The organism is Acinetobacter sp. 102 (assembly GCF_037028485.1).
GTDB classification, from domain to species: Bacteria; Pseudomonadota; Gammaproteobacteria; order Pseudomonadales; family Moraxellaceae; genus Acinetobacter; species Acinetobacter higginsii.
Genome location: NZ_JAZEZK010000001.1, coordinates 57,672 through 288,357, shown reverse-complemented (window position 1 = coordinate 288,357; position 230,686 = coordinate 57,672). Strand labels below are relative to the sequence as shown.

The 230,686-nt window shown below is 41.5% G+C and carries 213 protein-coding genes, 8 tRNA genes and 3 pseudogenes (2 of these 224 only partly in view); 150 read left to right on the top strand and 74 right to left on the bottom strand.

Features of this window, described 5'->3' with window-relative positions; translation table 11 throughout:
* Window positions 1-1,048, bottom strand: the 5' portion of a protein-coding gene (locus WA352_RS01380; protein WP_005317596.1) for a CitMHS family transporter. Its footprint begins 260 nt before the window's first position; only the first 1,048 of its 1,308 coding nucleotides appear in the window; its start codon is at window positions 1,046-1,048; its stop codon lies beyond the left edge, outside the window.
* A 384-nt stretch (window positions 1,049-1,432) separates the two neighbouring features.
* Here WA352_RS01380 and WA352_RS01375 point away from each other — a divergent pair, with 384 nt between their 5' ends.
* Entirely contained in the window at window positions 1,433-2,197 is a 765-nt protein-coding gene (locus WA352_RS01375; protein WP_005317597.1) for an HD domain-containing protein, read from the top strand.
* A 64-nt stretch (window positions 2,198-2,261) separates the two neighbouring features.
* On the opposite strand, the gene WA352_RS01370 is transcribed toward WA352_RS01375, so the two are convergent.
* Window positions 2,262-3,554, bottom strand: a complete 1,293-nt coding sequence (locus WA352_RS01370) for an MFS transporter (protein WP_004803848.1) — start codon at window positions 3,552-3,554, stop codon at window positions 2,262-2,264.
* Window positions 3,555-4,047: 493 nt separating this feature from the next.
* Window positions 4,048-4,434 (bottom strand): MerR family DNA-binding protein, encoded by a 387-nt coding sequence (locus tag WA352_RS01365; protein WP_004803851.1) that lies wholly within the window; start codon window positions 4,432-4,434, stop codon window positions 4,048-4,050.
* A gap of 105 nt (window positions 4,435-4,539) precedes the next feature.
* Here WA352_RS01365 and WA352_RS01360 point away from each other — a divergent pair, with 105 nt between their 5' ends.
* The gene (locus WA352_RS01360) at window positions 4,540-5,637 is read left to right on the top strand and encodes an SDR family NAD(P)-dependent oxidoreductase (RefSeq protein WP_005317600.1); all 1,098 of its coding nucleotides are present in this window, start codon (window positions 4,540-4,542) and stop codon (window positions 5,635-5,637) included.
* A gap of 66 nt (window positions 5,638-5,703) precedes the next feature.
* Here WA352_RS01360 and WA352_RS01355 read toward each other — a convergent pair whose 3' ends face one another.
* Together WA352_RS01355 and WA352_RS01350 are read right to left on the bottom strand one after the other, a co-directional pair.
* Window positions 5,704-6,591: an SDR family NAD(P)-dependent oxidoreductase gene (locus WA352_RS01355; protein WP_336141017.1), complete on the bottom strand. Its 888-nt coding sequence runs from the start codon at window positions 6,589-6,591 to the stop codon at window positions 5,704-5,706.
* Between the two features lie 249 nt (window positions 6,592-6,840).
* Window positions 6,841-8,118, bottom strand: a complete 1,278-nt coding sequence (locus WA352_RS01350) for an O-acetylhomoserine aminocarboxypropyltransferase/cysteine synthase family protein (RefSeq protein WP_005185598.1) — start codon at window positions 8,116-8,118, stop codon at window positions 6,841-6,843.
* A 298-nt stretch (window positions 8,119-8,416) separates the two neighbouring features.
* Between WA352_RS01350 and ettA the strand changes: the two genes are divergently transcribed.
* Window positions 8,417-10,078: an energy-dependent translational throttle protein EttA gene (gene ettA, locus WA352_RS01345; protein ID WP_005317605.1), complete on the top strand. Its 1,662-nt coding sequence runs from the start codon at window positions 8,417-8,419 to the stop codon at window positions 10,076-10,078.
* A 45-nt stretch (window positions 10,079-10,123) separates the two neighbouring features.
* Here the strand turns inward: ettA and WA352_RS01340 are convergent, their stop codons facing one another.
* Complete coding sequence (locus WA352_RS01340) at window positions 10,124-10,501, bottom strand: tetratricopeptide repeat protein (RefSeq protein WP_005317608.1); 378 nt, start codon at window positions 10,499-10,501, stop codon at window positions 10,124-10,126.
* A 172-nt stretch (window positions 10,502-10,673) separates the two neighbouring features.
* Window positions 10,674-11,360, bottom strand: a complete 687-nt coding sequence (locus tag WA352_RS01335) for a hypothetical protein (RefSeq protein ID WP_032859453.1) — start codon at window positions 11,358-11,360, stop codon at window positions 10,674-10,676.
* Between the two features lie 153 nt (window positions 11,361-11,513).
* Here WA352_RS01335 and WA352_RS01330 point away from each other — a divergent pair, with 153 nt between their 5' ends.
* The 5 genes from WA352_RS01330 (at window position 11,514) to WA352_RS01310 (ending at window position 18,836) form a co-directional block, all read left to right on the top strand.
* On the top strand, window positions 11,514-11,909 hold the full coding sequence (locus tag WA352_RS01330; protein ID WP_212749837.1) for a cation efflux protein, CzcI-like: 396 nt from the start codon (window positions 11,514-11,516) through the stop codon (window positions 11,907-11,909).
* Between the two features lie 54 nt (window positions 11,910-11,963).
* Window positions 11,964-13,382 carry a TolC family protein gene (locus WA352_RS01325; protein ID WP_005317618.1) on the top strand — a complete coding sequence of 473 codons (1,419 nt, stop codon included), beginning with the start codon at window positions 11,964-11,966 and terminating at the stop codon, window positions 13,380-13,382.
* A complete protein-coding gene (locus WA352_RS01320; RefSeq protein ID WP_004803870.1) occupies window positions 13,382-14,608 on the top strand; it encodes an efflux RND transporter periplasmic adaptor subunit in 1,227 nt (408 codons plus the stop codon). The genes WA352_RS01325 and WA352_RS01320 overlap by 1 nt, the downstream gene beginning before the upstream one ends.
* Window positions 14,598-17,765 carry an efflux RND transporter permease subunit gene (locus WA352_RS01315; protein ID WP_005317620.1) on the top strand — a complete coding sequence of 1,056 codons (3,168 nt, stop codon included), beginning with the start codon at window positions 14,598-14,600 and terminating at the stop codon, window positions 17,763-17,765. The genes WA352_RS01320 and WA352_RS01315 overlap by 11 nt, the downstream gene beginning before the upstream one ends.
* Before the next feature lie 126 nt (window positions 17,766-17,891).
* Window positions 17,892-18,836: a cation diffusion facilitator family transporter gene (locus WA352_RS01310; protein ID WP_005317621.1), complete on the top strand. Its 945-nt coding sequence runs from the start codon at window positions 17,892-17,894 to the stop codon at window positions 18,834-18,836.
* Between the two features lie 31 nt (window positions 18,837-18,867).
* Here WA352_RS01310 and WA352_RS01305 read toward each other — a convergent pair whose 3' ends face one another.
* Window positions 18,868-19,206, bottom strand: coding sequence for a hypothetical protein (locus WA352_RS01305; RefSeq protein ID WP_005317624.1), 339 nt, complete (start codon window positions 19,204-19,206; stop codon window positions 18,868-18,870).
* 228 nt (window positions 19,207-19,434) lie between these two features.
* Here WA352_RS01305 and WA352_RS01300 point away from each other — a divergent pair, with 228 nt between their 5' ends.
* Complete coding sequence (locus tag WA352_RS01300) at window positions 19,435-21,045, top strand: hypothetical protein (RefSeq protein ID WP_005317627.1); 1,611 nt, start codon at window positions 19,435-19,437, stop codon at window positions 21,043-21,045.
* Between the two features lie 179 nt (window positions 21,046-21,224).
* The gene (locus WA352_RS01295; protein WP_005317630.1) at window positions 21,225-22,160 is read left to right on the top strand and encodes a hypothetical protein; all 936 of its coding nucleotides are present in this window, start codon (window positions 21,225-21,227) and stop codon (window positions 22,158-22,160) included.
* Between the two features lie 43 nt (window positions 22,161-22,203).
* On the opposite strand, the gene WA352_RS01290 is transcribed toward WA352_RS01295, so the two are convergent.
* The 7 genes from WA352_RS01290 to WA352_RS01260 all read right to left on the bottom strand — a co-directional run bounded on the left by WA352_RS01290 (window position 22,204) and on the right by WA352_RS01260 (window position 26,321).
* Window positions 22,204-22,279: transfer RNA gene (locus WA352_RS01290), tRNA-Glu, on the bottom strand.
* 100 nt (window positions 22,280-22,379) lie between these two features.
* Window positions 22,380-22,455, bottom strand: a tRNA-Glu gene (locus WA352_RS01285).
* A gap of 213 nt (window positions 22,456-22,668) precedes the next feature.
* Entirely contained in the window at window positions 22,669-24,075 is a 1,407-nt protein-coding gene (locus tag WA352_RS01280) for an amino acid permease (protein ID WP_004803879.1), read from the bottom strand.
* Between the two features lie 110 nt (window positions 24,076-24,185).
* Window positions 24,186-24,261, bottom strand: a tRNA-Glu gene (locus tag WA352_RS01275).
* Window positions 24,262-24,330: 69 nt separating this feature from the next.
* Window positions 24,331-24,406, bottom strand: a tRNA-Ala gene (locus WA352_RS01270).
* 58 nt (window positions 24,407-24,464) lie between these two features.
* On the bottom strand, window positions 24,465-25,973 hold the full coding sequence (gltX, locus tag WA352_RS01265) for a glutamate--tRNA ligase (RefSeq protein WP_005317633.1): 1,509 nt from the start codon (window positions 25,971-25,973) through the stop codon (window positions 24,465-24,467).
* A gap of 105 nt (window positions 25,974-26,078) precedes the next feature.
* Window positions 26,079-26,321, bottom strand: coding sequence for a DUF4179 domain-containing protein (locus WA352_RS01260; RefSeq protein WP_374755504.1), 243 nt, complete (start codon window positions 26,319-26,321; stop codon window positions 26,079-26,081).
* Window positions 26,322-26,792: 471 nt separating this feature from the next.
* Between WA352_RS01260 and WA352_RS01255 the strand changes: the two genes are divergently transcribed.
* The 8 genes and pseudogenes from WA352_RS01255 (at window position 26,793) to WA352_RS01220 (ending at window position 36,011) form a co-directional block, all read left to right on the top strand.
* Window positions 26,793-27,788: a sulfate ABC transporter substrate-binding protein gene (locus WA352_RS01255; RefSeq protein ID WP_004803885.1), complete on the top strand. Its 996-nt coding sequence runs from the start codon at window positions 26,793-26,795 to the stop codon at window positions 27,786-27,788.
* 197 nt (window positions 27,789-27,985) lie between these two features.
* On the top strand, window positions 27,986-28,906 hold the full coding sequence (gene rsmH, locus WA352_RS01250; protein ID WP_004803887.1) for a 16S rRNA (cytosine(1402)-N(4))-methyltransferase RsmH: 921 nt from the start codon (window positions 27,986-27,988) through the stop codon (window positions 28,904-28,906).
* 2 nt (window positions 28,907-28,908) lie between these two features.
* Window positions 28,909-29,247 (top strand): cell division protein FtsL, encoded by a 339-nt coding sequence (gene ftsL, locus WA352_RS01245; protein ID WP_004803889.1) that lies wholly within the window; start codon window positions 28,909-28,911, stop codon window positions 29,245-29,247.
* A gap of 10 nt (window positions 29,248-29,257) precedes the next feature.
* A pseudogene (gene ftsI, locus WA352_RS01240) lies at window positions 29,258-31,091 on the top strand (penicillin-binding protein PBP3).
* A gap of 3 nt (window positions 31,092-31,094) precedes the next feature.
* Window positions 31,095-32,594, top strand: coding sequence for a UDP-N-acetylmuramoyl-L-alanyl-D-glutamate--2,6-diaminopimelate ligase (locus tag WA352_RS01235; protein WP_005317638.1), 1,500 nt, complete (start codon window positions 31,095-31,097; stop codon window positions 32,592-32,594).
* Between the two features lie 22 nt (window positions 32,595-32,616).
* Window positions 32,617-34,014, top strand: coding sequence for a UDP-N-acetylmuramoyl-tripeptide--D-alanyl-D-alanine ligase (locus tag WA352_RS01230; RefSeq protein ID WP_005317641.1), 1,398 nt, complete (start codon window positions 32,617-32,619; stop codon window positions 34,012-34,014).
* Complete coding sequence (gene mraY / locus WA352_RS01225; protein ID WP_004803897.1) at window positions 34,015-35,133, top strand: phospho-N-acetylmuramoyl-pentapeptide-transferase; 1,119 nt, start codon at window positions 34,015-34,017, stop codon at window positions 35,131-35,133. It begins immediately after the preceding gene.
* A gap of 59 nt (window positions 35,134-35,192) precedes the next feature.
* Window positions 35,193-36,011 carry a putative RNA methyltransferase gene (locus WA352_RS01220; protein ID WP_005317643.1) on the top strand — a complete coding sequence of 273 codons (819 nt, stop codon included), beginning with the start codon at window positions 35,193-35,195 and terminating at the stop codon, window positions 36,009-36,011.
* Between the two features lie 15 nt (window positions 36,012-36,026).
* On the opposite strand, the gene ponA is transcribed toward WA352_RS01220, so the two are convergent.
* The gene (gene ponA, locus WA352_RS01215; RefSeq protein ID WP_005317646.1) at window positions 36,027-38,621 is read right to left on the bottom strand and encodes a penicillin-binding protein PBP1a; all 2,595 of its coding nucleotides are present in this window, start codon (window positions 38,619-38,621) and stop codon (window positions 36,027-36,029) included.
* A 162-nt stretch (window positions 38,622-38,783) separates the two neighbouring features.
* On the opposite strand from ponA, the gene WA352_RS01210 reads away from it, so the two are divergent.
* The 26 genes from WA352_RS01210 (at window position 38,784) to WA352_RS01085 (ending at window position 68,907) form a co-directional block, all read left to right on the top strand.
* Window positions 38,784-39,842: a pilus assembly protein PilM gene (locus tag WA352_RS01210; protein ID WP_004803903.1), complete on the top strand. Its 1,059-nt coding sequence runs from the start codon at window positions 38,784-38,786 to the stop codon at window positions 39,840-39,842.
* Window positions 39,842-40,492 (top strand): PilN domain-containing protein, encoded by a 651-nt coding sequence (locus WA352_RS01205; protein ID WP_005317648.1) that lies wholly within the window; start codon window positions 39,842-39,844, stop codon window positions 40,490-40,492. The genes WA352_RS01210 and WA352_RS01205 overlap by 1 nt, the downstream gene beginning before the upstream one ends.
* Entirely contained in the window at window positions 40,489-41,226 is a 738-nt protein-coding gene (locus WA352_RS01200) for a type 4a pilus biogenesis protein PilO (protein WP_005317651.1), read from the top strand. The genes WA352_RS01205 and WA352_RS01200 overlap by 4 nt, the downstream gene beginning before the upstream one ends.
* A 2-nt stretch (window positions 41,227-41,228) precedes the next feature.
* A complete protein-coding gene (locus WA352_RS01195) occupies window positions 41,229-41,756 on the top strand; it encodes a pilus assembly protein PilP (RefSeq protein ID WP_005317654.1) in 528 nt (175 codons plus the stop codon).
* 16 nt (window positions 41,757-41,772) lie between these two features.
* Window positions 41,773-43,956, top strand: coding sequence for a type IV pilus secretin PilQ family protein (gene pilQ / locus WA352_RS01190; RefSeq protein ID WP_005317656.1), 2,184 nt, complete (start codon window positions 41,773-41,775; stop codon window positions 43,954-43,956).
* Between the two features lie 19 nt (window positions 43,957-43,975).
* Window positions 43,976-44,536, top strand: a complete 561-nt coding sequence (aroK, locus tag WA352_RS01185) for a shikimate kinase AroK (protein WP_005201348.1) — start codon at window positions 43,976-43,978, stop codon at window positions 44,534-44,536.
* A 20-nt stretch (window positions 44,537-44,556) separates the two neighbouring features.
* Window positions 44,557-45,639 (top strand): 3-dehydroquinate synthase, encoded by a 1,083-nt coding sequence (aroB, locus tag WA352_RS01180; RefSeq protein WP_005317661.1) that lies wholly within the window; start codon window positions 44,557-44,559, stop codon window positions 45,637-45,639.
* Window positions 45,640-45,658: 19 nt separating this feature from the next.
* Entirely contained in the window at window positions 45,659-46,522 is an 864-nt protein-coding gene (locus WA352_RS01175; RefSeq protein ID WP_005317664.1) for a hypothetical protein, read from the top strand.
* Window positions 46,523-46,975: 453 nt separating this feature from the next.
* Window positions 46,976-51,454 carry a glutamate synthase large subunit gene (gene gltB, locus WA352_RS01170; RefSeq protein ID WP_171068213.1) on the top strand — a complete coding sequence of 1,493 codons (4,479 nt, stop codon included), beginning with the start codon at window positions 46,976-46,978 and terminating at the stop codon, window positions 51,452-51,454.
* A 71-nt stretch (window positions 51,455-51,525) separates the two neighbouring features.
* The gene (locus WA352_RS01165) at window positions 51,526-52,947 is read left to right on the top strand and encodes an FAD-dependent oxidoreductase (protein WP_336141003.1); all 1,422 of its coding nucleotides are present in this window, start codon (window positions 51,526-51,528) and stop codon (window positions 52,945-52,947) included.
* Between the two features lie 181 nt (window positions 52,948-53,128).
* Complete coding sequence (locus WA352_RS01160; protein ID WP_336141000.1) at window positions 53,129-54,538, top strand: MFS transporter; 1,410 nt, start codon at window positions 53,129-53,131, stop codon at window positions 54,536-54,538.
* Window positions 54,539-54,652: 114 nt separating this feature from the next.
* Window positions 54,653-55,543: a metal-dependent hydrolase gene (locus tag WA352_RS01155; RefSeq protein ID WP_032865077.1), complete on the top strand. Its 891-nt coding sequence runs from the start codon at window positions 54,653-54,655 to the stop codon at window positions 55,541-55,543.
* Window positions 55,544-55,720: 177 nt separating this feature from the next.
* Window positions 55,721-56,311, top strand: coding sequence for a LemA family protein (locus WA352_RS01150; RefSeq protein WP_033132630.1), 591 nt, complete (start codon window positions 55,721-55,723; stop codon window positions 56,309-56,311).
* Between the two features lie 36 nt (window positions 56,312-56,347).
* The gene (locus WA352_RS01145) at window positions 56,348-57,418 is read left to right on the top strand and encodes a TPM domain-containing protein (protein WP_241345201.1); all 1,071 of its coding nucleotides are present in this window, start codon (window positions 56,348-56,350) and stop codon (window positions 57,416-57,418) included.
* Window positions 57,412-57,972: a TPM domain-containing protein gene (locus WA352_RS01140; RefSeq protein ID WP_033134511.1), complete on the top strand. Its 561-nt coding sequence runs from the start codon at window positions 57,412-57,414 to the stop codon at window positions 57,970-57,972. The genes WA352_RS01145 and WA352_RS01140 overlap by 7 nt, the downstream gene beginning before the upstream one ends.
* A gap of 415 nt (window positions 57,973-58,387) precedes the next feature.
* Window positions 58,388-58,810: a pilin gene (locus WA352_RS01135; RefSeq protein ID WP_336140998.1), complete on the top strand. Its 423-nt coding sequence runs from the start codon at window positions 58,388-58,390 to the stop codon at window positions 58,808-58,810.
* A 72-nt stretch (window positions 58,811-58,882) separates the two neighbouring features.
* Entirely contained in the window at window positions 58,883-60,796 is a 1,914-nt protein-coding gene (locus WA352_RS01130; protein WP_033134513.1) for a tetratricopeptide repeat protein, read from the top strand.
* A gap of 11 nt (window positions 60,797-60,807) precedes the next feature.
* Entirely contained in the window at window positions 60,808-61,659 is an 852-nt protein-coding gene (locus WA352_RS01125; protein ID WP_241345200.1) for a glycosyltransferase family 2 protein, read from the top strand.
* A gap of 8 nt (window positions 61,660-61,667) precedes the next feature.
* Window positions 61,668-63,374, top strand: coding sequence for an ABC transporter ATP-binding protein (locus tag WA352_RS01120; RefSeq protein WP_033134515.1), 1,707 nt, complete (start codon window positions 61,668-61,670; stop codon window positions 63,372-63,374).
* 13 nt (window positions 63,375-63,387) lie between these two features.
* Window positions 63,388-64,146 carry a glycosyltransferase family 2 protein gene (locus tag WA352_RS01115; RefSeq protein ID WP_033134516.1) on the top strand — a complete coding sequence of 253 codons (759 nt, stop codon included), beginning with the start codon at window positions 63,388-63,390 and terminating at the stop codon, window positions 64,144-64,146.
* Window positions 64,143-64,769 carry a phosphodiesterase gene (locus WA352_RS01110; protein WP_033134517.1) on the top strand — a complete coding sequence of 209 codons (627 nt, stop codon included), beginning with the start codon at window positions 64,143-64,145 and terminating at the stop codon, window positions 64,767-64,769. Before WA352_RS01115 ends, WA352_RS01110 begins: the two co-directional genes overlap by 4 nt.
* Window positions 64,766-65,395, top strand: a complete 630-nt coding sequence (locus tag WA352_RS01105) for an HAD family hydrolase (protein ID WP_081406968.1) — start codon at window positions 64,766-64,768, stop codon at window positions 65,393-65,395. The genes WA352_RS01110 and WA352_RS01105 overlap by 4 nt, the downstream gene beginning before the upstream one ends.
* Window positions 65,392-66,120 carry a glycosyltransferase family 2 protein gene (locus tag WA352_RS01100; protein ID WP_033134518.1) on the top strand — a complete coding sequence of 243 codons (729 nt, stop codon included), beginning with the start codon at window positions 65,392-65,394 and terminating at the stop codon, window positions 66,118-66,120. The genes WA352_RS01105 and WA352_RS01100 overlap by 4 nt, the downstream gene beginning before the upstream one ends.
* A gap of 97 nt (window positions 66,121-66,217) precedes the next feature.
* The gene (locus tag WA352_RS01095) at window positions 66,218-66,547 is read left to right on the top strand and encodes a hypothetical protein (protein WP_096089489.1); all 330 of its coding nucleotides are present in this window, start codon (window positions 66,218-66,220) and stop codon (window positions 66,545-66,547) included.
* A gap of 1 nt (window position 66,548) precedes the next feature.
* The gene (locus WA352_RS01090) at window positions 66,549-67,616 is read left to right on the top strand and encodes a WavE lipopolysaccharide synthesis family protein (RefSeq protein ID WP_033134519.1); all 1,068 of its coding nucleotides are present in this window, start codon (window positions 66,549-66,551) and stop codon (window positions 67,614-67,616) included.
* Complete coding sequence (locus WA352_RS01085; RefSeq protein WP_033134520.1) at window positions 67,606-68,907, top strand: glycosyltransferase family 4 protein; 1,302 nt, start codon at window positions 67,606-67,608, stop codon at window positions 68,905-68,907. The genes WA352_RS01090 and WA352_RS01085 overlap by 11 nt, the downstream gene beginning before the upstream one ends.
* On the opposite strand, the gene WA352_RS01080 is transcribed toward WA352_RS01085, so the two are convergent.
* Window positions 68,904-69,914, bottom strand: a complete 1,011-nt coding sequence (locus WA352_RS01080) for a glycosyltransferase family 4 protein (RefSeq protein ID WP_336140990.1) — start codon at window positions 69,912-69,914, stop codon at window positions 68,904-68,906. The two genes, WA352_RS01085 and WA352_RS01080, sit on opposite strands and share 4 nt — an antisense overlap.
* Window positions 69,915-70,013: 99 nt before the next feature.
* Here WA352_RS01080 and WA352_RS01075 point away from each other — a divergent pair, with 99 nt between their 5' ends.
* Window positions 70,014-71,438, top strand: coding sequence for a mannose-1-phosphate guanylyltransferase/mannose-6-phosphate isomerase (locus WA352_RS01075; protein WP_033134522.1), 1,425 nt, complete (start codon window positions 70,014-70,016; stop codon window positions 71,436-71,438).
* Here WA352_RS01075 and WA352_RS01070 read toward each other — a convergent pair.
* On the bottom strand, window positions 71,435-72,571 hold the full coding sequence (locus tag WA352_RS01070; protein WP_033134523.1) for a glycosyltransferase family 4 protein: 1,137 nt from the start codon (window positions 72,569-72,571) through the stop codon (window positions 71,435-71,437). The genes WA352_RS01075 and WA352_RS01070 overlap by 4 nt on opposite strands.
* A gap of 220 nt (window positions 72,572-72,791) precedes the next feature.
* Between WA352_RS01070 and WA352_RS01065 the strand changes: the two genes are divergently transcribed.
* Entirely contained in the window at window positions 72,792-73,247 is a 456-nt protein-coding gene (locus tag WA352_RS01065; protein ID WP_033134524.1) for a pilin, read from the top strand.
* A 1-nt stretch (window position 73,248) separates the two neighbouring features.
* Here WA352_RS01065 and tviB read toward each other — a convergent pair whose 3' ends face one another.
* Window positions 73,249-74,556 carry a Vi polysaccharide biosynthesis UDP-N-acetylglucosamine C-6 dehydrogenase TviB gene (gene tviB, locus WA352_RS01060; RefSeq protein WP_050511495.1) on the bottom strand — a complete coding sequence of 436 codons (1,308 nt, stop codon included), beginning with the start codon at window positions 74,554-74,556 and terminating at the stop codon, window positions 73,249-73,251.
* Window positions 74,557-74,784: 228 nt separating this feature from the next.
* Between tviB and WA352_RS01055 the strand changes: the two genes are divergently transcribed.
* On the top strand, window positions 74,785-76,425 hold the full coding sequence (locus WA352_RS01055; protein WP_033134525.1) for a PglL family O-oligosaccharyltransferase: 1,641 nt from the start codon (window positions 74,785-74,787) through the stop codon (window positions 76,423-76,425).
* A gap of 69 nt (window positions 76,426-76,494) precedes the next feature.
* Here the strand turns inward: WA352_RS01055 and bfr are convergent, their stop codons facing one another.
* The 6 genes from bfr to gmk form a co-directional block, all read right to left on the bottom strand.
* On the bottom strand, window positions 76,495-76,959 hold the full coding sequence (bfr, locus tag WA352_RS01050; protein WP_004803950.1) for a heteropolymeric bacterioferritin subunit Bfr: 465 nt from the start codon (window positions 76,957-76,959) through the stop codon (window positions 76,495-76,497).
* 245 nt (window positions 76,960-77,204) lie between these two features.
* A complete protein-coding gene (locus tag WA352_RS01045) occupies window positions 77,205-77,399 on the bottom strand; it encodes a bacterioferritin-associated ferredoxin (protein ID WP_004776027.1) in 195 nt (64 codons plus the stop codon).
* Between the two features lie 183 nt (window positions 77,400-77,582).
* Window positions 77,583-77,963: a RidA family protein gene (locus WA352_RS01040; RefSeq protein WP_004657462.1), complete on the bottom strand. Its 381-nt coding sequence runs from the start codon at window positions 77,961-77,963 to the stop codon at window positions 77,583-77,585.
* A gap of 166 nt (window positions 77,964-78,129) precedes the next feature.
* The gene (locus WA352_RS01035; protein WP_004803952.1) at window positions 78,130-80,247 is read right to left on the bottom strand and encodes a RelA/SpoT family protein; all 2,118 of its coding nucleotides are present in this window, start codon (window positions 80,245-80,247) and stop codon (window positions 78,130-78,132) included.
* Window positions 80,248-80,584: 337 nt separating this feature from the next.
* The gene (gene rpoZ, locus WA352_RS01030; protein ID WP_004803954.1) at window positions 80,585-80,863 is read right to left on the bottom strand and encodes a DNA-directed RNA polymerase subunit omega; all 279 of its coding nucleotides are present in this window, start codon (window positions 80,861-80,863) and stop codon (window positions 80,585-80,587) included.
* Between the two features lie 70 nt (window positions 80,864-80,933).
* Entirely contained in the window at window positions 80,934-81,557 is a 624-nt protein-coding gene (gene gmk / locus WA352_RS01025; RefSeq protein ID WP_033134526.1) for a guanylate kinase, read from the bottom strand.
* Between the two features lie 103 nt (window positions 81,558-81,660).
* Between gmk and ispH the strand changes: the two genes are divergently transcribed.
* From ispH to WA352_RS00925, 20 genes are all read left to right on the top strand, one after another.
* Complete coding sequence (ispH, locus tag WA352_RS01020) at window positions 81,661-82,611, top strand: 4-hydroxy-3-methylbut-2-enyl diphosphate reductase (RefSeq protein WP_005317749.1); 951 nt, start codon at window positions 81,661-81,663, stop codon at window positions 82,609-82,611.
* 140 nt (window positions 82,612-82,751) lie between these two features.
* Window positions 82,752-83,255 (top strand): GspH/FimT family pseudopilin, encoded by a 504-nt coding sequence (locus tag WA352_RS01015; RefSeq protein ID WP_033134527.1) that lies wholly within the window; start codon window positions 82,752-82,754, stop codon window positions 83,253-83,255.
* On the top strand, window positions 83,255-83,815 hold the full coding sequence (gene pilV, locus WA352_RS01010; RefSeq protein ID WP_033134528.1) for a type IV pilus modification protein PilV: 561 nt from the start codon (window positions 83,255-83,257) through the stop codon (window positions 83,813-83,815). Before WA352_RS01015 ends, pilV (WA352_RS01010) begins: the two co-directional genes overlap by 1 nt.
* Window positions 83,815-84,984, top strand: a complete 1,170-nt coding sequence (locus tag WA352_RS01005; protein ID WP_033134529.1) for a PilW family protein — start codon at window positions 83,815-83,817, stop codon at window positions 84,982-84,984. The genes pilV (WA352_RS01010) and WA352_RS01005 overlap by 1 nt, the downstream gene beginning before the upstream one ends.
* Window positions 84,981-85,793, top strand: coding sequence for a PilX N-terminal domain-containing pilus assembly protein (locus tag WA352_RS01000; protein ID WP_033134530.1), 813 nt, complete (start codon window positions 84,981-84,983; stop codon window positions 85,791-85,793). Before WA352_RS01005 ends, WA352_RS01000 begins: the two co-directional genes overlap by 4 nt.
* Before the next feature lie 10 nt (window positions 85,794-85,803).
* Complete coding sequence (locus WA352_RS00995) at window positions 85,804-90,021, top strand: PilC/PilY family type IV pilus protein (RefSeq protein ID WP_033134531.1); 4,218 nt, start codon at window positions 85,804-85,806, stop codon at window positions 90,019-90,021.
* 10 nt (window positions 90,022-90,031) lie between these two features.
* Window positions 90,032-90,556 carry a type IV pilin protein gene (locus WA352_RS00990; RefSeq protein WP_033134532.1) on the top strand — a complete coding sequence of 175 codons (525 nt, stop codon included), beginning with the start codon at window positions 90,032-90,034 and terminating at the stop codon, window positions 90,554-90,556.
* Window positions 90,557-90,564: 8 nt separating this feature from the next.
* Complete coding sequence (locus WA352_RS00985) at window positions 90,565-91,020, top strand: type IV pilin protein (RefSeq protein WP_033134540.1); 456 nt, start codon at window positions 90,565-90,567, stop codon at window positions 91,018-91,020.
* Window positions 91,021-91,386: 366 nt separating this feature from the next.
* Window positions 91,387-91,956, top strand: a complete 570-nt coding sequence (locus tag WA352_RS00980; RefSeq protein WP_241345199.1) for a GspH/FimT family pseudopilin — start codon at window positions 91,387-91,389, stop codon at window positions 91,954-91,956.
* Window positions 91,953-92,441, top strand: coding sequence for a type IV pilus modification protein PilV (pilV, locus tag WA352_RS00975; protein WP_033134533.1), 489 nt, complete (start codon window positions 91,953-91,955; stop codon window positions 92,439-92,441). Before WA352_RS00980 ends, pilV (WA352_RS00975) begins: the two co-directional genes overlap by 4 nt.
* A 1-nt stretch (window position 92,442) precedes the next feature.
* Window positions 92,443-93,468 (top strand): PilW family protein, encoded by a 1,026-nt coding sequence (locus WA352_RS00970; protein ID WP_033134534.1) that lies wholly within the window; start codon window positions 92,443-92,445, stop codon window positions 93,466-93,468.
* Window positions 93,465-94,181 carry a pilus assembly PilX family protein gene (locus tag WA352_RS00965; protein ID WP_033134535.1) on the top strand — a complete coding sequence of 239 codons (717 nt, stop codon included), beginning with the start codon at window positions 93,465-93,467 and terminating at the stop codon, window positions 94,179-94,181. The genes WA352_RS00970 and WA352_RS00965 overlap by 4 nt, the downstream gene beginning before the upstream one ends.
* Window positions 94,182-94,203: 22 nt before the next feature.
* Entirely contained in the window at window positions 94,204-98,418 is a 4,215-nt protein-coding gene (locus WA352_RS00960) for a PilC/PilY family type IV pilus protein (RefSeq protein WP_241345198.1), read from the top strand.
* Window positions 98,419-98,545: 127 nt separating this feature from the next.
* Complete coding sequence (locus tag WA352_RS00955) at window positions 98,546-98,980, top strand: type IV pilin protein (protein ID WP_096089488.1); 435 nt, start codon at window positions 98,546-98,548, stop codon at window positions 98,978-98,980.
* A 163-nt stretch (window positions 98,981-99,143) separates the two neighbouring features.
* Window positions 99,144-99,401: a 30S ribosomal protein S16 gene (gene rpsP, locus WA352_RS00950; protein WP_004660208.1), complete on the top strand. Its 258-nt coding sequence runs from the start codon at window positions 99,144-99,146 to the stop codon at window positions 99,399-99,401.
* A 16-nt stretch (window positions 99,402-99,417) separates the two neighbouring features.
* Window positions 99,418-99,966: a ribosome maturation factor RimM gene (gene rimM / locus WA352_RS00945; protein ID WP_004803983.1), complete on the top strand. Its 549-nt coding sequence runs from the start codon at window positions 99,418-99,420 to the stop codon at window positions 99,964-99,966.
* A gap of 45 nt (window positions 99,967-100,011) precedes the next feature.
* Entirely contained in the window at window positions 100,012-100,752 is a 741-nt protein-coding gene (trmD, locus tag WA352_RS00940; protein WP_033134359.1) for a tRNA (guanosine(37)-N1)-methyltransferase TrmD, read from the top strand.
* A 194-nt stretch (window positions 100,753-100,946) separates the two neighbouring features.
* Entirely contained in the window at window positions 100,947-101,318 is a 372-nt protein-coding gene (gene rplS, locus WA352_RS00935; RefSeq protein WP_004657502.1) for a 50S ribosomal protein L19, read from the top strand.
* Window positions 101,319-101,455: 137 nt separating this feature from the next.
* Complete coding sequence (truB, locus tag WA352_RS00930; protein ID WP_033134360.1) at window positions 101,456-102,349, top strand: tRNA pseudouridine(55) synthase TruB; 894 nt, start codon at window positions 101,456-101,458, stop codon at window positions 102,347-102,349.
* An 11-nt stretch (window positions 102,350-102,360) separates the two neighbouring features.
* Window positions 102,361-103,128 (top strand): sulfite exporter TauE/SafE family protein, encoded by a 768-nt coding sequence (locus WA352_RS00925; RefSeq protein WP_033134361.1) that lies wholly within the window; start codon window positions 102,361-102,363, stop codon window positions 103,126-103,128.
* Between the two features lie 14 nt (window positions 103,129-103,142).
* Here the strand turns inward: WA352_RS00925 and WA352_RS00920 are convergent, their stop codons facing one another.
* The 3 genes from WA352_RS00920 to serA all read right to left on the bottom strand — a co-directional run bounded on the left by WA352_RS00920 (window position 103,143) and on the right by serA (window position 106,270).
* Window positions 103,143-104,000 (bottom strand): EamA family transporter, encoded by an 858-nt coding sequence (locus WA352_RS00920; RefSeq protein WP_033134362.1) that lies wholly within the window; start codon window positions 103,998-104,000, stop codon window positions 103,143-103,145.
* 53 nt (window positions 104,001-104,053) lie between these two features.
* Window positions 104,054-104,935, bottom strand: coding sequence for an EamA family transporter (locus tag WA352_RS00915; RefSeq protein WP_033134363.1), 882 nt, complete (start codon window positions 104,933-104,935; stop codon window positions 104,054-104,056).
* Window positions 104,936-105,037: 102 nt separating this feature from the next.
* Complete coding sequence (serA, locus tag WA352_RS00910; protein ID WP_004657532.1) at window positions 105,038-106,270, bottom strand: phosphoglycerate dehydrogenase; 1,233 nt, start codon at window positions 106,268-106,270, stop codon at window positions 105,038-105,040.
* A gap of 347 nt (window positions 106,271-106,617) precedes the next feature.
* On the opposite strand from serA, the gene WA352_RS00905 reads away from it, so the two are divergent.
* Together WA352_RS00905 and WA352_RS00900 are read left to right on the top strand one after the other, a co-directional pair.
* Window positions 106,618-108,027: an FAD-binding oxidoreductase gene (locus WA352_RS00905; RefSeq protein WP_336140974.1), complete on the top strand. Its 1,410-nt coding sequence runs from the start codon at window positions 106,618-106,620 to the stop codon at window positions 108,025-108,027.
* 74 nt (window positions 108,028-108,101) lie between these two features.
* Window positions 108,102-108,419: a hypothetical protein gene (locus WA352_RS00900; RefSeq protein ID WP_033134365.1), complete on the top strand. Its 318-nt coding sequence runs from the start codon at window positions 108,102-108,104 to the stop codon at window positions 108,417-108,419.
* A 14-nt stretch (window positions 108,420-108,433) separates the two neighbouring features.
* Here the strand turns inward: WA352_RS00900 and WA352_RS00895 are convergent, their stop codons facing one another.
* Complete coding sequence (locus tag WA352_RS00895; RefSeq protein ID WP_033134366.1) at window positions 108,434-109,222, bottom strand: hypothetical protein; 789 nt, start codon at window positions 109,220-109,222, stop codon at window positions 108,434-108,436.
* Window positions 109,223-109,358: 136 nt separating this feature from the next.
* Between WA352_RS00895 and WA352_RS00890 the strand changes: the two genes are divergently transcribed.
* Window positions 109,359-110,123 carry a nucleotidyltransferase domain-containing protein gene (locus WA352_RS00890; RefSeq protein ID WP_033134390.1) on the top strand — a complete coding sequence of 255 codons (765 nt, stop codon included), beginning with the start codon at window positions 109,359-109,361 and terminating at the stop codon, window positions 110,121-110,123.
* Window positions 110,124-110,209: 86 nt separating this feature from the next.
* Here the strand turns inward: WA352_RS00890 and WA352_RS00885 are convergent, their stop codons facing one another.
* From WA352_RS00885 to WA352_RS00875, 3 genes are all read right to left on the bottom strand, one after another.
* A complete protein-coding gene (locus tag WA352_RS00885) occupies window positions 110,210-110,524 on the bottom strand; it encodes a putative quinol monooxygenase (protein WP_033134367.1) in 315 nt (104 codons plus the stop codon).
* 13 nt (window positions 110,525-110,537) lie between these two features.
* Window positions 110,538-111,128 (bottom strand): NAD(P)H-dependent oxidoreductase, encoded by a 591-nt coding sequence (locus WA352_RS00880; protein WP_033134368.1) that lies wholly within the window; start codon window positions 111,126-111,128, stop codon window positions 110,538-110,540.
* A 112-nt stretch (window positions 111,129-111,240) separates the two neighbouring features.
* Window positions 111,241-112,116 (bottom strand): DUF4349 domain-containing protein, encoded by an 876-nt coding sequence (locus WA352_RS00875; RefSeq protein WP_033134391.1) that lies wholly within the window; start codon window positions 112,114-112,116, stop codon window positions 111,241-111,243.
* Window positions 112,117-112,296: 180 nt separating this feature from the next.
* On the opposite strand from WA352_RS00875, the gene WA352_RS00870 reads away from it, so the two are divergent.
* Together WA352_RS00870 and craA are read left to right on the top strand one after the other, a co-directional pair.
* The gene (locus WA352_RS00870) at window positions 112,297-112,668 is read left to right on the top strand and encodes a hypothetical protein (protein ID WP_033134369.1); all 372 of its coding nucleotides are present in this window, start codon (window positions 112,297-112,299) and stop codon (window positions 112,666-112,668) included.
* Between the two features lie 361 nt (window positions 112,669-113,029).
* Window positions 113,030-114,265: a chloramphenicol efflux MFS transporter CraA gene (craA, locus tag WA352_RS00865; RefSeq protein ID WP_374755513.1), complete on the top strand. Its 1,236-nt coding sequence runs from the start codon at window positions 113,030-113,032 to the stop codon at window positions 114,263-114,265.
* Between the two features lie 17 nt (window positions 114,266-114,282).
* Here craA and yccS read toward each other — a convergent pair whose 3' ends face one another.
* The 4 genes from yccS to WA352_RS00845 form a co-directional block, all read right to left on the bottom strand.
* Window positions 114,283-116,433: a YccS family putative transporter gene (gene yccS / locus WA352_RS00860; protein ID WP_033134370.1), complete on the bottom strand. Its 2,151-nt coding sequence runs from the start codon at window positions 116,431-116,433 to the stop codon at window positions 114,283-114,285.
* A gap of 245 nt (window positions 116,434-116,678) precedes the next feature.
* On the bottom strand, window positions 116,679-117,260 hold the full coding sequence (sodC, locus tag WA352_RS00855) for a superoxide dismutase family protein (protein ID WP_033134371.1): 582 nt from the start codon (window positions 117,258-117,260) through the stop codon (window positions 116,679-116,681).
* 108 nt (window positions 117,261-117,368) lie between these two features.
* Entirely contained in the window at window positions 117,369-118,463 is a 1,095-nt protein-coding gene (locus tag WA352_RS00850) for an AI-2E family transporter (RefSeq protein ID WP_005201278.1), read from the bottom strand.
* Between the two features lie 123 nt (window positions 118,464-118,586).
* Window positions 118,587-119,231: a ParA family protein gene (locus WA352_RS00845; protein WP_004657565.1), complete on the bottom strand. Its 645-nt coding sequence runs from the start codon at window positions 119,229-119,231 to the stop codon at window positions 118,587-118,589.
* A gap of 130 nt (window positions 119,232-119,361) precedes the next feature.
* Between WA352_RS00845 and WA352_RS00840 the strand changes: the two genes are divergently transcribed.
* A complete protein-coding gene (locus tag WA352_RS00840; protein ID WP_005201277.1) occupies window positions 119,362-119,832 on the top strand; it encodes a Holliday junction resolvase-like protein in 471 nt (156 codons plus the stop codon).
* On the opposite strand, the gene WA352_RS00835 is transcribed toward WA352_RS00840, so the two are convergent.
* Window positions 119,826-120,461 carry a class I SAM-dependent methyltransferase gene (locus WA352_RS00835; protein WP_005201271.1) on the bottom strand — a complete coding sequence of 212 codons (636 nt, stop codon included), beginning with the start codon at window positions 120,459-120,461 and terminating at the stop codon, window positions 119,826-119,828. The two genes, WA352_RS00840 and WA352_RS00835, sit on opposite strands and share 7 nt — an antisense overlap.
* Before the next feature lie 161 nt (window positions 120,462-120,622).
* Here WA352_RS00835 and WA352_RS00830 point away from each other — a divergent pair, with 161 nt between their 5' ends.
* Window positions 120,623-121,186 (top strand): hypothetical protein, encoded by a 564-nt coding sequence (locus WA352_RS00830; RefSeq protein ID WP_004657571.1) that lies wholly within the window; start codon window positions 120,623-120,625, stop codon window positions 121,184-121,186.
* A gap of 51 nt (window positions 121,187-121,237) precedes the next feature.
* Here WA352_RS00830 and WA352_RS00825 read toward each other — a convergent pair whose 3' ends face one another.
* Window positions 121,238-121,801, bottom strand: a complete 564-nt coding sequence (locus WA352_RS00825; protein ID WP_005201269.1) for a hypothetical protein — start codon at window positions 121,799-121,801, stop codon at window positions 121,238-121,240.
* A 19-nt stretch (window positions 121,802-121,820) separates the two neighbouring features.
* Window positions 121,821-122,600, bottom strand: a complete 780-nt coding sequence (locus WA352_RS00820) for a class I SAM-dependent methyltransferase (protein WP_005201267.1) — start codon at window positions 122,598-122,600, stop codon at window positions 121,821-121,823.
* A 121-nt stretch (window positions 122,601-122,721) separates the two neighbouring features.
* On the opposite strand from WA352_RS00820, the gene WA352_RS00815 reads away from it, so the two are divergent.
* Complete coding sequence (locus WA352_RS00815; RefSeq protein ID WP_033134372.1) at window positions 122,722-123,993, top strand: hypothetical protein; 1,272 nt, start codon at window positions 122,722-122,724, stop codon at window positions 123,991-123,993.
* Between the two features lie 67 nt (window positions 123,994-124,060).
* Here the strand turns inward: WA352_RS00815 and WA352_RS00810 are convergent, their stop codons facing one another.
* Window positions 124,061-124,675 (bottom strand): hypothetical protein, encoded by a 615-nt coding sequence (locus tag WA352_RS00810; RefSeq protein WP_004804029.1) that lies wholly within the window; start codon window positions 124,673-124,675, stop codon window positions 124,061-124,063.
* 618 nt (window positions 124,676-125,293) lie between these two features.
* On the opposite strand from WA352_RS00810, the gene WA352_RS00805 reads away from it, so the two are divergent.
* Both WA352_RS00805 and WA352_RS00800 read left to right on the top strand, forming a co-directional pair.
* Window positions 125,294-125,605, top strand: coding sequence for a hypothetical protein (locus tag WA352_RS00805; RefSeq protein ID WP_005201261.1), 312 nt, complete (start codon window positions 125,294-125,296; stop codon window positions 125,603-125,605).
* 76 nt (window positions 125,606-125,681) lie between these two features.
* A complete protein-coding gene (locus tag WA352_RS00800; protein WP_005201260.1) occupies window positions 125,682-127,037 on the top strand; it encodes a S8 family serine peptidase in 1,356 nt (451 codons plus the stop codon).
* Window positions 127,038-127,130: 93 nt separating this feature from the next.
* On the opposite strand, the gene WA352_RS00795 is transcribed toward WA352_RS00800, so the two are convergent.
* Both WA352_RS00795 and WA352_RS00790 read right to left on the bottom strand, forming a co-directional pair.
* Window positions 127,131-127,541, bottom strand: a complete 411-nt coding sequence (locus WA352_RS00795) for a hypothetical protein (RefSeq protein ID WP_033134373.1) — start codon at window positions 127,539-127,541, stop codon at window positions 127,131-127,133.
* A 210-nt stretch (window positions 127,542-127,751) separates the two neighbouring features.
* Entirely contained in the window at window positions 127,752-128,174 is a 423-nt protein-coding gene (locus WA352_RS00790; protein WP_033134374.1) for a hypothetical protein, read from the bottom strand.
* A gap of 173 nt (window positions 128,175-128,347) precedes the next feature.
* Between WA352_RS00790 and WA352_RS00785 the strand changes: the two genes are divergently transcribed.
* On the top strand, window positions 128,348-128,632 hold the full coding sequence (locus tag WA352_RS00785) for a YciI family protein (protein ID WP_005185387.1): 285 nt from the start codon (window positions 128,348-128,350) through the stop codon (window positions 128,630-128,632).
* Between the two features lie 63 nt (window positions 128,633-128,695).
* Here the strand turns inward: WA352_RS00785 and glyS are convergent, their stop codons facing one another.
* The gene (gene glyS / locus WA352_RS00780; RefSeq protein ID WP_033134375.1) at window positions 128,696-130,765 is read right to left on the bottom strand and encodes a glycine--tRNA ligase subunit beta; all 2,070 of its coding nucleotides are present in this window, start codon (window positions 130,763-130,765) and stop codon (window positions 128,696-128,698) included.
* On the bottom strand, window positions 130,765-131,754 hold the full coding sequence (glyQ, locus tag WA352_RS00775) for a glycine--tRNA ligase subunit alpha (protein WP_033134376.1): 990 nt from the start codon (window positions 131,752-131,754) through the stop codon (window positions 130,765-130,767). Before glyQ ends, glyS begins: the two co-directional genes overlap by 1 nt.
* Before the next feature lie 294 nt (window positions 131,755-132,048).
* Here glyQ and WA352_RS00770 point away from each other — a divergent pair.
* The 4 genes and pseudogenes from WA352_RS00770 to WA352_RS00755 all read left to right on the top strand — a co-directional run bounded on the left by WA352_RS00770 (window position 132,049) and on the right by WA352_RS00755 (window position 135,866).
* Window positions 132,049-133,311: pseudogene (locus tag WA352_RS00770) on the top strand (putative DNA modification/repair radical SAM protein).
* A gap of 2 nt (window positions 133,312-133,313) precedes the next feature.
* Window positions 133,314-134,105 (top strand): TIGR03915 family putative DNA repair protein, encoded by a 792-nt coding sequence (locus WA352_RS00765; RefSeq protein WP_033134378.1) that lies wholly within the window; start codon window positions 133,314-133,316, stop codon window positions 134,103-134,105.
* Window positions 134,106-134,237: 132 nt separating this feature from the next.
* Window positions 134,238-134,654, top strand: a complete 417-nt coding sequence (locus WA352_RS00760; protein WP_004804050.1) for a lysozyme inhibitor LprI family protein — start codon at window positions 134,238-134,240, stop codon at window positions 134,652-134,654.
* A 111-nt stretch (window positions 134,655-134,765) separates the two neighbouring features.
* Window positions 134,766-135,866, top strand: coding sequence for an HPP family protein (locus WA352_RS00755; RefSeq protein ID WP_033134379.1), 1,101 nt, complete (start codon window positions 134,766-134,768; stop codon window positions 135,864-135,866).
* Between the two features lie 72 nt (window positions 135,867-135,938).
* On the opposite strand, the gene WA352_RS00750 is transcribed toward WA352_RS00755, so the two are convergent.
* The gene (locus WA352_RS00750; RefSeq protein ID WP_004804053.1) at window positions 135,939-136,208 is read right to left on the bottom strand and encodes a PspC domain-containing protein; all 270 of its coding nucleotides are present in this window, start codon (window positions 136,206-136,208) and stop codon (window positions 135,939-135,941) included.
* 345 nt (window positions 136,209-136,553) lie between these two features.
* Between WA352_RS00750 and WA352_RS00745 the strand changes: the two genes are divergently transcribed.
* A complete protein-coding gene (locus WA352_RS00745; protein ID WP_004804055.1) occupies window positions 136,554-137,228 on the top strand; it encodes a hypothetical protein in 675 nt (224 codons plus the stop codon).
* Between the two features lie 60 nt (window positions 137,229-137,288).
* Here WA352_RS00745 and WA352_RS00740 read toward each other — a convergent pair whose 3' ends face one another.
* Window positions 137,289-139,112, bottom strand: a complete 1,824-nt coding sequence (locus WA352_RS00740) for an acyl-CoA dehydrogenase C-terminal domain-containing protein (protein ID WP_033134380.1) — start codon at window positions 139,110-139,112, stop codon at window positions 137,289-137,291.
* Window positions 139,113-139,351: 239 nt separating this feature from the next.
* On the opposite strand from WA352_RS00740, the gene WA352_RS00735 reads away from it, so the two are divergent.
* Window positions 139,352-141,676 (top strand): hypothetical protein, encoded by a 2,325-nt coding sequence (locus WA352_RS00735; RefSeq protein ID WP_033134393.1) that lies wholly within the window; start codon window positions 139,352-139,354, stop codon window positions 141,674-141,676.
* A 59-nt stretch (window positions 141,677-141,735) separates the two neighbouring features.
* Here WA352_RS00735 and aroE read toward each other — a convergent pair whose 3' ends face one another.
* Together aroE and pdxR are read right to left on the bottom strand one after the other, a co-directional pair.
* Complete coding sequence (aroE, locus tag WA352_RS00730) at window positions 141,736-142,524, bottom strand: shikimate dehydrogenase (protein WP_033134381.1); 789 nt, start codon at window positions 142,522-142,524, stop codon at window positions 141,736-141,738.
* Between the two features lie 60 nt (window positions 142,525-142,584).
* Window positions 142,585-144,066, bottom strand: a complete 1,482-nt coding sequence (gene pdxR / locus WA352_RS00725; protein ID WP_033134382.1) for a MocR-like pyridoxine biosynthesis transcription factor PdxR — start codon at window positions 144,064-144,066, stop codon at window positions 142,585-142,587.
* A gap of 114 nt (window positions 144,067-144,180) precedes the next feature.
* On the opposite strand from pdxR, the gene WA352_RS00720 reads away from it, so the two are divergent.
* Entirely contained in the window at window positions 144,181-144,636 is a 456-nt protein-coding gene (locus WA352_RS00720) for a GNAT family N-acetyltransferase (protein WP_033134383.1), read from the top strand.
* A gap of 41 nt (window positions 144,637-144,677) precedes the next feature.
* On the opposite strand, the gene hemF is transcribed toward WA352_RS00720, so the two are convergent.
* On the bottom strand, window positions 144,678-145,619 hold the full coding sequence (gene hemF, locus WA352_RS00715) for an oxygen-dependent coproporphyrinogen oxidase (RefSeq protein WP_033134384.1): 942 nt from the start codon (window positions 145,617-145,619) through the stop codon (window positions 144,678-144,680).
* A 132-nt stretch (window positions 145,620-145,751) separates the two neighbouring features.
* Window positions 145,752-146,354, bottom strand: coding sequence for a GTP cyclohydrolase II (ribA, locus tag WA352_RS00710; protein ID WP_004804065.1), 603 nt, complete (start codon window positions 146,352-146,354; stop codon window positions 145,752-145,754).
* A 306-nt stretch (window positions 146,355-146,660) separates the two neighbouring features.
* On the opposite strand from ribA, the gene dxs reads away from it, so the two are divergent.
* From dxs to WA352_RS00665, 9 genes are all read left to right on the top strand, one after another.
* The gene (gene dxs / locus WA352_RS00705) at window positions 146,661-148,556 is read left to right on the top strand and encodes a 1-deoxy-D-xylulose-5-phosphate synthase (protein ID WP_033134385.1); all 1,896 of its coding nucleotides are present in this window, start codon (window positions 146,661-146,663) and stop codon (window positions 148,554-148,556) included.
* Window positions 148,557-148,689: 133 nt separating this feature from the next.
* Window positions 148,690-149,520, top strand: a complete 831-nt coding sequence (locus WA352_RS00700) for an inositol monophosphatase family protein (protein ID WP_033134386.1) — start codon at window positions 148,690-148,692, stop codon at window positions 149,518-149,520.
* Between the two features lie 73 nt (window positions 149,521-149,593).
* Window positions 149,594-150,178: a shikimate kinase gene (locus tag WA352_RS00695; RefSeq protein WP_033134387.1), complete on the top strand. Its 585-nt coding sequence runs from the start codon at window positions 149,594-149,596 to the stop codon at window positions 150,176-150,178.
* A 465-nt stretch (window positions 150,179-150,643) separates the two neighbouring features.
* Window positions 150,644-152,602, top strand: coding sequence for a DEAD/DEAH box helicase (locus WA352_RS00690; protein ID WP_005201239.1), 1,959 nt, complete (start codon window positions 150,644-150,646; stop codon window positions 152,600-152,602).
* A gap of 419 nt (window positions 152,603-153,021) precedes the next feature.
* Window positions 153,022-153,840, top strand: a complete 819-nt coding sequence (locus tag WA352_RS00685; protein ID WP_004804074.1) for an ABC transporter ATP-binding protein — start codon at window positions 153,022-153,024, stop codon at window positions 153,838-153,840.
* Window positions 153,837-154,616, top strand: coding sequence for a lipid asymmetry maintenance ABC transporter permease subunit MlaE (mlaE, locus tag WA352_RS00680; protein ID WP_005201238.1), 780 nt, complete (start codon window positions 153,837-153,839; stop codon window positions 154,614-154,616). Before WA352_RS00685 ends, mlaE begins: the two co-directional genes overlap by 4 nt.
* Window positions 154,616-155,293 (top strand): outer membrane lipid asymmetry maintenance protein MlaD, encoded by a 678-nt coding sequence (gene mlaD, locus WA352_RS00675; protein ID WP_016162220.1) that lies wholly within the window; start codon window positions 154,616-154,618, stop codon window positions 155,291-155,293. The genes mlaE and mlaD overlap by 1 nt, the downstream gene beginning before the upstream one ends.
* 19 nt (window positions 155,294-155,312) lie before the next feature.
* Window positions 155,313-155,945, top strand: a complete 633-nt coding sequence (locus WA352_RS00670; protein ID WP_004804079.1) for an MlaC/ttg2D family ABC transporter substrate-binding protein — start codon at window positions 155,313-155,315, stop codon at window positions 155,943-155,945.
* Between the two features lie 11 nt (window positions 155,946-155,956).
* A complete protein-coding gene (locus WA352_RS00665) occupies window positions 155,957-156,244 on the top strand; it encodes an STAS domain-containing protein (protein ID WP_004657643.1) in 288 nt (95 codons plus the stop codon).
* Between the two features lie 48 nt (window positions 156,245-156,292).
* Here the strand turns inward: WA352_RS00665 and WA352_RS00660 are convergent, their stop codons facing one another.
* Window positions 156,293-157,306 carry a magnesium and cobalt transport protein CorA gene (locus tag WA352_RS00660; RefSeq protein ID WP_004657647.1) on the bottom strand — a complete coding sequence of 338 codons (1,014 nt, stop codon included), beginning with the start codon at window positions 157,304-157,306 and terminating at the stop codon, window positions 156,293-156,295.
* 171 nt (window positions 157,307-157,477) lie between these two features.
* Between WA352_RS00660 and WA352_RS00655 the strand changes: the two genes are divergently transcribed.
* A complete protein-coding gene (locus WA352_RS00655; RefSeq protein ID WP_033134227.1) occupies window positions 157,478-158,062 on the top strand; it encodes a TIGR00730 family Rossman fold protein in 585 nt (194 codons plus the stop codon).
* A gap of 10 nt (window positions 158,063-158,072) precedes the next feature.
* Window positions 158,073-158,468, top strand: coding sequence for an NUDIX hydrolase (locus WA352_RS00650; protein ID WP_033134228.1), 396 nt, complete (start codon window positions 158,073-158,075; stop codon window positions 158,466-158,468).
* Here the strand turns inward: WA352_RS00650 and WA352_RS00645 are convergent.
* The gene (locus tag WA352_RS00645) at window positions 158,401-159,105 is read right to left on the bottom strand and encodes a ComF family protein (protein WP_033134229.1); all 705 of its coding nucleotides are present in this window, start codon (window positions 159,103-159,105) and stop codon (window positions 158,401-158,403) included. The two genes, WA352_RS00650 and WA352_RS00645, sit on opposite strands and share 68 nt — an antisense overlap.
* Window positions 159,098-161,143, bottom strand: coding sequence for an ATP-dependent DNA helicase RecG (recG, locus tag WA352_RS00640; RefSeq protein ID WP_033134230.1), 2,046 nt, complete (start codon window positions 161,141-161,143; stop codon window positions 159,098-159,100). The genes WA352_RS00645 and recG overlap by 8 nt, the downstream gene beginning before the upstream one ends.
* 18 nt (window positions 161,144-161,161) lie before the next feature.
* Here recG and WA352_RS00635 point away from each other — a divergent pair, with 18 nt between their 5' ends.
* Window positions 161,162-161,980, top strand: a complete 819-nt coding sequence (locus WA352_RS00635) for an NAD-dependent epimerase/dehydratase family protein (protein WP_033134231.1) — start codon at window positions 161,162-161,164, stop codon at window positions 161,978-161,980.
* Window positions 161,981-162,105: 125 nt separating this feature from the next.
* The gene (locus WA352_RS00630; protein ID WP_033134232.1) at window positions 162,106-163,086 is read left to right on the top strand and encodes a putative solute-binding protein; all 981 of its coding nucleotides are present in this window, start codon (window positions 162,106-162,108) and stop codon (window positions 163,084-163,086) included.
* A 79-nt stretch (window positions 163,087-163,165) separates the two neighbouring features.
* Here the strand turns inward: WA352_RS00630 and WA352_RS00625 are convergent, their stop codons facing one another.
* Window positions 163,166-163,861, bottom strand: a complete 696-nt coding sequence (locus WA352_RS00625; RefSeq protein WP_033134233.1) for a response regulator transcription factor — start codon at window positions 163,859-163,861, stop codon at window positions 163,166-163,168.
* Between the two features lie 110 nt (window positions 163,862-163,971).
* On the opposite strand from WA352_RS00625, the gene WA352_RS00620 reads away from it, so the two are divergent.
* From WA352_RS00620 to WA352_RS00610, 3 genes are read left to right on the top strand one after another with little or no spacing between them, the layout of a single operon-like run.
* Window positions 163,972-165,624, top strand: a complete 1,653-nt coding sequence (locus WA352_RS00620; RefSeq protein ID WP_033134234.1) for a flavin-containing monooxygenase — start codon at window positions 163,972-163,974, stop codon at window positions 165,622-165,624.
* A 2-nt stretch (window positions 165,625-165,626) separates the two neighbouring features.
* The gene (locus WA352_RS00615) at window positions 165,627-166,364 is read left to right on the top strand and encodes an SDR family NAD(P)-dependent oxidoreductase (RefSeq protein WP_033134235.1); all 738 of its coding nucleotides are present in this window, start codon (window positions 165,627-165,629) and stop codon (window positions 166,362-166,364) included.
* A gap of 27 nt (window positions 166,365-166,391) precedes the next feature.
* On the top strand, window positions 166,392-167,330 hold the full coding sequence (locus tag WA352_RS00610; protein ID WP_336140951.1) for an alpha/beta hydrolase: 939 nt from the start codon (window positions 166,392-166,394) through the stop codon (window positions 167,328-167,330).
* Between the two features lie 100 nt (window positions 167,331-167,430).
* Here the strand turns inward: WA352_RS00610 and plsB are convergent, their stop codons facing one another.
* Window positions 167,431-169,977, bottom strand: coding sequence for a glycerol-3-phosphate 1-O-acyltransferase PlsB (gene plsB / locus WA352_RS00605; protein ID WP_033134237.1), 2,547 nt, complete (start codon window positions 169,975-169,977; stop codon window positions 167,431-167,433).
* Window positions 169,978-170,275: 298 nt separating this feature from the next.
* Between plsB and WA352_RS00600 the strand changes: the two genes are divergently transcribed.
* Together WA352_RS00600 and WA352_RS00595 are read left to right on the top strand one after the other, a co-directional pair.
* Complete coding sequence (locus WA352_RS00600; protein ID WP_033134238.1) at window positions 170,276-171,148, top strand: acyl-CoA thioesterase; 873 nt, start codon at window positions 170,276-170,278, stop codon at window positions 171,146-171,148.
* A gap of 129 nt (window positions 171,149-171,277) precedes the next feature.
* Entirely contained in the window at window positions 171,278-172,519 is a 1,242-nt protein-coding gene (locus tag WA352_RS00595; protein ID WP_033134239.1) for a dicarboxylate/amino acid:cation symporter, read from the top strand.
* A gap of 60 nt (window positions 172,520-172,579) precedes the next feature.
* Here WA352_RS00595 and WA352_RS00590 read toward each other — a convergent pair whose 3' ends face one another.
* The 6 genes from WA352_RS00590 to WA352_RS00565 all read right to left on the bottom strand — a co-directional run bounded on the left by WA352_RS00590 (window position 172,580) and on the right by WA352_RS00565 (window position 179,163).
* Entirely contained in the window at window positions 172,580-173,524 is a 945-nt protein-coding gene (locus WA352_RS00590; protein ID WP_016162204.1) for a metal-dependent hydrolase, read from the bottom strand.
* A gap of 129 nt (window positions 173,525-173,653) precedes the next feature.
* The gene (yihA, locus tag WA352_RS00585; RefSeq protein WP_005201214.1) at window positions 173,654-174,430 is read right to left on the bottom strand and encodes a ribosome biogenesis GTP-binding protein YihA/YsxC; all 777 of its coding nucleotides are present in this window, start codon (window positions 174,428-174,430) and stop codon (window positions 173,654-173,656) included.
* 84 nt (window positions 174,431-174,514) lie between these two features.
* Window positions 174,515-174,967: an RrF2 family transcriptional regulator gene (locus WA352_RS00580; protein WP_005147145.1), complete on the bottom strand. Its 453-nt coding sequence runs from the start codon at window positions 174,965-174,967 to the stop codon at window positions 174,515-174,517.
* A 79-nt stretch (window positions 174,968-175,046) separates the two neighbouring features.
* On the bottom strand, window positions 175,047-176,258 hold the full coding sequence (gene hmpA, locus WA352_RS00575) for an NO-inducible flavohemoprotein (RefSeq protein ID WP_033134240.1): 1,212 nt from the start codon (window positions 176,256-176,258) through the stop codon (window positions 175,047-175,049).
* A 144-nt stretch (window positions 176,259-176,402) separates the two neighbouring features.
* Window positions 176,403-177,950: a helicase HerA-like domain-containing protein gene (locus WA352_RS00570; protein WP_033134241.1), complete on the bottom strand. Its 1,548-nt coding sequence runs from the start codon at window positions 177,948-177,950 to the stop codon at window positions 176,403-176,405.
* 19 nt (window positions 177,951-177,969) lie between these two features.
* Entirely contained in the window at window positions 177,970-179,163 is a 1,194-nt protein-coding gene (locus tag WA352_RS00565) for a PLP-dependent transferase (RefSeq protein ID WP_033134242.1), read from the bottom strand.
* A 169-nt stretch (window positions 179,164-179,332) separates the two neighbouring features.
* Between WA352_RS00565 and WA352_RS00560 the strand changes: the two genes are divergently transcribed.
* The 32 genes and pseudogenes from WA352_RS00560 to WA352_RS00405 all read left to right on the top strand — a co-directional run bounded on the left by WA352_RS00560 (window position 179,333) and on the right by WA352_RS00405 (window position 196,958).
* Entirely contained in the window at window positions 179,333-180,061 is a 729-nt protein-coding gene (locus WA352_RS00560) for a type 1 glutamine amidotransferase (protein WP_004804112.1), read from the top strand.
* Window positions 180,062-180,288: 227 nt separating this feature from the next.
* Complete coding sequence (gene rpsJ, locus WA352_RS00555) at window positions 180,289-180,600, top strand: 30S ribosomal protein S10 (protein ID WP_000070912.1); 312 nt, start codon at window positions 180,289-180,291, stop codon at window positions 180,598-180,600.
* Between the two features lie 59 nt (window positions 180,601-180,659).
* On the top strand, window positions 180,660-181,298 hold the full coding sequence (gene rplC / locus WA352_RS00550) for a 50S ribosomal protein L3 (protein WP_004775888.1): 639 nt from the start codon (window positions 180,660-180,662) through the stop codon (window positions 181,296-181,298).
* Between the two features lie 11 nt (window positions 181,299-181,309).
* Complete coding sequence (gene rplD, locus WA352_RS00545; protein ID WP_004804113.1) at window positions 181,310-181,912, top strand: 50S ribosomal protein L4; 603 nt, start codon at window positions 181,310-181,312, stop codon at window positions 181,910-181,912.
* Window positions 181,909-182,229, top strand: a complete 321-nt coding sequence (rplW, locus tag WA352_RS00540) for a 50S ribosomal protein L23 (protein ID WP_004641070.1) — start codon at window positions 181,909-181,911, stop codon at window positions 182,227-182,229. The genes rplD and rplW overlap by 4 nt, the downstream gene beginning before the upstream one ends.
* 11 nt (window positions 182,230-182,240) lie before the next feature.
* Window positions 182,241-183,065, top strand: coding sequence for a 50S ribosomal protein L2 (gene rplB / locus WA352_RS00535; RefSeq protein WP_004804114.1), 825 nt, complete (start codon window positions 182,241-182,243; stop codon window positions 183,063-183,065).
* A 13-nt stretch (window positions 183,066-183,078) separates the two neighbouring features.
* Window positions 183,079-183,354 carry a 30S ribosomal protein S19 gene (gene rpsS / locus WA352_RS00530; RefSeq protein ID WP_004641066.1) on the top strand — a complete coding sequence of 92 codons (276 nt, stop codon included), beginning with the start codon at window positions 183,079-183,081 and terminating at the stop codon, window positions 183,352-183,354.
* An 11-nt stretch (window positions 183,355-183,365) separates the two neighbouring features.
* A complete protein-coding gene (gene rplV, locus WA352_RS00525; RefSeq protein ID WP_004657676.1) occupies window positions 183,366-183,695 on the top strand; it encodes a 50S ribosomal protein L22 in 330 nt (109 codons plus the stop codon).
* 1 nt (window position 183,696) lies between these two features.
* Window positions 183,697-184,513: pseudogene (gene rpsC, locus WA352_RS00520) on the top strand (30S ribosomal protein S3).
* Complete coding sequence (gene rplP, locus WA352_RS00515) at window positions 184,453-184,866, top strand: 50S ribosomal protein L16 (RefSeq protein WP_004657678.1); 414 nt, start codon at window positions 184,453-184,455, stop codon at window positions 184,864-184,866. Before rpsC ends, rplP begins: the two are co-directional and overlap by 61 nt.
* Window positions 184,866-185,063 carry a 50S ribosomal protein L29 gene (gene rpmC, locus WA352_RS00510; protein ID WP_000849927.1) on the top strand — a complete coding sequence of 66 codons (198 nt, stop codon included), beginning with the start codon at window positions 184,866-184,868 and terminating at the stop codon, window positions 185,061-185,063. The genes rplP and rpmC overlap by 1 nt, the downstream gene beginning before the upstream one ends.
* The gene (gene rpsQ / locus WA352_RS00505) at window positions 185,060-185,317 is read left to right on the top strand and encodes a 30S ribosomal protein S17 (protein ID WP_004657679.1); all 258 of its coding nucleotides are present in this window, start codon (window positions 185,060-185,062) and stop codon (window positions 185,315-185,317) included. Before rpmC ends, rpsQ begins: the two co-directional genes overlap by 4 nt.
* A gap of 92 nt (window positions 185,318-185,409) precedes the next feature.
* The gene (gene rplN / locus WA352_RS00500; protein WP_004657680.1) at window positions 185,410-185,778 is read left to right on the top strand and encodes a 50S ribosomal protein L14; all 369 of its coding nucleotides are present in this window, start codon (window positions 185,410-185,412) and stop codon (window positions 185,776-185,778) included.
* 9 nt (window positions 185,779-185,787) lie between these two features.
* A complete protein-coding gene (rplX, locus tag WA352_RS00495) occupies window positions 185,788-186,105 on the top strand; it encodes a 50S ribosomal protein L24 (RefSeq protein WP_004804115.1) in 318 nt (105 codons plus the stop codon).
* Between the two features lie 15 nt (window positions 186,106-186,120).
* A complete protein-coding gene (gene rplE / locus WA352_RS00490; protein WP_004804116.1) occupies window positions 186,121-186,657 on the top strand; it encodes a 50S ribosomal protein L5 in 537 nt (178 codons plus the stop codon).
* Between the two features lie 9 nt (window positions 186,658-186,666).
* The gene (gene rpsN / locus WA352_RS00485) at window positions 186,667-186,972 is read left to right on the top strand and encodes a 30S ribosomal protein S14 (RefSeq protein ID WP_004641050.1); all 306 of its coding nucleotides are present in this window, start codon (window positions 186,667-186,669) and stop codon (window positions 186,970-186,972) included.
* 11 nt (window positions 186,973-186,983) lie between these two features.
* Window positions 186,984-187,379, top strand: a complete 396-nt coding sequence (gene rpsH, locus WA352_RS00480; protein WP_004804117.1) for a 30S ribosomal protein S8 — start codon at window positions 186,984-186,986, stop codon at window positions 187,377-187,379.
* A gap of 13 nt (window positions 187,380-187,392) precedes the next feature.
* Complete coding sequence (gene rplF / locus WA352_RS00475) at window positions 187,393-187,926, top strand: 50S ribosomal protein L6 (RefSeq protein ID WP_004804118.1); 534 nt, start codon at window positions 187,393-187,395, stop codon at window positions 187,924-187,926.
* A 14-nt stretch (window positions 187,927-187,940) separates the two neighbouring features.
* Window positions 187,941-188,291, top strand: coding sequence for a 50S ribosomal protein L18 (rplR, locus tag WA352_RS00470; protein WP_004775881.1), 351 nt, complete (start codon window positions 187,941-187,943; stop codon window positions 188,289-188,291).
* A 2-nt stretch (window positions 188,292-188,293) separates the two neighbouring features.
* Window positions 188,294-188,791, top strand: a complete 498-nt coding sequence (gene rpsE, locus WA352_RS00465) for a 30S ribosomal protein S5 (protein ID WP_004657688.1) — start codon at window positions 188,294-188,296, stop codon at window positions 188,789-188,791.
* A gap of 6 nt (window positions 188,792-188,797) precedes the next feature.
* Window positions 188,798-188,974, top strand: a complete 177-nt coding sequence (gene rpmD, locus WA352_RS00460) for a 50S ribosomal protein L30 (protein ID WP_004804119.1) — start codon at window positions 188,798-188,800, stop codon at window positions 188,972-188,974.
* A gap of 3 nt (window positions 188,975-188,977) precedes the next feature.
* Window positions 188,978-189,418, top strand: coding sequence for a 50S ribosomal protein L15 (rplO, locus tag WA352_RS00455; protein WP_004804120.1), 441 nt, complete (start codon window positions 188,978-188,980; stop codon window positions 189,416-189,418).
* A 45-nt stretch (window positions 189,419-189,463) separates the two neighbouring features.
* Window positions 189,464-190,783: a preprotein translocase subunit SecY gene (gene secY / locus WA352_RS00450; protein ID WP_171248672.1), complete on the top strand. Its 1,320-nt coding sequence runs from the start codon at window positions 189,464-189,466 to the stop codon at window positions 190,781-190,783.
* A 21-nt stretch (window positions 190,784-190,804) separates the two neighbouring features.
* On the top strand, window positions 190,805-190,921 hold the full coding sequence (gene rpmJ / locus WA352_RS00445) for a 50S ribosomal protein L36 (protein WP_000867907.1): 117 nt from the start codon (window positions 190,805-190,807) through the stop codon (window positions 190,919-190,921).
* A gap of 107 nt (window positions 190,922-191,028) precedes the next feature.
* Window positions 191,029-191,385 carry a 30S ribosomal protein S13 gene (gene rpsM / locus WA352_RS00440; protein WP_005201198.1) on the top strand — a complete coding sequence of 119 codons (357 nt, stop codon included), beginning with the start codon at window positions 191,029-191,031 and terminating at the stop codon, window positions 191,383-191,385.
* 19 nt (window positions 191,386-191,404) lie between these two features.
* Window positions 191,405-191,791 carry a 30S ribosomal protein S11 gene (gene rpsK / locus WA352_RS00435; protein WP_004281491.1) on the top strand — a complete coding sequence of 129 codons (387 nt, stop codon included), beginning with the start codon at window positions 191,405-191,407 and terminating at the stop codon, window positions 191,789-191,791.
* Window positions 191,792-191,803: 12 nt separating this feature from the next.
* Window positions 191,804-192,430, top strand: a complete 627-nt coding sequence (rpsD, locus tag WA352_RS00430; protein ID WP_004657698.1) for a 30S ribosomal protein S4 — start codon at window positions 191,804-191,806, stop codon at window positions 192,428-192,430.
* Window positions 192,431-192,448: 18 nt separating this feature from the next.
* On the top strand, window positions 192,449-193,456 hold the full coding sequence (locus WA352_RS00425) for a DNA-directed RNA polymerase subunit alpha (protein WP_004804125.1): 1,008 nt from the start codon (window positions 192,449-192,451) through the stop codon (window positions 193,454-193,456).
* A gap of 18 nt (window positions 193,457-193,474) precedes the next feature.
* The gene (gene rplQ / locus WA352_RS00420; protein ID WP_004641032.1) at window positions 193,475-193,840 is read left to right on the top strand and encodes a 50S ribosomal protein L17; all 366 of its coding nucleotides are present in this window, start codon (window positions 193,475-193,477) and stop codon (window positions 193,838-193,840) included.
* Between the two features lie 150 nt (window positions 193,841-193,990).
* Window positions 193,991-194,488 carry a GNAT family N-acetyltransferase gene (locus tag WA352_RS00415; protein WP_033134244.1) on the top strand — a complete coding sequence of 166 codons (498 nt, stop codon included), beginning with the start codon at window positions 193,991-193,993 and terminating at the stop codon, window positions 194,486-194,488.
* Between the two features lie 351 nt (window positions 194,489-194,839).
* The gene (locus WA352_RS00410; protein WP_004804131.1) at window positions 194,840-196,330 is read left to right on the top strand and encodes a flavin-containing monooxygenase; all 1,491 of its coding nucleotides are present in this window, start codon (window positions 194,840-194,842) and stop codon (window positions 196,328-196,330) included.
* Window positions 196,331-196,457: 127 nt separating this feature from the next.
* Window positions 196,458-196,958 (top strand): DUF2059 domain-containing protein, encoded by a 501-nt coding sequence (locus WA352_RS00405; RefSeq protein ID WP_005201193.1) that lies wholly within the window; start codon window positions 196,458-196,460, stop codon window positions 196,956-196,958.
* Between the two features lie 49 nt (window positions 196,959-197,007).
* Here the strand turns inward: WA352_RS00405 and WA352_RS00400 are convergent, their stop codons facing one another.
* Window positions 197,008-198,180, bottom strand: coding sequence for an acyl-CoA dehydrogenase family protein (locus tag WA352_RS00400; RefSeq protein ID WP_033134245.1), 1,173 nt, complete (start codon window positions 198,178-198,180; stop codon window positions 197,008-197,010).
* Window positions 198,181-198,367: 187 nt separating this feature from the next.
* On the opposite strand from WA352_RS00400, the gene WA352_RS00395 reads away from it, so the two are divergent.
* The 8 genes from WA352_RS00395 (at window position 198,368) to WA352_RS00360 (ending at window position 206,982) form a co-directional block, all read left to right on the top strand.
* Window positions 198,368-198,625: an FAD assembly factor SdhE gene (locus WA352_RS00395; protein ID WP_004804137.1), complete on the top strand. Its 258-nt coding sequence runs from the start codon at window positions 198,368-198,370 to the stop codon at window positions 198,623-198,625.
* Entirely contained in the window at window positions 198,618-199,007 is a 390-nt protein-coding gene (locus tag WA352_RS00390; RefSeq protein ID WP_033134246.1) for a hypothetical protein, read from the top strand. Before WA352_RS00395 ends, WA352_RS00390 begins: the two co-directional genes overlap by 8 nt.
* A gap of 207 nt (window positions 199,008-199,214) precedes the next feature.
* Entirely contained in the window at window positions 199,215-199,415 is a 201-nt protein-coding gene (locus tag WA352_RS00385) for a hypothetical protein (protein WP_004804140.1), read from the top strand.
* A 359-nt stretch (window positions 199,416-199,774) separates the two neighbouring features.
* The gene (locus tag WA352_RS00380) at window positions 199,775-200,890 is read left to right on the top strand and encodes a hypothetical protein (protein WP_004804142.1); all 1,116 of its coding nucleotides are present in this window, start codon (window positions 199,775-199,777) and stop codon (window positions 200,888-200,890) included.
* A gap of 76 nt (window positions 200,891-200,966) precedes the next feature.
* Window positions 200,967-201,545, top strand: coding sequence for a rhombosortase (rrtA, locus tag WA352_RS00375; RefSeq protein ID WP_033134247.1), 579 nt, complete (start codon window positions 200,967-200,969; stop codon window positions 201,543-201,545).
* A 145-nt stretch (window positions 201,546-201,690) separates the two neighbouring features.
* The gene (locus WA352_RS00370; RefSeq protein ID WP_033134248.1) at window positions 201,691-203,901 is read left to right on the top strand and encodes a TRAP transporter large permease subunit; all 2,211 of its coding nucleotides are present in this window, start codon (window positions 201,691-201,693) and stop codon (window positions 203,899-203,901) included.
* A 501-nt stretch (window positions 203,902-204,402) separates the two neighbouring features.
* Window positions 204,403-206,607: a TRAP transporter large permease subunit gene (locus WA352_RS00365; RefSeq protein ID WP_005201184.1), complete on the top strand. Its 2,205-nt coding sequence runs from the start codon at window positions 204,403-204,405 to the stop codon at window positions 206,605-206,607.
* 66 nt (window positions 206,608-206,673) lie between these two features.
* Entirely contained in the window at window positions 206,674-206,982 is a 309-nt protein-coding gene (locus tag WA352_RS00360) for a hypothetical protein (protein WP_033134249.1), read from the top strand.
* Window positions 206,983-206,984: 2 nt separating this feature from the next.
* Here WA352_RS00360 and WA352_RS00355 read toward each other — a convergent pair whose 3' ends face one another.
* Together WA352_RS00355 and WA352_RS00350 are read right to left on the bottom strand one after the other, a co-directional pair.
* Complete coding sequence (locus WA352_RS00355; protein ID WP_005201177.1) at window positions 206,985-207,872, bottom strand: DMT family transporter; 888 nt, start codon at window positions 207,870-207,872, stop codon at window positions 206,985-206,987.
* Between the two features lie 91 nt (window positions 207,873-207,963).
* Window positions 207,964-208,743, bottom strand: a complete 780-nt coding sequence (locus WA352_RS00350) for an AraC family transcriptional regulator (protein ID WP_033134250.1) — start codon at window positions 208,741-208,743, stop codon at window positions 207,964-207,966.
* Between the two features lie 117 nt (window positions 208,744-208,860).
* Here WA352_RS00350 and WA352_RS00345 point away from each other — a divergent pair, with 117 nt between their 5' ends.
* Window positions 208,861-209,775, top strand: coding sequence for a DMT family transporter (locus WA352_RS00345; RefSeq protein ID WP_033134251.1), 915 nt, complete (start codon window positions 208,861-208,863; stop codon window positions 209,773-209,775).
* Window positions 209,776-209,824: 49 nt separating this feature from the next.
* On the opposite strand, the gene WA352_RS00340 is transcribed toward WA352_RS00345, so the two are convergent.
* From WA352_RS00340 to rnr, 5 genes are all read right to left on the bottom strand, one after another.
* The gene (locus tag WA352_RS00340; protein ID WP_081400777.1) at window positions 209,825-210,280 is read right to left on the bottom strand and encodes a hypothetical protein; all 456 of its coding nucleotides are present in this window, start codon (window positions 210,278-210,280) and stop codon (window positions 209,825-209,827) included.
* Between the two features lie 10 nt (window positions 210,281-210,290).
* On the bottom strand, window positions 210,291-210,497 hold the full coding sequence (locus WA352_RS00335) for a YheV family putative metal-binding protein (protein ID WP_004657752.1): 207 nt from the start codon (window positions 210,495-210,497) through the stop codon (window positions 210,291-210,293).
* Between the two features lie 38 nt (window positions 210,498-210,535).
* Window positions 210,536-212,575, bottom strand: coding sequence for a M3 family metallopeptidase (locus WA352_RS00330; RefSeq protein ID WP_336140935.1), 2,040 nt, complete (start codon window positions 212,573-212,575; stop codon window positions 210,536-210,538).
* Window positions 212,576-212,644: 69 nt separating this feature from the next.
* Complete coding sequence (locus WA352_RS00325) at window positions 212,645-213,214, bottom strand: hypothetical protein (RefSeq protein ID WP_033134252.1); 570 nt, start codon at window positions 213,212-213,214, stop codon at window positions 212,645-212,647.
* Window positions 213,215-213,280: 66 nt separating this feature from the next.
* Window positions 213,281-215,716, bottom strand: coding sequence for a ribonuclease R (gene rnr / locus WA352_RS00320; protein ID WP_033134253.1), 2,436 nt, complete (start codon window positions 215,714-215,716; stop codon window positions 213,281-213,283).
* Between the two features lie 260 nt (window positions 215,717-215,976).
* Here rnr and WA352_RS00315 point away from each other — a divergent pair.
* The 3 genes from WA352_RS00315 (at window position 215,977) to WA352_RS00305 (ending at window position 216,277) form a co-directional block, all read left to right on the top strand.
* Window positions 215,977-216,066 (top strand) — tRNA-Ser (locus WA352_RS00315).
* Window positions 216,067-216,077: 11 nt separating this feature from the next.
* Window positions 216,078-216,154: transfer RNA gene (locus WA352_RS00310), tRNA-Arg, on the top strand.
* Between the two features lie 46 nt (window positions 216,155-216,200).
* Window positions 216,201-216,277, top strand: a tRNA-Arg gene (locus WA352_RS00305).
* Between the two features lie 121 nt (window positions 216,278-216,398).
* Here WA352_RS00305 and WA352_RS00300 read toward each other — a convergent pair.
* Together WA352_RS00300 and WA352_RS00295 are read right to left on the bottom strand one after the other, a co-directional pair.
* A complete protein-coding gene (locus tag WA352_RS00300; protein WP_336140932.1) occupies window positions 216,399-220,619 on the bottom strand; it encodes a beta strand repeat-containing protein in 4,221 nt (1,406 codons plus the stop codon).
* A 616-nt stretch (window positions 220,620-221,235) separates the two neighbouring features.
* On the bottom strand, window positions 221,236-226,008 hold the full coding sequence (locus WA352_RS00295; protein ID WP_336140930.1) for a beta strand repeat-containing protein: 4,773 nt from the start codon (window positions 226,006-226,008) through the stop codon (window positions 221,236-221,238).
* A 505-nt stretch (window positions 226,009-226,513) separates the two neighbouring features.
* Between WA352_RS00295 and WA352_RS00290 the strand changes: the two genes are divergently transcribed.
* Window positions 226,514-226,590, top strand: a tRNA-Arg gene (locus WA352_RS00290).
* A 41-nt stretch (window positions 226,591-226,631) separates the two neighbouring features.
* On the opposite strand, the gene WA352_RS00285 is transcribed toward WA352_RS00290, so the two are convergent.
* Window positions 226,632-227,930: an SRPBCC family protein gene (locus tag WA352_RS00285; protein WP_033134144.1), complete on the bottom strand. Its 1,299-nt coding sequence runs from the start codon at window positions 227,928-227,930 to the stop codon at window positions 226,632-226,634.
* Window positions 227,931-228,088: 158 nt separating this feature from the next.
* Entirely contained in the window at window positions 228,089-228,877 is a 789-nt protein-coding gene (locus tag WA352_RS00280; protein WP_227505295.1) for a hypothetical protein, read from the bottom strand.
* Between the two features lie 163 nt (window positions 228,878-229,040).
* Here WA352_RS00280 and WA352_RS00275 point away from each other — a divergent pair, with 163 nt between their 5' ends.
* On the top strand, window positions 229,041-229,538 hold the full coding sequence (locus WA352_RS00275; protein WP_033134143.1) for a YcxB family protein: 498 nt from the start codon (window positions 229,041-229,043) through the stop codon (window positions 229,536-229,538).
* A gap of 33 nt (window positions 229,539-229,571) precedes the next feature.
* Window positions 229,572-230,213, top strand: coding sequence for a fumarylacetoacetate hydrolase family protein (locus WA352_RS00270; protein ID WP_033134142.1), 642 nt, complete (start codon window positions 229,572-229,574; stop codon window positions 230,211-230,213).
* Window positions 230,214-230,323: 110 nt separating this feature from the next.
* Here WA352_RS00270 and WA352_RS00265 read toward each other — a convergent pair whose 3' ends face one another.
* Window positions 230,324-230,686 carry the final stretch of an AraC family transcriptional regulator gene (locus WA352_RS00265; protein ID WP_033134141.1) on the bottom strand. It continues 438 nt past the right edge of the window, so only the last 363 of its 801 coding nucleotides appear in the window; its start codon lies off the right edge, out of view — the gene reads right to left on this strand; the stop codon is at window positions 230,324-230,326.

Here is a 230,686-nt window from a genome sequence, read left to right as displayed (position 1 = left end):
TACTGGTAAAGATGTCCATTGGTACACCCAAAATTCCCACCAGAATATGCAAACTCCCGATCCATGTACTTGGTAGGATTTTAATGAGATCTAGGGCAATCGATTGCAACATACCTGACTCAGACAAGATTCCGAGGAAGGCACCTGCCGCAAAAATAATGGCAACCATGCTTAGAGCTTGTGGTGCATGACGGCCAATGACTTCAATTTGTGTTTTCGGCTGCGGGAAGTTGACGATCAAGACCAAGGCAAGGGCAATCATAAACACATAAGGTGCAGAGAACAGACCAAAAGCTAAACAAATAATGGCAGCAACGATCAGACCGAGGTTAAACCATAGATTCTTTGGTTTGGCATCTTCCTGAACATCTTCGGCCAGGTCTTTGGCCATGCAGTCTTGTTCAAAAGGCGTGGTACCGAGAGCTTGTGCTGCGAGAATACGTTTTTTCTCACGTAAACCCATAAATACGGCAAACACCATCATCCCTGCAACACCCACCACTTGAACGGGAATCAGACTATGCCAGAGTGTGGCAGCATCTAAACCTGTCGCAGCTGAAGCACGTCCCAAAGGTCCGCCCCATGGCACCATATTCATTACGCCCATACTGCCTGCCATGAGTAATAGCATCAGATAGGGACTCATGCCCAATTTACGGTAAAGTGGTAATAAGGCTGGAATAATAATTAAAAAAGTGGCAGCGCCTGAACCATCTAAATGCACAATCGCAGCAATCAGGGTGGTCATCACAGCAACGATCACGACATTGCCACGGGTCATTTGCACCATGCGTTTAATCATGGGGTCAAAGACATGTAATTCTTTTAAAATGCTAAAAAACAAAATGGCGAATAAAAACATGGTCGCCACTTTGGTCACTTTGGCTAGACCGGCTTCAAAGAAACCAGAAATCTCGCTAATCGAAAAACCAGCAATGAGCGCGCCAATAAGAGGAACAATCGACATCGCAACAATTGGACTGGTTTTACCAGACATCAGTAGCGCAACAATTGTCACAATAATTAGAATACCTATCAGCGTCAGCATTATTTACTCCCTAAAGTTGTAACCTCTTGACATAAAAAAGTGTTAAAAATACACCAAAAATAAAAATTAAAGCGCCGACCATTATGCATAAAAACTTAATTGGTTCTTAAGATTAAGGATAAAAACTAAACAAACAGGCCGAGAAACGAGCATTTTGTTTAATTTTTCTGGAAAATTTGTCATAGAAAAATGATGGTTTTAATGAAAAGTAGCCAAATTTAGAGCGATAACAGAAGATGGCAGCGGTAGATTTAATCACCAACGTTCTAAAAAATACTGTGCTGAGAACAATCAAAATGAAATGACTTGATTTTGACTTCGGTCGTTTTTTGCAGTACAACATAAATTAGAGCAATTACTCTAATTTTTAAAAAAGAGGTGAAAATGCAAATTGGTCGACACGCTTGGATGGCGCAGACTTCAGGGGATTTATCCTTAAAAGATCGTATGCTGCTGTTGCACCATAGCCTTTTTCCTGTGTTAAAACAGAGTATAAAAATGTACAGTTTGGCGAATCACAACAGACCGACTGTTCAACATGAATTGTGTCTGGATGATCTTATCTTGCCTGATAGCGTAGATGTGCAACGGGCTTTAGAGGAGATGCAGTCCTGTAGCTCAACGTCTCTGCAAAATCATTGTCTTCGTACATGGTGTTATGCCATTGCTTTTGCCAAGATGCAAAACATGCAACGTGATGATGAATTATTAGCAGTTGCCTGCTTATTGCATGATTTAGGGATGACTGAACAACATTATCAGCATCATCAACATTGTCGTTGTTTTGCAGGACAGGGCGCTTATGCTGCAAGAGATTGGTCGCTCGAACAAGGTTGGCTAGTCCCTCGTGCAGATCAACTGTTTGATGTGATCAGTATGCATATGAATCCTTATGTTGGACGCGATGAGGGGATAGAAGCGCATTTGCTGCAGCAAGCGGCCAGTTGTGACGTCATCGGCAGCCGTGGTTTTGAGTTTTCAGAACAGTTTAGACAGCAATTACAGCAAAGATACCCTCGTCTTGATTTTAATCAGATCATGATTAAATTTACCCAACAGGAAGCACAGCAACGTCCTCGATCTCGTACTGCCATGCTAGTGCAGAGTGGCTTTAAGCAGCTTGTGAATTTCAATCCTTATGTGCAATAACGCTCAAAATAAAAAAACCACCTTTGCTTTTACAAAAGTGGTTTAGATTTCGGGCACAATTTATTTAGTGATCATGTTCCAGATATTCAGGCTTTTTCGGTAAGGCCCAACTACACATGAAACAGATTAATAGCATGATAATGACATAGACAAAGAAGGTATTTTCAATGCCTGCATCTTTAAATAATAACGCCACTGAAGGTGCAGAACCCCCAAATAAGGCATTACCCACTGCATAAGAGAAACCTACACCTAATGCACGGACATGCGGCGGGAACATTTCAGCTTTGACCAAACCACTGATCGAGGTATAGAAACTCAGCAACATCATCAAGAAAATCAGTAACAGGGTGATGATGACAGGGGAGTCAGCAAAGCTGCGCATACCGGTGACCATGACCGGATAAATAAAGATGGCGCTGAGTAAACTGAATGCCAACATGGAAGCACGACGGCCAATGCGATCTGACAACATACCAAATAAAGGTTGCGCCAACATAAAGACAAATAGCGCCGTGGTCATGATAAAGCCAACGGTTTTGCCATCCATACCAATATTGGTGAGGTAGGTTTTTGAATAAACCGTCACTACATAAAAGGTCAGTGAACCCGCAGAGGTATAGCCGACAACCAGTAAGAACGTTTTCCAATGCTGTTTAAGCAAGGCGATTAAGCTACCCGATTCTTCACGTTCAGCATCTTCATGTGACAAGGTTTCTTCTAAACGACTACGGGCGAACAAAGATAATAATGCAGCAATACCGCCGATGACGAAAGGAATACGCCAGCCACCATCATTCAATTGCTGTTCAGTCATAAACCCGAGCAAGATCACCCCGAGTAAACTGGCAAGTAACTGACCACCTGAAAGCGTGACGTACTGGAATGATGCAAAGAAGCCTCGTTGCCCTTTTAAGCCGAGTTCACTCATATAGGTTGCAACAGCACCATACTCGCCACCGACGGAGAGGCCTTGCAGTAAACGTACCATGAGCAGTAAAAAGGGTGCCCACATCCCGACTTGATCATAAGTCGGTAAGGCTGCGAACAGGAATGAACTGAGTGCCATTAAGCAAATTGAAATGACCATTGATTGTTTGCGGCCTTGGCGGTCAGCAATACGTCCGAATAGCCAACTGCCGATTGGGCGCATGAAAAAGCTGGCGCCAAACACCCCCCAAACATAAATGGCTTTGGTGGTTGGATCCATATCTGGAGCGGTCAATGCATGGGTAAAATAGGCAGCAAAAACGGCATAAATATAGAAATCGAACCACTCAACTAAATTCCCTGATGCCGCACCGACGATACCTTTGATACGACTTCTTTTTTCTTCCTTGCTATATGTCTGACTCATATATGTTCCTTTTCAACCAAGCAAGATTCTGTAACTGAATCTTTACAGAATGTTATATACCGCTAAAGAAGCATGAAAATGACACTATTTTGTATGCTTTTTATGAATGTATTTTTAGATAGGGAGAATAAGGCTGGTTTTTTAGCTAAATCATTGACAGATAAAGAATGTCAGAATGGTCAATATTGAAAATTTAATGTTTTTAAAAGCAATTAATTGAGCTGTATCAGGAGACAATCTAGGAACAAGAACAGGCTAATTTTATGTAAATGGATTGTAATGAAGGCATTTTAGGATTTTCATCTTTTTATTTTCAATTCAAGACATGGAGTGCTTGTCTTAAAAGGTGAGCGTGGCAATCGCATTGGAAATAAGTGATTCAGAAAATATGCTAGAAACAAAATTAATAGACGTTACTGATGATTAATGCAGCAAGGCTGTGGATAAGTTTTAGTTTATACACATGGGCGGTTGCGGTCATTCTAGAAAGTTTTTAAAGCAATTGGTTGAGGTCTGGAATCGGACAATCTTTTCTCAATGGACACGCTTCACCTTGAGTAAATCGACTTAACATCGTTCTGATTTGATGAAGCTGTGCAATCTTCTCATCTATCAAATCTAACTTGTCTTGGAAAATGCTTTGTACTTGTGGGGCAGGGATTTCATCTTGGGCTGTCATCGCTAAAATCTGCTTAATTTCATTGAGTGAGAATCCAAGATTTTTTGCGGTACGAATCAGTTGTAACTGTTGTAGGGTTTGTTCTGAATAATCTTTATAGCCATTATTACAGGTGATGGACTGGATCAACTGCATTTTTTCATAAAAGCGAATGGTATCCCGACTTAAATCCGTCTGTTTTGCCAATTGTCCAATTAACATGGCGATCATCCTTATTATTCTTGAAGATGTCTAAAAAATGACTTGACCATTGAGTGTACTCCATCCTTTAGCTTATGCCTACATTCAATCAAAAGAGCATATGAGATGGCGCATAACAACTTAAAAACTCAGCAAGATCAACAAGTCGCATTGGTCGCAGGTGCGACAGGATTTATTGGCCGTTATTTAATTTTAGAATTATTAAAACAAGGACATAGGGTTTTTGCCATAGTCCGGAATCAAGCTAAACAACAACCCGTACTCACAAATTGGCTCAGTCAAAAAGGTGTGTCCTTGAATCAATTGAGCTTTATTCAAGGTGATGTGACACAGGCTAAGCTTGCCATCAGCGAGCAAGATTGGAAAAAACTAAGCGCAGTGGATACTTTATATAATAGTAGTGCGTTGTTTGCGTGGAACCTGAGTATGCAACAAGCGCGGGCCGTAAATGTTGAGGGTGCATTGAATTTATTGACTTGTGTTCAGCAACATTGTGCTTTGAAGCGCGCAGTACATGTTTCGGGTTATATGTTGACGATCACGAGTCATTTAGAGCAGGCTGGGATTTGTCTTGAACAACCTGAGCGTACCCAATGGCAATCTGTGTATCAGCATCTGGGGGCTTATGAAGCATCGAAGATAGAAGCGCATTTTGCATGGATACGACGTGCACAGCAGCTATCCGTAGATTGGATCATCATTCATCCTGCAACAGTTGTTGGCGATGATGTATCTGGTGAAATTCCCACGAATCAGCCAATCGCACAAATGATTGATTTGCTCAAACGGAGAAAAATGAGTGCCATCCCTGCAACAGCTCAGCATTATCTACCTTTAATCCGTGTCGATGACCTATGTCGGATAATGGTCAGTGCTTCTGTGGATATGGCTTTGTCGAATCAAGTGATGTTGGCTGTGAGTGAAAACAATCTGGCTTTGCATCAACTCACTCAAATGATTGCAGATCAACTACAGGTAAGTGCACCAACTAGACATGTACCAGTTGGACTGCTAAGGCTTATTTTAAAGTGGCAATGGTTGGCAAATAAATTAGAGATGTCTACGGAAATGCTGAGTTTTCTAAGAACAGAACAGCTGGATCGAGAACGATTGACGCAGTTTCAACAGCGTTGGCAGATTTCGACGGGAAATTTAGAAGCAGCGATCCGTAAAACTACCGACTGGATCAATCAAGCTAGTTAGAGCTTCCTTCAAATAAAAAACAGCCAATCAAAAGATTGGCTGTTTTTCTGAATTTAGCTAAAAAGATTACCAGTGTTCGCCTGGGAACAAGCGCGCATAAGCACGTTGAATCAGATTTAACTTCTCTTGCTCACCGACAGACGCGGTAGAGCTTGGGAACAAGTTGAAACCAATCGACATTAAAATGTTGTTAATGTCTGGTGCAATGGCATAAGTAATCGAAGCAAGGCGACCTAAATTGGTCGCGATCTTTTTTGGACGCTTCACGATTGCATAAGCAATTAAATCAGCTGCTTCTTCAGGTGAAAGTGTTGGTACATATTTATAGATCTTGGTCGGTGCGATCATTGGTGTACGCACCAAAGGCATATAGATAGAGGTAATCGCAATCTTGTGTGAATGCACTTCGGCAGACAAACAACGGCTAAATGCACCCAACGCAGCTTTAGATGCCACATAAGCTGAGAAGCGTGTTGCATTGGCAAGTACACCAATCGAGCTGATGTTGATGATCTGGCCATCTTTACGTTGCATCATGTGCGGTAAAATATTCAGGACTAAACGTACTGCACCGAAGTAATTTAACTGCATGGTACGTTCAAAGTCATGAAAACGATCCACGGATTCATGTACTGCACGACGGATTGAACGTCCTGCGTTATTCACAAGAATATCAATGTGATCCACTGCTGCTAAGATTTCTTTTGAAACTGCATCAATAGATTCCATATCATTGAGATCACATGGAAATACGGTCGCTTTTCCACCTTCAGCCTCGATCTCAGCTTTGACCTCATCTAACTTCTCTTTGGTACGAGCGAGCAATAAGACATGGGCACCTGCTTGAGCAAGGTATTTTGAAACCGTTAAACCAATACCACTTGATGCTCCAGTGACAATGATTGTTTTACCGTCGACTTTTTGCTGAAAAAGTTTTTTGAGTTTTGCATTCATGTAAGTTACCTACATTAATCACGCTGTTGTTTGCAATGCCTTCTTATTACGATTAAACACTGCACTTTATTTTGGTGTAATATTAACCGATATTTTTTGTTTGTCTAGTGTAAATATTTGAAAAATAATGTCTTTTTTAGAGTAAAAGCTCTAAAACAAGGTCTTGTAATAGTTGAAAAAGCAATAAAAATTTTGTGATTTCGCACAAAAAATAAGCCCCTATTCAGGGGCTTATTGATTTCATTCAAATTAAACTTGTGCAAGGGCCTGTTCGAGGTCGGCAATCAGGTCATCGACATGCTCAATCCCTATAGATAAACGCACTAAGTCTTCACTGACGCCTGCTGATTTGAGCTCTTCTGCATTGAGTTGGCGGTGGGTTGTCGTCGCTGGATGGCAAGCTAGACTTTTGGCATCTCCGATATTTACCAGACGGGTAAACAGCTGTAATGCATCAATAAAGCGGGTGCCGCCTGCCAGACCATCCTGAACACCGAAAGAAAGGATTGCGGAAGGTTTACCTTTCACATACTTTTGTGCCAAATGGTGCTGTGGATGGTCTTTTAGACCAGCATAATTTACCCACTTCACTTTTGCATGTTGTTTTAAATATTCGGCAATTTTGATGGCATTTTCGGTATGACGTTCCATCCGCAGATTTAAGGTTTCCAGACCTTGTAGGATTAAGAATACGCTTAATGGACTAATTGCCGCACCGGTATTACGTAATGGCACCACGCGCGCACGCGCAATAAAAGCGGCTTCACCCAATACTTCGACATAATTCACGCCATGATAGCTTGGGTCAGGTGTATTTAAAGCTTTAAAGCGTTCAGGATATTTGCCCCAAGGAAACTTGCCGCTATCGACAATCACGCCACCAATACTGTTACCGTGTCCGCCGATATATTTGGTCAGAGAATGCACAACAATATCCGCACCAAATTCAAATGGCTTTAATAAGGCAGGTGTCGCTACGGTATTATCAACAATAACAGGCACGCCATACTCATGGGCAATCTTGGCAATCGCTTCAAGGTCGATAATATTGCCAAGGGGATTACCAATCGATTCAACAAAGACCAGTTTAGTCTTTTCATCAATAATCTGACGCAATGCTTCAGGATTTTGATAATCGAAGAAGCGGACTTCAATGCCTTGCTTTGGCAGTGTGTGAGCAAATAAATTATAAGTCCCACCATATAAGGTAGACACTGACGCGATATTGTCACCTGCTTCGGCAATGGTTTGAATCGCGTAAGTGATTGCAGCCATACCAGAAGCTAAAGCCAATGCCCCAATACCACCTTCGAGAGCAGCTATACGCTGTTCAAGTACGGCCGTGGTTGGATTCATAATACGGGTATAGATATTTCCTTGAACTTTAAGATCAAATAAATCTGCCCCATGTTGCGTATTATCAAAGGCATATGAGGTGGTTTGATAAATCGGCACCGCCACTGCTTTGGTGGTTGCTTCTGGTGAATACCCCGCATGAATGGCTAAAGTTTCATCTTTATAAGTCATAATTACATCATCTACGTGTGTTAAATATTGATCGAGTCTAGCGTATATTTTATCCAAAATGGTGCATAATTTTTGCGCTTGATAGTGATTTTAATGATATAGCGAGTCTTTATCGGTCGTAATTGTTTTTGAAAATGACGAAATAATTCAAACCTGTAATGTCTTGCAAAAGAAAATTCTTTGATCCAGACAAACAAATGTCATCTTAACTTCAAGTCAATTGGATTTTCAGCGTATAATACGCCGATTATTTTATTCGCTATTTTGCGATGTATTCGTTTTTCTTGAGGAGTCCTGCGTGGCCCAATATATTTATACGATGAATCGAGTGTCGAAAATGGTTCCGCCGAAGCGCGAAATCTTAAAAGACATCTCTTTATCATTTTTCCCAGGCGCAAAAATTGGTGTGCTTGGTTTGAACGGTGCTGGTAAGTCAACCTTACTCCGTATTATGGCTGGCGTAGATAAAGATTTCTCAGGTGAAGCTCGTGCACAACCAGGAATCAAGATCGGCTACTTAGAACAAGAACCGCCACTCGATCCAACCAAAGACGTTCGTGGTAACGTTGAAGATGGCGTACGTGAAGCACTTGATGCTTTAGCTCGTCTTGATCAAGTTTTCGCTGAATATGCTGAGCCTGATGCAGATTTTGATGCGCTTGCAAAAGAGCAGGAAAAATTAGAATCAATCATCCATGCTTGGGATGCGCATAACCTGAATAACCAGCTTGAAATTGCTGCTGATGCATTGAATCTTCCAGCTTGGGATGCAGATGTATCATTGCTTTCAGGTGGTGAGCGCCGTCGTGTTGCATTATGTCGTTTATTGCTTTCTAAGCCAGATATGTTGCTTCTTGACGAACCGACGAACCATTTAGATGCTGAATCAGTATCTTGGTTAGAGCGTTTCTTGAAAGACTTCCCAGGCACAATCGTTGCGATTACGCATGACCGTTATTTCTTAGATAACGTCGCTGAGTGGATTCTTGAACTTGACCGTGGCATGGGTATTCCTTATCAAGGTAACTATTCTTCTTGGTTAGAACAAAAGAATGCGCGTTTAGAGCAAGAAAACAAGCAAGAAGAATCTTTTGCCAAGGCATTGAAAAAAGAACTGGAATGGGTTCGTTCAAATGCCAAAGGTCAGCAAAAGAAAAACAAAGCGCGTATGGAGCGTTTTGAAGAACTTAACTCACGTGAGTTCCAACAACGTAACGAAACTTCTGAAATTTATATTCCACCTGGTCCGCGCCTAGGAAATAAAGTTGTAGAAGTTGAAGGGATCAGCAAATCATTTGATGGTCGTCTGCTTTATAAAGACTTAACCTTTACAATACCACCAACTGCGATTGTTGGTATTGTCGGTCCGAACGGTGCGGGTAAAACCACGCTATTCCGTATGATGACTGGCGAACAGCAACCAGATACGGGTACTGTGACTTTAGGTGAGTCAGTTAAAGTGGCTTACGTGGGTCAGATCCGTGATACTTTGGATAATAATAAAACCGTTTGGGAAGAAGTTTCTGGCGGTTTGGATATCCTGAGAATCGGCGAATACGAAATTGCATCGCGTGCTTATATTGGTCGCTTTAACTTTAAAGGCCAAGATCAGCAAAAACGTGTAGGCGAATTATCAGGTGGTGAGCGTAACCGTTTACAACTTGCGAAAATCTTACAGTTGGGTGCAAACGTTATCTTACTGGATGAGCCATCAAACGACTTGGATATCGAAACTTTACGTGCACTTGAGGATGCAATTCTTGTATTCCCAGGTACAGTTATGGTGGTATCGCATGACCGTTGGTTCCTTGACCGTATTGCAACGCATATCTTGTCATTTGAAAATGAACAGCCTGAGTTCTACGAAGGTAACTATGCTGAATATGAAGCATACCGTCAGTCACGTTTAGGTGATGCGGCAGCAACAAAACGTTCTAAATATAAAAAGATTACAGGTTAATTCCTGTAAATCAAAAAACCAGCTTTCGAGCTGGTTTTTTTATGCTTAAGAAAAAGCCAATTCGCTGAATGCTGTATATAAATAGGCTTTCGCTTCAGGATGTCCTAAGTTGGCCGCACGTTCTAGCCAATATTGTGCTTTGCTGTAATTTTTATCTAAACCGAGTTCTCCATGCAAATAGCTTTCACCTAGTTTAAAAGCCGCATCTGCATTACCACGCAGGGCCGCACGCAGGAAATACCAAACCGCATTACGGTCATTGGCTGAAATAAAGAGGTGGCTATCTTGTTCGTGTTCAAGGTGTGCCAATGTTTGAAAAAACTCGGCTTTATGAATTTCTCGTTCAGACTCAGAGATGATGTTCTGTTGAACCAAACCAGAACAATAGGAATGCAACCGCTGTTTGATACTTGCAATATTCATCATGCAACTCCTTGAGCTAAGTTTTTCATTATTATGTTTTTAATATATGTTTTTTCTTTGCAGCTATTGTTCTATTTGTGTATTCCATAGCAGGGAGAAATGCTATAAAAAATAAGCCAATACCTGATTGTTTAGGTCATTGGCTTATTGAGGTGTACCCATTTATTTGTGTCTATTTATTAAAATCACCTCGTAGATCAGACCACATCAGCAGTGGTGTAACAGTGATCACATCGAAGACCATTGCCAAAGGATAGAGCACCATACGGGTTGCGCGTTTGACTGGATGTTTGGTGGTGATGGTGGTCTCTTGTTGTAAGGTAATTGGATAGGGCTGTGCCAATTTTTGTTGGATTTTTTGCTGATCGAGTGCTTGATACAGCTGCCCTTTAAAAAACACATTGATATAAGGATAAGGCGCAGTTTCTTGATTTTGAATCAAGTCAAAATTTTGCCTAAAACCCAAGGATTTCAATAATTCTTTTTGCTTTGGATTGAGATCCACCATACGGGTGTGATAGCGAATTTGTAATACGCCACGAAAATGATTCGGGTCATCCATGGTCAGTACCAGTGGGCTAGAATGACTAAAGCTGCGTTGCTCGGCTGGAATGGCATGCAAAAGCTTTAGGAGTTCAGTACTACCATCGGTCATTAAGTAATTGAAATCTTTTCCAATAAAGATCAGGCCTTGGCTTTTTTCATTTTGAATGGCTTGTCCAAGCGCCAGAATCTGATCGGTTTTCAGTGTGGTGGTTTGAACCTGTGAGCTTTCATTGGGTAAGGCTGTGGAAAGTAGGCTGGTTGCGCATCCGCTTAATGCCATGGCTAAGATCCAAAGAGAGAAGATTTTATACATAAAATACCCGTAACAGAGAACATTATTATCATGAATGAGAATCAAAAAACGTTTTAAATCAGTGAGAAATTGACTGAAAATTGTTTTGTAATTTTATTACATTGGCATAGCCTGCTATAGTGCCTTTATGCAATTTACTGTAAGGGTGTGCTGTTGCAACGCTCAACTGTTTTCGTGACCGTCTTGCTGAGTTTGTTCATGTTCCAAAGTTTCTGGAATGTGGCGGCAGCATTTTGCGCGCATGAGAGGGTCAGTGAATACAGTACATTGAATCATTTTGGGCATCATGTTGCTGAAAAGACACACAGTTCTGAACAAGGTGCTGTCTTTGATAAAGTCGCAGCAGATTTACCGATGCCTTTAAGCTTGCAAGATCATCATGACCATCTGCCATCTTGTTTTCATGTGGTGGTGGCTGAAGTTCAGCAACGTGTAAATGAACCGATGTTGCACAGTCAGGACGTAGAACAAAAATATTACTGGTCCAACTTCTATCAGTCTCCACATCTTTCAGGGCTAAATCCGCCGCCTTTATCAACCCCGCTATAGGTGGGGTAGCCGAAAAATAGCCCACCGCATTCTTATTACTTTGCGGGGCTTTATATGTCTTCTAGTTTAAATCAGCGTATTCATGCAGTTGAGCAGCATACGCGAAAAAATCGTACTCAATTGTCATTGAAGTGGTCAGTGTTGGCACTAGCCTTAAGCACTGCTATTTTGAGTCCATCCATTGCCGCAGAATCTTTACTTGATGCAAATCAGCCTGCAACCAAGGCTGCACAACGTAATCTGAATTTTGAGCAAATCTTGCAGGATGTGAAACAATATCAGGCAGGCACAGGGGTGTGGCAAACGCAGCAAGGAATCGCTGAGGCCAATGTGAAACAAGCGGGGTTATGGTCGAATCCAAGTATTTCTATTCAGCAAACCGACTTTAGGTCAGGCAAAGACAAAGAGTTGGAATTTGGTGTTTCACAAAAATTAGACATTTTTGGTCAACGTCGTGCTGCGGTTAAGCTTGCCGATGTACAAGCATCTCAAGTGGGCCTTAATCAGGAACTCTACAATGCGCAACTTGAGTTAGCAGTTAAATATCTGTGGTCGCAAGTCGTGGTGCTAGAGCTGGAACATGATGTGGTTCAGGCACAGTTAAAAACCAGTCAGGACACTTTGGATGCAACGCGCTTAAGACTCAAAGCGGGCAGCATTGCGCAGGTCGATTTAGATCGTACATTGATGGCGCATATTGAAAATCAACGGTTGTTTCAACAAACCGAGCTCTCTTTAGCCACTGCAAAGCGTCAATTGGCAAATCTGTGGGGCAGTACCGATAACCGCTTCTCTACTCAGGCAAGCAATGTCTGGCCACAACAAAATGATTTGCAAGATTATTTGCAGAACAATTTATTTGAGCGTGCTATTCAACTCGATATCGTGCGTCAAAAAGCCAATATCGATTATTTAAAAGTATCCAACCGACCAAATCCAACCGTCAATTTAGGCATGGTGCAAAGTAAAAGCGCAGAAACCAATTCGACCGATAACAAGTTCCGAGTGGGCATCGATATCCCGTTGAATATTTTCAATCGTCAACAGTATTCATTGCGAATTGCCAATGCCAAACAAGATTTACTGGTCAAACAGCAACAGTTTTACAAACAGCAAAACTTGAATGCGATTCAGACCTTAACAGCAGAGTTGGCGGGATTGAAACAACAGTTCGATCTCGTCAATCAACGACAAATTCCATTGTCTGAAACGGTACAAGAGAAAATGTTGCTCGGTTTCAAAGTCGGTAAATATGCCATTACCGATGTGCAGCAAGCCACCATGCAATTGCAGGATCAACGTTTAAATAAAGTGCAGTTACTTAAGAGTGCATGGCAAAAGCAAATTGATGCAGAAAGTTTAGCACTGGGAATTGAGCCGAGTATGGTGAGTTCAAGTGATGCCTTAAATCAGATTAATCAAACCCTCTGGAAAGATACCAATAACCTTCCCGCTGTAGTAGGAGCAGAATAATGTCGACAAATAAATCTAAAAAGCAGTGGTTTTGGGTCATTCTGGTTATCGCCGTTGGCTTAGTCCTGAGCGCGTTATTATTTTTCACTGGCAAGAACAAAGCCAGCGGTGATGCAGCAGCTGATAGTCATGGCGAAGGTGAGGAAGGACATACAGAAGGTGAGGCTGGGCAGGCTGAAAGTGAGGAAGGTAGCTTAAATCTCAGCCCAAAACAGATGACTGAATATGGGGTTAAGCTGGCTCAGGTTGGTGTGGGTGAAGTCGGACAGCAATTTGCTTACCCAGCAAAACTGGTGACCAATACCGATCAGCAAGCGCATGTTTCAGCAACCTTTGCCGGACGTGTGGAAAGTGTTAATGCGGTACTTGGCCAACAAGTCAAGAAAGGGCAAGTTTTAGCCACTCTATTTATCCCTGATCTGGTAGATCAGCAGGCTAATTTAAGTATTGCACAAGAAGCTTTAACGCTTGCACAGCAAGATTATCAACGTGAAAAACAACTTTGGGAACAAGGGGTTTCTGCACGTCAGGATTATCAACGTGCCTACAATGCCTATCGTCAGGCACAGATTCAGGTACAAGCTGCACGTAGCCGGTTATCTGCCTTGGGTGCATCTAGTGGTAGTCAGGGTCGCTATGTCTTGACTGCACCTTTAAGCGGTGTGGTGAGTCTGAAAGATATTGTGGTGGGAGAGCAAATTACCGCAGATAAGCAGTTATTTGTGATTGATCAGCTGGATCAACTCTGGATTGAGTTTATTTTACCAAGCGTCAATAACATCAATGTCCAACCGGATCAGCAGATTGAGTTTAAGTCGCTGCAAACCAATAATAGCTTTAAAGCACAAATCCAGACTTTGACCACAGCAGCAGATACGCAGACAGGTCGTTTGCAGGTGCGTGCTAAAGTGTTAACTCCAGCCAAAGAACTTCGACCTAATTTGATGGTAAACGTGTTATTAGATGGCACGGACAAGAAGCCTGTGCTTCGTGTTGCCAAAGGGGCGATTCAGCAGATCGAGGGTAAAGCCACGGTTTTTGTCGCTAAGCAAGAGAAAGACCAAATGCATTTCACTCCAACACCTGTACAACTAGGTAATTACTCAAGTGATGGGCAGTGGGTGGAAATCCAATCGGGTCTGACTGAAAAGCAACAATATGTCAGTCAAGGCAGTTTCCTTTTGAAATCTGAGATCGAGAAGGGAGAGGCTGAGCATGGACACTAAAGATAAGTTGCAGCTTCCTCCCGCGGAAGGCCTGTTTGATCGGATTATTCAGTTTTCAATCCGCAATGCGATTTGGGTCATGCTGTTTGTGGTGGCATGGATCGGGGTCGGTATTTATAGCTACCAAAAACTGTCGATTGATGCCGTACCTGACATTACCAACGTGCAGGTGCAGATTAACAGTCAGGCGGGAGGATTCACTGCCCCTGAGGTTGAACAACGGATTACTTATCCGATTGAAAATGCCATGTCGGGTATTCCGAACTTGGAACAAACCCGTTCCATCTCCCGTTACGGCTTGTCCCAAGTCACGGTGATCTTTAAAGATGGTACCGATATCTATTGGGCGCGTCAGCTGATTAACCAGCGCTTACAGGAAGCCAAGAGTGCTTTGCCTGATGATATTGATCCACAAATGTCACCGATTTCAACTGGTCTAGGCGAGATCTATCAATGGGTGATCAAAGCTGAACCGAATGCCAAAAAGGCCGATGGTACGCCTTATCAGGCCATGGACCTGCGTGAAATTCAGGACTGGATTGTTCGTCCTCAATTACAACGTGTGCCGGGTGTTGCTGAAATCAATACCATTGGGGGATATAACAAGACCTATGTGGTTTCTCCAGACCTGAAACGTTTGCAACAACTGCAAATTCCCTTAACCGATTTGCAAACTGTACTCACTGAAAATAATGAAAACCGCGGTGCGGGTTTTATTGAAGAAAATGGACAACAGCTGACGGTACGTATTCCGGGGATGTTGAAAACCGTACAAGACATTGAGAATGTCACGGTCAGCACCAAGAATGGTTTGCCGATCCGTGTTGCCGATGTTGCAACAGTTTCGATTGGACATGATCTGAGAACAGGGGGTGCCACCTATAACGGTGAAGAAACCGTACTGGGTATCGCGATGATGATGATGGGTGAGAACAGTAAATCCATCGCTCAAGCACTCGACAGCAAAATGCAGGAAATCAAACGTTCATTACCTGAAGGGGTGGTGGTCGAAACGGTATATAACCGCAGTAACTTGGTTGATAAAGCCATTAAGACGGTGGCGAAAAACCTGATCGAAGGTGCAATCTTGGTGATTGTGATCCTGTTTGTGTTCTTAGGTAACTTCCGTGCGGCATTGATTACTGCCTGTATTATTCCCTTATCCATGCTGTTTACCCTGACAGGGATGGCGGAGCAAAAAATCAGTGCCAACCTGATGAGTTTAGGCGCATTGGACTTCGGGATTATCGTCGATGGTGCGGTGGTGATTGTCGAAAACTGTATCCGACGGCTGGCAGAGGCTCAACACCATAAAGGTCGACTCCTGACCCGTTCTGAACGTTTTACCGAAGTCTTCTTGGCGGCAAAACAGGCAAGACGTCCGCTGATTTTTGGACAAATCATCATTATGGTGGTGTATTTGCCAATCTTTGCACTGGCAGGTGTAGAAGCGAAAATGTTCCATCCAATGGCAATGACCGTGGTCTTGGCATTGATCGGCGCCATTATTTTATCAGTGACTTTTGTTCCTGCTGCGGTGGCTTTATTTGTCACGGGTGAGGTAAAAGAAAAAGAAAGCCGTTGGATGGCGGCATTAAAAAGCGGTTATAAATCCTTGCTGGATAAAGCCTATGCTTTCCGCTATGTGGTGGTGGCGGGTGCAGTGACTATTTTGATACTCACAGCTGCGATTGGTTCGCGTGTCGGTAGTGAGTTTGCGCCACAACTGAGTGAAGGTGACTTTGCGTTACAGTTGATGCGTGCACCAAGTACCGGAATTGAAGAGTCACTGAAGATTCAGGAAAGTGTTGAGAAGCAATTACTCGCAGAGTTTCCTGAGATCAAAGCAATCTTTGCACGTACGGGTACAGCCGAAGTGGCAACGGATGTGATGCCGCCTAATATTTCTGATGCAATCGTTTTGTTAAAGCCGCGTGATCAATGGCCCGATAAATCGGAAACCATCGACGAGCTTCGGACCAAAATGTTGGCCTATGTGGAGAAAATTCCAGGTAACAACAGTGAGTTTTCTCAGCCAATTGAATTACGTTTCAACGAACTGATTTCAGGTGTACGTAGTGATATTGGGGTGAAAATTTTTGGTGATGATATGCAGGTATTGAACCAAGAAGCAGAAAAAGTTGCTCAAACCTTGAGAACCATCACAGGTTCGAGTGAAGTGAAGGTTGAGCAAACTGATGGTTTACCTTTACTTAATGTTGATATCGACCATGCATTGGCTGCGCAATACGGTTTATCAGTGAAATCCATTCAGGATTTGGTTGCTGCAAGTATTGGTGGGCAAAGTGTTGGGCAGATATTACAGGGTGACCGTCGTTTTGATTTCGTGGTGCGTTTGGATGATGGGATGCGTACGCCGCAGCAATTGGCGATGTTACCGATTCAACTGCCGAATGGTGGTTTGATCAAACTGCAAGACGTGGCAAAAGTGGAGAACATTTTAGGCTTGGCACAAGTCAGCCGTGAAAATGGCAAGCGCCGTGTTGTGGTCACCACCAACGTACGCGATCGTGATTTGGGTTCATTTGTGGGTGAGATGCAGCAAAAATTATCTCAGCAAAAATTACCAAGCGGTTATTGGCTTGGTTATGGCGGTCAGTTTGAAAATCTGGCCTCGGCAAAAGCCAGAATGCAGATTGTGGTGCCATTGGCGTTGCTGATGATCTTTGTTCTGTTGATGGCGGTGTTTAATAACTTTAAAGAAAGCTTGCTGGTGTTTAGTGGCGTACCATTTGCCCTATCGGGCGGTTTGGTGGCGCTGTGGCTACGCGATATTCCCTTGTCGATGTCGGCAGGTGTCGGTTTTATTGCGCTCTCTGGTGTCGCCGTGCTGAATGGTCTGGTGATGCTGAGCTTTATTAAAGAGTTACGAGAGCAATATGATGTTCATTACGCTACTTGGCATGGTGCGGTATTACGCTTACGCCCTGTCTTGATGACTGCTTTTGTCGCATCGCTTGGCTTTATCCCGATGGCAATTGCCACAGGTACGGGTGCAGAAGTTCAGCGCCCACTGGCAACCGTGGTGATTGGCGGGATTATTTCATCCACCTTGCTGACCCTGCTGATTTTGCCCGTGGTGTATCGTTGGATGAATGAAGCCAAACAGAGCAAACGTCAGGAAAGTGCAATTTAATCTGTTTATGCTATCTTCTTAATGAAGCACTTTATTAAGAAGAATCTGAACCAGCCAAAGCGATTTTCGCCTTGGCTGACTTTAAGACTGCAACAGGTCTTATTCAATTATGATAAGGAGTCCAACATGGGTGGACATCAAGGGCATGACCATAGTCATGCAGCGGTCACTGAAGGTAATATCAAAAAACTCACCATTGCGTTGATACTGACTTCAACTTTCTTAGTGGTTGAAGTGGTTGCGGGTTTAATCACCCAGAGTTTGGCGTTACTGTCCGATGCAGCACATATGTTTACCGATGCCGCTGCATTAGCGATTGCTTTAGTGGCAATTAAAATTGCCAAACGTCCAGCAGATAACAAACGTACTTTTGGTTATCAGCGTTTTGAGATTTTGGCAGCCTTATTTAATGCCTCGATGCTGTTTTTTGTGGCAATGTACATTCTGTACGAAGCTTACCAGCGCTTTACGCAACCGCCTGAAATTCAAAGTGTCGGTATGTTGATTGTGGCGAGTTTGGGCCTGATTATTAATTTAATTTCCATGAAATTGTTAATGTCTAGTGCGGCTGAAAGCCTGAATATGAAAGGTGCATATTTAGAAGTGCTGAGTGATGCATTAGGTTCAGTGGCTGTCATTGTGGGTGCTGTGGTGATCTATTTCACCAATTGGTACTGGGTCGATACCATTCTTGCAGTTGCGATTGGTTTTTGGGTATTGCCGAGAACATGGATTCTGCTCAAGCAGAGTATCAATATCTTGTTGGAAGGTGTGCCAGAAGAGGTCGATATTGAAAAGCTGCGCAATGATCTACTGGGATTGGATGGGGTTGAGAGTATCCATCAGTTAAAGGTCTGGGCGATTACCTCGAAGAATATTCATTTGATTGTGCATCTGTTTGCACCGAGAGCTGATCGTAATCAATTGCACCGTGCTGCGATTGAGATGTTATCGCATGAGCATGGCATTGCTGAAGTGACCTTGCAAATTGAAGATGATGAAGAAATGAATTGTCAGCATACCCATCAACACGATGAGAAAGCTGAACATGATCCTTCACATCAGCATTAAGCTGATGTGAAGATTTGTTTTGGAATAATGATTAATTCTGCCATTCGTTGTTGCAGTCACGGCATTTCCAATGTTTTTGTGCCTGCATAAACGCTTGCATTGAAATTTTAAAATCAGGTAGATCACGCCAGAATAAAACCCCTGCAATCACACAGATCGCAAACACCACGACGGTCGCAATTTGCAGACCTTGGCCTGCACCATTGCCAAAAATCCACATCGCAACGCTAATCAAGACCAAAATTAATAAAATAAAAATGGCAGGAACCAGAAGCACCAAACTTTTGGGTACGTTAGGGCGAGGGCTGTTGGCACCCTGACTGGCAGGCATAATTTTCACGCTTTGACATTTAGGGCAACGGTATTGCATAGAGGATTCCTATTCTGTTTTGTCCATTTTAGCGAAAATTATGCAAAAGCAAAAATCTTGAGCCTTTCAAATACATAAATTTACTTATTTTGTTGTTTGTGATGCCACAAAGTCGATTTTTACATTTGCTTGAAAAGCTTGCTACAGCTCGTCTAAAGCCATTCGCAAAAGTCAGGGCAGTCTGCTAAGTTGCAAGATGAGTGGGTTGAATAATGCGAAAGGAAACGCATGTTAAGCACCAAGATTCTAAAGTTGCGTTTATCTCGCATTCAGAAGGGCAAAGAACATTTATCCAGCCAAGATAAGTTGATGTTGGTGACGATGCAAAGCCCTGATCTCAGTGCGCACTTCCTACTACGTTTATTTAAGGTGACTTTACCCAAGCAATGGAAATTCAGGCATGAGGATGATGAAGACATTCTCTATGCCAGCCAATTGATTCAGTTGATTGAAGATGAGCTGCTGAGTGCTTATGAGTCGCATGCGCGTAAGTATGCATGGTATGAGCAATGTTTGGTCTATCGTCTGAATTTCATTGAGACTCAGCCGAATCAGCAACATATCAATGGCTATCTACGTCAGTTGGATCGCTGTCTGGATCAACAACCGAAAATTGATCTTTTGCATTACTTTCAACAGCATTATCCAAGTGCGCAACATGCGATTGCGCTAGCCAAAGCCTACGCAGGGGCAGCACAATACAGTCAAGCAATTGAATACTATGAATGGGCGGCACAACAATCGCAACAGCGTAATGAAACTGCCTTTTATGCTTATATTGATTGTCTGTTGAGTCGTAATCAGCCTGAATATCAGCCACAGTTGAGTGATGTTGAATATGCGCTGCATTTGTTACTCCATCATCTGAAACCGATTGACCAGAACAACCAGACTCAACGATTACAGCGTGCGGTCAGTTTGTTATTACCTGAGTCGATACTGCGGACACGAGCTTCAAATAGCAATCTATTGGCAGATATGGGACGTGGCCTAAATTCACTAGGGAAATCCTTAAATAGCATTTTTGGGGCTAAGCCATCGCATATTCCTTTTAGTCAGGAGGTGATTGCAACCGCACCGCAGCTTTTAACAGTACAGTGTGTGCTCTCAAGCTTAGTTCAGCAAAACACGATGCAAGTCGCCTGGCAGCATCTTCTGGAGCAAGGTACGGCCAATACAGGGCTAGCTGATCTACCGCTGACTTATTTATGGCAAGCCATGCAGCAGAATGCAGAGATTTTGTGTCTATTACAGCAACCTGTTCACCATGAGGAATTGCTTGCTCAATTGACTCCAATTGAATCGAAGCCAAAGCCTGCTTTTGATCTGGGGCATATTCAGATGATTCTGGAACAAGGGCTGATGGCGTATTTAGGAGACATCCGTTTGAATAAACAACATCCTGAGCGCAATGCACTCTATGCGCAACGTGATGTGGTTGTTCAGGAGATGATTACTTTTGCCGTCTGGTTCAATCAGGAGGTTTTAGCTCCATATCTGCAACAACAAAGCCAGCAGTTTGAGCAAGTACGAAACGGATTGAGATTATTGGATGGATCGGCTTTAAGTAGTGGATTATTTGCCTTGCAGTTTGAAATACAAAAACGTGTGCAGGATCTCGCTGATTGGATGACGCTAAAACTGGTAAAAGGGAATGAATTTGATCAAATGCAAGCGGCTTGGGTGGCGTTACGTGAATGCTCGAATTTTGGTGGTGGGCAGGAGAAAGTGCAGCGACTTGAGTCCACATTAGAGCAGTATAAAACGTTGCGTTCGAGTCAGATTCTCGTTACAGCAATTGAGAATGAACAACAACTGAAGCAAGTTGATGAGTGGTAGCGTTTTCTGAAAAAGATGAAATGAATTGGAAGAATAAATAATTTGAAGCTGTGCAACAAAAATAAGCAAATTGCTGTGCAGAGCATGCTAATCTACAGAAAAACGTCTAATAAGTTCAGAAAGCAGATCGACGCTCATAAGAAAAATGAGCCAGTAGCAAAGGGAAGAGGGAGAGCATCTTGAATCGACAAGATGATAAAAAGGCGATGTTCGATATTATGCCAGCAGATGTATCTTCATCTGATGATAAACCATCATTATCACGTCGACTAATTAATAAAACATTGCAACATGCACAAGATGCGGTGGAATTTGCCAGCGATACTTCTCGTAACATTGCAGGTGTGGCAGATGCTGCACTAGATGCCTTAGATCATGTCACACACCAGACCAAGCGCGGTGTTGAAGGAGTGCGTAATACGGTACGCGATATGGTGTCAGAAACGAGCGAGGTCGCACGTCAGGTTGCTTTGGCGATGGCAAGAACATCATTGGGGAAAAGCAGTCTCACCTTATATTTACCAGAAATGCTGTTGAATAATCAAATTCGTAAAAGAATGGATCGCAGCGAAATTGATGATATTAAAATTGAATGTGGTAATGATCGGTTCCATATTGAACTCGATGGACACTATCATCGTTTTCTGTATCGACTTTCGCTCGAATTTAATGTCTTAGAGTGTCGTATTGGGCAGGAAAAGTATTTGCGTCTGCGTCAAGTCGATGAGCATCTTGATCTACAAATTCGCCATGGCGGCACCTTAACCAATTGGGCTGCACGTCGAGTGGGCAATGTCAGTTTTGAATTAATTAATTCTTTGCCGATTCCATTCTTGATCAATCATCTGATTCGTGATGTCCCAGGGATTCAAAAAGAAGGGCATCGCTTGTGGTATATCGATCTGGAAGAAGCGGGTTTTATTGATTTCATTAATAACCGTTCGTGGATGGTGGATAAGTTATTGAACCTGACCGATTTTAGTATTTTACCAGGTTTAAATATCTTGCAGGAAAGTCGTGAGTTGGTACAACAACTGGTTGATCAATTCGAGATCCGTGGCCTACGTGTGCAGTCTGGACGTCTAGAAGTTCAGGTCGGTATTGGCAGTGAATAGGCAATAAAAAAGCCACTGTCAATGCAGTGGCTTTTTCAGAATTTGGCGTCCCTACGGGGATTCGAACCCCGGTTACCGCCGTGAAAGGGCGATGTCCTAGGCCTCTAGACGATAGGGACATATCTGAGGAAATTTACCTGAGCGTCGTATGTAAAACATATTGATCGCTAGGCCTAAATTCTCGGCAAAGATTTTATCTTTGCTTTTCCTCGAATTTAGTGGCGTCCCTACGGGGATTCGAACCCCGGTTACCGCCGTGAAAGGGCGATGTCCTAGGCCTCTAGACGATAGGGACGTTTCAGAGGTGGGCGTATATTAGGGTGAATTAGATAGGGTGTCAAACACTTTTCTGAATAAAATTTAAAAAAAGTGAATAAGTGTCTAAAAATAAAACATATTGCAGAATAAATAATCAAAAATAAGCAGTTAAGCGAAAAAATCATCAAACAAATGGTTTATTGGTAGATATAAAAAATGCAGCTTAAGCTGCATTTTTTCTGAGATCTGATTATTTACGGTTTCGATAGAAAACATAATGACTTAGATAACATGCAGCAATAAACAGTAAACAACCGATAAAGCCTGCTTGCATCTCAGGATCTGCCGCCATACTTAAGCCAGTAATAAAGCAGAAGATAAAACCTAAGATGGGTACGATAGGATAAAGCGGTGCAGCAAATTTTAAGTCTTTTGCGGTATGGCCCGCTTTGTACCATTGGCGTCTAAAGTTAAATTGACTCCAGCAAATACTCATCCAGACAATGACCATGGTGAATGCTGCAACACCTAATAAATTCTTAAAAATCGTTTCAGGGGCAAAGTGCTCTGATAACAGACCAGGAATCGCACCAAACATGGTCACGACCAATGCAATAATCGGGGTGCCACTTTTTGATAAGCGCGAGAATACACTTGGTAACTGACGCTGATCTGATAAAGACCACATCATACGTGATGCAGCATAAAGACCTGAGTTTGCAGCAGAAAGGAGTGCGGTAATAATCACGAAACGGATAATGTCGTCGGCATAAGGAATACCAATATAGTTAAATACCGTTACGAAAGGACTGCTACTCACCCCTTCACCACCTAGGCCGGCGACTTGGAATGGAAGTAAAGCACTGATCACCACGATTGTGCCGACAAAGAAAATCAATAAACGCCAGATCGCGGCATTGATTGCCTTTGGAACATTCTCAGCAGGGTCTTTGGTTTCACCTGCAGCAACACCAATCAATTCTGTGCCAGAAAAGGCAAAATTCACAATCAACATGGTGGTAAAGATTGGAATAAGCCCTTGCGGGAACCAACCGTGTGCGGTCAAATTGTGAAATAGTGGTGCTGATTCATAGCCTTGGAATGGAATGAAACCAAAAATAGCCATCAAGCCTAGAATGATAAAGGCAATGACGGTGACTACTTTAACTAAGGCTAACCAGAATTCGGATTCGGCGAACATTCGGGTTGAGGTGAGATTTAATCCCAAAATGGTGACTGCAAAGATAATGGTCCAGATCCACATGGAAATGTGTGGAAACCATTCCTGCATCAGCAAGGCCGCAGCGGTAAATTCTGTACCTAAAGTTGCGGTCCATGTGAGCCAGTAGACCCAAGAAATCATATAACCTGTGCCTGGACCAATATATTTTTGAGCGTATGCACCAAAAGATCCAGCAACAGGCATGTGTACTGCAAGCTCACCTAAGCAGAGCATGACCATATAAGCAATTAAGCCACCTAAAACATAGGCAATAATTGCACCCACAGGGCCGGTTTGAGCGATAACTTCGCCAGAACCTAAAAACAGACCTGTACCAATCGCGCCACCTAAAGAAAGCATGACTAAATGGCGAGTGCTCATGGCACGCTTTAGCGTTGTTGGTTCTGAATTCGCATTTGAGTTGGAAGATTGCATACGACAATTTGTCCAAGCATAGAGAAGCGGCTATTTTATGGAAAATTCGAAAATGTGCAATCTGCTTGAGAAAGATTATTAGAAAAATATAATTATTATATTCGAGAATATGGCGTCCCTACGGGGATTCGAACCCCGGTTACCGCCGTGAAAGGGCGATGTCCTAGGCCTCTAGACGATAGGGACAGATGAGGCAACACATACATGACTGAAAGCCTAACTTCATCTCGGAAAAGCATTGCGATTTCGAGAATCTGGTGGAGCCAAGCAGGATCGAACTGCTGACCTCTACAATGCCATTGTAGCGCTCTACCAACTGAGCTATGACCCCAGAATGTGTGAGCGCAATATTAGGGGGAATGCGCTCACACGTCAATCATTAAACTGAATTAAGTCTCACTATTTGCATCATTTTTCGGCAATTTTAGTGATTCATTTAGCTTTTCCCAAACTTTTAGCTCTTTCTTGCTTGGTCCACCGACAAGTTCTAGGGCGTGACGTAAACGTGCAAAAGTCAAATCAGGGCCGAGAGTAACCATCGCTTGCATGACAGGTGTTGAACTGGTCGAACCTGCAATCGCAATAAAGAAGGCTGGCATGAAATCACGTAATTTGATTTCCATCTGATTCGCCAAGTCCATCAAGGTTTGGCTGACAGTGTCGTTATTCCAAGTAAACTGACTTTCTAAACGCCAAATTGCAAATTGTAGGCTCTGACGAACTTGTTCTTCGGTCAATTTTTTGCTTTCAAACTGCTCTTTGCTGATTTGTGGCATATGGTTGAAGTAAAAACCAGCCCAATTCACGGCTTCAGAGAGCAAGTTGATACGCGGTTGAATCGCAGCAGCGATATCTTCAAGGGTTTGACGATCACTTTTCCATGCCAATAAACGATCTAAAAGCTGTCCTGGCGTCAATCCTTTGATCCACTGACCATTGAGCCAGTTGAGTTTTTCAACATCAAAGATTGGTCCACCCAGCGAAACACGCTGTACATCAAAGTTTTGAATCATGTCTTCTAGGGTGAATACTTCACGTTCATCAGGCATTGACCAGCCCATACGACCTAAATAATTTAATAATGCCTCTGGTAAAACACCGATATCACGATAGTAGTTGATTGAGGTTGGGTTTTTACGTTTAGACAGTTTTGATTTGTCTGGGTTACGCAATAATGGCATGTGACACAATGTTGGCATGTCCCAACCGAAATATTGATACAGCAATTGATGCTTGGGTGCAGATGGTAACCACTCCTCACCACGTAACACGTGAGTGATTTCCATTAAGTGGTCATCCACAACATTGGCAAGGTGGTAGGTTGGTAAACCATCCGTTTTGAGCAGCACCTGCATGTCAACTTGTGCCCATGGAATCTCAACTTCACCACGGAGTAAGTCATTAATTTTACAAATGCCTTCCTCTGGTACTTTCATACGGATGACATGTGGCTCACCAGCAGCAAGACGACGTTGTACTTCTTCTTGTGATAATTTTAAGCCGCGGCCATCATATTTAGGTGTTTCGCCACGCGCTTGTTGTTCTGCACGCATTTGATCAAGTTCTTCTGCGGTTGCAAAACAATAGAAAGCGTGACCTTTTTCAACCAAATCAAGCGCGTATTGCTTATAAATACCCATACGCTCTGATTGGCGATAAGGGGCATGTGGGCCACCCACATCTGGACCTTCTGACCAGTTCAGACCTAACCAACGCAAAGAATCTAAAATCATCTTTTCAGATTCAGGCGTTGAGCGAAGTTGATCCGTATCTTCAATACGTAAAATAAACTCACCGCCATGCTGTTTGGCAAAACATAGATTAAATAACGCAATATAAGCTGTGCCTACATGTGGAAAACCTGTAGGAGACGGCGCAATACGGGTACGAACTTTCATAAATGATCGGAGCTTAAATTTAAATTGAAACTATTATAACGAAAAAGCCTAGTCACAGCATGACTAGGCTTGATTTAAACATGTGAAGGGGCACATATTTAAAATTTAAGAAGTATGTGGCTGGAATATGGTTTGAACGAAACGTGAAAAACGTTCATGTTGACTGGCAAAGAACGTTTGCGTTGGTGTGGTACGAATCGTATTCAACATTTTTAACTCATCGTCTGACGATGGTAATAAACCGGTATTACGTTTTTGCTGGTCAAGCGCTTTAACAATTAAGCTTGAAGATGATTTATCAATTGTTTTTATGTTATTGCTTTCTTTAATTGCTGCCGCATGCCCCATTTGAACAGAAGCTGCTAAAAATAAGCTTAAGCATAGTGCTTTTTTCAATTTTAATGCTCGCATTGCTCACATCCCCTTCATGATTCTGAGTCTACAAGACTAACCAAACAACTATAGTATTGCTTTAATAATACGATTTAAACATAAATCTTAATAAAAAAGTATAACTACGTCACACTTTTTACAAAAATCTTAAAATTTGACACATCTTGACATGTATTTATAGCAAAATGGCTACTTTGTGTGCAAGTTGAATTTAGCAAGCAAATGTGTAGAAAAAGTGGAGAATGATAATTTTTCTCATTTTGCCATAAAATAAAAGGCTGAGTATTGTTTTAATACAAAAAATACGCGCTAGTACTATATCTTAAAAATAGAATAGTAATAAATTTATTGATATAACTATATGATTGTAAATTATTTTTAAAGAAATATAGTGGTGACAAACGGGGCGAAATGAGTAAACAATAAATGAAAACTGTCATCGCAGCAGCATTGTTGGCGTTGGGCTTAAATGGTGTAGCACAAGCGGCAACTACTTTTTTAAACGTGTCATATGATCCAACACGTGAGTTTTATCAAGAATACAATCAAGCATTTGGTCAGTACTGGAAAAAGAGAACAGGGCAAGATGTTGACTTCAAGCAGTCGCATGGTGGCTCGGGTAAACAGGCGCGCTCAGTCATCGATGGTTTACAGGCAGACGTCGTAACGCTCGCATTGGCCAATGATATTGATGAAATTGCCAATGCCGGTTTAATTCGTAAAGACTGGCAAAAACAATTTAAAGACAATTCGGCACCCTACACTTCAACGGTGGTGTTCTTGGTGCGTAAAGGCAACCCAAAGAATATTCGTGACTGGAATGATTTGACCAAGTCAGGTGTGGAAATTATCACTCCAAATCCAAAAACCGGTGGTGCACCACGTTGGATTTATTTATCGGCTTGGGGTTATGCATTGAAACAGCCGGGTGGTAATGATGCCAAGGCGCGTGAATTGGTGAAAAAGCTTTATCAAAATGTCAAAGTCTTGGATTCAGGTGCACGTGGTTCACTCACCACTTTTGCTGAACGCGGCATTGGTGATGTGTTGTTGTCTTGGGAAAATGAAGCATTATTGGCAACTCAAGGCTTAGGGAAAGATAAATTTGAAATTGTGTATCCTTCAATTTCGATTTTGGCTGAACCTTCTGTGGCAATCGTTGATAAAACCGTAGATAAAAATGGCAACCGTCAATTGGCGCGTGGTTACTTAAATTTCCTTTATTCGCCTTTAGGGCAAGAGCTGGCTGCGAAATATTATTTCCGTCCACGTAATCCACAGGTTGCTGCTAAATATGCGCAACAATTTCCAAAGATTAAACTATTCAAGATTGATGATGTGTTTGGTGGTTGGGCAAAAGCACAAAAAACACATTTTGTGAATGGTGCGATTTTTGACCAGATTTATGCGGAAAAACCATAAATCTAGTTGTTACTGAGATTAAAGAGAACGATCGAAAAGCAAATACCGAAGGTGTTTGCTTTTTTATTGAGTGAAAAATGATAAGAAAACGGTTTTATCTATGAAAAGTTAAGAATTCTCTACAAAAAGTCGTTTGGTGCTGGCATAAAACAAGGTGATAATGTGCAGTTACATTTTCAGCTGTTGATTCATTTCTTATGTCGCATATTTCTGTCTTACTTCATGAAACCGTTGATGGCGTATTGGCAGGTCGCGATACTGGTATTTTTGTCGACGCGACCTTTGGTCGTGGTGGGCATACCAAGTTGTTACTTTCAAAATTAGACCAAAATGCACGTGTTTACGCCTTCGATAAAGACCCGCAAGCCCTTGAAGTTGCAGCACAATTAGAACAAGAAGATTCACGTTTTAAAATTATTCATGCCAGTTTTGCAGATATTCAATCCGAGTTAGCTCAAATTGGTCTGACTGAAGTTGATGGCATTATGGCTGACTTAGGGGTTTCATCACCACAACTGGACCAAGCTGAACGTGGTTTTAGCTTCATGCAAAATGGGCCGCTGGATATGCGAATGGATAATTCGCAAGGTCTAACAGCAGCTGAGTGGTTGCTTGAAATTGAAGAAGAAAAACTCGCAAATATTATTTACCAATACGGTGAAGAACGTTATAGCCGTCGGATTGCCAAAGCCATTAAACTGGCAGGTGAAATGACAACGACTGCCCAACTGGCAGAAGTGGTTAAAACCGCACATCCAAAATGGGAAAAGCATAAGCATCCTGCAACGCGTACTTTTCAGGCGATTCGTATTGCTATTAACAAAGAACTCGATGATATCGAGACATTTTTACCGCAAGCTGTCACATTATTAAAACCAACTGCACAGCTGGCAGTGATTAGCTTTCATTCTTTGGAAGATCGTTTAATCAAGCAGTTTATTCAAAAAGAATCGAGTTTGGCTGAAGACACTGGCTGGGGGATGCCTCAAGCACAGGTCGATACTCGACGTTTAAAGAAAGTTTCTCGTATTCGTGCGAGTGAAGCAGAAGTAAAAGCAAATCCTCGTTCGCGTAGTGCATGGCTGCGTGTGGCTGAGCGTTTAGAGCAAAAAGGCTGAGAATGAACAACAAGAATGATGACGACGTTAAACCAAGCAGCAGAAAAGGACTGAAAAAGGTCGTTGTGTATGCTGTACTCGTTGCATTGGTGTTTACAAGTGCGATGATGGTGGTGTTCCAAGTATTTGAATACCGTCATGATTATCGCGACTTGAGTGCATATATGCGTGAAAGAGATGATTTAAACGCTGAATGGGGGCGTTTATTGATTGAACAGCAAACCTTTGGTGCAACCGCACAGATTGGTTCTCGCGCAGTCACACAACTACGTATGTTCTCACCTCCAGCCACGCAGACGGTTGTGATTTCTTTACCTATGACTTCAAAGCAAGATAAATAAGGCATGCTGTATGGCAGATAAGCGAAGTAAACCAATACGAAAAAAACAGCAGTCTATTTCTGAAAGACCGACCCTTGCTTTGGATATGTGGCGATTTTATCTGCTTTGGGGAACGGTACTCCTTTGTTTTGTTGTGTTGATTGCGCGTGCGTTCTATGTGCAAGTGGTCAATAAAGACTTTTTGCAAAATAAGGCCAATGCCAATATTTTAAGGACTGAGCGTTTAGAGGCGATGCGTGGTGTGATTAGTGATCGCCATGGCGTACCTTTGGCGATTAGTACCCCGATCATGAAAATTGTGATGGACCCAAGGGATTATTGGGAAACCAAACAGCAATTTGATGACATCACGGCAGAACTCAAAAAAGACCCGAATAATCGTAAATTAAAACGTCAATTGCCTGATAAAAACTTGAACCTAGATGAATTGGCAGATGCAGTGGGTGTAGATCGTGCAGATTTAAAGAAACAAATGCAGGCACGTCCACGTTCACGTTATTTAGTTTTGCAAAAAGAAATTCCACCACAACAAGCTGACTTGATTACCAAGCGTAATTTCCAAGGCGTTTATGCAGAGAAAAGTTATAAACGCTACTACCCACAACCGCAGCCGAATGCACAGATTATTGGTTTGACCAATAGTGAAGGGGTGGGGATTGAAGGTTTGGAAATGCAACTGAATAAACAGTTGTCAGGCATGGATGGCGAGCAGAAAATTATCCGCGATAAAAAGGGTAATCGTCTGAAAGTTTCTGAAGTCATTAAAGAAGTTGAATCAGGTGAAAATGTCACCCTGAGTATCGACTCACGTTTGCAATATATTATGTATCGTGAACTGACTGCTGCGGGTGTGGCCAATAACGCTCGCTCTGCAACAGCAATTGCGGTTGATGTCAAAACGGGTGAAATTTTGGCGATGACCAGTTGGCCGTCATATAACCCGAACGATAAGAATGGTCTCAGCAATAAAGATGCGATGCGTAACCGTGGCGCGATTGATATGTTTGAACCAGGTTCAACCATGAAGCCATTTACAGTGGCTGCTGCCTTGGAAAGCGGTAAATACACGCCAAATACGATTGTTAATACTTCACCGGGATCGATGCGCCTAGGTTGGCATACCATTCGTGATACACATAACTATGGTGCTTTAACCGTTTCAGGCGTCATTATTAAATCTTCGAACGTCGGTTCGGCAAAAATTGCCCTGTCTTTACCAAAAGATACCGTTCCATCTTTCTTTAGACGTGCAGGTTTCGGCCATCGTTCAGCGGTGAAATTTCCAGGTGAAAGTTCTGGTTTGCTTTATTCTGGCGATAAACTCAATCCATCGCAGTTGGGAACGATGGCATATGGTTATGGTCTAAACGCAACAATTTTGCAGGTGGCACAAGGCTATGCCATGTTGGCAAATCATGGCGTACAAATGCCATTGAGTTTGCGGAAATTGGATAAGGCCCCAGAAGGCACACAGGTATTGAGTCCTAAAATTGCCGATCAAGTACTGACCATGCTTGAACAAGTGACCATGCCTGGTGGTACAGCGAAACAAGCGGTAATTCCTGGCTATCGCGTTGGGGGTAAGACAGGAACAGCCCATAAATTACGTGCAGACCGTAAAGGTTACTCAAACAGTGAGTATCGTGCTTTATTTGCAGGGGTTGCGCCAATCAGTGATCCGCGTTTAGCCATGATTGTCGTGGTTGAAAACCCACAAGGTCGTTATTACGGCGGCTTGGTAGCGGCACCTGTATTTGCGCGTATCATGCAAGAGTCTTTACGCCTTTTGAATGTGCCTTTAGATAAACCACTTGATACTTCTATAAAATCCAATCCGTAGGTAAATTATGTCGATTCGTTTTCAACAGATACACCCGATCAGCATAGATGCGGCTTGGTATACCCAACCTTTTCAGGGTTTTTCTTTGGATAGCCGCAAGGTTGAGAAAGGGCAAATTTTTATTGCTTTAAATAGCTATAGCCAACCTGAAAAAACACGCCAGTTTGCACAAAATGCTTTGGATGCAGGTGCATTGGCCGTAATCAGTGAGGCACCATTGGGTCTCGCAAACGAATGGGTTTGTGCTGATGTCCGTTATCAAATGGGCGAATGGCAGAAGCAGTATTTACAAGCGACTGATCCTGTTCAGCCTTTACGTGGTATTGCGGTGACAGGAACCAATGGCAAAACCACGATTTCACGCCTCATTGCGGAGCTGATTAGTTCACAAGGTAAAGGCTGTGCAGTAATGGGGACGACAGGTAACGGTATTCTGCCAAATTTAACCCCATCCACACATACCACTTTGGATGCACTGCAACTACAGCATGCGTTACATGACTATGCCAAACAAGGCGCGAGCTTTGTCGCACTGGAAGCCAGTTCACATGGTTTGGAGCAAGGGCGTCTTAATGGTTGTGAGCTTGAAATTGCGGTGTACAGTAATTTAAGTCGTGACCATCTGGATTATCACGGTACTTTGGAAGCTTATGCTGAAGCCAAAGCTTTATTATTTAAATTCAAGACATTAAAAGCTGTAGTGATCAACTTGGATGATGCACATGCACATCTCATGTTGAATGCTGCAAAGGCGAATCCGGCACAACCTAAAATTCTGACGTATTCTTTGACTCAGACGACAGCAGATTATCATATTGTGGATTTGCAATATCGCTTGAGTGGAGCAAGTTTTACATTAATCGCTCCTACGGGTCACTATGTGGTTCAAAGTCCATTACTCGGACAGTTCAATGTTGAGAACTTATTGGCCAGCCTGATTGCTGCTGAATATGCAGGTTTTACGCTTGCTGACTTAGTCCAGTTTGTACCGCAGCTCCAAGGTGCACCAGGTCGTATGCAAGTCATTCAAGATGCTGAGCGTCTATTTGTGGTTGATTATGCGCATACACCTGATGCTTTGATCCAAGTACTGACGACCTTAAAACGTCATGTGACTGGACAATTATGGGCGGTATTTGGTTGCGGTGGCGATCGTGATCGTGGCAAACGTCCACTCATGACGCAAGCTGCACTTGATCATGCCAATCCCGTTGTGCTTACTTCGGATAATCCGCGCACTGAAAATCCTGAACAGATTTTTGCGGATATGAAGCAAAGCATCAATTTCGCAGAACATGAGATGCATGAAATTCATGATCGTCGTGAAGCGATTAAATTTGTGGTGGCGCAAGCCCAAGCAGGTGATATTGTGGTGATCGCGGGCAAAGGACATGAAAACTATCAGGAAATTGATGGGGTTCGCCATTGGTTTGATGATGTGGTTGAAGTGCAGTCTGCGATTGATGCACAGCCACATCCTGTCGATTCAGCCTATCCTGCGCAATAAGGTTAAAAGGTAAATAAAGCGTATGCATACTTCAACGACCAGTACTGTTCCATTACAACCTTGGACCGCAGAACAATTACAGCAAGCGACCCAAGGCGAGTGGTTTCAACAGAATATTCCACAAGGTGAAATTAAACGTATTTTAACGGACTCGCGTCATGCAGAAGCTGGCGATGCTTTCCTTGCATTAAAGGGTGAACGTTTTGATGCGCATAATTTTGTCGCACAAGTCGCTGAACAAGGGTGCCAAATTGTGATTGTTGATCATCCTGTCGATGCGGATATTGCACAGTTGATCGTAAAAGATACGCGTTTGGCTTTGGGGCAGTTGGGTGCTTATCGTCGCCAACATAATCCTCAATTGAAAGTGATTGCGTTAACAGGCAGTAGTGGCAAAACTACCACCAAAGAAATGTTGGGTAGTATTTTATCTCGCTTGGCGCCGACCTTAATTACCCGTGGCAACCTGAATAATGATCTCGGTGTCCCGATGATGTTACTTGAGCTGCGTCCTGAACATCAGTATGCCGTAATGGAACTGGGTGCTAGCCATCAAGGTGAAATTGATTACACCTCCAATCTGGTTCAGCCACATGTGGCAGGGATTTTAAATATTGGTACAGCGCACTTGGGTGAGTTTGGCGGACGTGAAGGTATTTGCCGCGCTAAATCAGAAATCTATGCGCATATTTTGCCTCAAGGCACTGCGATCGTGCCTGCACAAGATGATTTTGCAGCCACTATTCGTGCAAATGCACAGGCACACTCGATTCTGAGCTTTGGTGAAGGTGGTGATGTCTTTGCGACCGATATTCAGCTTCATCCTCAATCGGCACAATTTCATTTGCATACTCCACAAGGCAAACGTTCGGTAAATTTACCATTCGCGGGTGCGCATAATGTACAGAATGCAGCAGCAGCGACCGCATTTGCTTTAGCGATTGGTATTGCATTGGATGATATTGTGCAAGGCTTAGAGCAGGCACAAGGTGCCAAAGGTCGTTTGAACTTTATTCAGCAGCAGAATCACCTGTTTATTGATGATACCTATAATGCCAACCCAACCTCCATGCGTGCAGCAGCACAGGTGCTCTTGCAGCAGCAAGGCTTAAAAGTCATGGTGATGGGAGATATTGGTGAGCTAGGTGACAGTAGCTGGCAAGAGCATCATGATCTCGGCCGAGACTTGGCATCGTTACCGTTAGAGCATCTGGTTGTCGTCGGTGAATTCGCTGAAGCAGCGCAACAAGGTTCATCTCATTCAGAAAAGTTACATGCCTTTGCAACACAGGCAGAAGCATTACCGTTTTTAATTAATTTAGTCCAAACACATCAACCCCAGTCAATGAGTTTCCTATTCAAAGGGTCTCGTTATACCCATATGGAAACGTTGATGGCTGACTTGATGGAGAAAATTTAAATGTTGTTATGGTTATTTGAGCAATTGGCGGACTATAACAGTTCGTTTCAGGTTGTTCGTTATTTAACATTGCGCTCTTTGTTGAGCTTACTGACGGCCTTGACGATCGGACTGGTTTTAGGACCAGTGATGATTCGTAAATTACAAGCATTAAAATATGGTCAGGCTGTGAGTTCTTTTGCGCCTGAAAACCATGCCAAAAAAATGGGAACCCCAACCATGGGCGGGATTCTTATTTTACTCTCCATTGGGATTAGTACCTTGCTGTGGGCTGACTTATCTAACCCATATGTTTGGATTGTACTGGGTGTCATGGTGGTGTTTGGTGCTGTTGGTTGGGCGGATGACTGGATTAAAGTTCGTTATAAGGACAATGCGGGTTTACCTGCACGCAAAAAATTCTTCTGGACCTCAGTTGCCTCTTTGGGAGCTGGTATTGCACTATATGTGATTGCAAAACAACAGGACAGCATCGAGCATACAGCCAATATGTTGGATTTGTTGATTCCATTCTTTAAGAATCTTTCTATCCCGCTTTCAGCTGTGCCGTTAGGTTTAGCCTTTATTGCATTTACTTATCTGGTGATCAATGGCGCATCCAATGCGGTGAATCTTACCGATGGCTTAGACGGTTTGGCGATTATGCCAATTGTCATGGTCGCAGCGGGTTTAGGCGTATTTGCTTACTTATCTGGTGATATTCGTTTTGCCAATTATTTGCATATTCCTTATGTAAAATATACCTCTGAACTGGTGGTGATCTGTTCTGCCATGGTTGGTGCTGGTTTGGCCTTCCTTTGGTACAATGCACATCCGGCTCAAGTCTTTATGGGCGATGTCGGTGCTTTGGCACTTGGTGCGATGCTTGGTACCATTGCGGTGATGGTTCGTCAGGAAATCGTATTTGCCATTATGGGTGGTGTGTTTGTGATGGAGGCGATTTCTGTATTCTTGCAAATCGGCTCATTACGGATGCGGAATAAGCGTGTGTTCTTGATGGCGCCTTTGCATCATCATTATGAAAAGCAAGGCTGGAAAGAGACTCAGGTTGTGATTCGTTTCTGGATTATCACGATTTTCCTCGTCGTGTTAGGCTTAATGACCTTAAAATTACGTTAAACCAAGATTCAAGAAAGAAGCTGGTATTGACCAGCTTTTTTTATGTTTGGAGAAAATAGATGAGTTTGTTGATGTGTCCTGTTTGTCGCCAATCCTTGAATTTGGTTGAGAATTCTTGGCGTTGCGAAAAAGGACATCACTATGATGTAGCCAAACAAGGCTATGTCAATTTACATGTGGTGCAGCATAAACACAGTAAAAGCCCAGGGGATACCCCTGAGTCAGTGCTGGCACGCCGTGAATTTTTGCAAGCAGGTTTTTATCAGCCCTTGCAGCAAGCTGTAGTTGAAATTCTACAGCAACTTAAACCTCAAGCCATTTTAGATATTGGTTGTGGTGAGGGGTATTACACCAGTGCTATGCAAGCACATACCCAACAGTGTATCGGTGTGGATATTGCCAAAACAGCTGTCCAGCGCGCAGCAAAGTTAAATGCAGAGGTTATATGGGTGGTGGGAACAGGTGCAACCTTACCCGTGCAAGATCATTCCATTGACATTTGTACCAGTCTATTTAGTCCGATTCCACAAGATGAAATCGTCAGAGTCTTGCGTGATGATGGTTATTTAATTGTGGCAACACCTGCACCTAAACATCTTTATGATTTACGTGAGGCATTGTTTGAGCAAGTGAATTTGCATGAACCACAAAAATTTGTAGAACAGCTAGATGCTCAGTTTGAGTTAAAGCAGGCACAGGTTGTTGAAGCACTGCTACAGTTGGATCAACAAGCATTAAAGAATTTAATTGCGATGACGCCTTATGCTTATAAAGCAAACCCTGAACGACGCAAAGTACTTGAGCAAGTGCAGCAATTTGCAGTGACTGCCGCCTTTCAGATTTATCTATTCCAAAAAAGAAAGAAGCCATCAATGTGATGGCTTCTTTCTTTTTTACTGGATTTGATTGATCAAATGCTCAATCCCATCCTTTTCTTTTGGTGGTGGATTCTGTGAATTTGAACCCATTGCAGGCGGTTGTTTTTTCGCTGGGACAATAGGCTGCTCATCAGTCACTGGCGTTGTTCCAGGGAGGTCTGAGAAATCATTTTGTGTTGAGCGAACTGGTGCAGGTGGTGCAGGGCGATAAAGTGGGCGTGCCAATGGTGGAGAGGCACGATACTCTTTTTTATCTTCGCTTTGCTGGATTTGTAACTTATCACGAGAGATTGGATCTTTCGCTTCTTTATCCAAACGCACCCAAGCTGATGGGGTGTCTTTTAAAGATTTACCCATAAAGTTGGTCCAGATTGGAAGTGCAGCAACACCCCCATATTCACGACGACCCAGTGTGCGCGGTTGGTCAAAACCGACCCAAGCAATTGCAACTAAGTTCCCATTAAAACCTGCGAACCAGGCATCTTTAGCATCATTGGTTGTTCCTGTTTTACCACCGAGATCATCACGACCAATTTTAAGTGCAGCTCGACCAGTACCATGTTGGATTACATCCCGTAAGATGTTGGCCATATCGTAAGCAGAGCTTGATTTTAAAATACGTTGTGCTTGACGATAATCACTATTGGCTTTTGCTGTTTGTGCCGCATCAGCAGGCATTATTTGTGCTTCAGAAGCAGCAGAGACTTCATCTAAAGTTTGGTTGCTAACTTCTGTCACCTTGTCTTTAGATTCATCAGCTTTCACTGTTTGCTGTTCGGTATTCGTATTTGGATTGCTGATACATGGAATACACGCATACTCAGGCTTTGCTTCATAAATCACTTTACCCGCCGCATCTTCGATACGTGTAATAAAGTGCGGTTGAATACGATAACCACCATTGGCAAAAGTTGCATAACCTGTTGCCATTTGAATTGGCAGTACCTGCGGTGTACCTAACGCAATGGTATAGTTACGTGGAATCTGATCTTCTTGTAAACCAAAATCCATAAATAGTTGACGGGTACGTTCAATCCCAACGTTTTGTAATAAACGCACTGAAACGGTATTACGGGATAAATAAAGCGCACGACGTAAAGGGATCATACCCAAATAGCGACCATCAGAGTTTCTTGGAGACCACTTACCAATGGTAATTGGGCTGTCATTGACCATGCTGTATGGGGTCATGCCGCGTTCCAAAGCCAATGCGTAGACAAAAGGCTTAATGGTAGAACCAGGTTGTCTCCAACCTTGTATTGCGCGGTTGAATTTAGATTGATAGAAGTTATATCCACCCACAACGGCTTCAATTGCACCATCATTGGGATTAATTGCAATAAGCTGTCCTTGGACTTTTGGAACTTGAACCAAAGACCAAACCGTTTTGCCTTCATTTGGACGTAGACGGATAATATCTTTGACTTTGACAATTTGTGAGGCATTGGATGGTGCACCACCGACACTATTGGCATTGCGGTATGGGCGAACCCATGACATCCCAGACCAGTTGACCGTTACTGTTGAGCCATCTTGCATCAAGGCATCAAAAGAATTGTTATTGACCTTGATTACTTGGGCAGGATAAGTGTTTGCATAAGCAATAAATTGTTTGAGTGGTTTGTCATGTGCTTCGGGACCACGCCAGCCATGACGACGATCATAAGCCTCTAAGCCATCTTGAATGGATTGCTCTGCATAACGTTGACGGTTGCTGTCAACAGTCGTGTATACCTTATAACCTGAGTCAACTGCTTGTTCACCAAAATGTTCGACCAGTTCTGAACGAACCATTTCACCGACATAGGGGAATACATTGCTGACCGAGCGATCAATCATATTTAAGTTGATGGGTTCTGCAACAGCTTGTTGGTATTGATTTTGGTTGATATAGCCCAGTTGTAGCATACGTCCTAAAATCCAGTTGCGACGTTCAAGTGCACGTTCAGGATTAACCACTGGATTGTATTTTGAAGGTGCCTTCGGTAGACCTGCAATCATTGCCATTTGTGCTGTGGTCAGCTCGCCAATATTTTTGTTGTAATAGACACGTGCTGCAGCAGCAATACCATAGGCATTTTTACCTAAGAAAATTTTATTCACATAAGCAGCTAGAATTTCTTGTTTTGTTAAGTTTTGCTCGATTTTTCGTGCCAAAAATACTTCAGTTAGTTTGCGTCGAAGTGTTCGATCTGGGCTTAAATAATAGTTCTTTGCCACCTGCATGGTAATGGTTGAGCCCCCAGTTTGGACATCAGACCCTGTAACAGATTCAGTAAGTGCTCGCCCAAGCCCTTTAAAACTAATACCATTATGTTCAAAAAAGGATGAGTCTTCCGCTGCTAAAAAAGCATGAATAAAGGTTGGAGGAATCTGCTCATACTTAACTGGAATGGATAATTTTCCGCCATATTCTGCAATTAACTGATTATCTGCCGTGTAAACTTGCAATGGTTTTAGTAAAGGCGCTTTTTTAAGTGAACTCATATCTGGCAATGAAGGTGCGAGATAGAGATACATGCCATAAAATCCCATTGGAAGTGAGACTAAGATAATAATAATGATCAAAAAAAATGGGCGAACAATACCAGAACTGGATAGCTTTTTCATAATAAGTAAGTTTTAATAAGAGCGAATGGCAAACTAATTGTGGTCAGTATATCCTTTAGACATGCGGATTGTTAGATGAGTTATTGTATCCGTAGCAATTAAAGACCAAAACAAATTAGTGTGTTGTATTTTTGGGGATAAAAAAATAAATAGGAAAGTACTGTGCTCAGGTTATATCGTAAACCAAATAAGGGGTTAACGGGTGTCGATATTAGTTCGACAACTGTTAAATTATTGGAGCTCTCTGTAAAGAACGGTAGATATTGGGTTGAAAGTTATGCAGTGATGCCATTGCCTGAAAGCAGCGTGGTTGAAAAAAGCATACTGAATCCAGAGGCGGTAGGGGATGCGCTTGAGAGAGTGGTAAACCTTGCAAATCCTCACACCATGAATGTTGCGATTGCAGTACCAACATCGATGGTCATTAATAAGATCATCGAGATGGATGCTGACATGACGGATGAAGAACGAGAAGTTCAAATTCGTATGGATGCTGAGCAATACATTCCGTTCCCATTAGATGAAGTGAGCCTAGATTTTGAAGTTTTACCTGATCGTTTGGCCAATCCAAACCGGGTAAATGTGCTCTTGGTTGCAACGCGCACCGAGAATGTAGACACGCGTGTAGAAGTGCTTGAACTGGCGGGTTTAACTGCAAAAATTGCAGAAGTTGAAAGCTATGCTATGGAACGTGCGTTCAGTGTGTTTGCAGATACATTACCAATGGGCGCAAATACGGTGGGCATTTTGGATATTGGTCATACTATGACGACCTTATCTGTCATGCAAAAAGGCAAGATCATCTATACACGTGAGCAAGTGTTTGGTGGCCGCCAATTGACCCAAGATGTACAAAGTCGCTATGGCCTTTCTTTTGAAGAAGCTGGTCGTGCTAAAAAAGAAAGAACCTTGCCCGATGACTATGACACAGAAGTCCTAGAACCTTTCTTGGACGCCGTCGTACAACAAGCCGCACGTTCACTCCAATTCTTCTTTTCATCTTCTCAATTCAATGAAATTGATCATATTTTACTGGCTGGTGGGAATGCCAATATTCCAGGCCTAGCTAAGCTATTACAACAAAAACTCGGTTATCGTGTCACCATTGCCAATCCATTCCTACAAATGGGTTTTTCTCCCCAAATTGATATTAAAAAAATTGAAAACGATGCTTCCTCTTTGATGGTTGCATGTGGTTTGGCATTGAGGAGTTTTGATTAATGGCAAAGATTAACTTACTCCCTTGGCGTGATGAGCTAAGAGAACAAAGAAAGAAACAGTTTGTCGCATTTTGTGTTGGGGTTGCTGCATTAGGGGTTGCATCAGTTTTTTCGGGATGGATATATTTTGATCATAAATTGAATGATCAGGAACAAGCCAATCAACTGATTGTGAGTACCAATCAGAATTTAGATACTCAATTAAAAGCATTGGATGGCCTACAAGAACGACGTAATGCGATTATTGAACGCATGAAACTGATTCAAGGTTTACAAGGACAACGTCCTGTTACGGTACGTTTGGTTGATGAGTTGGTACGGGTCACTCCTCCAACCATGTACTTAACCAAGTTTAGTCGTATAGGGGATAAATTCACGATTGAAGGAAAAGCTGAAAGCCCAAATACGGTGGCTGAACTTCTACGTAATCTAGAAGCTTCTCCTTGGTATCGCAATGCCTTTATGAATTCCTTCCTTGCCGTGGATGAAAACAAAAATAAAGACAAAACAGCAAGTTCTTTGGTGCCTCGGGTTGAGGAAAATTATGGAAGCTTTGTTGTCACTGTAGATTTAGGTGAAATCGGGACAACTGCTGAGGCTGAACCAACGTCAGACGTTGCAGCATCAGGGGCAGTAGGGGTGACAAAATGAAGTTAGATAAATCGGATGATTTAAATCAAGACACCGTTGCTGTGAAGAAAAAGAAAATGACGGTAGACCAATTCTTCCAGCAATTTAATACGCTGGATATGAATAACTATGGCAGTTGGCCATTATCGGTCAAAATTACCTGCTGGATTTTTGTTTTCTTGGCGGTTGCAGCATTGGGTTATTTTGTGGTGATTAAGTCACAACTTGAATCGATTACCAATGAACAGGCTAAAGAACAGAGCTTGTTGAATGAGTTTAAAGAAAAAGATTCAAAGTTACGTAATTTGCAACAATATCAAGCCCAATTGCAAGAAATGGAAGCCAACTTTAATCAACAGTTAGAGCAATTACCGAAAGAAACTGAAATTCCGAGTTTGGTTGAGGATATCAACTTAACCGGTGTGAATTCAGGACTGAAATTTAAAAATATTCGTTTAGAAAATGAAATCAAACAAGAGTTTTTTATTGAGCAGCCAATCAGTATTGATGCCACAGGTGATTATCATGCTTTTGGTGCCTTTGTGACGGGTATTGCAGCATTGCCACGAATTGTAACTTTGCATGATTTTACGGTTGTTGCGACAGCCGATACCCAAAAGAAATCTGATATCCCTGTGGTGAACTATAGCGTTAAAGCAAAAACATATCGTTATGTTGGGGCGGATGAGCAAACAAAGAATACTGTTGGTACAGCTAAAGCAGCAACTACTCCACCTGCACAAGGAGGGAAATAGTAGTGAAAAATTATAAATTATTACTGGGTTTATTCATTGGAGCGAGTTTGGTTGGGTGTGATTCACGTATTGATGCAGTGAATCAAAAGATGGCAGACATTCGTAATCAGCCGCCTTTGCCGATTGAGCCCGCACCTGTTTTTACCCCTGTGCCTCTGTTTAACTACTCAGCCCATCAGCTTAAAAGTCCATTTATGCCAAGCTCATTGGCTGCTGAATTGAAGATTATGGCGGGGAAACGGGTTTATCCGAATTTTAATCGCCAGCCACAGCCTTTAGAAAGTTATGCGCTGGAATCGTTGAATATGAAGGGTAGTCTGCGTGGTAAAACCAGCAATACCATTGCCCTGATTCAGACACCAGACGGTCAAATTGAACGTGTGCAGGTCGGAAGTTATTTGGGGATGAATCAAGGGCGTATTATTAAAATTAGCCCAACCCAAATCGATTTGGTGGAGATTGTACCTGATGGTCGAGAAGGCTATGTCGAGAGACCTCGTACACTCGTTTTAATTGGACCAGCGCCGTAAGATTAAGGGAATAAAAATGAAAAAACAGTTTAAAGATTCTTTATTTGGGGAAGCGAAGACCATGAATCATGCATTCCGTCAATTTTCTATGGGTGCGATTGCGATTGCGGTGATGCAAGTGGCATCAGCGCAAGTGAGTATGACCAATATCGTACCAATGAGTTTGGGTGATCAAGGCACGGAAATTCGTGTGATGTTTAATGGCCTTCCACCACAACCGCAAGCTTATCAACTTGAACAACCTGCTCGTTTGATTCTGGACTTTGATAAGTCACAACAGGGTCTAAAGCAAAACTCGATTCCAGTATCAACCGCTGAAGCGAGTTCGATTGAGGTTGCATCGGATGATCAGCGTTCACGTGTGATTGTGAATTTAAAAGATGCGGGTGCATTTACTACACGTGTTGAAGGCAATACCTTTGTTCTTAAAATTAACTCAGCCAAACCTGCTGCTATAAATACACCTGCTGCCGCTGCGCGCCAGGTACAGCAAGGTGTGTCAAATATTGGTTTCCAAAGAGGCAACCAAGGTGAAGGCTTGGTTGTGATTGATTTGCTGGGGAATAATACTCCTGTGGATGTGCAACAACAAGGCAGTAAAATTGTCGTGCGTACAGCAGGGAATAAAATTCCGACACATTTAGCCCGTCGTTTAAATACCAATGATTTTGCAACACCTGTGGCCAGTATTGATGCTTATAATGATAAAGGCAATGGCGTCATTACCATTCAATCTGCGGGTAGCTATGAGTATATGGCTTATCAGGCAGAGAATAAGCTCACTATTAGTCTGAAACGGCCTATAGATAATTCTCCAGCCAAAGCCAAGACACAAACGTATACTGGGAATAAAATCTCTTTAGATTTTCAAGATATTGAAGTACGTCGAGTGTTACAACTATTGGCTGATTTTACCAGTATTAATATGGTGGCAGCAGATACGGTACAAGGCAATATCACACTGCGTCTTAAGGATGTGCCATGGGATCAGGCCCTCGATATTGTGCTCAAAACTAAAAATCTGGATAAACGCCGTAATGGTAATGTAATCTGGATTGCACCAGTATCTGAACTGATTAAGGCGGAAGAAGAAGAAGCTAAAGCGATTGCGCAAAGCGTGAAACTAGCACCGATTCAGACTGAGTACATTAAACTAAGTTATTCTAAAGCTGCTGATATATTGAAATTAATAGAGGATGCCCGTGATGGTAAGGGTGCATCAGGGAGTAGAGCGGCAAATGCAAATACAGATGCTTTAGCTTTGGAAAGTTTATTGAGTTCACGAGGCAGTGCAGTTGCTGATACACGAACCAATACCCTGATTATTAATGATACTGCCCAGAATATTGATAAAATCCGTAGAATGGTGGATTTACTTGATGTCTCGGTTAAGCAAGTGATGATTGAAGCACGGATTGTCAGCGCTAGTACCGATTTTACCCGAGAAATGGGGGTGAAGTGGGGGATTTTATCGCAAGGAATTACAAATAATAATGATCTTTTGGTTGGTGGTAGTGATCAGACATTATGGGATTTGAGAAAACCGACTAAGGACAGTAATACGGGGGGGTGGAAATATGAAATTGAGCGTCCTGATAACCTCAATGTGGATTTAGGTGCGGTGACACCTGGTGCAAGTCGTATTGCTTTTGGTTTGATTAGTTTATCTGATTTTATGTTGGATCTGGAGTTATCAGCTGTTCAAGCGGATGGTTATGGTGAGGTGATTTCAACACCTAAAGTCATGACTGCAGATAAGCAGCCTGCAAAAATCGAATCAGGTAAGAAAATTCCTTATACCTCTTCTACGGGTGGTGGCGCCAATGCAGTGCCGAAAACCGAGTTTATTGATGCAACCTTAAGTCTAGATGTTACCCCAAGTATTACGCCTGAGGGTAAAGTCATGATGAAGTTGAACATTACCAAAGACTCGCAAAGTACACCAACACCGACTGGGCAACTTACCATCAATAAAAATCAAATTGATACCAATGTATTGGTCGATAATGGTGAAACGGTGGTTCTCGGCGGTATTTTTGAACAGGAAAATATCACTTCTCAAGTGAAAGTGCCTTTCTTGGGTGATTTACCATATATCGGGCGATTATTCCGTAGAGATATGAAAACGGATAATAAACGTGAACTGCTTATTTTTGTGACGCCGAGAATTGTTAATGACACTTTGACTAGAAATCATTAATATATTTTCAATAATTGCAATGAATATAGGTGGCGCGTTGCCAAGCAAAGCGTTTGAAACCCTACCAAATGTTTATTTGGTAGGGCCGATGGGGGCAGGGAAAACAACAGTTGGCCGACATTTAGCAGAATTGTTAGGCCGAGATTTTATTGATAGCGATCATGAGATCGAACGCAAAACAGGCGCGACCATTCCATGGATTTTTGAAAAAGAAGGGGAAGCTGGATTTCGTTTGCGTGAAACCAATGTTTTAAATGATCTCACTTCCCGTCCATTATTAGTGTTGGCGACCGGTGGTGGAGTTGTTACTCAAGCGAAGAATCGTGAATTTTTAAAACAACGTGGTATCGTTGTTTATCTTTATACGCCTGTAGAGCTACAGCTACAGCGAACCTATCGCGATAAAAATCGCCCATTATTACAAGTCGAAAATCCAGAGCAAAAATTACGTGATCTACTGACGATCCGCGATCCTTTATATCGCGAGGTTGCACATTATATAATTGAAACAAATCAAGGTGCAGCACGGGATTTAGCGCAACGTATTTTACACGTCATTTTATCTAAACAAGTTAAGTAGTCTCTGGTTGGTTTAAGTTTATGCAAACGTTACATGTTGAGTTAGGTGATCGCCGTTATCCAATCTTTATTGGTAGTCATTTAGACCCTAAAAGCTTACTTGAGCCATATCTACATGGCCGACAAGTCATGTTAGTGTCCAATACCACTGTTGCACCGTTATATCTCGAACATTATGTGAATGCATTAACCCAGTTGGATAAACAAGTGGCGCAATGCATTTTGCCTGATGGTGAAAAATATAAAGATATCCAGCACTTGAATTTAATTTTCGATGCTCTGCTCGAAGCGGGGTTTAACCGTGATTGTACGGTATTGGCTTTAGGTGGTGGCGTGATTGGTGATATGGCGGGTTTTGCCTCGGCTTGCTTCCAACGCGGTGTGAATTTTGTTCAGGTGCCCACCACGTTATTATCACAAGTGGATTCTAGTGTCGGTGGTAAGACGGGAATTAATCACCCTTTAGGTAAAAATATGTTGGGTGCTTTCCAGCAACCACAAGTGGTACTAGCAGATATGGCGCAACTGGATACCTTGCCTGATCGTGAACTGTCTGCGGGTTTGGCTGAAGTGATTAAATATGCTTTATTGGGCGATACTGATTTTCTTGTTTGGTTAGAGCAAAACATGGATGCTTTGGTTGCTCGTGATGCAAATCTATTGGCTGAAGCAGTTTTTCGTTCATGTGCGCATAAAGCACGTATCGTAGCCAATGATGAAAAAGAACAGGGTGAGCGTGCGCTGCTCAATCTTGGGCATACTTTCGGCCATGCAATTGAATCCTATCTAGGTTATGGTACCTGGTTACATGGTGAGGCGGTAGCAACAGGGATGGTGATGGCTGCAGATTTGTCGCAGCGTTTAGGTTGGATCTCTGTGGAGGATGTGCAACGTACAAAAAATATCATTCAACGTGCTCATTTACCGATATCATGTCCGAAAATTCCATTAGATGAATTCTTGGCTTATATGTCGCACGATAAAAAAGTCTTAAATGGTCAATTGCGCTTGGTTTTATTGAAGAAATTAGGGCAAGCAGTGATTACCAAAGATTTTGATGTTGAGCTGATGAAACAATCTATTCTTGCAAATCAATCTGCATAATTAATCATTTGGGAAAAGCATGGCTGTATCACGATCAATTTGGCAAAATATTCAACAATATAGCTGGCTGGTTTTTGCCGTCGCTTGTTTAATAGCTGCATTGATATTTTGGGGTATTACCGATAGTCAGGTGTTGGTCAAAGAAGAGCAGCCATCCCAAACCGAAACCCAAGTCCAAATTCAGCCAGAAAAGGTTGCTGCGACAGCTCATTTAGGCGCTCTTTCGGACGAAGTTAAGCCCTTGGATTTAACCACGCGTGTCGTTGTTTCCAATGATCATGCACCTGAATTTCGCGGCACTAAATTTATTAAAGAAAATCAGCAGCGATGGACCATGGAAATTTTCCGTAGTTCAGACGAAGCGATTGTTAAAAATTTTCTATTGAACCGTGAAGATCGCAGAAAGTTCGTGTATTTTCGTTTGAGTGGTGAAGATCAGGTTGAGCAATATGTGCTTGCGTATGGTGTGTTTGGTAGTGCTGAAGATGCAAGCCGCCAATTTGCACAATTAAATCTAGCCCTACCAGAATCTGTTCAGCCAACGGCTCATCAATTCTCAAGTTATACGGCCTTAGTGAACGATCTAGGTGCTGACGAAATGAAGTCAGCAACCAATCAACTTTATGCAGTTCAGTTAAGACCAGCGGCATTGCCTAGGGTAGATGAGAGTTTACTGATGGGAAGCAGCGCGTCTCAGAGTACAACTGCTGTACGTAGCACGGAACCATCGGCGGTGAAGACCACAGTTACACAGCGTGATGCGCAGGGTAATGTAGTCAATGTAAAACAGACTCAATCGGCACCAAAACCACCTGCAACTGCTGAAAAAATAAAAGAAAATTCAGATGCTTCAAAGCGTGAAGTGAGTGATCCTTTTAATTAGTACCGCACCATAATTGTGCGTTTGTGGTTCTTTTTATAGCATCGTGGAAGTTTTTGGTGCATTTTTGTGCGCAAAAATGAGTGCATTCTTCTGCGTATCTTGATGTTATTTTAACTTTTTTAATGATTTAGTAAAAACATGCATATATGGCATGTTTTTTGCTTTTTCGTGGTGCTAATTTGTCTGCTCATTGCCCTGTTTTGTGCTAAACAGTTCATTAATTGGGTGAAATGGAAAGTTTTTGTGCTTTACAAACCTAGGTGAAGGTGTAATAACTGAAAACACTTTATAGGGTGCAATCTTGTAAAGGAAAGACGTATATTGCAAATTCGCCATGAAAAATGTTTTCGCGAAGCATTGAACTTTGTATGAGTTAATCGGCAATATCGCAGAAAATGAATTGATTGTTTGTTGCTCGAAAGAGCCATGTTGAAAGAAGGGTACGCTATGCACATGCCATCGCCTAATACTGTAGCTCCCGCTCAAGGTTTATATCAGCCTGATGAGTTTAAGGATAACTGTGGTTTTGGTCTGATTGCCCATATGAAGGGTGACTCAAGCCATCATCTGGTCGAAACTGCGATTCACAGTTTAAGTTGCATGACGCACCGTGGTGGTATTGCCGCGGATGGTAAGACAGGAGATGGTTGCGGATTGTTATTGGCGATGCCAAAACAATTTTTCCGTGAAGAAGCACAGAAATTAGGCAGTAACCTGACTGAGATTTTTGCTGCTGGTACGGTATTCCTAAATATTGATCCTGCTTTAGCACAAAATGCCAAAAATATTTTGAATAAAGAAATTGCTGCTGAAGGTTTAACTGTTGCAGCATGGCGTGTTGTACCTACCAATAATGATGCTTTGGGTGAGATTGCACTACAATCCTTACCTGCATTTGAACAAATCCTCGTGAACTGCCCGATGGGTTTAACTGAAGTTGAGTTTAATCGTAAGCTCTTCTTGGCTCGTCGTCGTGCAGAACAACAATTACAAAATGATCCACTTTTCTATGTAACGACTTTAGCAACGACTGTTATCACCTATAAAGGGCTGATGATGCCAGCGGCCATTGCTGACTTCTATACTGACTTGGCGGATGAGCGATTAAAATCACATATTGTGGTATTCCACCAACGTTTCTCGACCAATACCTTACCACGTTGGCCATTGGCACAGCCTTTCCGTTATTTGGCGCACAATGGTGAAATCAACACCATTACTGCAAACCGTAACTGGGCATTGGCACGTACACCAAAATTTGAAAACCCATTACTACCAGGTTTAACTGAGTTAAATCCAATTGTGAACCGTACTGGTTCGGATTCATCAAGCTTGGATAACATGCTTGAGATCTTGGTTGGTGGTGGTATGGACCTGTTCCGTGCACTACGTATGTTGGTTCCACCAGCATGGCAAAACGTTGAGACTTTAGATGCTGACTTACGTGCTTTCTATGAGTTTAACTCTAAGCATATGGAAGCGTGGGATGGTCCAGCAGGACTTGTGATTCAAGATGGTCGTCATGCGATCTGTATGCTTGACCGTAATGGTTTACGTCCAGCACGTTGGGTGATCACCAAGAATGATTACATCACGCTTGCATCAGAAATTGGTGTATGGGGCTATGAACCTGAAGATGTGGTGTCTAAAGGCCGCGTTGGTCCAGGTCAAATTTTAGTGATTGATACTTTAACAGGCAAAGTGCTTGAGACTAAAGATGTCAGCAATCACTTAAAAAATATGCGTCCATATCGTGAATGGTTGCGTGATCATGCGATTCGTTTACAAGCCAATCCACAGCTTGAAGAGCAATTGCTTGATCAAGGCTTAACTGGCGATGCATTAAAAGCAGCTCAGAAAATGTTTATGGTGACATTTGAAGAGCGCGATCAACTGTTACGTCCAATCGCTGAAAGTGGACAGGAAGCAGTGGGTTCAATGGGTGATGATACGCCAATGGCAGTATTGTCTCGTCAAGTTCGCCATGTTTCTGATTACTTCCGTCAGCAGTTTGCACAAGTGACCAATCCACCAATCGATCCATTACGTGAATCGATCGTGATGTCATTGGAAACATGTTTGGGCCGCGAACAGAATGTGTTCGAGCAAGGTCCAGAGCATGCAGACCGTATCATCATTTCAAGCCCTGTATTGTCTAATTCAAAAATGCAGCAGCTTCGCGATGTTGAAAAAGAGCGCGAAGGTTATGGCGTTGTAGATATTGATCTGAACTATGTTGAAGCTGAAGGGCTGCAAGCAGCAATCGCACGTATCTGTGAAGAATCAGCACAGGCTGTACGTGATGGTAAAACCTTAATCGTATTAACGGATAAAAATTTCCGTGAAGGCTTCTTACCTGCAAACGCAGCATTGGCAACAGGTGCGGTACACCATCATTTGATTAAAACGGGTTTGCGTACCGATGCGAACATTTTAGTTGAAACTGGTTTTGCACGTGACCCACATCAATTTGCAGTTTTGCTTGGCTTTGGTGCGACAGCGGTTTATCCATATCTGGCTTATGATGTGATCAATGATTTGGTTGCAAAAGGCGAGTTATTGGGTGATCCAATTCAGGCCCAAGCAAACTTCCGTAAAGGGATGGAAAAAGGCTTACTCAAAGTCCTTTCTAAAATGGGTATCTCTACCGTTGCCTCTTATCGCGGTGGTCAGTTATTCGAAGCGGTCGGTCTATCATCTGAAGTGGTGGACAAATGTTTCCTTGGTGTACCGAGCCGTATTCAAGGTGCAACATTTGCAGATTTAGAGAAAGATCAGAAAAAACTAGCAACCACAGCTTGGCAGCATCGTAAACCGATTGATCAAGGTGGTTTGCTTAAATTCGTATTTGGTAAAGAGTACCACGCGTTCAACCCTGACGTGATCAATTCATTGCACAAAGCGGTACGTTCTGGTCAATATGTTGACTTTAAAGAATATGCAGAACTAGTCAACAACCGTCCTGTAGCAACGATCCGTGACTTATTTAAGTTAAAAACAACAAATTCGATTGCATTAGATCAAGTTGAAACGATTGAAGATATTTTGCCACGCTTTGACTCTGCGGGTATGTCTTTAGGTGCATTATCACCAGAAGCGCATGAAGCAATTGCAATTGCTATGAATACCATTGGCGGTCGTTCAAACTCAGGTGAGGGCGGCGAAGATCCTGCGCGTTATGGCACGATTCGTAACTCGAAAATCAAACAGATTGCATCTGGTCGTTTTGGTGTCACTCCTGCGTACTTAACTTCTGCTGAAGTGTTGCAGATTAAGGTTGCACAGGGTGCAAAACCAGGTGAAGGTGGTCAGTTACCAGGCGGTAAAGTGAATGGCTTAATTGCGCGTTTACGTTACTCAGTACCAGGTGTGACCTTGATTTCACCGCCACCGCACCATGATATTTATTCAATTGAAGATTTATCGCAATTGATCTTTGACTTGAAGCAAGTCAATCCGCAAGCAATGGTATCGGTCAAACTGGTATCTGAGCCAGGTGTTGGAACGATTGCAGCAGGTGTTGCAAAAGCCTATGCCGACTTCATTACCATTTCTGGCTATGACGGTGGTACCGCTGCATCGCCACTTTCATCGATTCACCATGCGGGTTCACCGTGGGAACTGGGTTTAAGTGAAGCACATCAGGCACTTCGTGTGAACGATTTGCGTGGTAAAGTCCGTGTTCAAACTGATGGTGGTTTGAAAACAGGTTTAGACGTGGTGAAAGCAGCAATTTTAGGTGCTGAAAGCTTTGGCTTTGGTTCGACACCGATGATTGCATTAGGTTGTAAATACCTGCGTATTTGTCACTTAAATAACTGTGCGACTGGTGTTGCAACGCAACAAGATCATTTACGTCAAGAGCATTATATTGGCGAGCCAGAAATGCTGATCAACTTCTTCAAGTTTATTGCTGAAGAGACACGTGAATGGTTAGCTGCACTTGGTGTTGCATCATTGAAAGATTTGATTGGTCGTGTCGATTTACTTGAAGTTTTACCTGGTGAAACAGATAAGCACGCACATCTTGACCTCAGTGCACTATTAACGTCGCATCCTTCTGCTGAAGGCAAGGCACAATATTGCCAAGTTCAAGGTAATGCACCATTCGATAAAGGTGTGTTGGCGGAGAAAATGGTGGCAGAGATGTTACCGGCAATTGAAGCAGGTGCTGGTGGCTCATTCAACTTCACCGTCGGTAACTGTGATCGTTCGATTGGTGCACGTATCTCAGGTGAAATTGCACGTCGTTATGGCAACTTGGGTATGGAAAACAGCCCAGTGGTGATGAACCTTGTCGGCACAGCAGGTCAATCGCTTGGTGTTTGGAATGCGGGTGGTTTGCATATCAAACTGGAAGGTGATGCCAACGACTATGTCGGTAAAGGTATGGCGGGTGGTCGAGTATCGATCTTCCCACCAAAAGGTTCGCCATTCCAAACGCAAAATACTGCGATCATTGGTAACACCTGCTTATATGGTGCGACTGGCGGTAAAGTCTTTGCTGCGGGAACTGCGGGCGAGCGTTTCGCGGTACGTAACTCAGGCGCATTTGCTGTGATTGAAGGTGCGGGCGACCATTGTTGTGAATATATGACGGGTGGTGTGGTAACAGTATTAGGTAAAGTGGGTCATAACTTCGGTGCAGGTATGACCGGTGGTTTTGCTTATGTACTTGACCTTGATAATGACTTTGTCGACTACTATAACCACGAACTTATTGATCTAAATCGTATCTCTACAGAGGCGATGGAAGACCACAAAGAAAACCTACTGCGTATTCTTGACGAACATATTCAAGAGACGGGTAGTGCATGGGCTTACAAGATCCGTAATGAGTTCGACTTCTATAGTCGTAAGTTCTGGCTGGTGAAACCAAAAGCTGCTAATTTACAAACGCTTTTGAAAACAACCCAAGCCGATCCACAATAATTCCACGACTGCATAGACATAGGCAGGTGCAGAGATGAGGGACATCGCTGCGCCTACCCACGGAGAGAGACATGGCAGAGCGCCTGAATAATGACTTTCAATTTCTGGATGTAGCACGCCAAGATCCAGAGAAAAAAGATATTACTGTCCGCAAGGCAGAGTTTGTGGAAATTTATAAACCTTTTACTGCGGAAGTGGCTGCGAATCAGACCCACCGTTGTTTAGGCTGTGGTAACCCGTATTGTGAATGGAAATGTCCTGTACATAACTACATTCCAAACTGGTTAAAGCTGATTGCAGAAGGGCAAATTTTCCAAGCGGCTGAACTTTGCCACCAAACCAATACCTTGCCAGAAGTCTGTGGTCGTGTTTGTCCACAAGACCGTTTGTGTGAAGGTGCTTGTACCTTAAACGATGGTTTTGGTGCAGTGACCATTGGTAATGCTGAAAAATATATTAATGATACGGCTTTTGCATTAGGCTGGCGCCCAGATATGTCTGGGGTTAAATGGACTGATAAAAAAGTTGCGATCATTGGTGCAGGTCCAGCAGGCTTAGGCTGTGCAGATATTCTTGCGCGTGGTGGCGTAAAACCAGTGGTATTTGATAAACGCCCTGAAATCGGTGGTCTGCTCACATTTGGTATTCCAGAATTTAAAATGGAAAAAGATGTGATGAAACGTCGTCGTGAAATCTTTACAGGAATGGGCATTGAGTTCCGTTTAAATACCGAGATTGGTGTTGACGTAACGATTGAACAACTTCTGACTGAATACGATGCTGTATTTATGGGAATGGGAACTTACACCTATATGAAAGGTGGTTTCCCAGGTGAAGATCTCAATGGTGTGCATGATGCTCTGGATTTCTTGATTGCCAATGTGAATCGTTGTCAAGGTTGGGAAAAAGATCCAAGCGAATACATCAATCTAGACGGTAAAAAAGTAATTGTTCTAGGTGGTGGTGATACTGCGATGGACTGTAACCGTACCTCATTGCGTCAAGGTGCACATGATGTGACCTGTGCTTATCGTCGTGATGAAAGCAACATGCCAGGTTCTGCACGTGAAGTGAAGAATGCCTATGAAGAGGGTGTAAAATTCCTGTTCAACCGTCAGCCAATTGAAATTGTTGGTGAAAATGGCAAAGTGACTGGCGTTAAGGTTGTAACCACACAAATGGGTGCGCCTGACAGTCGTGGTCGTCGTAGCCCTGAACCGATTCCGGGTTCTGAAGAAGTTCTACCAGCGGATGCCGTATTATTGGCATTTGGTTTCCGTCCAAGTCCAGCGGATTGGTTCGGTGGTGCGAATGTGAGTTTAGATGGTTCAGGTCGTGTGGTTGCGGCAGAACAGCAAGAATTCAAATTCCAAACCTCGAATCCAAAAATCTTTGCAGGTGGGGATATGGTTCGTGGTTCTGACTTGGTTGTAACCGCGATCTGGGAAGGTCGTCAAGCTGCTGAAGGTATCTTGGATTATCTTGGTGTCTAAACCGATTTTAGATATTTAAGTTGTTAAAAGCCCAAGCCTCGTGCTTGGGCTTTTTTATTTTGTCGATGGTTGATGATATTTGCTTTTATGAACTAAGAAAATAAAAACTTTAACAAGCAGTCAATACCTTGCTATGCTGTTAATGATAATAATTCTTATTTTGTGTTGGGTGGATAAAATAATGACATCGAAACTCAATGACAGGCTGTTAATTGCCGCACTGTATACCAGTACCTTTCTCTGCTTGGTGGATTTAAGCAGTGTCAATCTGGCTTTAGCTGCAATTCAGACACAGTTCCATAGTCATCTCGCCGATTTACAGTGGGTGATTGATAGCTATGCGCTGAGTATGTCGAGTTTAATGTTGGCGGTGGGGGCTTTAAGCCAATGGTTGGGACGTAAACGCTTATGGTTAGTCGGTGTCGTGATCTTTATTTTTGGCTCGGTGATTTGTGCCGCTGCGCCAGATTTTAGCTTATTGATTGTTGGGCGAGTGATCCAAGGCATTGCGGGGGCGATGCTGATTCCTTTAACCCTTGCAATCATTGTACATCACTTTACCCAAGCCAATCGCAAGGCACGAGAAATTGGCAACTGGAGTTCATTCAGTGCTTTTGCCTTGATTGTTGGGCCACTGATGGGTGGCCTAATGGTGCATTATCTAGGCTGGCAGAGTATTTTTTGGTTAAATCTACCCGTTGGATTATTGGCCTTGTTTTTAGGCTGGAAAGGGATTGAACCAGATTTAAGCCAGCAAAAAGTAAGTTTTGACTATTTAGGGTTGATTTATAGCGTGATTGCAATCGCAACATTGACCTATAGCATTATCATGGTACAGCAGGCCCATATCGGTTATTTGATCAGTTTTACTTTTCTCATCTCGATTGTCTTTGCTCTGATTTTTATTCGACATCAAAATAAAGCCTCGCACCCTCTGGTGCCACGTCATTTATTTCGCAACCGCATTTTTTTGCGTTTTAACCTGATTTCATTTTTATTGGGATTTGCAGGCTATAGCTCTTTATTTGTCTTTGCTTTGTTTTATCAGGAACAAGTTCATTTAAGTGCAGCGCAAGCAGGCTGGTTAATCGCTCCGCAATTCCTAATGCAGGCCGTGGTTTCCATTTGGTTTGGTCGCTTGCAGCAAAGTTATGGAGCATTGTCATTGCTTCGGATTGGTTTGCTGATCTCAGGCGTTGCATTGATCGCGATGGTCAGTTTCCAGAGTAATTCATCTTATCTGTTGTTTATTGGCTTAAGTGGCCTGATGGGTGCAGGCATTGGATTGATTGTACCCAGTTCGAGTACCTTGAGCCTGCATGCAGTATTGCAGGCAGATGCCAGCTTTGCCGCGGCAATATTAAATATGCTCAGGCAGCTTGGCCTGACCTTTGGCATTGCAGTATTGGGGACCCTGACAGCATTAATTATTCAATGGACCGTTGAAACACTGCATTATTCTATGGCTCAGGCCCAGTTATTGGCTTTTCATAGTGTGGTTGCCACCATGGGCGGACTGTTTATTGCAGCCATATGGAGCTTGAGAAAAATTAAACAAGAAGAATGTGTCGCACCGATTTCATCGTCATAGACCAGTCATCATTTTGGTAGTTTTGGCAAACTTTATAAGCTTTTTTGCCCTGTCTTTGCCATTTTCCCAGCGCAATACTCGAACTCAGGCTAGGAAATGATGCAGGCAATCGAGATGGCTCTTGCAAATGTGAATGTGGAAAAAAATTATTTAAATCGCCCTAAAGCATTGGGAATTACAGTACGACGTTTGCAATTTAATCCGAAAAAAATCAAACGTCATTATTTTGCCAATTCTCCAGTAATGTCACATCTATTAACAGCACTGTCTTCAACATTTCCAATTGGAGAACAGTATTTTGTGAATAGTGTGCGTAATGTCCGAGATAAAGTGCAAGATCCTCAACTACAGGCGCAGATTGCGGCATTTATTGGGCAAGAGGCGATGCATTCCAAAGCACATACCGAGTTTAACGATGCTTGGCGACGTGAGGATTATAATCTTGATCGTTTTCAGGCGTGGTTGGCGAAACGGGATGATATGCTGCGAAATATTCACCCGAAATTGCAACTGGCTTTGACCTGTGCCTTTGAGCATTTTACTGCAATGTTAGGTGGCTATATTTTAAAACACCCAGAAATACTCAGTACACTAGATGATGATGCGATGAAGCTCTGGGTCTGGCATGCAATTGAAGAAATCGAGCATCGTTCGGTGGCATTTGATGTTTACCAAGAAGTATATGGCGATGATCGTATTCGCCGTTTACTGATGCGGAGTGTGACGACAGGCTTTGCCAGCCTGACGTTTTATGCGACCACGCGGTTGATCTGGCAGGATAAATGGAAGAGCTTACCGAAATTGGGTGGCAATCTGTTTGGTATGTATTTACTGAGTAAAATGCTATTACAGTTGATTCCTGAGTATTTATCTTATTATCAAGCTGATTTTCATCCAGCAAAACACGATTACACTGCATTGGTGAATTACTGGAAAGCACGCATGGCAGATGAATATGGGATGGCAAGTTTCCAAGAAGAAACTGCTTCTAAAATTTATAGTTAATCATCATCCAATACCATTAAAGTTGCTTAGCATGGCATTACATCAAGGTTCTTGAGTAATGCCTTTTTTATTTAAATTCAGATAAAGCAACGTTAATAAATGTTACACAGCCGACAAAAAATCTCATTACAATGAATTATCGCAAAAATATAAAGAAAAACTTGAGGATAAATTTTTATGAAAATCATCAAACAAACCGCATTGGCAACTGTATTGGCAAGCACACTGTTATTTACAGGTTGTGGTTATAACACTCTGCAAGTCAAAGATGAGGCTGTGATTGCTTCTTGGTCTGAAGTTCAAAACCAATATCAACGCCGTGCCGATCTTGTGCCGAATTTGGTCAATGTGGTGAAAGGTTATGCCAAACATGAAGAGCAGGTTTTGGTTGAAGTCACACAAGCACGTTCTAATGTTGCGGGCTTAAAAGTTGATAAAGAAGTGTTGGAAGATCCAGCGCTATTTGAGAAATACCAACAAGCGCAAAGCCAATTGACGGGTGCATTATCGCGCTTGATTGCGGTTTCAGAAAATTATCCTGACTTAAAAGCCAATGAGCAATTCCGTGATTTACAAGCACAACTTGAAGGGACTGAAAACCGTATCGCGGTTGCGCGTAACCGTTATATTACCACGGTTCAAGATTACAACGGCTATGTCCGTCAATTCCCTCAAGCGTTGACGGCTAAAGTCATTGGCATGAAAACCAAAGAAAACTTTAAAGCGGAACAGTCTGCACAGCAAGCGCCAACAGTTTCATTTAATTAATATCTGAAATTGTTTCGAACTGTGAGGAGTTACCGTATGTTGAACGTGTTTAAGCAGAGCTTAAAGCAGCGAATCTTAGCTGTTTTAACCATTATTTTTGCGACACTGTTTTTCCAACATACGGTTTGGGCTGAAGTCGCGACCGCAACTGATCAAAGTGATGTGCTTGTTGCGGGTAAAATTATTCAAGAACAGCAAAAGAATAAAACGACGACTACACCAGCCTTGGCAAATGCTGAAACTCCTGCATTGCCCCAAGTGGTCAATGACATGGCAGAGGGCGAATCGATTCGTGGTTTGCCAACTTTAAATCAACCCGTGATTGATCAGGCCAAAGTATTGAGTGTTGCTGAAATGCAGCAACTCAATCAGAAAATTCTCAGTCTGTATCAGCAAGGCAAAGCGCAAATCGGGGTGATTATCGTACCAACCACTGGGCAGGAAGCCATTTTTGATTTTGCCTTGCGTGCTGGTGAAAAATGGCAGCTTGGCTCAGCAAAACGTGATAATGGCTTACTGATGGCGATTGCAGTCAATGATCGTAATATCCAGATCTTGACGGGTTATGGTTTGGAGGGCGTACTGCCTGATGTGGTATTGAGTCGGATTATCCGCAATCAAATCACACCCTACTTTAAACAGGGGCAATACGCACAAGGTATTTCTGCGGGATTAGATGAAATTAGTCGCATTGTTAACTTAGACCCAGAGATTGCGCAGCAAGCCGCACAAGAATTGAAAGATCGACATGAACAAGCGATACAAGCACAGCAGGCTAAAGACAATACTTTGACTATGGCGTTATTCATTCTGGTAGCTGGTGTCGTCGGTTCATTTATTGTCGGTAATCGTTTAAGTGCTTCCACCGCAGCTGTGGCTGCAACTGTTGCAGGTTTGGTCAACGGTGCGGGTCTGGTGATGAGCTTATTGCTCGGTGTTGGGATTTTCTTTTTATTGATCACCTCGTTGGCGCAACTGATTTTCCAAGCCTTTCTATCGGGTGGTGGTCGCGGTGGCGGCGGAGGTGGATTTGGCGGCGGCAGTGGCGGTGGTTATAGTGGTGGCGGCGGTAGCTTTGGCGGGGGAGGAGCATCAGGCTCATGGTAACCAAGACAGATACAACACAGATTATTACTCAGCCTAAACTAGATGAGCATGTACAGCCAAGTTTAAAACGCTGGTTCAAGCATTTCCTTTATGTTTCGTCGGCGCATCGTTATTTCAATAAGCAAGATCGAGTCGAGATTGCCAAAGCAGTACACGAAGCGGAAAAGGGGCATGTGGGGGAGATTCAGGTGGTGATTGAAGGACACATTCCGTGTTCACAGGCTTACCATCAAAATACCCGTTTACGCGCGCAACAACTGTTTGCTGAACTGGGAGTTTGGGATACTGAACTGAATAGTGGTGTATTGCTCTATCTCAATCTATGCGAGCGCAAAGTCGAAATTGTGATTGATCGCGGTTTAAAAAATGCCACACCGACTGAAACATGGAATGGGATTTGCCAAAACATTGTACAGATGTTAGCTCAAAAGCAATATTTACAGGCCGTGAATAAAGGGGTTACTGAAATTGGACAGGTATTAGATCAGTATTATGTAAAAACAGATCTGGACGATCAAAATGAATTGCCGAATGAACCAATTATTTTAAATTAAAACGCGATCTTGTCATTTAAAAATAGGGCTTGTTGTTTTGTTTAAAATCAATTATTGTGCAGAATGTTCTGTATATAAAATTTGCAATCGGCTGCTTGTTGCAATTTCCTTCTGATAAGCGGTAAAAAAAATATTAATAAAGTTTCTGTGAATTGAGTCGCTCAATTTACATACAAGTAGAAAATAGTCAAATTCGTTCGCTAAAAAAAAGAATAATTAAACAGTAAAGATGACGTTATTTGTCATTTTTTTTCTTAAAGTGTCTAAATTGATCTTATTTTATCCAATATGATTTTTTTTTAAGTCTCTGTTTTTTTAGGTTAAAATTGGCTAAGCTAAGGACTGGCATAAAACATGCTAAATACAAAGCAGCTGCAAAAAAGCTTATAAAAAATTTATACATTGGAGAAATGTTATGAACACAATGCAAAAGGGTTTTACTCTTATTGAATTGATGATTGTTGTCGCGATTATCGGTATCTTGGCGGCGATTGCAATTCCTGCATATCAAAACTATACGAAACGTTCGCACGTTTCAGAAGGACTTAACCTCGCAGGAGGGGCAAAAACTGCAGTAACAGAATTCTATTCATCGAATAACCGTTATCCTGCAAATAACGCAAGCGCAGGTTTAGCTGCTGCAAGTGCTATTACTGGTAATGCTGTAACATCTGTTACTGTAGATAGTGGTTTAATTACGGTTGCATATAATACAAAAATTGATGATACAACTGGTAAAACTCTTGTTCTAAGTCCGACAACTGCTGGTGGTGCAATCCAGTGGAAATGTAAAGTGGGTACTATTGACCCTAAATTAGTTCCATCTAATTGTCGTTAATATATATTTGACTTGAAAACGCTCATCTTGAATGGGCGTTTTTTATTGATTTAAACCAAATATGAGTTAAATATGTATAAAAAATATTATTCTGGTATTGTATTATTCTTATCTTTATTTATATGTATCTTTATTTATTCAGTTGGTTTAAAAGGTGATTATTTATTTGATGATTATCCTAATTTACAGGATCTTGGAACATATGGGGTAATTGATAGTTGGGATAAAACTAGAGCATTTATTTTTAATGGTTTTGCAGGGCCTACAGGTCGTCCGATTTCATTAGCAAGTTTTTTAATTGATGCGAATACTTGGCCAACAGATCCTTATCCTTTTAAATATACTAACTTGATGATTCATTTACTCAATGGGGTTTTCCTCTGTTGGGCAATATTACTGCTATTAAGAAACTATCAATACCAAGAACAAAAAGCAGTTTGGATTGCATTAGTCAGTACAGCAATTTGGTTGTTACACCCCTATTTCGTTTCAACAACTCTATATGTTATACAACGTATGGCTCAACTTGCTACACTATTTAGTTTAATTGGAATAGTGGGGTACTTAAAAGCACGCTTATTTTTATCTGAAAAATCAATTCCTGCTTATATATTGATGAGTTTAAGTATTGGGTTAGGAACAGTTTTAGCAACTTTTAGTAAAGAAAATGGTGCTTTATTACCTTTACTTATTTTAGTCATAGAATTTTGTAACCCAAATAAAGAAAAAAATAAACCAAGATGGCAATGGCGAGCAGTCTGTTTATGGTTACCTTCTATTACAATTACTCTATTACTTATAAAGTATATGGATTTTTCAGCTCATCCATGGCCCAATCGTAATTTTAATATGATTGAACGTCTCTATAGTGAAGCTCGTATTGTAAGTGAGTATTTATATAATTTAATTGTTCCTCAAGTTGAATTGAAAGGTCTTTATCAAGATGGTTTTTATATCTCAAAATCATTAACTCAGCCAATTACAACATTATATTCTATAGTTTTTTTATTTATTTTATTGCTGTTGGTGTTAATATTTAAAAGAAAATATCCTTTATGTGCATTAGCGATTTTATTTTTCTTTGCTGCACATTTGATGGAATCTACAGTTATTGGATTAGAATTATATTTTGAACATCGGAACTATTTATCAGCTATTTTTTTATTTTTACCTATTGCTAGTGGCTTTTATTCATTAAAAAAATATATTGATGCTAGGTTAGTCTATTTTATCATTCTATTGATTTTATCTATTTTGTCCTTTTTTACTTATGAACGAGCCAAACTCTGGGGAAATACAGATCGATTACAACTTTATTGGGCAAAAAATTCTCCAGATTCGCCCAGAGCACAAAATGCAATTGCAGCCGTTTTATTTGATAAAGGGAATTTATTTGAAGCGAATCAATATGTGCAAAAGGCGATGCAAAGATTGCCTGATAGTGCATTACTGAATATGCGTTTACTTTTACAGAAAGTATATGCAGGTGTAGCAACAATTGATGACTTTGAACAAACAGCAAACCGATTAAAAAAACAACCTTTTGATGCGCAAGCAATACAGGCCTTAAGAACGTTAGTTGAATTTACTGTCGATAATCCACAAACTTTGAAATATGCAAATTGGTCTCTTTCACTCATATCTGCATTAGAAAAAAATGCAAAATATAATCAATTCCCTTTATTTCAGCGATTAATGCCCTATTTAAAAGCAAAAATTTATATAGCACTAAGTAAACCTGAATTAGCTTTGAATCAATATTTAGAAGCTATATTACGCTATAATGATGTTGAAGCTGGAATGATGATGGTAGCTGAGTTAGGTTCTGCAAAATATTACGATGAAGCATTAATTTTGCTTGATAAAGTAGAGGAAATTTATCGTCGGCAAGATACTAAAACATTAAAACGTACTCAGCGCGAATATGATTTTGAAATTAAACGTTTAAGGGAAGTCTTGCAGCAAAAGTTGCAAAACAAAAAATGAGGGAATATCAGTTGAATATTAGTATAGTATTACCCGCGAAAAATGAAGCAGGGGCGATTGGAAAAACAGTTGAAAAGATCAGGCAATTAGATATTGCTTATGAAATCATTGTTGTCAATGATGGTTCAACTGATAGCACAAAAGAAGTCGCAGAAAAAGCAGGGGCAGTGGTGGTTACGCATCCTTATTCTAAAGGTAATGGTGCAGCAATTAAGACGGGTACAAGAGTAGCAACAGGGGATGTGATTGTTTTTATGGATGCTGATGGACAGCATGATCCTAATGATATTTCTCGATTAATTGAAAAAATTGAGCAAGGTTATGATTTAGTTGTTGGTGCAAGACAAAAAGGTTCGCAAGCAAGTGTTGGTCGTGGTATTGCAAATACACTTTATAATAATTTAGCGACTTATATGACAGAACATAAAGTAGAAGATCTCACTTCAGGCTTGCGTGCAGTACGTGCAGAGAAATTTAGAGAATTTCTCTATTTGTTACCCAACGGTTTTTCTTATCCAACGACCAGTACTATGGCATTTTTTAGAGCAGGGTATTCAGTCGCTTATATTCCAATCCATGCTGCTAAACGAATTGGAAAAAGCCATATTCATCCATTAAAAGATGGAATACGTTTTTTTCTTATCATTTTTAAAATAGCAACTCTATTTTCACCTTTAAAGATGTTTTTACCGATAGCTGTTGTATTATTTCTGATTGCAACAAGTTGGTATGGCTATACACTTTATGAATATCATCGTTTTACTAATATGAGTGCATTGCTTTACACGGGAAGTGTGATGATATTTTTGATGGGGCTAATTTCTGAGCAAGTGACTGCCCTCATGTATAAAGATAATAAGTAGGAATTACTGTGTTTAGTATATTAATACAGTTGTGGAAAATTTTGACACCGCTTGATAAAAGAAAACTATTGGTTGTTCTTATTCTTGTAGTTATTATGGCAGGTATTGAAGCAATTGGTGTTGTTTCAATTATGCCTTTTCTCGCCGTATTAGCGAATCCTACAGTTATAGAAAGCAATTTATTGCTTCAAAAAATTTCAAAAATTTTATTAGTGAGTGATACACGTCAATTTATTGTATACCTAGGTGTAATTTCACTTATCATTGTTATTTGTTCTACCGTTATTAAGATTATTACTCAATATGCATTATATAGATTTTCTAACCTACAGCGGCATTATTTTTCAACTCGACTTTTAGAAATTTACTTACAACAGCCTTATGAATTTTTTATTGAAAAAAATAGCTCAAACTTGATAAAAAATATATTGTCAGAAGTAGATGAACTTGTTCGGGGGATTATTCAACCTATATTGTTTTTGATTGCTTATAGTGTTGTTATCCTGTGTGTGATTGCTATTTTAGTTTGTTATGATCCTATAATGGCAATTTCTACTGCATTTATATTAATGTTTTTTTATATTATTATTTTTTTAAGTGTGAAAAAAGTTCTTGATCGGATAGGCCAAAGTTTTGTTGAGGCAAATGAAATACGCTATCAAGCTTGTTCGGAAGTATTGGGTGGTATTAAAGATATTATAATTAATCATGCAGAAAAACAATACATTGAGAAAGTGGATCATAGTTCAAGACTATATTCACTACACTTAGCAACGAAAGAAACTTTAGGTCAAGTCCCTCTACATATTGTGGAGACGATAGGGTATGGCTGTATTATTATTCTTGCTATCACATTAGTTGTCTCTGGTAAAGAAATCTCTCATATTTTACCTATATTAGGATTGTATGGAATAGCTGCTTATCGAATGTTACCCGCCGCACAAAATATATATAGAGCAGTTTCACAAATAAAATTTTCTCAAAACGTTTTTAATGTGATAAAAAATGAGTTTTTATTAGAGCGTGAAAAAATAGATTTTAAGCCAGACTATAAACTTAAATTTGAAAAAATAATCCAATTAGAAAATATATGTTTTTCTTACTCAAGTCGTTCTGATCATTTGGTTTTTGATGATTTTAATTTAAATATTCTAAAAAATCAAAGCATAGGAATTGTGGGTAAGAGTGGCAGTGGTAAAAGTACACTCATGGATATTATGTTGGGTTTATTGCACCCAAATAATGGAAAAATCCTAATTGATGGTGTTGAGTTAAATCAGAATAATATACAGGCTTGGTATCAAATTGTAGGATATGTACCGCAAAGCATTTATCTAGCGGACAAAAGTATTGCAGAAAACATCGCATTTGGTCTTGATGTCGAGCAAATCGATATGCAGGCAGTTAGATTTGCTGCACAACAGGCTCAGATTGATGAGTTTATTGTGAAGCAATTACCACAAGCGTATCAAACAAAAGTTGGTGAGCGTGGGGTAATGTTATCTGGTGGTCAAAGGCAACGTATTGGAATCGCTCGTGCATTATATAAGAATCCGCAAATTTTATTTATGGATGAAGCAACCAGTGCATTAGATATTGAAACTGAACATGCAGTAAATGAAGCAATTAAAAATTTAAGTGGAAAAAAAACCATAGTGATTATTGCGCATAGAGAAAGTGCTGTTGCGAACTGTGATCACATTATTACTTTATAAGTCAGGAATATATATGCTGAATATCGTAATCCCAATGGCTGGTGCGGGTAGTCGATTTGCCAAGGCTGGTTATATTGATCCAAAGCCGCTGATAAGAATACATGATGAACCAATGATTAAGTTAGTTATTGATAATCTAATGCCAAATCAACCCCATCGATTTATCTTTATATGTCAAGCAGAACATGTTAGAGAATATAATTTGATTGAGAAATTGAATCAATGGGCTCCAACCTCAGTAATTATAGAAATTGAGGGTCTTACTGAGGGAGCAGCGTGTACAGTGCTAGCTGCTAAAAAGTTTATTAATAATAAAGATCCATTAATGATTGCCAATAGTGATCAGTATGTAGATATTCGCATTGATGACTATCTGAATTATCAGAGATCAAATAATTTAGATGGTTTGATTATGACGATGACAGCTAATGATCCCAAATGGTCATTTGTTAGATTAAATGATAAAAATATGGCGACAGAAGTCGTCGAGAAAGAAGTGATTTCCAATGAGGCAACCGTAGGTATTTATAATTATACTCACGGATGTAACTTTGTAGCTGCCGCAGAAAACATGATTCATGGTAATGAGCGGGTGAATGATGAGTTCTATGTTGCTCCTGTTTATAATCGACTCATTCAACAAGGACAAAAAATAGGAATTTATAATATAGGTTCGGAAGCTCAAGGCATGTATGGCTTAGGTATTCCCCAAGATTTGGATCTTTTTTTGAGTTTACCTATTTCGAAAAGGGCAGCGGGGATGAATACATGATTATTTTAAGTCATCGTGGTTATTGGAGACAGATAAAAGAGAAAAACACCATTGCTGCATTTATGCACTCTTTCAATCTTGGGTTTGGTACAGAAACAGATATTCGGGATTTAAATGGAACACTGGTTATTTCACATGATATGCCTAATAATCATGCCATAAGTTTTAAAGATTTTTTAGATATTTATAGTGGATCTGATTTACCATTGGCGTTAAATGTCAAAGCAGATGGATTGGCAGAGACTCTTAAAATGTATATGGAAAATATACCGAATACCAACTGGTTTGTTTTTGATATGTCAATACCTGATATGCGAGCCTATATAAAACTAGGACTTCCAATATTTACTCGAATGAGTGAAGTTGAACAACATCCTATATGGTTTGATCAAGCCGTAGGTGTCTGGCTAGATTCTTTTTCAGAGGAGTGGTATAACTCGACTATAATCGAAAATTTTTTAATTCAAGGCAAAAAAGTTTGTATTGTATCTTCGGAACTGCATGGTCGTGATAAAACCTCTTTATGGAGCTTAATTCGCCCTTTATCTCATTACTCTCAATTGATGTTGTGTACTGACATACCTGAAGAAGCTAAAGCTTATTTTAGTCGAGCTAAAACGTGAAAATAAAAGCAATTATTTTTGATATGGATGGGGTGTTAATAGAGGCTAAGGATTGGCACTACAAAGCACTCAATCGTGCATTAGGATTATTTGGCTATCAAATTAACCGATATGATCATCTAACTACTTATGATGGATTGCCCACTATCAAAAAACTTGAAATGTTATCATTAGAATCTGGGCTCCCTAGGGAACTTCATAAGTTTATCAATGAAATGAAACAGATTTATACGATGGAAATTGTTTATGCCGAATGTAAACCTCAGTTTGTCCATGAATATGCCTTGTCAAAACTAAAAGCGAGAGGATTTAAACTTGCGGTTGCTTCAAACTCTATTAGACATACCGTTGAAGTAATGATGGAAAAATCCAAACTTGGAGGTTATCTTGATCAAATCGTATCAGCGAGCGATGTCATTAAACCAAAGCCTGACCCAGAAATTTATTTAACCTCTATTACAAAGTTGGGTTTAATGCCAAAGGAATGTTTAGTTATTGAAGATAATGAAAATGGCATTAAGTCTGCAAGGGCATCTGGAGCACATGTGTTGGTGGTAAAAGACGTACATGATGTTAATTTAAGTAATATAGAATCTCAAATCAAACAAATTGAGGCTTTGATGTGAATGTATTAATTTTAGCTGCTGGGTATATGCCGTTGCAAAGTCAGAATGAAAGTTACCCTTTAACATTGGTTGAGTTTGAGGGTATTCCCTTGATTCAAAAACTGATTGAACAATGTGCTTCTATTGACTCAGAGGTTAATTTTATTATTGCTTTACGTGACACAGATGTTCGAGATTATTATTTAGATAATATTGTATGTCTACTTTCTCCAGATGCTAAAATACTCAAGGTTTCTGATAATACTCGAGGAGCCGCATGTACAGCACTTCTTGCAATACCTTATATTGATAATAATGATGAATTACTTATTCTTAATGGAAATGAATTACTAGATATTGATTTTTCATTACCTTTACGAAATTTTCGTCAGCGTGGTTTAGACGCAGGGGTGGTTAGCTTTAATTCTGTACATCCACGTTATTCTTATGTGAAAATTGAAGATGAATTAGTTATTGAAGCAGCAGAAAAAAGACCCATTAGTAGACATGCGACGGCTGGTTTCTTCTGGTTTGAGAAAGGTGAAATATTTGTAAAAGCTGCAAAAAATATGATTCGAAAAGATGCTTCAGTCAATGGTTTATTTTATATTTGCCCAAGCCTCAATGAGTTAGTATTAGAGCAAAATAGAATTGGTATATTTAAAGTTGCTACTGAGCTTTATCACCCTATAAAAAATGAAAAACAACTGGAACAGTTAGAAGCATTTATAGAAAAGAAAAGATAGCTAATTATGGAAAATTGTCGTTAGGTTTATAGACTCTCTTATGAGAATTGCGCTTAAAAATTTTATAAAATTAGTTCGTGGTTTCTAAGGAAATATGATGATGAATCATGCAAGATATGAAGATATGATCAAGGGCTGGTTTGTTGGTGGGTTTACACCAACTGCTTTTAATACGAATGCTTGTGAAGTAGCTATAAAAAAGTATGTTATCGGTGATTATGAAGCTAAGCATTACCATAAAGTAGCGACTGAAATTACAATGATTTTGAGTGGTAAAGTAAGGATGGCAGGTCAAGAATGGCAGGAAGGTGATATCATTGTACTCCAGCCAGGCGAAGTAACAGACTTTGAAGCACTAACAGATGCTATAAATATTGTGGTGAAGATTCCAGGAGCTCTAGATGATAAGTATTTAATTGAGGAGTGATATGAAAGAATTGCAAAGCGATGGAGAGGTCATAGGCTCTGCACGTATTTCCGTAGTCATTCAAGGTCTAACTCATTATGTGAAGGATGACAAGAATTGCTTGTTTTATCAATGTATTGACTCTATAAAAAAATATTTACCATATGCTGAAATTATTGTGTCTACATGGGAAGGGCAAAATTGTGATGAATCGGTTGTGGATAAAGTTCTATATAATGATGAACCAGAAAGTATAATGGTTTTTGAGGGATTTGATAGTAGGCCTTGGAATTTCAATAAAATGGTTTTTTCTACTATGGAAGGATTGAAATATGCTAATCGTGAATATACTTTAAAAATTCGTGCTGATTTGAGTTTAAGTAATAATAATTTTTTTAAAGTGAAGAAAAAAAAGAATATCCCTGATCAATACTTAAAATATAAGTTTTTTGAAGAAGCAATAAATGTATCTAATTTATACACAAAAAATCCATTATCATATCAGCATTTTTTATTTCACTTAGGTGATGTTGTTCAATTTGGTTTAACAAGACAAATGAAAGATTTATGGGGGAGAAAGTTATTCTCTAGGGATTATTTATTTACACCATTGAGCATTAAGTCTTGTTTTAATTATTTTTGTGATAAAGGGGAGAGGTTGACTCCAGAACAAGCTTTAATGGTTGATTGGGTTAATTCAAAAGGATATGGTATATACCTGCCTTATACAACATATATTTCAAAGAGTTATTTTTTTCTTTCTGAAATTATACTTTCATTAAATTTTAATATTATTAATTGGGAGCAAACAGGTTTTATCTATCCTGAAAGATTTATTTCTGATCAAAAATTATTGGAAAAAAATATTTATAAATCTGATGAGATTAATTTATTGTATTATCGTTATTATAATGTGAAATATATAAACCTAAGGCTAATTAGGTTGTTCTGCATTTTTTATTTTACTAAATTTTTTAGATTAGGTTTTTTGGAGGATTTTGTTAGAACCTTTCTTATTTTTTTATCACCCAAGGTGTATTTAAGGTTGAGACGCTTTTATAGGTTAGTAAGGAATAAAAATGAGCATTAATAACCGTGTTGTTTTTTTGAGTTATTCATTTAATAGAAGTGATCGTAGAGGAGTTTATCAATTCGCTAGATCTTTAATTGAGGCAATTAAAGGAAATCATTACGATATTGGTTTATTTTCACAAATGTATAATAAAGATTTGATAAACGATAGTGTTTCTAATTACTTAAGAGATCCTAATAAATATTTTTTCGAACACAATAATAAGTTTAAAATAGTGTTGGGTTATTTTTTTAATAAAATCATGCAGATGGACTATCTTTTTTTAAATAATGCTGATAGTTTTTTTGAAAAAGAAAAAATGTTTAATTTTTTTTTAAATAAACAGTTGCTTTATTATTCAAATAATATAGATTTATTGTTTTTTAAAAGTTTATACTTGCAGGATATTAATTTACCTGGTTTTTTTAGTAAAGATATAATATTTACAGATTCTCCACTTGCATTTAAGTCTAATAGACATAAAATGATCCAAACGGTTCATGATACTATACCTCTTGATGAAAAAAGAAAATATTATCAGTATTTTTATAAAAGATTAGAAGCGTGTTGCTACGCAGATAAAATTCTTGCAGTATCAAATCATTCAAAAAATAAATTCTTAGAATATTTTCCACAAATGCATGATAGAGTGCAAGTTGTGTATCAACCATTGCCTGCAGATGAAAATAGCATTTATCTGAGTTCTTTACCTGAAATTCAACAACAAGTGCTAGATAAGTACAACTTGAAATCTGGTCAATATATGTACTATGTAGGGGCTGTTGAGAAGAGAAAAAATATCCATAATTTAGTCCGAGCATACGCTCAAGTAACACATTCGGATAAGTCTATTCCGTTGGTCATTTCTGGTAGCATTGATATAGAATATAAGAAAGAATTTTTATTAGAGAATTATTTAGTTAACCATAGAAACTTTTCTCATTCAAAATTTAATATTTTTAAAACAGACTTTGTATCTGATATTGAAAAGCTGTGCTTAATAAGAAATAGCCGAGCATTTTTATTTCCAAGTTTGAATGAGGGATTTGGTATACCTATTATCGAGGCTCAAACATTGGGCGTACCTGTCTTAACTTCTAATAATAGCTCTTTACCTGAAGTGACTGAAGGCTCTGCATTAATGTTGCAAAATCCATTAGATGTAGAAGAAATAGCAGAATGCATTAAAAGATTATGGACTGATAATGAGTTATGTGAGAATTTATCCGGTAAGGGGTTGATTAATATTAAAAGATTTAGTAAGGAAAATTTCAAGAAAGGAATTGGTGATTTTCTTGCAGATATCTAACGATCTGCAAGTAATTTTATATATATTTTAATATAAGCATCGATGGTTTGTTGTATATTGAAATTTTTATGAATATAGGTAGTTGCTGCATTAGATATTTTTTTTTGCAAATTTTGGTCAACCCTCAGTTTTTTTATCTTTTTTGTGAAATCTAAAATGTTATCCTTTTGACAAATAAAACCAGATACCCCATGGTCAATAAGTTCTGGTAGTGCCGAGCTATTAGCAACGACAACAGGTAAACCGCATGCCATAGCTTCTGCTACCACTAAACCAAATCCTTCCAGTCTTGAAGGAAAAAGTAATGCATCCATTGATCTGTAAACATTTGCTAAATCTTGAGAGCTTTTTTGATATGGTAATTGTTTCATATTTGATGGGAGTTTTTCGGCAGATTTGGCTGTATAAAACAGTTCATAATCATCACCAAGCTGTTCCATTATCCTAGGTAGTAAGTCAAAACCTTTGCGAATTGAGTTATTGCCTACAAACAATAGACTGAACTTTTGATTTTCTTTCTTTTCATTTCGGGGTACGGGATTAAAAATATCAAGATCTACGCCATTATAAATAACTTCTATATTGGAAATATCAAAAATCTCTTTTGCACAATTCGCTGTATATTGACTAACGGTGGTTATAATAGTCGCATGCTGAATAGATTTTTTTTCAATTGGAGTAATCCATAAAAAATGGTAGAGCTTTTGCAGTTTTGTTTTATAAGGTGAAAAATTTTTATCTTGAACACAATGGTGTAATGTAGCAACAATGGGAAGATTCTTGGGGTAGAATTTTGAGGGAAGCCAAGTATTGATGTGTATAATATTTGCCCATTCTGGTGCAGTAGGTGCTTTTACTAGCCATGGTAAATATTCTGCATAATGTGGCAACCAAGTAATTTCAGCCCGAATCCCATTTTTATTCAATGCTATTACGAGTTGTTCTGTGAATTTATCTGAGCCGCTATTGGTTCTGACTGCTGGAAACCAGATTGCAGGTGTTGTCATAAGTGCTTCCAAGAAGAGCAAAGATAAAATTCGTGATATCATTTTACTAATAAATGATTATATTTAATATATTTCAATGTGTTTAGAAAGGAAATACACATGATTGTTCCAGTCATTTTAGCTGGGGGGGCTGGTACACGTTTGTGGCCACTTTCACGTCAAGCTTACCCAAAGCAGTTTTTAAAACTTGTAGATGAAAGTCATACAATGCTGCAATTAACTTTGAAGCGCTTAGAAAATTTACCAAAACCAATCGCACCACCGATTATTGTATGTAATGAAGAGCACAGATTTATTGTTGCTGAGCAGCTCCGACAGTTAAATATTAAAAACGCTTCAATTATTTTAGAGCCTTACGCAAAAAATACTGCCCCAGCAATAGCTCTAGCCGCTTTACTGGGACTCGAACTCTATCCAGAGCATGACACTATCTTACTTGTCTTAGCTGCAGATCATTTTATTGCTGATATTGAATGCTTCGAAGAGTGTGTTAAAAATGCCTATCATTATGCAAAGCAAAACGATTTAGCTATTTTTGGGGTAGTTCCTACAGAAGCAAATACTGGTTACGGCTATATACAATTGGGAGATGAAATTAAGAAAAACGAGGCTTATAAACTTAAACAGTTTGTTGAAAAACCAGATCGGTCAACTGCAGAAAAGTACTTATCCACGAATCAATATCTGTGGAATAGTGGTATGTTCATGTTTAGATCTATTGTAATTCTTGAAGAGCTTAAAAAATATCAAGATGAAATTTATCAAAGTTGTGTACTGGCATGGCAAAGTAAAAAACAAGACATGGACTTTATCCGTGTTAATGCTGATATATTTCAACAATGTGCAGATGAATCAATAGATTATGCGGTTATGGAACATACCCAAAATGGTGTAATTATAAGTTTGAAAGCTGGCTGGAATGATTTAGGTACATGGTCATCTTTATGGCAGTCTAATCAAAAGGATGAGCAAGAGAATGTGATTTTTGGTGATGTGCTAGTTGAGCAGAGCTATCATAATTATATCCATTCTTCTTCACGTTTAATTTCCGTATTAGGTGTTGAGAATCTTATTATTGTAGAAACAAAAGATGCAATATTAATTTCCCATCAAGATAAATCTCAAGAAATTAAGAATATAGTGCAGAGGTTGAAAAACACCCAAAGGGTGGAGTTGTTACAACATAAAGAAGTTGTTCGTCCATGGGGCAAATATGATTGTATTGATATAGGTGAGCGCTATCAAGTTAAAAGAATTACTGTTCAACCTAAAGAAAAATTGTCTTTACAACTACATCACCATCGCGCAGAACATTGGATTGTTGTGAAAGGTACAGCGAAAGTTATTAAAGGTGAGGAACAATATTTTATTTCAGAGAATGAATCAACCTTTATCCCATTGGGGACAGTACATAGTTTAGAAAATCCAGGCTCTATTCCATTGGAATTGATTGAAGTACAGTCTGGTTCTTATCTAGGTGAGGATGATATTATTCGCTTCAAGGATGAGTATGGTCGAACCTAATTGTCTAATAAATACGAGAGTTTAATTCTCATGTTGTTCCATGAGAATTTCTCTGCATAATCTTGGCATGTATCTCGGTCTATTAAGGTATTTTTCTGCAGAAATTGTGTAACAACATTACTGAGTTCTTGATAATTATTACTCTCAACTAAAAAACCACTCTTTTGTTGTTCTACAGCATCTATTACACCACCTGTAGCAAAGCCAATTGTAGGAATTCCATGTGTTGCAGCCTCTATCGCAACCATACCAAAGCCTTCTGGATCATTTGTTATGTGTTTAACAGGAAAAATATGAATAGAGGATAAATAAAATAGGCTAGAAAGCTCTTGATCTGTAACTTTTCCTGCAAAACATAGATGTTGGTCTATGTTATGAGTTTGAGCTATTTTAATGAGTTGATTTCGGGTTTGCATATTCTTATTCAGAGCATGATTGGCTGAATCACCGACAATGAGCAAGATTACGTTTGGATTGTTTTTCACAATTTGAGGTAAAGAAAGTTTTATGAATTCACTTAAACCTTTGCGTTCTGTTAGGCGTCCGACAGAAAGGAGAATTTTTTTGTTATTAAGATTTAATTTCTCTTTCATTTCTTGCATAACTGTATGATTTTGAATTTTTGCTGGAAATGTTACACCAGGGTGAATTATAGATATTTTCATAGATGGAATATTTTTTTTTATGCATAAATCACGAGTAGGTGAACTATTTGTAATAATATGATTTGCAGCCCGTATGAATGGTGTCCAAACTAAATGATAAATACGACTATCATTTTTTATATCTAAACCATGTATATAAACTAAACTTTTTTTTCTAAAAAACTTTGCCCAAAAAACTGTGATTGGAGCTGTTAAACCACTGCCTGCAAATAAAATATCTGGGCGTTGGGTTAAGCATATCCAGAATGTTTTGATAAAAGCCAATATAAGAAAAAGAGGAAGTGGATCTAATGTGACTCCATAAAATGTGGATTTTGATGGCGCGATTGTTCTTGCTTTGGTATGGCTAATAAGCAGAACATCATGATCCTTAGATAGTTCATCTGCTATATGCCAATTTAAGCGTTCCATTCCTCCAATTAATGGAGGAAGATTGCGGGTCACGATCAATATTTTTTTCTTAGACATGATTTTAAGAGATTATAAGCTCTTCTAAAGTGTATATGATTTGAAGTTCTTTCGTTAAATTTTTTATTCAATAAAATTATCTTATAAGTCATCATGTGACAAAATAGGTCATTCATTTGATCTTTTAATTTAACTTATATATTTGAAATTGTTTATTTTATTTATTTGGCATGATTTTTGAAATTAAGCTCCCATAATTACATTTTTGGGGAGCAAAGTCATGATTGGTGCGAAAGGATTTACACTCATTGAATTGATGATTGTTGTTGCTATTATTGGTATTTTAGCGAGTATCGCTATTCCTGCATATCAAAACTACACCACGCGGGCGCAAGTTGCTGAGGCACTTAATATGGCAAGCTCAATTAAGGCTGAATTATTGGCAAAATATGGTGAAAGCGGGAGCTGCCCGATTTCACCAGCAGATTTGGGGTTGAATGCATCAGGAACACTGAATACTAAATATGTTCAAAGCGTTGGGATTAATACAACATATACCGGAGCTTTATGTGCTTTTGAATTTACATTTAATTCTACGAATATGAATGCTGGAGTGGCAGGAAAAACGCTTGTTTTTGCAATGATGAACTATGCGGGTAATGGTTCAGCACGTTGGGAGTGTGCATCATCACAAATTTCCCAAAAGTTTTTGCCTTCTATATGTAGAGGTATTTAAATCATAATCGGAGATTCGATTGGTGAGATGGGAGAATATATTTAAGATCGTAAAGAACAAAGTTCTCCTTACCCAAAGCCTGAATTTCTTCATAAGTCATATTTTTGAATTGTTGATGCCCAATAGCCAGTACAATCGCATCGTAATTAGCTGGTTGAAGGGTTTGAACAGGTTCCAAGCCATATTCTTTAATGACTTCTAATGGATCAACCCAAGGATCATAGACATCAAGGTTCAAATCATACTCTTTGAGTGATTGAATCAGATCAATGATTTTGGTGTTGCGAATATCTGGGCAGTTTTCTTTAAATGACAGTCCCATCACCAGAATATTTGCCCCGACAACTTGGATCTTTTGTTTAACCATTTCTTTGATGAGTTGCGTCGCAACATACTCACCCATACGGTCATTTAATCGGCGCGCCGCTAAGATAATCTCTGGATGTAAACCAATAGATTGGGCCTTATGGGTAAGATAATACGGGTCTACACTGATACAATGCCCACCAACGAGTCCTGGACGAAAAGGTAAAAAGTTCCATTTGGTCGCTGCGGCTTTTAATACCTCTTCAGTATCGATGCCGAGTTTATTAAAAATGAGGGCAAGTTCATTGATGAGGGCGATATTGACATCACGTTGTGTGTTTTCGATTACTTTTGCTGCTTCGGCCACTTTGATTGACGCAGCTTTATGTGTGCCTGCGGTAATAATAGTTAAATAAATTTGGTCAATTAAATCGGCAATTTCTGGTGTTGAACCTGATGTAACTTTTTTAATGGTCGTAACACTTTTGGTTTTATCTCCTGGATTGATACGCTCAGGACTATAACCTACAAAAAAATCTTGATTAAACTTGAGTTGTGAATATTTTTCTAATATTGGAACACAAACCTCTTCGGTCGCACCAGGGTAGACGGTGGATTCATAAATCACAATATCGCCAGCTTTTAAATGTCTTGCAATTGTGGTTGACGCTTGAATTAAGGGATTTAAATCGGGTTGTTTAAAATGATCGATTGGCGTCGGTACTGTGACGATAAAAACATCACATTCCGTGAGTTTTTTTGGATCAGAGCTCATATGAAGATTAGATAAATCACCAAGTTCTGTGCGGCTGATCTCTAAAGTAGAGTCTTGTTGATTTTCGAGTTCACTAATTCTCTTTGGGTTAGTATCATAGCCAATAACCTTAAACTTTTTACTCAAGGCCAAGGCCAGTGGTAGACCGACATAACCCAAGCCAATCACTGCAATGGTTAATTGCTTAGTTGTGATCTTGTTGTTAATTATAGCGTAAAGATGTGACATGTTTTTGTTTTTAGACTCGGTTTTCATATCGATAAAGTATTGATAATATAAGTGTATTCTAATGTGTATGGTTGTATAAAAAAACTCAATCTTATAAATAATTTGCTTAATTAGAAATATAGTCAGTGTGGTCCTAGATTAGTTTAGAAGTGTAGTTTATCTGACTTGTTTAAGCTGTATAAAGTACTTTGCTGTATTATAGAGATAAGTGCTTTTCTAAGATACCTTATGCAATTTTTATGCTTTTTTCTTGCCAGCGTTCTGATCAGCTTTGCTTGGCTCTCCCCATTTCATACTTATCCTTGGGTTACTTTTTCTGGTGAGTTTGCCAGTTTTTCAGCTGGACTAGTTTTACTTGCAGTTTTTCTCAATAAAAAAATGATTATTCCCAGAGTTCAACTCTGGATCGCACCGATTATTGCTGTTCCATTGTTGCAGTGGGGCTTTGGTCTGGTCAATGACTTTAGCACGGCACTATTAAGCTCACTCTATGTATTCGCTTTTTGGCTGATGATCGTGCTTGGCTATAACCTTTCGGTGCAGGCGGATCAGCGTGAACTGCTGATGCAAGAGACCGCTAAGCTGCTATTTGGTATTGCGATTGTCTGTAGTGTCATGGCAATTGTGCAATGGTGCGGGTTTGGCGGTGTGATTAATGGGGTGATGCAATTAAAAGGTGATCGCCCTTATGCAAACTTTGGTCAACCAAATCACTTGGCAACTTTTTTGATCATGGGCTTAATGGGGGCGTTATATCTATATGAGAAAAGAGTTGTAGCTGCGTATTGGTTAGTGCCCTCTAGTCTATTGATCCTATTTACTATTGCTTTAACCCAGTCTAGAACTTCATGGGTGGTGTGTTTATTTATTCTATTTTATTGGATGTATAAACAATACAAGCAGCAACCACGTTTCAACTTTGGTCAGCTTTGGATTTGGTGTATCGGTTTTTTTGTGATTGCGGCTTGGGGCTTACCACTACTCACAAATGTCATTGAAACGTTCTCAAACTCTGAAGTCATCCAAACAACCAGTTTGGCTGACCGGGCGAGCTCAGGCTATTTACGCTTTGATATCTGGACGCAGATGCTTTTGGCGCTAAAAGAGCAGCCATGGTTTGGTTATGGCTGGAATCAAACCAGTATTGCTCAGATTAGTATTTTTAATTTACATCCTTCGCATGAGTGGGTGATCAGTGCGCACAATGTTTTGTTGGATATCTTGGTTTGGAATGGTTTACCACTTGGATTATTGATTATTGGCTATATGGCAGTCTGGTTTTTCTGGTTAGAGCGAAATGCCAAAGACACCACTTCAGTGGTTGCAATTATGATGGTTGCTGCAATTCTGATCCATACCATGCTGGAGTTTCCGCAACGTTATGCGTATTTCCTACTGCCTATGGGCTTTTTATTGGGTTTAGTTCAAGCACAAACACCTCAGCTAAAAGCAGTAACTTTAAATACAAATGTCATTCGCGTTATCTGGCTGATTGGTATTGTACTGCTGTTATTGATCTGGCGTGATTACAAGCTATTTCAGGAAAACAGCCGTTTAATTTTTAAAAAGCAGCAACCGACAGTAGAGATATTGGGAAGTTCTAAGATTCTGCTGCTGACGCAATTTCAGCAACGACTTGATTGGATCAATCTACAACCTCAAACTCAAATGTCTAATACGGATTTGGAGTGGATGGATGCTTTCGTCAAAAATAAAGCAACTCCTTATAATCTGAAAAAGTATGCACAGGTACTGGTTTATAATCACAAGTTTGAAGAAGCAGAACAGCAGCTTTTTATTTTACAGCAGCTGTATGGACAAACACTCAGCTTGCCAGAAGTGATTGAAATGAATAAGCAAGCGAGATAAAAATAAAGCCCTGATTAGGGCTTTATTTTTTGATTTAACCCAATCAATAGTTTGGGTTGAAGAGAAGAATTAGATTTGGCTTTGAATATAGTTTTCGATACCCACATTCTCAACCAGATCAAGTTGGGTATCGAGCCAATCCCAATACTCTTCTTCTTTCTCTAAAATTTCTTGGACCAAATCACGGGTCACATAATCCTGTTCTGCTTCAGCAAGTTCAACAGTTTGTTTAATTGCTTCAATATTTTCTTTGACCTTACGGATATCGCAGTTCAGAACTTCTTCAGTATGTTGACCAATATAGAGCTTGCCTAGATGTTGTAAATTCGGTAAGCCTTCTAAAAATAAAATACGCTCAATCACTTTATCAGCATGTTTCATTTGACGAATAGATTCTTTATATTCGGCTGAACCGAGTTGCTCAATTCCCCAGTCATTAAACATACGAGAATGTAAGAAATATTGGTTGATCGCAGTTAAATGATGGTACAGCACCTGATTCAGCTGATTGATAACTTCGCGATTGCCTTTCATTGCGCTTACTCCAAAAACACCACACGATGCCCTAGTTGCTAAGGCAATTTATCTTATCTTAATCAAGAAAGAAGCATCTGGCGAGTAATTTATAGAACGGCAAATGAAAATCACAATCAAAAACATCCTGATATGATTATGATTTTTATAAAAAAACCGCTTAAATGAGGAACTTTTTAAGTTCTACAGGAAGCGGTGGAGTCGTAAAACACGAATTGAATTGGAGGAAGAGTTTTGAAGATAAATCAGGCAGCTATAGAAATACGTGCAGCGATTTCAGCAAGTTCATCGCTGATAATAGCACGGGCTTCTGGAGCGCAACGACCACAACATGTTCCTAGATCGAGTAGGTCACGGATTTCACGATAGCTCTCAGCGCCATTTGCAACGGCGTCTTTGATATCCTGATCTGTAATTCCACGACATAAACAAACATACATGGGAGTGAGCCACAAATATAAATGCGATAATTGATATTATTGATAATTATTATCGTTTGTCAATGAATTTCATTCTAACAATGAGTATATTCTTATTGGGAATTTGAATAAAAAAATACCGCCTGATCGGCGATATTTTTGATGATTTATAACTTTTTGATAAATATAAATTTAAAAAAGTGCTTATGGAATGATCACAATCCCATCCATTTCCACCAAAGCACCTTTTGGTAAGCTAGCAACACCAAGCGCTGCACGAGCAGGGTATGGTTGCGCAAAGTATTCGCCCATAATTTGGTTCACCAATTGGAAGTGTGACAAGTCAGTTAAAAAGATATTGAGTTTGGCAATATCAGCTAAACTGCCACCAGCCGCAGTACAAACGGCTTTAAGATTATCAAATACACGGCGGATTTGGGCTTCAATGCCTTCTACAAGTTCCATACTGTACGGATCTAAACCAATCTGACCAGAAAGGTAGAGTGTATTGCCAACAAGAATTGCTTGAGAATATGTTCCGATAGCAGCAGGGGCGTGTTCAGTATGAATAACTTGGCGTGACATTTAGCTCTCCTAGGTTGTTTTTTCTATCTTAAACCATGCGACTTTAACACAAAAATTCAGGCACGAAAGTCTTGAGTACTGTGTAGTCGCAGTTGCATGGATATCTTATTAGAACTTTTATGTCGATGAAATGCTTTAAAGATTCATTTCACAGCTGCACTTGTATTTAATTGGTGGTTGCCAATTTTGCGACTTCAGGCTGTACGATGGGCATATTTAGGCGTTCAATACGAGGGAAGCCAAAGTTCATGCGTAAATCCCGGATAATTTGGGCGATTTGATTTCGGTTGCTGACCACGATGTTGACATAGGTTTTTTGGTCTTGTGAATGAACCATCTCTACCCCCGTTTTGGCTTTACGGCATTGATAGATTAAATCAGAGATCTGCTCATCATTCATTGCCATGTGAATACATAGATAAGCACTGAAACGGACATCATCAATTTCTTCGGATTGCCAATGCAATGGCATGATATTTTCTGGGTGAAGGTGCTGTTCATGTAATAAATTACGACATCGTGAGCGATGCACGATCAAACCGCGTCTGGAGAGGTGTCCTTGGATTGGATCGCCCAAGACTGGGTTGCAGCAATGCGCATATTTTACATCAACACCCTCTGTACCTAAAATCAGACGATCAGATGCTTCATGATGCTGTGAATGATAATCCTGAGCAAATAAATGATTTGCAACCAGTTGTGGTAAGAGATCACCCACAGCAATCTGTTCGAACAGGGTATCTTTACTACTTAAATGACGCCACTCCAGCACATTCGTCCAATCAGTTGGCGATAGATCATCAATTGAACGCTGGAATAGTTTTAATGCACGGTTTAACGCTTGCTGACCAACTAAGCGCTGTTCATCAATATCCTGCTCTCTAAGCATATTTTGCAGTGCGCGACGTGCTTTCTGCGTGTTAATGAAGCTGAGCCAGTCTGGATTTGGAGTTGCTAAAACATCGGTAATGATCTCAACCACTTGTCCACTGTGTAATGGTGTCGATAGAGGGCGAATTTCACCATCGACTTTGGCACCAACCGCGTGGTTACCTAAAAATAGGCTAGCTGAATAGGCAAAATCAACTACGGTTGCGCCTTGTGGTAATTCATGTAGTTGCCCATGTGGGGTATAGACCCAAATTTTTTCTTGGTGAAGATAATCAAGCAAATCACTAAAGGTGGTTTTGGCACAGCCGCTATCAATTAGAGTATTCAAGTTCTGCATGGATGCCTGAATCGCTGAGCGACAGGCTTGCGGTGCATTTTCACCCAGTACCACACCAAAACGCGCTGCTTTACGCATCAGTTCAGTTTGGATGGTCAATGAAAGTGTGGTCTTTTCACCTTTCAACTGGATCATGAGTGATTGGTTGCCACCAGGTAAAGGACGGCGAATATGATCGCTATATTGTAGAACTTGGAAATTGTCTTTCAGTGCATCAACTAGACGGTCACAGTCTGCGATACTTTGTAAAATAATTTCAAAGGCATGGCTGTGGCTGAGTTCATTTAAGTCGATTTCATTTTTAATAAAATGGCGCAGTAACTCGATATTATTGTTTTTCTTTTTGATTCGGCCTTTGAGGTCATAGGCTTTTAGCAGTTCAGAAAGTTTTTGCTCCCAAACCGCTTGATATTCGCAACGCTTCGGCTTGGTCTCAAGCAGTGCAGTTTGCACATCATTAAACATGTCTAAATCAAGATTCTGATAACACAGGTGTTCAAGGTTATCCGCCATCTCATTCATACCGACCAGACGAGCCATGGGTACAAAAATATCCAGTGTTTCTTGTGCAATACGAGCACGCTTATCTGGACGCAATGCGCCTAAGGTGGTCATGTTGTGATAGCGATCGGCTAATTTAATAATAATGACACGAGGGTCTTGTAGCGTTGCTTGCAAGATTTTTCGGAAGGATGCGGCTTTGTTATATTCTTTATCACTGGAATGGCTAAGTTTGGTGACACCATCGACCAATTCGGCGACCACTGAGCCATATTTTTGTCCAATTTCGTCTTTGGTAAATTCAGTGTCTTCAATCACGTCATGTAGTAAGGCCGCCATCAGTGTATCAGCATCAAGACGCATATGCGCCAAAATGCAACTTACTGCAATCGGGTGCAACACATAAGGCTCACCACTTTTACGGGTGATACCACTATGGGCTAAATCAGCAAAATCGCAGGCCGCAAGTACTCGTTGAACGTCACTATCATTAAGATAGGCCTCAATAATTGCTCTGAGCTGCTGCTTGGCTTGGCTGACCTCTTCGCCTGGCATATAACACCTTTTATAACCTAAATTCAGAAATGCTATGTCTGCTGATACTTCAACGATATAAAGATATATTACGTTGATGGTTCACCGATTCAATGCGAATTGAATGTCGGAAACCAGATTTGATCCCATTGAAAACTTACACTGATCGCAAGTGTTCGCAAACATTACGCTTATCTTCTAATGAAAAGCAAATTGAGAAACTTGTCAATTTGTTCATTATAAAAACTCGTAATTTTTTTCAATGACGGATATTGCTTTTATCAATATGCATTGAATTTTGCAAGAAAGAAAAAAGCCCAGAGTCTTCACAATGGGCTTTACGCATAACAAATTCGATTTAGAAAGTAAAACCTTCTAAGTTTAGTGAATTTGTAGACAGTACCATATCAAGGTTTGATGTTTGGTAGTCTTGATCGCGTTGTTTTAAAATTTCTTTAGTCACATGACCAATTGCAATTTCACGCAGCGCAACGACTGTTGGTTTATCATTGTCCCATTCTACAGTGGGCTCCATGCCTTGACGTGCTAATTGACGTGCACGTTTACTCGCCACCAGTACCAACTCGAAGCGGTTATCTACATGGTCTAAACAATCTTCAACGGTTACACGTGCCATAAGTTGTCTCGTTTGAACATTACATTTGAAAAGACTGAGTAGTATAAAAGGCTTTTAGTCCAGACTCAAGTTATTCACGATCAAGGGTAAGCAAGTTTTCGATTAATTGTTGATGACGCACACTTTGTTGCAAAGTAACCAATCGATTTGCAGCGATAATTGCTTCTAAGTCATGTACCGCTTTATTGAAATCATCATTAATAATGACATAGTCAAAACTGGCAAAATGACGCATATCCTCAACGGCACAACTTAAACGATGTTCAATGACATCAACTGAATCTGTACCACGATTTGAAAGACGTTGCCTTAAATCATATTGTGTTGGAGGGAGAATAAAGATTTGTTTTGATTCAGGAAAAAGTCGACGAACCTGTTCAGCACCTTGCCAGTCAATTTCGAGTAGAACATCATGACCTTGTAGTAGTTGTTCTTTGACCTTGGCTTGAGAGGTACCATAATAATTTCCGAATACTTCTGCATATTCGATGAAACCGCCTTCATTAACTTGTGCTAAAAAGTTTTCTTTATTGGTAAAATGGTAGTGAACACCATCAAGTTCACCAGGGCGTTGACCGCGTGTAGTATGTGAGACAGAAACGTGTAAGTTGCTGACTCGATCGAGTAGGGCTTTGACCAAAGATGTTTTGCCTGTTCCTGAGGCTGCAGAAACGACAAACAATAGACCCGACATGATATTTTTCCTGAATATGATAAAATATCTTGGCTATTGTAGTGTAGCGTGCCATTAAACGAAATAGTTTGGTGTAAAAATTCAGATCATGAGAGAGGATGTTATGGAAATCGTGTTGGCCAATCCACGAGGCTTTTGTGCTGGAGTTGACCGTGCTATAGCAATCGTCAATCGAGCACTGGAATGTTTTAACCCACCTATTTATGTACGCCATGAAGTGGTGCACAACAAATTTGTGGTCGATGATTTACGTCAGCGTGGTGCTGTATTCGTCGATGAATTAGATCAAGTTCCTGATGATTCCATTGTGATTTTTAGTGCACATGGCGTATCGAAAGCAGTACAGCAAGAAGCCGATCGCCGTGGTTTAAAAGTATTTGATGCGACCTGCCCATTAGTGACTAAAGTTCATATTGAAGTGACCAAATATGCACGCGAAGGGACTGAAGCTATCCTGATTGGACATGAAGGTCACCCAGAAGTGGAAGGTACGATGGGGCAATATGATAAATCTAGAGGTGGTGAGATTTATCTGGTTGAAGATGAACAGGATGTTGATGCTTTAATGGTAAGACATCCTGAAAAAGTCGCTTTTGTCACGCAAACCACGCTTTCAATTGATGACACGGCTAAAGTGATTGATGCGCTTCGAACTAAATTTCCAAAAATTCAAGGCCCGCGTAAAGATGATATTTGCTATGCCACCCAAAACCGTCAGGATGCAGTGCGTGACCTAGCTGAACAATGTGATGTGGTTCTTGTGGTCGGTTCACCAAACTCGTCAAACTCGAATCGTTTACGTGAGTTGGCTGAGCGTATGGGTAAGTCTGCTTATTTGGTCGATAATGCGGATCAACTTGAAAAAGATTGGTTTAAAGCAGAGAGCAAAATTGGTGTCACCGCAGGTGCATCGGCACCAGAAATTTTAATTAAACAAGTGATTCAGCGCTTACAAGATTGGGGTGCGACGCCACCAAAAGAACTACAAGGACGTGAGGAAAACATTACCTTTAGTCTACCAAAAGAGTTGCGTATCCAAGTGATACAAGCCTAATTTTATTAGAAAAATGTGAAATGGAAACGGATGGATGACACTCCATCCGTTTTTTTTTGGTGCTTATCTGCTTTGTATTGGTTCTGTAAAAATAAAATTTAATATAGAGTAGTGAATTTTAATAATTAGGTGCAGGGGCGATGGGGAAAAGTCAGGGGTTCACCTTAATTGAATTGATGCTAACAATTGCTGTACTGGGGGTGATTGCGACCATGGCTGCGCCATCAATGTCGAACCTGATGGAAAAAAGACGTTATGAACGAAATGCTAGGGAGTTGCTAACTGCATTATCTCAAGCAAAAAGCCAAGCAATTTTAAATAGGACAAATATAGATGCTTATTTGGCTGCTTCTTCTGGAAGTACAAATAATGCAAGAACACTAAGCTGGGGTGTCGCAAACAGTAATACGACATTGACGATTTCTCCTGCCCCGACTTCAGTAAGTGTGATTACGATGCCACCATCTACGACAACTACAACAACCTCTGCCTTAAGGTTTGATAGCAATGGTTTAGTCGCAAATATTACAGGTGATACCACGATTACATTGTGCAATTCCAAATTATTGGTTCAAAAGCCAATCGTTATCACTCGACTAGGAGCATACATTATTAAGTCAGATACGACAGTGAGTGCTTGCTGATGATCAAATATAAAAAACAAGCGGGCATCGGATTGATGGAAGTTCTTGTTGCACTATTATTACTGGCAATAGGCGTTTTGGGGTACGTCGCCTTACAGTTAAGAGCATATGATGCTTCTGCTGAAGCGATGCAGAAGTCTCAGGCGATGGTGATTATGCGTGGTCTTGCTGAAAATATGCGTATTAATAAAAGCCAAATGGGGAGTTACCCTGCATTTGTTCGTGGTTACACAGGTTTTTCATCGGCAACAACAGCGCCTACAAGTTGTTTTAATTCTGGGTGTACAGCAAGTCAAGTTGCTCAATTTGATGCTTATCAAGCAGCACGAAATGCTAATCAATTAGGGATGCAGTTAACCATGGATAATTGTCCAGGGGTGACTTCATCGATGGCGATACGTCGCCAATGCTTATATGCATTTTGGGGGAAAATAGCTCCAACTGTCGAGGAAAATTCAGCTTCAGGAGTGACGACCAGTTCTGCAGATGTTTCAAGCTGCATGGGGAGTAATGGTATCTATGTTGCTGGAGCCTCTTGTCTCATGATGGAGGTTTATTAATGAAAAAAAATAATGTGAAGTCGCAGTCAGGTTTTACCTTAATTGAGTTAATGGTTGCACTGGTTCTAGGCTTAATTGTTGTCGCTGCTGCAGTACAACTATTTACTGGTGGAATTCTTTCAAGCCGCTTACAGCAAGCCAATGCTGAAATTCAGGACAGTGGAATTTTTGGTTTAGATTATATTGTCCGAGATATTCGATTTGCGAACCAAGACAACTTAGCTAATTTAAAACTGAATGATAAAACACCTTATGGTGGAATTATTTTAACGGGATCAACCGCAACAAGTTCAACCAATGTTAACTTTGTACCGAAAGTGAGTAGTTCGGCTTATATTGATTCTGCTTTATTAAGTCGTGGGCAGGATGATACTGTTTCAACCACATCAAACTATTGGAAAGGACTAACCCAAGTAACTTTAAAAGACTCAGCAGGTGCAGTTATTGCAAATCCTGTAAGTGATCAATTGACAATTCAATTTTTTGCACCAACGCAGATGACTAATTGTGAAGGTGCAACCGTTTTGTCTGGCGATTTAGTTGTTCAGCGTTATTTTGTACGTCCCGATAGTAATGGTTCCTCTACAGACTTTGCTTTAGCTTGTGATGCAAATACGCCATCAGCAACAGCTGCTGGTGTTATAGCAGCTACTACAGCGCGAACAACGGTGAATTCAACAACAAATACAATTTCTCCTTTACCAATTACTGGTTTAGGAGATGCGGGGCAAATTATTATTCCTCGTGTTGATCACTTCCATGTTTTACTTGGTGCGATGGTGACAACCGAAACGACAACTACCGTTACAAATAGAACAGTGACACCTGTAACCGCGACCACCACAAAAACAGTGTCGAATCAATTTGGTTACTACACGATTCCTCAGTACCGTACTGTAGCTGAAACTGCAGCGACAGATAATACAACAGGTGCTGGAAGCGCAACAGAAACGAATAGAAAAGTATCGGTGAGCTCACGAATTTTATCAACACAGATTTCAGTATTAGTACGTTCCGCGAATAATGCGCAAAATAAGGCCATTGATCCAACTCAGCCGCTCTTAATGTTGGATCAAACAGCTACACCTTCGGATACAACTACACGTTTTCAACGTCGGGTATATAGCACCACTGTTGCACTACGTAATGCAATGGGAGATTCACTATGAACCATCCAAAACGCACATATTTAAAACGTCAGCGTGGTGCGACCTTAATTGTAGTCATGATCATTTTACTAATCATTATTGTGGTTGGAATACTCGCTGTTCGAGTCGCTATCGTTTCATTGGGAGTCGCAACAAATAGTCAGGTTGGACAATTAAATTTTCAATCCTCTGATGCACCGCTTGCATGGTTTAATAATTTTGATCCAACTACGGTAACAAGCGTTGGTAATGTAATTGGGGCTGCATTAAAAGAGAATGAGAGTAATCCCGGTGGAGAATATATTTTTTGTTATAAACCAACATCAACAACAAGTCGTTTTGCACAAACAAAGAATGCAAGCTTAATTCGTAAAGGTACAACAGATAATGCCAGTGTTGATGATGGTGGTGTGGCTGGTTTTTGTAGTTTGACGTCTGACTTTGGTAGTAATAGGCCTGCTGTGGTGACTCAAGTTGCTGTTAGTGTTCCAACTAATGCTAATAATGATGCTCCTGGTTCGAACTTACCCCGAGGAATTAATGTTTCAGAAGGTACTCAATTACCAAAGAGTATGACATCAGCACAGCGGATACGGGTAACTACAACAGCGATGTTACCTGCCTATGCTGTGGATATCTCATCTGTTCAAACAGACTGCCTAAGCTCAACCAATGCCAAAGTTAGTGATGATCTGACAGCGACATTAGCCACAGGAAGCGAATATACGCTTGCAAAATGCCTTGCAGACAAAGGAGTGCCATTTAGTACTCAAGTTCAAGAATTTAACTATGTGAATCAGTTAACTGAAGTCTCAGCTCCAGGAAGTTAAGGGGAATACCATGAATAAAAGATTAAAAGACTTTCAACATAACAAGCTATGGTATGCCATTTGTACGAGTTCTTTAGCAATGACTTGGCTGATGACTACATCCATAGTACAGGCGAGTGATTTACAGATTTATGCAGTACCTAAAGCAGGTAAAAAAACTATTATTATGATGCTGGATACTTCGGGCTCTATGGGACCTGACAATGGTACAGGTAATAGCTATAGAGATTACGGTATAACGTCAGGTAATTGTAATGATAATAATGCGCCAGTTGAATTTCCGGTGTCTGGAAGCTTAACTAGTAATAGAAATTATTTTACTACGCAGGGGAGTGGGTCAACGGCATATTCTCGTAATTTCTGCTATTTAAGTGCTCGAGATGCACCTTCTTTAGCAAAAAGGACTCCCGAAAATGGTGGGTGTGAACCTTTTCCATTGAATGCAACAGGCAGTTCAATTACAGGTTATCGCTGTTATGACCGTTTGACGCGGTTGAAAGATGGAATGTTTGCGTTATTAGGAAGCAGTGATTCGGATGTGAATATTGGGAATACATCAGGCGCACCAATTAGGTTGTCGACAACCAGTATTGGATTAGGAAACTTTTCTGCGGATGCTGACAATAAGACTGGTCAAATTTTAGTTGCCGCTAAACCACTCGGTGATATAAATAGTACGCAACGTAATTTATTAAAAGAGAAAATTGCTGGCCTTTCAGCGGGAGCAAGTACACCATCGGCTCATGCAATGGCTGAGTCCGCAGCATATTTGCTTGGAACAACTACATATTCTGAGCAGTCATATAATATTCAAAAAGATATGTATCAGAAAAGAGTACGTAGAACAAATGGTAATATAGAGTATAGGCAGTGCGAAACTTCTTCAAGTTCTGTTGATCTTAATAACTTGTGGCAAAACTGTAGAAATAACGGTTGGTCAAGTTGGAGTAATAGTAATCCTGGAATAGGTATATTAAATCCGTATTCTTCTGATTACGACTCTTATTATTATTATTATTATTATTCATTGCCATCTGTATATGTTGTTTCAAATGATGATAGTGGTACTCCAAAATCTAAAGCAAATGATACAACAGCGAACTCAGATATTGTCGAGGATCGTACAAGTACTAATCTAGGCACAAGATATAAATCTCCATTACCTACAGTAGCTGATCGTGCTAGTTGTGATGGACAGGGAATTTATTTCCTGTCGGATGGTCAACCGAATGGTTCAAGCAATGACCGAGCATTACAAGTAATGCAAAAAGCTTTAGATAGTTCTGGAAGTACATTTAGCTGTTCCACTGACTTACCTAATACTAGTTCTGGTAGTGCTTGGAATTGTATTGGGGCCTTTGCTAAAGCTTTATTTAACCCTGCAACTAATCCAAAAGGTGTTTCAATAAAAACTGCTTTTGTGGGGTTTGGTAATGTTTTCCAGACGGAACAAATTGATAGTACAGCCACACAAGATGCTCAAAATGCATGTAAACTTAGCTCTAGAGCTTATAATGATCCGTTGACTAACCTGGCACCAACAGATAAGTGTTCTCCTGGAGGAGGACGGACAGTTACGGTTCCTGCTCCTACGTCCCCGACTACCTATAATGGTGGCTTTGGTAATGGTGGTTTTTTTCAGGCATCTAGTCCATCAGAAGTTACGAATAGTGTTGTTGCATTTATTAAAAGTTTAGGCGGGAGAACGTTAGAGCCTCTGACCACTGGCCAGATTTCGGTGCCTTATGATGCATTAAACCCAAACAACTTATCCGAATATGGTTTCTTACGTGCGATTGAACCTGATCCTGCGAATAACTCTTTAACATGGCGTGGTAATCTTAAAAAATATAGTGTTGCGATGTCAGGAACAGCAAATCTTGGAGCTTTTCAGGGAGATTCTGGGGGGTTAGTCTACTCTACTGATGGTACGTTTCGAACTACGACTAAGGATTATTGGAATGGCTCAACGTATACTGATGGTGGAAAGGTTTTCTTGGGTGGAACATTCTCAAAAGTTCCTTTACCTATGAATGGGCAAACAGAGCTTAGTGCTAATGGTGTGATTTCACGATATGCTTATACTGCTGCTTATAAAATTCGTAATCTTTTTACCGATGTTGCTAGTTCGGATGGGACAAGCTTAACACCGTTAACGGGCTCAACTGCAGGAACTGCATTATTGCAAATTCCTGCGAAGCCGAGTGATAACTCAGATCCTTATACTAATATTGATTTAACTGCGGCCTATGTTTTAAATAAATTTAATACCACAACTGGGCAAACTACACTTAAAGACTTCCCTATAGGTATTAAGCTCAAGTTATTAAATTATTTAGGCTATAGTACAGATATTACAGCTACAACATTGCCTCCTTCACTAACAACATCGGACGCCCCTTATTTGTCTATGGGAGGAAGTATTCACTCCTATCCGATGCAACTGACATATTCAGGAACTTTGGATACGAATGGTAATTTAACGAGTGCCCGAACTCAGTCCATATTATACGGTTCAATGGAGGGAGGTGTTCATATTGTTGATGCCTCGGATGGTAAAGAGCAAATGGTATTTGTGCCTACCGAGATTCTTAACCATAGTGTGAAATCTAAAGCGCTTGTAGTAGGGCAAAGTGATTCTTCTTTAGCCCCGGCATATGGTATAGATGGCTCTTGGGTAGCAGATCCTACTTATAAAATCACAACAGATACAACAGCTACTCCTGCGACTAGTAGTGTGACTGCTCGACAAATGAATATTTACGGTGGGATGCGAATGGGGGGGAATAGTTATTATGGTCTTAATGTATTGGAGCCGACTCAACCTAAATTATTATTTAGAATTGACAGTTCAACCTCTGGTTTCGATCGTTTAGGGCAAACTTGGTCTAAACCTGTATTGGCAAATATTCGCAAAGACGGTGTGCTTACCCGAGTCATAATTGTCGGTGGTGGCTATGATGAATGTTATGAGGATCCTGAATTTACCTTAGCGGCATCAGGAAATGATAGTACCTGTGCGACTAGAACGAAAGCAAAAGGTAATGCAGTTTATATGATTAATGCTAAAACTGGAGAACTGGTTTGGTCCGCTACCTACGGGTCTACAACTGCTGATGGTGATAAGCAATATATGAAACATAGCATTGTAAGTCGTATTAGTACCTTGGATCGCGATGCTGATGGGCTAGTTGATCATTTATATTTTGGTGATTTGGGAGGGCAGGTATTTCGTGCTGACTTTAATAATAATCAGAAATTGACTGGTTCAACGTATAGCGATTTTGGTGTTCGTGTAGTCCGTTTAGCAAATCTTGCAACCAATGATACAACTAATGATGTTGGGAATGACTACACTGGAGCGAAAGCCCCGCGTTTTTATGAACCACCAACGGTCACCATTCATGATCAAGGTACAAGTACTTTTATTGTGGTTGGTATTGCATCAGGGAATCGAAGTACCCCGCTAGATGTTTTCCCATTGACAGGTCGAGATGGAATGACACCAACAACAGCCTTGACCTCTCAACCAGTAAATAATGTATACGGCATATTGGATAAAGATTTTGCTAAGCGAGATTTGATTACTGCTAGTCCAACTTTGAGTACGCAAAATAAGACACGAGCTGATTTTAAGAAGAATCCCCAAGTTTTAGGTACAGGTGAGACAGTTGTTGGATTCTTTTTCCCGAGTTCAACCACAGGGGCTGCTGGATGGTATCGATCATTATCGAGTAAAAGTACATCGACAACGGGTATTAATAGTATGGAAAGAGCGGATGGTACTTTCCGTATTAGAGGGGGGCAGAAAGCATTCGAAGAGCCGTTAGCCATTACAAATAATTTGTTAGTACCAGTCTATGATCCACAAGGTACTGGTATTGAGCAACAAGACCCTTGTAAACCTCGTGTTGTTGGTGAAACAGATTGGCAAAGGTACTGTTTACCGTTTGGAGCATGTATTAAAACAGATGGAACTTTAAATACTGCACTAGAAATTAAGAGTGGCTTCCAGACAAAGACAAACGGCTGTCCTGCGGGGGTAACTGAATGTAATGATAATGTGATCGGTGGTGGTATTCGTGGCATTACATTTGTACCAAAACCTGATAGTAGTGCAGGAAGTTGCGGTAAACTCACGATGGCAGGTAATACGCAAGGAACAGGTGAATGGCAATGTACCAGTCGTTTAATACAAACGCGCTGGTATGAACGTTACCGCCAATAAGAGATATGCTATGCAAAATTACCAATCTCAAGCTAAGTTCAAACTAGGGTTTACCCTAGTTGAACTTATGTTAGTACTGATTATAGTTGCTATCCTTACTGCAATTGCACTGCCTAGTTATCAAAATTATGCCCGCCGTGCAAACGCTGCTGCGGCACAACAAGAAATGCAGAAATTAGCTGAGCAACTTGAACGGCATAAATCAAGGAATTTTAGCTATAAAGGCTTTAATGCCCAATATTTGTATAACTCAACGGGGACAACGCCGTTTGATGCAAGTACTCAAACTTTGACAGTACCATTAAATGCGACTGGCGCAGCTGTAAGATATACATTAACGATCGTTGATGGAATGACGACAAATCCACTTTTGTCTGCAGCATCTGCAACAGGACAAAGTTGGGCGATTAGAGCAACGAGTGCTGATGTGCAAAATTTTTCATTTTTAATGACCAGTTCTGGCTTACGTTGTCAAAATAAAACAAGTGCAAACATTACCTATGCTACATGTGGAACAGGTGGGGAAAATTGGTGATGAAAAATATTACAAACGGTTTTACGCTAATCGAATTAATGATTGTAGTGGCCATTATTGGCATTATTGCGGCTGTCGCCTATCCATCATATCTACAATATGGACAAAGAGCTAAGCGTGCTGATGTGCAAGCAGAAATGATTAATATCGCTCAGATAATGCAGGCAAGGAAGCTAGCGTATAATAGCTATCTTAATACAGACACATCAAAGAATACCATAACTGCTATTTATGGTTCATCTGTTAGTCCGAAGCAAGGAACTCCACTCTATGATCTTGATTTTAATACGCTTACAGCTTCAACATGGGTATTAACGGCAATACCTAAGACTGGTACACCACAAGCTGGCAATGGCGTTATTTGTCTAAACGATCAAGGTCAAAAAGACTGGAGTAAATCCTCATCCACTGCTGCTGCATGTATTGCTAGATTGTCAAATATTTCTACATGGGATGGCCGTTAACACCCCAACTGCCATAAAAAAAGCAAACCTCAGTGTTTGCTTTTTTTATGGCAGTTGATTTTGTGAACTATTTAATATTTTTAATAACAATAATTAATGAATGTGACCTATTTATCATTTATCTGTCCTTACCTACCTTTTATCTCTTAAAGGTGGATTTAAGTGCATTTTAGACGGAAATTGGTATTAAACATGAAAACAATCACGAAAATAACGTTCATCTTATTAATATAATGATTTGATTTTACTGATTTAAAATTAAAGACCTTTAAGGGTTTTATAAAAATAATTTGTAAAATCAATGCTTAATAAAAATTAATCAAAATGTTCGTTAAAACAAAAAGATTTGTGCATATGGAGGACTGTATGCAACAAGCACATAATGACTTACAGTCTCGCGCGATAGGGCCGAGTGTTGTCCAACCTCATTTGTTCAACTTCGAGCGTAGCTTTCCATCTTGCGCTCAGACAAAGCATAGCTTTGTTCATCTTCGCTCAGGATTTACGTTAGTTGAGCTCATTATCACGATCGCTGTTTTAGCCATCATTGTTTTAATGGCAGCTCCTTCATTTGCAACCATGTATAGCCGACAAAAGCTTGAGTCTTCAGCACGTGAACTGGTGATGAAAATTTCAGAAGCTCGTAGTCAAGCTGTTTTGTTACGACAAAGTACAGGAGTCTGTTTAGCCTCTTTATCCGACGATGATTGTGCTACAGCCATCGCCATTCCAAAAGCAGAAACACAAAGAATCTTTATTGCAGGTTTAGATCATGGTGTGACCAGTGCTAATAATTCCTCGACCACTCTTAGCTTTAGACGAAATGGCAGCCTTGCTGCGCAAAAGAATTTTATTTTAGAACGGAAAAACCTTTCTTACTGTATTCAGGTCGGGGTGATTGGCGATACCACAATCAAAGAGGGAGCTTGCACATGAAGATTCAAGAACAGAAAGGTGTCGGGCTGGTGGAGGTATTGGTTGCTCTGGTTTTATTGGCAATCAGTGTATTGGGTTTTGCTGCTTTGCAGTTAAGAGCAATTGATTCCAGTCTTGAGGCGAATAAGCAGGTCTTGGCAACCACCATCGCACGGGATCTTGCAGAACGTATGAGAGCGAATCCGCAAGCAACTCGTGCAGGAAAATATAAGGTTAAAGCAGTCGAAGTTCCTAAAACTGATGTTTCAGCTGTAGCAGATAAACCTGAAAAAATTGCCCTACAAGATTTACAAAATGCGGCACTAGAAGCAAAAAATAATGGGATGAACCTTGCCGTCGATCAGTGCCCGACTGGAAATAATCGACAATGTATTTATGTCGCGTGGGATCAGACTAATTTAGCAGGTGATCAAGGCATCGCAGCATGTATTAAAGATGGTGCTTATGTTTCTGGATCACATTGTCTATTCTTGGAGGCATATTGAAATGAAAATAGGCCTCTTAAATCTAAAACATAGTAAGGGTCAGGCAGGATTTACGCTGATTGAGCTGATGATTTCACTGACATTGGGTTTGTTGATTGTCGCTGCTGCGATTCAACTTTTCATTACAGGGATCACCAGTTATAAGCTACAAAAAGCGATGGCACATATCCAAGATAATGCGAGTTTGGGGTTGAACTTTATTGTTGATGATATTCGCAAAGCAAACTTAAGCTCTCCAGTTCCCGCGATTAATGACCAAACAGCTTATGCGGGTATTTTACTCAGCTCGAATAATGTGGGTGAAAAAATTGACCTGAATTGTACGGATTGTTTCTCGAATAATCAGATTGCTAGTTTTGGCAATGCCAATGTTACTGGACTAACCAATGACCAATTGCTGATTCGTTATCAAGCACCTCAAAGTGGGCTCGATTGCTCTGGTCAAGATGTTGTAAGTGGTACCTTTGTGGTACAGCGCTATTATGTGGGATCGACATCAACGGATTTACGCCAATCTTTGCGTTGCCAAGCTGCACAATACACACAAACGGTATTAGATACAAAAACGGCAACAGATCGCTTGAAATTAGCTTGGGGCTCAAGTCAGATAATTTTGCCAAACGTAGATCTTTTTCAGATCCGTTTGGGCTATATGGATGGCGACTTGAACAGTGCAAATAGTACGCTGGCCTATACCGATACTAAAAATTATATGGCATTGACTGCAACCAAAAAAAATATTGATGGCGTAACACAGGCCGTTCGGCCTTATGTGCATGCCATTCAAATTGGGGTGTTGGTCCGTTCTGACGATAAGACAGGTGATCAGTCTGTGATTAAACAAAGGAACCAAGAACCTTTCCAAGTATTGGGTACCAAGGTCAATTTGAAGCCAGCTTCTCAAGATAATTATTTAAGACAGGTCGTTGATCAAACCATCTCTTTAAGGAATGCAATGGGGTGGGTTTCCGAAGGTTGTGATAGTAGCAAAAACACAACCTGTACCAATGGAGGGGCTGGGACATGAAAAATGTTGAACGAGGATCGACATTAATCATTGTACTTATGATTGTACTGATGATTATGGTCATTGGAACATTGGCAATTCGCCAGAGTACAAGCTCCTTAAAACTGGTGAGTAATAACCAAATGCAAACTCTGTTGGCGCAAAATGCTGATGCTGCGTTAATGTCTTTTCAAGATCCAAATACTCAGCAAAATTTGGCTTCTGCAAATGGTATTGTCGGTTTTTTTAAAAATGAAGATAACTGGAATAAAGAACTGGTTTTTTGTTTCAAAGGCAATACCCCGTTTGATTTGTCCAATGCCAGTTGGTTGTACTGGCAAAATACGACGAAGCAGAAACAAGTCATGGCAACAGGTGGTGGAGCATGCCATGCCTCGGATGTTTCTGGTGGGCGTTCGCAGGTAGTGACTCAGGTACATATCAAGAGAGCAATGTCGGTGACTCAGCCATTCTCCGATTTAGCTCGTGGAACAGATGTGACCAATGCCAAAACAGAAAATAGTATGCGATTACGTGTATATGTCACATCGGTTATGAAAGGCCTCTTAGCAAATCCTGATACAGATTTATTTGATGCAGATACAGGGTGTTTAAATAAGAGTATTGAGCCACCTTCAGGGGTGAAAGGAATCGTTCAATGCCTTAAAGATAAGAACATCCTATATAGTACACAAGTAGCAGAATATCGCTTCTTATCTGACTTTGAACCTTAGGGCTCATAAGGGAGAAATGGACATGAACAATAATAAGATATCAAAACAAATAGATACTTTAAGACTCAAAAAGCTTAAAAAAACTCAAATCAGTGTGGTCTTGACCAGTATAGTTTCCTGCTGTTTTTTTATCTCAACGTCATCTCATGCCAGTGATATCGAGATTTATCGACAAGGTAGTGCCGGTGGAGACAGCACAATTATGCTGATGGTTGACTTGTCTCAGAGTATGGGGGCAGATGCTATTGCTGACTTGCAACGAGACTATCCACTTTGCCTAAGTGGTAATTTGCTTGAGGGCGTCAAGGGAGTGCTTGGTAATGTTGCAACTGTCAATATTAACCTCCTTAATCTGGTTAAAGTAAACACTGGTACGACACCTGATAGTGGTTATTGTGATATCCCGGCCTTATTAATTACTCAGATATTGGAAGGTGTGGATGGGATAACAAACCCAATCCTAGGCGCAGATTTATTGGGTTTAAAAGGATCTGTTCAATATATTAAAGATAGTTGTGAACCGATCAAGGATCCAACTTTGGGCATTATTCAGAGCTACCGTTGCTATAATCGTCTGCGCCGTATTAAACAAGCCGTTGTTGATGTGATCGATGGCAACCCTGCAAAAGGGATTGAACCTTTATCAGCAAATATTTCAGTTGGAGTATCTGTATTTCCTGCAACGAAAGCGGGAGGTGGGAAAAATGAGCTTGCAGGTATGATTGCCGTCGAAGCCAAAAAGCTTGATACCACACAACGAGAAAAAATTAAAACGACAATTGCGAATCTAAGCAGTGCTGACCCTGTTGGCAGTATTACAGGGAGTTTAAGAACGTTGGTTAATCAATTGCTTGCGGTGAATGTATTAGGAGCAGTTGATACGATTGGTGTGCTGCTTAGAAACCTTGGAGGTAACTTAAATAGCTTGTTGGGTTTAAGTACACCAACAGCAACGGCTTATGCCGAAACTGGTGCTTATTTACTCAGTACGACGACAAAAGGGACAGGATCGAAAGAGTTCGGTCGGGTGGTTAATTTTAGTATCCTTTCCACACGATTTTATAAATGTTCTGATTCTAATATTGATATTTATGGAAAATGCTTAGATTGGGGAACACCCGAAACAATTGTACTTGGTATTGGAAGTTACCCAAGTTGGTACAAGAATAAAGAATATGATTGGTCACCGGGAGGAGGCTTATTGGGTGATCTGCTGGCTGGGGTGTTAGGCGGAGAGAAAATCTTCTATAAGTATGATGATACTCTGAAAACAATTTCTCCCTATAGTGGTTTTGATCAATCCACGGCTGTAAGTAAGTCTTCAGTAGACTCGAATCTCTATAATGGTCCAAGTTTAAATACAGCGTCACAATGTGGCGGGCATGGCTTATATGTATTAACAGGTAGTATTCCAGACTTAAATCAGAATCTATTGGGTTGGTTAGCTGGTTCGCAACGAGAACCCTTAAGTAATATAAGTAACCCAGTACAAAAGCTAATGACACGCTCATTAAATAGTTCTAATACAGCAGTCTTCAATTGTGGCTCTGTACCAGCTGGGTGGGCAAATGGTTCAGCTTCAGCGACTTGGTCATGTATTGCAAATTACGCTGGAGCATTAAAAGATGAGAACTATCAAAATAAGAACAAGGCTGTCAGTATTAAAACCGCTGTGGGTGGGATTGGGCGTGATTTCGCTCATATTCCCAGTGCAAAAACAGTGAGTGATTTGGGAACAATTACTGCACCGAAGACAGTTCTATCTACGGTACTTAATCTAGTACAAGGACTTTTAGGTGTTGTAGATACATTATTACAACCCCTTGGTGCGGTTCTGAAGTTGTTAGGTTTAGACCTTAATTTGACACAAACACTTGATCAGCTAAAAAAAGCTTTAGGCAATATTGTACCGATGCCTTTACCCGCGGATGATACGGCCAATCTGGCTCGTTGGGGGGTGTATGGTGGTGGTGGATGGTATCAGTTATCAGATACCAAGAGTATTTCTGAAAGTATCATTGACTTTAGTCAGCATCTGGTAGAAACCAAGTCAGATGCCTTTTTGGGTTTGCAAACAATTCCTGCGGATCCCCTTACTCCATATCAACTTAGCAGCGAGGTTTATAACAGCATTTTTATTCCTTCGGATAAACAAAGTTGGAATGGAAATTTAAAAAAGTATTCAGTTTTGACGGAAAATGAAACAAGTGGTGGAAGCATCATTCGTTTGAAAGGTAGTGTTGATTTCAAAGATCAGTGGAATGGAGGGCATACAGAAAAGGCCGATGGTTCTGAATTGTTGATTGGAGGAGCACTTGACCAATTAAAAACTTTACGCCCGCAACAAGTCGATAGTTCAACACGTCAATTGTGGATTAATCGCGATTGTCAGAAAAATAGTGATAAAAAATATACATTTAATGAAAGTAAAACCCTAAAAAAAATCAATGTCGATTCACAATACTTGGCTGATTCTAGTGTGGCGCGCTGTAGTTTATCTGCAACAGAGAAAGACCCTTATGCTGGCTATCTAATGAATTTGTTAGGTTATAAAGTAGACCCACTGACTGCGACTGGAAATGAACTGGCTCAGAGCGAACCATTTTGGCAACTTGGAATGCCTTTGCATTCTACACCATTAAAAATTACCCAATTTGCTAAGTTCCAAACGAACGGCACTATAGATCGAGATGATTATATTGTGTTTGGATCGACGCAAGGTTTATTGCATATCGTTGATGCCAGTACAGGTAAAGAGAAGTTTGCTTTTGTTCCAAATGAAATGCTGGAGGACAGTGAGCAAAGAAAAGCCTTTACACGGGACTTAGGTTTGGGCTGGAAAAATATGCCTTATGGTATTGATGGTGCTTGGACAGCTTATACTGAATATGTATATGGTATGAAAGATGGAAAGGTTCAGGCCACCGTTGGTCAAATTGAAACTGGGACCAATAAACCTCAAGGGAAACAGGTTTTGTATGGCGGGTTAAGAATGGGTGGGCAGAGTTACTATGCCTTGAATTTACAAGATATTACAAGTCCAAGTTTAAAATTTCATATCGATCCTAAGAATCAAAAAATTATTAATGCATCTGGCGTTACCACCGTTACAGCCTTGCAATACATGGGACAAAGCTGGTCTAAGCCAACCCTTGCATATGTGAATTGGCAAGGACAGCGTAAGCAGGTCATGTTTGTTGGGGGGGGATATGATACAGGCTATGAGATTAAAGACTATAATCCAGCTACGGCAACGAAAGGTGCTGGTGTTTATATGTTTGATGCAAATAATGGCGATCTGCTCTGGTGGGGTGGAGCAAATGCGATTAATAAAAATGATGCAGTAAAAGAAAATAGTTTAAAAATTGACACGATGCAGTTTAGTGTTGTTAGTCGTATTAATGTTGCGGACCGTAATGGGGATGGTTTGGTGGATCATCTATATTTTGGAGATTTAGGCGGACAAGTCTGGCGCGTTGATTTAAATCCAGTAATGAACACATCAGGAAAGGATTTTGCGATACGTGCGACGCGGTTATTAAATTTACATAAAGCAGATGGGAGTAGCCCAAGATTTTATGATGCACCAAGTTTTAGTATTTATGGATACGAGAAACCACTGGCTGTGTTAAGTATTGCTTCAGGTAATCGTAGTTTGCCAGCAACAGATACCAGCTCAGGGGCAATTTATAATATTTTTGATCAAGATGTGACTCGAACAGATCTATATGCAAGTACATTTAGTGCACTAACGACGGATCTCGATTTAACAACGGCCGGACAATCATTGGGTAGCCTGCTCACCACTGAAGATGTAAAAGACAAGAGTGTTGAGCAAGTCAAGGCATTGATTCCAAATGGATGGGCGATATCTTTTGATCAAGGGAAAAAGGTCATGGATGAAATGGCTGTCATTAATAAGAACTTATATGCCAGCGTATATAATCCAGGAGAAACACCAACCTGCCCAGTTCAAGTTCGTGGTGAAACTCAAGTTCATCGCTATTGTTTGCCTTTTGGTGTGTGTGAGCAAAAACTCCAAACAGGTCAAGCGAATAACTTTTTAGCAGGGAAAGGGATTATTGCTTTAAATGTTGGTGCAGCCGGTACAGACTCAAATACGAAGTTACAGTCACGTGGTTTAATTCAAAGTGGTAGTAGCTCTTCGAATGTAACGCCAGTGAGTCAAATGCGCCGTCAACTTGTGCCATTAAAATGGTATGAAAATAATGAATAAACAGAAAATAGAACAATTTGATTATGAGAGGATGGGGCAGTATAACGCTCATCCTTTAACTAAGGATTACCTACTTTATCATGCTAGAAAAAACGGTAAAATTTCAGGTTTTACTCTAATTGAACTGATGATTACGGTTGCGATCGTGGCAATTATTGCAGCCATTGCAATCCCAAGTTATGACGCTTATATCCGTCGTGCAGATTTAGCGACAGCACAGCAAGAAATGCTCAAAGTTGCTGAGCTTTTGGAAAAACATCGGGCACGCAATTTTAGTTATGATAGTTTTGTGCTGAAAGGAACTGCGACGAATCAAGGTGCTTACTACACCGTACCTAGCGCAACCAACACCACCTTGCTTCTACCTTTGACAGCAACGAGTGCTAACCAAAAATTCACGTTAACATTAACGGTAAATACTCAGGCGTGGTCATTAAAAGCCGTGAGTCAAAGTCCGAGGAATTATTCCTTGTTATTAACCAGCACAGGTCTTAAGTGTAAGACCAAAACGGCTGCAAATATCACGACATCAAGCTGTGGCAATGAGGCTGAAGACTGGTAACTCAGCAGATTTTATAAATTAAATTCAGAGCTGTGGATAACCCAAAATTTAATCTTTCTTTCAAAGCAAATATAACGTAGAATATTGCCCTCTATGAAAGGGGTTTGAAGTGTTGCCGATGGTCGGCGCAGGGATAATCCGTAAAAATTATAAGGTTGTTCTCATGGTTGTTATTCGTTTAGCGCGCGGTGGTGCAAAAAAACGTCCATTCTATCAAATCATTGTAACTGATAGCCGCAATGCACGTGATGGTCGTTTCATCGAGCGTATTGGTTTCTTTAACCCAACTGCACAAGGTAAAGCTGAAAAAGTTCGTTTAGATGCTGACCGTTTTGCTCACTGGGTTGCTCAAGGTGCTCAACCTTCAGATCGCGTTGCTTCTTTAGCTGCTCAAGCTAAAAAAGCTGCAACTACTGCATAATTGTAGTAGGTAGCCCATGACATCGACACAGAATGTGCCAGAAGATCGTATTCAGATTGGACAGTTACGTTCAGCTTATGGATTGAATGGGTGGCTCTGGGTTTACTCTAATACAGAACCTATGAGCAATATGTTTGACTACCTTCCTTGGTACATTGAAACCAAGGCAGGTTGGCAAACTATTGATGTAAAACGTTGGAAACCACATGGCAAAGGCTTGGTTGTTGCATTAAAGGACGTAAATGATCGTACTGGTGCAGAAAATCTGGTTGGCGCGAATATCTGGATTGCCAAATCTCAGCTTCCAAAAGCAGATGTAGACGAGTATTACTGGTCTGATCTTAAAGGTCTAACGGTGTTAGGTCTTGATGATGAAGAACAAGAAGTCAATCTCGGTCAAATCTACGAACTGTTTGAAACAGGTGCCAATGATGTCATGGTCGTAAAAGCGACGCCTGATAGCATTGATGCTGAAGAGCGAATGATTCCTTGGCATAAAGATGTGGTACAACGCGTTGATCTTGAAGCTGGTCGTATTTACGTCAATTGGGGCGTAGACTACTAATCCTTTCGGGGAAGGTAGCGCAGCAGGAAAATAAAGGAGTCTGCGGTGTTTTTTGCAGTCATCACATTGTTTCCTGAAATGTTTGAAGCGATTACAGCGCACGGGATTAGCGGGCGTGCAGCAAAGCGTGACATCGTGCAAGTGACTTGCATTAACCCACGAGATTTTGCTGAGGGCAACTATAAACGAGTGGATGAACGTCCGTTCGGTGGTGGTCCAGGTATGGTGATGATGGCTGAGCCGTTGGCACAAGCAATTAACCATGCCAAACAACTTGCAACACAAGCAGGCTGTGTTCATGCGCCAGTGGTGTATATGTCACCGCAAGGCAAAACCTTAAATGAACAGGCAGTACAACAATTCGTTGATTATGATGGTTTGATTGTATTGTGTGGGCGTTATGAAGGGGTCGATGAGCGTTTAATCCAGCATTATGTTGATCAAGAATGGTCAATTGGGGATTACGTCTTATCGGGTGGTGAACTTCCTGCGATGGTATTGCTCGATAGTATTATTCGTCGATTGCCAAATGTCATGTCTGACGAGCAATCTGCGATACAAGATTCTTTTGTGGATGGTTTACTGGATTGTCCACAATATACCAAGCCTGACTGTTTCGAAGGGTTGGATGTGCCTGAGGTACTTAAATCAGGACATCATGCCAATATTGAGAAATGGCGTTTTTTGCAGCGTTATCAACGTACTTTAGATCGTCGACCAGAATTGGTAGAAAAAGTAGAGTTGAGCAAACAGCAAATTAAATGGCTAAAAGATTCGCAAGGTTAAACTGGTATCAGTTTGTCTTTGTACCCAACGAGAAGCTTTGCTTCGAGTTTTACTTAAACTTGGTTTAAGTTAAAAATAGGCTCTTTAAAGCAATTTTGCTCTAAAGGGAAAGTTAAACGGGAGATATGCGCTTTAGCCTCTATTCCCAGCGGTGTCAGAGACCTCTTCTCTCCCGCACATATTGGAGATTCCACATGAGTGGTAAACATCCTTTAGTTCAAGCTGTTGAAAATGCACAGTTAAAATCAGACATCCCTGCTTTTGCACCGGGCGATACAGTTATCGTTCAAGTTAAAGTAAAAGAGGGTGACCGTGAGCGTCTTCAAGCATTTGAAGGTGTTGTAATCGCGAAGAAAAACCGTGGTTTAAACTCTGCTTTCACAGTTCGTAAAATCTCTAGCGGTGTTGGTGTTGAGCGTGTTTTCCAAACTCACTCTCCAATCGTTGCTAAAATCGAAGTGAAACGTCGTGGTGACGTTCGTCGTGCTAAACTTTACTACCTACGCGAGTTGTCTGGTAAAGCTGCACGTATTCGTGAAAAGTTACCAGCTCGTAAACAAGGTTAATTTTAACTTTGTTGTAAAGCAAGAAAATGCGCCTTTGGCGCATTTTTTTATGTCTGTTTGTGGCTAAAAGCCAATCCTTTTTTAAATCCTAGACCGAGTTTTGCTAAAATAGGTCTTTATGCTTTGATTTTTCTTTTATGAAAAAAAGTTCTTATCGTCATTTGAGCGGTGTTTTCCTATTAAATAAACCTTTAGGTTTAAGTTCTAATTCTGCATTACAAAAAGTGCGCCGTCTGTTCAATGCACAAAAAGCAGGGCATACAGGTGCGCTCGATCCATTGGCGACAGGTTTATTGCCGATCTGTTTAGGCGAAGCGACCAAGTTTTCACATTACTTACTGGACTCAACCAAACGTTATCAAACTACGGTCAAATTAGGGCAAACCACAGCGACAGGTGATGTTGAAGGCGAAATCCTTCAGCAGAGAGAAGTGCCGGCATTGAGCGAAGAACGAATTGAACAAATACTTGAGCAATTCCGTGGTGATATTCAGCAAGTGCCACCGATGTATTCGGCCTTGAAACGTGATGGTCGTCCACTCTATGAGTTGGCACGTAAAGGGATCGAAATTGAGCGTGAGGCACGCCCAGTCACCATTTATAACTTAAGCTTGCTTGGCTTTACTGAAGATAGTTTGACATTGGATGTGACTTGTTCAAAAGGCACTTATATCCGTGTATTAGGTGAAGATATCGGCGAGGCTTTGGGCTGTGGTGGCCATTTAACTAAATTGCATCGTACCCAGACAGGCCATTTTGAGATTAATCCAAGTTATACCATTGAATATCTCGAAAGCCTTACCCAAGAACAACGCGATGCCTTATTACTGCCAGTCTATGCACCTGTTGAGCATTTTCCTCGTGTGCAATTGCCTGAAGGCCGTGGAAAGTATTTTGGTAACGGTCAGGAAAGCAATATTGATCATGAAGCTGCAGCTGAAGTGTTGGTGTTCGATGGAGAGCGCTGTTTAGGCTTGGCTGAAATCACTGATAAAAAACGTCTAGTACCAAAACGCTTGTTAAATTTATAAGAGTATCGTCAATGGAATGGGAACTGATTCTAACCTTAGTGTTCTTTGCTTTTTGTGCAGGAACCATTGATGCTGCCGTAGGTGGTGGCGGTTTGATTCAGATTCCTGCATTGATGGGAGCTTTACCGCAAACTGCACCTGCAACCTTATTTGGTACCAATAAGTTGGCCTCCATTTGTGGAACAGGTTCTGCGGCTTTTTCATTTGTACGCCGTGTCAAATTGCAATGGTCATTACTCGGTGTGATTGCACTATTTGCCTTTATCAGCTCATTCATTGGGGCGGCCTGTGTATCTTTGGTGCCAACCCATATCCTAAGGCCGATTGTTTTGGTCATGCTGATCGTGATTGCGATTTATACCTTTATGAAAAAGCAATTCGGGCAAGTGCACATCGATCAAAAAATCACGCCAAAGTTACTGGTGCTGGCTGCGATGGGTAGTCTAGCGATTGGTTTCTATGACGGTATTTTTGGTCCAGGGACTGGCAGTTTCTTTATTTTCTTTTTTATTCGTTTCTTGCAAGTTGACTTTCTACATGCTTCGGCATTATCAAAGATCGGCAACTTCATGACCAATCTGGCAGCACTCAGCTTCTTTATTCCGACAGGTCATGTGCTTTTTGCCTTGGGAATGATGATGGCGGTTGCCAATATTGCAGGCTCGTTATTGGGTGTCCGTTTGGCTCTAAAATACGGTAGTGGCTTTATCCGTATTTTATTCTTGATACTGGTGAGTATTTTGATCTGTCGTTTGGGTTATCAAATTATTACAGGATAGCGGCTTAGATCTAACTAAGCTTTTCCACCGCGTAAGGTAACACCAATCGAAGCCACCATAATGCAAGCCAAAGCCACCCACTGAATTAAGCTAATTCGCTCATGCAGCAGTACTAGACCTGCTAAGGCTGCCAATGCAGGCGCAAGGCTGGAAAGCGTCCCATAACTGAGCTTAGTTAGCCGTTTGAGTGCCATTAAATCCAGAGCATAAGGAATCGCAGTTGCCATTAGGGCAATCACCAGTGCTTTGCCCCAATATTGAGTATCTAGGAGCACTGGCGCGTTATTCCATAGACCAAAAGGCAGTAAGGTCAGAGCGGATAGACCAATAGCAATCGTTAGCGCATGCATGCCAATATTTTGCTGTACCACGCGATGCCCATAATAAATATATAAGGCCCAAAAGAATCCTGCACCCAGCGCACAGGCTGCACCGATATAGGAAAAGTGCTGGGCATGAGCATCGTTCCACGGCACCATTAAAGCAATGCCTAAAATCGCAAATGCTACCCAAATATAATCACTGCGCTGTTTAATCGAGAGTAAGGCCAAACCCAATGGACCGATAAACTCTAAGCCCACCGCAATCCCTTGGGGTAACTTACCCAAAGAGGTATAGAACAGAATATTCATACAACACAAGGCTGCGCTATAACAGAGTAAATCTCGCCATTTTAGCTCCTTCAATTTGGAAATGATTTTCCATGAACGGAACATGATCGCCACCAGAATGGTCGCAAAACACAGTCTTAAAATTGTCACTGTCAGTGGATCAAGCGTGGCGATTAATTGCTTGGCAAAGGATGCGCTGATCTGATAAGACAGCATGGACAATACCATGTACAGCACGGCAACTAATTGGAGATTTTTCATCTAAGATCTCCAAGATAAGCGAGAGCGTTTTTCTGATGTTGAGGCAAGATCATTTATTTGGCCTCTTTTTGCTGTCGAGCCTGTTGCGTGGTAAAGGTACAGCCAATCGAGGCAATAATAATGGTGCCCAATGCTAACCATTGATTCCAAAGTAACATTTCACCTAAGAATATAAAGCCTGAGAGGGCGGCAACCGCAGGTTCTAAGCTCATCAAGGTACCAAAACTCAGCGGGGTTAAACTACGCAAGGCAATCATTTCTAGGGTAAAGGGCAGGGCGCTGGCTAATATCGCAAGACCAATAAAATAGTATAAGTTTGGCAGTTCAAATACCCGATCGATGGCGCCTGAAAATAGCGCGAAAGGTAGTAAGCAGAGCATACCAATACTCATGCCTAAGCAAACGGTGTGATTACCAGAGATGCCTGACGGTTTTTGCCCCGCAATAATATACAGTGCCCAACACGCACCTGCACTAATGGCAAAGAATACGCCAAGCATGTCGAGACCTTGCTGTGCCTGTTGCAAAGGAAAGAGCAACATTAAGCCCAGAATGGCACAGCCAACCCAGATGAAGTCATATTTCTGCCGAGCATGATACAGCGCCACACTTAAGGGGCCGATAAATTCAAAGGCAACAGCTAAACCAAGAGGTAAGCGTTCAAGCGATAAATAGAACAGGGCATTCATCCCTGCAAGGGCGACGCCATAAGTCAGAATCGCTTTCCAGCGAACCACTTTGAAATTAATGGTCCAGATTTTAAAAATCACCGCCAATATGATCGCACCAAAAAACAGGCGCATGGCGGAGACGGTCAATACAGGAAAGCTTTGAAACAGGACTTTGGCCAAAGAACCACTGCCTTGTACACACAACATGGCAATCATCAACAGCAATAAAGCATGTAGTGGTGTTTTCAGCATTGGGGTCGACATTTTATTATTTAACAGTTGGTATAATATTCACATAATAAGTCAAACGCCCATAAAAAAGCCACAGCATCAACTGTGGCTTTTCGACATTATTCTAAATATTGCTTAGAACAATACCCGAACGCGGATGGTGCCTTCAACGTGGTTCAAAGTATCAAGCGCTTCTTGAGATGCAGATGCGTCAACATCCATCACCAAGTAACCGATATCACCTTTTGTCATTAACGACTGACCAGAGATGTTGATGCCTTGTTCAGCGAACAATGTATTGATTTTCGATAACACACCCGGAACGTTTTTGTGGATGTGCAGCAAACGGTGCTGACCATCAGAAAGTGGTAATGCGATTTCTGGGAAGTTCACCGCAGAAAGGGTCATACCTTTGTCTGAATAAGCAACGAATTTTTCAGCCACTTCTAAACCGATGTTTGCTTGCGCTTCCATGGTCGAACCACCCACGTGTGGGGTTAAGATCACGTTATCTAAACCGCGAAGTGGAGATAGGAACTCTTCACCATTAGCTTTTGGTTCTTTCGGGAATACGTCAACCGCTGCACCAGCAATGTGACCTGATTTAATTGCATCTGCTAAATCTTCGATCACCACACATGTACCGCGTGCTGCGTTCAAGAAGATTGAGCCTTTTTTCATTTTCGCGAATTGTTCTTTTTTGAAGAAGTTACGCGTTGACGGAACATCTGGAACGTGTAGCGTTACCACATCCGCAGTTTCCAAAAGTTCATCTAAAGAGCCAACTTGACGTGCATTACCTAATGGTAATTTAGTCACAGCATCAAAATAGATGACTTTCATACCTAAGCTTTCTGCCAAAACAGAAAGTTGTGAACCGATCGAGCCGTAACCGACGATACCTAAAGTCTTACCACGAGTTTCAAATGAACCCACCGCAGCTTTATTCCAACCGCCCGCATGTGTATCTTTCGATTTTTCAGGTACACGACGAAGCAACAGAATTGTTTCAGCAAGAACTAATTCTGCAACCGAACGTGTATTTGAATACGGTGCGTTGAATACAGGGATACCACGAGACATCGCCGCTTTTAAATCGACTTGGTTTGTACCAATACAAAAGCAACCGACTGCGATCAGTTTGTTCGCAGCTTCAAAGATTTCTTCAGTTAATTGCGTACGGGAACGAATACCAATGAAGTGAGCATCTTTAACTGCTTCTTTCAAAGCATCGCCTTCAAGCGCAGTTTTGTGATAATCGATGTTGGTATAACCCGCTGCATTTAAAGTATCGATGGCATTTTGATGCACACCTTCTAACAGAAGGAAACGGATTTTGTCTTTAGGTAGTGATAGATGTTGGCTCATTACGGCTCCGCTACAAAGGCCAAAATTTAGTTGCAGTACTATAGCATAGAGCTTTGAGATATAAATATTTGGTTTAAAATTAGCACAGCAGAATTATTGATAATTTTTCAGTTGAAGCTGAATTTTATTGGTTATACACATTTTGTTATTACAGTATCTTTATCCTAAGCTTTATCCCGTGCCTGCTTCTATGTAAAATGCAGAGATCTGATAGTCAAATCTGAAAACATCAGGTTTGCGCTGTTCTGCCGAGTTTCTATATGTTGAATACTGCATTTTAAGATATTGAAAAATATTGTGTTGTTATTCAAATGCTCTATCTTTACTTCTTGCTAGGCCTGTAAACGATGAATGCTTCAGTCGCTTTAACACCTGAGTTATTGACCCAATTAACGGTAATTGTGGGTGAAAACCGAATTAAAACCGATGCCGACAGTTTGGAAAATTGGGGACGTGATCATACCAAACATTTTGATCCGAACCCATCAGTCATCGTTTTCCCTTCAAGCACTGAACAAGTTCAGGCCATTGTTAAACTTGCCAATCAATTTAATGTCGCGATTACCCCATCGGGCGGTCGTACCGGCCTTTCTGCGGGCGCGGTCGCAACCAATGGCGAGATCGTGATTAGCTTTGACAAGATGAACCAGATTCTTGAGTTCTACCCAGCGGATCGTATGGTACGCGTACAAGCAGGTGTGGTGACTGAGCAATTACAGAATTATGCCGAAGAACAAGGCATGTACTATCCAGTCGATTTTGCTTCAGCGGGTTCAAGCCAGATTGGCGGTAACATCGGGACCAATGCCGGCGGCATTAAAGTCATCAAGTACGGCATGACCCGTAACTGGGTACTTGGCTTGACGGTAGTGACAGGTAAGGGTGATGTGCTGCGTTTAAACAAAGGCATGATTAAGAATGCGACAGGTTATTCGCTGCAACACTTGTTTATTGGTGGTGAAGGGACATTGGGTCTAGCGACTGAAGCTGAAATCAAGCTTGAGCGTCAGCCACAGAATTTACAGGTATTGGTTCTCGGTGTGCCTGATTTTGATGCCGTGATGCCGGTACTCCATGCTTTCCAAAATGCAATTGATCTGACTGCTTTTGAATTCTTTGGTGAATTGGCAATGCAGAAAGTATTGAATCGCGGTCATGTACAGCGTCCATTTGAAACGCAATGCCCGTTCTATGTCTTATTGGAATTTGAAGCACCATATGAACCAATCATGGACAAGGCAATGCAGATTTTTGAGCATTGTATGGAACAAGGTTGGGTGATTGATGGTGTGATGAGCCAAAGTCTTGAACAGGCTGAAAGCTTATGGCGTTTGCGTGAAGATATTTCAGAATCGATTGCGCCGTTTATTCCATACAAAAACGACATCTCTGTATTAATTACCCATGTACCTGCATTTATTGCGGAAATTGATGCGATTGTTGCGGATAATTATCCTGACTTTGAAATTTGCTGGTTTGGTCATATTGGTGACGGTAACTTGCACCTCAATATTTTAAAACCTGAAAATCTGACCAAAGATGAGTTCTTTGCCAAGTGTCAGGTGGTGAATAAATACGTGTTTGATACCGTGAAAAAATATGATGGTTCGATCTCTGCCGAGCACGGTGTGGGTATGACTAAGAAGCCATATTTAGAGTATTCGCGTTCGCCTGAAGAAATTGAATATATGAAAGCATTGAAGTTGGCGTTTGACCCGAATGGGATTATGAACCCGGGCAAATTATTTGATCTTTAATACTTGATTAGATAAAAGAAGTTTTGCTAAAAGCGTATCGAAAGATGCGCTTTTTTGTTATTAGGAAAGAATAAATGATAGAAAAACAAATGATTTGTCAGGGATATATTTGCTTACATCGTAAAGACATTGCTGCTGACTACGTTGATTTTAATAACAAGAATAATGATTTATATATCAGTATGATCTTATTTATGAAAATAGAAGATTCAACTCATATGATACGCTTATATTTGAAAGATGAAGAAAAGAAAATTCTGAATGAGTTTTTGGTCTGTGAAATCCTATTTGGGCAAATCCTAGATGAAATTATTTTGATGAAAAATTATTCAGTATTGGATTTTCAAGGTAAAAGTGTAGGGACAGCGTATATAACAACAATTAAAGAATAAACGGCAATAAAAAATTATTTCTTGTACGCTTTCCAACCTGTCAAAATATGATAAATCAGCGGTAAAAGACAAAGTGCAAAGAAGCTGCAAATCGCAATAGCCCAGACAGATATATTCTGTGGATTGCCCAAAAAGAAATAAGCAAAAACCGAATAAGACAGCATCCCAAACATCGCCATTGTGCCGAGTGGAAGGGTAATTCTAAAAATTAAGACGTTAGCAAAGGCTTTGTAAGGCTCCATATTCCGATTCAAAGCATAGGCAATAATCATGACCAAGATATAACCCATAATAAACAGCATAAACAGGGTAGCGGCAAACAGTAAACCCGTGCGCCAACTCTTTTCTTGTGCGGAATGATCACCCGCCTCATAAACGACCTGAATATGGTCTCCGACTACAGGCACATCACCTGAACGGACTGAATTATCCAAGACCAATGTTCTGTTTTGATCATCTTTGAATTGCATCTGAGCCGTATGCATTAAAGTTTGGGTTTTATATTTACGCCCGTTGGAATCCGTACGTTCGGTATCGACCCATTCAGAGGTATAGCTCACAATGGTTGCATCGTAGCTCGGTTTGGTTGCTAAACCAAATACAGCTTGCGACACCCAAAAAGTAAAAGGAAAAAATAAAGAACTGATGCTAAGTACCACCACAAATAAATAAGCAAATTCAAACTTACTGCTGTCACGATTCTTAGCTAAACGTTTTAGCCAAAACTTTGTCAGCACAAAAGACCAGACACATAAGATCGCAACCACCACCAAGAAAATCTGTCCAGCATAAGTCAGTTGCATGCATGATCCTATTTGTTATATTGAATAGAGATTGATTTTATCAAACGATAATTTTTTTAAAATCAAATTAATGAGTACGGTAAAAAATAGTATTGTTTCTCACAAGTATAAATTTTTAAATAATGAAGTCATCGCAATGAATATCCATCACGAAATCGAAAAACTATTTCAACAACGCCAAGATATCCCATTATTTTATATTGAAAGTGGTAGCCGTTTATGGGGCATGGCCAGTCCTGATAGTGACTATGATGTACGCGGTTTTCATCTACCGAGTAAAGACCAATATTTTGATTATAAAAAGCATCGTGACTTGATCGAGATTATGGATGGGGACTTTGACTTTGTCTCTTATGACCTGAATAAAATGTTTGGGCTGTTGGCAAAAAGCAACCCTACTGTTTTAGAGTGGGTCAGAGCACATATTGTCTATTTTAATGCCTTTCCAGAATGGCAGCTCTTTCGTGATGGCTTGCTTGAGCGAATCGACTATAGCGCGTTGTATCACCACTATTTATCATTAGCGAATGGTGGCATGAAAGTGATGCAAACCGCAGATAACTTTACTTATAAAAAAGTGTTTTATTCGATTCGTGGCTTGATGTCGGCTGAATTGGCGACCCAAGAACAGATGCCTGAATTATTGATTACCGATCTGTTTGCGCAAGTGGATGCAAACGATCCATTACGGCATTGGGCGGAAGATTATCTGGAGATTAAAAAGCAGCAACAAGAAAAAGCACAGCTACCCCAAGCGGAACAAGCTGCGATTCTTCAACTGTTGCAAAGCAAGATAGAGCAACTGGCAGCAAAGTCGATGCCGAAGGCGGATCGTCGTGCCAGTTTGGAAGCCTATTTAACAGATTATAGCCGTTATTTAAAACAGCATTACTATCAGTAGAACCATGCATTTATTCATCAGCTGGGTTCGACTTAAATATTTAATGATTTCATATTTTGTCGGACTCAGCTGTATGGTGTTATCTGTTAAATCCCACTGTTGAGAATACGGATTTTTACATCGGCAACATGGTCTTTGGTCGCTTCAAAATGTTGCTGCATATGGGCAGTTTGCATATGCGCTTCTAAATGAGCAGTACTCTGCCATTTCTCTAACATGACAATCGTATTCTCATCAGTGGCCTGCATCTCAATTGCAGGAAGATGATCAATCAATGGCTCATAGCCATGACAGCCGTCTTCTGCCAGTACCGTTGGAATAATTTTTTCAAAGGCATCTAAAACGGCTTGGCGATGTTCAGCGCCTGCATGTGTATAAATTTCAGCAATAATGGTTAGCATCTTATTTTCTCACTTAATGGCTTGCTGCAAAAAGCTGGTCTAAATGTGCTTTGTACGCTTCGATATAACTTGGCACATTTGGCGCCTTGATGACATCATTCACAATAAATGTTGGTAGTGAGTCCATACCCAAGAACTGATTGGCTTTATGGAAAGGTAGGTAAACGCCATCCACACCAACGCCTTGGAAGAACTGGTCTGGATCAGTAAAGGCTTCCATCGGTGCATTCCATGTCAAAGACAACATGTATTTTTTACCTTGGATTAAACCACCTGAACCATATTTTTTAGAGGCATCTGAACGGCTGCGGCCATCACTGGCATAAAGTGAGCCATGTCCGATGGTGAAGATGTCATCGATGTATTTTTTCATGGTCCAAGGTGCACCCATCCACCAACCTGGCATTTGGTAAATCACCACATCTGCCCATAGGTATTTGGCAATTTCGGCTTGAATGTCATAGTCACTATCGGTACGCGTAACTTGTACCTGATGACCTAAGGTGCTTAGATGTGCTTGAGAAAACTCGGTCAGTGTGTCGTTCAACTCACCATTCGAATGTTCAAATTGTTTGGCGCCATTAATAATTAAAATATTGCTCATGGGATTACTCAAAAATAAATCTCTAAAAACTGGAAAGTATTTTAGAAAATCTATTCATGAGTAAAAATGCATAAATGAGCAAAATACTATTGATCAAAAATCAATAATTAAACTATTCAGCTTTGGATTTTTTCGCTTTATACCAGCGACGAGCTCCCCATAAAATCGCAATCGCTACATACAGCGGCCACAGCATCACCAGCCAAATGAGGGTTTCTCTAAAGCCATATAATCCCACTTTAATGGCTTCCCAAATTCGGCTGAATAACGGATCACTGTCTAAGGTGGCAATACGGTTGATATTGAGATCATGGCTTTTACGCACTTGTGATTGTTGGAAGAATTCCAGTCGAATGGTGCTATAGGCCAAGCGGTCTTTGACTTCTAAATTGGTCAGTTGCTGTAGCTGATTGTTCACTGCATTTGATCCGCTGTTACTTTGATTGGCAGTATTCAGTTTTTCTTCGAGCAATTTTAATTCATAACGCTTGGCTTCATAACTCTGGGTATTAAAGTTCAGCATGAGTGGCAATAAATTATTTAAAAAGCTGGTCACCTGTGCATTAGGGATACGTACCGTGAGTTGCACGGTGGGGGTGATCTTTTCATAAATATCGACACTGCCATCAATACGGTCACGTTCAGATCGGTCACTGACTTGATAATTAATCTGCTTTTCTTCGATATAACCATTGTATTGCAATAACTGCTGTTCCAGTGCTGATGTGGTTTTTAATACATCTTTCACTTCAAATTGTAATTGTGCGCTTTTCACCAATTGGCGATTTTGTTCCAAAGCACTTTGTTGATTGCTGAGCAATTGCTCTGGATTTTGAACGGCATTTTCTTGAACAGCAGTACTATCCATTGCCGCACTTTCAGTCGCAACAGCAGCCTCATTTTCCGCCTGGTCTGGATGTTTTGAACAGGCAGCCAAAGTGCTGCCCAAGATTAAAATAATGCTTAAATTTTTCGCTAAATCTGACATATCGGCATGTCCAAAGTAAGGTGGTTTTGATGTTATAAACTGTGTTTTTTTAATCATTTGTTATGATCATCATCTTGAATGATGACAACAAATTTAATGCACGCCACATACATTTTGTTGCGTGGCCATTCAGTTTTGCATAGTAGCATAAATGAGCTAAATGGATTGGATGGGTACAAAATGTATAAAATTGCGATGATCTTTGGATCTGCTTTATTCCTCACGGCGTGTAATCAACCAACAGCACCATCGCAGCAACAAGCAGCCGTGCAAAAGAGTACGGTAATGCATGCGGTCTTATCGGATCAGCCCGATCTATTTCATGAAGACAGCAATTTAAAAATAGATCAGCAATTCAATAGTGCCGAGAATCCAACCGATGCACAGGTCACAGTTGAACAAGCTCAATTAGATGATTCGGTGATTGCGGTGCGGACAGAATATCAATTGAAACGAAATCAAGATGTTTGGAAAGTGGTCAATAAAAAGCAAAGCTATCAATGTGCCAGAGGAGAAAATACAGAGACTTTCCAATTTGATCTCTGCCCATAAGTATGGGTTCTATTTAGAGCTATGTATAAAATATCAGCAAAGATGTGGATAACTTTTTGGTTATGCACATCTCAATATGAGCGTTATCGGCTGTTTAAATTGCGGTCATTTTGAAAAAGTGCTACAGTTGCGCGTGGCAATTTAGCCAAACGGTAAAACATTTACCAATCTCACGTAAATAAATTGTTTTTCTTATATACACCTAGTGAATACGGTGTTTTCACATTTATCACATGCTTTCTCACAGCATGAAATCAAAATTTAATTTAAATCTAAGCCATAAAATCTTGTGGTGATGATCCCTTTTTCGTTTTGAAAAATGGGACGAACACGAGTTGGTTATTTTTGTGAATAAAACATGATGACGAATAATCAGAACATGACGTTAAACCGTATAACGCTCATGTTTCCTTTAGCTTTAGTGCTATTCGAATTTTCAGTTTATATCGGTAATGACTTGATTCAACCTGCGATGTTGTCGATTACAGAACAATTTGCAGTCAGTGCAACGTGGGCACCGTCGTCAATGTCATTTTATTTGTTGGGTGGTGCCAGTGTCGCATGGCTGTTGGGACCGCTTTCGGATCGTCTCGGGCGTAAAAAAGTACTGTTGGCAGGTGTGGCATTTTTTACGGTTTGTTGTTTGCTGATTTTATTGACGCACAATATTGAACAATTCCTGACCTTGCGTTTCTTGCAGGGTATGGGGCTAAGCGTCATTTCTGCGGTCGGTTATGCAGCCATTCAAGAAACCTTTGAAGAGCGTGATGCGATCAAAGTTATGGCACTGATGGCAAATATTTCTTTATTGGCGCCTTTACTAGGCCCTGTATTGGGGGCATTCCTGATTGATTATGTGTCATGGCATTGGGGTTTCGTCGCCATTGCTGCGGTGTCTTTTATCAGTTGGTTTGGCTTAAAGAAATTTATGCCTGCGACACAAGAAAGCCGTAAACAACCGAAGCAGCCTTTTAGTTATATTTTTGATGACTTTAAAAAGGTATTGAGCAACCGTCGTTTCTTGGGTTTAAGCATTGCCTTACCGATGGTGGGTATGCCGTTGATGTTATGGATTGCTTTATCACCAATCATTTTAGTTGATGAGCTGAAATTGAGCAGTGTGCAATATGGCTTGGCGCAGTTTCCTGTGTTCTTTGGCTTAATTGCAGGCAATATCATCCTGATCAAGATTATTGATCGTTTCCCGCTAGGTAAAACCATTCTATTTGGTTTGCCGATCATGTTATTGGGTACTGCATTCTTGCTGCTCGGTGTCATTTGGCAAAGCTATTTGGTGCCTTGTTTATTGATTGGTATGACCTTAATCAGTTTGGGCGAGGGGATTAGCTTCTCGGTGATGTACCGTTTTGCACTGATGTCTTCGGAAGTCTCAAAAGGAACAGTCGCAGCCGCGGTCTCGATGTTGATGATGATCAGTTATTTTGTCGTGATTGAATTGGTTCGTGTGCTGTATACGCATTTCCATATTTGGGCCTTTGCTTTAGCCAGTTTGGTCTTGATTTTATTCTGGTTTAGTTCACCACGCCATGCCTTGAAACAGCATATGCTGGCACGTCAGCAAGACGGGTTGAATTAATTATCCCCATCGACTGCTCACTTGATTTCTAAGGCGAGCAGTTTATTTTTTAATAGGACTAACTCAGGTAAGGTCTCGAGTAACAGACTCATTTGTTTTAACAGCAACGGGTGCTTTGCAGAGACCTGATGCTGTTGATTGAGGATCTCAATCTCTTCAAGCAAGCGTTCTACTTGCTGTTGCGGAATAGCGGCTTGTTCGATCAGACTTTGCTTGAGCACATTCTCAATTTTATCCAGTAGTTCTAACAACGCCTGATCTTCAATTTTTTCCCGTTGATGTCCTAAGGCCGAGACATAGCTGAGTTGGCTATGGCTATAGACCAAATAGCGAAAGGCATGCTGAATGAGTTCTTGATTAGGCTGAGGTTCGGTACTTAGACTTGAGATCATATTCGACAGCTCGATCTGGGCATTATGTGCTGCACGTCGAGTGGTTCGGTATTCCAGATCGAGTTCACGCCCTTGATGATATTGTTGTACCACCACATGAAAATAATCGAAGGTGGTTTGATTATTTTTCTTGATGTTGCTGGAGATATTGCGAAAATTCCAATCGGGCCAAATGAAATTGACCGCGAGCCATGCAATCGCACAGCCAATAAAAGTGTCAATAATGCGTGGCAGAATAATACTAAAACCTGCACCTTTTAAATTAAAAATCAATAACACCATCAAAGTAGCCATAACCGTGGCAAGTGCATATTTCTTTTGTCTTAAATAGAAGAATGAGACCCCACAGATGACGGTTAATAGCAATTGGCCTTCAATACTTGGCACAAAATAAAGAATGGGGATACCTAATAACACCCCGAGTAAAGTGCCAATGGTTCTCAGTTTAAGTCGGCTCTTGGTGGCAAAATAAGTAATTTGGCAAACAAATAAACTGGTGAGTAAAATCCAGTAGCCATTTTGAGCAAAGGGCAATAATGAAATGGCATAGCCAACCGCAAAGATCACAGCCAAACGCACGGCATGACGGAACAGCGCCGATTGTGGGCTGAGTTGTTGTTTGATTTTTAAAATTAGATCCTGCACACCCTGAATATCATCATCGAGTAAGTTCAAATGATCTTGATGTTGCTGCGGTGAAAGCTGTTCAATATTTTGATTGAGCTGCAGTTGAGCAAACTGCTCATGCACACTTTTTAAATTATTGAGGATCAATTCCAGATTTTTAACTTCAAGATTATGGGGATGTTGTTGCATCCAATCACGCATCGACAATTCTAGATTTTCTAGTGCTTTACTGGCAGATTCACGGGGCTGATAGCTTTGATGATCTAAGATTGCTTGGCTTAAATCATGACACGCCATGGCTTGAAGCTGCATATTTTTTTGAATACGGAAAATTAAATCACTGCGGCTAAAATTTTGATGAATCTTTTCATAATGCAGATAACTGGACGTGACCTGTTCATGCATGTCTTGAGCAAAATAATATAAGTTCAGCCAATAAATACTGGTGTTGTTAACCCGAGACGCTTTTAAGCGCGTCAGTAAGGAGTTTTTGGCTTGATTCAGGCTACTGACCACTTGGCTATTTTTGTGAGAAAGTTCGAATAGCAGTGTTTCAACATTATCAATATTATCTGGGTCGAATAAACGTGATTTGGCTTGAAGTAATTCAGCAAGATCCTGAAAAATAGTGGAAATCTTTTCTTGTAAAGGTAAGGTTGGGCGAATAACAAAAAATAAGATTGAAGTTAGTCCATACCACAAGGCACCCAATACAAAATAACTCGGTTGCTGATACCAATCTGGATATTCACTTAGACCGAACATGGTATAGATCGAAAGTAAAATTGTACCAAAGGAAATGGTGGCATAACGTTGCCCAAGCGCACCCATCATGACCAGTGCTGCACTGGAGAGGCTGAGATAGACAATGAACCAAAATTTATAGGGGGCAAGAAACTCTAAAATGGTACTGACCGTAAAGAACAGCACGCAGACATAGACCAGATTGCGTAAACGGATACTGAGACGATCATCAAAGTCGGTCAGTGCGGTCGCAATTGCCCCTAAGGTGACAGGAACAATCAGTTGCCCGAATCCAAGCTGATATAAACCTAAAGTGGTCCCACACAGTACAATCAGGATTTGTAGGCAATAAAGAACAATTGAGTTGGAGCGAAAGCGATTGAACAGGCGGGATAAATTTTTCACGATTCTTATTCTTTAGTATGTTCTGGATTCATCATACAAATAAATTTCCCAAAGGAAAGCATTGTTAACCAACAAGTAGCACTATTTTTTAGCATCAATATTTGCATGATTTTTCAAATAATAGATAAGATGCAAAATTCATGCTCAGTTGTATTTTGTTATGATGAGATTATTAAAGAACATATAAAAAATGACTAAAAGCAAAGCAACTGTGGATAACTCGTAAGATACCCACAGTATTTAGATTACTTAATCACACCACATGCAATACGGTCACCACCACCGCCTAATGGCTTAGGTGTATCCGAATAATTGTCTCCACCGACATGAATCATGATCGCACGATTTTGAATATCAGCCAGTTTTAAACGTGGCGCAATCACAGGTGTGGTTGCAAAGCCTTTTTCATTCACCACCAACACAGGTAAATCGCCTAAGTGGCCTGTTTCAGGCGTACCATGATGCGCGACCTTTTCAGGATTTAAGTGACTGCCTGCTGCCAAGGCTGCCCCCATTTTTCCATCTTTTAATGCAGCTTCACAGGATGGGTTCTCATGGATGTGGAAACCATGTTCGCCAGGAGAAAGTTTCCAAAGTGCAGGGGTGATTAATAAACCTTTAGGCGTTTGTTGAAAAGCAACCGTTCCGATTGAAGCACCCACGCCATTGGCATCGACTTGATAGACTTGGATCAACTGCTTTTGATCCGTTGTGCTGGTCTTGGTCTGGATTTTAGCCGCATTGTTATCGAGCGAAACCGAAGAGCAGGCTGCGAGACTTAAACTCAGACAGCCGAGCAGAGACATTTTTTGAAGCATTGAAGTCATTGCGAAGATATCCTTATAAATTATCTTTATTTGACGATTCAAACAAAGTAAGCGATATCTCGCAAGCAACATTAATCAATTCATGACAAAAAATTAAACAAAACAAACCTACTTAGTTTCAGGAGGAGCCTCCAAAGCGGCAACAGGCTCATCGACATTTTCATGCAACCATTCACGCCAAATCGCTAACAGGATGGCTAAAATCACTGGGCCAATGAATAGGCCGACCAGACCAAAGCTGGCAATACCACCTAATACCCCGAACATGATCAAGATAAATGGAATCTGGGTCGCGCCTGAAATTACCAATGGGCGAATCACATTGTCCGAACTACTCACAATCACCACACCCCAAACCACAACACCAATGGCTTCCATGGTTTGCCCTTGAGCAAATAACCACAGGCCTACCCCAAGATATGAAACAGGTGTTCCAAAAGGAATTAGCGCCAATATAAAGGTGACCATGGTCAACAGCATTGGATTTGGAACGCCTGCAACAAAATAGCTGAGGCCAGCTAATAGGGCTTGTGCAACTGCAGTTAAACCAACGCCGTATACGACAGCACGAGTTGTTTCCGAAATGGTATCTAAATAATGATGCACACGTGGACCAATCACCATTTCCAAGGCACGACTCACTTGCGCCAAAATCATTTGCCCATCACGGTAGAAGAAGAATAAAGTCATCAGTGCAAATGTGAGTTTGACCAAGTTACGGCTAATCTCGCTCAACACAAAACGGCCATAACTCAGATGGCTTTGAATCCATTCGGCAATATTCTTGGTAATACTGTTCGGATCACTACTCAGTTCATTGACGGTACGACTGATGTCTTTGCCAATAATCGGTAGATTTTTGATAAATTCAGGAACTTGAACATGGCCTGAAAATAATTGTCGCTGTAAATTAAAATATAAATTACGACCTTCAAGTTGCAACATAAAGATTGCACAGATAAATGGCACACCAATCACGATAATGACCAAGCTAATCATTAGGGTGGCATTCAGTGTAGGTCGGTTTTCACCAAAGAAACGACGCTGTACCCATAGATATAAGGGCCAAGTCATATAGGCAATAATTGCGGCCCAAAGGACAGGGACAATAAAGTATTTGAGAATACTGAATCCCAAAAAGAGCAGGACAAAGAACAGTCCAAACAGCAAAACGCGTTGTAATATGGGAGCGTATTGTTGCACGATAGTATTTCTCAAGTGCTATAAATTGAATAAAACCATCTTAACTGAAAATGTAAGCGAGGGAAATTTTCATTTCCCTGTTTTAAGATTTGATATCAAAAGATTACGTTTCTTTGCAAAGCCTTAAAACCACTCGCTCGGATCATCGACCAACTGGTTTAAAACAGGCTGCCATTGGCTTTGGATACTGACAAAATTTTTCTGGGTTTTATCAAACACACTCAGCCCTTGCATTGCCAATGTACCGTAGGCACTACGCTCAGAAATCCATGCCACAGGATCTTGCTCAATCTTGCTAAAGAAGTCCTGAATATCTTTGGAACTGGCACTGTTCGGTTTGACGCGATTGGCAATCAACAGGATTTGCACTTTACCTTTACGAATACGTTTAATGTCTTGTAAATGTTTTAAGAAGCGACGAGTACTGTCAATATCAAAGAACGATGGCTGTAATGGCGTTACAATCGCATGCGCTTCGCTGACCAATTGCTCTGCATGTTCACCTGAAAGTGCACCAGGTGCATCAATAATTAAATAATCTAAATTCTTTGGCGCTTCACCAATGGATTTTTCATGTCGCCAATCCAGACTCTGAATGCCTGTGACGGTTTCAGGCCGTTGCTTGAGCCATTGCAAAGACGATTTTTGGTTGTCAGCGTCAGCCAGCGCAACCTTATATCCTTTTTGAGATAGTGCTGCAGCCAATGTAATAGCTGTCATAGTCTTGCCACAGCCACCTTTTTGATTTGCGATTAATATGGTTTTCATGAAATTAGATTTATTAACTAGGCTCTCGTATTCGTTTATACCTTAGCATCTTTTTCGGTCAAGTGTGTTACACATGACAAAAGTTTAATGTTGCAGTTAAATAGCTGCATTCAAGAGAAGGAAAGTTGCTATGTCGGTTTGGTTGGCGATGCTGATTGGTGGTTGTATTGGTGTCGTGATCACCACGATTATTTTATCCAGCACCCGTAATGGTCGGATTCAGGCTGAGTATGAAAAATATATCACCGAACTAGAGTTAGAACATAAACAGGCTTTGCTTGATGCGCAGAAGCGCAGTGTCAATACCAGCCGTGCGGTATTGAAAGGCAAAATGGCGGAGCAGTTTGCACCGATCTTACCAGAGTTTCGTTATTTACCCAGTGATGCCAAGTTTTTAGGTGATCCTGTCGATTATGTGGTTTTTGATGGTTATACCGACTTTCGCGATGGCGATGGTACAGCCGACGATATTGAGGTGATTCTATTGGATATTAAAAGTGGTGGTGCACGCTTGAGCAAAGGACAGCAGGCGATTGCTCAGGCGGTCACAGAAGGTCGCATTCGTTTTGAAACCTTGCGAATTGATTTCGAAGATCAATGAGGCGTTTCTAATTTTTGTACACGCGCCAACAGCATTGTTTGTGCCACAGCAGGAATACCTTCTGCATCAAAATATTCTTTTTCGATCAATTTAAATTTGGCTTGCAAGAGCTGGCGTTCAATGTCTCGGTTTAGATGACAACCATCGGCAATACGTTTTTGAATTGGAGTCAGCAGCGTTTGCAAAGATTGGATTTTTGTCGAGTTTGGATGTTTGACATGCTCAACCAGATGAAAGGTTCCTGTTGGTTTGAGTACCCGATGTATTTCGGCTAAGGCCTGTTCAAGATCAGCAATGCTACACAGTGTCCACGTCGACACAATATGATCTAAAGATGCATCAGCGAAAGGCAATTTCTCTGCACTGGATTGCACATGCTTAATAAAGAAAGGTGCATGCTGTACCCGTTCAACGGCCAATTGATAAATATCAGGATTGGGCTCTAAGGCATAGAGTGAATCGACATTGCCATAAAACGGAATATTGAGCCCTGTACCAAAACCAATTTCGAGTACTTCACCTTCGAGTGGGAGCAGTAATTCACGACGTCGATCCATCAAGCTAGCGGTTTGCATGACCTGATTGAGCAAATGAGGAAAGATATGACGTTGGTAAAATTGGTAAATCATAGAAATCCATTCGTTGGTTTTAATAAAGAGGATACTTCACTAACAGCACAAAAATATGACTAAAATGAATTTGACTGTTACCAAAAAAAGCACTTTTTTTCACCATCTCAGCATACTATCAAGAGAAAGGCTTTTCTAATATTTTCGAGGATAATCGAGCCATGAAAAAACGTCTATGGATGAGTTTATGCATGGTGGCTGCAATTGGGCAAACACATGCATCAACCGGTCAGGCAGAATATAACATTGCCAATGGCTTAGCGCCTGTTGTGGAATATCAATCGATTTCGGTATTAAAACCTTTTGATGGTAATTTCCGTATTCTCGGTTCAAAAGTCTATCATGACGATGAGCAAGCCAAATTTTCTCCGATCGATTATGCGGTGAGTTTGGGGCTGTTTACTGATCCTGCGATCGCACGGACGATTGATGTACGTCAATATGACCGTTATTTGAATTGGAAAATGAATACACTGCCTGTGCCACCCGATCAAGCGATCAAACTGGTGTCCAATATGCATATTATTCCTGCCAATCCAGAGATTGCCAAACAAATCAAGCAAGTGAAACGTGGTGACTTGGTTCAACTCAAAGGTGAGTTGGTCGAGGTCCGGGATAAGGACTTGGTATGGAAATCGTCTTTAACCCCAGGTGGAGTGGGTGATGGCGCATGTGAGTTATTTCGTGTGAGTTCCATTCACTGGATTGAGAAACAAAATATTTAACAATAAATTTGCAATGAAAAAGGGGCATCAGCCCCTTTTTATTTATTTCAGCTACTCAGCTTGCATTTTGCTTTCCGCTGTTTGCGCATTTCTCCAATGATGCAACTGGCTTTGTGCATGTAGATATTCATTTAGCTGATTGACTTGCTGATTCGCATCTGTCGTTTGAGCAGCATTGGCGTGTTCCAAGACTTGGGCTTGATGTTCCCAATAATCATAAAGCAAGCCTTGAATATAGCGACCCTGCTCAGTTTTGAGCTCCAGTTCTTTGAGCATTTTCAAGGCTGAGTTCACATTATCTTTTTGACGTTGCTGCTCGAATTCAGGGGTGAGGCTATTGGCTTCTTTCATCTTGGCCAATTCCATTTCCATGCTATCGCTCATGTCGGTAAAGCGATGATCATAGTCATCCAATACCGCAATATCATGCCCATCATCTGCTGTGGCAGGGAATTGCTTGATCGGGGTTTGATTCAGTTGACCAATTGCATCATTACTTGCGCTGCTTTGCTGTTGTTGCTTTGCAGTTGGCTCTTTGTCCTTATTACAAGCACTGAGCATCAGTACTGAACTGAGTACACAGGTGATGGCAAATGTGGTTTTTAGGTTAGGCATAGCAGAGCTCGTTCAAGAATTAGTTGGGTATTTTCTGAAAATGGTAGGCAAAAGTGGTATAGGGGAAACTAATCTGATCTTGCGCAGTTAAGCCTGTAAAATCAAATACAATTTGTTCAAACTTTGCTTTTAACTGTTGTTGCTCTGTGGAGGGCATCGCGGCGATAAAACTGGTGGACAGCAAGCGTTTACTCACCACTTGTTCGACAGTGCCCTGATGCGCCTGTTGAAAGGTGGTTAATCCATCCAGTTTAAATAAGGATTGTCCTTCGAAGGCCTGTTTCCATAATTCACTATGATAACGCGGGGTATCACCTTCTAAAGGGGCAATTTCATCAGCCAAGGCTTTGACCCAATCGACAGCGGTATTACGTTGATTCCAGATCAGCCCTAGATGGCCTGCTGGCTTAAGTACCCGATGCATTTCACTGAGCGTTTCGATATTGGCAAACCAATGGAACGATTGCGCACAGAGAATGGCATCAATTGACGCATCGGCGAATGGTAGTTCGCTACTGAATGCTTGCAGACAATCGACTGTCGGATAGGCTTGTTGAAGCTGCTGTAACATTTCAGTGACAGGCTCGACCGCGATCACTTTTGCCTGGGTCTGAATCAAGTAGGGTAAGAATTTGCCAGTCCCTGCACCGAGGTCAACAACAGTGGAACTTTCATCTATTTGGAGCCGATCTTGCAGCCAAACCGCTATTTCTTGTGGGTAACTGGGGCGAACCTGCTGGTACAGTTCAGCCCCTAAACTAAAGCCTTTTTGAGCAGCAGGATGTAAGGATTGTGTCATTTTTTGCGCTTTTTAATCTGTCTTATCTCTATAAAATAAGATACTCCGCAATTATGGTTTGGCAAAGCCATCATTTGGTGACTTTTTGCTACAGACCTAGGATCAACTTTTCAGTGTGAGCATGGATAAGCAAATAATATTTGAAGATGAGCACATTCGCGTTATTTTTTTAAAAGGTTCAAGTGACACTTTAGTGATTTCGTTTGGCGACTTGATTAGTCGTGCTAAAGGCATGTCAATTAATGCTGAAAAATCCTTAATAAAATATCAATACAATGTGATCGGCATTATGCCGAAGCAGAAATCATGGTTTCCAAAAAGTAGCATGCTTCAGATGCAGCAGCAGATTCAACCGATTTTGCAGCAATTTAAAGGCATTGTCGGCTATGGCGGCTCAATGGGTGGCTATGCTGCAATCAAGTATTCAAATTTATTGAATATGCAAAAGATTGTGGCTTTTGTGCCACAGTATTCCATTGACCCTGATGTGGTACAGGATCGCCGTTATGCTGAATTTTTTGATGCGTCTATCCATCAAGACATGCAAATTCAGGCAGATGAAGTCGATTCATCGCGTGAGTACATCATTGTCTACGATCCGTACTATGCAGAAGATAAAGAGCATTTCTTAAAGATCCAACCTTTATTGCCTAAAATGCATGTGATTCATTTGCCATTTACAGGCCATGAAGCACTTTCTGTTTTAGCAAGTTCCCAGTTGCTGAATGATTTTGTGGTTAAACCATTTGAAATCACTTATTTCTATAAGCGGGTTCGAGAAGTTAAGAAGCAAAGCAAGTTCTATTATCGACATGTATTGGATGCCTTGTTACCTCGCCATAATCAGGCTTTATTAAAAATACTGCAACAGAACGACATTGCCTTAGATGAGCGCTATTTTGATGCTGCGCTCAAACAAAAACTGGTACAGCAACTGTTTAATCTAAAACAAGGCACTGAACAGAATTTACATAAGCTCGGCGTACATCTGCATTTTGCACAACATACCGAGACACAAGCTGCCAATGTGGTGAATGCGCAGAATCAGTTTTTGGTCTTTAATTTGGCAAGCTTGAAATTAGAGTGCTATAGCGCTGAGATTATTGCAGCCAATCCAGCCTATCTATTGCCATTAAACCTGACTGCCAATAGTTTGGTGAAGCTCAGATTGAATGATGAATATTATTTATTGAGTATGAATGATCGTGGAATTCATAAATTGGTCAAAGAGGGTGAACCCTTTGCACTGGATCAATCGCCGTTGGTGTTTAAACACTATGCTGATTTTTATCATCTAAGTTATAAGCAGCTGACCTTAAGTTGTGATCCGCAAGGCTTGACTCAGTTTATTGAAAATAATGCGGATGAACAGACCAGACTGCAATTATGCTGAATGACTGCTCTGCAATAAAAAAAAGCCCTTTGAATATTCAAAGGGCTTTTTTATATCTTACTGACTATTAATTCGCACCAATTTTTGCATTGGTATTGACGTTGGCATTTACGCCTAACACTTTAACACCTACATTTGCACCTGTTTGCAGGTTCTTTTTATCAGCATTCAAACCTGTTTGAGCATTTACACCAGCTGTTTTGCCATTCAATTGTGCTTTGGCATTGGTTTGTGCTTCCAAATTCAATGATTTAGATTTTGAAGTTGCCTGTTTATCCGCAATACGCTGTTTTACATTTGCAGTCGTATCTGCAGCGAATTCTTTACCATCAACTGCCTTGTCTACAGCATAGTCTTTGGTATTTTTTACGACTTCGCCTGTTTTATTCGCGACTTTAGAGCCAACATTTGTTGCCGCATTAACTGTTTGATGCGTAGCTGCAACACCTGTATTTACAGCAGCATGACCGACATTATGTGCAGTATGACCAACACCTTGAGCCACTTGACCCACACCTTGTGCTGTGCCTTTCACTGCACCTGTGACGCCTTTAAGTAGGCCACCTGATTGTACATTGACTTGAGCTGAGCCACTGGCATTTGCGCCTACGTTCTGTGCAAAAACTGAAGCAGAAGCAAGGATAGAAGTTGTCACGATAGCTGTTTTGATCATTTTTTTCATTGCGATTTCCTTAAGCGATGTACCGTATTGGGGTACTTCATTAACGCAACTGCATCATAGCGAGCAAAAAATCAGAAATGTGTGATTTTCATCAAACGTTACAACCAGATTACAGCTTAAAAACAATCTGGAGAGAAATTGTGGAGATTATTTATACTGATAAGCACGTGAAAAGTATAGTTTTTTAATTAATATAAATTATTGTAGTAAATCAATTTTGAGAAAAGTAATGGCAATAATATAGCTACTCTTCTGGTTATGTTTTAACAAAATGAATATGAAAATTATGAATAAATAAATAGCTTTAAACCGATTCAAAAAAGATCAAAAAAATGGCATTTTTATTGCTTGGTATAACTATGTGAAATTGTGATTGCACTTTTTTAGTCATTTCATTTTTTTCATCGTGTTTGCAGTGCGTAGAAATTTTGCACCAGGAAGCACAAGATTAAATACCATGATGCCGCTATATTTTTTGATAAACCCACGATTCAGATCGTATTTTATTTAAAGATATATGTGAAATATAAAGTGAATCTTAAATTGTATTCGCATTATTTATAGAAAAAGAATTGAAAACCAAGTAATGGCCAGTAAATAAAGCGCTGGAGAATATGAATGAAACAGATTGCAGCATTTTTAATTGTATTGATTGCACTGGGTGTGGTGGTTTTCTACTTTGAACCTGCCGAACCAACCAGTTCAACGGATGATACCGCAATTTATCAGATCAGCCCTGATCATTCAGGGAATATTTCAACCGTTTTAAGCAAACAGGAGGTGAACACAACCGAACATACCACATCACATATGTTGAAAAAATTGGAGACAACTCAAAAAGATACCCAATTTTACGATACGAAAAGCGATCCTTCGATACAACCGATTGATCCTGACACTGATCCAGCCAATGAAATTAAAAAACTTTAAATCGTCTGGGCTTCTTTTATCCAAGAAAAACAGATATTAAGAACCGTTCTTTATCCAAGAACGATGGAGATCAATAGTGAACAATAAAACCTTACTACTTTTAAGCTTGTGTGCTTTTTATACCACTACAGCCTCTGCCGCAGCACTCGATGCTGTCCAACTCAAACAACGACTCAGCACCGCAGCATTAAATAAAGTGTCGAATGGCAAAATTAATATTGATGCCTTAGTCGACAATGACTCAAATGATCTACTGATTGAATACGATAGCAGTGCAACGAGCACTACTTTAGGGCGAGAAAAACGTAGCCTGATTGCGGATGGTAAAAGTCAGTTTAAAAATAAATTTAGCAACGCAGCAGGTTTTCAGACCTTGCGTGAGTTTAATGGTTTGCCTTTGGGCTTATATCGTATTCAAAATCGTGAAACCTTAGCGCAGGTGTTAAATGATCCGACGGTAAAGGGTGTTTATCCAAACCGTAAAAATGTCCCGACCACAATGGAAAGTCTACCTCTTATTAATCAACCTCAAGCGGTCACAAATGGCTTTACTGGGGAGGGTTCGAGTGTGGTGGTGATTGATACTGGGGTGAATTATAAACATGCTGACTTTGGCTGTACCGCAGTCAATACCCCAGCTTCAACATGTCGTGTGGTCTATGCCTTTGATAGCGCACCTGATGACAATAGCTTGGATGATGACGGGCATGGCAGTAACGTTTCTGGGATTGTTGCCAAAGTTGCATCTAAAACCAAAATAATTGGGATAGATGTGTTTAGAAAAGTTCGATCACAAGGGCAATGGGCAAGTACCGCTTATGACAGTGATATTCTGGCAGGCATTAACTGGGCCGTAAATAATGCGCAAACCTATAACATTAAAGCGATTAATTTAAGTTTGGGTGTACCTGGGGTGAAATACACCTCTGAATGTAGCAATAGCAGCTATAGTACGGCTTTTGCCAATGCGCGTGCAGCAGGTGTTGTACCTGTAGTGGCTTCGGGTAATGATGCCTTCGCCGATGGGATTTCTTCACCAGCCTGTGTGAAAGGTGCAGTACGAGTAGGCGCGGTGTATGACAGTAATATTGGTGGCGTGTCTTGGGGCAATCCTTTGAAATGCTCTGATCCAACCACAGCAGCCGATAAAATCACATGCTTTAGTAATGGTGGCTCATTGGTGACTTTATTGGCACCAGGTGCAATGATTACTGCAGGTGGGGAAACTCAAGGTGGAACTTCACAGGCTGCGCCTCATGTTGCAGGGGCAATCGCATTATTACGTGCCAATGGCGTGACACCATCAGAGACCATCGATCAAACCGTAAATCGTTTGAAAGTAACAGGTAAGCCAATTACCGATACGCGAACTGGTTTGGTGTTCCCACGTATTGATTTACTGTCTGCAACCAGCGGACTCAGTTCGAATTAAGATTATTTTATAGTTTAAAGATCGATCCAAAAATAGTTTAAAAAGCCATGACTCGTTGCAGCTAGAGATAGATGCAACGAGTTTTTTATAGGCTTAATGACATTGTGCTAGCTTATCTGCACTAAAGTTACTTTGTAGTTTGTGAAAATTGGCTTGAACAGTGGCATCTTGCACATCAAAGGCGGTCGCGGTTGTTGGTTGAGCAAGTGTTTTATCTTGATAGTGTTGAGTGGTTGAGCTTGCTGAAATTAAACCATTTTGATTAAAGCTCCAATGTTCAACTGCCTGACCGCCATCAAAATATCCCGTGAATTCGATGTTGCAGTGTTGGTCTTGTTTGGTCAATTTTGCGATATTACCTTCAGTGGATGGTGTGGCACCAATATTCTTCACTTGCTGTAATGTTTGTGTGCCATTGTTCTGTGTAGAGAGCGCTGAGCAAGCAGTAAAACTGATTGCACTGATGCAGGAAAGAAAAATTATTTTGAAAGTGCGTTGCGTCATGTGCAAAATTCCAGTCCGATGAATTTATGCGATTTAGTGTGTCGGCAAAACCCGTGAAGTTCAATGAATGTTTTGAGCGTACACTGTAAATTTAACGCCTATTTTTCAAATCACTATAACAGCGCAGTTTTTAGAAAATGATATTTCAGATGATCAGGCTAGATGTATTTGAAGAAATAAAAAACCTCTACGGTGTAGAGGTTTTTGGGTTTAATTTTTTGAAGACTGACTCAGTTCAGCACGCTCGATCGGGACATTGCCTTCATTGGTGCCCACCACCGCATCTTTGGTGTCTTGCCATTTTTTGGCTGTGTATTGTTTGGCTTTTTCAGTTTGTGTTTGAACAACTTCAGATTGTTCTTCCGTATATTTCTTGGTGTCTTGCCATTTTTCGCTCATCTTTTGCGATGTGTTTTCGGATGCGCCTTGGATTGAATCACCGAGATTCTGCATGCCTTTACCTGTTTTATATAGCAGGATACGACCTAGGCTTGGATTGTCGCCGTAGGGCATGGCTTTTTCAGGGACAGCATTAGAAGCATTGCTTGTGGTGTTAGTTGTGTCTGCTGCCCAAAGCGAAGACGATGCAATCAGTGCCGTCGTAACACATAATATTTGTACTTTATTCATCATCTTTTCTGTCCTTTCCGCGATATTGTCGCAATCGAGATTTTATATCTTATCGTTGGATTGAAGAAAAGAGTGGGGATGATATGAAATTGATACAGTTATGTATAAATAATGAGATTCGATAATCCTAAAGAGTATGATGGAAAGAAATAATTAATTGGGGTTTAGCAGAAAAAATGATTGTTGTGACTTTAACTTATAAGAAACCATTGAACGAGGTTGATTCCTTTCTAAATGAGCATGTTCAATTTTTACAGGATAATTATGAGCGAAAGAAATTTTTAGCATCTGGACGCCGTGAGAATAGGGTGGGTGGTGTAATTTTAATATTGGGTTCATCTATTCGAGAAGCTAAAGAAATAATAAAAAATGACCCATTTTATATTCAGGAAATTGCAGATTATGATTTCTTACTATTTGAACCTTCAAAGTGTTTGGATGAGATTAAAGCACTTGTGTAAGTGAATTAAAGTAAAAATAAAGGGATCTATCAAAGATCCCTTTATTGAAGATATGCTTAGAGCTTAACCCTGCAACACACTTACATCTGCAATTGCCGTGAACAAATCACGTAATTGAGCCAATAAACGTAAACGGTTGGCTTTTAATTCAGCATCATCTGCCATGACCATTACACCTTCAAAGAAGGCATCAATTGGTGCACGAAGCGCAGCAAGCTTAGACAACGCTTCTGTGTAGTTACGTGCAGCAAGTAAAGGCTGAACCACAGGCGTGAGGGCTGACAATTCTGCATAAAGTGCTTTTTCAGCAGCTTCAACCAGATTTGCTTCAACCACAGCACCTTCCGGTGTCGCTTCTTTAGCAAGAATATTGGCAACACGTTTATTTGCCGCAGCCAATGCAGCTGCTTCTGGTAAGGTACGGAAATGATTGACCGCAGTCACACGCTTGTCAAAATCAAGAGGAGATTTTGGTGCAAGTGCTTGAACCGCTTGAATCACATCAACCGCAACGCCTTGGTCTTCATACTTGGCACGGTAGCGACCTTCAAGGAATGCAACAGCATCCGCACGGGTTTTATCGTGATCTTTAACAACGTCGCCATAACCTTGCAAGGCAAAATTCACCAGCTCTTCGATGGTCACATCAAGTTCATTTTCGATGATTAAACGCAAGATACCGATTGCAGAACGACGTAATGCAAATGGATCTTTAGAACCTGTTGGTGCTTGACCAATACCGAAAATACCTACTAGCGTATCTAAACGATCCGCAAGGGCAATGGTTGTACCCGTCTTGGTTTGCGGTAATACATCACCAGCAAATTTAGGTAAATACTGTTCACCTAAAGCTTCGGCAACTTCGTTATTTTCACCTTCAAGGCGCGCATAGTACGTGCCTGCAATCCCTTGAAGTTCTGGGAATTCACCCACAAGTTCAGAGGTTAAGTCACATTTCGCAAGTAACGCAGCTTTCTCAGCATCAGCAACATTTGCCCCCGTAATTGGAGACAATGCCACCGCTAATTTAGCAATACGTTCTGATTTATCCCAAAGTGTGCCCAATTGCGCTTGGAATACCATATTGGCTAATTTTTCTTTACGAGACGCAAGCGGTTGCTTTTGGTCTTGTAAGAAGAAGAATTCCGCATCAGACAAACGTGGACGTACAACTTTCTCATTCCCTTCAATAATTTGAATCGGATCTTTCGACTCAATATTTGAAATGGTAATGAAGTAAGGCTGTAATTTACCTTCTGCATTGATTAAACAGAAATACTTCTGGTTATCCTGCATGGTGGTAATCAAAGCTTCTTGAGGAACAGCTAAATAACGCTCTTCAAAAGTTGCACGTAAAGCAACAGGCCATTCAACCAGACTGGTTACTTCATCAAGCAAATCTGCTGGCACAATTGCAGTCGCATTGACTTCATCTGCCAATGTTTTGACTTGTTCTTGAATCGTCGCTTGACGCTTTTCGAAATTCGCAACTACATAGGCTTGTTCTAAAGTTGCTAAATAGTCATTTGCATGCGCCAAAGTCACGGCTTCAGGTGCATGGAAACGATGACCATAAGTCACATTTCCTGCTTTGTGATCTTGAATGGTTGCTTCAACCACTTGATCATCTTTCAGCAATACCACCCATTTTACTGGACGTACGAATTCAGTACGGCTTGCCGCTGAACGCATACGTTTTGCGATTGGCAAGTTATCCAATGCGGTCTGTAAAATTTGTGGCAGTAAAGCGTCAAGACTTTGACCTTTGACATCTTTCAAGAAGCAAACTTTTTCAACTTTACCCGCTTGGAACGTCGAAAGCTGGTCAACGGTAATACCTTGACCGCGCATAAAGCCTTCAAGTGCCTTAGTTGCGTTACCTTCAGCATCATAAGCCGCTTGTACCGCAGGGCCATCAAAACGTTTTTGCGTGTCTGCTTGAGCAGTGTCGATATCAACAATTTTCAATGCTAAACGACGTGGTGCAGCATAGGCTTCGATAGAGGCGAAATTTAAGCCCGCATCTTTAAGGCCTTTTTCCGTTTCTGCTTTGAGTGCATCACGTAAAGTCTTTAAGCTTTTTGGTGGAAGTTCTTCACAGCCAAGTTCGAATAAAACTGTATGTTGAGTCATTATTTATTCTCCTTCGCTTTTTCAGCTTGGGCTGCTTCTGCTTCAACTTGTGCTTTAAGTTGAGCCAATACTTCATCACGCAAATGTGGTTCTGCCATTGGGAAACCAAGTTTCGCGCGGGCAGTCACGTAACTTTGTGCAATTGAACGCGCCAAAGTACGAACACGTAAAATATAACGTTGACGTTCAGTTACCGAAATCGCACCACGCGCATCCAGCAAGTTAAAGCAATGCGATGCTTTGATCACTTGCTCGTAAGCAGGAAGTGGCAATTCAGCTTCGATTAAACGAGATGCTTCCGCTTCATAGAAGTCAAACAATTCAAACATTTTATCGACTGGTGCATATTCAAAGTTATAGGTTGATTGCTCAACTTCGTTTTGATGGAATACATCACCATAAGTTACTGTACCGAATTGACCTTTGGTCCAAACCAGATCGTAAACTGAGTCTACACCTTGCAGATACATGGCAAGACGTTCTAAGCCGTAAGTGATTTCACCTGTCACAGGGTAACATTCAATACCACCGACTTGCTGGAAGTAAGTGAACTGAGTCACTTCCATACCATTTAACCAAACTTCCCAACCTAAGCCCCAAGCCCCAAGGGTTGGAGATTCCCAGTTATCTTCTACGAAACGAATGTCGTGAGTTAGGGTATCAATGCCGATTGCTTTTAATGAATCGAGATAAAGCTGCTGGATATTGTCTGGGTTTGGTTTAAGTACCACTTGGAACTGATAGTAGTGTTGTAAACGGTTCGGGTTTTCACCATAACGACCGTCTTTCGGACGACGTGATGGTTGAACATAAGCCGCGTTCCAAGTTTCTGGCCCCAATGCACGTAAGAAGGTCGCAGTGTGAAAAGTACCTGCGCCCATTTCCATATCATATGGTTGTAATACGACGCAGCCTTGCTCCGCCCAATAGTTTTGTAGGGCAAGAATTAAGCCCTGAAATGTGTCAATATGCGATATAGCACGACTCATGGTGCATCCACTGGAATCAAACAAAAATTGTGGTTAAGTATAAGGATTTTGTAGAGGAGTGGCAAAGGCTTCTAGCACTTCGCCAGCAAGTTCTGATCAGAAATAAAAAATAGAGCGGCTCTTCTTAATTATATGTATAGATCGATTAAATAACGTTGAAATGAACCGTCTGGATTTAAAGTGAACAATCCTCACGTCAGCTCATGACGTATTGCATCTCACATGCTCTTAATTTCACAACTTTGAAATGCTAATTTTAAAACGATATTCTCTGTTTTCTTCAGGTCGTTTTAAATGTCTGATCGCATTCGTGAAAAGCTACAAATTTTAGCGGACGCTGCCAAATATGATGTGTCCTGTTCATCCAGTGGCAGTGACCGTAAAAATAAAGACAAAGGTCTAGGTGATGCCAGTCGGGCAGGGATTTGTCATAGCTATACCGAAGATGGACGCTGTGTTTCTTTGCTTAAAATTCTGTTTAGCAATGTCTGTATTTTTGATTGTGCCTATTGCGTGTCGCGCCGTTCCAATGATGTGAAACGGGCTGCATTTACGGTACAGGAAGTGGTTGACCTGACCATTAATTTTTATCGCCGTAATTATATTGAAGGGCTGTTTCTGAGCTCAGGTATTTTCAAGTCAGCCGACCACACCATGGAGCGTATGCTGCAAGTGGTGAAAAAACTGCGTTTGGAAGAAAATTTTAATGGCTATATTCATCTTAAAACTATTCCAGGGGCTTCACCTGAATTGATTCATGAAGCGGGTCTGTATGCCGATCGCATGAGTATTAATCTGGAAATGCCAACCGAGGTCGGTTTAAAAGCCTTTGCACCTGAAAAGTCGCATCAAGAAGTACAAAAAGATTTGGGGCTGGTTCTAGATCGCTTGATTCAGCTTAAAGATGAACGCCAGATTATCAAGCATGTGCCGAAATATGTCCCCGCAGGGCAGACCACACAGATGGTAGTGGGAGCGCATCAAGAAACTGATCAAGATGTGCTGTTTATGGCAGATCACCACTATAAATAATTTAAATTAAAGCGGGTCTATTTCTCAGGTTATATCCCGATTAATACCGAGAATAATTATTTACCTGCGGTAGGATCGGCGCCACCGTTGCTACGAGAAAATCGACTTTATCAAAGTGATTGGTTGATGCGTTTTTATGGTTTTCAGGTCAATGAAATTGTGAATGACCGATTCCCACATTTGGATCTGGATGTTGACCCGAAACTCAGTTGGGCATTGCGGCATCCAGAGCATTTTCCAGTAGATTTAAATCGAGCTGATTATCTTATGATTTTACGTGTGCCTGGCATTGGAGTGAAATCAGCCAAGAAAATTGTACAGGCGCGTCGTTTTGGCAAAATTCATGTCGATTTATTAAAGCAGTTAGGAGTGGCCTATTCACGTGCGCAGTATTTTATTCGTTGTGAAGACAGTCCTCGCTTTCAGAAGGAACTTTCTGCTGGTTTTATTCGTCAGCAGATTTTAACCCAAGGCTCATCTAAATATATCAAGCCGCTTTCACCTCAGTTGAGTTTAGGGTTTTAACAATGTCGAATGAGCAACTGAGCTATTATTTTGATGGTTCAATGGCAGGCTTGCTGAGCTGCGTATTTCGTGCCTTTCAGTTTAAAGAGTTTCAGGTTCAGCTCAGTTTATTGGATGGCGCACAACATGGCTTGTTTTCTGAAGTCATTGAGGTTCCGAGTCATGAGCAACATGCACAGCGGGTTTGGTCTGCTTTACAACAAAAACTGTCTAAAGCAGCATTGAAGCAGATTTATTTTGCTTCTCTATCTGAGTCACTTGATGCCTACCAGCATGTATTTAATTACTGTATTTATGTCTTTCAACAGCAGCATTCTATAGAAAAAGATTATTTACATCCGAGTGTGTTGGCCATTTCTCAATGGACCAAAAAAGTAGGACGTGAAAAGCATCGGATGGAGGCTTTTGTACGGTTTAAGAAAACCAAGGATGGGCTATTTTTAAGTTTAGTTCGTCCCGATTTTAATGTATTGCCTTTGATTCAGCCGCATTTTAGGCGCCGTTATCAGGATCAACGTTGGCTGATTTATGATGAGCAACGTAAATATGGACTCTATTATGATCTGCTCGATGTCCATGAAGTCTATATGGATGCAAATGAGATCGATCGTAATATTCAAAATGGCGGTAGCCAAAACTTCCAGTTGCAGCTTGATGAGCAGGAAGTTTTATACGATCAGCTTTGGAAAGATTATTTTAATAGTATCAATATTAAAGCACGCCAAAATATCAAATTACATGTGCAATATTCGCCGAAACGTTATTGGCGTTATCTGAATGAAAAATTCATTTGAGGTGATGTCTGTTGTTTGAAAAATGGATGTCATGGTGACCAATATTCGTAGAAGATAGGAGAATAAAAATCAGTATGGGCGTGATTTTTTGATTATGATTAAAAAATATGAGAACAACAAAAGAGCAGATCCATGACTAAATTAATGTTCACCGTTGTAGTGTTTGCAATGACGTGTTTGAGCGCTCATGCTTTTGCTAAAGCACAGGATAAAACCACTGATCCCTATAGCCAATGTGTTGACGAAACCATTCAAGAATTAAAGTTGGGTAACATCAATAATGCCGTGGTGGAAATCTGTAGTACAAGGGCTAAAACCCTCTATACCAAACAGATCGTACAATTGCTGGATCAAATTAAAATTCAGAGCAAGCAATATAAGCAGCCTGAACGATATAACGACATTATGAAATCGCAGCAACTCTGGAAAAATTTTGTGGATCAAGAGTGCCGTAATGCAGGGGCTTATATTGGCTCGCCGATGTATGAGTTCTGCCCGATGCAAAAATATGCAGAGCGATTGGAGCAGCTAAAAGAATATTTAAATTGAGCTTGAACAGCTTTTATCATGATTTAAAACTGTAATTTAAATACACCTTAAGCTTGAGTAGGCGTATACTGCTGCATCGAGTAAAACCACGCGAATCCAGCAAGGTGCATTGTGAGCTTGACCCAATCAGACTGGCTAAATTTTCTAAAACCGAATTATAAAGTCCTGCCTTTAAAAGAGAGGATGCTCTCTGGTCTCGGGGCTTTATGTGGTTTGGCGATTTCCTCCTTGATTAGCTGGTATGTCCTGGGTGGCATGAATGCGTGGTATATCGCCCCGATGGGGGCATCTTCTGTGCTGCTATTTGCAGTCCCCAACAGTCCGTTGGCGCAGCCTTGGAATGTTATTGTGGGGAATACACTGGCAGGATTCATTGGTGTTGCCTGTACGCAATATCTGCCTGATCTGACCAGTGCTTTTAGTGTTGCTGTTGGATTGGCAATTTTTGTGATGATGACCACAGACTCCTTGCATCCACCAAGTGGCGCAGTTGCGATTACTGCTGTCTTAGGAGGCGAAGCTGTACACCGCTTAGGTTTTCATTTTATCTTGTATCCAGTTCTGCTTAATTCGATTTTATTGCTTGTGTTTGCAGTGTTTTTTAATCGTTTGATTGGCCGTCATTATCCAATCACAGCACATGTAAATGAGCGATCTAAAGACCCGACACCCACCCAGAAAGTCTCAATTCAACCAAAAGATATTGAATATGCGCTTGAGCATCACACTGAGCTATTGGATATTAGTCAGTACGATTTAGAAAAAATCATTTTAGAAGCACAATCGCATGCCAACGAGCGCTTGATTAACTCATTCGTTTGCCAAGATATTATGAGCCGAGATGTGATTAAACTGCATGAGTATGATGATATTCATCAGGCCTTAGATAAGTTTAAAGCCGTGAATTTAATGAGTTTACCAGTCGTCAATGCGGAAGAGCATTTGGTCGGGACTTTGGCCTTATATGAAGTGGTGGAGTGGTTTAAAGGTGCAACAGATCCACGAAACTCTTGGCAGCACTATGTCAGACAGATTATGAGCCATAAAGTTGTGACAGTAAGTCCGTTACAACCGATTCAGGATTTGGTGCCTTACTTTGTCGAGAAATCATTTAACTATATTCCTGTAGTTGAGGAACATCGTTTAATCGGGATTATCAGTCGTGCCGATATGATTGCGGCCTTGCAACAGCAGTTGAATCGACAGGTCTGAATTTAGATAAAAAAAAGCTACGGTTGGATTAGGGGTAATTTCAACCGTAGCGACCAAAAAGGTAACCGAAAATTAACGTTTTATGCCTTGGTCTTCATACACTGTTTTTACAGGTTGTGAATAGCCTTGTACGTGATCAATACGCGCTTGCTGCTGTTTCGGAATGACCAGCCATAAAATCAGATACACCAAAATACCCGGGAAGGCTGCACTCATGAGTGAGATCACAACAAAGATCAGACGTAATAAATTTGCGTTCCAACCAAATCGTTCCGCAATACCGCCCATTACACCAGCGATCATGCTTTGTTGGTTTGAGCGATATAAACCAGAGTTGGCCATCGAGTTTTTCTCCTTAAATTCATGAAACAACAGTGAAAATAATAAATAGTGTTAGTTTGAGCTGCTGTTAATTAAGAAATAGGGGCGAACTGCTCTTTTTAAAGTTTAAACAGATGGGAGATTAGTTAAGTTGTGTAAATCATTGATGGAAAAACCGACAGCATCGCCTAAAATGCACCGAATTAAAGCATCCTGCTTTGTCAATTTACTATTTCAGTCCTATCGCATTGGCTATTACCCTTTTGGGGAATAGACGAACATTTAAATGATCCCTATATTTTCCGAAGTTTAGGACGAGTTCATGAAAAGCACGCGATAATGATGTTGATGTTAGAGATTTAGGATATGCAGTTCAGGTTATTCTTACAGCATGTTAGTGTAGGACTTCTATTGATTTTGGGTTTGAGTGCTTGTGATAGCCATCATCCAGAACCAGTAAAGCAACAACCCCAGACGCAACCGAGTGGTGAAACGAGTGAAGTGCTTGCAGATGAACAAGAAGAACAGCTTGCATCTGACGCGCAAGGGCTATCGCTAACCCAAGTAGCAGGCCAAGCAACATTGCCGTATTCTGCGGATCGTAAAAATAATTTGAGTAAACCTTCAGAAGCCGATTTGGTGTATGCGGGTCGTTATCATGCACGTATCCCTTGTAGCGATGCCTTTGCAGGCTGTGTCAATAATGAGAAAGAAGCAGAATATATTCTGAATTTAATGGATGATGGTTCTGTGTTCTGGACCAATACCAGTTTTAGCCGCCTTGGCTCAGATCCGTCACGTAATATTGCCAAGATTGAGCAGACCTGTAAGCAAGTACAGTGGCATGTGCATAAAGAACTAAATGAAATTATGATTCGCTGTGATGCTGCGGATGTAAACTTATATTATCAAGTGAGTCCGAATCAAGACTTGGTGATGGATCTGGATAAGATCTGGAATGGCGATAATGGGCGGAATCGTAAGTTCTTTAAAGAGTATCCATTCCCAGAACAAGCCTATGTATTTAAGAAAGTTGATTAAATAATCTGTATTCAAAATAAAAAAGAGCGCATTTAGCGCTCTTTTTTATTGCAGTTCCGATTAGTAATCGAAGCTGAAGTGTTCAGGTGCAAGTGAAGTCAAAGTGCGAGAGGTTGATACCATAGATTCTGCATGACCTTGCGCACGTGGCAATAGGCGGTCGAAGTAGAAATCTGCAACTTTGATTTTTGCTTTATAGAATTCAGGTGTTTCGATTCCGTCACCCGCTTCTAATTTCTCAGAAGCAACCACTGCTTGTTGCGCCCAGAAATAAGCCATCATCACATAGCCAGAGAACATCAAGAAATCAACCGACGCTGAAGAAACGATGTCACGGTCTTTACGTGCAGCAAGCATGATACGGACAGTTAGGGTATTCCATTGTGCGCAAAGCTTAGTTAAGTCCCAAGCAAAACGACGAAGGTACTTGTTACGTGCATGTGCAGCACAGAACTTCAAGATTTCAGCAGTATAGTCACGAACGACTTTACCTTTTGAGCTTAAAAGTACTTTACGGCCAATCAAGTCAAGTGCTTGAATACCTGTGGTACCTTCGTACAAGGTTGAGATACGCGCATCACGTGCGATTTGTTCCATACCCCATTCACGGATATAGCCATGACCGCCGTATACTTGCATACCGTGGTTTGCAGCTTCTAAGCCAAGTTCAGTTAAGAAGCCTTTAAGAATCGGTGTATAGAAACCAAGTTTGTCATCATAAGCTTCATACGCTGCTTGATCGCCACTTACCAATGCATCTGTCATTTTGTCTGCAAGTTTTGCAGCATGATAGATCATTGAACGACCGCCTTCAGCAATTGCTTTTTGCGTTAACAACATACGACGAACGTCAGCGTGGTGAATAATCGCATCACCGACGCGCTCAGGTTCTTTTTTACCAGAAAGGGCACGCATAGACATACGATCTTTCGCATAAGGTAAAGCACCTTGGAAAGAAAGTTCAGCATGTGCAATACCTTGAACTGCTGTACCGATACGCGCAGTGTTCATAAAGGTAAACATTGCATGTAAACCCTTGTTGATTTCACCGATCAGATAACCTGTTGCATTGTCAAAGTTAAGCACTGCAGTTGCAGAAGCTTTGATTCCCATCTTGTGTTCGATTGAACCACAAGAAACAGTATTACGTTCACCTACACCACCATCCGCAGTTGGAATGAATTTAGGTACGATGAATAAAGAGATACCACGAGTACCTGCTGGTGCATCTGGAAGACGCGCAAGTACGATGTGAATAATGTTCTCGGTTAAATCGTGCTCACCTGCAGAGATGAAGATTTTAGTACCAGAAATTTTGTATGTACCATCAGCAGCAGGTTCTGCTTTGGTTTTAACTTGACCTAAGTCTGTACCACATTGCGGTTCAGTTAAGCACATCGTGCCTGACCAAGTCCCTTCAACCAATTTAGGCATATAGGTATTTTTTTGCTCATCTGTACCAAACTGCATGATCGTGTTCATACAGCCAGTACTTAAACCTGGATACATGGTGAATGACCAGTTCGCCGTTCCCATCATCTCAGATTTGATCAGGTTTAAAGACATTGGTAAGCCTTGGCCACCAAACTCTTCTGGATAAGAAAGACCTTGCCAACCACCCATGACAAATTGGTCATAAGCTTCTTTAAAACCTTTTGGTGTTGTCACTTCGCCGTTGTTAAAGGTACAACCTTCTTCATCACCTGATTGATTGAGCGGAGAAAGTACGTTTTCGCAATAATCTGCTGCACCTTCAAGAATCATATCAACCGTTTCAGCATCCGCATTTTGACCACTTGTCAAAGTTTGGTAATGTGCTGGATAATCTAACATTTCGTTCATTAAGAAACGAATGTCACGGAGCGGGGCTTTATAAGCTGGCATAATCTTAATCCTGTATTTGAATCATTTTGGATTATCTGTTTCGATACTTTGATTATTCACAATGGTGATAAAAATACATTGATAACCACTAGGGAAAAGAATGTCAGAAAAGCGAATTTCCTAAAAGGGAAATTTGTAAAAAAATCACTTTTCTATTGGTCTCAAAACGGATATGAAATGTGAAAAGTACTCAATTTTATACTTGAAAATATAATGATATAAAGGTGTTTGGTAAAGCTATGCGTATAAAATATTTAACTTTATGCTTAATGGGTCTAAGTCTTTCTGCATGTTCACAACATGTCATTAAAACCAATACAGCTTCGACCAATCTGGAACAGAAGGCAATCAATAGTATTAATGCGATGTATGAATATCCAAGCTATGATTACCGTGGCAAATTTAATATTCATGTTGAACCACAGCAAAATAATACAAATACCAAAGCAGACAATGCACCTTTAGATGCAGCGCTCAAGCAAAAGGTTGATCAATATTTACGAGATCAAAAGGTCAATTTAAACAGTAAACAGAAACAGGCGCTGTATGTTGCGCTTGCACAAGAACAAAAAAGCTATGGTCAGACCAAGGTGGATAAGTTCACCCAAATCGTGGCCAATGTTCTGAATGACATGCAATTTGAATATGATGGTTCAGTGCATTATCGTCAGAAAATGGGTTCATTTAATTTAACCGCACGTTATGAAAAACCAACTTTATTGGTTCAAGCTAAAGTGCCGATGGTATTAGATTTAAATAACTATAAGTTTTATATCAATTACTTTGCTTTGATGCCGTATTTGGTCAATAAAGATAGTCAAAATAATCTGGCGTATTTAGATTTTTCCAAGTATCAGGATATGTTCAAGCAAGTCGATTACAAGAAATTTGCTGAATATGTGAAAGCTTCTGGCGCCGTCTATTATCGTCTTGCCGATCAAAATAACATTCAAGCCTTACCGGTTTCTTCTGCTGATCAAGCAGCCGGTGTGGTCGAGAAGATTCGTTTAAAAAGCTCGATTGAAGAGCTGATTTTACAAGCCAATTTGTATAGCAAAGTCAATGAAAAATACTTCATGCAAAGTGTTCTCAATATTAAAGAAGAGAATCTGGAGAAACTGATTGCCAATGAAGTTGATGCTGCAAGTTCATCTAAATCAGGAAAAACCGCTTCATTGTTGGATAAAAAAGATTCGGCTGATGATGCCAGTGTGGTTAGCCAAGAACTATATCGCTTGGTAAATAAACATTTTGGTGTGGAGGATGCCGAAGAAGATTATGCCGATGAGAGCGCAGATGCGGCGGAAGATGTAACACAAGCAGCGCAGAAGGCCTATGCCGAGGCTGCTGCGGATAGTACGGTCGAGGCCACAGTCGCTGAAGACGAGCAAGCAGGTTTAACCGAGGAGCAATGTACAGCCCTGCAAAATACGCCAAAAACCACATATGGTGATGCGCAGTATTGCCAAAGTATGTATGACATTGATGTCTTTGGTGAGCAGAAAGCAGAATCTGGTTTCTTGAGTTATATCACTAAATTACAAGCGGTCGAAAAACAGTTTGCTGAATATGATCAAAATCAATTTATTGATGATCAGGCATTTAAAGCGCTTTGGATTAAGCATCAAGCGGATATTGCAAAAGCATTGCCACGAGTTGAGAAACGAAATCCATTTGTTATGGATGTCGGCTTGGATGCTCAAGGGCGTGCGGTCAAACTCGATTATGATTTGAACTATGGCTTATCTGAATTGAAGTCACGTTTTAGTGTCAAAGCAGATATGTTGATTTCAAATTATGGCAAAGCCACCCCAATTGATCAGGCACAATTGAAACGCGCGAAGAGTTGGTCAGAAGCAAGCAAAGGCTCGATGTTGGAACAAGCAGTGAATAGCTTCTCTGAGAAATTAGGTCAAGCAGGGGTTCAAGAACGTTCAGCAGAACCATATACCATGACTTTGGAAGATCAACTCAAAGTCATTGCAGAACAACGCTATGATGCTACGCATGCCTATGATCAAACCTATAAAGCAGTATTCATTGCGAAATTGACCGAAAGCACACCACAGGTTGTACAGCGTTCTTCAAGCCAGGAGCTGCAAGAAATTGCCACTGTATATGCATACTGGTATGGCGATGAAGAGGTTTATAATCCAAAAGGGAAAGCCCTGCAAAGCATTGAAGCTTTACAGAAGAAACATCATCTTGAAAATGAAGATCAGTTTGATGACAAATTAGGTCAAGCAGTGAATCGTATTGTGTTGGATGCGATGCGTGGTGATACAGATCGCCAAGCGTGGAAAAAGCTACAAGCACAATATAAGCAGCCACAGCAGTTATTTGCCAAACAATATCAAATCCAGTTCGAACAAGAGAATGGTGCTTCAAGTGAGGAAAAAATCTTACTTGGACAAACCGCAAATATCTTAGGGCAAGTGTTTGTGGATGCCCGTAAGAATAAATTGTCTGAAAAATCGATTCAGTCTTTAAAAATCGAGCATAACGAATTTATTGATTATGAGATTTTCAAAGAGGTGTATCAGAAGATGCTGACAGTTAAATAATTTCTTTATCCCAATAAAAAACCTGCAAAGTGCAGGTTTTTTATTTTGTGCTTTGGCGATTATAAAAAGTCTTTTAGTTCTGGTTTTACCCCATTCCAGATCGAGAATGCTTCAATCGCTTGACCGACCAGCATACCGAAACCATCAGTAGATGGAATTTGGCGTTGTTTGGCCTGATCTAGAAAGCTAGATGGTTTGCCATAAGCCATTTCATAAGCGTGATGGAACACTAAACTTTCAGGCAGTTGTAGGACATCACCTGTTAAGCTCGCAGAGGTTGCATTAATCACAACATCAAACTCACCAGCGAGTTGGTCTAAGCCTGTTACTTTAAGTTCTGCGTGCGGCACAGCATCTTTTAAATCGTCAACGAGTTGCTCAGCTCGGGTAAGGGTACGATTAGCGATCACAATCTGTTTTGCGCCTGCCTGTACCAAAGGGTAGATGACACCGCGGGTTGCACCGCCAGCCCCTAAAATGAGAATACGACTCTCTTTTAGTTCCCAACCCAAAGCCTGAATCGCTGCAACTAAGCCTTGACCATCGGTATTATCACCATATAGTTTGCCACCCTGCATCCATAAGGTATTGACTGCTTTGGCGATCTTGGCGCGTTCAGTCAGTTGGTCGCAAAGAGCAAAGGCTTGTTCCTTAAAAGGTACTGTGACATTCATGCCGATGCCGTTGTGCGCAAAGAAATCTTTTACAGCACTTTCGAAACCATCTAAGGGCGCAAGAATTTTTTTATAGTGAAGATCGACCCCAGTTTTTGCTGCGAATGCATGGTGAAGTTCAGGTGAGCGGGATTGTTCAATCGGATTTCCAATTACAGCAAATTGTTTGGTCATTGTACGACGATCAACTGAAGAAAATAGCTGAAGTGTATAAAGTTATTGATCTAATCGCAATCAGATCATGGATGCTTTGATGGCTTCAGCCAGCTTTTGGATATTGCGCCAAATTTCATCAGGTTGATGTGCGGCATAACCAAATAAGACTGCACTTTGGGAAGCGTCGGTTTGGCAATATCGAGAAAGGGGTTGAACCGCCAAATCAACCTTTAAGCAGTAAGCAATAAACTCTTGTTCCGTCCAATCTGGATTTAACCAACAGAGTAAATGTATTCCTGAGTCAGTTATTTGAATTGTTAAAATCTCTGCGAGATAGGTTTGGATCGCGCGAATCAAGACCTGTTGGCGCTCAAAACAGGTTTTACGAACTTTTCTGACATGCCTCGCATAGTGACCCTCTTGGATAAAGAGGCTTAAAGCAACTTGTTCTAAATAGGAACATTGGCTGTCGATCTGTTTTTTAGCAAGACAAAAAAGATCCATCAATGAATCAGGAATGACCATAAACCCTAAACGAAACTCAGGAAACATCATTTTGGAAAAGGTTCCCGAGTAAATCACACGTTGTTGCTGATCTAACCCTTGTAAGGCTTGAATAGCACGAGAGCCGTAACGAAACTCACTATTATAGTCATCTTCAAAAATCCACTTTTGCTGTTGCGCAGCCCACTCCAACAGCATTAAGCGGCGCTTTAAACTCAATGTGCCGCCTAATGGAAAATGGTGTGAGGGTGTTGTATAAATCAGTTTGCTTTGTGCATGATCTTGCATGATGCTTGGAATATTCATCCCTTCATCATCAGTTAAAATGGGTTGTATTCTTGCTCCAAAACTCTGAAAAACTGCTAAAGCTGCATCATAACCAGGTTCATCCATGCAGACCTGATCCTGCTTCTGCAATAAGGCGAAAGCGGTTAAATGGATGGCTTGTTGGGTTCCGTTCACAATTAAGATTTGTTGTGTTGTGCAATTCAAGCCGCGGGTTGAGCGGACATAGTCGCAAATTGCTTGTCGTAGGGGTAAATAACCACAAGGGTCATAAGCTTGCCCGAGTTGGTGGTATGACTGTCGCCAGGCTCGGCCAAGCAGTTTTCCCCAAAGGGAGTGTGGAAAAAGATCAACACATCCGACACCTACATGAAACATTCGTTTTTCTTGTGACGCTTGCTGTAATTGCCAAGTTTTAAGATGTTGCACAAGGTTTGGATTAACATCCAAATGCTGAGTCGTCACAAGGTGATCAATCGGTGTTTGGGTTTGCGCATGAATCAATTGGTCGGGGATAACCGCGCTGACATAGGTTCCTGAACTCGGTTTGGTGATGAGATAACCTTCATCCAATAAGCGCTCTAATGCTGCTAAAACGGAATTACGAGAGATGGACATCATTTCTGCTAAAGCACGACTTGATGGAAGCTTTACTCCAGCATGGAGCCTGCCATCTAGAATGGCAGTATGTAAGGCCGTGTATAAGGCGTCTTTAATGTTGCCTTGAGCTAAGACGAGATGAGGAAAATGAGCAGCGGATGAATTTTTCATTTCGAGTAAACTGGTACTGTCAAATAAATCAAAACTGTATCTTATAAACCATCCACAATCAAAACTACACTGCTAACTCTCATTTCCAAGACCATAAAATTTAAGGAAAATTTCATGCAGCATCAAGACATCCAAGTGACTCCTGTGCAACAAGATAATTATCAACAGTGGATACCCTTTTGGCTGGCCTATCAGAATTTTTACAACGTGGAACTGTCTAGCGCCATCACACAAACCACATGGCAACGTTTTTTTGATCAAACTGAGCCTGTCTATTGTGCGGTTGCAAAACAAGGAGATCAGCTTTTAGGCTTTGTACATTACGTCATTCACCGTTCAACTTGGGCGAAAAATAGCTATTGTTATTTAGAAGATTTATTCGTTTCACCAGCGCAAAGAGGGCAGCAGATCGGAAAGCGATTAATCGAATACGTACAGCAACAAGCGAGGGAACATCAGTGTGAACGCTTATACTGGCATACACAGGAAACGAATCATACGGCACAGAAACTCTATGACTGGATTGCAGAAAAGCCAGGAATCATTGAATATCGGATGCGTTTAGACTAAGAAAAAAGCCAAAGCAGATGGTTGCTTTGGCTTTTAGATGGTTAAGCATTCAAACCTAACCAATCTCTTGGTTTTAGATAATAATCGGTAAGACGCTTTTCTGCCGAGTCCGCATCCCACTCAGGGCGATACGACCAACCTGCAAGATTCGGCAAACTCACCAAGATTGATTCAATACGACCACCAGTTTGTAGGCCAAACAGAGTACCGCGGTCATAGACCAAGTTATATTCGACATAACGACCACGACGATACAGTTGGAACTCACGCTGTGCTTCAGTATATGGTTGTTCACGGTGCTTTTCAAAAATCGGCAAGATCGCGGCTAAATAACCGTTGCCTACAGCTTGGATATATTTAAAGCAGGTTTCAAAATCCCATTGATTTAAATCATCAAAGAATAAACCACCGACACCACGTTGTTCATCACGATGCTTTAGGTAGAAATAATCATCACACCATTGTTTGTGTTCAGCATAGACATTTTCGCCAAAAGGCTGACATAAGTCATACGCAGTTTGATGCCAGTTTTGAACATCTTGATCATCTGGATAAAATGGGGTTAAGTCGAAACCACCACCAAACCACCACACTGGATCTTGACCTTCAGGCTCAGCCACAAATAGGCGAACATTGGCATGAGAGGTTGGAATATTTGGGTTTTTCGGGTGAATCACTAAGGATACGCCCAGTGCCTGTGCTTTCGCCCCAGCAATTTGTGGATGCCGTTCAGTTGCAGAAGCGGGGAGTTTACTAATATTGATGTGGGAGAACATGACCCCACCTTTTTCAATCACTTCACCATTTTGCAAAACACGAGAGCGGCCACCGCCACCTTCGGTTCGTTGCCAATCATCAATGATAAATTCCGCGGTACCACCGCCTGCACGTTCCTGTTGCTCTAGTCCTGCACAAATCCGTGCCTGTAGATCGAGTAAAAATTCGCGAACACGTTGAATATCAACTGAAGTTGGATGCTGCATGATGATCCTCTGAAAGTGATCTAGGGATTGCTTATATCAAAACATAAAACCCATAAAAAAAGTAAGGGTTTTTTTATTTTTTACAATAAAAACCCTTTAACTGATTTATTTTTAAACGTTTTGAAAAATGAATTAAAAGTCATCTTTTTTATAGAGATGATCCATACGCTCACGTTTGGTTTTTAAATATTGTTCATTGAAAGGATTGCGACCTACCGTTAATGGAACACGCTCAACCACATTGATGCCGAGATCAGTCAAGGCTTTTAATTTAAGCGGGTTATTGGTCAGTAGTTTCACTTCTTTAATCTGAAGGTGATCCAACATAATGCTGCACATATCATATCGACGCGCATCAGCAGGCAAGTTCAATAACAGGTTCGCATCAACCGTATCATGTCCTTGATCTTGCAAGGCATAAGCACGAATCTTATTGGTTAAACCGATACCACGGCCTTCTTGACGGAGATAAAGAATCACGCCTTGACCAGCTTCATTGATCAAGCTTTGTGTGGCTTGTAGTTGCGGTCCACAATCACACTTGAGTGAAGCGAAAGCATCGCCTGTTAAGCATTCTGAATGGATGCGCACGAGTACAGGCTGATCTGGAGCCGTTTCTAAACCTTTAGATAGCGCCACATGTTCTTCACCTGTTGCAGGGTCTTGAAACACGGAAATATTGAAGTCACCAAAAGCGGTGGGAAGCTTTGATGTTGCAATAAATTCAATCGGCACAGAGAGCTCACTATGATAATAAAAACAGTTCGAGTATAGCCTAATGTTTGAAGATTGCGTGAACTGGAATTTCTGATTTTTCACATAACTTTTTCTTTTTCATACAAAGCACACAATAATGGTTGATAAACAGTGACATAATTCAGGATAATCTAAGGGTCATTCTTTAAAATTTGCATGAGAATGTTCAGCACTACATCATTCGCACGTGTGGCTGATTGAAGGTAGATCGTATTTAATTGTATGATTGCCCCCATTTAAAACCCAGCTTCGGACTTGCCAGGCTTAAAAAGGCTTTGCCACATTATGTTGTATACCGAAATTCCAACTCAACGCCCTGTTACGCCATTGTTAGATGGAATTGATCATCCGCAACAATTACGTCAGCTCGAGCAAAGCCAACTTGTACAAGTTGCAGATGAGTTACGTCAATATATTTTGTATGCAGCAGGGCAAAGTGGCGGTCACTTTGGTGCAAATTTAGGTGTAGTTGAACTGACCGTTGCGCTGCATTATTGTTTTAACACACCTAATGACCGTTTAGTGTGGGATGTGGGCCATCAAGCTTATCCTCATAAAGTGCTGACAGGTCGTCGTGATCGAATTACCACGATTCGTAGTAAAGATGGTTTAGCTGCATTTCCAGCGCGTGATGAATCTGAGTTCGATACCTTTGGTGTTGGACATTCATCTACTGCAATTTCGGCAGGTTTAGGTATGGCCTTGGCGCGTCGTTATCAGAACGATCCATGCGACGTTGTGGCAATTGTGGGCGATGGTGCAATGACAGCGGGCATGGCTTTTGAAGCCATGAATGATGCGGTTGCGCATGATGCAGACTTGATCGTCGTCTTAAATGACAATGATATGTCGATTTCGTGCAGTACCGGTGGTTTTGCAAAACATTTGGCTGCGATTTGGGAAACAGGCCAACTGGTCAATGTAAATGAACAAGGCGAAGCCTATGTTCAACCGCACCCGAAGTGGACATATAACTCTCGTTTACACCAATCTGCGACAGACGCCGCGGATAACTTATTTAAAGCAATTGGTTTTGATTATTTTGGGCCATTTGATGGTCATGATGTGGATCAGTTGGCGCAAGTTTTCCATGCGCTTAAAAAGCGTAAAGGTCCACGTCTGGTTCATATTTATACGAAAAAAGGGAAAGGATTCGCACCAGCGGAAGCCGATCCGATTACCTATCATGCCATTACCAAGATTGCACCAGCAGCAACTACACCTGCAAAAAAATCACCGCCAAAATATTCAGATGTATTTGGGCAATGGTTATGTGATGAAGCAGCGCAAGATGATCGTTTACTCGCAATTACCCCAGCGATGTGTGAAGGCTCTGGTATGGTTAAATTTGCGCAGCAATATCCTGAGCGTTTCTTTGATGTTGCCATTGCAGAACAGCATGCAGTGACTTTAGCTGCAGGTATGGCATGTGAAGGTCTTAAACCCGTTGTTGCGATTTATTCAACCTTCTTACAACGTGGTTATGATCAATTGATTCATGATGTTGCCTTGCAAAATCTGGATGTCACCTTTGGTATTGATCGAGCTGGTTTAGTGGGTGAAGATGGCCCAACCCATGCTGGTGCTTATGATTACGCCTATATGCGTACCGTACCTAACATGGTGATCATGGCACCGAAAGACGAAAACGAATGCCGCCAAATGCTGCATACCGCTTATCTCTACAAAGGGCCAACGGCAGTGCGCTATCCACGTGGGGTGGGTACAGGCGTTGAGATTCAACAGCAAATGACAGCGATGGAAATTGGTAAAGCTGAAATCGTTGCTGAATTTAATGTGGATGCTGAACAGCAGATCAGTGTCCTTGCTTTTGGTAGTCGTGTTGCAGCATCGGTAGAAGCCGCTCAGCAATTTGCGAACAAACACTCGATGGGTGTGCGTGTGGTGAATATGCGCTTTGTGAAGCCTTTAGATGAGCAAATGCTTCGTGAGTTGGCTCCACGGACCCAGCTGTTTGTAACGGTAGAAGAACATGCCGTGATGGCTGGTGCGGGGAGTGCTGTGAATGAGTTCTTAGCACATGCGAAGATTCTTAAGCCGATTTTGAATATTGGTTTGCCAGATAGCTTCTTACATCAGGCAACGCATCAGCAAATGTTGCAAGATTGTGGTTTAGACAGTCAGGGAATTTTAACTTCAATTGAGCGAGCTTGGTTTTAATCTATAAGCTCATGTAAAAGCGAAAATAATTTTTCGCAACATTTTTCCCCTAAAAGCGCTTATATTTGCTAGAATATACGCGCTTTTATGCATTATTCTTTGTCAAAATCTTCAAATTTGTAGTGGGTGTTCAATGGAACCTATGGTGGTTATGGCTGCGCGTGCGGCTCAAACAGTTGGTCAAGAGCTTTTAAAGGCACATCAAAATCGTCATAAACTCGATTTGCAAGTTGAAGAAAAAGGCATCGATGGTCCAGTAACGCGCGTCGATCGTTACTTGGAACAACTTACAATTGATACCCTCCGTAAAAGCTATAAAAACCACAGCTTCCTTGGCGAAGAGTTTGGTATGCAAGAAGGTAAAGGTCACGATGCAGATTGGTGCTGGGTGATTGATCCTTTAGATGGCACACAAAACTTTATTAATGGTTTCCCACATTTCTGTATTTCTATTGCTGTACAACATAAAGGTGTTACTCAACACGGCGTGATTTATGATCCTGTGCGTGATGAATTATTCTCTGCAAGCCGCGGTCGTGGTGCAGTGATGAACCAACGCCGTATCCGTGTCAATGTAAAAGAAAGCTTAGAAAACACTTTCCTTGCTGTTGGTCATCCATACCGTGCAAAACGTAATGGCGAAATCATTTCTTATGCAGAACAGCATTTTGCTTCATTATTGGCAGTGACTAAATCTGGTGCGCAAATCCGTCGTGGTGGTTCAGCTGCACTTGATTTGGCTTATGTTGCTGCAGGCCGTTTTGATGGTTTCTTTGAGCTTGGCTTAAAACCATGGGATATCGCTGCAGGTGAGTTGATTGTGAAAGAAGCGGGCGGTGTTATTGTTGATGCTCGTGGTGGCAATGATTCATTGGATAATGGTCAAGTGATTGCTTGTTCACTCAAGATGTTAAAGCCATTGATGCAAACCGTAGTTCCTGCTTGGGGCGATGCTGCAAAATAATTTGCCGAATTCTAAAAAAGCCCTCAATATTTGAGGGCTTTTTTATGCGTTATTCGAAATAAGGTAAAATCAATTGCTTATCTATTTTATTGGCCCAGGTGGTGCTGGTAAGACTACTGTAGCCAAGTTGCTCTCGGCGGAGTTTGGTTTTGACTACTATGATTTAGATGAATATTTTATGCAAAGTGAAGGAGATATTACTCAGTACATTATTCAACATGGTTATAAAGAATATGCAGCGCGTAACATTCAGCTTTTTATGCAGCTTCAAATAAAATACGATTTGAATAAAATAATGATCATTGTATGTTCCTCTGGATTTATGGCCTATCCCCATGATATTCAACAAGACTATATGAAAATCAAAGATGAAATAGAGAGCCATATTTTTACTTTTTTAATGTTACCTTCACTCGCATTGGAAACATATGTTCAAGAAATTGTAGCAAGGCAAATGAATCGAGCTTACTTGAATCCTGTTCGAGCAAAAGAAGAATTAAAGATTAGGCAGAGATTTCAGCTTTATTCGAATTTGAAGTGTCGGGTACTTTTGACGGATCAGATTCCTGATCAAGTTGCTGCAAATGTGAAACAAATACTGGATACCCTTAATAAAGTAAAGCAGGGATCTATCGAACTTAGTTTAACTGTACAATAAGAATGTTAACAAAAGAGTAAGGCATAATAAGTTTTTAACTTGCTGATAATTATGTTTATATTGGAATATAAATTATTTTAAATATGTTGTTTTGAGGTCGTCATTATCGTCTGGATACAAATAATAAAGAGGGTGAAATAGAAAAACCTATTAAAAAGGGTGACTTTTAAAATTATTCTGCTATAATCCGCCCACGCACTTAAATTCCAGTTCATTACCTGAACATTCAGTTCTATTCATTATTAGCGCACGCTGTCCGTAGAGAGGACCACATCTTGCGCCCAAATCGCTTAGCGATTCTTCAGGTTGAAGCAGTAATCAAGCGTGCGTTAAGTCCACATCGTCGTTATTCGGATCGCCGCTGAACTTCATCTATTTTTCAGCTTGAGTCGCTTTGCCGCTTGTTGCCGATGTCTATTTTTTAGCATTTATTAAAATGGAGCACCCATTAGGGTGAAACTCTCTATGAGCAAAACTTTTGCCGAATTTTCTTTACACGAAACCTTACAACAAGCGCTTGAAGGTTTAGGTTTTACTACACCAACTCCTGTGCAAGAACAAGCGATTCCCGCTGCATTAGAAGGGAAAGATTTATTAGTTTCGAGCCAAACTGGTTCAGGTAAAACTGCCGCATTTTTATTACCTACGTTAAATGCGTTAGCGGGCGAAGAAGCATTTGTTTCTTTTAAAGACCGTATGAAAGCAGTCACTCAGCCTACAATTTTAGTTATTTCTCCTACCCGTGAATTGGCTCAACAAGTGAGCCAAGACGCAATTGCATTTGTACGTCACATGAAAGGTGTTCGTATTGCTGCAATCATGGGTGGTATGCCTTTTGGTAAGCAAATTCAACAGCTTAAAGGTGCACAAGTTGTTGTTGCGACTCCAGGTCGTTTACTTGATCTTGTAAACCGTCGTCAAATTAAACTTGATAAAGTTGAATCATTAATTGTTGATGAAGCAGACCGTATGCTTGATCTAGGTTTCTCTGAAGATCTAGAAGCAATTGGTGAATTAGCTGCAAACCGTAAACAAACATTAATGTTCTCTGCAACATTTGCGGATCGTATTATCCGTCTTGCTGAGCGCATGATGAATGATCCACAACGTATTGCAATTGAAACTGGTCACAGTACCAATACTGATGTAACGCAAACATTGCATTGGACTGATGGTTTCGAACACAAGAAAAAATTACTTACGCATTGGTTATCTGACGAATCAGTAGATCAAGCTGTTGTATTCGCAAGCACGCAAGAAGATACAGATATGCTTGCTGAAGAATTAGCTGAAGCTGGTCACTCAGTTGTTGCGTTGCACGGTGCAATGCCACAAACCGTTCGTAACCGTCGTTTACGTAGCATTCGTGAAGGTCGTGCAAAAATCTTAGTTGCGACTGACGTTGCAGCACGTGGTTTAGACGTACCAACAATTTCACACGTAATTAACTTCGGTTTACCGATGAAAAACGAAGACTATGTACACCGTATCGGTCGTACAGGTCGTGCTGGTCGTACAGGTCAAGCCGTTACTTTAGCGACTTACCGCGAGCGTGGTAAAATCCGTGCGTTAGAAGATTACTTAGATGCACGTTTAAATGTATCTGAAATTGAAGGTCTTGAGCCATCTCCACCTCCTGCGCGTTCAGGTCGTGATGGTGGTGGTCGTGGCCGTGATGGCGGTGGTCGTGGTCGTGGCGGTCGTGATGGCGGTCGTGGCGGTTTCGGTGGTGGTCGTCGTTTTGAAGGCGAAAGCAATTTCAAACGCCGTGAAGGTGGTGATGACCGTCCACGTCGTAGCTTCGATGACAAGCCTCGTGGCGAACGTCCATCATTTGGTGGTGAAGATCGTCCACGTCGCGAATTCAATTCAGATCGTCCACGCCGTGAAGGTGGTTTCGAAGACCGTCCACGCCGCGAATTTAATTCAGATCGTCCACGCCGTGAAGGTGGTTTTGAAGACCGTCCACGTCGCGAGTTCAACTCTGATCGTCCACGTCGTGAAGGTGGTTTCGAAGACCGTCCAAAGCGTAGTTTTGGTGGTGAAGATCGTCCACGTCGCGAGTTCAACTCTGATCGCCCACGTCGTGAAGGTGGTTTCAATGATAAACCGCGTTTTGATTCGAATGATGACAACCGTGGCAACCGTGTAGATTACAAACCACGTCGTGAAGGTAGCTTCGGCGACCGTCCAAAACGTGATTTTGGTGATCGTCCTGCTCAACGTGAAGGTGGTTTTGGCGACCGTAAGCGTAGCTTCGGTGGTGATGACCGTCCAAAGCGTAGCTTCGGTGGTGAAGATCGTCCAAAACGCAGCTTCGGTGGTGAAGATCGTCCAAAACGTAAGTTTGGTGAAGATAGCCCAGCACGCGGTACACGTGAAGAAACTTTCGGTGGTGACCGTCGTCGCAAAAACGATTTTTAATCGTTAAAAACCGATGAAAACAAGAAGCCAGTTGAAAAACTGGCTTTTTTATTTTGTGCTAGTCATGTAAAATCTTAAAAATGTGTACTAATTCAAATTTTATATAAGAAATGAATAGGGTTAAGCAAAATAAAAGTCTTTTGAGTCAAATGTGGTCTTTCATGTGTAGTGAAGGACTGCCGTGTCTATTTGTCATTCTGATGCTTTGTAATGGCTTGTTCTTTGCCTATGCACTTTTTGATACCAGTCACTCTGATGCTTTTAATGTCAATTCTCAACATACCACCAGCCAAACTGATTCGAAGAATAACTACATAAATTAAATAATCTTCGTACCATCGGTTATCAAAATAAAAACAAGCGTTTAATGTTTCAGTGTATAGTATGCGTGCATAAAAAGTGCAGGAATGAATGCCATTATGAATAACAAATCTCCTCTCGATACCGAAGCCTTAATTGAAGTTAAAAACTTGAGCTTTAATCGAGGAGAACGCGTCATTTATGACGATATCAGTCTTAAAATTCGACGTGGTCAAATTACTGCAATTATGGGACCGTCTGGTACGGGTAAGACGACTTTATTACGTTTGATTGGTGGCCAATTGCTTCCTGATCATGGTGAAGTGCTGCTCGACGGTAAAGATATTGCGACAATGTCGCGTCAAGAATTATTCGCTGCACGTGCACGTATGGGAATGCTATTCCAGAGTGGTGCATTATTTACCGATATGTCGACCTATGAAAATGTCGCTTTTCCCATCCGCGCACATACCAAATTACCCGAACATATTATTGCAGAGTTAGTTGCGTTAAAACTTGAATCAGTGGGCTTGCGTGGAGCTGAGCAGTTGATGCCATCAGAGCTTTCCGGCGGGATGAACCGTCGTGTTGCTTTGGCACGTGCGATTGCGTTAGACCCTGAATTGATTATGTACGATGAGCCATTTGCAGGCCAAGATCCGATCGTGATGGGTGTTTTGACCCGCTTAATCCGTTCTTTGCGTGATGCTTTAGATTTAACCACGATTATCGTCTCGCATGATGTTGCAGAAACCTTATCGATTGCTGATTATATTTATGTGGTTGCTGAAGGCAAAATTCAGGGTGAAGGTTCACCTGAACAATTAAAAAATCATGCATCACCATTTGTACGCCAGTTTTTAACAGGTTCGATTGAGGGACCTGTCGAATATCAATTTACTCACCAAGCATATTTAGATAACGAGGTTCGTCCATGAATGCGATTGCCTGGTTAGGTAGACTCGTTATTGAGCGGATAAAGGGGATTGGTGCTGCGGCACTGATGCTTCTGCAAGTTTTATTTTCCATGCCATCGAAAGGTGGATTTCAGCGCTTTATTTACCAAATGTATCGTGTCGGGGTGATGTCCCTGCTGATTATCGCTGTTTCTGGCTTGTTTATTGGTGCTGTTCTTGGTTTGCAGATGTATAGCATTCTGGTCACCTTTGGTAGTGAGGCAATGCTAGGTACTGCGATTTCATTGACACTATTGCGTGAATTGGCTTCCGTGGTTGCTGCATTGCTCTTCGCAGGTCGTGCCGGTTCAGCATTAACTGCTGAAATTGGTTCCATGAAACAAAGTGAACAACTTGCCAGCATGGAAATGATCGGAGTTGATCCGCTCAGACAAATCGTGTCGCCACGTTTATGGGCGGGAATTGTCAGTCTTCCGATGCTGACTGTGATCTTTGCAACCATTGGTATTATTGGTGGCAAGATGGTGGGTGTTGATTTCTTGGGTGCGGATGAAGGCTCATTCTGGGGCGGTATGCAAAGTAGCGTACAATTCTGGCATGACGTTTTTAACGGCACTATCATCAAAAGCATTGTATTTGCTTTAATTTGTACATGGGTAGCGGTATATCAAGGTTATGCTTGTGATCCGACGCCAGAAGGTATCGCGACTGCAATGACCAGAACGGTCGTATATTCTTCACTTTGTGTATTAGGTTTTGATTTCGTGTTGACTGCGGTCATGTTCGGAGGGATTTAATGAAATCACGTACTAGTGAGCTGGCCGTAGGTATTTTTGTCATTATCTTCGGTATCGCTCTATTTTTTCTTGCGATGAAAGTCAGTGGTTTAGTTGGTACTAATTTACGTGATAGCTACAGCATGACAGCGCAGTTTGATAACGTAAACGGTTTAAAAGCACGCGCGAAAGTCACCATGAGCGGTGTAACCATTGGCCGTGTTGAATCAATTACACTTGATCCAGTGACACGTTTGGCAACTGTAAAATTTGATCTAGATGGTAAGTTGACCAGTTTTAGCCCAGAGCAACTGAAAGAAGTGCAAAAGAATGCACTTGAAGAATTGCACTATAGTGCTGATTATCAACAAGCTGATGCTGCGAAACAAAAAGAAATGGAACAGCAACTTATTGCTAACATGACCTCCATCACCAGCCTTGATGAAGATGCTTATATTATGGTTGCAACCAATGGTCTATTGGGTGAGAAATATTTGAAAGTTGTCCCAGGTGGTGGTGTGAACTACTTAAAACGTGGTGATGTAGTTTCAAATACCCAAGGTACAATGGATTTAGAAGATTTAATCAGTAAGTTTATTACTGGTGGTGCTGGTAAAGCCACATCGAGCTCAACAGCGACAGAAAGTCCAGCTTCAAAGCCAGCGGCGACTGAAGCAGAACCCTCTTTTGTTGAGTAATTCAGGTTAGGAGATTGAAGTGAACACATTATTGAAACAAACTCTAACAGCAAGCGTATTATCAACAATGCTTGCAAGTGCAGCATTTGCGGCACCAACAGAGACCCCACCTGATTTTGTTAAGCGCGTAGCTGATGGCTTGATTACTCGTTTAAAAGCAGATAATGCAAAATTACAGAATAATCCAGCTCTGGTCAGAACGATTATTCGTCAGAATCTTGACCCGTATGTGGACTCACAAGCATTTACCCGTATTGTGTTAGGGACGTATGCGAATAACCAATACACCAATGCTGCTCAACGTGCTCAGTTTGAACAAAACTTCCGTGCGGTCATTATTGAGAACTATGGTGGTGCTTTCGCTAAATATACCAACGAAAGCTACACGATGCGTCCGTTTAAATCGACCAACAGTAAAAACCCTGTGGTGACTTTAGACTTCTTGCACAATGGTGAAAAAATTCCAGTATCGTTCCAGTTAACCGACAAAGGCGATCAATGGAAGGTACGTAATATCAATGTGTCTGGTATTGACCTTGGTTTGCAATTCCGTAATCAGTTTGCGGCAACGGTTCAACGTAATGGTGGTGACATCAATAAAGCGATTGCGACATTTAAACCAGATGCAGATGCTGCTGTTAGCAAAAAATAAGTAGGTGACGGGTGATTCAATATATTGATCAGCAATTAATTGTGTCAAAGACAATTAATTTTGAAAATGCAGAACAGATTTATCAGGCTGGTTTAAAGCATATTCAGCAACATCAGAATTTTCCTTTGGTTGTTGATTTGGCCCAGCTTGAACAAGGCAATACTTTATCTTTGGCGGTATTGGTGCAATGGTTGCGTCAAACACCTGAAAATAAAGGTCTACACTTCAAAAATGTGTCTGAGAAGATGTTGAAAATCATCCAAGCTTGCCATTTACAAGATGATTTGAAATTGATTTGATCAAAATCTTGTCGAAATAAAAAAGCACCGTCAGGTGCTTTTTTATTATTAGATCCATTTCTTCCAACGGAAGTAAAACATTGGCAAGACGAGGAAGGCCATCAGAATACCAATCACAATCCAAAAACTGAGGCTGCCATGAGCAAAAGGTAGTACATCGGTGTTCATCCCATAAATACTCGCGATCAGCATTGGGGGCGCAAGCATACTGGGTAAAATCGAGAATCGACGAATCGTGTCGTTCTGCTCAGTATTAATGAATCCAGAAGTGGTATCCAGTAAGAATCGCACTTTTTGGAATAAGAAGGCATCATGTTCGACTAGAGAGCGAACGTCTTCACTTAACTCGCGAATGTCGGCATCATAAATGTGACTGCCTAATGCACGCGGGCGTGCTAAAAAGGTCAATACACGGCGTAAATCAATTAAACAGAGTTGTGCCTTTCCCAGCATATCTTCTTGCTGGGCTAAGCGGGTAATCATGTCATCAAGGTCTAAAATTTTCTCGCGATGATGGTTATTCAGGACTTCTGTGGAATATCGTTCCAAGTCCTTGTGGATATCTTCCAAGATATCCGCAAGTTCATCCAGTTTCGCTTCAAGTAGGCCGAGCAAGATCCATGTGGGATCTTTATAATCCATATCATAGTCATTACGACGTGCGCGGGCACGAAAGGCACGGAAGGCAACCAACTTTTCACCACGCATGGTAAATAGGCGATCTTTATGCAAAATAAATGCAACCGTTTGTACCATTGCTAACATGGGTAAGGAGTCGTCTGTATCACCATCGACTTGAAAGTTTTTATTCTTTGTTAAAAAATAGGTACTGATATGCAAAATTCCATCATCATCACGGTAAAATCGTGCAGATGAGGAAATATCTTCAAGCGATTTTAAGGTCGGTAAGTTTCGGTCATACGCATCCAGAACCCATTGTTGTTCTTCTTGGGAAGGAGCGATGAGATCAATCCAGACCAGTTCGGGGTGGAGATCGAAACCTCCGTTGATGGTTGCATCTTCTAGACTACCGCGCTCTGTGGCATAAAAGGCTTCAAGCATGTCTTTTTTCCTCGCGCAGTCGGTGTAATGTTTTCGGTCGTTTACCGAAAGCAGGGTGTATTTTAGACAAGGATGAAACGAAAAACACTTGCCTAAACGTTATTTTCTCAAAAATCTTGTTACATAGCCTACTTTATCAGCATGACAGTTATATAAAACGGTTTTAATTGTATGAATTCTATATGTGTTTTCTGTGGTTCTTCTCTCGGTAATGATCCCATTTATCAGCAAATGGCTGAGGCGACTGGTCAGGCAATTGCTGCACAGGGAAAAACCTTGGTTTACGGCGGTGGTCGTTCTGGTCTAATGGGAGTGGTCGCCAATAGTGCATTACAGGCGGGTGGGCGAGTGATTGGGGTGATTCCTGATGCTTTGGTCGACCGAGAACTAGCACATACGGGTTTAACTGAATTGCATATCGTTAAGAATATGCATGAGCGTAAAACTAAAATGGCTGAGCTATCCGATGCCTTTGTGGCTTTACCAGGTGGTGCTGGAACACTGGAAGAAATTTTTGAACAATGGACATGGAGCCAATTGGGGATTCATCAGAAACCATGCGCATTTTTAAATGTGGACGGCTTCTATGATGGCTTGATCCAAATGATTCAGGGCTCGGTTGAGCGCGGCTTTAGTCAGGAGCGTTTTGTCGATAAGTTGATTGTGGCGGAACAAATTGAGGATATTCTTACGGCATTTTCAAATTATCAACCAGCGACACCGAAATGGATGTCGACTGCTGAAATTCAGGCTTGAGGATCAATGAGTGAAAATTATCACCGTCGCGGCTGCCGTGATTTTGAATGAACACAATCAATTGTTATTAGTACGCAAGCAAAACACACATGCATTTATGCAAGTGGGCGGCAAATTGGAAATGGATGAAGCACCTGAAATCACGATGCAACGTGAGATTTTGGAGGAAATTGGTTGTGAATGTGAGCTGAAACAATTCATTGGTCGTTTTGAAACAGCAGCAGCCAATGAACCTGATCATGTTTTAGTGAGCTATGTCTACGCGGTTGAATTAAAACAGCCACCGCAAATTGCAGCCGAAATCGCAGAAATGAAATGGATTGATTTAGATGATCAATTTACTTTACTTGCGCCCTTAACGAAAGAAATTGTGATTCCGTGGTGTCAGCAAAATCAAGTGAATTAGTTTGTTGTACTTGTGCGGCTGCTATGCAGGCACTATAGATTTGTTGGCAGCCGAGTTGGGTCAGTACCTTAGATAAAGCACGAATCGAACTGCCTGTGGTCAGGACATCATCGAGAATAAGGACTTTGCGATAACGAATTGAGTTAGGCGGTGCTGCCACAAATTGTTGCTCAATATTTTCCATACGCTCTAAGCGTGACAAGCCTTTTTGTGAGTGTTGAGCCAAGCGTTGTACCGGCTGCCACACGGGAACATTCAGGTGAGCGCTTAGTGTCTTGGCCAATAGCAGGGCCTGATTAAAACCACGTTCTGTTAGGCGATCAATCGAAACAGGCATTGGTACAATCGCATGTACTTTAGGAAGTCTGAGTTGTAATAGCAGGCCATCTAATATTCTTTGATGATGCAGTTTCTGCTCGTATTTGAATTGTTGAATCAAGCGATCAATTGGATATTGATAATGGCATGCAACCAAGACTTGTTGCTGGTTACGTTCAATGCTTTGCTTTAACCAAGGCAGTTGTTGCCAGCAACTGTGGCAAACACCAAACTGGCGTTTCATGCCGATATCACAGAGATTACAAGGTGTAAAATAATCAAAAAGCTGCTGTGCTGATGTGCCAAGTTGTTTAAACATAGGCATATCTTGGGGCCTCAGGCAGCCAGCGCTTGAGTAGTCCTTCGGCATGTTGTGGATAGTCCTTTAGAATTTGCTCTGCCACATAATGTGCTTGGGTAAGCAAATGATCATCCCGTTCTAAACGTGCCACGCGAAAGCCCATATCTCCTGTCTGCTTAGTACCTAACAGTTCTCCAGGACCTCGAATTTCTAAGTCTTTTTCTGCAATGATAAAGCCATCATTGCTTTCACGTAAAATTGAAAGCCGTTCCTGTCCATTCTGCGATAATGGGGTTTTATACAGTAGGGCACAGAAACTGGCGGTTGCACCACGACCCACGCGTCCACGAAGTTGATGCAGTTGGGAAAGGCCTAAGCGTTCTGCATTTTCAATCACCATAATCGAGGCATTCGGGACATCGACCCCGACTTCAATGACTGTAGTGGCAATTAACAGTTGGGATTGATTGTCTTTAAATGCTTGCATCACCGCTTGTTTTTCATCGGCCTTCATTTTGCCGTGAACCAAACCAATATTGATGTCTGGAAAGCGTTCTTTAATTTCTTGATAAGTGGCTTCTGCAGCTTGCGCATCCAGCGTTTCAGATTGCTCCACTAAGGTACAGACCCAATAGGCTTGTTTACCTTCGCGGCAATTGCTGGCAATGCGTTGTAATACCTGTTCACGACGTTCTAATGGAATCGTTACGGTTTGAATTGGGGTTCGTCCAGGAGGTAATTCATCAATAATCGAGGTGTCTAAATCCCCATATGCACTCATCGCTAAAGTACGGGGAATCGGTGTTGCCGTCATCACTAATTGGTGTGGCGTAAATTGATCTGCACCCTTATTTCTTAAGGCAAGACGTTGATCGACACCGAAACGATGTTGTTCGTCAATAATCACCAAGCCAAGTTTAGAAAATCCAACAGTGTCTTGAAACAGAGCATGCGTACCTACGATTAGTTGCGCATGACCTTCTTTGATTTGTTGTTCCGCTTGAGTTCTGGCTTTGCCTTTTTGTTTGCCTGATAGCCATGCCACCTGAATGCCTAAGGGTTCAAACCAGCGTTTAAAGTTTAAGTAATGCTGTTCGGCTAAAATTTCAGTTGGTGCCATGAGGGCTACTTGCCAATCCGCTTCTAAGGCATGGCAGGCAGCGACTGCAGCTACTAAGGTTTTACCTGCGCCCACATCACCTTGCACCAAGCGTAGCATCGGTTGATCTTGTTTAAGATCTTGCAGAATTTCTTTGGACACCCGTTTTTGTGCATTGGTCATTTGGAAGGGCAAGCCTTCCAAGAGTTTCTTTGCAAGTACTTTACTGCTGCTAAAGCGAGGTGCAGAAATTTGCCGAATATAGGCACGTCGGGTGAGTAAACTAATTTGATGGGCAACCAGTTCTTCAAAAATCAGGCGTTGTTGTGCAGGATGCGAACCTTGATTGAGTTGCAGCATATTGGCATTAAGCGGCGGCTCGTGGATGTAATGGAGCGCTTGTTTAAGCTCATAGCCATTGCTGTATTTGCTGGGCAGTAATTCAGGTAAGTCATCACTATGATGCTGCAAGGCTTGGTGGACGTATTCACGCAGCTTGGGTTGAGTTAAGCCTTCAGTGCTGGGGTAAATCGCAGTGAGTTGTGTCTTAGGTAAAGCAGTATGTTGCTGGATTACTTGAATTTCGGGATGATACAACTCCAAACCCCGTGCACCAACTCGAACTTCACCAAAAATCCGTAATCGTTGCCCCATTTGGATACGATCTGTCAGACCTTTATAAATATGGTAAAAGCGCAAGGTTACCTTGCCAAAATCATCTTGTAGCAGAGCTGCGAGCGATTTCTTTTTCCCCGGAGGGAAATCGACAGAACGAACTTCACCTTCAAGCAAGTAACTTCGTCCAACGATCAGCTGATTCATTGGAATAATAGTGCTACGATCTTCATAGTCACGGGGAAGATGGAATAACAAATCATCCGTGCTAAAAATATGAAGCTTTTCTAAGAGGGTCGCTGCGGCAGCACCAACGCCTTGTAATTGCTGAACTGATGTCATCTCTGCTCAAAGGTGTGTATGCATATTTTATTTATTGGTTATGGTAAAACATCTCAGCGTGTCGCTAAACACTTATTTGAGCAAGGTCACCACATTAGCACAATTAGTCGCAGTGAAAAAACAGATTGTTACGCGACCCATTATATTCAGGATATTCATCAGCTGGATTTAAGTAAACTGCCACCTGTTGATATGGTGTATGTGGTATTGGCCCCTGCACAGAGTGGTATAGCAGCCTATCAGCAAACCTATCTTGACAGTGTATTGCCCATTGTCAACGCACTCAAAGTACATCCCGTGCAACGTATTGTCGTGGTGTCCTCGACTCGGGTGTATGGCGAAAATGCAGGAGAGCGAATTGATGATGAATCGCTGATACAGCCTGCTGATGAGCAAGGGCGTATTCTTCGGGAGATGGAATTACTTTGGCAAGCACATTATCCGCAACAAAGTATTATTGTTCGCCCGACTGGCATTTATGGGACTTCAATCGCCCGACTCAAAAAAATGGCAGAACAGAGTCTAACTTATCCCGCAATCCATTTTAGTAATCGCATTCATATTGATGATTTAGCAAAGTTTTTAGCATTATTAGTTAATTTATCTAAAGTTGAAGCAAGTTATATCATTAGCAATAATACACCACTACCAATGCACGAAATATTATGGTGGTTTCAACAGCAACTCCATGTAAAACCCTTAGAACTAGTATCAGAACAACACACTGGCAAGCGAATTTACGCGACACGATTAGTTGAGATTGATTTTAAATTTGACCATTTGATTTGCTTTAATGACTATGCAGCGGCTTTATTGGTACATAGTAATGAAAAATAATTAGATTAGACTGTAAAGAAAGTTTAAAGAGTTGGTATGTATTTTGAATTATAAATACCAATAGATTCCTGAAAGGAACCGCCTAAATTAAGCACATGGTTTGCGGCGAGGCGTAAAGGTGATACATGAGAAAAATAATTTGCATGATCTTATTCGGGTTGATCACAACCACTAGCTGGGCTGTTGAGCAGTCTTGGTGCGTATTCGATCCTTTAAGTACAAAGGGTGATATCAGCCGCCGTCTACAAGATATTCGTTTGTATTCGCTACAGAATCAAGTTCAATTAAAATTTCAAACCTTTAAGAATGAAAAGGAGGCTATACAAGCTTTTGAGCAGCGTAAATGTTCAGGCTTGGTGGCATCTAACTTTAATACCTATCGCTATAACCGTTTTATGGGGACAACGGGGGGGATTGGTTTGATTCCCAATAATCGTGTTGCCAGAGTCTTTTTACAGCTTTTAAATAATAGCAATGTAGAAAAGCGTATGGTCGGGGCAGATTATGAAATGCTGGGTATGATCCCGATCGGTACGGCTTATATGATCATGAATACGCAACAGATCAATAAGGTGTCTCAATTAAAAAATAAAACCATTGGTATTTTGGAGAATAATCCACCACAGCAAGCATTGGTACAAAGTGTGGGTGCTAAACCTGTCTACGTGGATTTTTCCAATGCGGTGGAATCCTTTAAGCAGAAGAAAATTGATATTTTGGCTGCACCTGCCTATGGCATATTGCCGTATAACTTGAAAAAGGAATTTGGTGCAGACACGCAGGTCGTCAACTTCCCTATGGCGTATTTTGCGATGAATATCGTGATTCGACCACAAGTCTACCCAGCGGGCTTCGGTCATCAAATACGAGCTTGGTTTGTACGCAACAGCAATGTGCTTGCTGCACAAGCCATTCAATGGGAAAACCATTTACCAGCCTATTACTGGGCGGATATCTCAGGTTATGAGAAACAGGGCTATGACGCGATGGTGGTCAAAATTCGGAATCGTTATGTCGACTCTGGTTATTATGATGCATATTTTGTATCGCTGATTAAACGACTGAGATGTTTGGATGATCCGAAGTATTTAGAGTGTCGTAAATAGCTATTAAAGATACAGGCAACTGCGATTAGTTGCCTGTTGTATCGCATTTTATAACAGCATTTTGAGCTGCTCATTGGTTTTATGTTAAAACACCTTCGCGTAACAGAATGCTGACTGCATGGGTGCGATTATGGGCGAACAATTTTTTGACTGATGATTGGATATATTGGTTAATGGTTAATTCGCTAATATCTAGAGCATTTGCAATTTCCTTACTTCTTTCACCTAGTGAAACCCGTTTCATGACTTCGAGTTCTCTCTTACTGAGACGATGTTTTAATTGCAAGGCAGTATCACCCGCCACATATTGACCGACCAAATGCCCAAATTGGGTGAGGGCATGGAGTAAAGCTGGATTGAGTTGGGTATCATCGCTAAATTTGGTACTGCAAATAAAACCCAATACGGCTGAACCATTACATATGGGCGTGACCGTAATGGCTTGTATGTTGGTTGCAATTTGATAACGACTACTCACCATTTTTAAGAAATCAATGCCTTGACAAAAATGTGCCTTACGTTCCTGTACGGCTAGATAAATAATAGGAATAGAACGGATATCATCTCGTATTTCACTGATGTACTTGAGCCGTTCCCCTTCCATTGAAATAATACCTTCTCCAAGAAAGCCGAATGCAGAATATCGGGATAGTGTGGCATTCATCATTGGGAAAAGTGATATATAGGTTTTTAAAATCATAAAAAGTTGTTCTTCATGGCTTTTTGCCAATCCGATTTGTTGTACCTGTTTAATTATTCTAGAAGGTGGGATCAATGCTTATCCTCCTTTTTAGGGAATTGTTAGTATAGAAATCGGGAATATCCGTATCCGATTCAAGCTCCTATGATGAATTTGTCAGTAAAATTCAAAAGGAGTATTTGAATATGATAAAAGCAGCTTTAGACACAAGCAATGTATTTCTAGATGCAGTTGTTGTTGGTGCAGGATTCTCAGGACTCTATATGCTGTTAAAGCTGCGAGATGCTGGGTTTAAGACCATGGTTTTTGAAAAGGGTCAGGGGGTGGGTGGTGTTTGGTATTGGAATCGCTATCCTGGTGCCAAATGTGATACAGAAAGTTTTTCTTATAACTACACCTTTTCCGAAGAGCTGTTCCAAGAATGGAGCTGGTCCTCACGCTATCCGGAACAACCTGAAATTTTAGCTTATCTCAATTATGTGGCAGATAAGTTTGATTTAAAGAAAGACATTCAGTTTAACCAAACGATCATTTCTGCGCATTTTAACGAACAGAGCCAACGCTGGGACATTCATACACAGGAGGGACAACGGTTCTCAGCTAAGTATTTTATTTCTGGTGTGGGCTGTTTGTCTGCATCGAATATGCCTGTAATTCAAGGGCAACACCTCTTTAAGGGACAAGCTTACCATACGGGACATTGGCCGCATGAAAAGGTCGACTTCAAAGGAAAACGAGTGGGTGTCATTGGTACTGGGTCAAGTGGCGTCCAAAGTATTCCAGAGATTGCTAAAGAGGCTGAACAATTATTTGTTTTCCAGCGAACTCCACAGTATGTGGCGCCTGCTAATAATCGTCCCTATTCAGATCAGGAACGTCAGCACATAAAAAATAGCTTTCAGACATTGAAGGCGCAAATGCATCAAACCATGTTTGGGATGCCACAAGACCCTCCAGACAAGTCTGCTATGCAAGATAGTGCTGAAGAACGCTTACAAGTATTTGAACATGCTTGGGATAAAGGTGGTTTTTATCTCGCAACTTCATATAACGATTTGTTGGTAAATGAACAATCCAATGCCGCAATTGCTCATTTCTTTAGAGATAAAATTGCAGACAGTATTGATGATAATGAAATTGCCAAACAGTTGCAGCCTCAATATTACTATGGAACCAAGCGTCCAATTTTAGGCTCGCAGTTTTATGAAACGTTCAATCAGGCACATGTGCAATTGGTCAATATTAAAGAGAATCCAATTGTTGCGATTGATGAACATGGCTTGCAAACCACCGATGAATATTTTGAATTAGATATTCTGGTCTATGCGACGGGATACGATGGTATGACCAGGCCATTGTTTAAAATGGATATCCGCGGCGTTGCTGGTATTTCCTTACAAGATAAATGGGAAAATGGAGCTGCGACCCGGACCTATCTTGGGCTCTGCACAGCAGGCTTCCCCAATTTTTTCATGATTACTGGACCAGAAAGCCCATCGGTACTTAGCAATATGCCTTTGTGTATTGAACAGCATGTCGACTGGATTACCGATTGCCTGAATTATATGCGAGATTGCGATCATGACCTGATCGAGGCTTCGGTTACGGCTGAAGATCAATGGAGTGCACGTTGCCTGGAGATTGCGGAATACACTTTATTTACCAAAGCTGAGTCATGGTATACCGGCGCCAATATTGCAGGAAAACCGCGACGCTTTCTGATCTATTTGCCTGGTATTGGACCATATCGACAGCTCTGTAATGAAGTTGCGGCAGATCAATATCGAGGATTTCAATTCAAACAAGTAGACAGTCACAATACAGTATGGAGTGCTTAATTATGAACTTTAAAAATAAATTTGGCATTGTAACGGGGGCTGGTGGAGGGATTGGCCGAGCAACGGCTCTACAACTCTGTAGGCAGGGCGCACAAGTTCTGTTGGTGGATTATAACTATGAGGCCCTTCTTGAAACAAAACAATTAATTGAAGATGAGCACGGCATTGCCTACTGTAAACAAGCTAATGTAGCAAATTATGTTGACGTGCAGGCTTATGTGGATCAGGCAAACGAGTTGTTTCCACGAATTGATTTCTTTCATAACAATGCTGGTGTGCTCCAGAAACCTTCGTTATTACATGAAACGGAAGAGATTGAAGCGGAACGTGTTTTGAATGTGAATTTAAAAGGCGCTTATTGGGGAATGCAGCTGGTGCTGAAGCAGATGATGGGACAAAAATCTGGCAGCATTGTCAATACGTCATCTCATGCTGGCATACGTGCAGAACCTTATCTGGCAATTTATGCCGCGAGTAAACATGCTTTGTCAGGGTTGACAGTATCCGCTGCACATGAATATGGGCCGTACGGCATACGTGTTAACGCCGTCTGTCCGGGAGGTGTGGATACCAGCATGATTAGTGGCATGGTAAAAGACAGTGATGCATCACGTTTAGGTCCCTTAGGACGTCTGGCTTTAGCGGGAGAAATTGCTAATAGTGTGGTGTATCTATTGTCAGAAAATGCTTCTTATATCAACGGAGTCTTGCTTCCAGTGGATGGTGGCCTAGCTAGTTAACTCGCATTAGACAAAGGAGTAAGCAACATGAGATATGTTCATAAGGAATTGCAGTCTGTATTGGCGCAACTCCCTGAGTTAATGATTAGTGCAGAGCAAATGCCTGCTATTCGTCAGTTCCTGAAAGATCATTTGATCGGTGATTTTCAAGCTCACCCACAAGTCGAATGCCTTGAGCAGTGGATTCCGTCACAATATCGTGGACGAGAGATTCGAATTTTAATTTATCGTTCTCAAGCCCTTCAGAAGCCGAGTCCTGCCGTACTGTGGATTCACGGAGGTGGCTATGTGATGGGAACACCTGAAATGGATGCCAGTCTTTGTGAGCGCTTTGTACTTGAGGCTGGTTGTCAGGTTGTTGCTGTCGATTATCATCTGGCACCTGAGTATCCTTATCCTGCACCTTTGGAGGATTGTTATGATAGCTTGTGTTGGTTATCTGAAAATGCATCTGCACTTGGTGTTGATGCTGACAAGATCGCGGTAGCAGGGGCGAGTGCTGGTGGTGGCTTAACCGCTGCGGTTAGCTTATTGGCTCGGGATCGTAAGGGACCAAAGATTGCATTTCAAATGCCACTTTACCCAATGATTGATGATCGTCTTCAGACGCACTCTAGTACTGAAATTCAGGATAGTCGAGTCTGGAATGAGCAATCCAATCGAAATGCATGGGCTATGTATTTAGGTGATATGCTAGCACAGCAAGTTCCATCTTATGCAGCTCCAGCAAGGGCTGAGGACTATGCTCATTTACCACCAACCTATACCTGTGTGGGTGATCAAGATCCGTTTAGGGATGAAACAATGGACTATGTGGCAGCACTGGCAAAAGTAGGAGTCCCCACTGAATTTCATTTGTACCCTGGCTGCTTTCATGGTTTTGACGGCTATGCACCAATGACGGTAATAGGACAACAGGCTATACAGCAATATGTTCAGGCATTAGCAACGTTCTTTCATGAATAGTCAGTAAAGCACTTATCTACTTTCTTTCAGAGATAAAAAAAGCAAACCGAGGTTTGCTTTTTTTATCTCTGAAATTTGAGTTGTATCGGTGTTAGTGGCTTTAAGCTTTCTTGCGTTTTAAGCGACGTTTGGCTTGTTGAGATGCCATTGCTTCTAATGCCTCAGCCAGCTCTTCATCGCTGAAGGTGGTGATATGCTGCAACATTTGTAAGGTGGTTTCATCTAAGACCAGCTGTGCACCTGCGGCCATTTCACTGAAGTTATCATCATATTCAATGAAACCTTGCTCATTATTACGAATATAATTTTGTTGAGTGAGGACTTTAATAAAGCTTTGGAATAAGGCTTTGTCAAAGAACTCGGGTGAGTTGAATTCATACAGCACAGATAAGCGTTGACCCAAGAGATGACTCAGCTCTTCAACTTGCTTGGTTGAAATGTTGCCTGAACCGCGCTGAGTAATCAGTGCCAGTGTCATATAATAACGTTCTAAACTTTGCTTTACTGGTAGAGCTAAAGTGACAAGCTTTTGATGTTCTTCGCTATTTGGTGTTGGGCTGAATAAATTGCCATCATGATCTTGGAAAATCAAACCAATCTGAACCAAGGCATCGATATAATTATCAATCTGCGTTTGTAGATCAGCAGCTTCCCATTTCATGAATAATTCAGCTTTTAAGAACGGATACAAGGTACGGATCACATTGCTTAAATCGTTCTTGTGAATTTTACCATTGTGCTCAACCAGCGAAGCCACCAATGACGGTAAAACAAAGGCGTGTAAAATGTTATTACGGAAGTAAGTCAGCAATACCGCTTGATTATCTTCAATTGCAATAATATCGCCGAGCACATGTTGTACACGTTTGATTAATTTGAGTTTGAGACCATAAGCAATAATCTCTTTACCTGACAATGAGGTGACTTGCGTGCGCTCATCATATGGTCGTTGTGTTGCCAAGTCACGGTAGATATCGAGCTGTTTCGCACAGATTTCTTCATCTAAAGTGTGCTTTGGTGTTGCCAATAGAATTAACGACAGTAATGACACAGGGTTGATGACGACAGCGCGGTTGATGTTTTCTAAGATCAGATTGGCTGAGCTTGCAACGACATTAGAAATCTCTGTGGTACTTGCGGTATCCGCCTGAATATTCTCCGCACCCTGTTGTTTCAAAATATCATTTAAGAATACAGGTTCACCAAAGTTGACATGCACTTTACCGAAGATACGTTCAATTTTACGTAAGGTTTTCACGATACCAAAAATGGATTCCGCTTCTTTCGGTTGACCTTGCATTTCGCCAACATAGGTTGAGCCTTCCATCAGGCGCTCATAACCAATATAGGTCGGTACAAAGACGATCGGCTTTGCAGGACCACGTAAATGACCTTGAATGGTCATCGCCAGCATCCCAGTTTTAGGTGGGAGTAAGCGACCTGTACGTGAACGACCACCTTCAATAAAGTATTCGATAGGCGTGTTGCGCGATAAAATACTGTATAAATATTCTTTAAATACAGAGGTGTAAAGTGCATTGCCGCGGAAAGAACGGCGAATAAAGAATGCACCACCGCCACGTAATAACTGACCTACAAATGGTAGGTTTAAGTTATCACCTGCGGCAATATACGGAATCATCAAGCCACGTTTATAAATAACATAAGACAATAGTAAATAGTCGATATGGCTACGGTGACATGGGGTGTAAACGATTTCGTAGTCTTTCGCCAGTTCACGTACGGTACTGAAATTATGTACCTCTACGCCGTCATAGAGTTGCGTCCATAAACGAGTTAAGGCCATATCGGCAAAGCGTACCGCAGATGCCGAATAGTCAGACACGATTTCATTGACATAGCCAATGGCACGACGTTCAGCTTCGAGCATACTGATTTTATGCTGAATACTTTCACGACGAATGGCATCTTGTACCTCAGCTGACTTCACTACCGATTGCATCACATTGCGACGGTCTGATAAGTCAGGGCCAAGTACCACTTCACGTTGCTGATCTAAATAGGTATCTAAAGAACTTGCAATATAGGTCGCAGGCGAGATATTTGGATGGTTGGTCTTGGCATAATCTACCAACTCACGCAAAGATTGAGGCTCATGGAACTCTAAATAAGACTGGCGGCCATGCAAGCCAATATTCATCAGTTGTTTAACTGTCCCTGGTGTTGCCCAAGTATCTGAAAATAATAATTTGAACCAAGAGTCTTCTTTGTCTGGCGAACGGCCCCAAAGAACGGTCACAGGTACCAGCTGAATATCAATATCAGTTTGTTGTTCTAAGGCTTCGACCAGTTGTAACAAGCGAGGCGGGAAAGTTTGAGTATTAAAAAAATTGTTTTCGTTATGATGTAAAAATAAGACTGAATTTTTTTCTTGATAGCTCCCAAAACTCAAGGGGTCTAAGGCTGGTTTTAAATTGAGGCGACGGGTTTCACCATCAACCACCAATGCGTTACTACGCGAATAATTTTGTAAAACATAGCAAACTAACTTATTTGAATCGGTTGTATTTTGCTCTGTTGTGGTGGATTCTGTAGGAACTTCACCAAGAACATGTGGGGTTACCACAAGGTCAAGTAACTTACTCGAAAGTTGGCGATACATTTGACCAAATCCAGTCTTGGACATTACAAACTCCTAAATAATAATCCTGACATCGAGTCATGATGAACACGACATTCTGCGATATTCTTACATGAAACGGTATGTTATTTTCTGACAAAATATAGCGTATTTGGTAGATTTTATCGTTAAAAATCGTATTTTTAGCCGCTATAAATACATATTAAGATAATCAATACATCATTATCGTGACGGATGAATCATTTTATCCTGACCATTGTCATTTGAATTTGTGGCACAATCAAAATTATCAACCCTGAAAGGATTGGTTGATCTCTCCTCATTGATGTTGGAAGACTATTACATGAATGCGTTAACTCAAGAATTGGTAGAACTGTTGACTCTGGAAAAGCTTGAAGAGCATATTTTTCGAGGCAATAGCCGCAATTTGGTAGGCAAGCGAGTGTTTGGTGGGCAGGTGCTTGGACAAGCATTAAGAGCAGCGTCATATACCACGGATCGTCCAGCGCACTCTTTACATGCCTATTTCCTGTATGGTGGCGATGTCAATGCACCGATTATTTATGAAGTTGATCCACTCAGAGATGGTAAAAGCTTTGCCAGTCGACAGGTTCGTGCGATTCAACATGGCCGTACTATTTTTTCTGCAATGGTTTCTTTTGCCAATCCAGAAGAAGGCTTGAACTACCAACATAAAGAGCCAGAGTACCCTGAACCAGATACCTTAAAGTCTGAGAACGAATTGAAGGAAAGTCTGATTAACTTTGTGCCTGAAAATGTACGTGCCAGTTTTATGCGGGAGCGTCATGTGGAAATCAGACCGACGCAGTTAATCAACCCATTTCAGCCGCAGCCTGAAGCGCCGTTCTATGCGCATTACATTCGTACCCATGATACGATTCCAGCTGATTTAGATGAAATCTCACTGCATCAGGCAATTGTGGCATTTTATTCAGACTTTACCTTAATGACCACGGCTTTACGTCCACATGGTTTGTCTTGGATCTCTCCAAACTTACAATGTGCCAGTATTGATCACACCATTTATTTCCATCGCCCACTGCGTGCAGATGAATGGATGCTTTACGACATGGAAGCAACGATTAGTGCCAGTTCACGTGGCTTAAACTTTGGGCGGATGTGGCAAAATGGACAGTTGGTCTGTAGTACCGTTCAAGAAGGTTTGATTCGGCTCAGAGAAATTGAAACCCAGTAAAAAGTAAACCAGTACTAAGGCCATCATTCTGATGGCTTTTTTTATCATAAGGATGTGACAAAAAATTGCTCGATTCTTCAACATGAGCATGCCATAGTACCGATAAGTTAAATGTTTACCCATTAAACAATGAATTTAAATACACAAATTTTAATTGCAGCTGTGCTTGGTGTCGCTTTCGGTTTTCTGTTGCTTGCCTATCCACAAACTGCATTTGTTGAATCTAGTCTTTACGGACTGGGTATATTAAGTAGTGTTTTCATTGGTTTATTGAAAATGCTGCTGATTCCATTGATTTTTAGCTCAATCGTAGTTGGGGTTTCCAATTTACAGGCAGGCGGTCAATTCGGGCGTGTCTGGAAAATTACGGCATTGAGCTGCCTGACCACCACCACCTTGGCTTTAATTCTGGGGATTAGTTGTGCGCATCTGTTTGATGTGGGTAAAGGTGTCGATATTCAGCTGTTTCAAGCAGCAATGGACAGTCATCAAACACCAGACACCTTAACGCCATCAAGTTTTATCACCACCTTTATTCAAAACACTTTAATTAACCCATTTAAGGCATTTAGCGAAGGCAATGTGTTGGCTGTGGTGGTGTTTGCCTTATTCCTAGGTGTGGCCTTGGTCAAAGGTGGCGAACGTTTTAGTCTCGTCCGTAACATCAGTCAGCAATTCTTTGACATCATGATGATGTTAGTGGGTTGGGTGATGAAGCTTGCACCGATCGGGATCTTTGCGCTTTTAGCCAAGTTGATCGCGACTGAGGATCTGTCTGTACTGAGTCGGTTGGTTGAATTCGCGGCAGTAGTGACGGGGACGACTATATTCCATGGTGTGGTGGTGTTACCGGCTTTGTTGTGGATTTTTGGCCGTATGAATCCGATTACCTTTTTTAGAGGGGCGAGAACGGCTTTAGTCACAGCTTTTGCAACCAGTTCTAGTTCAGCGACCATGCCGCTAAGTATGAAGTGTGCACAGGAAAACTTAGGTGTACGGCCGCAAACGGCAGGTTTTGTGATTCCTTTAGGCACACAACTGAATATGGATGGTACGGCTTTGTATGAAGCTGCGGCTGCCTTATTTATTGCCAATTTGATGGGCTTGGATCTGAGTTTAACGCAGCAGATTATTGTGTGTTTAACCGCCATGATTGCTTCTTTGGGTGCGCCAGGAATTCCAAGTGCAGGGATGGTCACCATGATTATGGTGCTACAGTCAGTCGGTTTACCTGCGGAGGCGATTGCAATTTTACTGCCGATCGACCGGGTGTTGGATACGGTGCGTACTGTGGTCAATGTACAAGGCGATATGATGATTAGTGTGGTGGTTGATCGCTACGCAAAACAGGCAGAAGCTGAATCAAGCTGATCGTATTGGACGCAAAAAAGCAGGAGATGACTCCTGCTTTTTTTATTCTAAAAAGAATGCTTATGCTGCGGGTTGTAAGGCGCGTTTTGCAGCAGGGGAATTATTTAAATAATTCACCGCATCTTGGGTATTGCCTTCTTTGACGGGGTCATACCAAGGCATGAGGTAATCAATCTGTTGTGCAACCAACCATGCAGGACCTGGCAAGATTTTAGCGTCTTTTAATGCGATCTTCGACCATTCGATCCAGATCCATGGCTTAAATAAGCTTGGCTTCTTGTCAGCAAAACGAGGGTCTTGGCTCATGATATGTGCAGCGCCATCGACCCAGAGGCCGAGTACACCAATAATGACGGCAACACTCATGTAGTAACGTGCGATATAACCACCGCCCAAATGACGATAGAGATCAAATGCAACGGTACGGTGTTCAATTTCTTCAGAGCCATGCCATTTAATCAGATCGATCATTTCTGGATCTGCACCGAGTTCTTCCCAACGCTTGTTGTACAGTGCATATTTGCCCAATACACAGGTCATGTGTTCAACAGTCGCAATCACACCGAGACGGAATAAATCCCACTGATGCTCGAGTGCTTTTGGAATTTCTTTATCGAAAGGCTTGTCTGCCAAGACCTTGGTGAATAAGAAATCCATGATGTCGAGGTTGCGCTGAATATCAATATTGCGTTGCGTCAAATATTCTTTATTGGCAGAGGTATGGGCAACGGCATGCATTGCTTCCTGACGAATAAAGGCTTGGACGTCTTGCTTTAATTTTTCATCGGTAATTTGAGGAAGGACTTTGTTATATAAACGGCAAAACCAAAACTCTCCAGCAGGTAAAATATTGTTAATTTCATTAATAAAATAGCTGGCAAAAGGCTGGTTTGGAATCCAATCCACTGGCGTATTTTCCCAGTCAAACTTTACTTTGCGTGGGAGGATTTTATAGTCAATCGAAGAACCAAGAACTTTGTTCTTCACAAATGATAGTAATTTCATCGTTTAGTCCTAATCGATAGTGCAATGAACCAACACTAAGCAGTATATGAAAACTACCTAGTGTTTGTGTTTAGCAATTCGGGACAATTAAAAATTATTTTATGCATCAAGTTGCATAAAATGCACTTTTTATTCTTGGATGTCGGTTTCTGAGGCTTCTGGGATTTGGCTAAGGTCAAATTCCGTTGGTTGATCAAGGGTGTAATTCAAACGACCTGCCATGACGGTTGCCAGTTCTTCTAAGCCAATGCGATTGAGCGATGAGAACAGTTGAATTGAGAAATCGAGTTTCATTTTCTTCAATTGCTGTTTTACATCAAATAAAACTTCATTGGCAGGGCCACGGTTCAACTTATCTGCCTTGGTCAGCAGGATATGTACAAATAAATGACGTGAATGTGCCCATTCCAGCATCATCAAGTCAAAGTGCTGTAACGGATGGCGAATATCCATCAATAGCACCAAGCCTTGTAAGCTTTTACGGTGGATCAGATAATTTTCGAGTTCTTTTTGCCAGACGATTTTCATTGCTTCAGGAACCGCTGCATAACCATAACCTGGTAAGTCGACCAAGCGCTGATCTGGATTGCCCAAGCTGAAAAAGTTGATCATTTGGGTGCGGCCTGGTCTTTTTGAAGCACGTGCCAGTTGTTTTTGATTGGTCAAGGTGTTGATTGCACTTGATTTACCAGCATTGGAGCGGCCGGCAAATGCGATTTCATAACCTGTATCTTCTACGCATAAAGCCAGTTTCGGCGCACTCATCAAAAATTCAGCTTGGCGTAACCAAGTTAAAGACTGTACTGCATATTCAGTTAATGCAGGGTCAGCCTTTTTTTCATAACTGATTTTTTGTTTAGGTGCGAGTCTGGCTTTGGTATCTTTCGATTTTTCACTGCGACGCATAGAAGCTTACTTTTGAATAGAAATAGCAACGACCATTATAAAGGATGTGAGGCATTCGTGCGAATCCTTCATCTGTATGTGATTTTAAGCTTTTTGAATCAGCTCTAAAAAATCGATATTTGAGCGTGTGGAAGAGGGGATAATGCCCTGTTGGACGACTTCGCCAAGCGTATATTGATCAAGGCTTTGATAAAAGCATTCTAAGGCTTGATCTAAAATTCCTTTTAGTCCGCAGTTGGCTCGAAGTACGCAAGGAGGGGTATTACATTCAACAATTTGATGATTCCCTTGTAAGGTTCGAACAATCGCACCTAATTTCAGATTCTTGGCTTCCGGATTGAGGCGCAGGCCACCACCTTTGCCGCGAATGGTTACAATCCAGTGTTGCTTACCCATGAAGTGCACGACTTTAACCAAGTGGTTTTGCGACACATGTAAGTCTTCTGCGATATCTGCAATCGTATAAGGTACATCACTCGGACGAGCGACATACATCAAAATTCTGAGAGCATAATCAGTAAACTTATTGAGTTGCATGTGGTTTCACTCAATCTGGTGCAAGAAATAGAAAGGGCTAGTCTAACATAGACTAGCCCTATGCAAAATGTGGTGTGGCTTAGCTGAGTTTGACCCCACCTGTACCAAAGGCTTCACTGTGAATGTTGGCAGCAGGAATACCACGAGCAACCAGTGCCTGATGTTGCGCTGCCATAAATGGCATTGGGCCACATAGGTAATAATCAGCATTGGCGGGTAATAGTGCAGCATCGATGCTGCTTAAATCTAAACGTCCAGCAACATCGTAGTCTTCACCAAGGTTGTCATTTTCGTGTGGAAATTCATATGCCGTAAATGTACTTAAACGTGGATACTTGGTTTTAAGTTCCTGAATATGTTGCTTCATGGCATGCACTTGGCTGCTACGGCAGGCATGAATGAAATTCACGGGTTGCGGCATATCTAAAGTCACCAATTGGTTCAACATTGCAATCATTGGGGTTAGACCAACACCACCACTGATAAAGACATTACGCTTGCTGCTATCGATCAGATAGAAATTACCTGTTGGTGCAGATACTTCAATTTCTGAGCCTTCAGCTAAGCCATGTAAAGTACTAGATACCCAGCCACCTGCAAGTTCGCCTTTTTCATCTTCACGTTTCACTGAGATACGTAAATAGTCAGCTTGCGGACTGGTTGAAAGCGTGTACTGACGCGGTTGTCTTAAGTTGAGTTCAGGGACAAACACGCGGACTGAAATATATTGGCCTGCTTCATAATGCGGTAATGCGCCGCCGTCTACAGGGGCAAGGTAGAACGAGGTAATCTCATCACTTTCCACCACTTTTTTGGCGATTTTGAAATTACGCCAGCCTAACCAGCTGCCTTGGGTTTGTTGGTGTTGATCATAAATGGCTTTTTCAGTACTGATAAATAGATCAGCTAATTGACCATAAGCGGCAGCCCATGCAGCAATCAATGGATCTTCCATTGAAATATTGAGGACTTCACTAATTGAGTGCAAAAGGTTTTCACCGACAATGCCGTAGTCAGGGGATTGAATATTCAAGCTCACGTGTTTATGCGCAATCATTTCAACCACAGGCAAAAGCACAGAAGGGTCTTCAATATTTTCTGCATACGCCAAAACTGCACCGGCAAGTGCCTGTGCTTGAGCCCCACTGCGTTGGTGTCCCATATTAAAGGTTTCTTTTAATTCGGGATGATTACCTAACATGCGGTTATAAAAGTATCCAGTCAGTGCAACACCATTTTCGCGTAGGACCGGAACAGTGGCTTTTACTAGGTCAATTTGCTGTGGAGTCATGCTTGATCTCTCTTGGCTATCATTTATAAGATGTATTTAAAATACATCTTATAAGGTGTATTTGCAATGCATATTTAAATAAAATCCATAAAAAAATTAAGGGATAATAAATTATCCCTTAATTTACAATTAGCTATGGTTGTATTATTTACCAAATAAAGAACCGAGTAAGCCACGAACAATTTTTTGTCCAGTCGTCCCGCCCAAACTACGTGCTGCACTCTTGGCAAAAGTACCGACGATATCTTGAGTGAGTTTCTCACGATCACGCTGTGACTTTTCTGCGGCTTTTTGTTGCTCACGGGCAAAACGTTCTTGTTCTTTGGCTTGTTGCTTGGCCAAAGCATCTTGCTCTTTGCTTTGCTGTTTGGCTAACTCATCTGCTTCTTTCTGTTGCGACTGTTGCAGCACTTTTTTCTGTAGCATTTCATAAGCACTGTCTCGATCAACGGCTTGGTCGTAGACACCTGCCACAATACTTTGCCCGATAATTACTTGACGTTCTTCAGGCGTGATCGGGGTAAAGGAGGAGTAAGGAGGCATCACCCAACCGCGCTCCACAATTTGTGGCGTCCCTTGTTCATCTAGGCAACTAATCAATGCTTCACCAACGGCAAGTTCAGTAATGGCTTGATCGACTTTAAACTCTGGATTGGCACGGAAAGTATCCGCTGCAGTTTTGACTGCCTTTTGGTCTTTGGGGGTAAATGCACGTAAGGCATGTTGTACACGGTTACCCAATTGCCCTAATACGCTTTCAGGCAGATCAAGTGGATTTTGGGTAATGAAATAAATCCCCACACCTTTAGAACGGATCAAACGCACCACTTGTTCAATCTTTTGTTGCAAAGCAGGACTGGCATTATCAAATAGTAAATGCGCTTCATCGAAGAAGAATACCAACTTTGGCTTATCCATATCGCCGACTTCAGGCAACTGCTCAAATAGTTCAGACATCATCCAAAGCAGGAAAGTGGCATATAGCTTTGGGGTGTTCATCAGCTTATCTGCAGCCAAGATATTGATATAGCCATGACCATTGGTATCAGTTTGAATGAAATCGAGAATATTCAGGCTTGGTTCACCGAAGAACTGTTCACCGCCTTGATCACCTAAAGCCAGTAGATTACGTTGAATTGCACCCAGACTGGCAGGGGAAAGGTTGCCATATTCGGCTTTGAGGCTGGCAGCATTTTCACTGACATAAGTCAGCATAGCTTTTAGATCTTTAAAATCGATCAGCAGTAAACCTTGATCATCGGCAACACGAAACACAGCTGAAAGCACACCTTCTTGGGTGTCATTCAGATTCAGCATTTGTGCCAGTAATAAGGGACCAATCTCTGAAATGGTGGTACGAATTGGATGGCCTTGCTGACCGAATAAGTCCCAAAAAATCACAGGTGCGGCAGCAAAAGGAATGGCATCTAGTTGCAGGCTTTTCAGGCGTTCATCGAATTTGGGATTGCTGCTGCCTGCTTTGGCCAGACTGGAAACATCACCTTTGGCATCGGCAAGAAACACGGGTACACCAATACGAGAAAAACTCTCGGCCATCACCTTGAGGGTGACGGTTTTACCTGTTCCAGTTGCACCGGCAATCAAGCCGTGTCGGTTGGCAAATTTAGAATGTAAAACAATCTCTTGTGTTGTATCAGTGGTTTTTTTTGCAATAACGATTGGTGTACTCATTCTTCACCTGTTTTTAATCTCAATCGAGCTGTTTTAATGCGTTTTGAATATCTTGAATTAAATCTTCTGGATGTTCTAGTCCAATACAGAAGCGAACCAATAAACCTTGTTGTAAATGTGTATTTTTCAAAGTACGCATTTGTTTTAAGTCATACAACATTGCCAGACTGACAGGACCGCCCCAACTAAATCCGAGTTTAAACAACGTTAAGCTGTCGCAGAACTTACGGATTGCTGCTAGATCATATTCTGGTTTGAAAATAACACTGACCAAGCCTGCACTTTTGCCAGTGCTGCAAATTTCTGTCCAGAACTCATGGCCTGCTGCATCGGGATCGCTTGGATGCAGGACTTGGCTAAATTGTGGTTGTTGTTTTAACCAATTTAACAAAGTGAGTGCACTTTGCGCTTGCTGTTCATAGCGTAAAGACATATGCGCCAAGCTGCGTTGGATCTGTGCCGTATCATCGCCTGAAACAGAAATTCCTTGGATGGCATGCATACGATAGAGTTTGTGATGGAGTGCTTGGTCATTTGTGACTACAGAACCCATTAATATATCGCCACCACCGCTTGGATATTTGGTGAGTGCATGAACTGTAATATCAACAGTGAGATGCTCATCTGAGAAATCGAAAGCATTGAAAGCCAGCCCTGCGCCCCATGTATTATCCAGTGCGGTGAGTACATTGGCCTGCTGTGCTTTTTTAACTAAGTTCTTTAAATCGGGGAATTCTAAAGTGACTGATCCTGCTGCTTCGAGCCAAATCAGTTTCGCTTTTTCAGTCGGTTGAAAACTATTGGCATCAATTGGATTATAAATTTTAACGGTGATGCTATAACGATCTTGCAGATGATTTAAATGCTCAAGATTAGGGCCATAAATATTATCGGCGACCCAAACCTCATCACCTGATCCTAAAACCGTACTATTCACGAGATTAATCGCTGATAAACCGCTTGGTGCAAGCAAGCAATAACGTCCGCCTTCAATTTGCGCAATATTGTCCGCTAATGTAAACGTCGTTGGGGTACCGTGTGTGCCATAACTATAGTCATAAGCATTGGTCCAATGGCGGTCAAAAAGGTGCGCCGTGCTTTTAAAAATAATGGTCGATGCACGAAATAAGGGAGGCTGGACCGTTTCAATGTATTGAGGGGCTTGGCGTGGTGCATGAATCAGATTGGTTTGTGCTTTATTGTGTGTTGTCATAGGGCATGGGCTAAATAAATATAATGACTTAGGTTAAGAGAAAATCAACCAAGCCGCTAGTGTTGCGCTGCTTTTGTACAGAATCGGTACGGATTAATACGATTGCTCAAAACTGGCTTTATTTTTGCTAAGACTAATTATCATTCTAACGATAAATAGGTTTTAGCGCATGAAGTCGCATTTAAGAGTGCATTATTTTCAGCACATTGCTGGCGAAGGTTTTGGCAGTTGCTATGACTTTTTAAAAGCACATAAAGCAAAAATTACCGCAACCGAGTTTTTTGCATTACCCGTCGATTTACCATTGGAGTTGGAGGCCTTACCACGAGTAGATGAAGTTGATCTGCTGATTATCATGGGGGGAACCATGAGTGTGAATGATGAAGCAAATTATCCGTGGTTAAAGCTCGAAAAAAGATGGTTACGACGTTATTTGGCTGCGGGTAAACCTGCTATTGGGTTGTGCTTGGGTGGGCAATTGATTGCCAATGCCCTAGGGGCAGCTGTGAGTCGAAATCCGTACCAAGAATTAGGTTGGATGGATGTGGGGCGTGCATCGCATGTACCTGAGGATTATTTTCAAATTCCAGAGCAATTGAATATTTTGCAATGGCATAGCGAAACTTTTGAAATTCCAAAGGGTGGGGTGCGTTTAGCAGAGAATAAAGTCTGCCGAAATCAAATGTATCAGATTGGGCGTAATGTTCTTGGGTTTCAGTTTCATCCAGAAATGACACCACAGACCTTGGCACTGTTGATTGAGAATGAAGAGGATATGGCGGTTTTTAATGGTGAATATGTACAACCGATATCTGAATTAAAAAGAACCATCAAAAGTAAATTTGAACAGGGGAATCGTTTGCTGAATCAAGCAATCGATTATGTTGTGAGTGCATAGCAGGATTGATTGCTTAAAAAATGAAAAGAAGAATTGCATAAGACTTAAACAATCGTTATAATGAGCGACCCTCAAATGGAGGGCGTTTACTACGAAGAAAGTAGTTAACGCATTACAGTCGTGGCATCGATCATGACCTTAGTGATTTTCACTGCCCTTGACACTTACCAGAATGGTGAGGTGCGTCATGGGTGATTCTTTATATATTTGGCTTGGAGTTTACTGGTATGTCTAACCAGAGAATTCGTATCCGTTTGAAGTCTTTTGATCATCGTCTGATTGATCAATCTGCTCAAGAGATCGTAGAAACCGCTAAGCGTACTGGCGCACAAGTGTGTGGTCCAATTCCGATGCCTACTCGCATCGAACGCTTCAACGTTCTTACTTCACCACACGTCAACAAAGACGCTCGTGATCAGTACGAAATCCGCACTTATAAGCGTTTGATCGACATCGTTCAACCAACAGATAAAACTGTTGATGCATTGATGAAGTTAGATCTTGCTGCTGGTGTTGATGTTCAGATCGCTTTGGGTTAAGGCTTTCGGTTGATTAACTTTTTAAGTTAATTAGGCCGCTTTTTTAGAGGTTTATGCACATGGCTATTGGTTTAGTCGGTCGCAAATGTGGTATGACTCGCGTCTTTACAGATGCTGGTGTATCTGTACCTGTTACAGTTATCGAAGTCGATCCAAACCGCATTACGCAAATCAAAACACTTGAAACTGATGGTTATCAAGCAATTCAAGTAACTACTGGTGAACGTCGCGAATCGCGCGTAACTAACGCTCAGAAAGGTCACTTCGCGAAAGCGGGTGTTGCTGCTGGTCGTTTAGTTAAAGAGTTCCGTGTTACTGAAGCTGAGCTTGAAGGCCGTGAAGTGGGTGCTTCTATCGGTGTTGATCTGTTCACAGTTGGTCAAATTGTTGACGTAACTGGTCAGTCAAAAGGTAAAGGTTTCCAAGGTGGTGTTAAGCGTTGGAATTTCCGTACGCAAGATGCTACTCATGGTAACTCTGTATCTCACCGTGTATTAGGTTCTACAGGTCAAAACCAGACACCTGGTCGCGTGTTCAAAGGCAAGAAAATGGCTGGTCACTTAGGTGACGAACGCGTAACAGTTCAAGGTCTTGAAATTGTATCTATTGACGCTGAACGTTCTGTTTTAGTTGTTAAGGGTGCTATTCCTGGTTCAACTGGCGGTGACGTTGTTGTACGTCCTACCATCAAGGCCTGAGGGGAAATACTGTGAATTTAAAAACTGTTTCCGGCTCTGCTGTTGAATTGTCTGAAGTTGCTTTCGGACGTGAATTTAACGAAGCTCTTGTACACCAAGTTGTTACAGCTTACTTAGCTGGTGGTCGTCAAGGTACTCGTGCTCACAAATCACGTGCAGATGTTTCTGGCGGTGGTAAAAAGCCATTCCGTCAAAAAGGTACTGGTCGCGCTCGTGCGGGTTCTATTCGTAGCCCTATCTGGGTTGGTGGTGGTAAAACTTTTGCTGCTCGCCCACAAGATTGGTCTCAAAAAGTAAACCGTAAGATGTACCGCGGTGCAATGCAATGTATCTTAGCTGAACTTGTTCGCCAAGATCGTCTTGTATTAGTTGAAGAGTTTGCTGTTGCAGCTCCAAAAACTAAAGACTTGCTTGCAAAACTTACAGACTTGAATGCAACTCGCGCATTGATCATTACAGATGCTGTAGATGAGAACTTGTATCTCGCAGCTCGCAACCTTCCACACGTTGATGTGGTTGATGCTACTGCTATTGATCCTGTTAGCTTGATCGCATTTGATAAAGTTGTAATGTCTGTAGCTGCTGCTAAGAAAATTGAGGTAGAACTCGGATGAACAACGAACGTATCTATCAAGTCCTATTAGGACCAGTATTCTCAGAAAAAGCACAAGTTTTAGGTGATACTGCTGGTGTTCAAGTGTTCAAAGTTGCATTAAATGCAAACAAACTTGAAATCAAGAAAGCAGTTGAGCAGCTCTTTGGTGTTGAAGTTGTAAAAATCAATACAACGATCACTAAAGGTAAAACAAAACGCTTTGGTAAAACATTAGGACGTCGTTCTGATGTGAAAAAAGCATACGTCACCCTGAAAGCTGGCCAAGATGTAGAAATGGCTGACTTGGGCGATACCGCTGAAAACGCAGCGGAATAAGGACGAGAATTATGCCAATTCAAAAATGTAAGCCAACGTCTCCAGGACGTCGCTTTGTAGAGAAAGTGGTTCATGACCATCTTCACAAAGGCGCTCCTTATGCACCGTTGGTAGAAGCTAAAAAACGTACTGGTGGTCGTAATAATAATGGTCACATCACTACACGTCACGTGGGTGGTGGTCATAAGCAAAACTACCGTATTGTTGACTTTAAACGTAACAAAGACAGTATCCCTGCGACTGTAGAGCGTATTGAATACGATCCTAACCGTACAGCTCATATTGCTTTATTGAAATATGCTGACGGTGAGCGTCGTTACATCATTGCGCCTAAAGGCCTACGTGCTGGTGATAAAGTACAATCTGGTAACGATGCTCCAATTCGTCCAGGTAACTGCTTGCCACTTCGCAACATGCCAATCGGTTCTACACTTCACAACCTTGAACTTAAAATCGGTAAAGGTGCTCAATTAGCACGTTCTGCTGGTACTTCAGTTCAGTTGTTGGGTCGTGATGGTTCTTACGCTATCGTTCGTTTACGTTCTGGTGAAATGCGTAAAGTCCACGTTGAATGTCGTGCTGTAATTGGTGAAGTTTCTAACCAAGAAAGCAACCTTCGTTCATTGGGTAAAGCTGGTGCTGCGCGCTGGCGTGGTATTCGTCCTACCGTTCGTGGTATGGCGATGAACCCGGTAGACCATCCACACGGTGGTGGTGAAGGACGTAGTAAAGGTATTCAACCTGTAAGTCCATGGGGTCAAAAAGCTAAAGGGTACAAGACACGTACCAATAAGCGTACGACTAAGATGATTATTCGCGACCGTCGCGTCAAGTAAGGGAATCTGAATAATGCCTCGTTCATTAAAAAAAGGTCCATTCGTCGACGCGCATTTGTTCGCTAAGGTTGAAGCTGCGATTGCTGCTAACAACCGTAAGCCGATCAAAACTTGGTCACGTCGTTCAATGATCCTTCCAGACTTTGTTGGTTTAACAATTTCTGTTCACAATGGCCGTAACCACGTTCCAGTAATTGTTACTGAACACATGGTTGGTCATAAATTGGGTGAATTCGCGCCAACTCGTACCTATCGTGGTCACGGTGTTGATAAGAAGTCTAAACGTTAATAGGTGCTATGATGGAAGTAACTGCTAAATTACGCGGTGCCGCTATCTCGGCACAAAAAGCACGTTTAGTTGCTGATTTGATCCGTGGTAAGTCGGTTGCACGTGCGATAGACATTTTGAACTTCAGCAACAAGAAAGCAGCTGTGCTTGTTAAAAAAGCACTTGAATCTGCAATCGCGAATGCTGAACACAACAACAGCTTAGATGTTGATGACCTTAAAGTAACTACGATTTACGTTGATGAAGGCATGAGCCTTAAACGTATCATGCCACGTGCTAAAGGCCGTGCAGATCGTATTACTAAGCGTACTTGTCACATCACCGTTAAGGTAGGGGTTTGATATGGGTCAGAAGGTTCATCCAATCGGTATCCGCCTAGGTGTTGTGAAACGTCATAACGCTAACTGGTATGCGAGTCCGAAACAATATGCTGAATACTTGCTTAAAGATCTTCAAGTTCGTGAGTTTTTAACTAAAAAACTTAAAAACGCGATGATCAGCAATATTCTTATCGAACGTCCTACAGGCGCTGCTAAAGTAACAATTAGTACTGCTCGTCCTGGTATCGTTATCGGTAAAAAAGGCGAAGATATTGAGAAATTACAGCGCGAACTCACCAACATTATGGGTGTTCCAGCTCAAGTTAGCATCAATGAAATTGATCGCCCTGACTTGGACGCACGTTTAGTTGCTGAAGCGATTGCTTCTCAATTAGAAAAGCGTGTTATGTTCCGTCGTGCTATGAAACGTGCGGTTCAAAACACAATGCGTGCTGGCGCTAAAGGTATCAAAGTTGAGGTTTCTGGCCGTTTAGGTGGTGCAGAGATTGCTCGTACTGAGTGGTATCGTGAAGGTCGTGTACCTTTGCATACGCTTCGTGCTGACATCGACTATGCAACTATGCGCGCAGAAACAACATACGGTACGATCGGTGTTAAAGTTTGGATTTTCCGTGGCGAGATCTTAGGTGGCATGAAACAAGTCATGAACCCTGCTCCTGCTGAAGAGCGTCCAGCTAAACGTGGTCGTGGTCGTGGTGAAGGTCAAGAGCGTCGTGGTCGTCGCGGTGACCGTGCTGCTGACAAGGGAGAATAATCCATGTTGCAACCTAAACGTACCAAATTCCGTAAAGTGCACAAAGGCCGTAACACTGGTCTAGCGCACCGTGGTAGTACAGTATCATTTGGTTCGATTGCAATTAAAGCAACTGAACGTGGTCGTATGACTGCGCGTCAGATTGAAGCTGCACGTCGTACCATTAGCCGTCGTATCAAACGTGGTGGTAAAATCTTCATCCGCGTATTCCCAGACAAACCAATTACCGAAAAACCATTAGAAGTACGTATGGGTAAAGGTAAGGGTAGCGTGGAATACTGGGTTTGTCAGATCCAGCCAGGTAAGATCCTGTACGAAATTGAAGGTGTTAGCGATGAGTTAGCGCGTGAAGCTTTTGCTTTAGCTGCTGCTAAACTCCCGTTTAAAACCACTATCGTGACTCGGACGGTGATGTAATGAAAACTAAAGATCTACGTGAAAAGTCGGTAGAAGAGTTGAAAGCTTTGCTTGATGAGCAACAGCTTAACCAATTCCGTCTTCGTATGGCGAAAGCAACTGGTCAACTAGGCAAATCGCATGAAGTGCAAATTGCTCGTAAGACAATTGCTCGTATTAAGACACTCCTTACCGAAAAACAGGGGAACGGACAATGAGTGAAAAAACAGTCCGCACGTTAACCGGCAAAGTCGTAAGCGACAAAATGGACAAGTCTATTGTTGTGCTTATTGAACGCCGCGTTCAACACCCGTTGTATGGCAAATCAATCCGCCGTTCAACTAAATTACACGCTCATGATGAGAACAATGTTGCTAAATTAGGCGACTTGGTAACCATCAAAGAAAGCCGCCCAATTTCTAAAACTAAAGCTTGGACTTTAGTGGAAGTAGTTGAAGCTGCTGCTGAGTAATTAGACGTTCTTGTTGCATCATCGGACAATTTCGAGTACTCTTTGAGCCTTTCGAAATTGTGACCGGTGATGCTCGGTTTTGGAGTAGGGCAATGATTCAAACCGAAAGTATGCTCGACGTAGCAGACAATAGTGGTGCACGCCGCGTACAATGTATTAAAGTACTTGGTGGTTCACACCGTCGTTATGCTTCAGTTGGCGATATTATTAAAGTTACTGTAAAAGAAGCAATTCCACGCGCACGTGTTAAAAAAGGTGACGTGATGAATGCTGTAGTTGTTCGTACAAAGTTCGGCATCCGTCGTCCAGACGGTTCAGTTATTCGTTTCGACGATAACGCAGCTGTTATTTTGAACAACAACAAAGCTCCGATTGCTACTCGTATCTTCGGACCAGTGACTCGTGAACTTCGTACTGAACAGTTCATGAAAATCATTTCATTGGCTCCTGAAGTTCTATAAGAGGCAATCATGGCTAAGATTAAAAAAGGCGATCAAGTAATTGTGATCGCAGGTAAAGAAAAAGGCAAACAAGGTATCGTTTTGTCAGTTTCTGAAGATCGAGTTAAGGTCGAAGGCCTTAACTTAGTGAAGAAGCATCAAAAGCCAAACCGTGTAACTGGCGCTGAAGGCGGCATCGTTACTCAAGAGGCTACGCTTCATATTTCAAACGTGGCAATTTTTAATGCTACAACCCAAAAGGCTGACCGTATTGGTTACCAAGTGATTGATGGCGCGAAAACTCGTGTTTATAAATCAAATGGTGAATCAGTGGCGGTAGCGAAGTAATAGGTTGAAAAGGCAATGGCCAGACTTAAAGCACGTTACAACGACGAACTTAAAGCAAAGTTACAAGAAGAACTTAGCGTTAAGAATGTGATGGATATTCCTCGCATCACAAAAATCACCCTTAACATGGGTGTAGGCGCAGCTGCAACTGATAAGAAATTATTAGATGGCGCTGTTGCTGATATGCAACTCATTGCTGGTCAAAAACCAGTTGTGACACTTGCTCGTAAATCAATCGCTGGTTTCAAAATCCGTGATGGTTGGCCGATCGGTTGTAAAGTTACTTTACGCGGCGACCAAATGTACGAATTCTTGGATCGTTTGATCTCGATCGCAATCCCTCGTATCCGTGACTTCCGTGGTTTCTCTTCGAAATCATTTGATGGTCGTGGTAACTACTCTATGGGTTTAAAAGAGCAAATCGTTTTCCCTGAAATCGATTTTGACAAGATTGATCGTATCCGTGGTTTAGACATCACTATTACGACAACTGCTCGTAGCGATGACGAAGGCCGTGCGCTTATGCGTGCATTCGGCTTCCCGTTCAAATAAGAGGTCGATATGGCTAAGAAAGGTATGATTAATCGCGAATTGAAACGCGAAAAGACAGTTGCTAAATACGCTGCAAAACGTGCTGAATTAAAAGCAACGATTGCTAATGTAAATGCAAGTGACGAAGAACGTTTCGAAGCGACATTAAAGTTACAGGCATTGCCACGTAACGCATCTCCAGTACGTCTTCGTAACCGTTGTGGTTTAACTGGTCGTCCTCATGGTTACTTCCGTAAGTTCGGTTTAAGCCGTAACAAATTACGTGACACAGTAATGCAGGGTGATGTACCAGGCGTTGTTAAGGCAAGCTGGTAAGGAGCGACTAAATGAGTATGCAAGATACCGTTGCCGACATGCTAACACGTGTTCGTAACGCACAAATGGCTAAGAAACAAACTGTTTCTATGCCTTCTTCTAAGTTGAAAGTTGCTATTGCAAACGTACTTCAACAAGAAGGTTATATTTCAAATGTAGAAGTTGCTTCTGAAGAAACAAAATCTACTTTGACAATTACTTTAAAATATTTCGAAGGCAAACCAGTTATCGAAACCGTTAAGCGTGTAAGCCGTCCAGGTCTACGCCAATATCGCGGTAAAGATAAAATTCCTAGCGTTAAGCAAGGTTTAGGTATTGCAATTGTTTCTACAAGCAAAGGCATCATGACTGATCGCGCTGCACGTGCTGCGGGCGTTGGTGGTGAAGTTATTGCTTTTGTTTCTTAATAGGTGATTCCTCATGTCTCGTGTGGCTAAAGCCCCAGTAACTGTACCTAATGGTGTAACAGTTACTCAGAACGGCCGGCAGGTCGAAGTGAAAGGCAGCAAAGGTACATTGTCTTTCAACCTGCATGCGCTGGTCGAGCTAAAACAGGAAGAAGGTAAACTTCAACTTGCTCCAGCTAAAGAGTCGAAAGACGCTTGGATGCAGGCTGGTACTGCTCGCGCTGTATTGAACAACCTTGTAAAAGGTGTTAGCGAAGGCTTCGAACGTAAGTTACAGCTTGTTGGTGTTGGTTATAAAGCTGCGGTTAAGGGTACTTCTGTAAACCTTAACCTTGGTTACTCACACCCGATTGACTACGCTTTACCTGAAGGTGTAACAGCGGAAACTCCAACTGCGACTGAAATCATTTTGAAGTCAGCAAACAAGCAGTTGTTAGGTCAAGTGGCAGCGGAAATCCGTGCATACCGTTCTCCTGAACCATATAAAGGTAAAGGTGTTCGTTATTCGGATGAAGTTATTCTTCGTAAAGAAGCTAAGAAGAAATAAGGCGCGAGGTTCTTATGAACGAAAAGAAACAAACCCGTTTGCGTCGTGCGAAAAGCACACGCTTGCACATTCGTGCATTGGGTGCGACTCGTTTGTGTGTAAACCGCACGCCGCGTCACATCTATGCGCAAGTTATTTCAGCAGATGGTGGAAAAGTTTTAGCGCAAGCTTCAACTTTAGATGCATCTTTACGTAGCGGTACTACAGGTAATGTAGATGCAGCTACGAAAGTTGGTGCTTTGATCGCAGAACGTGCTAAAGCAGCTGGTGTTACCAAAGTTGCATTTGACCGTTCTGGTTTTAAATATCATGGTCGTATCAAAGCCTTGGCTGATGCTGCTCGTGAAGGCGGCTTGGAGTTCTAATCATGGCGAAAGTTGAACAAAACGAAGGTCTCGTTGAAAAGCTGGTTGCCGTTGATCGTGTAGCCAAGGTTGTTAAAGGTGGTCGTATCTTCTCTTTCACAGCATTAACTGTTGTGGGCGATGGTAATGGTCGTGTAGGTTTTGGTCGTGGTAAAGCACGTGAAGTTCCAGCTGCTATTTCTAAAGCACTTGAAGCTGCTCGTCGTAACATGATTACTGTAGACCTTGCGGGCACTACTTTACAACACCCTGTGAATGCTCGTCATGGCGCAAGCCGTGTATACATGCAACCTGCTTCAGAAGGTACTGGCGTAATTGCTGGTGGCGCTATGCGTGCTGTTCTTGAAGCTGCAGGTGTACATAACGTACTTGCTAAATGTTATGGTTCTACAAATGCTGCTAACGTAGTAAACGCAACTTTCAAAGGTTTGCGTGATATGACTTCTCCTGAGAAAGTCGCTGCGAAACGTGGTCTTTCAGTAGAACAAATTCAAGGGTAATCAATCATGAAAACGATTAAAGTTACCCAGACTAAATCTTCTTCGCATCGTTTAAAAAATCATAAACTTTGCCTTAAAGGTTTAGGTCTGCGTCGTATTGGTCATACTGTAGAAGTGCAAGATACGCCTTCTAACCGTGGTATGGTCAACAAAGTTTACTATATGGTTAGTGTAGAGGAATAAGCCATGACTCTGCGTTTAAATGAACTTGCACCTGCAGAAGGTGCTAAGCGTGATAACCGTCGTTTAGGCCGTGGTATCGGTTCTGGCGTTGGTAAGACTGGTGGCCGTGGTGTCAAAGGTCAAAACTCACGTAAAAGTGGTGGTACTCGTCCAGGCTTTGAAGGCGGCCAAACTGCGTTATATCGTCGTTTGCCTAAATTCGGTTTCACTAGCCAAATCGCTTTGAAAACTGCTGAAGTACGTTTGTCTGAGTTGAATAAAGTTGAAGGTGATGTTGTTAGCCTTGAAACTTTAAAAGCTGCGAATGTTGTTCGTCGTGACCAAATTCGTGCTCGCATCGTTCTTTCTGGTGAAATCACTCGCGCATTCACTGTTAAAGGTGTTGTGTTGACTAAAGGCGCTAAAGCTGCTGTTGAAGCTGCTGGCGGTAAAGTCGAGGAGTAATCTCGAGTGTCTATGACTCCTAGTTCTTCAGGTCATGTAAACATGATGAAAGGCCAACCATTTCATGTGAAATACCGTGAAATTATTCGTCGATTAATGTTTTTGATTGGCGCGTTATTGGTCTTTCGACTAGGAGCGCATATTCCGTTGCCGGGGATTGATAATGTAGCGCTAGCACAGTTTTTTAAAGCTAATGAAGGTACCTTCTTAGGTTTATTTAACATGTTCTCTGGTGGTGCATTAGAACGCATGTCGATTCTGGCGTTGGGGATTATGCCGTACATTTCTGCATCGATTATCGTGCAATTAATGTCTACGGTAGTTCCTTCGCTGGAAGCTTTGAAAAAAGAAGGCGAGCAAGGCAAACGTAAGATCAATCAATATACGCGTTACGGCACCTTATTTCTTGCACTCGTGCAAGGTGTAGGGATGTGTGCTGGCTTGATTAGTCAAGGTATTACCTTAACGTCAGGCCTAGCATTCTACGTTCCAGCACTAACTTCGTTAGTTGCTGGGACGATGTTCTTGATGTGGTTGGGCGAGCAAATTACCGAACGTGGTGTTGGTAATGGTATCTCGATGATCATTTTCGCAGGTATTGTGGCAGGTTTGCCAAATCTTGTGATTCAGTCGTTTACGTCTGTACAGAATGGTCAGGGTAGCTTAATTGGTTTAGCTGTATTCGGTTTACTCTCATTAGCCGTTTTAGCTGCGATCGTGTTTATTGAAAAAGCACAACGTCGTATCCCAGTGAACTACGCACAAAAACAGCAAGGTCGTCGTGTATTTACTGCACAGCAAACACATTTGCCGTTAAAAATTAACATGGCAGGTGTAATTCCAGCGATTTTTGCAAGCTCATTGTTATTATTTCCAGCGAGTTTGGGACAATGGTTAGGAAGTGCTGATCCAAATGCAGGGATTGTGAAGCGCAGCCTACAAGATCTGGCATTGGTGTTATCGCCTGGACAGCCGTTGTATTTAATGCTCTTTGGCGCGTTAATTATCTTCTTCTGTTATTTCTATACGGCGCTAGTTTTCAGCCCGAAAGAAGTTTCAGAGAATTTAAAGCGTAGCGGGGCATATGTGCCTGGTATCCGCCCAGGTGAGCAAACGGCTCGTTATTTAGATCATATTCTTAACCGTTTGACCTTCATTGGTGCAATTTACATTACTGTAGTGTGTTTAATGCCTATGGTATTGCAAAGTTCGTTTGGTATTCCATTCCATTTGGGTGGAACATCTTTATTGATTGTCGTCGTAGTCGTAATGGACTTTATGGCGCAACTCCAAGCGCACCTTACTTCGCATCAATATGATAATCAAACGTTAATGAGAAAAACGACTGCTCATCCTAAGGGATAAGCGCACTTAGAAGGTTTCATCATGAAAGTACAAGCTTCTGTAAAGAAAATTTGTGGTAGCTGTAAAGTTATCCGTCGTAATGGGGTTATTCGCGTAATTTGTAGCGCAGAACCTCGTCATAAGCAGCGTCAAGGTTAATTTAATTAAGACCTGTTGATTTCAGTAGGCTAATTAGGTTATTATCCGCCCCTCAAGATTTTTGTGGGGCGGTTGATTATCTTGACTGCCTTTTTGGAGAAAATTGAATGGCTCGTATTGCCGGTGTAAACATTCCGGATAACAAGCATGCTGTTATCTCTCTCACGTATATTTTTGGTGTAGGTCGCCACACTGCTAAGAATATCTTAGCTTCTGTTGGTATTGCTGAAACTACTAAGATCCGTGAATTAGATGATGCTCAGCTTGATGCGATTCGTGCAGAAGTTGCTAAGGTTCCGACCGAAGGTGATTTACGTCGCGAAATTTCCATGAACATTAAACGTTTAATGGATTTAGGCTGCTACCGCGGTCTTCGTCATCGTCGCAGCTTGCCTGTCCGTGGACAACGCACCAAAACTAACGCACGTACCCGTAAAGGTCCGCGCAAACCGATTAAGAAATAAGATTTCTGGAAGCTAAAAGATGGCTAAAGATACTCGCGCACGCAAGAAGGTCACTCGTACCGTCTCTGAAGGTGTCGCACACATTCACGCTTCTTTTAATAACACCATTGTTACGATTACCGATCGTCAAGGTAATGCATTGGCTTGGGCTACCTCAGGTGGACAAGGCTTCCGTGGATCACGTAAATCAACACCGTTTGCTGCTCAGGTAGCTGCTGAAGTTGCTGGTAAAGCTGCTTTAGATTACGGTTTGAAAAACTTGGACGTCCTTGTAAAAGGTCCTGGTCCTGGTCGTGAATCTGCGGTTCGTGCATTAGGTGCAGTGGGTTATAAAATTAACAGCATTACCGATGTGACTCCAATTCCGCACAACGGTTGCCGTCCACCTAAAAAACGTCGCGTGTAAGGAGAAACATTCATGGCTCGTTATATTGGTCCAAAATGCAAACTCTCTCGCCGCGAAGGGACAGACCTGCAATTAAAATCTGGCGTTAAACCGTTTGACGTTAAGACTAAAAAACATGCTAAAGCTCCTGGCCAACATGGCGGAGCTCGTGGTAGCAAACAATCAGAGTACTCACTACAATTACGTGAAAAACAAAAAGTACGTCGTATGTACGGTGTGTTAGAGCGTCAATTTAGTAACTACTACAAAGAAGCTGCTCGTGTGAAAGGCGCAACAGGTGAAAACTTGTTGAAATTGCTTGAAAGCCGTCTTGATAACGTTGTTTATCGCATGGGTTTTGGTTCTACACGTGCAGAAGCTCGTCAGTTAGTATCTCACCGTAGCATCACTTTGAACGGTCGTCGTGTTAACATTGCATCTATCCAAGTTAAAGCTGGTGATGTAATTGCAGTACACGAAGGCGCTAAACAACAATTACGTATTAAAAACGCAATTGAATTAGCTGCTCAACGTGGTATCCCTGCTTGGATGGAAATTGACCATTCTAAGTTAGAAGGTACGTTTAAAGCTGCACCAGATCGTTCTGATTTACCTGCTGAAATCAACGAAAGCTTGATTGTAGAATTGTATTCTAAATAATCCTTGAGGTAGCAATAAATGACGCGTACTGCAAACGAGTTTCTAACTCCGCAAGCGATCAAGGTCGAAGCGGTGAGCGGGACCTCGGCAAAAGTGATTCTGGAACCTTTAGAGCGTGGCTTTGGTCATACTCTAGGTAATGCTTTACGTCGCATTCTATTGTCTTCTTTACCTGGCGCTGCTGTGGTTGAAGTGGAAATAGAAGGTGTCGAGCACGAGTACAGTACTTTAGAAGGCTTGCAGCAGGACATCGTCGAGCTCTTGCTGAACCTAAAAGGATTGTCTATTAAGCTGTTCGATCAAAACGAAGCATATTTGACATTAGAGAAACAAGGGGCGGGTGACGTAACTGCAGCTGATCTTCGTTTACCTCATAATGTTGAAGTGGTTAACCCTGATCATTTAATCGGTACTTTGAGTTCTACAGGTTCATTGAAAATGCGCCTTAAAGTTTCTCAAGGTCGTGGTTATGAAACATCTGACTCACGTTTCCCTGAAGGTGAAACACGTCCTGTAGGTCGTTTACAGTTAGATGCTTCTTATAGCCCAATTAAGCGTGTTTCATACACAGTAGAAAATGCTCGTGTTGAACAACGTACCGATCTTGATAAGTTAGTGATTGATCTTGAGACTAACGGAACTGTTGATCCAGAAGAAGCAATCCGCAAAGCGGCAACAATCTTGCAACAACAAATTGCAATTTTTGTTGATCTTCAGAAAGATCAAACTCCTGTTGCTCAAGAGCCTCGCGAAGAAGTTGACCCAATCTTGCTTCGTCCAGTAGATGATCTCGAGCTAACTGTTCGTTCTGCTAACTGTTTGAAGGCAGAAAATATTTACTACATTGGTGATCTTGTTCAACGTACTGAAGTTGAGTTGTTAAAAACTCCTAACTTAGGTAAAAAATCGTTAACAGAGATCAAAGATGTTTTGGCTTCGAAAGGTTTACAACTCGGCATGCGTTTAGAGAACTGGCCACCAGCTAGTCTCCGTATGGATGACCGTTTTGCCTATCGTAGCCGTTAATTAAGTAGGACTATCACCATGCGTCATCGTAATAGTGGTGTGAAATTAGGCCGTACCAGCAGCCACCGTAAGGCGTTGTTCCAAAATTTAACAAATGCTTTAGTTGAGCACGAGTTAATTAAAACAACTTTACCTAAAGCGAAAGAACTTCGCCGCGTTGCTGAGCCTTTAATCACTTTGGCAAAAAACGATACAGTAGCAAACCGTCGTTTAGCGTTTGCTCGTACTCGTTCTGCAGCAACTGTTGGTAAATTATTTACCGTTCTTGGCCCTCGTTACAAAGAACGTAACGGCGGCTATCTTCGTGTTCTTAAAGCGGGCTTCCGTGCAGGTGATGCTGCACCGATGGCTTACGTTGAACTCGTTGACCGTGAAGTAAAATAATACTTCTACGTGTAGAACAGTCAGTTGTTCCAAAAAAGGCCGGTGTAATAACCGGCCTTTTTTATTTATCTTTTTAATTAATCTGTGTTTGGCCAACTGGTTGATATGCTAAATTAAGTCGCGTTCTTATAAAAATTCAAATAGACAAGTATGCTAAATATTGAGATTAAAATTCTAAGTGTGAATGAGCTGAATGACTTTAGAACGATCAGGCTTTCAGCTTTAGCAAAAGCCCCTGAAATGTTTGGTTCTACTTATCGTATAGAAGCGGTAAAGCCATTAAGTTTCTTTGAAAATTGCTTATCTAGTTCAACAGTTTTTGGCGTTTACTACAACGATAAAATTATTGGTTCAGCGACTTTAACCCGAGAGGTCGCAACAAAGCTTGCTCATAAGGCTTATTTATCAAGTGTATTTATTGAACCTGAATTTCAAAGACAGGGGGTGGCAGATAGATTACTCAGGACTGTTATTGAACATAGCAAAGAATATCTAGAACAAATTTTACTTATTGTCGCTGATGATAATCAGCCAGCAATTAAGCTATATCAAAAGTTTGGTTTTCAAACTTATGGAGTGGAATCAAAAGCCTTGAAAAATAACGCAGAATATATAGATGAGCTTTTGATGAAGCTATTTTTATTCTAGGATATAAATGGCATTTTCTATTTGAAATTAAAGCTATGATCTAAAATTGCTAATACATCTATTTCTACATCATCTCTTATCCTGAGCTTTTTCCTTAAAAGTTGTCTCCCTGTAGATATTGAATAAAGCATGTTTATAAGTATTCAGTGAGTACAGATAATTTTATTCATCTACGAAAGCAAACCCTCTACTGAACGAAATCCAAGCAGAAATCTCAGGATTTTTTAGCACTCTTTTTTCTAAAATTGTCCCGAAGTGATATGAAAAAACCGATGAATGACCAAACTTGACATTGCGTATTGTCAAATTTGTGCTTTAATAAAGTCATGGTTTATACAGGGTATAAAAAAAATGGAAAAGCAAGTTGATGTATTAATTATTGGTGCAGGTATCTCTGGGATTGGGTTAGCTGTGCATCTCTCGAAAAACTGTCCACAACGTAAATTCGAAATCTTAGAACGTCGTGATAGCTTTGGTGGGACTTGGGATTTATTCCGTTACCCTGGTATTCGTTCTGACTCGGATATGTCAACGTTTGGTTTTAATTTTAAACCATGGGCAAAAGATAAAGTATTGGCAAGCGGTGCTGAGATCAAGGGCTATTTAAGCGATGTGATCAGTGAAAATCAGTTAAAAGATAAAATTCATTTTGGTCATCGTGTCCTTTCTGCAAACTACGATTCTGCAAAGAAAAAATGGGCTGTTGAAATTGAAGACAGTAACAAGAAAAAGCAAACTTGGTCTGCAAATTTTGTGATGGGTTGCACAGGCTACTACAACTATGATCAAGGTTATGCACCGAAATTTCCAAAACAAGAAGATTTCAAAGGCCAATTGATCCACCCACAACACTGGCCTGAAAACCTAGATTATACAGGTAAGAAAGTCGTTATTATTGGTAGTGGTGCAACAGCAATTACCCTTGTTCCTTCAATGGTGAAAGGCGGTGCAGGGCATGTAACCATGTTACAGCGTTCTCCTTCTTATATTGCGACGATTCCTTCAATTGACTTCATTTATGAAAAAACGCGTAAATTTATGTCTGAGGAAACCGCTTATAAATTTACCCGTGCACGTAATATTGGTATGCAACGTGGTATTTATGCATTAGCACAAAAATATCCAAAAACAGTACGTCGCTTATTGTTGAAAGGTATTGAGTTGCAGTTGAAAGGTAAGGTGGATATGAAACACTTTACACCAAGCTATAACCCTTGGGATCAACGTTTATGTGTCGTACCAGATGGTGATTTATTCAAGGCATTACGTGAAGGCCAAGCCAATGTTGAAACAGATCAAATTGAAAAATTCACGGCAAATGGTATTCAATTGAAGTCTGGTAAACACCTTGAAGCAGATATTGTGATTTCAGCAACAGGTTTAGAAATCCAAATCTTGGGTGGCGTGAAAGGCACAATTGATGGTAAGCCAATGGATACCTCTCAACACATGCTATATCAAGGTGTGATGGTCAGTGATGTACCAAATATGGCAATGATCATTGGCTATATCAATGCATCTTGGACCTTAAAGGTTGATATTGCAGCGGATTATATCTGTCGTTTGCTGAATCATATGGACAAAAATGGCTATGATGAAGTCATTGCCCATGCGGATCCAGCATTGCGTGAACAAGATACCATTATGGGTAAAATGTCTTCTGGTTATATTGCACGTGCAGCAGATGTAATGCCGAAGCAAGGTAAAAAAGCACCGTGGAAAATCACCAATAACTATCTTGCGGATCGTAAAGAATTGAAAGATGCATCATTCAATGACGTGGTCCTGCAATTCCATAAACGTGGTGAGCAAGTCGATCGTAAGCCAAAGCTAGTGTCGTAATTATTTATTGAATTTATTAAAAAACCCTATGCATAAGCATGGGGTTTTTTATTTGCAATCGGGCTTTAAATTCGATCAATATCGCGTATATTGAGCACATTAGAAAATTTTGATTAGGGATAATACGATGAAAAAAATCATCATCTTAGGGACATTATTATTCAGTACATTGGTGTTTGCCGATGATGCAAAACAAAAAGAAGTCATTGCGCAAAAGCTGGTATCTGTTGACGGGACTGAACAAGGTTTGCAAAACACCGATAAAATGATTTTAGAGCAAATTCGTATGCGTTTGCCAAAAGACTTACCTGAAAGTTTTTATACCGATTTGAGCAAAAATCTGAATAGTGAACAGCGTAAGCAATTTATCGTGCAACGTTATGTGGAAAGTTTTAGCCAGAAAGAGTTACAAGCTGCATTGACCTTTTATCAATCTGTAGAAGGTAAGGCTTGGGCAAAGAAAGCCAGTGATGTTGGCAGTGAAGTCGCACATTTCACCACACAAAATGCACGTACTGCACTGAATACCACCATGCAACAATATATTGAGAATCCAAAAGTTAAGCAGCTAATGGCAAGAATGAATCCGCAGCCCGTTCAAACGACTGAAAAACCTGAATCGAAATAAATAAAAAAGCGATCGTGCATCGGGCACGATCCCTTTGTTGTATTGCTATTTAGAGGGTACGAGAAATGAGTTCTTTCATAATTTCATTGGTACCTGCATAAATACGATTGGCACGGTTGTCGATATAAGCACGGGCAATTGGATATTCCAGCATATAACCATAACCACCATGTAGTTGTAAGCAGTCATCTACAACTTTTGAGAACATGTCGGAAATTTTGTATTTCGCAGCTGCGGCCGCATCCACACCTAAGTTTTCTTCAAGCTGTAGTTCCATACAGCGATCGAGATAGGTACGACAGAAATCAATTTCAGTGCGCAATTCCGCCAGTTTAAAGCGAGTATTCTGGAAGGTACTAATGGCTTTGCCGAATGCTTTACGATCTTTGGTGTATTGCACGGTATGTGCAAAGGCTGCTTCAGCACCTGCTTGACAGATAATTGCGACCAGCATACGTTCCCAAGCGAGTTCTTTCATCAACATGATAAATCCCATGCCTTCCATACCTAATAGGTTTTCTTTCGGCACACGGACATTATCAAAGAACAATTCACAGGTATCTTGGCCTTTCATCCCAATTTTGTTCAAAGGTTTACCTTTGCTGAAACCAGCACGATCCGCTTCTACAATCAGTAAGGATAAATTGGCTGAGCCTTTTTCATTGTTGCCTGTTTTACACACCACAATCGCCATGTCGCAAAGATAGCCATTGGTAATAAAGATTTTAGAACCATTGATGACATATTCATCGCCATCCAATACGGCAGTCGTGCGAACTGCTTGTAGGTCGGAACCTGTACCAGGTTCAGTCATCGCAATCGCTGTGACGGCTTCGCCTGTTGCCATTTTTGGTAACCAGTGTTGCTTTTGCGCTTCATTGCCGAAGTTGTTGATATAGTTGGCAACAATATCTGAATGCAAAGAGAAGCCCGTGCTTGAATCCATGGCATAGGCTTGTTCTTCGATCAGAATCATACTGTAGAGACGATCGACACCTGAGCCACCATATTGTTCTGGCATGGTCGTGCAAAGTAAGCCAAGTGCACCTGCCTTATTCCATAAGTCACGATCTACATGTTGTTGTGTTTCATATTTTTCAATATTAGGAACAACTTCTTTCTCATAGAATTTACGCACGGTTTCACGGAATGCTTCATGGTCTGAAGTAAACAGTTTGCGTGGCAGCATGTTTGGAATTGGACGAATAGCACCTGATTGCATTTGTTATTTTTCCCTAGTGTGTTGGATTTAAATCATCTTCATCACCATACAAGAAATTGAAAATAGTGAACAATGTGATCAATGCTCAATTTGATTGATGTATTTGGTCACTTGAGAAAAATCTCTCAGAACTTCATCGGGGAGATCGGGTACACTATGGAAAAATTGTTGCATTGCGGAGCCAATAATGTCTGATGAAATGACACTGGAAGAGCGTAAGGTTGTGTATCGTGCGCGTCGCGGTTTAAAAGAAATCGATGTGTATTTTGATCCTTATGTTAAAAACCACTACCTGACAGCTGATATTGCTGAAAAGGCATTATTTGCCGAGTTGGTTGATCAAGAAGATCCAGATTTATTGGATTGGTTTATGGAGGTAGGGGAACCACCTCGTGCAGAATTAAAAGATTTTATTTTAAAATTAAAACACTATGTCCATGGCTAATGGTGTTTTCGAGCTGCAACGCAGTCGTTTTGCGATGATATTGCAGCTCTTGATTTTCATTGCCATCCTTAGTTTAACCTATTCCTTACTTACCTTATGGATTTGGCTACTGTGCTTTGGCATGATGGGCTTTGCTTGGTTTTTATTTTTGAAACGACCTCAAATTAGACGTTTTGAATACTTGGATCATCAAGAATGTTCGTTCGAATTTTATGACCCCAAATTAAAGATCCAGCGTAGACAGATCATCAAAATATTAGATCACCAACTTTATATCGCGCTCTATTTTTCTCAGGAAAAGCATAAAAATTGCATTATTTGGTGGGATCAATTGTCATATTCGCAATGGAAAAAGCTAAAATTACGCGCAAAACTGGGATGATTGTTCGACAATTCTACAACTGTATAAAATTAATAAGAATATAAATTTCAATAATTTAATTAAAATTAAGGTTTGTCTTGTTTAAATTGTTAGATTAAATACTCTAAAAAATAGTGAAAATTATGATTGTCAGACAATCTGACGATCAAGTCCGATTTATTTTCGTTAAAGTACAAACACCAACGTAAAGGGTGGTGGAGGTCCTAAATGGAAATTCCAACATGGTCGTTTCTGGTGGTCGCAATCATTTTTGCGATTGTAGTAGGAAGAGCAGGAACTTTACTCAGGGAATTTCTTGAATCACGTCAAGTTGTCGTGACCAAGAGAAAGAGATTGAAAGTGTCATCAATATATCACTCTCCCGTGAATATCGATGGTGAACGCCAATCTAGTATCTATCAAAAGTAGATACGTAAGTGTAGGAGGTCTCTATGGAGATTTCAATGTGGATGTTTCTAGTAATTGCAATCGTTATGGCGATTGTTGTAGGAAGAGCTGGAACGTTACTCAAGGATTATTTTCAACAAAACTAAAATATAAAGAGTTTCACGATTTTACCAGTTAATAAGTAGCATGTGCTGAACCGTCGCAATGCTACTTTTTTTTGCCTGAAATTTCTGTTCAGCCGCTTAAGTGTCAATTCATTCCTCTGTGATTTGTGTCAAAATGTCTAGGTTAAAATTAGAGCAATTACTCTTTAATTCAGGTTATGCATCTGATAATGTACAGCTAAAAGGAAAAAACAAATTATTAGAGGGACAGGAAGTATGTCTAAACTCCAAAAAATTGGACAAGGTGTGGCGGTTGCTGTATTGACAACATCAATGCTATCAGGATGTTCATATGTGATTAAAACGGGTGCGAATGTTGCACTTGGTTTTGGTGAAAACCATATTGTTCCACCAATTTTAGCAATGGATGATGCTGAAATGGTGTGTAACTCAGGGAATGCTTTAACCCCTGCCGTGATGTCAACCAAAGATATGGGTGCTGATCCAACTCGCATGGCGGTATTGTTATATACCGCAGCGGGCGTTTGTGCTGAGAACCAAGCCTTAGAAGCAGAGTTGCGTTACCTGCGTGCGTCTAAAGCAGGTCAGGTTTCAGAAGCACAAGATGCGCGTATTGAACAGAAACGTTGGGCGGGAATTGCGGCCGAACGTCAATATGCGGGCTATCAGCTTTTTGCGAATCGTTGGGAAACTAAATACAAATATAAGTTAGGCGATTCATGCCCAACCATGCGTAATGACCTCGATCAAACTGTTTATTTACTCGGTATGGTGAGTGGTCTGCAAGCCATGACCAACGATATCAACTCTGGTGGTGCGATTAATGTCCCTAAGGATATCGCAGGTATTGTTGAGCGTGGTATGGCCTGTTTAGACAATGAAAAATTCTGGGGTGCACCAATGGCAACCCGTGCAGTCATCTGGACCTTATTACCAGGTGCTGGTGACGGTAAGCCTGAACCGTATGCCACCATGAAGCAGTCTATGGCCATTGGTGAGAAGAAAGGTGTTCGTTTAGCACATGCTTTATATGCCGTTGCCGCACAGGCCAGTGGTGATGATGCCAAGCTACGCGATGCTTTCCGTTCATATGCTGCGGCAACAGGTGAAGATAAACCAGCAAATCCACAGTTCCGATTGATTGATAAAATGGCTGGTTTGATGGTTCGTGGTATCGCAGATCGTTATTGGACTGAAAATACAGGTGTAAGAGCCAGTGACGAAGGCTTAACTTCATTCTGGGATGACAAACAAGAAAGCTCAGCTGAGTTGGATTCGTTGTTTGACGGTGGTGAAGCAGCACCTGCGCAGGATCAAGCTGCACCAGCATCAGACCAGGCGGCACCAGCACAAGAAACTCCAGCGGAGTAACCTGAATTAAACGACCTTTTACAGATGAACTATCTAAACTTGTAAAAGGTCTGTTTTTTTAGGAGGCGGTCAGCCTATGAAAGATCAAATATGGGTAAGTAAAATTATTTTGATTGCGATATGTATTTCCATATCGGCTTGTCTACAAGTTTTTGCTGATCATTTTATTTATTGGCGTCCAAGTTTACTCACCGAGTTTTGGCGCTTATGGACTGCGCATTGGGTTCATGTAGGATGGGTTCACTTTCTACTGAATATGATGGCTTTTGCCTGTTTACCTTTTATTTTTCCTCATGTTCGCAATTGGCATTTAGGTGCATTATTGCTCGTGTTACCTCCCTTTATTAGTTTAATTTTTTATTTCTACCTACCTTATATTGATGCTTATGCTGGGCTTTCAGGGGTCTTGCATGGTCTTTATGCTGCAGTCGGTGTGGTGTATGTGCAATATAAGAATGAGCGAAAATTTGCAATTTTGGTCTTAGCCTTGATTGCGGCAAAACTGATTTGGGAGAATACCTTTGGGCAAACAGGGACTGCTCAATTAATTGGCAGTCCAGTCCTGACCGAAGCACATTTGATTGGTGCGATTGGTGGACTGCTCTGTGGTTTAGGTTATTTACTGATAAAAAAGATAAAAACGACAACAACATGATCATTTGATTAAGACGCTTAATAATAAATTCAGTGGGTACAGAGGGATTGGTTATACAGGGAATAAATGTATTCTCTATCAACCATGTACATTGCAAGATTCAGCATCTTCGGAGGGGTGTTGATCACAATAAACTGGAATAGATATGCAGCATAATCAACAGAAAAAAACTGGATTAGGTCTATTGAGTTATATTTGGACCGAGTGGATATCAACCTTTGTTATCCTTTTCTTATTACTCATGACACTGATTATTGGTACTGGAGAGATGATCCATGGTCAGTTATTACGTATGGGCGAACGTTTATATGGTGATCCTGCGATTGGAATGCAGTATTCATTCCTTCGTGCCGAACCAGAAAAACCCACCTGTGACCGAAATCCCAATATCGATGCACAAGTTCAAGAGCAGATGCGGATTAATGCAGCCGATGAATTTGCCAGTATGTTTGGCGTGGCTTCGGAATCAGATGTACGCGCTTCCTTGATGGCAGCACAGCAGCAATGTAATGAAAAATATCAATTTTATGATAAGGCAATGATGCATATCGAGGCACATCCGAGTGTGCGGACCTATCGTCAGATTGAAACCAGCTTCTTTGGCATCTTTAAATTTGGTACAGAAAACCGTGCTTTATTCTTGGTGATTATGGTGGTGTTTGCGGCCATCAGTGCCACATTAAAGACCCATCATATTGGTTTGCGCAGCCCAGCGACGAAAATTGATTTCCGTATCTATAGCATTGCGATGCTGATTGGAAATGGTTTATTGACCTCATCGGTGATGAGTCAATATCGATCTGTGATGAATTCTGGTGTTCCGATCAGCTCAGAAATGACGCTGATTTATTGGTTATGGATGATCTTATTTGCGGTACTGACCTTGATTAGTCTGTATCAGTTGATTAAGTCGCCTACGCCAACCCGAGAAGGGGGGAGTGTTGGTTTAGCCTTTCTAAGCGTGCCACTTTATGCCTATATGGCGATTATCACGGGGGTTGCCTTTACCTTCTTTATGGCCTATCCAATGGGACAAGGAATTTATTTGGGGCAGTTGGTTGAGTTCTCGAGTATTTTCTTAAATCTGGCCCTGTTTATTTGGGCGGGGATGTTGTTAAAACAGACGCGGATTGTCGATTTATTCCTGAATATTCTGCGTCCGTGGAATCTTGCCCCTGAAACATTAACCTGGTTGATCTTAATTGCAGCAGCATTACCAACGGCCTATACCGGTGCTTCAGGTATTTTCGTGATTGCTGCAGGTGCAATTATTTATAAAGAAGTCTGGAATGCAGGTGGTCGTCGCCAATTTGCTTTGGCTGCAACGGCACTGTCTGGTTCGCTTGGGGTCGTGCTTCGTCCATGTCTATTGATTGTGGTTGTCGCATCTCTGAATAAAGAAGTGACCACTGACCTGCTGTATCAATATGGCATGTACACCTTCTTGTTAACCTCAACTTTATTCTTGGTGATTGCACTGTTTTTTGCCGAACAGAAATTTAGAGTTGCACCACTCAAAATTGCCTTGCCCAAGTCGTTACGTGCATTTGTGCCTGTATCACCTTATATCGTAATTTTCATTCTGATCTGGTTGTTCTATAAACATGCTCTAGCGACAGATCTGAATGAATTTACCGCACCTGTAATGATGCCAGTGATTTTATTGCTGATGGTGCTCTTTGATAAATTGCGTAAAGAACCTGCACCCTTAGCACCCGTTGGGCATTGGGACAGTACTTTGAACAGTTACACCATTCCTGCGGATGGCTCTCAACGTGCTGCGCCAATCAACCCAGCAGATGATCCGAGGAATCCTGTGCGCCGTGTTTCTTTCGGTAAAGCATTACATGCATCGACCAGTGAGACCGTTGGACATATTGGGGCTTTGGTGATCCTCATGGCACTTTCGGTGAGTGTCGGAGGTTTCCTTGAACAGATTCATATCATGGAAACTTTCCCGCAAGATATTAATAGCACCTATGTGGTGATCACGCTGATCGTGCTGTTGATGATTTTTGTGGGGATGATTATGGACCCATTTGGGGCAGTGATTTTAATTACTGCAACCGTTGCGCCCGTGGCTTATCAGTATGGCATTGATCCTGTGCACTTCTGGATGATTGCATTAATTGGTTTTGAACTGGGGTATGTCACGCCGCCAGTTGCATTGAATCACTTATTGGCGAGACAGTCGATTGGGGATGCTGAAGTGGCAGAGGCGGATGCCGAAGTACGCCATCAATCCTTTTTCTATCGCTATGAGCGCTGGATTTTACCATTACTGGTGATGGTGCCTGCAATTCTGATCATTGCCTATGTCCCTTATAGCTTTAAATTATTTGGCTGGTATAGCTAGCGAAGCTTAAAGAAAAAATAAGCACCTTAGGGTGCTTATTTTGTGCAGAAGTAAATACTATTGAACTCTGGTTATAGTAGTGAATATCGAGTGAACCAATAACTATAGGTGAATTTAGACTAGCGCTGATTATTATGTGATTAAAATAACATTTTGAGATCGAACCAGTTATGCTATAAATAGACGGAAAAGATGGAGTAGCCTGCTTTAAGATCGGATTCATCTTTCTAAAGGGCAGCTGTAAAAAGGCAATTTGGGGCACGAAATTTGTAATCAGCAGAGTGATAAAAATGGAGAGCGCTCGAGAGAACAGATAAATTGATAAAAACAACCAACAAAAAAGTGATTGCAGTCATTCTTTTTTATAAAAGTTTGCTGCAAATTTAAGCGGTTTAAAAGGGATTGGTGATTCAAAGGGTAAATTCATTTATCTATCAACCAAGGACAGCGCATGATTCAACATCTTTGGATGGATGTTGATAACAATAAATTGGAATAGACATGCAAAATGATCAAGAGAATAAGACTGGATTAGCCCGATTAGGCTATATCTGGAATGATTGGATATCAACCTTCATTATTCTTGCTTTGTTGCTAATGACGTTGCTTATTGGTACAGGCGAAATGATTCACGGTCAGATGCTTCGTATGGGGGAGCGTCTTTACGGTGATCAAACAACAGGGATGCAATATTCGTTTTTACGTGCGGAACCTGAAAAACCATCTTGTGATCGACATCCAAACATTGATGCACAAGTTCAAGAGCAGATGAAAGCCAATGCTGCCGATGAATTTGCAAGTATGTTTGGTGCGGCTTCTGAAGCTGATGTTCGTGCGTCTTTATTGGCCGCACAGCAGCAGTGTGAAGAAAAATACCAATTCTATGATAAAGCAATGAAGCACTTGGAAGCGCATCCAAGTATTCGTACTTATCGTAAAGTTGAAACTACTTTCTTCGGAATCTTTAAATTAGGTTCTGAAAACCAAACTGTTATTTTATTAATCATGGTGTTGTTTGCTTCAATTACAGCATCTTTGCGTTATCACCACATTGGTTTACGTGCACCAAAAACTAGAATCGACTTCCGTGTCTATTCAGCATTGATGGTTGCGGGTAATGCTTTACTCAGTTATTCGGTGATTAGCCAATACCATTCAGTATTGAATTCAGGTGTTGAAGTTGCTGGAAAAACGGCCGTTTTGTATTGGTTGTGGATTGCGCTATTTGTGTCATTGACCATTATCAGTATTTTCCAATTCATCTTTATCCCGAAAACAGCACAACCGAAGGGTAACTTTGGTTTGGCGCTACTGAGTGTTCCTCTGTATGCGTTTATGTCTTTGGTGACAGGGATTGTATTTACCTTCTTCATGGATTATCCAATGGGGCAAGGGATTTACTTGGGTATCTTGGTTGAGTTCTCAGGTATTTTCTTAAATCTGGCCTTGTTCATTTGGGCGGGTATGTTACTGACCCAAACACGCGTGATGGATTTATTCTTAAATATCTTACGTCCGTGGAACTTGGCGCCAGAAACTTTAACTTGGTTAATCTTGATTGCAGCAGCGATTCCAACAGCATATACAGGTGCTTCAGGGATTTTCGTTATTGCAGCAGGTGCGATCATCTATAAAGAAGTTTGGAACTCAGGTGCTCGCCGTCAATATGCCTTAGCTGTATCGGCAATGTCGGGTTCTTTGGGTGTGGTGATTCGTCCATGTCTATTGGTTATCTTGATCTCAATGCTCGACAGCCGCCATGTGACATCGACTGAATTATTTGATCACGGTATCTATGTCTTCTGGTTAACAGCCTTCATCTTCTTGGGTGTTTCTCTGATTCTTGCAGAGGAAAAGTTCCGTGTGAACTCACCTAAAATCGCTGTGCCAGGGATGTTACGTGCATGTGTGCCTGTGATCCCATATATCATCATTGGTTTTGCTGTGGTGATGTTCTATAAGCTTGCTTTAGATACGTCAATCAATGAATTTACTGCGCCAATGATTTTACCGTTGGTGTTGATTGCAATGATCTTGTTTGACAAGTTATTTGCCTCAAAACTTGCACCTGCACCAGTGGTGGATGCGAAGCATGAAGCATTGGTTCGTGAGCATGAGAAAAAATCTGAGTTCTTGAAATCACATGATCCACATGGTAGCAAGAGCTTTGGTTTTGGCGGGGCATTACGTTTTGCAACCTCAGAAACAGTGGGACACATCGGTGCCTTAATCCTGTTGATGGCCTTGTCTGCAAGTGTCGGTGGCTTAATTGAACGTGCAGAAGTGGTTGAGTTATTACCGACTCACTTGGGCAATATCTATATTTCGCTTGCCTTCATTGCGTTGTTACTTGCGATTATTGGGATGACCACCGATCCATTCGGTGCGGTGATTCTGGTTGCTGCAACGGTTGCCCCTGTTGCTTACGAGAATGGTATCCATCCGATCCACTTCTGGATGATCGTATTGGTGGCATTCGAGTTTGGTTATGTAACGCCGCCTGTTGCCCTGAACCACTTGCTGACGCGACTCTCCGTCGGGGATGAAGAGGTCTCGGCCGCCGATAAGGAAGCGAAAGAGAAATACACCAGTTTCTACTTCCGCTATGAGCGTTGGTTATTGCCGATTATCGTCTTGTTCTCATCGTTGGTGTTGGTGACCTATGCGCCGTATATCTTCCAAATGTTTGGTTGGTATAAGCATTAACAGTTGAAAATAAAAAAGCACCTTCGGGTGCTTTTTTTATTATTATTTTATTGAAGGAGTGAATCCATGAAAGTATTGAGTCAGGCAGAGTATCAGGCAACTTTTTCCCCTCCTATGTTAGATGTCACGGAGAGTGCGGAGGAAATTGTAGATTTATGGGGCTATGCTGATCCTGTGATTGAACAGCTGTATCACTCCTGTACTGCATGGGAATGGTCTGTGAAACATATTTATGAAAGCGGAGACGGGCAATTCCAGCATCTTAATATTCCAGTGCCCTTAGATAACACCTATCTTGTTATCGTTGTCGATAAGCCAAAACGGGAAATTCTAGGTCATTATGTACTGGACTTGCACCCTTATCCAAAGCATTGAGCTTACAGTACTGACTTTTTTGACTTTGATCGTTTTATCAATGGACTACATAAAAAAATCGCTGAGAGAATAATGCAAAAACCAATCAAGCTATATAAATCAGGCACTTCATTCCACAGTAAAAAACCCCAAAGTCCTGCAAAAATAATTGCAATATAGTTGACGGGTGCAATCTGTCCAGCAGGGGCAAGACGGTAGGCATGCGACATAAAGATCTGGCTGACATTGGCCAGTACACCTGCACCGATCAAAAACAATAATTCCTGTAAATGATAAGGTCGCCATACCCAAAACATCGGAATCACTGAAAGCAAAGAACCAATAAAACAGAAATAGAACACGATCCGTTCAGGTGGCTCGGTTTGAGTCAGTGCGCGCACAGTGACAAAGGCCATTGAAGCCAACAGGCTAGAACTGATGCCAACGATTGAAATCCAGTTTAATAAACCTTGATCAGGCTTAGCCACACAGAACACTCCAATAAAGCCCAGTCCTGCGGCACAGAGCATCGCCGTGGTGATTTTTTCTTTAAGAAACAGCCAAGCAATCAATGGAATAAAAATGGGGGAAGAATAGGTAAACACCATGGCATTGGAGAGTTTTAAATGTGCAATGGCATAGAAAAAACCATACATGGCAGCAAGCCCAACAATACTACGCCAGGTATGCATCCACAGTTTTTCTGTTTTTACAAACTGGGTTCCTTGCTTGAAGATAAAAGGTAAAAACAGGATCAGGCCCACCACATTGCGGAAAAACACAATGGTATAGTTATCGACCGTATGTGAAGCGTAACGAATACAAATGCCCATCACAGAAAAAAGCAGCGCAGAAAGAGTAAGGCAACCAATCGCCATCATCAGGTTGCGATTGGTGGGTTGAGCATCCATAGCGATTCGGGTATTGGGAGATTGCGCTTATTTTATGCTGCTGTGAGGATGAAAGGAATGAGATTCTTCACTCAATCTATGCTCAGGACACTCAACTGAGTGTGTCAGAGAATTGTTTAAGATAGTCACTCGGTGTCATGCTGGTTTCACGTTTAAACATGGCACTAAAGGCACTGGGGCTGTCATAGCCCAAGTCTAAGGCCACATTTAAAACCGGTTTGTTCAGGGCTAAATCAATCATGGCCTGCATCAGTTTGGCTTGACGAACCCAATGGGAGAAATGCAGTCCAGTCTCTTTTTGAAAATGTCGCGCTAACGTTTTACTGCTGATATGCAGTTGTTCAGCTGTATCTTCCAGATTCCAGTTAAAGCTGAGATTGTCTTTGATTTGTTGACAAAGCTGTTGCAGGCGTGGGTTTTGAGGATCTGGCAAATTAAAGGCAAGGGCAGGTAATACCCGAACTTCGTCTAAGATCAATTGCAGCAGTCTTTCATCGCGACTTTCAGGCTGGATGGCTGTTTTGATCTGCATTGCACTACTCATCAGCTCCCGTAGTAAAGCAGGAATGGCAACAACCCGACATTCGGAAATCAGATGGGTTTGTGCTGGGGTTTCTATAAAAATCCCTCGGGCTTTGACATCACCGCTACTGAGTAAGGCATGCGGTTTATGTGCAGGAATCCACACGCCACGTCCAGGTGGGGTAATCCAGATCCCTTCGTGGGTTTGTACTCGAATCACACCTGATAGGGTATGAATCAGCTGAATTCGATCATGGCTATGCCAGTCCTCAATATGGCCATGGGGGTAGTTTTCTGAAAATGCATAGACTGGATAATCTACAAATCCATGTTCAAAGTTTTTCCCCATGTGTGCAATGTCCAAAAATAAGTTGTCTATTTCTCGATAGTAATCGTCTTATTGTCGAGAAACAATGAGTTGATTATTTTTTAGCATGATCGATACCGCAATGTTGAGGTCTAGCCTATGTTTCAGAAAGCTTATTTTTATCCCTTATTCGCGATTTTATTTTGGGCGGGCAATGTGGTGGTGTCTAAAATGGCCAGTCATGCCATTTCGCCTGTCGCGATTACGTTTTATCGTCTGGTGTTGGCGCTCGCCGTGATGAGTACCTTTGTGCTAATTCCCGTCTGGAACAATCGACACACCATCAAGCAGTATTGGAAACAGTTGGCATTGGGTGGTTTTCTGTCCGTGTCTCTATTCCAGTTCTTGTCTTATCAGGCTGCATCCACCACCACAGCCACCAATATGGCGATTGTCACCGCCTTGATTCCTTTACTGACCATGATCTTAAGTAGTGCGATGCTGAAAGACCGGCTGAGCTATGGCATGTTGTTCGGAGGCGCTTTATCTTTTTATGGCATCTTGTATTTGCTGAGCCATGGTTCAATTACCGATATCTGGAAGCAAGGCGTACATTTGGGTGATGGTTTGATGCTCATTGCGGCAGCAGGCTATGCCTTATATGGTGTGTTACTGAAACGTTGGAAAATGCCAATCCCTGCCTGGCAATCGAATTTTGTGCAATCCTGTTTTGCAATTGTTTATGTCTTGCCATTTTTTATATTTTTGCCCGCTTCGCAGATGCAACTGAACCAACAGACCATTCCACTGATTGTCTACGCCAGTATTTTTTCCTCAGTATTGTTGTCATATTTATGGATAGAAGGGGTGAGACATTTAGGGCCAAACCGTAATAGTATTTTTATGAATCTATTGCCTTTATTTACGGCATTGATTGCGGTGGCTTTGCTGGGCGAGCATTTACAACTGTTCCACTATATTGGCGGTGGTTTAACCTTGCTGGGGATTTTGATTGCTCAAACCCTTCAGAAACCAATTCAACTAAGATCAGCGTCCAAACAGGTTCTGGATTAAAGATGCTGGCAATAAAAAAGCTTTAACCGAGGTTAAAGCTTTTTAAAGTTTAAGAATGATTTTGAGCTGCAATCTGGGCTTCTAAAAGTTTGATTTGATCTTCTTTGAGCTTGAGCAAAGTATCCACATCGCTATTCTGCTGTTTCAAATCATGTTGCTGGTCTTGCAGTTGTTGATGAATATCATCCAGTTTGGCAATTTCTTCTTTTGCCAAACTGTCATTTACAGGGAGTGGCGCTTTTACAATCGATTCTTCAACCAATTGGATCGGTGCAGCGACATCACTGCTCGCCGTTGTTACTTCATCAACGGTTGCGGTTGCTTCAGTTGCTACTGGGGCAACGGTTTTTTCAGCCACAGGCTGAGTCGGTGCGGATGTTGTGGCTTGCTGATCTTTTTGAGCTAAGAACCATTGGACCGCAAGGAACAGCACCACGACAATACTAATTCCACCAATTATCATCCATAATAATTTGGAATTTTCTGTTTGGTATGTGGACATCACTTTTAACCTTCTAGTCAAAATGACGAGGTTTGAATTGTATCACCCCAATTTCATCTGGCTCAGCGGGTTGCGCTTGTTCCACATGGGTTGGGCGTTTTTCGCTATAAGCACACTCGATACATTCAATCCACTCGTCATCCACAGTGATGATCTTAACGACACGATCTAAGGCCCCACATTTCGGGCATTTTGCGCCCGCGATGAACTGTCTTTTCATGTCAGTTAATTACACCCTGTGAACAATAATGACGTAGTTTAAGCGGTTTTATCGGTGTTCGTCCAACCTTGATGACGTAATAATGCATCTATTTTTGGTTCTCTTTTTCGGAAATTGCGAAACGCATCAAGCGCTGTATCTTTTCCGCCAACTGCTAGAATAAACTTTCTAAACTCTTTTCCAGTCTCGGTATTAAAAATACCTTCGCTTTCGAAACGGTCAAATGCATCACTGGCTAAAACCTCTGCCCATTTATACGAGTAATAACCTGCAGCATAACCGCCTGCAAAAATGTGGCTGAAGCTGTGTTGAAAACGGTTATAAGGAACTGCTGGAACCACGGCAAATTTATCGCGAATATCATCCAGCGTGGCCTGAATTTGCTGACTGTTTAAGGCAGGTGCTTGACGGTGAATGCTCAGGTCAAACAGGGCAAACTCAATCTGACGCAAGGTTTGCATACCAGACTGGAAGAAACGTGCATTCAACAATGCAGAGAGTAATTCTTGCGGCAAGGTTTGTTTGGTTTCAGTGTGCTCGCTGAGTACATCTAAACTTTCATTGTCCCATGCCCAGAACTCCATAAACTGACTTGGTAATTCAACTGCATCCCACGCCACACCGTGTGTCCCCGCAACCGAGATGTTATCCACTTCGGTGAGCATATGATGTAAGCCATGACCAAACTCATGGAATAACGTAATCACTTCATCATGGGTCAGCTGCGCAGGTTGATCGCCAATTGGTGGGGTGAAGTTACATACCATGTAGCAAATTGGTTTTTGCAGGCCATTGGCTGTTTGAACACGAGAACGGAAACCGCTCATCCATGCACCGCCGCGTTTGCCGTTACGGGCATATAAATCAAAATAGAAACCACCGACTACTTGGCCTTGATCTTCAATTTCAAAATAACGCACATCATTCTGCCACACAGGAGCCTGACGTTCGATGATCTGGATCCCGTAAAGGCGTTGTACGATCTGGAATAAACCTTGAACCACTTTCGGTGCAGGGAAATACGGTTTTAATGCTTCTTGAGAAAGATTGAACTGTTGTTGTTTCAGCTTTTCAGAATAGTAGGTTGCATCCCAAGGTTTGAGTTCATCAATACCCTCTTGTTGTGCAATCGCTTTCAGTTCTGCAATTTCAGCCAGTGCTGGGGTACGGGCATGTTCTGCCAGATCAACCAAGAATTGATTTACGGTTTCAACATCAGGTGCCATTTTGCTGGCAAGGGAATATTCGGCAAAGTTGTTAAAGCCAAGCAACTGAGCCATTTCCTGACGTAAGCTCAGGATTTCCTCCATCACTGGAGTGTTGTCAAATTCAGTTTGGTCGGATTGTTCTGAGGCACGGGTGACATAGGCTTTATACAGTTCTTCTCTTAATTCACGATTATCGGCATAGGTCATAATCGCAAAATAAGCAGGGAAGTCGAGTGTGGCAACGGCTTGCTCAAGCTCTCGTTGTTGTCCGTATTGTTTTAACAGTTCAACACTGCTTTGCGGTAAGCCTTTAAGTTGCGCTTCTGTTAGCGGCTTGAAGTAGGCTTGGGTGGCATCGAGTACATGGTTAGAGAAGTCAGAAGACAGCTGTGATAAACGTGCTGAGATTTCGGCATAACGTTTTTTGGCTTCACCTTCCAGTGCAACACCTGACAGTTTGAAATCACGTAAAGCCAGTTTAATCGCACTTTGTTGTGCTTCGTTCAGCGTTTGAAATACGGCACTGTCATGGATCTGTTGATAGGTTTGGTACAGCGGCGTATGTTGACCAAGCTGGGTATAGTACTCACTTAAACTCGGTAACAGGGCTTGATACACTTCACGGGTTTCCGCATTGTTCATCACAGCATTGAGATGCGACAAAATTCCCCATGCTTCACTCATGTTATTTTCAAGTTGATCAACTTCAGTCAATGTTGCCAGTTGGGCTTCAGAGCCCTGCGGAACTTCATTGAGTTGATTTAAGAAATTTTGACCGTTTTGAATGGTTTGTTCGATCTGTTGTTTTAAATCGGCAAGTTGAATTTGATCAAATTGAGGAACAGGAAGTGTTGCTTGCTGGAGTGTCATTGTATTTTTGCCATATTCATCTTTAAACATAGTTATAGATGTAGGGCTTCGGAGGGGAGAAATCAAGTGTCATTGTGCTTGATCTCTTATACTTAAATTAATTTTCTCTAAAGTTTTATTAATTTCATTCAGCCGATCATTGGTATCGCCTGTAGTTGAAGGCAATGCTTCAAGCTCTCTAATATCTATAATTGAGATATCTGTATGTTTTGATTTCCATAAATTTAGAGGATGTTTGTATAGATAAGAAACTTCAAAAATGATAATTTCACTATTTAAAGCTTCTTTGAGTCCTCCAAACTGTCCCCAATCATAAATATAACTATAATTTGGAGGAAAGACTCTTACGCCATGTTTAAAAATCCCATTTTCGAATATTTCTTTTTTATCTTGTAATTTAGAGATCCCAAAAGCTCGACGGGGGATTGGTTGATTACTAGAAAATATTACATTCTCAGCTATACCATTACCAATATTCTTTACATTGAGCTGGATAACAGATGCTTTTCCATAATGAGGTGTTGCAAAAACTATGATTTGAGGTTTTTGGTTCGATTTAAATACCGCATAAGTAACCAAAAGAGCTAAAAGAGAAATAGTGATAGTTAAAACAGCATTTAAATCTAATAATAAGTTCATTGGAATTAATTCTCTTATAATTATAGGAGTTAATAAGAGAGCCGAAGCTCTCTTATTTTGTAAAAATTACTCAGCCTTTGCTTTCGCGTTAGACTTTTTCTTTTTCACTTTTTTCTTGGCCTTGTCTTTGCTTTCAGGCTTGGCAGACGCTTTTTTTGCAGGCTTCTTGGTATAAGAACTTGGTTTGTTCTTGTCCTTTTTCTTGCGTACAGGCTTTTCACCATCTTCACTGACTTTGGATTGAGTAGAGGGCTGTTTGCCAAATACTTCTTCAGTTGTTGAAGCACGATTCGAGCTAGACGGATTCGCAGTACGTGGTGCTTTCTGACGAATTACACGGCCCAAATGGGTAAGTTGTTGAACCAACTGAAAGTCAATTTTACGTTCTTCCAAGTTCACAGCCGCAACTTGAATCTTCACTTCATCACCGAGACTAAAGGATTGTCCACGATTTTGACCGACTAAGCTTTGGCTCGCCTGATCATAAATGAAGAAGTCATCACCTAACTGACTAACATGAATCATGCCATCGACATAGAGGTCTTTCAGAGTCACGAATAGTCCAAACTCAGTGACTGCACTGATAACCCCGACAAACTCATCACCAATATGCTGTTGCATATAATGGCATTTCAACCACATGGTGACGCTACGTGATGCTTCATCAGCACGACGTTCTGTCTTGGAGAAATGCTCACCCGCATCATCTAAGGCTGCACCTGACAGTGGATACACTTTTTTGTCTAAATACGCTTTGATTGCACGGTGTAATAATAAGTCTGGATAACGACGAATAGGTGATGTGAAGTGGGTATAGGCTTCATAAGCAAGACCATAATGTCCTGCATTCTTCGCGCCATAGTAGGCTTGCATCATCGAACGTAACAACACCGCATGAATGCTTGGTGCATCTAAACGATCTTTGGTCGCTTCAATGACGGCTTGATAATCTGCTTGAGTTGGCTGTTCAGGGAATGGCAGACCAAGCAATTTCACAAAGTCACGCACTTTCTGAATACGTGAAAACTCTGGTGCTTCATGCACACGATACAACATCGGAATATCATGCTCTAAAGCATATTCTGCCGCAGCAACGTTGGCCAGCAACATACATTCTTCAATCAGTTTATGCGCATCGTTACGGCTACGCGGTAAGATTTCTTTGATCCCGCCTAACTCGTCAAAGGTCATATAGGTTTCAATGGTTTCAAATTCCATTGCATGACGTTCAGCGCGTAAGCCTTTTAGTGTTTGATAAAGCTGGAAGAGTGTATTGAGTGACTTATGAATGCTCTTATCTTCAGGAATCGCATTGGTTGCACCCTCAAAATATTGTCCCACTTGGGTATAAGTCAGACGAGCTTTGGAATGCATCACCGCAGGGTAGAACTCATATCCTGTGACTTTACCTGCACGAGACAGTTTTAAATCACAGACCATACATAAACGGTCAACATGTGGATTTAAAGAACACAAGCCATTTGATAACGCTTCTGGAAGCATAGGCAATACAAAGTGCGGGAAATAAACCGATGTACCACGTTCTTCTGCTTCTTCATTTAATGGAGAGTCTAAACGCACATAGTGGCTAACATCGGCAATAGCAACAACAACACGATAACCACCACCCGCACGTTTTTCTGCAAATACGGCATCGTCAAAGTCGCGTGCATCTTCACCATCAATAGTAACTAATGGTAGATCACGTAGATCAACACGCCCTTTAAGATCTTTTGCGGATGGTTCTTTAAAGCTTTCTGCTTCTTTCACCACAGCTTCTGGAAATTCGTAAGGCAGACCAAATTCTAGAATCGTTTGTGGAATGATGATTTCAGTATCTGCTTTATCCGCCATTGATTGAACGATATGGCCTGTCGCCAGTTCTTCGCGTGTTGGATAGTCATCAATTGCAACACGGAGCATATCACCAACTTTAGCATTGGCATGCTCAATCAATTCTTTTTCTAAAGTAATAGGTTGATGCTGGTTTGGATTGGCTGGTTGAATGAAGTATTCACCTTCATGCTCAGACAATTTACCAATAATTTGTTTAACGCGGTGTTGTACTACTTCGCTAATAAAGCCACAAGGCTTACCTTTACGATCAACGGAGGTCTGACGCACTTTAACGCGGTCGCCATTAAAAACTAGGCGAAGTTCACGTTCAGGTAAAAGGATATCATCCTGACCTGCAATATTGGCAGTACCTAGACCTTTACTATTGATATAGACCGTTGCTTCATGAGTTGGTAGATCAGTTGCAGGTTGGTATTTAAAACCATCCTTCATAAGTTGCCCATCACGTACCATGGCACTTAAACGGTGATTCAATGCATCAATACTTTTTTGATCTGGGATATTAAAGTGGTCAACCAGCTCTGCATGGGACTGTGCAGTTTGTAATTGTTCTAGTGTAGTTAGAATAAGAGTTCGGCTAGGAATAGGATTATCGTAACGTTGCGCTTCTGCTTTTGCTTCGGGATCGGCCCAATTTTTAGTCATATCGTTTCAATTCACATCTGGCAGATCGGTTTAGCATAAGTCATTCAAACTCTAACTGCACGTCAAAGATTGCAAGATTCTGTTTATTGCTCCGATCTGAATAAAGGAGAGAACGCTATATTAACAAGCGTTGAACCAAAAAATGCTGAAAAAATGTGGAAATTGATTAAAAAACATTTGATTGAACTTAAAAAGTAGAAAAAAACAGGAACATCCCTTGTGTAATGTGGTTTTAGTTTGTATTATTGCGCTCGTGTTACGGTGAGATGGGTGAGTGGCTGAAACCACATCCCTGCTAAGGATGCGTACGGGTAACTGTACCGAGGGTTCGAATCCCTCTCTCACCGCCACTTTACTTAAAGCGCTCATAGCTCAGCTGGATAGAGCACTTGGCTACGAACTAAGGGGTCGGGAGTTCGAATCTCTCTGAGCGCACCAAGTAAAGATTTAAAGTAACACATGCCTAAATAGGCACATAAGTAATGCGCTCATAGCTCAGCTGGATAGAGCACTTGGCTACGAACTAAGGGGTCGGGAGTTCGAATCTCTCTGAGCGCACCAACTTAATAAAAGAAACCGCTTAATTGCGGTTTTTTTGTGTCTGATTTTTTTGATCGAATATGAATTAAATAATAAATATAAAAAAAGCCGCTGAGATCAGCGGCTTTTTAGTTAATCTATTTTAGAAATGATTCACTGAACTGAATAGATGATCTGTAAGACTGCTGAGTGGCGATTGAAGAGATACAAGATCTGTTAAAGAACCACCATTTGGATTTGGTTCGCCAACAGCGATGCCAGAAGTGACGGTTCCAGTCAATGCATCTAAAATTCCGTCTACACTGCCATGAAGACTGTAATCTCCATTTCCAACACTGACGCTGATAAGGTTATTGATGCTCTCTAATGAACCATCGCTGAATAGGGTACTGACATGATCTTGTAATGTGTCTACTGCAATGTTGCCATTGCTAATGACAGTTTGAATCGGTTGAGCAATTCCTGCAATAACGTCTCCGCTATTTGCACCATTATTAATGGTTCCAAGAATATCTGTAATCACACTTAGACCACCTTCACCACCAATACCGCCAGTAATGCCACCGATAATGCCAGTAACTGCGCCTAAAGGACCACCTTCACCACCGATACCGCCAGTAATGCCACCGATAATGCCAGTAACTGCGCCTAAAGGACCACCTTCACCACCGATACCGCCAGTGATTCCACCGATAATCCCAGAGATTGAGCCTAAAGGACCACCTTCGCCACCACCGATGCCGCCAGTAATACCACCAAGGATGTCAGAGATTGAGCCCAAAGGACTGCCTTCACCGCCACCGATACCGCCAGTGATGCCACCGATGATGCCAGTGATCGCGCCAAGAGGACCACCTTCGCCACCACCAATACCGCCAGTAATACCACCAAGGATGTCAGAGATTGAACCTAAAGGACCGCCTTCACCACCGCCAATACCGCCAGTGATACCACCAATGATGCCTGTGATTGTGCCAAGAGGACCACCTTCACCACCACCGATACCACCAGTCACACCGCCGATGAGGCCACCAACATCAGTGAGGTCACCAGCAATATGCTGAACCAGACCAGAAGCAGTTGAACCGTTGGTAATTAATGTACCGACTACACCAGTCAGTGAACCCGCAGCACCACCAATATCCGCACCTGCTAAATCAGAAATAGCTTCTAAAGTACCGTTTACTGTATCACGAGAAGTTTCAAAGGTGAGGGTACCTAAATTGGTGAGATCTGTGACTGGATGAACGCCCGGAAGAACACCGCTAATTGCGCCACCTACTGTAGTAATCCCTGTGTTGATAATATCTGTTTTTAGGCTTTCAACACCTTGAAGCACATCGATACCTGTTTGGATGACGCCTGTGACAGGGTTATTGCCAAGATCACCGCCAGTAATGCCACCAATGATGCCAGTGATCGCACCAAGAGGGCCACCTTCACCACCACCGATACCGCCAGTAATGCCGCCGATGATACCTGTAATTGCGCCAAGAGGACCACCTTCACCACCACCGATACCGCCAGTAATGCCGCCAATGATGCCAGTGATTGCACCAAGAGGACCGCCTTCACCGCCACCAATTCCACCAGTCACACCGCCGATGAGGCCACCAACATCAGTGAGGTCACCAGCAATATGCTGAACCAGACCAGAAGCAGTTGAACCGTTGCTAATTAATGTACCGACTACACCTGTGAGAGAACCCGCAGCACCACCGATATCCGCACCTGCTAAATCAGAAATAGCTTCTAAAGTACCGTTTACGGTATCGCGCGAAGTTTCAAAGGTGAGGGTACCTAAATTGGTGAGATCTGTGACTGGATGAACGCCCGGAAGAACACCGCTAATTGCACCACCTACCGTAGAGATGCCTGTGTTGATAATATCTGTTTTTAGGCTTTCAACGCCTTGAAGCACATCGATACCTGTTTGGATGACACCTGTGACAGGGTTATTGCCAAGATCACCACCAGTAATCCCACCGATGATGCCAGTGATTGCACCAAGAGGACCGCCTTCGCCACCGCCGATACCACCAGTAATCCCACCGATGATGCCAGTGATCGCGCCAAGAGGGCCACCTTCGCCACCGCCGATACCGCCAGTAATGCCGCCGATGATACCTGTGATTGCACCAAGAGGGCCACCTTCACCACCGCCAATTCCACCAGTCACACCGCCGATGAGACCACCAACATCAGTGAGGTCACCAGCAATATGCTGAACCAGACCAGAAGCAGTTGAACCGTTGGTAATTAATGTACCGACTACACCAGTCAGTGAACCCGCAGCACCACCAATATCCGCACCTGCTAAATCAGAAATAGCTTCTAAAGTACCGTTTACTGTATCACGAGAAGTTTCAAAGGTGAGGGTACCTAAATTGGTGAGATCTGTGACTGGATGAACGCCCGGAAGAACACCGCTAATTGCGCCACCTACTGTAGTAATCCCTGTGTTGATAATATCTGTTTTTAGGCTTTCAACACCTTGAAGCACATCGATACCTGTTTGGATGACGCCTGTGACAGGGTTATTGCCAAGATCACCGCCAGTAATGCCACCAATGATGCCAGTGATCGCACCAAGAGGGCCACCTTCACCACCACCGATACCGCCAGTAATGCCGCCGATGATACCTGTAATTGCGCCAAGAGGACCACCTTCACCACCACCGATACCGCCAGTAATGCCGCCAATGATGCCAGTGATTGCACCAAGAGGACCGCCTTCACCGCCACCAATTCCACCAGTCACACCGCCGATGAGGCCACCAACATCAGTGAGGTCACCAGCAATATGCTGAACCAGACCAGAAGCAGTTGAACCGTTGGTAATTAATGTACCGACTACACCAGTCAGTGAACCCGCAGCACCACCAATATCCGCACCTGCTAAATCAGAAATAGCTTCTAAAGTACCGTTTACTGTATCACGAGAAGTTTCAAAGGTGAGGGTACCTAAATTGGTGAGATCTGTGACTGGATGAACGCCCGGAAGAACACCGCTAATTGCGCCACCTACTGTAGTAATCCCTGTGTTGATAATATCTGTTTTTAGGCTTTCAACACCTTGAAGCACATCGATACCTGTTTGGATGACACCTGTGACAGGGTTATTGCCAAGATCACCACCAGTAATCCCACCGATGATGCCCGTGATTGCGCCAAGAGGACCGCCTTCACCACCGCCAATACCGCCAGTAATTCCGCCGATGATGCCAGTAATCGCACCAAGAGGGCCACCTTCACCACCACCGATACCACCAGTAATCCCTCCGATGATGCCTGTGATAGAACCTAATGGACCTGTGCTACCAATGTTGGTTACATCCCCTATAATATGTTGAACCAGACCTGATGCAGTAGACCCATTATTCACCAGTGTACCAATGACACCTGTTGCAGAACCAATTGCCCCGCCAATATCTGCACCAGCAAGGTGGGAGACGGTTTCTAGTGTACCGTTTACCGTATCGCGAGAAGTTTCAAAAGTGAGGGTACCCAGATTTGCTAGGTCTCCAATTGGGTGTTCAGATTGATGCACTGCACTAATGACCGTGCCAGCAACAGTATTAATTCCTGTATTGATGATATCGGTTTTTAAACTCTCAAGCCCTTGAAGGACATCAATACCACTTTGAACAATACCTGTGACTGGGTTGTTCGCTAGGTCACCACCAGTGATGCCGCCAATGATTCCAGTCACTGCACCAAGTGGACCGCCTTCACCTCCACCGGTGATACCGCCAATGATTCCCGTGACTGCACCAAGTGGGCCGCCCTCAGTTCCACCGGTGATACCGCCAATGATTCCAGTTACCGCACCAAGTGGACCACCATTTGCTCCACCCGTAATACCACCGATAATTCCTGTGACTGTACCAAGTGGGCCGCCCTCAGTTCCACCGGTAATACCGCCAATGATTCCAGTCACTGCACCAAGTGGACCACCATTTGTTCCACCCGTAATACCACCAATAATGCTTGTGACTGAACCAAGCGGACCACCCTCGGTTCCGCCTGTAATTCCTCCAAGAATGCCTGTTACTGCACCAAGTGGATTACCACTTGCCCCGCCAGTAACACCGCCTAAAATATTTGTGACTGTAGAAATTGGGCTACTACTACCTGTTACATTTCCCAGAACGCTAGTAATTGAACTTATAGGATTGTTGGCTGCTCCACCTGTAAGATTGCTTACCGTGTGAGTTACGGTATTTGTTGAAACGATATTTGTAATTGTAGACAAGGACAAAGGAGCAAGGATTGAACCGCCAACGTGTGATGTAGGTGTACTACTATCAACTAAGCTTGAAGTAATACTTTTAATGGGTGACAAAAGACTTTTGAAAAGCATAACGATACCTATATTTTTAAAGTTGTGTTGTTTTGAGTAATTATTAAATTGCTATGATTTTTTTGTGATTAAAGTCACATTAATCATATTTAGTGTTATATGTGGCAGTTATTTTGTCAATCTGTAACGGGCTTGAATATGATTGTTAAATGTGGATTTAAAATGTTGAATTTTAATATATTTATTGGTTGTTAATTTTAACTAAATTTACACTTGTATTTTATTTGAAAGGGTAAGGGGATTTTTATCATAGCGAGATAAGTTTTATTTATCATATAATTAAAGTGTTATCTGAGTGCAATCTATGTCTTGTGAAGAAGATGCTGGAAAGAAAGTTTTAAAATTTGTTACTCGTTTGCAAAAAAATATTTCCAGTGTTTTTCGGTTTTATTTAATTAATAAAGATCAATATTTTAAATTTTTTCTTAATTAATTTTTTTAAAATTATAATAAATCTAAAATCGTATTGTTTATGCTGTTATTGACGTGTTATTTAAAAAAACTTACCAATCAAATGTGGTCTCTTTGGAATATTCTCATCTTAATCTGACGAACTTTATTAAGCTGCAAAAGAAAAGCCACTGATTAGAGTGACTTTTCTTGGTATTGCTGTATTTTAAAAATGATGAAGTGAGCCGAATAGGTGATCGGTTAGGTTTGTTAATGGTGAGGAAACTGAAATGAGATCGGTAATGCTTCCCCCATTTGGATTTGGTTCACCGACAGCAATGCCGGAAGAAGTCGAAAGTGTGCCAGTAATTATGGTGAGCAGACTATCTAGACTGTTACTACTACCACCATTGTCATAGTTAATATGGATAAGGTTGTTGAGACCTTCCATAATATTGCCACTCGCGAGATCGCCGAGACTATCTTGTAGATTACTGATTGCCGAACTACCACTGCCAATCACCATGTCGATCGGTTGGGCAATACCAGAAAGAATACCATCGCCACTGATACCACCCGTGATGCTACCAATGATGTCTGTGATTGAGCCTAAAGGATCACCTTCACCACCACCGATACCACCAGTCACGGCACCGATAATGCCACCAACATCAGTGAGATCACCTGCAATATGTTGAACCAGTCCAGAAGCAGTTGAGCCATTGGTCACGAGTGTGCCAAGTACACCTGTGAGAGAACTCGCAGCACCATCAATATCCGCACCCGCTAAATCAGAGATCGCTTCCAGTGTTCCGTTTACCGTATCCCGTGAAGTTTCAAAGGTAAGGGTGCCTAAATTGGTGAGGTCTGTGACTGGATGAACGCCAGGAAGAACATCACTGATTGCACCACCTATAGTGGTGATACCTGTATTGATGATATCGGTTTTTAGGCTTTCAACACCTTGAAGCACATCGATACCTGTTTGGATGACACCTGTGACAGGGTTATTGCCAAGATCACCGCCAGTAATACCACCAATGATGCCAGTGATCGCGCCAAGAGGGCCACCTTCACCGCCACCAATACCGCCAGTAATACCACCGATGATGCCAGTGATTGCGCCTAGAGGACCACCTTCATCGCCGCCAATTCCTCCTGTGACGCCAGCAACAATACCTGTCACAGTTCCTAATAAGCCTGTTGCACCTTCACCATCACCTGCCACAATATGAATAAGATTGGTTACAGGGCTCAATGGATTGAACTCACCTTCACCATTTAGACCACTTAAATCAAGCACTGAGATGGCATTGCCTGAGAAGTTAATCGGAATCGTAATGGGTGTCACGATGCTTGCATCGTCACCGTTACCATTGCCGATACCGAAATTATGGTCGCCATTACCAGAACCAACACCACCCAGTAGGCCACCAGAGCCATTGCCAGTACCATTGCCATTGTTCGTGGTGTCATTGTCCTGAACATAGTTGTTGGTTGTGGTAGATGAATTATTGTGTGAGTTTGCTGTTGCGCTGCCAAATAAAGAAATTGCATTGCCAGATAAATTAATAGGAATTGCAATCGGTGCTACTATGCTGGCATTGTCACCAATCCCATTGCCTATACCATAATTGTGTTCACCATTACCGGCACCTACGCCATTGAGTAAACCGCCAAGACCAAGGAGGCCTCCACCAGCACCCCCTGTACCATTGCCACCGCTATTACTATTGTCAGTGGAGTCATTGTCTTGAACATAGTTGTTGGTTGTGGTGGATGAGTTGTTAGTTGAGTTTGCTGTTGCATTGCCAAAGATGGAGAAGGCATTTCCAGATGCATTTACAGGAACCGTGATTGGCATAACTACGCTGGCATCATCCGCAATCCCGTTACCAATACCGTAATTGTGTTCGCCATTACCTGCGGCTATACCATTTAATAGCCCACCACTGGCCGCATTACCTGAACCAGTTCCATTAGCGCCAGTATTACTGTTGTTGATGGTGTCATTGTCTTGGAAATAGTTTGAAGTGGTTGTAGATGAATTGTTGACTGAATTTGAAGTGGCGTTGCCAAAGATGGAGAAGGCATTTCCGGATGCATTGATTGGTGTCGTAATCGGTGCAACAACACTGGCATCATCCGCAATCCCATTGCCTATACCATAATTGTGTTCACCATTACCTGCAGCGACTCCATTTAATAAACCACCCCCGACACCATTACCTGCTGTGCCGCCGACGCCCGTACTGCTGTTGCTATTATTGGTACTATCGTTGTCTTGGAAGATGTTGGTGGTTTTGGTTGAGGAATCATTGACTGAATTTGAAGTGGCATTCCCAAAAATTGAGAAGGCATTACCTGAACCACTGATTGGGGTTGTAATCGGTGCAACCACACTGGAATCATTACCGATGCCATTACCAATACCATAGTTGTGATCACCATTACCTGCAGCAGGACCATTAGCCCAGCCACCCACGCCATTACCAGCAGAACCACCGAGTAGACCTGTGCCACTATTACTATTGTCCGTACTGTCATTATCTTCATAATGATTGACAGCTGTGGTTGATGAGTTGTTGACTGAACTTGTGGTTGAGTCCCCAAATACGGAGAAGGAGTTACCTAAACCACTGAGTGGCGTTGTAATCGGCATCACCACACCGACATCATCACCGTTGCCATTACCAATGCCGTAATTATGTTCGCCGTTGCCTGACCCTACGCCATTGAGCAGACCGCCAATGCCATTACCTGAGCTGCCGCCTACACCTGTACCACTATTACTATTGTCCGTACTGTCATTGTCACGCACAATATTGGTAGTGGTGGTCGAAGCATTGTTATGAGATGCGTTATTGGCATCGCCCAAGAAGCTGAATTCATTTCCTAAGCCATTGACTGGCATCGTGATGGGTGTGGTTACACCGACATCATCACCGTTGCCATTGCCAATACCGTAGTTTTGTTCACCATTACCAGAACCAATACCACTGAGTAGACCACCAATGCCATTGCCTGCACCGCCTACTCCAGTACCATGATTACTATGGTCGATATGGTCATTGTCTTCGACGATATTGGTCGTATTGGTTGAGCCGTTATTCACAGATGTATTGCCTGTATGGGTTGGATCATTACTGCCAAACCAAGAGACATTGTTACCCATCGCATTGATTGGAGTAACTATAGGTGAGGTCCAATCGGCATCATCACCGTTGCCATTGCCGATGCCATAGATATGTTCGCCATTGCCCGCACTCACCCCATTGAGCAAACCACCGATACCGTTACCTGAACTGCCAGTCGTAGTCGTTCCGCTATTGCTATTGTCGGTTGTATCATTGTCTTGAACATGATTGAGTGTTGTGGTTGGCGCAGAGTTGCTAGATGAATTATCACTTCCTCCACCAATTGAATTGCCTAATACATTGAATGGTGTGGTCCATGGAACAGTAACATCGGCATCATCGCCGTTACCATTGCCGATGCCGTAGTTTTGTTCGCCATTACCTGCAGCAGGGCCATTGCCCCAACCACCGACACCATTGCCAACATCACCTAGACCTGTGCCATTATTACTGTTGTTGGTTGTATCGTTATCCTGAATAATATTTGACGTTGTTGTTGGTGCGGTATTGGTGGAGCTAACATCGCCACCGCCTAAACCCGCAACTGAGTTACCAAGTACATGTACTGGCGTTGTCCAAGGAACCGTGACACTGGCGTCATCAGCGTTGCCATTGCCAATTCCGTAATTGTGTTCGTCATTTCCTGCGCTAACACCATTCAGTAAGCCGCCGAGGCCATTACCCGCACCTCCAACGCCTGTTCCATTGTTACTATTATTGGTGCTGTCATTATCTTGAATGACATTGGAGGTCGAGGTTGGAGCAGTATTGATTGAGTTTACATCTCCACCACCGATGCCCACAACTGAGTTGCCTAAGGCTTGGAAGGGGGCTGTCACAGGGGTAGTGATACTGGCATCATCACCGTTGCCATTGCCGATGCCATAGTTTTGTTCACCATTTCCTGAACCAATCCCATTGAGCCATCCACCATCACTGCCATTGCCTGCAGCAGCAGTGCCATTGTTGCTATTGTTAACGGCGTCGTTGTCTTGAATTTGTGTAGTCGATGTCGTTGCTGCTGTATTTATAGTGTTAACATCAGCACCGCCTAAACCAATAATTGCATTACCAGCCGCTTGAACAGGTGTGGTCCATGGCACAGTGATACTGACATCGTCGCCATTACCATTGCCAATACCGTAATTATGCTCTCCATTGCCGGCTGCAACACCATTGAGTAGACCACCTGCATTGCCATTACCCGCAGCTCCAGTACCTGTGTTGCTATTATTGGTGCTGTCATTATCTTGAATGAGGGTAGTTGAACTGGTTGGTGTGCTATTGACAGAGTAGACAGCACCACCACCCAATGTACCGATTGAGTTACCTAAGGCATCAAAAGGCACCGTAACTGGTGTGGTGAGATTTGCATCATCTCCATTGCCATTACCAATCCCATAGTTATGATCGCCATTGCCTGCGGCAACACCACTTAATAAACCGCCATTGCTACCATTACCTGCAGCAGTACCCGTATTACTATTGTTGATGCTGTCATTGTCTTGGATGTGAGTCGAAGATGTTGTTGTGGCCGTATTGATTGAGCTAATGGGTGACGAACCTCCAAGCCAAGGAAAAGAGTTTCCTAATGCATGAAAAGCTGTAGTGAAAGGAAGAGGGACGTTAAGATCTTGGCCATTGCCAACACCGACACCATAATTTTGATTGCCATTTCCTGTTATTGCACTGAATAAACCATTATTTGAGCCATTATTGTTGTTGGTGATATTAGTACTCTCGACCACAACATGGTTTGTGGTTGATACCGTATTTACAGCAGTCGGTACTGCTGCTTGGCTATTACTACTCGAATGAGAAAGAATACCCGTAATTGGTGATAAAATATTTTTAAATAACATGTCGATATACCTATAATTATTGGAATTTTGTTTTATTAAAGCTTAATAATTATGTGACTCCTGTCTCATAATGTATTTATAAGTATTTATTGGTTGTTTATTTAAAGTCAATATTGTGCTTTGTATCATATTTTTAAATGACTATAAAAACATGATAAAACAAAGAGATGTATTTCCTAGTGATCACTGGCTTATCGTTCTAATTTGGAATGCGATTTTTTTTAATTCTTTATTCAAATTATAGAATCGATGGAAATATAAGATCGCTGAAATATGAGTTATTTAAAGTGTAATCATTCACTTGGAGAGAACTGGGCATCTGAAATCAATCAACGTTTAAGTCAGGTATCGATAACCGCGAGATTTACACCCATTTCAATGAGGAGTTGACGCTGTTTTGCTCAAATAGTGGCAAAATGCTGAATCTATAGCCAGTTAAGTGCAATTTTGTGAAAAAAGGCTTATCATTTTGGGGGAAGTGCGTATAATGCGCTCCATCAAATATGCGCTCATAGCTCAGCTGGATAGAGCACTTGGCTACGAACTAAGGGGTCGGGAGTTCGAATCTCTCTGAGCGCACCAATTTGAATAAATAAACCGCTTAATTGCGGTTTTTTTGTGTCTTATGTTTTTGCTTTAATTTTTTGTACAAATACGGCATTGCCACCCACCGCAGGAAGTACATCATGATAAGGCAGGCTGCGCATGGCTCTTAATAAGAATGGGGCCTTCTCATCGATTTTCATTGCGCTGGTCATGCTCAATAAGGTTCCTTGATTAAGTGAACTCAACTGCATTTTTCCTCTAATAAAACGTAGGTCACCGCCATTGGCATAAAAATTATTTTCATCTGTCTGCGGATAATTAAAACGTAATTTAAATGCGAACGGTATATTGATGACTCCAAGGCCAACATTGACTTGAATATCTGCATCTTGTGCCTGATTCTGGATGGGGGTGGTCACCACTTTTTTAATTTGTCGAGGAAATAACTCTTGGTAGGCCAATGGACTTAGCCATTTTTGTAAGGGTTGAGTCGGTTGTTTATAAAATTGATAGGTGGTGGTAAAACGCATGGATTCTCGGCCATGGGTATACAGCATAGTGGTCGGTGCATGCAGGATACTGACAGGTTGCTGAGCAGATTGAATCAGTTGTGTGATTTTATTGAGTTGAGCTGCATTCAACTGCGGATTCGGCATTTGTCCTGCATTGAGTGGCTTAAGATTGGCTTGAATAAAACGGGCTCTTAAGGACTCTAAAATAAATGCATTACTACTACTTGGAATCCCAAGTTTGACCTCAGGAATCGCATTGAGAATTTTCTTAAAAATAAATCCTTTGGGTTGATTCAAATCACCCCATTGAGTCAAGGTGATTAAGGTGCGGTTCTCGTCCAGTGCAAACCATTCAAATTTACCGACACCGTAGGGAATCGGTGCATCAATCACCAAACTGGCAATGCTATTGGGTTTGATCTGATGTTGTAGGGTGACGTCTTCATTAAAGTTGAGTACGGGAATTGGAGTTGGAATCGAGACCCGATATTTCATTTGTACCGTATTGCCTGATTGCTCTAATGTCTTCGCCGATTTGAGCGTTGGGAATAATCCAACATAGTGGTTGAAATCGGTCAGTGTTTTGGCCACTTGTTGCGCATTTACGGGAACAATGATCGCGGCTGAATTAAAACTGACATTGGGTTGAGGATTGTTTTTTAGTGTGGGTACCGCTGTTTTTGTCGCAGGGTGACCGTAAATAAAAATATTGTTTTGGGTATAACTGGCCAAGAGCTGCGGGCTGTTTTGAAAAGGTTGTAGGGCACTCGGGATATTGTCTGTCCATGGTAGGATTTGTGCAAAACATGTTTGTGTAAGCCCCAATAAAATACAGGGCAAGATTAAACGATTTAAATAAGCCATCACATTCCTTTGATTTTTATCCGTGATTTCATCCAATGACTTGATCTCCTGACTTGAGCGATCAATACTGCTTATTAATAATTTTTTTTATGCATGAAAAATAGTCGTATTGTGTAAAACCCGCTCAAGTGGATGTCTGGAGCGGGGCTAGGAAAAGTTTATTGTTCTGCCATTAAGCTTTTACGGCGATAAACAAACAAGATGGCACCCAGTGGCAATGCAATTTGCAAGATAATTGGACTATAGACCGTTTGCTGGAAGTAACCCGCACCTAAGACGAGGAAGCTCAGCATTTGAAAAGCGTAACTGCCATCGCTCCAATTCAGTGAAAATTGCATAAAGCCAAAGCAAATAAAAATTAACCACACCCATTTCCGTTTTTGCATGGGGGTTCTGATGCATAGGATAAAGGCATATATACAAAACAGCGGAATCGTAATGGCAAGGATAAACACGACATAATGCAGTAGACTTTTTCCTGCAAATGTAAAGCCATGCATGGCTTGGACAGAATGGTCAATCGGTTCAACATGAATGCCAATAATACGGATTTGATCTGCCTGTTTACTGAGTACGATTTTATTTATCAGCCAATGATCCGCAAATTCATATTCAAAGCTTAATTGATAAGTGACAACATCTTTAAATAAGCTTTTATTGGCTGCAATTAACTTAATATTTTTAACGGGCTCAGCAGGAAATAAGCCAGCCATTTGGATCAAAGTGCTATGGGTCGATTCATCTTGCAGTTCTGGGCTGAGATATTTCTCAATGGCTGCATAGTTTTTGTTGCCGAGTTGATTAAACATATCTTCAGCAAAAGCCTTTTCTTGTGGCGGTACAATCTTTTCGAGAAAGGATTGTTGGCTACAGGCACTGAGTGTGATCAAAAGACCTAAAAGAAACAGCAAAGATCTAAACTGTTGTGGCATCTTCATCATTTTCATACTGTTAAATTCATCGATAAAATTAAATTGATATAAAAGGGCGTGCCCAAAAGAGAAAAAACATCACATTTAAATTTTGTATTAAATCGCGATAAATGTGATTTCCCATTAAATCATTTATGTTCTAATAGGTCAGTTTTTTTTCAAATGTTAGAAATTAAAAATGTCTGAACAACGTCCAAGTGTATCGGTGCGCTATTATTTGAATTTAGAAGAATCACAAGATGGTTTTGCTTTGGTCACTTTTGGCAAAAAAACCTTTAGCCGCTTTTTAACCCCGGTGATCAGTATTGCGATTATTTTGTGGGGAATCTATTTAGGTTTTTCTGGTGTTGGACGTTATTACGTTGCACTGGGCGCTTTTTTTCTGGTGATGCAAGCCGTTATGCGCTATTGGTTGTTACCAATGTTGTTTAAGCGCCAATTTGTACGCTATCAGTTTGGTAAAAGTGAACAGGGGATTGACCTTTATCAAGATCACTTTGAACTATATGCTGCAGGTAAAAGACAAACAGCGCAGTATTCAGAAGTACAATCTTTTGCAATTGGCAAGCTGACTTATATGTTAGAGCTAAAAAGTCACACTGTGGTGATCGTACCTAAACGCGCATTTAGCGATTCAGCAGAGCAAACAAAATTCGAAAATAGTTTCAAGAAGTAATTTTATCGACGGTTGAAAGAACAAGGAGTTTTCATGAGTACACGTCCTTCAAAAATTGTGTGTGTCGGTCGAAATTATGCCGAACATGCCAAGGAATTAGGTAATGCCATTCCTGAGCGTGCCTTGCTCTTTATTAAGCCACCAAGCAGTCTTGGTTCTTTGACGCAAGGTGTAAGCTGGAATCAAGAACTGGGTGAGTGTCACTATGAATGCGAAATTTGCTTGCAAATTGCACATCCTTTATCGCAAGAAACCGATCCAGCCAAAGCCCTAGAAGCCATTGGTGCAATCACTTTAGGTCTGGATTTGACCCTGCGTGATTTACAGAGCGATTTAAAATCCAAGGGCGAACCGTGGGAACGTGCCAAAGCCTTTGATGGCGCCTGTATTTTGGCGGACTGGATTGAAGCAGATGAAATTGGTGACTTGCAAGAGCTAGAGCTGATTTTGAATATCAATGGCGTAGACCGTCAGCACGGTTTTACCAAAGATATGATCTTTGATATAGGGACTCTACTTGTTGAGATTAACAAATCGTTTAGTCTGGAAGTTGGTGATGTCATTATGACGGGTACGCCTGCTGGTGTTGGCGCATTACGTGCCAATGATCAATTGACCATGAAATTGATCACCCAGTCTGGCGAGTATGACTGGGATACTTTTGTAAAAGCCTGAGTTGAAATAAAAGGGTGGCGCTGTAATTGATATCAGCGCCATTTTTTTATGCCTGAAAAAAGTGATTTTCTTTTTAGCTGTCCGTCTAGTTGAGTGAGCTAACGAAAGGTTTAGCGCCCTTGATAAAGTTTACGAAACTGGTCTGGGGTGAAATGCATCCAGCGTTTAAACATATAAATAAAAGCCGAGGAACTGGCATAACCTAAGTCCAAAGCAATCGTCTCAATGGTCTTGCCCTGATTTAACATCGACATCGCTTTCATCACTTTTAAACGTTGCCGCCATTCATGTAGAGACATTCCCAATTCTTTTTGGCTATAACGGGCAAGGGTACGTTCAGTCATATTGATCATCTGTGCAAGCTGCTCCAAGGTACTGTTATCCGTTGGGAATTCATGTAAATGGGTCAATATTTTAGCCAGCGCGGGATGTTGTGTTGTAGGTAAATAACTACCAACCAACTCCGCATGAGT

Coding starts and splice junctions, on each gene's coding strand:
- WA352_RS01375 (WP_005317597.1), top strand. CDS start 1,433: ATGCAAATTGGTCGACACGCTTGGATGGCGCAGACTTCAGGGGATTTA.
- WA352_RS01370 (WP_004803848.1), bottom strand. CDS start 3,554: ATGAGTCAGACATATAGCAAGGAAGAAAAAAGAAGTCGTATCAAAGGT.
- WA352_RS01365 (WP_004803851.1), bottom strand. CDS start 4,434: ATGTTAATTGGACAATTGGCAAAACAGACGGATTTAAGTCGGGATACC.
- WA352_RS01360 (WP_005317600.1), top strand. CDS start 4,540: ATGGCGCATAACAACTTAAAAACTCAGCAAGATCAACAAGTCGCATTG.
- WA352_RS01355 (WP_336141017.1), bottom strand. CDS start 6,591: ATGAATGCAAAACTCAAAAAACTTTTTCAGCAAAAAGTCGACGGTAAA.
- WA352_RS01350 (WP_005185598.1), bottom strand. CDS start 8,118: ATGACTTATAAAGATGAAACTTTAGCCATTCATGCGGGGTATTCACCA.
- WA352_RS01340 (WP_005317608.1), bottom strand. CDS start 10,501: ATGAATATTGCAAGTATCAAACAGCGGTTGCATTCCTATTGTTCTGGT.
- WA352_RS01335 (WP_032859453.1), bottom strand. CDS start 11,360: ATGTATAAAATCTTCTCTCTTTGGATCTTAGCCATGGCATTAAGCGGA.
- WA352_RS01325 (WP_005317618.1), top strand. CDS start 11,964: ATGTCTTCTAGTTTAAATCAGCGTATTCATGCAGTTGAGCAGCATACG.
- WA352_RS01320 (WP_004803870.1), top strand. CDS start 13,382: ATGTCGACAAATAAATCTAAAAAGCAGTGGTTTTGGGTCATTCTGGTT.
- WA352_RS01315 (WP_005317620.1), top strand. CDS start 14,598: ATGGACACTAAAGATAAGTTGCAGCTTCCTCCCGCGGAAGGCCTGTTT.
- WA352_RS01310 (WP_005317621.1), top strand. CDS start 17,892: ATGGGTGGACATCAAGGGCATGACCATAGTCATGCAGCGGTCACTGAA.
- WA352_RS01305 (WP_005317624.1), bottom strand. CDS start 19,206: ATGCAATACCGTTGCCCTAAATGTCAAAGCGTGAAAATTATGCCTGCC.
- WA352_RS01300 (WP_005317627.1), top strand. CDS start 19,435: ATGTTAAGCACCAAGATTCTAAAGTTGCGTTTATCTCGCATTCAGAAG.
- WA352_RS01280 (WP_004803879.1), bottom strand. CDS start 24,075: ATGCAATCTTCCAACTCAAATGCGAATTCAGAACCAACAACGCTAAAG.
- gltX (WP_005317633.1), bottom strand. CDS start 25,973: ATGAAAGTTCGTACCCGTATTGCGCCGTCTCCTACAGGTTTTCCACAT.
- WA352_RS01260 (WP_374755504.1), bottom strand. CDS start 26,321: ATGGGGCATGCGGCAGCAATTAAAGAAAGCAATAACATAAAAACAATT.
- WA352_RS01255 (WP_004803885.1), top strand. CDS start 26,793: ATGAAAACTGTCATCGCAGCAGCATTGTTGGCGTTGGGCTTAAATGGT.
- rsmH (WP_004803887.1), top strand. CDS start 27,986: ATGTCGCATATTTCTGTCTTACTTCATGAAACCGTTGATGGCGTATTG.
- ftsL (WP_004803889.1), top strand. CDS start 28,909: ATGAACAACAAGAATGATGACGACGTTAAACCAAGCAGCAGAAAAGGA.
- WA352_RS01235 (WP_005317638.1), top strand. CDS start 31,095: ATGTCGATTCGTTTTCAACAGATACACCCGATCAGCATAGATGCGGCT.
- WA352_RS01230 (WP_005317641.1), top strand. CDS start 32,617: ATGCATACTTCAACGACCAGTACTGTTCCATTACAACCTTGGACCGCA.
- mraY (WP_004803897.1), top strand. CDS start 34,015: ATGTTGTTATGGTTATTTGAGCAATTGGCGGACTATAACAGTTCGTTT.
- WA352_RS01220 (WP_005317643.1), top strand. CDS start 35,193: ATGAGTTTGTTGATGTGTCCTGTTTGTCGCCAATCCTTGAATTTGGTT.
- ponA (WP_005317646.1), bottom strand. CDS start 38,621: ATGAAAAAGCTATCCAGTTCTGGTATTGTTCGCCCATTTTTTTTGATC.
- WA352_RS01205 (WP_005317648.1), top strand. CDS start 39,842: ATGGCAAAGATTAACTTACTCCCTTGGCGTGATGAGCTAAGAGAACAA.
- WA352_RS01200 (WP_005317651.1), top strand. CDS start 40,489: ATGAAGTTAGATAAATCGGATGATTTAAATCAAGACACCGTTGCTGTG.
- pilQ (WP_005317656.1), top strand. CDS start 41,773: ATGAAAAAACAGTTTAAAGATTCTTTATTTGGGGAAGCGAAGACCATG.
- aroK (WP_005201348.1), top strand. CDS start 43,976: ATGAATATAGGTGGCGCGTTGCCAAGCAAAGCGTTTGAAACCCTACCA.
- aroB (WP_005317661.1), top strand. CDS start 44,557: ATGCAAACGTTACATGTTGAGTTAGGTGATCGCCGTTATCCAATCTTT.
- WA352_RS01175 (WP_005317664.1), top strand. CDS start 45,659: ATGGCTGTATCACGATCAATTTGGCAAAATATTCAACAATATAGCTGG.
- gltB (WP_171068213.1), top strand. CDS start 46,976: ATGCCATCGCCTAATACTGTAGCTCCCGCTCAAGGTTTATATCAGCCT.
- WA352_RS01165 (WP_336141003.1), top strand. CDS start 51,526: ATGGCAGAGCGCCTGAATAATGACTTTCAATTTCTGGATGTAGCACGC.
- WA352_RS01160 (WP_336141000.1), top strand. CDS start 53,129: ATGACATCGAAACTCAATGACAGGCTGTTAATTGCCGCACTGTATACC.
- WA352_RS01155 (WP_032865077.1), top strand. CDS start 54,653: ATGGCTCTTGCAAATGTGAATGTGGAAAAAAATTATTTAAATCGCCCT.
- WA352_RS01150 (WP_033132630.1), top strand. CDS start 55,721: ATGAAAATCATCAAACAAACCGCATTGGCAACTGTATTGGCAAGCACA.
- WA352_RS01145 (WP_241345201.1), top strand. CDS start 56,348: ATGTTGAACGTGTTTAAGCAGAGCTTAAAGCAGCGAATCTTAGCTGTT.
- WA352_RS01140 (WP_033134511.1), top strand. CDS start 57,412: ATGGTAACCAAGACAGATACAACACAGATTATTACTCAGCCTAAACTA.
- WA352_RS01135 (WP_336140998.1), top strand. CDS start 58,388: ATGAACACAATGCAAAAGGGTTTTACTCTTATTGAATTGATGATTGTT.
- WA352_RS01130 (WP_033134513.1), top strand. CDS start 58,883: ATGTATAAAAAATATTATTCTGGTATTGTATTATTCTTATCTTTATTT.
- WA352_RS01115 (WP_033134516.1), top strand. CDS start 63,388: ATGCTGAATATCGTAATCCCAATGGCTGGTGCGGGTAGTCGATTTGCC.
- WA352_RS01110 (WP_033134517.1), top strand. CDS start 64,143: ATGATTATTTTAAGTCATCGTGGTTATTGGAGACAGATAAAAGAGAAA.
- WA352_RS01095 (WP_096089489.1), top strand. CDS start 66,218: ATGATGAATCATGCAAGATATGAAGATATGATCAAGGGCTGGTTTGTT.
- WA352_RS01090 (WP_033134519.1), top strand. CDS start 66,549: ATGAAAGAATTGCAAAGCGATGGAGAGGTCATAGGCTCTGCACGTATT.
- WA352_RS01085 (WP_033134520.1), top strand. CDS start 67,606: ATGAGCATTAATAACCGTGTTGTTTTTTTGAGTTATTCATTTAATAGA.
- WA352_RS01080 (WP_336140990.1), bottom strand. CDS start 69,914: ATGACAACACCTGCAATCTGGTTTCCAGCAGTCAGAACCAATAGCGGC.
- WA352_RS01075 (WP_033134522.1), top strand. CDS start 70,014: ATGATTGTTCCAGTCATTTTAGCTGGGGGGGCTGGTACACGTTTGTGG.
- WA352_RS01070 (WP_033134523.1), bottom strand. CDS start 72,571: ATGTCTAAGAAAAAAATATTGATCGTGACCCGCAATCTTCCTCCATTA.
- WA352_RS01065 (WP_033134524.1), top strand. CDS start 72,792: ATGATTGGTGCGAAAGGATTTACACTCATTGAATTGATGATTGTTGTT.
- tviB (WP_050511495.1), bottom strand. CDS start 74,556: ATGTCACATCTTTACGCTATAATTAACAACAAGATCACAACTAAGCAA.
- WA352_RS01055 (WP_033134525.1), top strand. CDS start 74,785: ATGCAATTTTTATGCTTTTTTCTTGCCAGCGTTCTGATCAGCTTTGCT.
- bfr (WP_004803950.1), bottom strand. CDS start 76,959: ATGAAAGGCAATCGCGAAGTTATCAATCAGCTGAATCAGGTGCTGTAC.
- WA352_RS01045 (WP_004776027.1), bottom strand. CDS start 77,399: ATGTATGTTTGTTTATGTCGTGGAATTACAGATCAGGATATCAAAGAC.
- WA352_RS01040 (WP_004657462.1), bottom strand. CDS start 77,963: ATGTCACGCCAAGTTATTCATACTGAACACGCCCCTGCTGCTATCGGA.
- WA352_RS01035 (WP_004803952.1), bottom strand. CDS start 80,247: ATGCCAGGCGAAGAGGTCAGCCAAGCCAAGCAGCAGCTCAGAGCAATT.
- rpoZ (WP_004803954.1), bottom strand. CDS start 80,863: ATGGCACGTGTAACCGTTGAAGATTGTTTAGACCATGTAGATAACCGC.
- gmk (WP_033134526.1), bottom strand. CDS start 81,557: ATGTCGGGTCTATTGTTTGTCGTTTCTGCAGCCTCAGGAACAGGCAAA.
- ispH (WP_005317749.1), top strand. CDS start 81,661: ATGGAAATCGTGTTGGCCAATCCACGAGGCTTTTGTGCTGGAGTTGAC.
- WA352_RS01015 (WP_033134527.1), top strand. CDS start 82,752: ATGGGGAAAAGTCAGGGGTTCACCTTAATTGAATTGATGCTAACAATT.
- pilV (WP_033134528.1), top strand. CDS start 83,255: ATGATCAAATATAAAAAACAAGCGGGCATCGGATTGATGGAAGTTCTT.
- WA352_RS01005 (WP_033134529.1), top strand. CDS start 83,815: ATGAAAAAAAATAATGTGAAGTCGCAGTCAGGTTTTACCTTAATTGAG.
- WA352_RS01000 (WP_033134530.1), top strand. CDS start 84,981: ATGAACCATCCAAAACGCACATATTTAAAACGTCAGCGTGGTGCGACC.
- WA352_RS00995 (WP_033134531.1), top strand. CDS start 85,804: ATGAATAAAAGATTAAAAGACTTTCAACATAACAAGCTATGGTATGCC.
- WA352_RS00990 (WP_033134532.1), top strand. CDS start 90,032: ATGCAAAATTACCAATCTCAAGCTAAGTTCAAACTAGGGTTTACCCTA.
- WA352_RS00980 (WP_241345199.1), top strand. CDS start 91,387: ATGCAACAAGCACATAATGACTTACAGTCTCGCGCGATAGGGCCGAGT.
- pilV (WP_033134533.1), top strand. CDS start 91,953: ATGAAGATTCAAGAACAGAAAGGTGTCGGGCTGGTGGAGGTATTGGTT.
- WA352_RS00970 (WP_033134534.1), top strand. CDS start 92,443: ATGAAAATAGGCCTCTTAAATCTAAAACATAGTAAGGGTCAGGCAGGA.
- WA352_RS00965 (WP_033134535.1), top strand. CDS start 93,465: ATGAAAAATGTTGAACGAGGATCGACATTAATCATTGTACTTATGATT.
- WA352_RS00960 (WP_241345198.1), top strand. CDS start 94,204: ATGAACAATAATAAGATATCAAAACAAATAGATACTTTAAGACTCAAA.
- WA352_RS00955 (WP_096089488.1), top strand. CDS start 98,546: ATGATTACGGTTGCGATCGTGGCAATTATTGCAGCCATTGCAATCCCA.
- rpsP (WP_004660208.1), top strand. CDS start 99,144: ATGGTTGTTATTCGTTTAGCGCGCGGTGGTGCAAAAAAACGTCCATTC.
- rimM (WP_004803983.1), top strand. CDS start 99,418: ATGACATCGACACAGAATGTGCCAGAAGATCGTATTCAGATTGGACAG.
- rplS (WP_004657502.1), top strand. CDS start 100,947: ATGAGTGGTAAACATCCTTTAGTTCAAGCTGTTGAAAATGCACAGTTA.
- truB (WP_033134360.1), top strand. CDS start 101,456: ATGAAAAAAAGTTCTTATCGTCATTTGAGCGGTGTTTTCCTATTAAAT.
- WA352_RS00925 (WP_033134361.1), top strand. CDS start 102,361: ATGGAATGGGAACTGATTCTAACCTTAGTGTTCTTTGCTTTTTGTGCA.
- WA352_RS00920 (WP_033134362.1), bottom strand. CDS start 104,000: ATGAAAAATCTCCAATTAGTTGCCGTGCTGTACATGGTATTGTCCATG.
- WA352_RS00915 (WP_033134363.1), bottom strand. CDS start 104,935: ATGTCGACCCCAATGCTGAAAACACCACTACATGCTTTATTGCTGTTG.
- serA (WP_004657532.1), bottom strand. CDS start 106,270: ATGAGCCAACATCTATCACTACCTAAAGACAAAATCCGTTTCCTTCTG.
- WA352_RS00905 (WP_336140974.1), top strand. CDS start 106,618: ATGAATGCTTCAGTCGCTTTAACACCTGAGTTATTGACCCAATTAACG.
- WA352_RS00900 (WP_033134365.1), top strand. CDS start 108,102: ATGATAGAAAAACAAATGATTTGTCAGGGATATATTTGCTTACATCGT.
- WA352_RS00895 (WP_033134366.1), bottom strand. CDS start 109,222: ATGCAACTGACTTATGCTGGACAGATTTTCTTGGTGGTGGTTGCGATC.
- WA352_RS00890 (WP_033134390.1), top strand. CDS start 109,359: ATGAATATCCATCACGAAATCGAAAAACTATTTCAACAACGCCAAGAT.
- WA352_RS00885 (WP_033134367.1), bottom strand. CDS start 110,524: ATGCTAACCATTATTGCTGAAATTTATACACATGCAGGCGCTGAACAT.
- WA352_RS00880 (WP_033134368.1), bottom strand. CDS start 111,128: ATGAGCAATATTTTAATTATTAATGGCGCCAAACAATTTGAACATTCG.
- WA352_RS00875 (WP_033134391.1), bottom strand. CDS start 112,116: ATGTCAGATTTAGCGAAAAATTTAAGCATTATTTTAATCTTGGGCAGC.
- WA352_RS00870 (WP_033134369.1), top strand. CDS start 112,297: ATGTATAAAATTGCGATGATCTTTGGATCTGCTTTATTCCTCACGGCG.
- craA (WP_374755513.1), top strand. CDS start 113,030: ATGACGAATAATCAGAACATGACGTTAAACCGTATAACGCTCATGTTT.
- sodC (WP_033134371.1), bottom strand. CDS start 117,260: ATGACTTCAATGCTTCAAAAAATGTCTCTGCTCGGCTGTCTGAGTTTA.
- WA352_RS00845 (WP_004657565.1), bottom strand. CDS start 119,231: ATGAAAACCATATTAATCGCAAATCAAAAAGGTGGCTGTGGCAAGACT.
- WA352_RS00840 (WP_005201277.1), top strand. CDS start 119,362: ATGTCGGTTTGGTTGGCGATGCTGATTGGTGGTTGTATTGGTGTCGTG.
- WA352_RS00835 (WP_005201271.1), bottom strand. CDS start 120,461: ATGATTTACCAATTTTACCAACGTCATATCTTTCCTCATTTGCTCAAT.
- WA352_RS00830 (WP_004657571.1), top strand. CDS start 120,623: ATGAAAAAACGTCTATGGATGAGTTTATGCATGGTGGCTGCAATTGGG.
- WA352_RS00825 (WP_005201269.1), bottom strand. CDS start 121,801: ATGCCTAACCTAAAAACCACATTTGCCATCACCTGTGTACTCAGTTCA.
- WA352_RS00820 (WP_005201267.1), bottom strand. CDS start 122,600: ATGACACAATCCTTACATCCTGCTGCTCAAAAAGGCTTTAGTTTAGGG.
- WA352_RS00815 (WP_033134372.1), top strand. CDS start 122,722: ATGGATAAGCAAATAATATTTGAAGATGAGCACATTCGCGTTATTTTT.
- WA352_RS00810 (WP_004804029.1), bottom strand. CDS start 124,675: ATGAAAAAAATGATCAAAACAGCTATCGTGACAACTTCTATCCTTGCT.
- WA352_RS00805 (WP_005201261.1), top strand. CDS start 125,294: ATGAAACAGATTGCAGCATTTTTAATTGTATTGATTGCACTGGGTGTG.
- WA352_RS00795 (WP_033134373.1), bottom strand. CDS start 127,541: ATGACGCAACGCACTTTCAAAATAATTTTTCTTTCCTGCATCAGTGCA.
- WA352_RS00790 (WP_033134374.1), bottom strand. CDS start 128,174: ATGATGAATAAAGTACAAATATTATGTGTTACGACGGCACTGATTGCA.
- WA352_RS00785 (WP_005185387.1), top strand. CDS start 128,348: ATGATTGTTGTGACTTTAACTTATAAGAAACCATTGAACGAGGTTGAT.
- glyS (WP_033134375.1), bottom strand. CDS start 130,765: ATGACTCAACATACAGTTTTATTCGAACTTGGCTGTGAAGAACTTCCA.
- glyQ (WP_033134376.1), bottom strand. CDS start 131,754: ATGAGTCGTGCTATATCGCATATTGACACATTTCAGGGCTTAATTCTT.
- WA352_RS00765 (WP_033134378.1), top strand. CDS start 133,314: ATGTCGAATGAGCAACTGAGCTATTATTTTGATGGTTCAATGGCAGGC.
- WA352_RS00760 (WP_004804050.1), top strand. CDS start 134,238: ATGACTAAATTAATGTTCACCGTTGTAGTGTTTGCAATGACGTGTTTG.
- WA352_RS00750 (WP_004804053.1), bottom strand. CDS start 136,208: ATGGCCAACTCTGGTTTATATCGCTCAAACCAACAAAGCATGATCGCT.
- WA352_RS00745 (WP_004804055.1), top strand. CDS start 136,554: ATGCAGTTCAGGTTATTCTTACAGCATGTTAGTGTAGGACTTCTATTG.
- WA352_RS00740 (WP_033134380.1), bottom strand. CDS start 139,112: ATGCCAGCTTATAAAGCCCCGCTCCGTGACATTCGTTTCTTAATGAAC.
- WA352_RS00735 (WP_033134393.1), top strand. CDS start 139,352: ATGCGTATAAAATATTTAACTTTATGCTTAATGGGTCTAAGTCTTTCT.
- aroE (WP_033134381.1), bottom strand. CDS start 142,524: ATGACCAAACAATTTGCTGTAATTGGAAATCCGATTGAACAATCCCGC.
- pdxR (WP_033134382.1), bottom strand. CDS start 144,066: ATGAAAAATTCATCCGCTGCTCATTTTCCTCATCTCGTCTTAGCTCAA.
- WA352_RS00720 (WP_033134383.1), top strand. CDS start 144,181: ATGCAGCATCAAGACATCCAAGTGACTCCTGTGCAACAAGATAATTAT.
- hemF (WP_033134384.1), bottom strand. CDS start 145,619: ATGCAGCATCCAACTTCAGTTGATATTCAACGTGTTCGCGAATTTTTA.
- dxs (WP_033134385.1), top strand. CDS start 146,661: ATGTTGTATACCGAAATTCCAACTCAACGCCCTGTTACGCCATTGTTA.
- WA352_RS00700 (WP_033134386.1), top strand. CDS start 148,690: ATGGAACCTATGGTGGTTATGGCTGCGCGTGCGGCTCAAACAGTTGGT.
- WA352_RS00690 (WP_005201239.1), top strand. CDS start 150,644: ATGAGCAAAACTTTTGCCGAATTTTCTTTACACGAAACCTTACAACAA.
- WA352_RS00685 (WP_004804074.1), top strand. CDS start 153,022: ATGAATAACAAATCTCCTCTCGATACCGAAGCCTTAATTGAAGTTAAA.
- mlaE (WP_005201238.1), top strand. CDS start 153,837: ATGAATGCGATTGCCTGGTTAGGTAGACTCGTTATTGAGCGGATAAAG.
- mlaD (WP_016162220.1), top strand. CDS start 154,616: ATGAAATCACGTACTAGTGAGCTGGCCGTAGGTATTTTTGTCATTATC.
- WA352_RS00660 (WP_004657647.1), bottom strand. CDS start 157,306: ATGCTTGAAGCCTTTTATGCCACAGAGCGCGGTAGTCTAGAAGATGCA.
- WA352_RS00655 (WP_033134227.1), top strand. CDS start 157,478: ATGAATTCTATATGTGTTTTCTGTGGTTCTTCTCTCGGTAATGATCCC.
- WA352_RS00645 (WP_033134229.1), bottom strand. CDS start 159,105: ATGTTTAAACAACTTGGCACATCAGCACAGCAGCTTTTTGATTATTTT.
- recG (WP_033134230.1), bottom strand. CDS start 161,143: ATGACATCAGTTCAGCAATTACAAGGCGTTGGTGCTGCCGCAGCGACC.
- WA352_RS00635 (WP_033134231.1), top strand. CDS start 161,162: ATGCATATTTTATTTATTGGTTATGGTAAAACATCTCAGCGTGTCGCT.
- WA352_RS00630 (WP_033134232.1), top strand. CDS start 162,106: ATGAGAAAAATAATTTGCATGATCTTATTCGGGTTGATCACAACCACT.
- WA352_RS00620 (WP_033134234.1), top strand. CDS start 163,972: ATGATAAAAGCAGCTTTAGACACAAGCAATGTATTTCTAGATGCAGTT.
- WA352_RS00615 (WP_033134235.1), top strand. CDS start 165,627: ATGAACTTTAAAAATAAATTTGGCATTGTAACGGGGGCTGGTGGAGGG.
- WA352_RS00610 (WP_336140951.1), top strand. CDS start 166,392: ATGAGATATGTTCATAAGGAATTGCAGTCTGTATTGGCGCAACTCCCT.
- plsB (WP_033134237.1), bottom strand. CDS start 169,977: ATGTCCAAGACTGGATTTGGTCAAATGTATCGCCAACTTTCGAGTAAG.
- WA352_RS00600 (WP_033134238.1), top strand. CDS start 170,276: ATGAATGCGTTAACTCAAGAATTGGTAGAACTGTTGACTCTGGAAAAG.
- WA352_RS00595 (WP_033134239.1), top strand. CDS start 171,278: ATGAATTTAAATACACAAATTTTAATTGCAGCTGTGCTTGGTGTCGCT.
- WA352_RS00590 (WP_016162204.1), bottom strand. CDS start 173,524: ATGAAATTACTATCATTTGTGAAGAACAAAGTTCTTGGTTCTTCGATT.
- yihA (WP_005201214.1), bottom strand. CDS start 174,430: ATGCGTCGCAGTGAAAAATCGAAAGATACCAAAGCCAGACTCGCACCT.
- WA352_RS00580 (WP_005147145.1), bottom strand. CDS start 174,967: ATGCAACTCAATAAGTTTACTGATTATGCTCTCAGAATTTTGATGTAT.
- hmpA (WP_033134240.1), bottom strand. CDS start 176,258: ATGACTCCACAGCAAATTGACCTAGTAAAAGCCACTGTTCCGGTCCTA.
- WA352_RS00570 (WP_033134241.1), bottom strand. CDS start 177,950: ATGAGTACACCAATCGTTATTGCAAAAAAAACCACTGATACAACACAA.
- WA352_RS00565 (WP_033134242.1), bottom strand. CDS start 179,163: ATGACAACACACAATAAAGCACAAACCAATCTGATTCATGCACCACGC.
- WA352_RS00560 (WP_004804112.1), top strand. CDS start 179,333: ATGAAGTCGCATTTAAGAGTGCATTATTTTCAGCACATTGCTGGCGAA.
- rpsJ (WP_000070912.1), top strand. CDS start 180,289: ATGTCTAACCAGAGAATTCGTATCCGTTTGAAGTCTTTTGATCATCGT.
- rplC (WP_004775888.1), top strand. CDS start 180,660: ATGGCTATTGGTTTAGTCGGTCGCAAATGTGGTATGACTCGCGTCTTT.
- rplW (WP_004641070.1), top strand. CDS start 181,909: ATGAACAACGAACGTATCTATCAAGTCCTATTAGGACCAGTATTCTCA.
- rplB (WP_004804114.1), top strand. CDS start 182,241: ATGCCAATTCAAAAATGTAAGCCAACGTCTCCAGGACGTCGCTTTGTA.
- rpsS (WP_004641066.1), top strand. CDS start 183,079: ATGCCTCGTTCATTAAAAAAAGGTCCATTCGTCGACGCGCATTTGTTC.
- rplV (WP_004657676.1), top strand. CDS start 183,366: ATGGAAGTAACTGCTAAATTACGCGGTGCCGCTATCTCGGCACAAAAA.
- rplP (WP_004657678.1), top strand. CDS start 184,453: ATGTTGCAACCTAAACGTACCAAATTCCGTAAAGTGCACAAAGGCCGT.
- rpmC (WP_000849927.1), top strand. CDS start 184,866: ATGAAAACTAAAGATCTACGTGAAAAGTCGGTAGAAGAGTTGAAAGCT.
- rpsQ (WP_004657679.1), top strand. CDS start 185,060: ATGAGTGAAAAAACAGTCCGCACGTTAACCGGCAAAGTCGTAAGCGAC.
- rplN (WP_004657680.1), top strand. CDS start 185,410: ATGATTCAAACCGAAAGTATGCTCGACGTAGCAGACAATAGTGGTGCA.
- rplX (WP_004804115.1), top strand. CDS start 185,788: ATGGCTAAGATTAAAAAAGGCGATCAAGTAATTGTGATCGCAGGTAAA.
- rplE (WP_004804116.1), top strand. CDS start 186,121: ATGGCCAGACTTAAAGCACGTTACAACGACGAACTTAAAGCAAAGTTA.
- rpsN (WP_004641050.1), top strand. CDS start 186,667: ATGGCTAAGAAAGGTATGATTAATCGCGAATTGAAACGCGAAAAGACA.
- rpsH (WP_004804117.1), top strand. CDS start 186,984: ATGAGTATGCAAGATACCGTTGCCGACATGCTAACACGTGTTCGTAAC.
- rplF (WP_004804118.1), top strand. CDS start 187,393: ATGTCTCGTGTGGCTAAAGCCCCAGTAACTGTACCTAATGGTGTAACA.
- rplR (WP_004775881.1), top strand. CDS start 187,941: ATGAACGAAAAGAAACAAACCCGTTTGCGTCGTGCGAAAAGCACACGC.
- rpsE (WP_004657688.1), top strand. CDS start 188,294: ATGGCGAAAGTTGAACAAAACGAAGGTCTCGTTGAAAAGCTGGTTGCC.
- rpmD (WP_004804119.1), top strand. CDS start 188,798: ATGAAAACGATTAAAGTTACCCAGACTAAATCTTCTTCGCATCGTTTA.
- rplO (WP_004804120.1), top strand. CDS start 188,978: ATGACTCTGCGTTTAAATGAACTTGCACCTGCAGAAGGTGCTAAGCGT.
- secY (WP_171248672.1), top strand. CDS start 189,464: ATGAAAGGCCAACCATTTCATGTGAAATACCGTGAAATTATTCGTCGA.
- rpmJ (WP_000867907.1), top strand. CDS start 190,805: ATGAAAGTACAAGCTTCTGTAAAGAAAATTTGTGGTAGCTGTAAAGTT.
- rpsM (WP_005201198.1), top strand. CDS start 191,029: ATGGCTCGTATTGCCGGTGTAAACATTCCGGATAACAAGCATGCTGTT.
- rpsK (WP_004281491.1), top strand. CDS start 191,405: ATGGCTAAAGATACTCGCGCACGCAAGAAGGTCACTCGTACCGTCTCT.
- rpsD (WP_004657698.1), top strand. CDS start 191,804: ATGGCTCGTTATATTGGTCCAAAATGCAAACTCTCTCGCCGCGAAGGG.
- WA352_RS00425 (WP_004804125.1), top strand. CDS start 192,449: ATGACGCGTACTGCAAACGAGTTTCTAACTCCGCAAGCGATCAAGGTC.
- rplQ (WP_004641032.1), top strand. CDS start 193,475: ATGCGTCATCGTAATAGTGGTGTGAAATTAGGCCGTACCAGCAGCCAC.
- WA352_RS00415 (WP_033134244.1), top strand. CDS start 193,991: ATGCTAAATATTGAGATTAAAATTCTAAGTGTGAATGAGCTGAATGAC.
- WA352_RS00410 (WP_004804131.1), top strand. CDS start 194,840: ATGGAAAAGCAAGTTGATGTATTAATTATTGGTGCAGGTATCTCTGGG.
- WA352_RS00405 (WP_005201193.1), top strand. CDS start 196,458: ATGAAAAAAATCATCATCTTAGGGACATTATTATTCAGTACATTGGTG.
- WA352_RS00400 (WP_033134245.1), bottom strand. CDS start 198,180: ATGCAATCAGGTGCTATTCGTCCAATTCCAAACATGCTGCCACGCAAA.
- WA352_RS00395 (WP_004804137.1), top strand. CDS start 198,368: ATGTCTGATGAAATGACACTGGAAGAGCGTAAGGTTGTGTATCGTGCG.
- WA352_RS00390 (WP_033134246.1), top strand. CDS start 198,618: ATGGCTAATGGTGTTTTCGAGCTGCAACGCAGTCGTTTTGCGATGATA.
- WA352_RS00385 (WP_004804140.1), top strand. CDS start 199,215: ATGGAAATTCCAACATGGTCGTTTCTGGTGGTCGCAATCATTTTTGCG.
- WA352_RS00380 (WP_004804142.1), top strand. CDS start 199,775: ATGTCTAAACTCCAAAAAATTGGACAAGGTGTGGCGGTTGCTGTATTG.
- rrtA (WP_033134247.1), top strand. CDS start 200,967: ATGAAAGATCAAATATGGGTAAGTAAAATTATTTTGATTGCGATATGT.
- WA352_RS00370 (WP_033134248.1), top strand. CDS start 201,691: ATGCAGCATAATCAACAGAAAAAAACTGGATTAGGTCTATTGAGTTAT.
- WA352_RS00365 (WP_005201184.1), top strand. CDS start 204,403: ATGCAAAATGATCAAGAGAATAAGACTGGATTAGCCCGATTAGGCTAT.
- WA352_RS00360 (WP_033134249.1), top strand. CDS start 206,674: ATGAAAGTATTGAGTCAGGCAGAGTATCAGGCAACTTTTTCCCCTCCT.
- WA352_RS00355 (WP_005201177.1), bottom strand. CDS start 207,872: ATGGATGCTCAACCCACCAATCGCAACCTGATGATGGCGATTGGTTGC.
- WA352_RS00350 (WP_033134250.1), bottom strand. CDS start 208,743: ATGGGGAAAAACTTTGAACATGGATTTGTAGATTATCCAGTCTATGCA.
- WA352_RS00345 (WP_033134251.1), top strand. CDS start 208,861: ATGTTTCAGAAAGCTTATTTTTATCCCTTATTCGCGATTTTATTTTGG.
- WA352_RS00335 (WP_004657752.1), bottom strand. CDS start 210,497: ATGAAAAGACAGTTCATCGCGGGCGCAAAATGCCCGAAATGTGGGGCC.
- WA352_RS00330 (WP_336140935.1), bottom strand. CDS start 212,575: ATGACACTCCAGCAAGCAACACTTCCTGTTCCTCAATTTGATCAAATT.
- WA352_RS00325 (WP_033134252.1), bottom strand. CDS start 213,214: ATGAACTTATTATTAGATTTAAATGCTGTTTTAACTATCACTATTTCT.
- rnr (WP_033134253.1), bottom strand. CDS start 215,716: ATGACTAAAAATTGGGCCGATCCCGAAGCAAAAGCAGAAGCGCAACGT.
- WA352_RS00300 (WP_336140932.1), bottom strand. CDS start 220,619: ATGCTTTTCAAAAGTCTTTTGTCACCCATTAAAAGTATTACTTCAAGC.
- WA352_RS00295 (WP_336140930.1), bottom strand. CDS start 226,008: ATGTTATTTAAAAATATTTTATCACCAATTACGGGTATTCTTTCTCAT.
- WA352_RS00285 (WP_033134144.1), bottom strand. CDS start 227,930: ATGGCTTATTTAAATCGTTTAATCTTGCCCTGTATTTTATTGGGGCTT.
- WA352_RS00280 (WP_227505295.1), bottom strand. CDS start 228,877: ATGAAAATGATGAAGATGCCACAACAGTTTAGATCTTTGCTGTTTCTT.
- WA352_RS00275 (WP_033134143.1), top strand. CDS start 229,041: ATGTCTGAACAACGTCCAAGTGTATCGGTGCGCTATTATTTGAATTTA.
- WA352_RS00270 (WP_033134142.1), top strand. CDS start 229,572: ATGAGTACACGTCCTTCAAAAATTGTGTGTGTCGGTCGAAATTATGCC.